Source organism: Lederbergia galactosidilytica, assembly GCF_017873565.1.
GTDB classification, from domain to species: Bacteria; Bacillota; Bacilli; order Bacillales; family Bacillaceae_C; genus Lederbergia; species Lederbergia galactosidilytica.
This window is the reverse complement of the sequence record NZ_JAGGKH010000002.1, coordinates 173015-344494: the sequence shown is the minus strand read 5'-3', so window position 1 is coordinate 344494 and position 171480 is coordinate 173015. Positions and strand designations below refer to the sequence as shown.

At 36.9% G+C, this 171480-nt stretch carries 165 protein-coding genes, 2 pseudogenes and 1 other annotated feature (1 of these 168 running past the window's edge); of the genes and pseudogenes, 153 read left to right on the top strand and 14 right to left on the bottom strand.

The annotated features are described in order from the left end of the window. Positions 1-787 precede the first annotated feature (787 nt). The 4 genes from J2Z23_RS03515 (at position 788) to J2Z23_RS03500 (ending at position 3533) form a co-directional block, all read left to right on the top strand. Complete coding sequence (locus J2Z23_RS03515) at positions 788-1654, top strand: polysaccharide deacetylase family protein (protein WP_057985743.1); 867 nt, start codon at positions 788-790, stop codon at positions 1652-1654. Between the two features lie 189 nt (positions 1655-1843). After that, positions 1844-2113: a UPF0223 family protein gene (locus J2Z23_RS03510; protein ID WP_057985745.1), complete on the top strand. Its 270-nt coding sequence runs from the start codon at positions 1844-1846 to the stop codon at positions 2111-2113. Positions 2114-2384: 271 nt separating this feature from the next. Further along, a complete protein-coding gene (locus J2Z23_RS03505) occupies positions 2385-2579 on the top strand; it encodes a hypothetical protein (protein WP_057985747.1) in 195 nt (64 codons plus the stop codon). 171 nt (positions 2580-2750) lie between these two features. Further along, a complete protein-coding gene (locus J2Z23_RS03500) occupies positions 2751-3533 on the top strand; it encodes an inositol monophosphatase family protein (RefSeq protein WP_174517082.1) in 783 nt (260 codons plus the stop codon). Between the two features lie 126 nt (positions 3534-3659). Here the strand turns inward: J2Z23_RS03500 and J2Z23_RS03495 are convergent, their stop codons facing one another. Further along, positions 3660-3845: a YlaF family protein gene (locus tag J2Z23_RS03495; RefSeq protein ID WP_057985749.1), complete on the bottom strand. Its 186-nt coding sequence runs from the start codon at positions 3843-3845 to the stop codon at positions 3660-3662. A gap of 210 nt (positions 3846-4055) precedes the next feature. Here J2Z23_RS03495 and typA point away from each other — a divergent pair, with 210 nt between their 5' ends. Further along, the gene (gene typA / locus J2Z23_RS03490; protein WP_057985751.1) at positions 4056-5891 is read left to right on the top strand and encodes a translational GTPase TypA; all 1836 of its coding nucleotides are present in this window, start codon (positions 4056-4058) and stop codon (positions 5889-5891) included. A gap of 111 nt (positions 5892-6002) precedes the next feature. Next, positions 6003-6356 carry a YlaH-like family protein gene (locus J2Z23_RS03485; RefSeq protein ID WP_082881269.1) on the top strand — a complete coding sequence of 118 codons (354 nt, stop codon included), beginning with the start codon at positions 6003-6005 and terminating at the stop codon, positions 6354-6356. 321 nt (positions 6357-6677) lie between these two features. Here J2Z23_RS03485 and J2Z23_RS03480 read toward each other — a convergent pair whose 3' ends face one another. Both J2Z23_RS03480 and J2Z23_RS03475 read right to left on the bottom strand, forming a co-directional pair. Beyond that, positions 6678-6878 carry a YlaI family protein gene (locus tag J2Z23_RS03480; protein ID WP_057985753.1) on the bottom strand — a complete coding sequence of 67 codons (201 nt, stop codon included), beginning with the start codon at positions 6876-6878 and terminating at the stop codon, positions 6678-6680. Between the two features lie 64 nt (positions 6879-6942). Beyond that, positions 6943-7530, bottom strand: a complete 588-nt coding sequence (locus J2Z23_RS03475; RefSeq protein WP_057985755.1) for a YhcN/YlaJ family sporulation lipoprotein — start codon at positions 7528-7530, stop codon at positions 6943-6945. 313 nt (positions 7531-7843) lie between these two features. On the opposite strand from J2Z23_RS03475, the gene J2Z23_RS03470 reads away from it, so the two are divergent. Further along, positions 7844-9175, top strand: a complete 1332-nt coding sequence (locus J2Z23_RS03470) for a PhoH family protein (protein WP_174517083.1) — start codon at positions 7844-7846, stop codon at positions 9173-9175. Positions 9176-9326: 151 nt separating this feature from the next. On the opposite strand, the gene J2Z23_RS03465 is transcribed toward J2Z23_RS03470, so the two are convergent. Next, entirely contained in the window at positions 9327-9815 is a 489-nt protein-coding gene (locus J2Z23_RS03465; protein WP_057985759.1) for a hypothetical protein, read from the bottom strand. A 470-nt stretch (positions 9816-10285) separates the two neighbouring features. Between J2Z23_RS03465 and J2Z23_RS03460 the strand changes: the two genes are divergently transcribed. Further along, the gene (locus tag J2Z23_RS03460) at positions 10286-10567 is read left to right on the top strand and encodes an Fpa/YlaN family protein (RefSeq protein WP_057985761.1); all 282 of its coding nucleotides are present in this window, start codon (positions 10286-10288) and stop codon (positions 10565-10567) included. Positions 10568-10686: 119 nt separating this feature from the next. Further along, a complete protein-coding gene (locus J2Z23_RS03455) occupies positions 10687-11931 on the top strand; it encodes an FtsW/RodA/SpoVE family cell cycle protein (RefSeq protein WP_057985763.1) in 1245 nt (414 codons plus the stop codon). Between the two features lie 35 nt (positions 11932-11966). Here J2Z23_RS03455 and J2Z23_RS03450 read toward each other — a convergent pair whose 3' ends face one another. Beyond that, positions 11967-12938, bottom strand: coding sequence for a COX15/CtaA family protein (locus J2Z23_RS03450; protein ID WP_209973196.1), 972 nt, complete (start codon positions 12936-12938; stop codon positions 11967-11969). Between the two features lie 438 nt (positions 12939-13376). On the opposite strand from J2Z23_RS03450, the gene cyoE reads away from it, so the two are divergent. The 8 genes and pseudogenes from cyoE to J2Z23_RS03410 all read left to right on the top strand — a co-directional run bounded on the left by cyoE (position 13377) and on the right by J2Z23_RS03410 (position 25569). Then, a complete protein-coding gene (gene cyoE / locus J2Z23_RS03445) occupies positions 13377-14291 on the top strand; it encodes a heme o synthase (protein WP_057985766.1) in 915 nt (304 codons plus the stop codon). 140 nt (positions 14292-14431) lie between these two features. Beyond that, positions 14432-15508: a cytochrome c oxidase subunit II gene (gene coxB, locus J2Z23_RS03440; protein WP_209973194.1), complete on the top strand. Its 1077-nt coding sequence runs from the start codon at positions 14432-14434 to the stop codon at positions 15506-15508. A gap of 30 nt (positions 15509-15538) precedes the next feature. Then, on the top strand, positions 15539-17407 hold the full coding sequence (gene ctaD / locus J2Z23_RS03435) for a cytochrome c oxidase subunit I (protein ID WP_064467869.1): 1869 nt from the start codon (positions 15539-15541) through the stop codon (positions 17405-17407). Beyond that, positions 17407-18033 carry a cytochrome (ubi)quinol oxidase subunit III gene (locus J2Z23_RS03430; protein ID WP_057985773.1) on the top strand — a complete coding sequence of 209 codons (627 nt, stop codon included), beginning with the start codon at positions 17407-17409 and terminating at the stop codon, positions 18031-18033. Before ctaD ends, J2Z23_RS03430 begins: the two co-directional genes overlap by 1 nt. Before the next feature lie 5 nt (positions 18034-18038). Then, positions 18039-18371, top strand: a complete 333-nt coding sequence (gene ctaF / locus J2Z23_RS03425) for a cytochrome c oxidase subunit IVB (RefSeq protein ID WP_057985775.1) — start codon at positions 18039-18041, stop codon at positions 18369-18371. Between the two features lie 137 nt (positions 18372-18508). Beyond that, positions 18509-19435, top strand: a complete 927-nt coding sequence (gene ctaG, locus J2Z23_RS03420; protein WP_338018407.1) for a cytochrome c oxidase assembly factor CtaG — start codon at positions 18509-18511, stop codon at positions 19433-19435. Between the two features lie 307 nt (positions 19436-19742). Further along, positions 19743-21002: pseudogene (locus J2Z23_RS03415) on the top strand (transposase). Between the two features lie 1060 nt (positions 21003-22062). Next, positions 22063-25569, top strand: coding sequence for a hypothetical protein (locus tag J2Z23_RS03410; protein ID WP_209973190.1), 3507 nt, complete (start codon positions 22063-22065; stop codon positions 25567-25569). A gap of 232 nt (positions 25570-25801) precedes the next feature. On the opposite strand, the gene J2Z23_RS03405 is transcribed toward J2Z23_RS03410, so the two are convergent. Beyond that, complete coding sequence (locus J2Z23_RS03405) at positions 25802-26161, bottom strand: YugN family protein (RefSeq protein ID WP_057985781.1); 360 nt, start codon at positions 26159-26161, stop codon at positions 25802-25804. Between the two features lie 293 nt (positions 26162-26454). Here J2Z23_RS03405 and J2Z23_RS03400 point away from each other — a divergent pair, with 293 nt between their 5' ends. From J2Z23_RS03400 to coaD, 9 genes are all read left to right on the top strand, one after another. Then, positions 26455-27552 (top strand): CAP domain-containing protein, encoded by a 1098-nt coding sequence (locus tag J2Z23_RS03400; protein WP_238482580.1) that lies wholly within the window; start codon positions 26455-26457, stop codon positions 27550-27552. Positions 27553-27700: 148 nt separating this feature from the next. After that, positions 27701-28111: a YlbD family protein gene (gene ylbD / locus J2Z23_RS03395; RefSeq protein WP_057985783.1), complete on the top strand. Its 411-nt coding sequence runs from the start codon at positions 27701-27703 to the stop codon at positions 28109-28111. Between the two features lie 12 nt (positions 28112-28123). Then, a complete protein-coding gene (locus J2Z23_RS03390; RefSeq protein WP_057985784.1) occupies positions 28124-28363 on the top strand; it encodes a YlbE-like family protein in 240 nt (79 codons plus the stop codon). 60 nt (positions 28364-28423) lie between these two features. Next, a complete protein-coding gene (locus J2Z23_RS03385; RefSeq protein ID WP_057985786.1) occupies positions 28424-28798 on the top strand; it encodes a hypothetical protein in 375 nt (124 codons plus the stop codon). A gap of 108 nt (positions 28799-28906) precedes the next feature. Next, positions 28907-29353: a YlbF/YmcA family competence regulator gene (locus J2Z23_RS03380; RefSeq protein WP_057985788.1), complete on the top strand. Its 447-nt coding sequence runs from the start codon at positions 28907-28909 to the stop codon at positions 29351-29353. Positions 29354-29496: 143 nt separating this feature from the next. Further along, positions 29497-29772, top strand: coding sequence for a YlbG family protein (locus J2Z23_RS03375; RefSeq protein WP_057985790.1), 276 nt, complete (start codon positions 29497-29499; stop codon positions 29770-29772). A 144-nt stretch (positions 29773-29916) separates the two neighbouring features. Further along, the gene (locus tag J2Z23_RS03370) at positions 29917-31311 is read left to right on the top strand and encodes a hypothetical protein (RefSeq protein ID WP_209973188.1); all 1395 of its coding nucleotides are present in this window, start codon (positions 29917-29919) and stop codon (positions 31309-31311) included. A gap of 438 nt (positions 31312-31749) precedes the next feature. Beyond that, positions 31750-32298, top strand: a complete 549-nt coding sequence (gene rsmD, locus J2Z23_RS03365) for a 16S rRNA (guanine(966)-N(2))-methyltransferase RsmD (protein WP_057985795.1) — start codon at positions 31750-31752, stop codon at positions 32296-32298. Positions 32299-32511: 213 nt separating this feature from the next. After that, entirely contained in the window at positions 32512-32994 is a 483-nt protein-coding gene (gene coaD / locus J2Z23_RS03360) for a pantetheine-phosphate adenylyltransferase (protein ID WP_057985797.1), read from the top strand. A 106-nt stretch (positions 32995-33100) separates the two neighbouring features. Here coaD and ylbJ read toward each other — a convergent pair whose 3' ends face one another. Further along, positions 33101-34312, bottom strand: coding sequence for a sporulation integral membrane protein YlbJ (ylbJ, locus tag J2Z23_RS03355; protein WP_238456250.1), 1212 nt, complete (start codon positions 34310-34312; stop codon positions 33101-33103). A 114-nt stretch (positions 34313-34426) separates the two neighbouring features. On the opposite strand from ylbJ, the gene J2Z23_RS03350 reads away from it, so the two are divergent. Further along, positions 34427-35194: a patatin-like phospholipase family protein gene (locus tag J2Z23_RS03350; RefSeq protein WP_209973186.1), complete on the top strand. Its 768-nt coding sequence runs from the start codon at positions 34427-34429 to the stop codon at positions 35192-35194. 347 nt (positions 35195-35541) lie between these two features. Here the strand turns inward: J2Z23_RS03350 and J2Z23_RS03345 are convergent, their stop codons facing one another. After that, positions 35542-36750 (bottom strand): nucleotidyltransferase, encoded by a 1209-nt coding sequence (locus tag J2Z23_RS03345; RefSeq protein ID WP_064468978.1) that lies wholly within the window; start codon positions 36748-36750, stop codon positions 35542-35544. A 236-nt stretch (positions 36751-36986) separates the two neighbouring features. Between J2Z23_RS03345 and J2Z23_RS03340 the strand changes: the two genes are divergently transcribed. The 3 genes from J2Z23_RS03340 to J2Z23_RS03330 all read left to right on the top strand — a co-directional run bounded on the left by J2Z23_RS03340 (position 36987) and on the right by J2Z23_RS03330 (position 38648). Then, a complete protein-coding gene (locus J2Z23_RS03340) occupies positions 36987-37526 on the top strand; it encodes a YceD family protein (RefSeq protein WP_064468977.1) in 540 nt (179 codons plus the stop codon). A gap of 88 nt (positions 37527-37614) precedes the next feature. After that, complete coding sequence (gene rpmF, locus J2Z23_RS03335; protein ID WP_057985803.1) at positions 37615-37788, top strand: 50S ribosomal protein L32; 174 nt, start codon at positions 37615-37617, stop codon at positions 37786-37788. Positions 37789-38072: 284 nt separating this feature from the next. Beyond that, positions 38073-38648: an RsfA family transcriptional regulator gene (locus J2Z23_RS03330; protein WP_057985805.1), complete on the top strand. Its 576-nt coding sequence runs from the start codon at positions 38073-38075 to the stop codon at positions 38646-38648. A 51-nt stretch (positions 38649-38699) separates the two neighbouring features. Here the strand turns inward: J2Z23_RS03330 and J2Z23_RS03325 are convergent, their stop codons facing one another. Together J2Z23_RS03325 and J2Z23_RS03320 are read right to left on the bottom strand one after the other, a co-directional pair. Next, positions 38700-39140: a DUF4064 domain-containing protein gene (locus J2Z23_RS03325; RefSeq protein ID WP_057985808.1), complete on the bottom strand. Its 441-nt coding sequence runs from the start codon at positions 39138-39140 to the stop codon at positions 38700-38702. Between the two features lie 72 nt (positions 39141-39212). Further along, entirely contained in the window at positions 39213-39659 is a 447-nt protein-coding gene (locus J2Z23_RS03320; RefSeq protein WP_318249177.1) for an N-acetyltransferase, read from the bottom strand. Positions 39660-39829: 170 nt separating this feature from the next. Here J2Z23_RS03320 and J2Z23_RS03315 point away from each other — a divergent pair, with 170 nt between their 5' ends. From J2Z23_RS03315 to sigG, 21 genes are all read left to right on the top strand, one after another. Continuing rightward, the gene (locus J2Z23_RS03315; protein WP_057985810.1) at positions 39830-40720 is read left to right on the top strand and encodes a 2-dehydropantoate 2-reductase; all 891 of its coding nucleotides are present in this window, start codon (positions 39830-39832) and stop codon (positions 40718-40720) included. A gap of 118 nt (positions 40721-40838) precedes the next feature. Beyond that, a complete protein-coding gene (gene bshC, locus J2Z23_RS03310; RefSeq protein WP_057985812.1) occupies positions 40839-42467 on the top strand; it encodes a bacillithiol biosynthesis cysteine-adding enzyme BshC in 1629 nt (542 codons plus the stop codon). A 236-nt stretch (positions 42468-42703) separates the two neighbouring features. After that, the gene (gene mraZ, locus J2Z23_RS03305; RefSeq protein WP_057985814.1) at positions 42704-43135 is read left to right on the top strand and encodes a division/cell wall cluster transcriptional repressor MraZ; all 432 of its coding nucleotides are present in this window, start codon (positions 42704-42706) and stop codon (positions 43133-43135) included. A gap of 168 nt (positions 43136-43303) precedes the next feature. Continuing rightward, positions 43304-44236: a 16S rRNA (cytosine(1402)-N(4))-methyltransferase RsmH gene (rsmH, locus tag J2Z23_RS03300; protein WP_057985816.1), complete on the top strand. Its 933-nt coding sequence runs from the start codon at positions 43304-43306 to the stop codon at positions 44234-44236. 137 nt (positions 44237-44373) lie between these two features. After that, positions 44374-44727 (top strand): cell division protein FtsL, encoded by a 354-nt coding sequence (ftsL, locus tag J2Z23_RS03295; protein WP_057985817.1) that lies wholly within the window; start codon positions 44374-44376, stop codon positions 44725-44727. Next, positions 44724-46895 carry a penicillin-binding protein gene (locus J2Z23_RS03290; RefSeq protein WP_057985820.1) on the top strand — a complete coding sequence of 724 codons (2172 nt, stop codon included), beginning with the start codon at positions 44724-44726 and terminating at the stop codon, positions 46893-46895. Before ftsL ends, J2Z23_RS03290 begins: the two co-directional genes overlap by 4 nt. 348 nt (positions 46896-47243) lie before the next feature. Further along, positions 47244-49157, top strand: a complete 1914-nt coding sequence (locus tag J2Z23_RS03285) for a stage V sporulation protein D (RefSeq protein ID WP_057985821.1) — start codon at positions 47244-47246, stop codon at positions 49155-49157. 560 nt (positions 49158-49717) lie between these two features. After that, complete coding sequence (locus J2Z23_RS03280) at positions 49718-51175, top strand: UDP-N-acetylmuramoyl-L-alanyl-D-glutamate--2,6-diaminopimelate ligase (RefSeq protein WP_057985826.1); 1458 nt, start codon at positions 49718-49720, stop codon at positions 51173-51175. A 330-nt stretch (positions 51176-51505) separates the two neighbouring features. After that, positions 51506-52480 (top strand): phospho-N-acetylmuramoyl-pentapeptide-transferase, encoded by a 975-nt coding sequence (gene mraY, locus J2Z23_RS03275; RefSeq protein WP_209973200.1) that lies wholly within the window; start codon positions 51506-51508, stop codon positions 52478-52480. Position 52481: 1 nt separating this feature from the next. Continuing rightward, a complete protein-coding gene (gene murD, locus J2Z23_RS03270) occupies positions 52482-53843 on the top strand; it encodes a UDP-N-acetylmuramoyl-L-alanine--D-glutamate ligase (protein WP_057985830.1) in 1362 nt (453 codons plus the stop codon). An 81-nt stretch (positions 53844-53924) separates the two neighbouring features. Then, positions 53925-55025, top strand: coding sequence for a stage V sporulation protein E (gene spoVE / locus J2Z23_RS03265; RefSeq protein WP_057985832.1), 1101 nt, complete (start codon positions 53925-53927; stop codon positions 55023-55025). A gap of 509 nt (positions 55026-55534) precedes the next feature. Further along, positions 55535-56626: an undecaprenyldiphospho-muramoylpentapeptide beta-N-acetylglucosaminyltransferase gene (gene murG / locus J2Z23_RS03260; protein WP_057985834.1), complete on the top strand. Its 1092-nt coding sequence runs from the start codon at positions 55535-55537 to the stop codon at positions 56624-56626. A gap of 62 nt (positions 56627-56688) precedes the next feature. Next, positions 56689-57465 (top strand): cell division protein FtsQ/DivIB, encoded by a 777-nt coding sequence (locus J2Z23_RS03255; RefSeq protein ID WP_057985837.1) that lies wholly within the window; start codon positions 56689-56691, stop codon positions 57463-57465. Continuing rightward, positions 57446-58150 (top strand): DUF881 domain-containing protein, encoded by a 705-nt coding sequence (locus tag J2Z23_RS03250; protein WP_057985839.1) that lies wholly within the window; start codon positions 57446-57448, stop codon positions 58148-58150. Before J2Z23_RS03255 ends, J2Z23_RS03250 begins: the two co-directional genes overlap by 20 nt. Continuing rightward, positions 58150-58875 carry a DUF881 domain-containing protein gene (locus J2Z23_RS03245; protein WP_209973184.1) on the top strand — a complete coding sequence of 242 codons (726 nt, stop codon included), beginning with the start codon at positions 58150-58152 and terminating at the stop codon, positions 58873-58875. Before J2Z23_RS03250 ends, J2Z23_RS03245 begins: the two co-directional genes overlap by 1 nt. Positions 58876-58877: 2 nt before the next feature. Further along, on the top strand, positions 58878-59234 hold the full coding sequence (locus tag J2Z23_RS03240) for a small basic family protein (RefSeq protein ID WP_057985843.1): 357 nt from the start codon (positions 58878-58880) through the stop codon (positions 59232-59234). Between the two features lie 129 nt (positions 59235-59363). Further along, the gene (gene ftsA, locus J2Z23_RS03235) at positions 59364-60638 is read left to right on the top strand and encodes a cell division protein FtsA (RefSeq protein WP_057985845.1); all 1275 of its coding nucleotides are present in this window, start codon (positions 59364-59366) and stop codon (positions 60636-60638) included. Positions 60639-60675: 37 nt separating this feature from the next. Next, the gene (ftsZ, locus tag J2Z23_RS03230) at positions 60676-61815 is read left to right on the top strand and encodes a cell division protein FtsZ (protein WP_057985847.1); all 1140 of its coding nucleotides are present in this window, start codon (positions 60676-60678) and stop codon (positions 61813-61815) included. 291 nt (positions 61816-62106) lie between these two features. Then, positions 62107-63129, top strand: a complete 1023-nt coding sequence (gene spoIIGA, locus J2Z23_RS03225; protein WP_082881506.1) for a sigma-E processing peptidase SpoIIGA — start codon at positions 62107-62109, stop codon at positions 63127-63129. A 20-nt stretch (positions 63130-63149) separates the two neighbouring features. Further along, the gene (sigE, locus tag J2Z23_RS03220) at positions 63150-63869 is read left to right on the top strand and encodes an RNA polymerase sporulation sigma factor SigE (RefSeq protein ID WP_057985849.1); all 720 of its coding nucleotides are present in this window, start codon (positions 63150-63152) and stop codon (positions 63867-63869) included. 135 nt (positions 63870-64004) lie between these two features. Further along, positions 64005-64823 carry an RNA polymerase sporulation sigma factor SigG gene (sigG, locus tag J2Z23_RS03215; RefSeq protein ID WP_420795734.1) on the top strand — a complete coding sequence of 273 codons (819 nt, stop codon included), beginning with the start codon at positions 64005-64007 and terminating at the stop codon, positions 64821-64823. Between the two features lie 128 nt (positions 64824-64951). Here the strand turns inward: sigG and J2Z23_RS03210 are convergent. Continuing rightward, positions 64952-65240: pseudogene (locus J2Z23_RS03210) on the bottom strand (transposase); the annotation flags it as partial. A gap of 665 nt (positions 65241-65905) precedes the next feature. Here J2Z23_RS03210 and J2Z23_RS03205 point away from each other — a divergent pair. The 18 genes from J2Z23_RS03205 to pyrE all read left to right on the top strand — a co-directional run bounded on the left by J2Z23_RS03205 (position 65906) and on the right by pyrE (position 84837). Continuing rightward, a complete protein-coding gene (locus J2Z23_RS03205) occupies positions 65906-66178 on the top strand; it encodes a YlmC/YmxH family sporulation protein (protein ID WP_057986784.1) in 273 nt (90 codons plus the stop codon). Between the two features lie 386 nt (positions 66179-66564). Then, positions 66565-67236, top strand: coding sequence for a YggS family pyridoxal phosphate-dependent enzyme (locus tag J2Z23_RS03200; protein ID WP_057986782.1), 672 nt, complete (start codon positions 66565-66567; stop codon positions 67234-67236). A 22-nt stretch (positions 67237-67258) separates the two neighbouring features. After that, the gene (locus J2Z23_RS03195; RefSeq protein ID WP_057986780.1) at positions 67259-67699 is read left to right on the top strand and encodes a cell division protein SepF; all 441 of its coding nucleotides are present in this window, start codon (positions 67259-67261) and stop codon (positions 67697-67699) included. Positions 67700-67702: 3 nt separating this feature from the next. Beyond that, complete coding sequence (locus tag J2Z23_RS03190; protein WP_057986778.1) at positions 67703-67963, top strand: YggT family protein; 261 nt, start codon at positions 67703-67705, stop codon at positions 67961-67963. A 15-nt stretch (positions 67964-67978) separates the two neighbouring features. Next, the gene (locus J2Z23_RS03185; RefSeq protein ID WP_057986776.1) at positions 67979-68755 is read left to right on the top strand and encodes a YlmH family RNA-binding protein; all 777 of its coding nucleotides are present in this window, start codon (positions 67979-67981) and stop codon (positions 68753-68755) included. A 91-nt stretch (positions 68756-68846) separates the two neighbouring features. Further along, positions 68847-69362, top strand: coding sequence for a DivIVA domain-containing protein (locus tag J2Z23_RS03180; RefSeq protein ID WP_057986774.1), 516 nt, complete (start codon positions 68847-68849; stop codon positions 69360-69362). 51 nt (positions 69363-69413) lie between these two features. After that, positions 69414-69638, top strand: a binding site (T-box leader). A 180-nt stretch (positions 69639-69818) separates the two neighbouring features. Then, a complete protein-coding gene (gene ileS, locus J2Z23_RS03175; RefSeq protein WP_057986772.1) occupies positions 69819-72581 on the top strand; it encodes an isoleucine--tRNA ligase in 2763 nt (920 codons plus the stop codon). Between the two features lie 220 nt (positions 72582-72801). Then, entirely contained in the window at positions 72802-73278 is a 477-nt protein-coding gene (gene lspA / locus J2Z23_RS03170; protein ID WP_057986770.1) for a signal peptidase II, read from the top strand. Then, the gene (locus J2Z23_RS03165; RefSeq protein WP_057986768.1) at positions 73265-74167 is read left to right on the top strand and encodes an RluA family pseudouridine synthase; all 903 of its coding nucleotides are present in this window, start codon (positions 73265-73267) and stop codon (positions 74165-74167) included. Before lspA ends, J2Z23_RS03165 begins: the two co-directional genes overlap by 14 nt. A 477-nt stretch (positions 74168-74644) precedes the next feature. Next, positions 74645-75181 (top strand): bifunctional pyr operon transcriptional regulator/uracil phosphoribosyltransferase PyrR, encoded by a 537-nt coding sequence (gene pyrR / locus J2Z23_RS03160; RefSeq protein WP_057986765.1) that lies wholly within the window; start codon positions 74645-74647, stop codon positions 75179-75181. A 146-nt stretch (positions 75182-75327) separates the two neighbouring features. Beyond that, positions 75328-76212, top strand: a complete 885-nt coding sequence (locus J2Z23_RS03155) for an aspartate carbamoyltransferase catalytic subunit (RefSeq protein WP_057986763.1) — start codon at positions 75328-75330, stop codon at positions 76210-76212. Positions 76213-76217: 5 nt separating this feature from the next. Next, entirely contained in the window at positions 76218-77498 is a 1281-nt protein-coding gene (locus J2Z23_RS03150) for a dihydroorotase (RefSeq protein ID WP_057986762.1), read from the top strand. After that, positions 77495-78595: a carbamoyl phosphate synthase small subunit gene (locus J2Z23_RS03145; protein ID WP_057986760.1), complete on the top strand. Its 1101-nt coding sequence runs from the start codon at positions 77495-77497 to the stop codon at positions 78593-78595. The genes J2Z23_RS03150 and J2Z23_RS03145 overlap by 4 nt, the downstream gene beginning before the upstream one ends. Next, positions 78588-81803: a carbamoyl-phosphate synthase large subunit gene (gene carB, locus J2Z23_RS03140; RefSeq protein WP_057986758.1), complete on the top strand. Its 3216-nt coding sequence runs from the start codon at positions 78588-78590 to the stop codon at positions 81801-81803. Before J2Z23_RS03145 ends, carB begins: the two co-directional genes overlap by 8 nt. After that, positions 81800-82582: a dihydroorotate dehydrogenase electron transfer subunit gene (locus J2Z23_RS03135; protein ID WP_057986756.1), complete on the top strand. Its 783-nt coding sequence runs from the start codon at positions 81800-81802 to the stop codon at positions 82580-82582. The genes carB and J2Z23_RS03135 overlap by 4 nt, the downstream gene beginning before the upstream one ends. After that, positions 82579-83502 carry a dihydroorotate dehydrogenase gene (locus J2Z23_RS03130; RefSeq protein WP_057986755.1) on the top strand — a complete coding sequence of 308 codons (924 nt, stop codon included), beginning with the start codon at positions 82579-82581 and terminating at the stop codon, positions 83500-83502. Before J2Z23_RS03135 ends, J2Z23_RS03130 begins: the two co-directional genes overlap by 4 nt. Next, positions 83492-84202, top strand: coding sequence for an orotidine-5'-phosphate decarboxylase (pyrF, locus tag J2Z23_RS03125; RefSeq protein ID WP_057986754.1), 711 nt, complete (start codon positions 83492-83494; stop codon positions 84200-84202). Before J2Z23_RS03130 ends, pyrF begins: the two co-directional genes overlap by 11 nt. Positions 84203-84204: 2 nt before the next feature. Next, positions 84205-84837, top strand: a complete 633-nt coding sequence (pyrE, locus tag J2Z23_RS03120) for an orotate phosphoribosyltransferase (protein ID WP_057986801.1) — start codon at positions 84205-84207, stop codon at positions 84835-84837. A gap of 128 nt (positions 84838-84965) precedes the next feature. On the opposite strand, the gene J2Z23_RS03115 is transcribed toward pyrE, so the two are convergent. After that, complete coding sequence (locus J2Z23_RS03115; RefSeq protein WP_057986753.1) at positions 84966-86669, bottom strand: Rqc2 family fibronectin-binding protein; 1704 nt, start codon at positions 86667-86669, stop codon at positions 84966-84968. A gap of 538 nt (positions 86670-87207) precedes the next feature. Here J2Z23_RS03115 and J2Z23_RS03110 point away from each other — a divergent pair. The 14 genes from J2Z23_RS03110 (at position 87208) to spoVM (ending at position 103928) form a co-directional block, all read left to right on the top strand. Beyond that, complete coding sequence (locus J2Z23_RS03110) at positions 87208-89877, top strand: cation-translocating P-type ATPase (RefSeq protein WP_209973181.1); 2670 nt, start codon at positions 87208-87210, stop codon at positions 89875-89877. Between the two features lie 376 nt (positions 89878-90253). Then, positions 90254-90514, top strand: coding sequence for an extracellular matrix/biofilm regulator RemA (remA, locus tag J2Z23_RS03105; protein ID WP_057986748.1), 261 nt, complete (start codon positions 90254-90256; stop codon positions 90512-90514). A gap of 7 nt (positions 90515-90521) precedes the next feature. Next, on the top strand, positions 90522-91139 hold the full coding sequence (gmk, locus tag J2Z23_RS03100; protein ID WP_057986746.1) for a guanylate kinase: 618 nt from the start codon (positions 90522-90524) through the stop codon (positions 91137-91139). Then, positions 91139-91336: a DNA-directed RNA polymerase subunit omega gene (gene rpoZ, locus J2Z23_RS03095; protein ID WP_057986744.1), complete on the top strand. Its 198-nt coding sequence runs from the start codon at positions 91139-91141 to the stop codon at positions 91334-91336. Before gmk ends, rpoZ begins: the two co-directional genes overlap by 1 nt. Positions 91337-91837: 501 nt before the next feature. After that, positions 91838-93043 carry a bifunctional phosphopantothenoylcysteine decarboxylase/phosphopantothenate--cysteine ligase CoaBC gene (gene coaBC, locus J2Z23_RS03090; RefSeq protein ID WP_057986741.1) on the top strand — a complete coding sequence of 402 codons (1206 nt, stop codon included), beginning with the start codon at positions 91838-91840 and terminating at the stop codon, positions 93041-93043. Next, the gene (priA, locus tag J2Z23_RS03085) at positions 93040-95442 is read left to right on the top strand and encodes a primosomal protein N' (RefSeq protein ID WP_209973180.1); all 2403 of its coding nucleotides are present in this window, start codon (positions 93040-93042) and stop codon (positions 95440-95442) included. Before coaBC ends, priA begins: the two co-directional genes overlap by 4 nt. Positions 95443-95959: 517 nt before the next feature. Next, positions 95960-96913, top strand: a complete 954-nt coding sequence (gene fmt, locus J2Z23_RS03080) for a methionyl-tRNA formyltransferase (protein ID WP_064467951.1) — start codon at positions 95960-95962, stop codon at positions 96911-96913. Further along, positions 96906-98249 (top strand): 16S rRNA (cytosine(967)-C(5))-methyltransferase RsmB, encoded by a 1344-nt coding sequence (gene rsmB / locus J2Z23_RS03075; RefSeq protein ID WP_064467950.1) that lies wholly within the window; start codon positions 96906-96908, stop codon positions 98247-98249. Before fmt ends, rsmB begins: the two co-directional genes overlap by 8 nt. A gap of 54 nt (positions 98250-98303) precedes the next feature. Then, on the top strand, positions 98304-99056 hold the full coding sequence (locus tag J2Z23_RS03070) for a Stp1/IreP family PP2C-type Ser/Thr phosphatase (RefSeq protein WP_209973179.1): 753 nt from the start codon (positions 98304-98306) through the stop codon (positions 99054-99056). Beyond that, positions 99056-101110, top strand: coding sequence for a Stk1 family PASTA domain-containing Ser/Thr kinase (gene pknB, locus J2Z23_RS03065; RefSeq protein ID WP_057986731.1), 2055 nt, complete (start codon positions 99056-99058; stop codon positions 101108-101110). Before J2Z23_RS03070 ends, pknB begins: the two co-directional genes overlap by 1 nt. 189 nt (positions 101111-101299) lie before the next feature. After that, positions 101300-102181 carry a ribosome small subunit-dependent GTPase A gene (gene rsgA / locus J2Z23_RS03060; RefSeq protein ID WP_057995768.1) on the top strand — a complete coding sequence of 294 codons (882 nt, stop codon included), beginning with the start codon at positions 101300-101302 and terminating at the stop codon, positions 102179-102181. 1 nt (position 102182) lies between these two features. Further along, complete coding sequence (rpe, locus tag J2Z23_RS03055; protein WP_057986728.1) at positions 102183-102842, top strand: ribulose-phosphate 3-epimerase; 660 nt, start codon at positions 102183-102185, stop codon at positions 102840-102842. Further along, positions 102835-103485, top strand: a complete 651-nt coding sequence (locus J2Z23_RS03050; protein WP_057986726.1) for a thiamine diphosphokinase — start codon at positions 102835-102837, stop codon at positions 103483-103485. The genes rpe and J2Z23_RS03050 overlap by 8 nt, the downstream gene beginning before the upstream one ends. Positions 103486-103847: 362 nt before the next feature. Further along, a complete protein-coding gene (spoVM, locus tag J2Z23_RS03045) occupies positions 103848-103928 on the top strand; it encodes a stage V sporulation protein SpoVM (protein ID WP_057986724.1) in 81 nt (26 codons plus the stop codon). A 185-nt stretch (positions 103929-104113) separates the two neighbouring features. Here the strand turns inward: spoVM and rpmB are convergent, their stop codons facing one another. Continuing rightward, positions 104114-104302: a 50S ribosomal protein L28 gene (rpmB, locus tag J2Z23_RS03040; protein ID WP_057986722.1), complete on the bottom strand. Its 189-nt coding sequence runs from the start codon at positions 104300-104302 to the stop codon at positions 104114-104116. Positions 104303-104589: 287 nt separating this feature from the next. Between rpmB and J2Z23_RS03035 the strand changes: the two genes are divergently transcribed. The 65 genes from J2Z23_RS03035 (at position 104590) to J2Z23_RS02715 (ending at position 166170) form a co-directional block, all read left to right on the top strand. Continuing rightward, positions 104590-104952, top strand: a complete 363-nt coding sequence (locus tag J2Z23_RS03035; protein ID WP_057986720.1) for an Asp23/Gls24 family envelope stress response protein — start codon at positions 104590-104592, stop codon at positions 104950-104952. An 18-nt stretch (positions 104953-104970) separates the two neighbouring features. Next, positions 104971-106641 carry a DAK2 domain-containing protein gene (locus J2Z23_RS03030; protein WP_064467947.1) on the top strand — a complete coding sequence of 557 codons (1671 nt, stop codon included), beginning with the start codon at positions 104971-104973 and terminating at the stop codon, positions 106639-106641. A gap of 116 nt (positions 106642-106757) precedes the next feature. After that, complete coding sequence (recG, locus tag J2Z23_RS03025; protein WP_057986716.1) at positions 106758-108806, top strand: ATP-dependent DNA helicase RecG; 2049 nt, start codon at positions 106758-106760, stop codon at positions 108804-108806. 209 nt (positions 108807-109015) lie between these two features. Continuing rightward, entirely contained in the window at positions 109016-109600 is a 585-nt protein-coding gene (gene fapR, locus J2Z23_RS03020) for a transcription factor FapR (RefSeq protein WP_057986714.1), read from the top strand. After that, complete coding sequence (gene plsX / locus J2Z23_RS03015) at positions 109597-110586, top strand: phosphate acyltransferase PlsX (RefSeq protein ID WP_057986713.1); 990 nt, start codon at positions 109597-109599, stop codon at positions 110584-110586. The genes fapR and plsX overlap by 4 nt, the downstream gene beginning before the upstream one ends. Positions 110587-110752: 166 nt before the next feature. After that, on the top strand, positions 110753-111700 hold the full coding sequence (gene fabD, locus J2Z23_RS03010; RefSeq protein WP_057986712.1) for an ACP S-malonyltransferase: 948 nt from the start codon (positions 110753-110755) through the stop codon (positions 111698-111700). After that, entirely contained in the window at positions 111697-112440 is a 744-nt protein-coding gene (gene fabG, locus J2Z23_RS03005) for a 3-oxoacyl-[acyl-carrier-protein] reductase (protein ID WP_057986710.1), read from the top strand. The genes fabD and fabG overlap by 4 nt, the downstream gene beginning before the upstream one ends. A 78-nt stretch (positions 112441-112518) precedes the next feature. After that, positions 112519-112752 (top strand): acyl carrier protein, encoded by a 234-nt coding sequence (locus J2Z23_RS03000; protein ID WP_057986708.1) that lies wholly within the window; start codon positions 112519-112521, stop codon positions 112750-112752. Between the two features lie 406 nt (positions 112753-113158). Next, entirely contained in the window at positions 113159-113896 is a 738-nt protein-coding gene (rnc, locus tag J2Z23_RS02995; protein ID WP_057986705.1) for a ribonuclease III, read from the top strand. 14 nt (positions 113897-113910) lie between these two features. Beyond that, positions 113911-117477, top strand: coding sequence for a chromosome segregation protein SMC (gene smc / locus J2Z23_RS02990; protein WP_476629903.1), 3567 nt, complete (start codon positions 113911-113913; stop codon positions 117475-117477). Between the two features lie 26 nt (positions 117478-117503). Further along, positions 117504-118508, top strand: coding sequence for a signal recognition particle-docking protein FtsY (ftsY, locus tag J2Z23_RS02985; protein WP_064467943.1), 1005 nt, complete (start codon positions 117504-117506; stop codon positions 118506-118508). A 71-nt stretch (positions 118509-118579) separates the two neighbouring features. Further along, entirely contained in the window at positions 118580-118912 is a 333-nt protein-coding gene (locus tag J2Z23_RS02980) for a putative DNA-binding protein (RefSeq protein ID WP_057986799.1), read from the top strand. A gap of 11 nt (positions 118913-118923) precedes the next feature. After that, the gene (ffh, locus tag J2Z23_RS02975; protein ID WP_057986697.1) at positions 118924-120267 is read left to right on the top strand and encodes a signal recognition particle protein; all 1344 of its coding nucleotides are present in this window, start codon (positions 118924-118926) and stop codon (positions 120265-120267) included. Positions 120268-120488: 221 nt separating this feature from the next. Continuing rightward, positions 120489-120761: a 30S ribosomal protein S16 gene (gene rpsP / locus J2Z23_RS02970; protein ID WP_057986695.1), complete on the top strand. Its 273-nt coding sequence runs from the start codon at positions 120489-120491 to the stop codon at positions 120759-120761. 11 nt (positions 120762-120772) lie between these two features. Beyond that, the gene (locus J2Z23_RS02965) at positions 120773-121003 is read left to right on the top strand and encodes a KH domain-containing protein (protein WP_057986693.1); all 231 of its coding nucleotides are present in this window, start codon (positions 120773-120775) and stop codon (positions 121001-121003) included. Positions 121004-121337: 334 nt separating this feature from the next. Then, complete coding sequence (locus J2Z23_RS02960) at positions 121338-121727, top strand: YlqD family protein (protein WP_057986691.1); 390 nt, start codon at positions 121338-121340, stop codon at positions 121725-121727. Between the two features lie 4 nt (positions 121728-121731). After that, positions 121732-122253 carry a ribosome maturation factor RimM gene (gene rimM, locus J2Z23_RS02955; protein WP_064467942.1) on the top strand — a complete coding sequence of 174 codons (522 nt, stop codon included), beginning with the start codon at positions 121732-121734 and terminating at the stop codon, positions 122251-122253. Next, positions 122250-122927: a tRNA (guanosine(37)-N1)-methyltransferase TrmD gene (trmD, locus tag J2Z23_RS02950; RefSeq protein ID WP_057986687.1), complete on the top strand. Its 678-nt coding sequence runs from the start codon at positions 122250-122252 to the stop codon at positions 122925-122927. The genes rimM and trmD overlap by 4 nt, the downstream gene beginning before the upstream one ends. 475 nt (positions 122928-123402) lie before the next feature. Then, positions 123403-123747 (top strand): 50S ribosomal protein L19, encoded by a 345-nt coding sequence (gene rplS / locus J2Z23_RS02945; protein WP_057986797.1) that lies wholly within the window; start codon positions 123403-123405, stop codon positions 123745-123747. A gap of 171 nt (positions 123748-123918) precedes the next feature. Next, entirely contained in the window at positions 123919-124461 is a 543-nt protein-coding gene (lepB, locus tag J2Z23_RS02940) for a signal peptidase I (protein ID WP_057986795.1), read from the top strand. A 17-nt stretch (positions 124462-124478) separates the two neighbouring features. Further along, positions 124479-125336, top strand: coding sequence for a ribosome biogenesis GTPase YlqF (ylqF, locus tag J2Z23_RS02935; protein WP_064467940.1), 858 nt, complete (start codon positions 124479-124481; stop codon positions 125334-125336). An 11-nt stretch (positions 125337-125347) separates the two neighbouring features. Beyond that, positions 125348-126127, top strand: a complete 780-nt coding sequence (locus J2Z23_RS02930; RefSeq protein WP_128738518.1) for a ribonuclease HII — start codon at positions 125348-125350, stop codon at positions 126125-126127. Between the two features lie 6 nt (positions 126128-126133). Beyond that, entirely contained in the window at positions 126134-127435 is a 1302-nt protein-coding gene (locus J2Z23_RS02925) for a hypothetical protein (RefSeq protein ID WP_057986681.1), read from the top strand. Continuing rightward, on the top strand, positions 127432-127719 hold the full coding sequence (locus J2Z23_RS02920; RefSeq protein WP_057986679.1) for an EscU/YscU/HrcU family type III secretion system export apparatus switch protein: 288 nt from the start codon (positions 127432-127434) through the stop codon (positions 127717-127719). Before J2Z23_RS02925 ends, J2Z23_RS02920 begins: the two co-directional genes overlap by 4 nt. 104 nt (positions 127720-127823) lie before the next feature. Next, entirely contained in the window at positions 127824-128984 is a 1161-nt protein-coding gene (gene sucC / locus J2Z23_RS02915; RefSeq protein ID WP_057986677.1) for an ADP-forming succinate--CoA ligase subunit beta, read from the top strand. 72 nt (positions 128985-129056) lie between these two features. Continuing rightward, positions 129057-129959: a succinate--CoA ligase subunit alpha gene (gene sucD, locus J2Z23_RS02910; RefSeq protein WP_057986675.1), complete on the top strand. Its 903-nt coding sequence runs from the start codon at positions 129057-129059 to the stop codon at positions 129957-129959. A 239-nt stretch (positions 129960-130198) separates the two neighbouring features. Then, positions 130199-130918 (top strand): DNA-processing protein DprA, encoded by a 720-nt coding sequence (gene dprA / locus J2Z23_RS02905; RefSeq protein ID WP_238482578.1) that lies wholly within the window; start codon positions 130199-130201, stop codon positions 130916-130918. A gap of 234 nt (positions 130919-131152) precedes the next feature. After that, a complete protein-coding gene (gene topA / locus J2Z23_RS02900) occupies positions 131153-133228 on the top strand; it encodes a type I DNA topoisomerase (RefSeq protein ID WP_057986671.1) in 2076 nt (691 codons plus the stop codon). Positions 133229-133686: 458 nt separating this feature from the next. Further along, positions 133687-134589, top strand: coding sequence for a tyrosine recombinase XerC (xerC, locus tag J2Z23_RS02895; protein ID WP_057986670.1), 903 nt, complete (start codon positions 133687-133689; stop codon positions 134587-134589). 214 nt (positions 134590-134803) lie between these two features. Beyond that, positions 134804-135346 (top strand): ATP-dependent protease subunit HslV, encoded by a 543-nt coding sequence (gene hslV, locus J2Z23_RS02890; protein ID WP_057986793.1) that lies wholly within the window; start codon positions 134804-134806, stop codon positions 135344-135346. Between the two features lie 55 nt (positions 135347-135401). Then, on the top strand, positions 135402-136790 hold the full coding sequence (gene hslU, locus J2Z23_RS02885; RefSeq protein ID WP_057986791.1) for an HslU--HslV peptidase ATPase subunit: 1389 nt from the start codon (positions 135402-135404) through the stop codon (positions 136788-136790). Positions 136791-136921: 131 nt separating this feature from the next. Next, the gene (gene codY / locus J2Z23_RS02880; RefSeq protein ID WP_057986668.1) at positions 136922-137701 is read left to right on the top strand and encodes a GTP-sensing pleiotropic transcriptional regulator CodY; all 780 of its coding nucleotides are present in this window, start codon (positions 136922-136924) and stop codon (positions 137699-137701) included. Positions 137702-138196: 495 nt separating this feature from the next. Then, complete coding sequence (flgB, locus tag J2Z23_RS02875) at positions 138197-138580, top strand: flagellar basal body rod protein FlgB (protein ID WP_064467937.1); 384 nt, start codon at positions 138197-138199, stop codon at positions 138578-138580. 1 nt (position 138581) lies between these two features. Next, positions 138582-139034: a flagellar basal body rod protein FlgC gene (gene flgC, locus J2Z23_RS02870; protein WP_057986663.1), complete on the top strand. Its 453-nt coding sequence runs from the start codon at positions 138582-138584 to the stop codon at positions 139032-139034. Positions 139035-139124: 90 nt separating this feature from the next. Then, positions 139125-139361 (top strand): flagellar hook-basal body complex protein FliE, encoded by a 237-nt coding sequence (gene fliE / locus J2Z23_RS02865; RefSeq protein WP_238456117.1) that lies wholly within the window; start codon positions 139125-139127, stop codon positions 139359-139361. 69 nt (positions 139362-139430) lie between these two features. Next, the gene (fliF, locus tag J2Z23_RS02860; RefSeq protein WP_057986661.1) at positions 139431-141029 is read left to right on the top strand and encodes a flagellar basal-body MS-ring/collar protein FliF; all 1599 of its coding nucleotides are present in this window, start codon (positions 139431-139433) and stop codon (positions 141027-141029) included. A gap of 12 nt (positions 141030-141041) precedes the next feature. Further along, complete coding sequence (fliG, locus tag J2Z23_RS02855; RefSeq protein WP_057986660.1) at positions 141042-142049, top strand: flagellar motor switch protein FliG; 1008 nt, start codon at positions 141042-141044, stop codon at positions 142047-142049. Between the two features lie 16 nt (positions 142050-142065). Further along, on the top strand, positions 142066-142812 hold the full coding sequence (fliH, locus tag J2Z23_RS02850) for a flagellar assembly protein FliH (protein ID WP_209973178.1): 747 nt from the start codon (positions 142066-142068) through the stop codon (positions 142810-142812). Beyond that, positions 142809-144134, top strand: coding sequence for a flagellar protein export ATPase FliI (gene fliI / locus J2Z23_RS02845; RefSeq protein WP_057986655.1), 1326 nt, complete (start codon positions 142809-142811; stop codon positions 144132-144134). The genes fliH and fliI overlap by 4 nt, the downstream gene beginning before the upstream one ends. Further along, the gene (fliJ, locus tag J2Z23_RS02840) at positions 144131-144577 is read left to right on the top strand and encodes a flagellar export protein FliJ (RefSeq protein ID WP_057986653.1); all 447 of its coding nucleotides are present in this window, start codon (positions 144131-144133) and stop codon (positions 144575-144577) included. Before fliI ends, fliJ begins: the two co-directional genes overlap by 4 nt. A 20-nt stretch (positions 144578-144597) precedes the next feature. Next, on the top strand, positions 144598-145182 hold the full coding sequence (locus tag J2Z23_RS02835) for a MotE family protein (protein ID WP_238456115.1): 585 nt from the start codon (positions 144598-144600) through the stop codon (positions 145180-145182). 21 nt (positions 145183-145203) lie between these two features. Continuing rightward, positions 145204-146457 (top strand): flagellar hook-length control protein FliK, encoded by a 1254-nt coding sequence (locus J2Z23_RS02830; protein WP_209973177.1) that lies wholly within the window; start codon positions 145204-145206, stop codon positions 146455-146457. 7 nt (positions 146458-146464) lie between these two features. Then, on the top strand, positions 146465-147085 hold the full coding sequence (gene flgD / locus J2Z23_RS02825; RefSeq protein ID WP_057986647.1) for a flagellar hook assembly protein FlgD: 621 nt from the start codon (positions 146465-146467) through the stop codon (positions 147083-147085). Positions 147086-147243: 158 nt separating this feature from the next. Beyond that, complete coding sequence (locus tag J2Z23_RS02820) at positions 147244-148614, top strand: flagellar hook-basal body complex protein (protein ID WP_057986645.1); 1371 nt, start codon at positions 147244-147246, stop codon at positions 148612-148614. Between the two features lie 44 nt (positions 148615-148658). Further along, entirely contained in the window at positions 148659-148877 is a 219-nt protein-coding gene (locus J2Z23_RS02815; protein ID WP_057986644.1) for a flagellar FlbD family protein, read from the top strand. Then, a complete protein-coding gene (gene fliL, locus J2Z23_RS02810; RefSeq protein ID WP_318249212.1) occupies positions 148870-149295 on the top strand; it encodes a flagellar basal body-associated protein FliL in 426 nt (141 codons plus the stop codon). The genes J2Z23_RS02815 and fliL overlap by 8 nt, the downstream gene beginning before the upstream one ends. A gap of 216 nt (positions 149296-149511) precedes the next feature. Next, the gene (fliM, locus tag J2Z23_RS02805; RefSeq protein WP_057986639.1) at positions 149512-150513 is read left to right on the top strand and encodes a flagellar motor switch protein FliM; all 1002 of its coding nucleotides are present in this window, start codon (positions 149512-149514) and stop codon (positions 150511-150513) included. Then, entirely contained in the window at positions 150503-151669 is a 1167-nt protein-coding gene (gene fliY / locus J2Z23_RS02800) for a flagellar motor switch phosphatase FliY (protein WP_057986636.1), read from the top strand. Before fliM ends, fliY begins: the two co-directional genes overlap by 11 nt. A gap of 19 nt (positions 151670-151688) precedes the next feature. Continuing rightward, entirely contained in the window at positions 151689-152051 is a 363-nt protein-coding gene (locus J2Z23_RS02795; protein ID WP_057986634.1) for a response regulator, read from the top strand. A gap of 6 nt (positions 152052-152057) precedes the next feature. After that, positions 152058-152744, top strand: a complete 687-nt coding sequence (locus J2Z23_RS02790; protein ID WP_057986632.1) for a flagellar biosynthetic protein FliO — start codon at positions 152058-152060, stop codon at positions 152742-152744. Further along, positions 152737-153405: a flagellar type III secretion system pore protein FliP gene (gene fliP, locus J2Z23_RS02785; RefSeq protein ID WP_057986630.1), complete on the top strand. Its 669-nt coding sequence runs from the start codon at positions 152737-152739 to the stop codon at positions 153403-153405. The genes J2Z23_RS02790 and fliP overlap by 8 nt, the downstream gene beginning before the upstream one ends. Before the next feature lie 46 nt (positions 153406-153451). Then, positions 153452-153721: a flagellar biosynthesis protein FliQ gene (gene fliQ, locus J2Z23_RS02780; protein ID WP_057986628.1), complete on the top strand. Its 270-nt coding sequence runs from the start codon at positions 153452-153454 to the stop codon at positions 153719-153721. A gap of 4 nt (positions 153722-153725) precedes the next feature. After that, on the top strand, positions 153726-154505 hold the full coding sequence (fliR, locus tag J2Z23_RS02775; RefSeq protein WP_209973176.1) for a flagellar biosynthetic protein FliR: 780 nt from the start codon (positions 153726-153728) through the stop codon (positions 154503-154505). After that, positions 154502-155584 carry a flagellar biosynthesis protein FlhB gene (gene flhB / locus J2Z23_RS02770; protein WP_165589631.1) on the top strand — a complete coding sequence of 361 codons (1083 nt, stop codon included), beginning with the start codon at positions 154502-154504 and terminating at the stop codon, positions 155582-155584. Before fliR ends, flhB begins: the two co-directional genes overlap by 4 nt. A 220-nt stretch (positions 155585-155804) precedes the next feature. Further along, positions 155805-157838 carry a flagellar biosynthesis protein FlhA gene (flhA, locus tag J2Z23_RS02765; RefSeq protein WP_057986621.1) on the top strand — a complete coding sequence of 678 codons (2034 nt, stop codon included), beginning with the start codon at positions 155805-155807 and terminating at the stop codon, positions 157836-157838. Then, positions 157835-158974, top strand: a complete 1140-nt coding sequence (gene flhF, locus J2Z23_RS02760; protein ID WP_057986619.1) for a flagellar biosynthesis GTPase FlhF — start codon at positions 157835-157837, stop codon at positions 158972-158974. The genes flhA and flhF overlap by 4 nt, the downstream gene beginning before the upstream one ends. Next, the gene (locus J2Z23_RS02755) at positions 158971-159840 is read left to right on the top strand and encodes a MinD/ParA family protein (RefSeq protein ID WP_057986617.1); all 870 of its coding nucleotides are present in this window, start codon (positions 158971-158973) and stop codon (positions 159838-159840) included. Before flhF ends, J2Z23_RS02755 begins: the two co-directional genes overlap by 4 nt. A 138-nt stretch (positions 159841-159978) precedes the next feature. Next, the gene (locus tag J2Z23_RS02750; RefSeq protein WP_057986615.1) at positions 159979-160569 is read left to right on the top strand and encodes a CheB methylesterase domain-containing protein; all 591 of its coding nucleotides are present in this window, start codon (positions 159979-159981) and stop codon (positions 160567-160569) included. A 12-nt stretch (positions 160570-160581) separates the two neighbouring features. Then, complete coding sequence (locus tag J2Z23_RS02745; protein WP_209973175.1) at positions 160582-162627, top strand: chemotaxis protein CheA; 2046 nt, start codon at positions 160582-160584, stop codon at positions 162625-162627. A 15-nt stretch (positions 162628-162642) separates the two neighbouring features. Beyond that, positions 162643-163113: a chemotaxis protein CheW gene (locus J2Z23_RS02740; protein ID WP_420795705.1), complete on the top strand. Its 471-nt coding sequence runs from the start codon at positions 162643-162645 to the stop codon at positions 163111-163113. Continuing rightward, the gene (locus J2Z23_RS02735; protein WP_064467933.1) at positions 163103-163747 is read left to right on the top strand and encodes a chemotaxis protein CheC; all 645 of its coding nucleotides are present in this window, start codon (positions 163103-163105) and stop codon (positions 163745-163747) included. Before J2Z23_RS02740 ends, J2Z23_RS02735 begins: the two co-directional genes overlap by 11 nt. After that, positions 163740-164234, top strand: coding sequence for a chemotaxis protein CheD (locus J2Z23_RS02730; RefSeq protein ID WP_057986607.1), 495 nt, complete (start codon positions 163740-163742; stop codon positions 164232-164234). The genes J2Z23_RS02735 and J2Z23_RS02730 overlap by 8 nt, the downstream gene beginning before the upstream one ends. Positions 164235-164512: 278 nt before the next feature. After that, positions 164513-165277: a FliA/WhiG family RNA polymerase sigma factor gene (locus J2Z23_RS02725; RefSeq protein WP_057986605.1), complete on the top strand. Its 765-nt coding sequence runs from the start codon at positions 164513-164515 to the stop codon at positions 165275-165277. Between the two features lie 12 nt (positions 165278-165289). Next, positions 165290-165610 carry a hypothetical protein gene (locus tag J2Z23_RS02720; RefSeq protein WP_209973173.1) on the top strand — a complete coding sequence of 107 codons (321 nt, stop codon included), beginning with the start codon at positions 165290-165292 and terminating at the stop codon, positions 165608-165610. Positions 165611-165618: 8 nt separating this feature from the next. Continuing rightward, positions 165619-166170 (top strand): hypothetical protein, encoded by a 552-nt coding sequence (locus J2Z23_RS02715; protein WP_209973171.1) that lies wholly within the window; start codon positions 165619-165621, stop codon positions 166168-166170. A 26-nt stretch (positions 166171-166196) separates the two neighbouring features. Here the strand turns inward: J2Z23_RS02715 and J2Z23_RS02710 are convergent, their stop codons facing one another. Beyond that, positions 166197-166352 (bottom strand): hypothetical protein, encoded by a 156-nt coding sequence (locus tag J2Z23_RS02710; RefSeq protein ID WP_209973169.1) that lies wholly within the window; start codon positions 166350-166352, stop codon positions 166197-166199. 681 nt (positions 166353-167033) lie between these two features. On the opposite strand from J2Z23_RS02710, the gene rpsB reads away from it, so the two are divergent. The 5 genes from rpsB to J2Z23_RS02685 form a co-directional block, all read left to right on the top strand. Next, the gene (rpsB, locus tag J2Z23_RS02705; protein WP_057986598.1) at positions 167034-167762 is read left to right on the top strand and encodes a 30S ribosomal protein S2; all 729 of its coding nucleotides are present in this window, start codon (positions 167034-167036) and stop codon (positions 167760-167762) included. A 358-nt stretch (positions 167763-168120) separates the two neighbouring features. Then, complete coding sequence (gene tsf, locus J2Z23_RS02700; RefSeq protein ID WP_057986597.1) at positions 168121-169002, top strand: translation elongation factor Ts; 882 nt, start codon at positions 168121-168123, stop codon at positions 169000-169002. A gap of 198 nt (positions 169003-169200) precedes the next feature. Continuing rightward, on the top strand, positions 169201-169926 hold the full coding sequence (gene pyrH, locus J2Z23_RS02695) for a UMP kinase (RefSeq protein ID WP_057986595.1): 726 nt from the start codon (positions 169201-169203) through the stop codon (positions 169924-169926). Further along, complete coding sequence (frr, locus tag J2Z23_RS02690) at positions 169926-170483, top strand: ribosome recycling factor (RefSeq protein ID WP_057986592.1); 558 nt, start codon at positions 169926-169928, stop codon at positions 170481-170483. The genes pyrH and frr overlap by 1 nt, the downstream gene beginning before the upstream one ends. Before the next feature lie 565 nt (positions 170484-171048). Next, a protein-coding gene (locus J2Z23_RS02685; RefSeq protein ID WP_057986590.1) for an isoprenyl transferase crosses the window boundary here: on the top strand, positions 171049-171480 show its 5' portion. It continues 366 nt past the right edge of the window; the window shows 432 of its 798 coding nt (coding positions 1-432); it begins with the start codon at positions 171049-171051; the stop codon falls past the right edge of the window.

The window sequence follows — 171480 nt, the reverse complement described above, 5'->3', positions numbered from 1 at the left end:
ATACTTAAGTTATTGAACCGCCGTATACGAGAACCGTATGTACGGTGGTGTGAGAGGTCGGCTAATCAATTAATGATTAGCCTCCTACTCGATTTGACCCGGGTGTTCACCATTTCATAGATAAACTGCTCCTAGGATTAATTCCAGATACAAAGAGCTTATTGCCAAGGATTTCATACGATGAAATGAATGATACGGAGAGGAAAGAGCGATGAGCACACAAAAATTATAGAGACTTCAAAGATGTATGGGAAATCTAAACAATTTACATAGATTATTCATCTACTCAAATTTAGGTTTATTTTAGATATTTAAATGCATATTATCTAATAAGTGGAGAAACAGTCTTAGAACAAGGTTTGAAATCGTAGTTGTATGTAACTACATTAATTTTTAGCTTGTTGCTCAGATACTGAAAACTTCAATGAAATGAGTGAAGAATCTATGCTACTAAAAAATTACGTTGCTGCTCTTATACAAATCATTATTTGGAGTAGCTTTCATCTTGCACAATGGCTTTCAGGAAAAGACCGATTTTTTCCAAAAGTTCTTCTATTTCTAGTTTTTTTCTATTTAGCTTATTTAGTGGCTAAAAAAATTATTGGCTCGAAGCGCTTAACGCTCCTTACTACTTTGATAAGTTTAATGACTTATGCCTCATTACAATTCATGTTCCACTTTTTATTTTACTAAATCTTTGAAAACAACAAAAACCGATCACTTGAATCCTATATGTCGACAAATTATAATGGAAGTTAATTCCATTAAGGTCAGAAAGGGGAAACTTATGAAGAAACTTTTGATCTTGCTCGCCCTTGCAGCAGTATTAACAGCATGTGGCACACAAAGTTCTCTAAATCAGTCGACAGATGAAAAGGACAAGCCTCAGGTTGAGACAAATGATAAAAGAGAGCAAGACGAACTACAACAAGAAGAGACAGAAGAAGATAATCGAACAGAAAATAGTCAAGAAAAGGGAGTAGATGAGGAAACTCAATCTGAGAAGGAAGAGGAACAAGTGCCAAAATATGAATTAAGTGAAATTTATTCACTCGTTCCAATTGATGATGCAAACCCAAAAGTAGCTTTGCTTACAATTGATGATGCCCCCGATAAATATGCTTTGGAAATGGCAAAGACTCTTAAAGAACTTAATGCTCCAGCCATATTCTTTGTTAATGGGCATTTTATGACTACACCTGAACAGGAAGCTATAGTGAAGGAAATTTACAATATGGGTTTTGAAATCGGAAATCATACCTATTCACATAGTGATTTAACGACATTAACTCCAGAGGAACAGAAGGAGGAAATTCTGTCTGTAAATGATCAGGTCGAAGAAATTACCGGAGAGAGACCGACATTTTTTCGCGCTCCTTTCGGACAAAATACAGATATCAGTAAAGAGATCGCCAAAGATGAAAAGATGGTGTTAATGAATTGGACTTATGGTTACGATTGGAATGAACAATATATGACCAAAGAGGCAATAGCCGATATTATGGTTAACGCTCCAGAATTGGGGAATGGAGCTAATTTATTAATGCATGATCGTGAATGGACGAACGCGGCTTTAGGAGATATTGTAAAGGGCTTAAGGGACAAAGGATATGAAACACTTAACCCAGATTTAATAAAAACTCCCCGCAACTAGTCAAATGAAGTGGGCGTCAGTTTTTTTACAAAACTGGCGTTTTTACTTGTGAACAATTATTTGGTACCTTTGAAGTAGAGAAAGACCTACATTGTGAAAGATATTTGCGTGCATTTGCTTATCTTTTATAAAAAAGTATAGAAGTCTGAAAGTAAAGAAATAATACACGAGACAGGGAGGAATTTAGTTTTGGAATACTCTTATCCATTTTCTATTGATTGGAGTCAGGATGAAATTGTAACCGTAATACAGTTTTTTCAAAGAATTGAACAGGCATATGAAAAAGGTGTTGATAGGGATGATTTATTAGAAGATTATCGCAAATTCAAAAAAGTTGTTCCTGCAAAATCTGAAGAAAAACAATTCGGGAAAGAATTTGAGGATTCAAGTGGCTACTCTTTGTATCAAACAATTAAGAAAGCTAAAAGCACTTCTGCTAATCAAATGATAAAAATGTAAAGCTTTGAATCGCCAGATTAAAAACTTATTATTCAGCAGGCTCAGCTTCTAATCGTAATAACAGTTAGTCTTAATTGTTTAACTAGATCTTGATCCGGGTACAAAATTAGCAATAGCAAATTACACAAAGTTAATAGCATTACGAGTTGGAATTTCTTCATCTAAGGTAAAAACACAATTTTGTTCCTCCTTTCATTCCGACGACATATATTATAATAAGTTATTCCAGAATGATAAAAATATTTTGAATAACTAAAGGGGTGTTTCTTCCATGAAACAAGTAGTGAATGCTTATCGAAGAAAAAACCTAGATAAACAGAGACTCGCGGTATTACGATTAGAGTTAAATTATGAATTAGCCGTTCTGTATGATGCTTTGCAAGAAGAGAATGAGGATAAAAAGACAAAGGCAAAGCGTAAGCTCACACGGATTAGGGAAGAACTTATTAAGTTGGAAGCTTTGTAAAATATTTGCTTATAAGAGAATCGAACTTCCTTGAGGATTAAGTAAGGAAGTTCGTTTCATGTCAATATACATTTTGATAATGTGTCGAGAGAAAACACTTTGCTTGAAAACATGCTTTGAAATCCCTATGCTATAATAAAATATGGGGGTTAGATGGAGGCTAGAAATAAGATGGCAATTTGGACTGAAGTAGATAAAACCGTAAAGCAATGGTTAAAGGAAACAAGGGTTTCGATATTAGAGGCGCTTGAGCACACATTAAATATTGATACAAAATCAAATGCAAATGATTTAGTAACAAACGTAGATAAAGAAACAGAACAATTCTTCGTAAGTCGAATTAAAGAGCATTATCCTCAACATAAGATTGTGGGTGAAGAAGGTTTTGGGGATGAAGTTCATGAATTAGAGGGGATTGTGTGGATTATTGATCCAATCGATGGAACAATGAATTTTGTCCATCAAAAACGAAACTTCTTTATCTCTATCGGTATTCTAGAAGATGGCATTGGAAAATTAGGTTATTTGTATGATGTTATATTGGATGAGCTATATTGCGCTAGTAAGGGAGAGGGCGCTTTTTTAAATGACAAAGTGCTCCCACCATTACAGCAGGGAAATATAGAAGAAGCGATCATTGGATTTAATCCAGCTTCCATCCATTCAGAAGACGCCGCAAGCACGTTTATTCCTTTGTTAAAGGATGTGCGAGGAGCTAGATCATACGGCTCAGCTGCTATGGAATTTGCCTACGTCGCAACTGGTAGGATGGATGCTTACATAAGCAAGGGACTCTCACCTTGGGATTTCGCTGGTGGGAAAATTATTGTTGAAGAACTTGGGGGAATTGTAACAGATTTACGGGGGAACCCTGTAAATCTGCTTGAACGAAGTTCCATTCTTGTAGCGCGACCTGGACTTCATAAAAAATTATGTCGGTATTTCCAATCATAGTAACAATAAAAATTTCTAAAATGAACGGTTGATTTGTTAGTGGGAAGTTCATATGCTTGCTAATTCTGTTTGTTGGTTTTACTTCATTCAGTGGAAAACTTGCAATCTCACTGAATGAAGTATTGTTTATAAATTGTCTTCTTTTTGTAGTTTTTTCTTCTGTTTAAATCCGTATATCATAGCGGTACATAGGATTAAAAAGCACAAAACAATGCCTGTCCAGCTGTTTTCCGCTAAACAAATACCCATTCCCATAATTGAAAAAGCCGCAATGGTGGATAAAATTAAAAAGTTCCACTTGATAGTCCTCATAAATAATCCTCCTCAGGTAAAAACGAATAAACACTTAACATAGCTCCAGTCCACATAAGGGAAAAAATTTTAAAGCTTACTTTTATATTGTACAAAAAACATTACAAATTCTCCAGCGTATGTGATATAATAGTCCGGTTAATGATAAAATTAAGATGTTTATCTATGACATAGATTACCCGATTTTGAATATATAGGGAGGAAATACTTTTGAACTTCAGAGAAAATATCAGAAATATTGCCATTATCGCGCACGTTGATCATGGTAAAACGACGTTAGTTGACCAATTATTAAAACAATCAGGAACTTTTCGTTCAAATGAGCATATTGAAGAAAGAGCGATGGATTCAGGTGATATTGAAAGAGAACGTGGAATTACCATTTTAGCAAAAAATACAGCGATCCAATATAAAGATACGAAAATTAACATATTAGATACTCCAGGGCATGCTGACTTTGGTGGCGAAGTGGAACGGATCTTAAAAATGGTGGATGGTGTTTTACTTGTTGTGGATGCTTATGAAGGATGTATGCCGCAAACAAGATTTGTTTTGAAAAAAGCATTAGAACAAAATCTAACCCCAGTTGTTGTGGTAAACAAGATTGATCGTGATTTTGCAAGACCCGCTGAAGTAATTGACGAAGTTCTAGAGCTTTTTATTGAACTTGATGCAAACGATGAACAACTTGAGTTTCCAGTAATTTATGCATCAGCTATTAATGGAACAGCTAGTAAGGATCCTGAACAACAAGATGAAAACATGGAAGCTTTATACGAGACGATCTTAGATTTTATTCCAGCTCCTATTGATAACAAAGAAGAGCCACTTCAATTTCAAGTTTCTTTACTTGATTACAATGACTATGTGGGAAGAATTGGGATTGGAAGAGTGTTTCGTGGAACAATGAAAGTAGGGCAACATGTTGCAGTACTGAAACAAGATGGCACTACTAAGCAATTTCGTGTAACAAAAATGTTTGGCTTCTTAGGATTGAAGAAAATTGAGATTGATGAGGCCTTTGCTGGTGATTTGATCGCTGTATCTGGTATGGAAGATATTGATGTAGGTGACACCATTTGCCCAGTAGATCATCAAGAAGCTTTACCAATACTTCATATTGATGAGCCGACACTCCAAATGACATTCCTAGTTAATAATAGTCCTTTTGCGGGAAGAGAAGGAAAATATTTAACCTCACGTAAAATTGAAGAAAGATTGATGAACCAATTAGAAACTGATGTTAGTCTAAGAGTGGAAAATACTGAATCCCCTGATGCTTGGATCGTCTCAGGACGGGGAGAATTACATTTATCTATTCTAGTGGAAAACATGCGTCGTGAAGGGTATGAATTGCAAGTATCAAAGCCTCAGGTTATTGTCAAGGAAATAGATGGTGTTAAATGTGAACCAATTGAGCGTGTGCAAATCGATACACCTGAGCAATATACGGGAAGTGTGATTGAATCTTTAGGAACCCGTAAAGGCGAAATGCTTGATATGATCAATAATGGAAATGGACAAGTACGTCTAATATTCCATGTTCCTGCGCGCGGTTTGATTGGTTATACAACAGAGTTTATGACATTAACGAGAGGTTATGGAATTTTAAATCATACCTTTGATAGTTATCGTCCAATGGAGAAAGGTAAAGTAGGAGGGCGCAGACAAGGTGTTCTTGTATCTATGGAAACAGGGAAAGCTTCTACCTATGGCATTATGCAAGTAGAAGACAGGGGAACGATTTTTGTGGAGCCAGGAACAGAAATTTATGAAGGTATGATTGTAGGCGAACATAATAGGGAAAATGATATTACAGTAAATATCACGAAGACAAAACATGCTACAAATGTCCGATCTGCAAACAAAGATCAAACATCTGTAATCAAAAAACCTAAAATTCTTTCCCTAGAAGAAACTCTCGAATATCTAGATGATGACGAATATTGTGAGGTTACTCCAGAATCCATTCGTTTACGTAAAAAAATATTAAATAAAAACGAGCGGGAAAAAGCAGCGAAAAAGAAAAAAGTAACGGAAATATAAATTTTTAGGCTTTCCCGTCTGTATATGATATGATGATTTTGAAACTCCCTTTACGGGTGTTTCACCCTAATCGGGTTAGGGAAGGGGAGAATTAGAATCAAATTTTATCTTATGTTTAGTCAACTGTATTTGTTGGGTTCTATCAATGCTGAACAAAGAGCGATTGAGCGATTTTCGCCAACATTAAGGTTCTACTATACATTGACAGATAATCCAACAGTTACGAATTGGTTACTTTGGGTTACCATTACAGCATTAGCGATTCTCGTCTATAAACTTGGATTTGCTAAGAAATTACCTTTATTAAAATCACTGATTATTTATCTTTTCTTAATCGTAGGTTGCCTATTTTTAACTTTTCTAGCGATATTCCTACCAATTACTGAAGGACTTATGGTAGCAGCAGCTATCTTAATTATTTATAAAGTTCGTTTGAGAAAAGAAAAAAAGGCAGGGACGATATAAGGAAAATGTAAGTTGGACTGTCAATTGGCGCCAGCTTAGAATGAAACGTATCCTGCAACAGTTCCAAAGGGCTTTTATACTTTCTTATCTTTCAAAAGAGGCTATGCCACTAATGTGGCATAGCCTCTTTTGGCATGGAGAATTTTAGAAATTCTCGCTGTAGAGCACTTTTAATACTTCGTAATCGTGATTGACTTTTTAAACGATCGGGCATGTCAGAAACTAGGAACTTTCCCACGAATTTAGATGTAGCTGGAAATACAGTTAATTTGGCTGCCCGGTATAATACAGGTATATGTTCCTAATTAATATAAATAAAACTTAGAAATCTACCTTTTTCTTATGGTCACGAAATAAGCGGAAATTCTCATTTTGTTTCCTTTTTTCAGTGTTTGCTCTAATACGTTCATAGCATTCGGGACACATATAGGTATGAATAGGTCGATTTCGTAGTTTTTTTGCAAGGGATGAATCATCTTCTAAGGTGCCATGCGCGTGACAGATTACACATTGTACTTTCATTTGCTCTCACCTCTGGGTGAAAAATTACTAACTTTATTCCCAGTATAACATGAAACAAATGAACTTACTGAATTTTATCATTGGATTGTTCTTTTTGTATTTCTTGAAGATCCTTATCTTGTTTCTCATCTTTATCATTTACAGCATCCTGTGGGTTTTTTTCGTTTTCCGGTAAAGGCACATCAGGTATTATACGGCCAACGATGTCAGCTAACTCATTCATAACGCCTCTAATTGGCTTACCGGCACGTGCATCGTCATTGACCTCCTTAAGACGTGCATTTAAATCGGGATCAGCTACGACGATAGCACCTGCACCTTGTGGATCATGTCTAAGGCTTTCTGTAACGGAGTATTTAATTGTTCCAACTTTTGAACGCTCTACATCTTGGTCAATATCAATCCCGACAACTGCTAAATTGCCAATGACTACAGCCGTTGCATTATGAACATCGGGAACACTTGTGGCAAGATTTGCTAAGTGTTTAGCCCTCTCATCATCTGTGTAATTTTGCCTCTGATTATTGTCGAGATGGCTATCTCGAACAGAAACTCCCTGTGGTAATATATCACTCTCTCCAAGGTTTTCTGGCTTCTGTGAACAAGCCGCAATACTAAATACTGCAATTAGTATGATTAACCATTTACGCAATTGAACCCCTCCAATAAATAATTTACCTTACTTGCTAAGGTTAATTTTTGATATATCTTCTAACTTTATGCAGAAGTTCATATATTTCTTAAAAAAGGATCTTCTCATAAACAGTTTTAATGAACCGGTGACTGTTCCAAAACATAAGATATAGAAAACATGAAGCATAACTTGATTTAATATCTAATCTCAGTAGTGGGGGGTAAGGTTTGAATAATAGGTAATGTCGCCCTTATTCCCGATAGTTCCAAAACGAAATTATAAATTTGCTAGGCATTGAAGCTAGATCGATAAAAAGGGGCAGGAGGCATCAATATTGAGCAAAATATATGTTTTAGATACAAATGTCTTGCTACAAGATCCAAATGCACTTTTCTCATTTGAAGAAAATGAAATTGTGATCCCAGCTGTTGTATTGGAAGAGGTAGATTCAAAAAAGCGTTATATGAATGAAATAGGTAGGAATGCAAGGCAAATTGCCAAGCTGATAGATGGCTTTAGAGAGCAAGGAAAACTTCATGAGAAAATCCAGCTTTCCAATGGCGGAAGTTTAAAAATCGAATTAAACCACCGTTCTTTTAAACAGTTAGAAGAAGTTTTCTTTGAAAAGACAAATGATAATCGAATTTTAGCAGTGGCTAAAAATATTGCACTTGAAGAAGAGGCAAAAGTAGATGGGAGGCCAGTTGTATTAGTTAGTAAAGATGCCCTTCTTCGAGTAAAAGCAGATGCCTTAGGATTAGCTGCTGAAGACTTTTTAAATGATCGAGTAGTTGAACTGGATCATTTATATACAGGTGTACAAGAACTGTATATTGATATACATCAGATTAGTTTATTTTATGAACATGGAAAAATATCCTTATCTAATTACAAGAATGAACGATTCTATCCAAATCAATTTATCATTATTAAAGATGAGCTAGGAAGTTCTACTTCAGGAATTGGCATGATCGATGAAACCGGCATGATTTTGCAAAAACTTTCAACACAAAATGAACTGATTTGGGGAATTAAATCAAAAAATGCCCGGCAAACCATGGCGTTAGAGTTACTATTAAGACGGGATATTCCACTAGTAACATTAATTGGAAAAGCAGGTACCGGAAAAACATTGCTTACTTTGGCTGCTGGATTGATGCAAACGGAAGATTTACGAGTTTATAAAAAAATGTTCGTTGCCAGACCAATTATTCCAGTTGGAAAGGATCTTGGTTTTCTGCCCGGAGAAAAACAAGAAAAACTTAGACCTTGGATGCAACCGATCTATGATAACCTGGAATTTTTGTTTAACACAAAAAAGCCGGGTGAGTTAGATGCAATTTTAGCGGGAATGAGTTCCATTGAGGTTGAAGCCTTAACCTATATCCGCGGACGTAGTATACCTGATCAATTTATTATTATCGATGAAGCGCAGAATTTAACAAAGCATGAAGCAAAAACGATCTTAACGAGGGTAGGGGAGGGGAGTAAAATAATTTTTATGGGAGATCCTGAACAAATTGATCACCCTTATCTTGATGAATATAATAATGGTTTAAGTTATATACTTGAAAGATTTAAAGAGGAAGATATTGCGGGACATATAAAATTAGTAAAAGGGGAACGTTCACACCTTGCTCAATTAGCCGCAGATTTATTGTAATAATTTCGCAGAAAAGCTTTTATAAAAGCGGAGTAGGCCGATAAGTGGACGGAACTAAAAAAATATTAGTTGGTGGTTTCCGAAGTTTGGGCTTACCCCCGCTCACTATTCTAAAAAAGACAGATGGAGGACCATCTGCCTTAGACAAGTGTTATTCTACGCGAAAAGCTTTAACGTTTTTAATTGGCTGATCAAGGTTAGAACCATCTGGAAAAAGAATATAGACTGGTCCATCCTCTTTTAAAGCCTTACCTTTGTTTGAGAATTGTACAAGGATGTTATACCCTTCTTCCAAAGGAATTGACACATCTTCACTATCTGTCTCAAAAACGAGAATGGAAGCATCTGGAGTAGGCTCAGCGTTTTCAAGAAAGGGTGCTAATTTAATTGCAAATGTGCTTGTTAACATTTTCGCCTTTTCGTATCTTTTTCGTGTCTTTTGAGGAGGAATAGCTCCCTCCTTAACTGTACGATCCCAATGCTTGGATACAGTCGTAGCACTCTCTGTCAGACGCTCTTGTTTCTCTTCCTCGGAGAAGTATGTATCTAAATCAACGCGGCGATCATCAAAAATCCAAGAACCAACATCTAATGTTATTGGAAATTTAACCTTTCCTTTTATAGTCATGATCATATCCATTATGCAGCCCCCTTATCATTTCAAATGTAAATTATAGCGTTAATAATTGGAAAATTAAAGTCATGAATCTAAAAAGTTGTAATTTACAAGAAATTGAAAGGGTGAATTAAGAAGTAATACTCTTTACTGTTGCAATTTACTTAGTTTAGTTGTAAAATTTAGTAATAGTGTTGTCCACATTGGGTAATGGGCGGACAGGCAAGTAAAGGATTATATTTGATTATTACAAGATAAGGAAAAGTATAAATATTGCTAGTGTCAAAATCTAGTTATGGCGCCTAGTCTCTTAAGCTTAAATAAGCTGATCTATAAAAGTCAAAATTGGACTCTTATTGGATTAGTACATTTGCTTATCGGAAGTTTACAGGATGCGGTATAGAGAATAGTGTTCCCACAGAAAGTGGTACTCTTAGCCATCCTTCCTAAATCCAAGGTGCTTGCATTTTTCTAATGAATAAGGGGGATTAAATGTGGTGTCGGATATGAAAGTTGATCATCGGGAAAAAGCCCATGCATTATTGAAGGCAGATGCCGAGAAAATTCTGCGCCTGATTCAAGTGCAAATGGACAATCTAACAATGCCGCAATGCCCTTTATATGAAGAAGTTTTAGATACGCAAATGTTTGGCTTGTCTCGCGAGATAGATTTTGCTGTTCGTCTTGGACTAGTCGATCCAAAATATGGGAAAGAATTAATGGATTCTCTGGAAAGACAATTATCTGTTCTACATGAAGCCTCTGTTAGAAAATAAAGGATCCAGTTTAGGCACAACCCTTTTTGCATAAACTCAAACAGTTCTTTGAAATTGTTTGAGTTTTTTAGGATGAGGAAAGTCTCTCTGCAAACTGACTCATAGATTGGAAGAATTTTATGTTGAAAAAAATCCTTAAATCATATGATTATTCAATTATCATTACTTACATACTTTTAACTTTATTTGGCCTTATTATGGTATATAGTGCCAGTATGGTTATTGCCATTCAAATTTACGAAGTCCCTGCTGATTTTTTTTATAATAAACAAAAGATTAATATCCTCATTGGTTTTTGCGCCTTTTTGTTTTTTGCTCTATTCCCTTATAAAGCTTTCAGAAATAAAAACTTACTTATCTTAATGACAATTCTTTCAGTAGCTGGGCTCTTAGCTGTTTCAATTATAGGCCATACTAGCAACAATGCACAAAGTTGGATAAAGCTTATAGGATCAAGGAGCATTCAGCCCTCGGAATTTGTGAAATTAAGTGTTGTTATTTATTTATCTGCAGTGTATGCCAATAAACAAAAGTATATTAACCAATTAAACGTTGGAGCTTTACCTCCCGTAATTTACTTAGTCTTTGTCTGTTTTCTAATTAAAATGGAACCGGATAATGGAACAGCGATGATCACACTTTTAATTGGAATGATCATTATTCTATGCTCGGGTATGAACTTTCGAACGATCGGAAAACTCACATTAATGGGAGGCGGTGCTGCCTTACTCTTAACACCTTTTGTCATCCTTAAATTTGATTCCTTTTTTACCGAGGGAAATATGAAAAGAATAACAGGTTATCTTGACCCATTCGGAAATTATGATGACCAAGGATTTCAACTAGTTAATTCTTATCTAGCTATTGGATCGGGTGGTTTAAAAGGGGCAGGTCTAGGGCAAGGCATTCAAAAATATGGTTATTTACCGGAGATACATACAGATTTCATTATGTCGATTATTTCGGAAGAATTAGGTATCTTTGGGGTAGGATTTGTAATTCTAGGAATTGCTTATATTGTGTTACGTGGAATTATCATTGCGACGAAATGTCGAGACCCGTTTGGAAGTATGCTTGCAATTGGGATTGCTTCAATGATTGGAATTCAGGCATTTATTAATTTAGGCGGAATGTCTGGACTAATTCCTATTACAGGAGTTACACTTCCTTTTATAAGCTACGGAGGCTCTTCCATTATTGTATTATCGATTGCGATGGGGTTACTTGTAAATATTTCGATGTTCACCCAGTATGATGAGAAATATCGCACAGACAATAAGAAAGATTATCCAAAAGAACATAAAAAGCAAACTTCTACCCAAACCAATTTTCAATCCAGAAGACCTTATCAACATACACATTAAAATTAAAAGAACCATGCACAGTGTGCATGGTTCTTTTAATGTGTAACAAGTTTATTCGGATCAACGGAATGAGTTTCTTCTGACTGTATTTGTTGCTTCGCAATATTATTCTTATTCCTTGATAAGAGAAGTAGGAAATAACATAATAAGCCGAATAATAGCGAGATAAAAATACCGTGTAATAAAGCAACGAATAAATTAGCTTTTGTAAAAATAACACTCGCTCCTGAAATAGCTTGAAGCGAAATGAGAATAAATGCAATAATCCAGCCAAAATATAATACTTTTTGGTGCTTATAATGCCGAACAGCAAGAATGGTGACATAGCCAATCCAAAGAAAAATTATTGCAGCAGCTGTTCGATGTCCCATCTGAATCCATTGATACATATTAGCTGGTAATGAAAAATCTCCATTTGTACAGAATGGAAAATCTGAACAAACTAAGCTTGATTCAGTATGACGAACAAGAGCACCCGTATACACAACAATATAACTATAAATTGTTAATCCGATAATATGGAATGTCATCCTCTTATCGACTACGAGTTTATTTGTGTCGAATTTTTTATCCACTTCAAAAATAAGCAAAGTAAGTAATAGCACTGCTGCAAAAGAAATAAGGGAAATACCGAAATGTAAGGCCATAATAAAATCAGATTGAGGCCAAAGTACTGCAGCGGCACCTAATAATGCTTGGATAATTAAAAAGGAGACCGATAAAATCGCTAGTAGTTTTGTTTCTCTAACCTCACCTATTGCCTTCCAAGCCCAAATAGATAAAATTGTAACTAAGATTGCTGCACTTCCTGAGACAAGTCTATGGGAGAATTCAATTAATAATGCTGGTGTAATATCATCTAAAGGAATTAACTTCCCGTGACATAATGGAAAGGAGCGTCCACAACCCATTCCTGAATCGGTTTTTGTTACTAAAGCTCCACCGAGTAACACTCCTAGCATTACTAGCGAAGTTAAAACAGAAAACCATTTTAATTTTCTACTCAAACCTTCACCTTCTTCAAAAGAAAATAAAATTAGTTAAATTGTAAATAGACAGTTCATAACCGATACTACCTAAAGAAGAGAGAAAAAACAACTGACAATATTGTTACAGCTTGCCGAGTAAAGCCCAAAGCTTGAAAGATTGTCCTTTATTTGGTAAAAATAAGAAGGTAGATTCATTTATTTACTATACTTGTCACATTTTCGACATAAAAACACTTTTCTATATCTCCATATTCATAGGAAATTATGCTTTAATATTCCATTGGGGGCTTTGATAACTGACATTGTGCAAAAATACAGTTAAGAATGAAAATGAGAATGCAGAATTCGTGTTAAATTAGTGAACAAAAACTGAAACTTTCATTAAAAACGAGAAATGTTAAGTAAAATGCATTATAGTAAATGATGGAATGAATTTTTGGAAAGGAGGGAATAAAAATGGAAGATAGTCGTACATTAGCAAGTGTGGAAGGAACTGTACATACAGCCAGCACAAAATGGAAAGATTTTATGGCACTCATAAAAATCGGCATTGTGAATTCCAATCTCATTACTAGTTTCACTGGATTGTGGCTAGCCTTTGTGTTTACGGATGGACATTTCCTCCAATCATTAGACATCGTTTTTTATGCTCTCGCTGGTTCATCTTTAATTATGGCAGGGTCATGTGCCTTGAATAACTACATAGATAGAGATATAGACCACATAATGGAACGAACGAAAAAAAGGCCAACCGTTACGGGGAAAATTAGTGGCGCTAGAACTTTATTATTCGGCTTTAGTTTCATTGTTGTGGGATTAATATTTCTTTTCCTGACTAATATCATAGCAGGGCTCCTTGGAGTCATTGGGGTTTTTAGTTACGTAGTGGTCTACAGCATGTGGGCGAAACGGAATTATGTTAGTAACACAGTTATCGGCAGTCTTCCGGGAGCTATTCCCCCACTAATTGGCTGGGCTGCGGTTGATCCTTCATTGCCTACAATGGCATGGATGTTATTTTTACTTATGTTTATTTGGCAGCCGCCACACTTCTATGCGCTTGCAATGAGACGAGTTGAAGAGTATAGGGCTGCTTCTATACCTATGCTTCCCGTTGTAAAGGGTTTTTCTGTAACAAAAAAACATATTATGTTTTGGGTGGCATTGCTATTACCAATTCCTTTTTTTATGATGCCATTAGGAATTCCCTTTGTTATATTTGCCACAGCATTGAATATCGGGTGGTTAATTATGGGTATGATGGGTTATAAGAAAAAGGACGATGTTAAATGGGCAAATGGAATGTTTATTTATTCATTAAACTATTTAACGATTCTATTTACAGGTATGGTAATCTTCTCAGTTATCTAGATTACTGAGAAAAGAAAAAATATACTTTATTAGAAGTTTTATTACTAGGGAATTCTTTCTTATTTCATAAGAAATCCATATAGTTTAAGGCATGTCTACAGCTGCCAAGACATTTTACGAAAGAGGGGTTTGATTACGTTATGAAAAAATGGCTGCGAAAATGGCGTCTCGCTTCAGTTCTAGCGGTGTTGGCGCTTGTCCTATCGGGATGTGGCGAGCCGTTTCTCTCTGCTTTAAAACCAGCTGGAGAAGTGGCAAAACAGCAATATGACCTAATTTTATTTAGTTTAGGTATCATGACCTTAGTCATCATTGTCGTAGTGGTGTTATTTACTATTGCAGTGGTCCGTTTTCGAAGGAAAAATGATAAAGAAATACCTAAACAAGTTGAAGGTAGTCACTTATTAGAAATCATTTGGACCGTTATTCCAATCATTATTATTTTGGTTCTTGCTGTTCCTACAGTTGCTGCTACATTTTCACAAGGTGATGTATCAGCAATGGATAAGAAGGACGAGGATGGAAATCGAGAGAATCTCGTGGTCAATGTACGGGCTCACTTATATTGGTGGGAGTTCGAATATGAAGATTTAGGCATTTTAACTAGTCAAGACTTAGTAATTCCAACAGATCAAAAAGTGTATTTTAATGTTGAATCTGCTGATATCAAGCACTCCTTCTGGATTCCACCACTAGGCGGAAAGCTAGATGCTAACCCAGAAAACGTCAATAAGTTTTTCTTAAGTGTTGACCAAGATAAAGCAGACGATGTAAACAATATTTTCTATGGAAAATGTGCGGAGCTTTGTGGTCCTTCACATGCTTACATGGACTTTAAAGTTAAAGCTATTCCACAGGATGAATTTGATCAGTGGGTTGCAGATATGCAAAATGCTGAAGAACCGGTTCCAACCTCTGAATTAGCTCAAAAAGGGGAAGAAGTTTTCAATCAGAGCTGTATTTCATGTCATGCGGTAACACCTAGCAATGACAAACCTAAAACAGCGAGAACTGCACCGAACTTAGCTGATTTCGGAAACAGAGAAACAGTTGCTGGGATTTTGGAGCATAATGAAGAAAACTTGAAAGAATGGATAAAGGATCCAGAACAATTTAAGCCAGGAAACAAAATGACTGGTGCTTATCCAGATCTGAAAGATGATGAATTAGATGCATTAGCAGCTTATTTGATGGAATTAAAGGTTAGTAATGAATAAACAGTCCCAAGTATTTAAGGAGGTTAAATTGTGAGTACAATTGCTCAAAAGCGCGGCTTCGGTGCCACTCTTTGGGACTACATGACAACGGTAGACCATAAAAAGATTGGTATTCTGTATATCGCGGGTGGAGGTTTTTTCTTCCTCTTAGGTGGTATTGAAGCTTTAATTATACGGATTCAACTTGCTTTGCCAAACAATGGTTTTGTAAGTGCTCAAGTATTTAACGAAGTTATGACAATGCATGGAACGACCATGATCTTCCTTGCGGCCATGCCGATATTGATTGGATTAATGAACTTGATTATGCCCCTCCAGATAGGGGCGCGCGACGTGGCTTTTCCCTTTCTAAATGCATTAGGTTTTTGGTTATTTTTCCTTGGGGGACTTTTGCTTAACACCTCATGGTTTTTAGGAGGAGCCCCAGATGCAGGGTGGACCTCTTATGCATCTTTAGCGATTAATTCACCTCATCATGGTGTTGATTTTTATGTAACTGGTATACAAATTTCCGGTTTTGGGACGTTGATGGGTGGAATTAACTTTCTGGTCACCATTATAAATATGCGTGCACCAGGCATGACTTATATGAGAATGCCAATGTTTACTTGGACAACATTTGTTGTGTCAGCATTGATTTTGTTTGCATTTCCCCCGTTAACAGTGGCATTATTTTTACTAACATTTGATCGCTTATTTGACGCAAAATTTTTTGAAGTGGCAATGGGTGGAAACACGATTATTTGGGAGCATTTCTTCTGGATATTTGGACACCCGGAAGTATATATCTTAATATTACCGTCATTCGGGATTTTCTCTGAAATTTTCGCGACTTTTTCGAGAAAAAGATTATTTGGATATTCTTCCATGGTTTTTGCAACAGTATTAATTGGATTTTTCGGTTTCATGGTTTGGGCTCACCATATGTTTACAGTTGGGTTAGGGAACATCGCTAACGCAATTTTTGCAGTAGCCTCCATGGCAATCGGGGTACCGACTGGTATTAAGATCTTTAACTGGATTTTTACGATGTGGGGCGGGAGTGTGAAATTCACAACGCCAATGCTATATGCGGCTGCCTTTATTCCATCATTTGTTATGGGTGGGGTAACAGGAATCATGGTTGCTGTAGCGCCAGCGGATTACCAGTTCCATGACACTTATTTTGTTGTAGCGCACTTTCACTACGTAATTGTTGGTGGAGTTGTATTAGCTATTTTAGCAGCTGTTCATTTCTATTGGCCAAAAATGTTTGGAACGATGCTTAATGAAACTTTAGGTAAGATTGAATTCGTTCTATTCGTTGTTGGTTTCCATTTAACTTTCTTTATCCAACATTTCCTTGGTTTAATGGGAATGCCAAGAAGAATCGCTACATTCTTACCTGACCAAGGTTTGGATTTGGGGAACTTGATTAGTTCGATTGGAGCAGCGTTTATGGCTGTTGCTGTCCTAATTTTGCTTTACAATATTATTTCTACACAAGTTAAAAATGTTCGTGTTGGCAATGATCCATGGGGCGATGGCCGAACTTTGGAATGGTCATTACCATCACCACCGCCATTTTACAATTTTAAACAATTGCCATTAGTACGTGGTATTGACACATTCTGGATTGAAAAGATGGAAGGAAAGAAAGAAGTGACACCGGCTGAACCTATAAATGACATTCATATGCCGAACGGCTCAATTTTTCCATTCTTTATTTCCCTAGGGTTTATGATTGCTTCTTATGGAGCTATCTTCCGCAATGACCACGGCTGGGGAGATCCTGTATTAATTATCGGTCTGATTGTAGCTTTTGGTTCTATGCTACTTAGATCCTTGAAAGATGATCATGGCTTCCATATACCAAAATCGGAGCTAGTAGATGAAAAGGATAAGGGGGTAAAGGCATAATGCATGTTGAAGAGCAATTTACACCCAAAACATGGCCTGAGTCACCCGAAAGAGCAACTCTGGAAGGGAAAAATAAGTTTTTGGGCTTCTGGTTCTTTCTTGGGGGCGAAACAGTTTTATTCGCCTCTCTCTTTGCAACATACTTGGCTTTGAAAGATAAAGTACCAAGTAAGGATAGCATTATATCTACGGATATCTTTGATTTAAAATTAGCATTTATTATGACGATGCTACTTTTAACAAGTTCGATTACAAGTGTTTATGCGATTTACCATATGAAAAATTTCCACTTTAAAAAGATGCAGGCGTGGTTATTGATAACCGTACTCTTAGGGCTTGCGTTCTTAGGTTGTGAGATTTATGAATTCTGGCATTATACCCATGAATATGGCTTCGGGTTCACAACGAGCGCATTTAGTTCAGCATTTTATACGCTTGTAGGTTTCCATGGTGGCCACGTAATATTTGGGCTTGGATGGATTATTGCACTTATGGTGAGGAATGCTAATAGAGGGTTAAGTTTGTATAATGCCCCGAAGTTTTATCTAGCAAGTTTGTATTGGCACTTTATTGACGTGGTATGGGTATTTATCTTCACTGTCGTATATCTAATGGGGATGGTGTGATATAAATGGGAAACGAACAATTAAATTCACAAGATCTTGAGACGAAATATGAGTATAGAAGAAAAAGAAATGCGGAAGAAATGCGTCATCAAGTTATTTCTTTTGCGATTTCCATCTTCTTAACACTTTGTGCGTTTGGCGCTGTTGCAGCTGGATTTGATAAATGGTTTATTATCCCATTTATCTTATTACTTGCATTAGTTCAGGTGATATTTCAACTTTATTATTTCATGCATATGAGTCAGAAAGGGCATGAGGCTCCACAGTTATTTATCTATGGTGGAGTAATCATTGGATTTGCCACGATCCTAGCATTTCTAACAATTGTGTGGTGGTAATACGAGCGGAAGCATATATAGTAAAAAGCCAGCCCAAATGGGGTGGCTTTTTACTTTGTCATCAATATGTCAATTGGATACGTTGAACTTAGCTTTTTATAAAAGTATAATAAAGGTAATATCAGTACTCTAGAGAGGTGAAGAGCGTGCCTTTAAGTATTTTTGGGTTCCGCGCATTATGGAGTCCCTATTTTATGATTTTTATTCTTTTAATTATCGCCAGTTATTTCTATATCACGATTAAACTAAGAGGCAATGCTCCTGACCGAGAAGCACTAAAGCCAAAACAAGCAATATTGTTTGTTATTGCCATGACGCTTGTATATGTGACAAAAGGTTCTCCTGTCGATTTAATGGCTCATATTATGTTTACTTTTCATATGTTTCAAATGGCATTTTTATATTTGGTTATACCACCTATCCTAATTGTCTCCGTTCCAAATTGGGTGTGGAAAGAGCTTATTCACAATAAGTGGTTCCATCCTATTTTCAAGTTTATGACAAAGCCTTTAATTGCTTTACTAGTGTTTAATGGTATATTCTCTATTTACCATATTCCAGTAGTAATGGATGCCGTTAAAATGAATGTCTTTATCCATGCTGGTTATACAATTCTACTCTTCGTTCTAGCATTGTTCTTATGGTGGCCATTAACGAATAAACTTGAAGAAAAATACCAAATCCACGGTTTGAAAAAAGTGGGGTATATTCTAGCAGATGGTATTTTACTTTTACCTGCATGTGGGATGATAATATTTGCTCCTACTGCTATGTATGCAACTTACACAGATGGAGAAATGTGGTTAAGAGCAATGGAACTATGTGTACCTAGTGCCACATTATCTGGTCTCTCAGGAAGTGGCCTTAGTCCTGAGTTGTTTACGAATGTCGCTCCGAAAATAGACCAACAACTTGGTGGTGTACTAATGAAAGTCATCCAAGAGATCGTACTTGGTTATATGCTTGTGAAAGTATTTTTTGCATGGTATGAGAAAGAGAAGTTGGAAGGCGAAAAGATTAATGAGGCTGCTCTATTACAACATCGCCCCAAACACGCCGATTAAAATACAATGGATTCTTCATATCATATCCTTCAGGCCTGTAGAGTAAAAAAAGGTTACTAAAGCCGAAAAGCCAATTTCACTGATAAAATGGGAGAATTTGTTCCACAACGATCTCCTTTTGCATGTAAAGGCCCACTCAAAGGAGTGGGCCTTTCAGACTGTAGCCAAACACCATGAATTTGGTGTTTGGCTACAGTCTTTTTTCTTTTAAAATAGAGATTAAGCTAGAAAGGTTGATTTCCGCTGCGAGCGGACGCTTTCCGCTCCAATCAACGGTGTTTCCTATTAACTGAATGAGATGATGGACATGATGACGAAGAATCAAATTAATGAACGCGAACAGCTGGAAATGCTGACAATAGAGCAGTTGGTTCCTCAAGACCATCTGGTGCGCAAACTGGATGCGGCTATTGATTTCTCCTTTATACCCATTAGTCGAAGATCTTTACTCAACCATTGGGAGACCCAGCATTTACCCTGTTGTACTGATCAAGATGACATTCATTCAGTATACCTGCGGCATCCGTTCCATGCGCCAGACAATCAAGGAAATTGAAACAAATGTGGCATATCGCTGGTTCCTTGGCTTTGGCTTTCATACAGAGGTTCCACGTTCGGAAAAAACTATGTGCGTTGATTTGCAGATACGGACCTATTCGAGCAGATCTTCTATAAAGTTCTAAACGGGGTGGCAAACCGCGGGATTCTCAGCCCCGACCATGTCTTTATTGATTCGACCCATGTGAAAGCCAGCGCGAATAAAAGGAAGTTTGAGAAGGAAGAGTACAAGGGGAGTAAGGAGTCGACAACAACCCGAAAAGTGGTTATTACGTTAAAGATTGACGAACAAAGCAGTTCGCTTATTCTTTTCACGCTGCCACGGATGAAAAGGGATTTGTACTTGCAAATATCGTCACACCAGGGAATGTCCACGACAGCAATAGGCTTGAACCATTAGTCCAGAAAATCATCGGCGAAGTAGGACGTCCAGTCGTCGTTGCCACTGATGCAGCATACAAAACGCAGCCATTGCCAACTACCTTTTAGAGAAACAGATCCTGCCTGCACTTCCGTACAAACGACCAATGACAAAGAAAGGCTTCTTCAGAAAACATGAGTATGTCTATGACGAGCATTTCGACTGCTATCTCTGTCCGGAAGGACAGGTCCTTACCTATCGAACAACCACGAAGGAAGGATACGCCAGTATGCTTCAACTCCTTCTATTTGTGCCGGGTGTCCAGTGATCAGCCAATGCACAGAAAGTAAGAATCACCAAAAGATGATTCAACGTCATATCTGGCAAGATTACTTGGATGTAACTGAAGGCTTGCGTCACAATCATGAAATCAAAGAAATATACGGGAAGCGTAAAGAGACGATTGAGTGTGTCTCTGCCGATGCAAAAGAAAGGCATGGCAGGCGATGGACAACCCTCAGGGGACTTTAAAAAATGTCCATGCTTTTTGCTGCCTTAAACCTTAAGGAGCTGACCAGCTGGACATGGGGACGCCAAACATGGCGTATTAGAAACCATAAGCAGAGCATTTATGGCTCTTTTTCATAGAATGATCCTGTATGAATAGCAAAAGGGTTGGAAATCATTTTGATTTCCAACCCTTTTGTCTACACTCTCAAAGGTCCACTTAAAGGAGTGGGCCTTTCTTTTTAATTAAGATCAATTGGCGAAACTGTACGGTCGACGATCTGAGCAAATTTAACTTTCATTGGGTATTTTTTTCCGAATCTAGGAGAAGGTCGGTCTCAATGAGCCTGCTCCTTTCTATCTTGACTTCCGCATCAATAATTCCGATTGGGTTATCAATCGATACACGAACATTTTTCCTCCCATTCATGAAAAATTCAATTCCAAAACACCTTCATGTTCTTACCTCACTTTCTAACTGAGTTGAAAGTCAACTCTTACTCCCCAATGTGTACGTATCATTCTTTCAACCTGCCAGAGGAGCTGGGTAGGTAAAGAGCCGATCGCTTTAGCCAGTTTCATAAAGCTAATCAGCAGAAGCCTGAGGCCGAATGCGATTAACTGTTTTGCTTTAAAGACAGGTTATTCTCCTCTTACAATCCATAATTAAAAACAAGCTTTAATTTCGTATTTTCACCCCCTTCATCTTCTATATAGGTAGAAAAAGAAAAGCACATTGGAATATAAATTCAGAAAAAACCCTTTGATTACCTAAAAAATTCTATACCTCGAAATTATAAGAAAGGAGCTTACCGCCAATTATTTAGGGATAAATGAAAAATCTAGCAGGGTTTATGGTAAAATGAAGGCGTTGTTATAACATAGTTAGACAATTATCAGGGGGATAATGGCAAAAATTAGCGATAACCAAAGCACTTTATAACAATTCGGAGATGAGATGATTTCGGCAATTGTCTTCATTAAGAAATATCAAATATCATAAGGTTTGCCAAGCTTAACAGCTATTTTATTTCACACATCTTAGAAGAATTTCGAATGGATGGTCTCTTCAAAGTTTGCAATGATAAGATGGATACATTTTCTAAGGTGTAGATGGTCTTTTGTTATGAGATGTACCATATATTATCAATCATGATGGCTATCGTTATATACATAGTATTAGTAAAAAGGGGGGAGAAGGATGGATGAAATTTCAAGATCAACGAGAGAGAGCATTGTGAAAGAGGAAATAAAGCAATTATACAAACAGGGATTTATCACCGAGGAAGAGTTTCACCGCTTTATGCAGACCTATCACCAGTACCGTATGCAGCGGATAAAAGAAATTGCTCAACAATTGCGGGAACAAGAGGGACCGGATGTTATCCAGGAATCACAGCCAGCTGATTCATCCAATGAATTAATCGAATCGCCTGCTATAAAAACAGAACAGGCCATTTCATTAACACAAAAATCTGTTGAAGAGACGAAAGCAAAGCAGGCAAAACCCAAGAAGTCGCCTGAACAAATTCGGGAACGAAATATCACTTGGTTATTGGTTGTTGGTGTTGTATTTTTATTAATCAGTGGTTTAGTAGTAGCAACAACTTCGTGGGATCAAATGGGAGCCCTTATGAAAGTCCTTACATTACTAGGTGTTTCTTTATTTTTCCTTGGATTAAGTATCATTTCTAGTAAATTTTTAAAGATTGATAAAACGGCTTTTGCATTCCTAGCATTAGGAAGTTTATTGCTTCCTATCGGAATATTAGCGATTGGTTATTTTGGTTTATTCGGTTCATACTTAACAATTGGTGGCGAGGGCAGGTATGTCTTAGGGATGATGTGTACATTGATTCCACTCCCGTTATATATGAGAAATGCGATGGCCGATCGATCTAGGTTGTTTGTCTGGATTTTCTTTCTATTCTTGTCCTTTTTTGTTGGCTTTATGTTTGCAGCTATTCAAGTACCAAGAGATCTTTTTTATTTACTTATTATGATTTATAATGCAGGTTTATTATATGTCTATCATCGCTATCACCGCCAACAGCAGCCCAAAATCTTGTTATTTTTAAAAGAATTACCAGCTTATGCGCAATTGAATATGATTGTTTCTACATTACTGATGCTAGTGATTTTTGAACAAGAACTATTCTATAGCTTTAATGTCTTATTGACTGCGGTTCTCTATATGGCCATGGTATTCGTCTATAATACAAAAGCCTACCAGTTTGTTTTTATAGCTTTGTTTGCATATGGTGTGTTTCAATTCACAGAATACTCTTGGCTACAGTCTATTGATGTTTTTGTATATGCCTTATTAGGTGCTGGATATTTAGCCTTTGCCTATATCATGAGGAAGGATACATTTATCGAGAAGGTATTCCACTATACTGCAGGTATTATTTCTTTTTTTGCTTTTATATATATCAGTTTTCAAGGTCTGATGATAAGAGCAGGATCAGACTCTTGGACAATGTTGCTGGCTTATTTCGTCATAGCCGGAACCTATATTTATCTTTCCAATATCACGAATAGGCAGGTATTCCGCTGGTTAGCTCCAGTATTTCTAGTTAGTATTGGCACACAGTTATGGAATGTAGCAATTGAGCCTTATTTTATTATAAGTTGGTATTTTTTTCTGTTTATCTATGCAGCGCTTCTGTTTTTTATGATTGGTTACAGGAGACTAGGAAAGTATATTCAAGCAATTGGAATAAGTACGTATTATGTCAGTGCAGGAGTTATGTTATTCTCTTTGCTTTATGGATTGCTATTAGAGGAATTTATCGAATTAGCAGTGATGTTGGTTTTATTAGGAGTCCTATGCTTGCTTGTATCGACTTCCTCAAAGGTTATCGAAAAGCAAGTGGCAGAATGGCTTCATGCGATTAGTTGGATTCTAGCTCTTTTTCTAATTTATCCTGAGTTAGTAGAGCATCTTCCAGCTTATCAAGAGCGTTTGGACATACCCTTTCATGTTGCTGTATCGTCTATTGTTTTATTAGCAGTATGCAAAATTTGGGATCGTATGAATAGACCTGGTTTAGCGCAGGCCGCCTTCTATATTGGTCAAGTCGGCTATAATATAGCTGTTTTACTAGCGGTATTTTATTACTTTAACGATGGACAGTTGATTCAATCGCTCATCTTTTTTATTGGTATCGGCTTGGCATATTGGCTAATACAACGCTCTCATTTACAGCAGCTATGGAGCCTTGTCTCTGTTCTTACACTGTTTTTCTATATGTCTTTGTATCATTTCTTTCCAATTGATTCGATGGAAGGCTATGCTTGGTATATGATATTTGCTCCTGTTCTCTTATTAGTAGTTGACTGGTATGGAGGAAAGTATATTAAGGAGTTAAAACCATATTACTTCTGGCTGGCTCATATTACGCTTATTGGGATAATGCTGTTCTTTTGTATCGATTCGATCTTTAATCATTCGATTCATCCAGTTATCCTATTTATTGCACTTGCTATTTATTTATACAGTGCGTTTGTGAAGAAAAAAGAGTGGCAGATTAAGTTGCTTTTATTTGCGGCCATGTCGATGATCCCATGGCTGATCATGATGCATATTCTTTATTATAATATCATCTCTCAGTTACCAATTGAATATGCAGCGATTATAGCCAGTATCCTATTCTTTAGTGTATGGTGGTTTGCTCCATCTGTCTGGAAGAAAAGAATGGAATGGTATATGATTCCATTCATTCATGTAAATCTGCTTATAACGGTAACGACCTTATCCATTGAAACGGTTGTTACAATTATCATCTTGATCGGTTGGATGGTATTAAGTCTTTATTTACTACATGTTCGGAAATGGTTGCTTTTCAGTCTAGTCCCTGTTACTGCTTCCATTATAATGTGGATTCGGCAAGAATGGATCACAGAAACAGATCATCTCATGGTTGTGAGTGTTCTCTTCTTCATCATATTAATAGCGGCTGGGAGATTCTTGTTTACAAGTCTTTATACGGAAGTGGAGAACAAGGTGACAAAAGTCGATTGGTATACGGTTGGAGCCCTCTTTTACGTAGCCTTTGCGTTTAGCCTTTCATTGGCAGTAGACAATGTTTGGCTACGGGTAATTCCATTTCTTATGATCGCATGTTGGTTATACTTACAAATCAATCGTCTCGAAAAAGGCATAGAGAAGAAGATTTATATTACCTTATCAGGTATTTCTTTATTACCTGCTTACTATTTAGTGTTATCAGAATATCTGGATCTTGTTACTCCGCTTTTACATGCCGAACTTCGGGCATTGCCTATTCTAATCTTGGCGATTTTATTGGCCACACGAACATGGAAAGATAAAAAGCAAGTTATGAATCACGTCCAAACCGTTATTCTTGTAATTATTACGGTTTATCTCATTCATGATGCGATTCAGAGCAATACGATTTGGGATGCACTCATTATTGGAACCCTCTCGTTAGCGGCTTTCTTATTAGGTATGAAGTTTCAAATCAAATCTTATTTCTTTGTCGGTCTGGGGACATTGCTGTTTAATGTTATGTATCAAACAAGACCTTACTGGGGGAATATGCCATGGTGGGGTTACCTATTGATTGTTGGGTTGCTACTGATTACGATTGCTAGTTATAATGAGTGGCAGAAACAGCGAAAATCAGAGGGAAAACTTGGGCGGTTCATGAAAAAAATAATTGCTCGATTGAAAGAATGGAATTAATAAGGGATTAATCCCATAGAAAGGCTATGGCTAAATGGTCATAGCCTTAGCCAACTTATAAGAGAAATATGGTTTCGGGTATCACCCCTGCCTGCAAGAGATGAAGTTAGATTATAACGTAAGGGATGTATTATCGCGCTCAGCGCTCAACTCAATTTTTCTATTTTATACAAAAAAGAACATGAAGATAGTGTAACGCATCTCCATGTTCCTTTTCTATTTTTATGCCGCATCAATCAGAAAATACGGATAGATCTTTATAAATCTTTTCCAGCATTTGTTGGCATTGGTTCACGAGGTGATCAGGAAAATATTCATCTTCTCCATATTCTACGCCATGAGGATAATAGTGTTTACCTAGAATTGGAGTCATAAGTTGAATATAAGCGTCGTGGGCGCCAACATCACCTTGGGTTGCATAGCCCTGAACCCGTAAATAGTATGTACCTTCACGAATTTGAAATTTGTGATCATAAGTAACACGTTCATAATCCCATTGTCCAGCTCTTATCATAGAGTTCGCTTCCATTACTTCATCTAATCGATTTAAGTCCATATGTAATGTTTCAATACTAGTATTTTCAAATTTCATGGTAATGGCCTCCTTTGTGATCAATAATGTATCATTCGATTTTTAACATAAAAGAATCATTTATTCCTCTTATATAATAGTCGAAAAATCTGGAACTTGCAATGTTATGGGTTTGTTGTATGAAGAGGAAAGTGAAAAGATGACAACTTTTAGGCGAATTATTAACTAGTTGTAAAGGAAATTTGATTGTAATGTAATAAACCATGAAAATCCAGCTGTTCTATGTATATTCATTTTCTTTGAGTAGAAAACAATGTTAGAATGGAATCATTATATACATAACATAATGAAAAATGAAAAGGGACAGATCGCTTTTAAAGAAAGGAGGGCCAAGGCTGCGTACTTTTGTTCGAATTTGTATTATTACGCCGATTATATTTATACTTATGATTTTTTCCCATTCTACTGATGAAAATAGTCATGAACCTTTAAAAGATCAGAATTCCGCCAAACCTCCTAAAATTGATTATTTTATAAATGGGGACAGCATGGAGGAAACGACTCGTCCTCAAGAAGGACTATCCGTTTATATCGGAAAAGACAGCCAGGCAATTATAGATGATTACGGAAAACCAGAAAGAATTGAACCATCTGCCTATGGGTATGATTGGTGGATTTATAAAGGTTTTAGTGGGACCTATATGCAGGTAGGTGTCACTAAGGAAAAAATTGTTACGATTTATGCGATCGGAAATCAATTGAATGTTGCGCCTTATACAATTGGCCAGCCTATCGAGGATGTTTTTCGGTCAACTATTTTAGAAACTGAAATTACAGTTTCTACTGATGATGGAACTTATCGGTTTGAATTATCGGAGGAGGATTTATATATTCGACCCCTTGTCCCTCTAGGAGAGATTTTTGCTCAACTAGCCATTGATAAATTTACAGGGACGCTATCTAGTATTCGCTTTTTAGATAAAAAAACGCTTATTACTCAAAAACCATATGAGTTGGTTTATAACGGAAACCTCATAAAGCCAGATGAATTAAAAAGAGATGATTGGGACGCTATCGAAGAGGGAAGTAAAAAGCAGGTATTTGATATAACAAATATTATTAGAGAACGTTTTGATTTATATCCTTTAGAATGGGATGAAACGGTGTCTACAGTAGCATACGAACATAGTAAAGATATGAAAAATCAAGAATATTTTTCCCATGATTCACCTGAATTTGGTTCACTTGCTGAAAGACTTGATGTGAACGGAATTGATTATAATGCAGCAGCAGAAAATATAGCTAAGGATTATATAGATGGTCCCGCTGTTGTTGAAGGCTGGCTTAATTCCGATGACCATAGAAAGACTCTCTTGGATGATAAATATACAAATTTAGGTGTAGGCGTTTATCAAAGATATTACACACAAAATTTCATTGAGATGGAATAAAAATATATGGTTTTGACCATAAGCTTGTGCATTCACCATGTTTCTAATCGCCCCTTATGACTTGCTCGAAGCTCTCTCTTTTACTCACTTTTTTGGGGGGCAAACATAATCTATATATAGGACGATTGTATAGGCGAGGTGAATGATAATGGATAAAGAGCTCCATCCCTCTGTAAAGGAATTTAAAAATTTTATACAACAACATCCTCATTTAATTAAGGCAGTTCGCCAAGAAGAATACACTTGGCAGGAGTTATTTGAGGATTGGTATTTACTTGGTGAAGATGATCCTAGATGGAAAAATGAAGGTACAAGTAAAACGGAAAATAATGAAAAAAAAGAGGAAGATAGTAAATTATCTATAGGTCAAATTACAAAAATCTTAAAGAATATGGATGGCAACCAATTACAGCAGCATATTCAACAACTAAGTCAGGCGATTGGTGCGGTTCAAGGGGTGTTAACTCAATTCAGTCAATCAAGTGGTCAGAATGGGGCACAATCTTCAGGTGCACAACAGGCAAAGTCCAATAATCCTTTTTCTTTTAGAAAAGATTAGGGGGTTGAAATGATGCGTCAAGAAGTCATGCAGTATATTTATACTAAGCAGGAATTAAAACAGTTTCTACGGGAACAACCACAGTGGTATCGAAAATTATCACGAGAACCTGAACTACTTGAACAATTTGAAATTGCCTCCCTACACTATTTTAAAAAGACGATCCCTCATCGTGTTGAAAGATTCTCAAATAATATGCAAATGGCCTCCATGATGATGAATATGTTTCAGGCATTAAACGCTTCAAAGTAAATAATATTTCTTGTATGAACCTCTTCCTTTTGTGAAAACTAAAAGGAAGGAGTGATTATAATGTGGAGATTAATCTTATTAGCGATGATACCAGGCTTAATTACTGGTTGTGGTCAGAAAATACCTGAGCCCGAATCTTTTACAGTAGAGGCATCAGAGCTTGAGGAGAAGTCGGCAATCCAAGTGCAACATTTTGTTGATGGCAAGCATGTTAAAGTAGAATGTTATGTTCCCGAGGTGTCATTTAACGAAGAAGATGAAAATTCTGCAAAAATCAATGTATATATTGATGGGAAATTCTATGACCATTACGATACTGCTGCATTTATTATAAAAAACTTAGAGGCTGGATCACATAAAATGAAGGTGGAAATTGTGGGATTAAATAACCAAACCCGTCACTTATCAAAAATATTTGAAGTGAAAATTATATAAAAAAAGCTTGTTGAAAAACTAATGAAAATCGCAAATCCTTACCCAAAACACGAAGAATAGTCGCACCCATATTCAAAACATGATAAAATAACAATTGGAGGTGAGCACATGCTTGCTACAATCGAAACTGTTCAATTATTAGAAAAAGCCGAAAGCATAGGCAAACAAATTATCCATTCAGAGGTCGCTGATAAATATAGATTTTATTATAATAAATTGCAAAAAGATCCAGAGACTCAAAGGAAAATTAAATCATTTCTTGAGATGAAGGATTTATATGAGGATGTCCAAAGATTTGGTCGATACCACCCGGATTATAAAGAAATTATGGTGAAAACCCGGGAACGGAAAAGAGAAATGGATTTAGATGAAAACATCGCGAATTTCCGCAGGGTAGAAAATGAGTTACAGTCATTATTAGATGAAGTTAGTGTCATGATTGCCAGATCTGTTTCAGAGCAAATTAAAGTTCCTACAGGAAATCCATTTTTCGAGACGGGATCATCTTGTGGTGGCAGCTGTGGCTCCGGTAGTGGTTGCGGTTGTTCTGCCTAAGTTAATTAAAAGGAAATGTTTAAAGAAGTAAGGGTCAAATGGATGCACATCTCTATGTTGCAAGAACAAGCGCAAAACCTTTCTGGCCTGCTTCTAGGTCCTTTTGTCCTCCTATTTGAACACGCAGTTAAAGGGGTAGGTATATGTTAAGTGAAAGACAAGGATTGATCATTTGGTTATTTAATTTAAAGAATGTTAAAAGCTTAAGAAGATACGGCAATATTCATTATGTATCCAAAAGAATGAAATATGTAGTTATGTATACTGCCCAAGCGGAGGCAGAAGAAAAAGCGGAAAAATTAGCCTCCATGCCATTTGTTAAAAAAGTTGAATTGTCTTATAAACCTTTCTTAAAAACGGTGTATGAAAACTCTAAACCAGATAAAGCCAAGGAATATGACTATCGAATTGGTTTATAAAAGTGAATAAGCTGTTACGGAAGAAATAGAAATCCTGTTTTTTATTAGGACAAGATCTCCATACTTCTGTGACAGCTTTTTATGTTGTAAAACAGAGATGGTTTAAGCCGATATCTTTAGTAGAACAACTAAGGGGAATTAACAGTGAAAAAAAATATAATTTTGATCATTATGCTGTTTCTTTTGACGGTGAGCACTTTAATATATCAATGGAAAGCTTATTCTGTAAATGATGAAAAGGCTGTGATAGTAGCTGATGAATCAGTGTATTTAAAACATGTACAAGGACAGTTTCAAATCAAACAGGTGATAGGCCCTTTGCCAAACCAAAAATATGAGTTGCAAATCCCAGACAAATTAAAAGATGTTAAATGTGAGAATAGGAGCAATGAGAGTTGTACATTAAAAAATAGTCGTATAGAAGTAAAAGAAGAGGAAATCACTCTTACTTATACTCTTCCTGCTCCAAAACAAAAACCGAAAAGTTTTTTATTAGAAGATTGGCTTATTCATTTAGAGGGTGTCGATATTCAAGCGCATAAGATTCAACTAAGCGAATTTAATTGGAAAAAGGGAAGTTGGGTTGGGAATACTAAAGAAACAACGATGAAAGAAATGGAACTCTTAGATTATTACTATTTAGAAGGGATAGAGGATGAGGTGGTTTTATACTGGCAACAGAAACCTTTGGATATCATTCATAATCATGAAGATATAGTCCTATATTCCTCTAAGGAAAATAAACCAGCGAAAAATATTAACTATATTCCTTTTAGTCAAGAACCCTTATATTTGATTCTTACTGATCAACATAAAGCAATCAAGAATGGACGATTATGGATTATGCGACCTGAAGATAATATGCAAGATCTTCAGAGGCAATTGGTGATGATGGATATACAGAATGTTTTTACATTCAAACCTGCAGAGGAATGGCTATCCGAAGTTATAGCAGCTTTGGTAATAAATGTGCCACCGAAGAGTGCTAAAGCGAAAAAGATGTATGGGGAGCTTGACCGTTCTCTTTCCGAAGAACAAATGAAAGAATGGCATCAACAGCTTCATTCTTTTGATCAAAAACAATTGGAAAGTAAAGATCTTGATTTGATGTTGAGTGATATTTTAGGAGGGAAGATTCGCTTTTTTACTGATAATAAAGTTAAAGAGAATCCCTTTTCACCTTTAATAATTTATGATTCTAGGAAGGTGTTTTTAAATGGAAAGGATATTGGAGAAATAAATGTTTTACATAAAAATGATAAATGGTTAATTGAAGCTGTACCCTTGCTTAAGGCTTTGAATTATCAAGTGGCGTTAACAGATCGCCAGAATGTTCAAGCTGATAAAGGGAAAATACATTATCGGTTTTATCCTGATAAAAGATATTTTGATTTAAATGATCAGCGTTATGGCATCGGTGAGGCACCTGTAACGTTTGCTCAAGAAACTATAATGATGGAGATGGCGATTATTCCCACATTATTTAATATCGAGATTGTTCAAGATACAACTACGATTCAAATAAAAGAAAAAAAATAACCCTGCATTTCTGCAGGGTCCTTCCATTGCCGTCTAAACGGTTTAGAAGGCAAAAGGGAGAGGAGAAACCGGAGGAAGAACTTAAGGGGAATGTAAGTCTTCTCCGCGGTTGGCAACAGCATCATTCATTTTGATGCCGTTAAGAATATTATTGCCTATAAATAAAGGAAGTATACTAATTCAAATAAGAAACTTCAGCAGATAAAAAGCTTATGGTCGAAATATATATTTTATTTGTATAGGTAATTTAGAATGTGGTAGGATAAGGTGAACTTTAATAAGAATATTTGTCGATTATTCTTTCCTTCTAGTTATAAAAAACAAGAACTATCGATGTGGGATTTTACCATTTGTAAATTAAAATGAACTATGACTCGCTATAATAGAGCGAGCGGCACTAATCTGGAATCATAACAACTTATAAAATTTGGTGACGGTATGAGAGTAATTTCTGGAAATTTAAAAGGAAGACCATTAAAAGCTGTGCCAGGAAATGGTACAAGACCAACAACAGATAAGATTAAGGAGACACTTTTTAATATAATTGGCCCTTATTTTTCAGGAGGTATAGCCCTCGATTTATTCGCTGGTAGTGGTGCATTAGGAATTGAAGGCTTAAGCCGTGGGATGGAAAAAGTTATTATGATTGATAAAGATCGACAAGCGATTCAAACAATCAAAAATAACGTTCAATCTTGCGAATTGGATAATCAAGTGGAAATCTATAGAAATGATGCTGAACGGGCTTTAAAAGCATTAATAAAGAGGGATATCCATTTCGATTATATTTTCCTTGATCCGCCTTATCATCGCCAAAAATTAGAAGTGATATTACATACGATTGAAAAAAGTAATCTTCTTAAACAGCAGGGAATGATTATAGTTGAACATGATTCTGATCTTTCACTTCCAAAAAGTATTGGAGGATTAGTGTGTGATAGAAAAGATCAGTTTGGAATTACGGCTTTATCCATTTATCGTCTATAACTGGCTATTCAATGATGGAGGATAGCTACCAAGTATGCTACAAGGTAGATGTTACTCATTCCCATCCATCAACTCGTATAACCTGTAGTTCCAAAGCTCGGTGAGGCGATAATTCTAGTATATATAACGCCGATACATATAGGAGTAAGAAACAAACCATTTTACCAGATCATTTTACACATTCTAAATTAGAAAAGTAACAAGGGGGACATCATGAAAAGTATTGCAGTTTGTCCAGGGAGCTTTGATCCTGTCACAATGGGACATGTGGATATTATCCAAAGAGGGGCAAAAGTTTTTGAGGAAGTACGAGTTGTGATTTTAAACAATTCTTCGAAAAAACCTTTATTTTCAGTAGAAGAAAGGTTGGAACTTTTAAAAGCAGTAACAAAAGATTTTGATAATGTGATTGTCGATACATATGACGGCTTGCTTATTGATTATGCAAAGAAAGTGAATGCAAAGGCTATTATTCGCGGACTAAGGGCTGTTTCAGATTTTGAGTATGAAATGCAAATTACATCTATGAATAGAGTCTTGAACGAACAAATTGAAACATTTTTTATTATGACAAACAATCAATATTCCTTTTTAAGTTCAAGTATTGTAAAAGAAGTTGCCAAATATAAAGGAAACATATCAGAACTAGTGCCTAGTGAAGTAGAAAAGGCATTGGAGCTAAAATTTAGTGAATGAATTATAGAAAAGCTGTATTTATCCATTGAAACTATTATCAGCGGATAAATACAGCTTTTTTCGCAATCAATTTAAGGAATGGTAAGAATCATCTATTGTATATTTACTAACTGACTTGGTTGTTGCTCATCTTTCTTATATAGAAGAATAGATAAAATACAAGGGAGATAATCGTTAATAATGGACCAAACTTACTGAACACGACCAAGATGGTTTCCCACCAATGATCATATTCTTGAAGGAAAACAGGAACAATGGTGTTCGTTGTTTGTATATGAAAGTAGTTGGAAAGAGGTTCCCAAAGTACAACTGTAAATATACTTGCAAGGATTCCATGCAATACACGAGCAAAGAAAAACGGCTTATAAGCAATATCTGTCGTTGCTAATATACTAGCCACTTGAGCATGTACACTAAAACCACTAAAACCGAGAATAAAACTAACGATTATCGCTTGTTGTAATAAAACTGAACTTTGGACTTCGCTAGCCATTTGACTCCCCAATGTAATTTCAAAAATTCCTGCAACTAAAGAATTGCCAAATTCTTTTGGGAGCTGCAAAATTGGCAAAATGTAGTCAAGTAAAGATGCGATCGCTGGAGTAAAATGAAGGTGAAATAATAATTTATTGATTACAGAAAAAAGAATAATAAAACCGCCAATCATAAGGAGAGTATGAATGGATGACATGACGGCATCTCCTAGCAGTTTACCAAGTGGTTTGTGATTTTGAATTCTAGTTTGATGTAAGGATGATAAAGCTTCAGAAATATTGAATAGTGCTTTCTTCTCTTTATGTTTTTTAAGCTTTTTTTCTTTTACACCATAGAATCGCATAATAAAACCAACAAAAAAATTTCCTAAATAATGTGCGGCTGCTAGCAAAAAACCTAAACGAGGATTATGGAAAAAACCTACTGAAACTGCACCAAAGATGAATAATGGGCTAGATGAATTTGTGAAGGAGACTAACCTCTGTGCTTCAATCTTAGTCAATTGATTTTCTTGCCTTAGTCTAGCAGTTAATTTAGCTCCGGCGGGAAAACCAGTGGCCATACCCATAGCCCAAGCGAATCCACCAACTCCAGGAACACGAAAAAAAGGTCTCATAAACGGCTCAAGTAGAACCCCTAAAAATTTAACCACTCCAAAACCAATTAACAGTTCAGAAATGACAAAAAAGGGGAAGAGAGATGGAAAAACAATTTCCCACCACATTTTTAATCCACGTATGGATGCTTCTAATGAGTCTTCTGGTAAAGCGATCATGGATATAGCCATTAACGTCACTAATGTTGCCAATACTAATGTTTTCATTTTTGATAAAGTAAACCTAGCCAATACTGTATACCCCCTGTCCAACATCCACATATTCAATATACTCATAAAAACCGTATTTAGACCATAAGATGTTCCAGGAGGCGATCTGGGATGCCGAAAATTGGCTTAGCACTGGGGTCTGGAGGGGCAAGAGGTTTTGCTCATTTAGGAGTATTAAAAATCTTACAGGAACATTCTATCCCGATTGATGTTATCGCTGGAAGTAGCATGGGCGCCCTAGTCGGTTGTTTTTTCGCCTTTGGACATAATCTGGAACAATTAATTAGGCTTTCCATCGCTTTTCAAAGAAATCATTATCTGGATTTTACTATTCCCAAAATGGGATTTATAGAAGGGAAGCGGATTGAAAACCTGATTAATTTATTCATGCATGGAAAAAATCTTGAGGAGTTGAAAATTCCTGTTAAAGTCATGACAACAGATTTACAAACAGGGGAAAAAGTAGAATTTAGTAAGGGAAATATCGCGCGTATTGTGCGTGCAAGTATTGCCATCCCCGGGATATTTACCCCTGTCAAAATCAACGGCAGATTGCTTGTAGATGGTGGAGTAGTGGATAAAATTCCGATTTCCACTGTGAGAAAAATGGGAGCTGATATTGTATTAGCTTCGGATGTTGCTATAGTGAACAAAAAAGCGGAAATTACAACTGTTTATGATGTGATTATGCAAAGTCTTGATATAATGCAAACCGAAATCGGAACTGTCAAAGAAAGTGAATCCGATTTAATGCTTCGTCCACATGTAGAAGAATTTAGTGCAAGATCGTTCAAAAATATTAAAGATATCATCAAAAGAGGAGAAGAAGAAACACTAAGACAATTACCAAAGATTAAACAGCTTATACAGGAACACTAAAATGCAGAAGATGTTTGTGTTTAAGCAAGATTCTCGAATTCGTCATGTCGTTTTGATTCCGCTGCAAGTCAAAAGAAATGAATATCTGACCTAGGTATTCATGGTTAAGTGCAGGATTTAATTAGGAGTCTTTCCAGCAATTACTGAACAATGGTGAAAGACACGGGTGAAGCCGAACAGATAGCAAAAGCAAACTATCCAACCGCTTCCCCCTTAAAAACGAAGGTGGCAGAAGAAATAATGCTAATAGAACTTCTTTACCTCTAGTAATGCTGATTATCGCTCTAATCCCTTGGAGCAATTTGTCTCATGGGCTAGGACATTAATTAGGGCCAATAAGAAAGTCATCACATCATAATAGGTGGTTGCCTATAATCAAGATCAAGCATTTTTGACCGGTAAGGTTCTGCTAGACCATGCGCATAAATATGTGTAGCCTTTATGTCAAGGGCAAGCATTTGATTTTGTTGGGCTGAGACTTTAGAAATTAAAGGGATTTCTAAATCTTTTTTGATTGCACTTAAATATTTTTGTCCACTTTGACTCATTCCCAGTAAGCGAACATATTGTGGCTCGTTGCCAAAAGAACGAATGGTTTCTTTATGTACATTAAGAAGAATGTGTGTTAAGGTTCGTTGCAGCCTTGTCCAAGTATATCTTTTTGTTTTAATGGTTTTCATAAAGCTTTGAAAATCTTTGGAACTTTGTGCAGCTCGGATCAGTCGATTTTCAAGCCCTTCCTCCACCTCATAAATTACTTTTAGTTCTGAACTACTTTTGGATAATAGCTGATACTGTAAATAGTCCCAATAATTTTCCCAGGAATGAAGTTGTCCAAAATTAGCAAAATAGCTTTGTAATTCAGATAGGCTAGTCTTCGGAATATATTCATGAATCACATCAGTGATGCCTGTTTGATATAATTGATTTCTAATGGAAGTGGCACTTGCTATATTCGTTTCATTAAATGAGAGATCATGATACCCAGCGTTTTTTCTTTTTACTGTAATAAATTGTAACTGAGGATTGATTTTAGCAGCTGCATCCATATAGTGAAACCCGAGAATATTATTTGGTTTTGATAAATCAATCCATTCATTATTTGGACGTAAAGTTTTATAGGCTTTTGATAAAGCAGAAGGATAACTCATTCCCGTTTTAACAAATTCTTTAATATATTTTTCGTATTGAAACTGATGTTTTTTTATAAAGCTGACTGAGTCTTGGAAATCCTTAATCTCACCTGATTCACTTCCAAAACAAATATAACGGCAATTTAATGCATTAAGTAAATGAACAGCGCCATATGCAAAAATTTCCGCTTTTTGTACTGAAAAAGCAAAGGGTAACTCAATGACAAGGTCAATACCAGCAGCTAATGCCATTTTAGTTCTAGACCACTTTGAAACAAGCGCAGGCTCTCCCCTCTGTAAGAAATTTCCACTCATAACACATATAGCGATATCCGCTCTTGCTTCTTCTTTAGCTTTTTGCAATTGATATAAATGACCATTATGGAATGGATTATATTCCACTACAATTCCTACTGTTTTCATGATTATTCCTCCTGAACGATAACTTTCTATTATGATACTAAAGGTTGGAAAAAAATAAAAATTGGCTTACTTTTTGCCGAGATCAACATAATGAAATTATTGTAAACAACTTACTTAAAAAGACTTTTTTATTAAGAAGTGGGTAAGATAATAAGAAGAATGAAAAAGTAACTACATATATTGACAAACGAGAACCTGAAAGCTATAATTACTTTTGTTGCCAAGAGGTGATAAACATGAAATGGACAGTTTCTCAGTTACAAAAACTACGAGATAGTGAAGTTGTAATTGACCGGAAAATTGATATTACAAAGGATCTTATGGCTAGAAACTCAGAAATTAGGAACGCCTCCCCGATCGAGATAAAGGGGAAGATTAAGGTAGATTCTGAAAGAGTGACTTTCCATCTTCAACTCAAAGGTACTTTAATTTTACCTTGTGCTCGTACATTAGTCGATACGGAATATCCAATTGATATTTTTTCAACAGAAGTTTATTCACTTAGTATGAATCAAATTTTAAGTGATGATGTTGATGATATTGTACATGAACCCGAAAATGGAGTAGTGGATTTGCTTCCTGTTATTGAGGAGTTAATCCTTGTAGATATTCCGATGCAGGTCTTTTCTCAAGAAGCATTAGACAAGGATGCACAATCGGGAAAAGGTTGGAACGTCATGACAGAAGATCAATTTGAAGCAGAAAAAGAGAAGGATAAAAAAGTAGATCCTCGTCTCGCTGGTCTTGCTACCTTGCTAGAAAACGAAGAGGAATGATACTTTTGATATAGTTCAAGGCGCTTGCGTTGTTTACTGTCGCCGATAGGTCGGCGCCTTGCACATTTCTTATAAGGAGGTGGGAATTATGGCTGTACCAGCTAGAAGAACGTCAAAGACTGTAAAAAGAAAACGCCGGACTCATTTTAAATTAGAAGTCCCAGGCATGGTTGATTGCCCGAACTGCGGAGAGAAGAAACTTGCTCATCGTGTTTGTAAAGAATGTGGAACTTATAAAGGTACTGAAGTTGTGAGCAAATAATAACTTTAATAAAAAGTGTGAAGAGACCATGGCTCTTCACACTTTTTTATTTAGGAAAATACAATTTTGTGCTGATTATTTTCGGAGTTATCCAATTCCAAGTGCATTCTATTCGAGACTCTAAAGTAATAAGATCGTAAAATGAAAGCTTTTCTTTTCACTCAAATTGCTGCCACAGCTTTATTTCCTTATCTTAATCTTGTTGTCTTTTCTTGCTTTTTTTAAGGGCTGATTCTATCTTTCAGTCTGAGGGCATATACTTACAAAAAAGTAGAGGTGATGAAATGACAACTTCACGTCAAGATGCTTGGTCGTCAGATGAGGATCTTCTCTTAGCTGAATTGGTGTTATCTCATATACGTGAGGCAAGTACACAATTGAAGGCTTTCGAAGAGGCTGGCAAACAATTGAAAAGAACCGCAGCTGCGTGTGGGTTTCGCTGGAATTCTAATATTAGAAAACAATATAAAGAGGAAATTAGTCAGGCGAAAAAGGCAAGAAAAAATTTAAAGTTGGTCGAGGATTCAACAAGTACTACAGATTTGCAGAAGATGGAGGAAAGCCCGTTAAAGCAACAGCCTTCTTCAATATTGGCTAATGCAACTTCTCTTCTTAATGAAATTGAAAAAGAATTAGCTGAATTAGATTACTATAAATCAGAAAATATGCGTTTAAAGAATGAAGTAAGAAATTTACAGGCCCTTCATCTAACAGCAAATGAAAAAGTAAAAGAGGCGGATGAAAAGTATCATCAATTAAAAAAAGATTATCACTCTTTAATGTATCTTTTAGATAAAGCTAGAAAAATAGCAGATGAATTCACAGAAGAAGCAACTAGTAAACAGGAAAGTTTAAAATAAGAAAAGGAGCCGAATGTATGTATCGGCTCCTTTTTTTCAGTCAATAGATTTTTATAATGTTTGCGACTGGATTGGTTCCTCAGGTGGGGCTTTACGGACAAAGCACATAATTCCAGCGATGAGTAAAAGTAATGCTGGAAGAAAAGCTACTCCGAGTGAAATAATGCCCATCAAGACAGCACCGATTATATTCATCCAGCCAGCCACTTTTGGCTTTTTATTACCAACTATATTAACGATCGCAATAATTCCAAGGATCAATCCAATAATCGTAGCGATAATAATAGCCCATCCCGCTCCAGAGAAAATACTTAATATTCCATCCATATCTTCCATTGTTAATGTTGGATCATCGGCAATAGTTGGATCATTAGCAACCTCACTTCTGACTGCATCTGACCCCATAAATAGGAAGAACATCCCAATTAAACTGGTAAATGCACTTAATACGACCCCAATAACCCCTAATGTAATTTCGCCTGTTCTTTTCAAAAGAAATACCTCCTAATAATAAATGCTTGCATGCTAATATACGATCATCATTTAAAATAGTTTCATATATTGTTAAAATGATTGGGAAGTTACTCCACTTGGATACCAAACTAATGGTTCTTCGCCCCGGTCACGTTCAATCTCATAATGGATTGGTTCAAAACCCATCCTTTCGAAGAAGGCTCGAGAATTCATTCGCGGATTTGTTTTAATCGGAATATTATAGCTTTTTGCATATTCTATAAGTGCTTTGCCATATCCATTTTTCTGATATCCAGGTAACACTTCCAGTTTCCACAATTCTAGATAGTCCTGCGGTGGATTAAAATATTGATCATATTTAGCAGAGTTTTGATATAAACTCATCCTGGCAATTAGTTTATCACCAAAATAGATCCCGTAGAATGGGGAATAAGTATTATCTTCAATCATATTAGTTTGAAGATCATCGATCATGGATAGCTCCTGTATGCCAAACTCTTTAAATTTCTTAAATTCATCAAGCGTTTTGTAATTAATTTTAAGCTATTTGACAATTTGGGGCATATGCAAACCTCCTTATCTCCATTATATATATCTGATATATGCATTTTATTTAGGAATATTATAATATAAACTTAATAAAAAATCAGTTTATTTTAATGGATTCTAACTTTAGCACTAACGAATATAAAAATGCAGGTGATCATATGAAAATAGGGATTATTGGTGGGGGCGCAGTAGGTCTTTTATTTAGTACTTACTTAAGTTTACAACATAAAGTTATTTTGCTTACTAGAACGCAAGCACAAGCGAGTGTAATTAATGAAAAAGGGATTTTGTTATCGAACTCTAACAGAAATATTAAATATGATGTAACTGCTTATTCTAAATTTGAGAAATTAGAAAAGCAGGATTTAATAATTATTGCAGTTAAACAATATGATCTCGCATCTTTAATGAAGCAGCTAATGATCTTGCCTGCTGATACTCCGCTGCTGTTTATTCAAAATGGTATCGGGCATATAAAATTTTTAGAAACATTACCGCAAGAAACAATCTATGTGGGCACCGTTGAACATGGGGTGAAAAAAACAGAGGAAAATCAGATTCACCATACCGGTTTAGGCATAACGAATATCGCGCTATTCCGTGGGGTTAGAGAAAAATTCACTTGTTTTCCAATTGGCATAGCTGATGTATTTCCATTTCGTTTTCACGAGAATTATAAGGAAATGCTTTTTGAAAAGTTAATCGCCAACAGTGTGATTAACCCTTTAACGGCTATATTTAAAGTGAAAAATGGAAAACTTATCGAGAACCTTCATTATTATAAGGTTTTGAAACAGCTGCATACTGAGGTAGCTTCAGTATTCCCTGAAATAAATCCAAAGCATTCATTAGAGAAAATGATCCAGATTTGTCAAAGTACAAAAGAAAATCATTCCTCTATGCTTAGTGATATAATGCATGGTAGAAAAACGGAAGTTGATGCGATCCTGGGAGCTGTATTGGAACATGCTAAAGAAATGGGGCAGGCATTACCTGTTACAACCATGATATTTGAAGCGATTAAAGGAATGGAGAAAGAATCCATTTGAAGATATCTAGGAAAACATGAATATTTTAAACGGATAAGAGGACAATTTAATATCAATTTATTCATCATTTTGCTATACTTTTATCTACCTTTATCAATGCAGGAAAGGAAGTCATTTAATGGAAATTGAAAGCATCGTCATTCCAGCAACGAACGACTTTGCTTCTCTTTATATGGAACAAAAAGAACCAGTAAAAGGTTTTTTTCATTATGATATAACAGAGAACGGGGTTTATGAAAAACGGTATAAAGATTTAATGAAAAGGGAGTTTAACCGAAAAGGGCTTGCTACTTGTATCAAGAACTATATGGAGCGCTTCCCTATGTCAAATGCAACTAAGAAGTCGCTTGAAAAATTACAAAACGACAATTCAACAGTTGTTATCGGTGGGCAACAAGCGGGATTATTAACAGGACCACTTTATACCATACATAAAGTTATTTCGATAATTAAGTTAGCCGAACAACAAGAAAAAAAATTAGGAACTCCTGTTATTCCCGTATTTTGGATTGCTGGGGAAGATCATGATTTTTTAGAGATAAATCATGTATATACTGAAGCTGGACATATGATGAAGAAAGTTAATTATCCGGAACAAAATGGTTTAAAGCAAATGGCTTCAGATATCGTATATAATAAAGAAGAAATGCAAAAGTGGCTGGAAACCATTTTTATGCATTTAGGAGAACGAAAATATACGAAAGAAGTATTCTCTTCCGTGCTGGAAGCAAGTAATCGCAGTGAAACGATAACAGACTTTTTTACAATGATTATCATGTCGTTATTTAAAGATTATGGATTATTGGTAATTGATGCAGCAGATTCACAATTAAGGGAATTGGAAAAACCGTTTTTTTCAAAGGTGATTGATCAAGCATCCGAAATTACAGAGAAGGTCATAGACCAGCAAGAGCTTATTCAACATTATGGATTTAATCGCATGCTCGAGATTCAGCCACAATCAGCCAATTTATTTCTCTATGAAGAAAAAGATCGATTGTTATTAGATTATGATGCGGATTTAGATCGATTTAAGGTTGAAAAAATAAATTGGCAAATGGATCGTCAAGAACTATCTGCAAAGCTTAAAGAGACTCCAGAGCTTTTTAGTAATAATGTTGTTACAAGACCATTGATGCAAGAGTCTCTATTTCCATCCCTTGCATTTATTGCTGGTCCGGGGGAAATTGCTTATTGGGGTGAATTGAAACAAGCGTTTGAATTATGGGATATGAAAATGCCCCCTCTTGTACCGAGAATAAATATTACATTTATCGAATCAAATATTGAACGAGATTTAGCTGGATTGCAATTATCAATAGAAAACGTCTTGAAAAATGGAGTAGAGAAGCACCAAATAGACTATCTTGATTCAGTAACAGATCATCATATAGAAACGGTGCTGGATGAGATAAATCAGTATCTAGAGGAACGCTACCAATCAATATTTGAAAGGCTTCATCATACAGAACGTGGACTTTTACCGATCGCAGAAAAAAACTTAGCATTTCATACAAAACAAATCGAATTTCTGAAAAAGAAAGCAGATTGGTTTGTAAAAGAAAGATATAAAAGTGAATTAGAGAAATATGAGCGGATAGAACGATGTTTGCGTCCGAATGGCAGTCCACAAGAACGGGTATGGAATATCTTTTACTATTTAAATGATAGAGGATATCAGTTTATTCACCAACTAATGTCCCTGTCCTATGAATTCGATGGAAAACATAAGATGATAAAAATATAGTTTTTCTAAAGACCTCTTAATTAGTCGATTTTTCGATCATTAGGGGTCTTTTTTTAATTGGAAAGAAATTTAGCGCTAGCTTTAATAGTAAATAGATCGCTTCTAAATTTATCAATAAAGATTAATAAAAACAGTCAATGATGTTTAAAACAAGAATTTTTAATTGTAGAGAAAAAAAGGGTGGTGAAAAGTGGTGGGTTGTGGTAAATTAGAGATAGAAAGTGGGGGCATGTCTCATGTTCATGGGAGAATACCAACATAACATTGATACGAAAGGACGCTTAATCGTTCCAGCTAAATTTAGGGATTCTCTTGGAGATTCATTTGTTATCACAAGAGGTCTTGATCAGTGTTTATTTGGATATCCTCTTGATGAATGGCGCCAATTGGAGGAAAAGTTAAAAACCTTACCAATGACAAAGAAAGATGCACGAGCATTTACTCGGTTTTTTTTCTCAGGAGCAATTGAATGTGAGATCGATAAGCAAGGTAGAATTAACCTACCCACCACACTGATTAGCTATGCAAAATTAGAGAAAGAATGTGTAGTTTTAGGAGTTTCTAATCGTATAGAGATTTGGAATAAAGGAATTTGGGAAGAATATTTTACAGAGTCAGAAGAGTCATTTGCTGAAATTGCTGAGAATATGATTGATTTTGATATTTAAATTACTAATAGTGCGTGTTCAAAAAGGAGAAAAAAGGAACAAGTCGGCTAAAGGCGCTGACACTAGTGCATTCTGGACATCGAAAGTTCGAGGCGGCGCAGCTTTGTTCCTTACTTTTTGAACATCCTATAATACAACTAGGGGTTAGGGTTAGAATAGGGGGACATCATGTTTAAACATACGACAGTGTTATTAAATGAAGCATCAGAAGGACTGAACATTCACCCTGATGGGGTATATGTTGATTGTACTTTAGGTGGTGGTGGCCATTCCCAAAAAATCCTTTCACAGTTATCGAACAAAGGACAATTAATTGCGTTTGATCAAGACGAAACAGCCATTGCGCATGTACGAGAAACACTCTCTCATGAGAAGGATAAACTCACAATGATCCAGAGTAATTTTGTTCATCTTCAAGAGCGACTTGCAGAGCTTGGAATAGAAAAGGTTGATGGGATTCTATATGATTTGGGAGTCTCCTCGCCACAGTTAGATGATCCTGAGAGAGGATTCAGTTACCATCATGATGCACCGCTTGATATGAGAATGGACCGTAGTAGTGCTGTTTCAGCTTATGAAGTTGTAAATCAATGGTCATATGGAGATATGGTACGAATTTTTTTTCAATATGGTGAGGAAAAGTTTTCTAAGCAAATTGCTAGGAAAATTGAAGCGGCAAGAGAAAAGGGGCCGATTGAAACAACAGGGCAACTGGTTGACCTAATAAAAGAGGGAATACCTGCACCTGCGCGCAGAAAAGGAGGACACCCTGCTAAGAGGATATTTCAGGCTATTCGAATTGCTGTAAATGATGAGTTACATGCATTTGAATCTTCTCTACAACAGGCTATTGAGTTACTTCGGCCAGGTGGAAGAATTAGTGTTATTACATTTCACTCATTGGAAGATAGAATTTGTAAAACGGTCTTTAAAGAAGCAAGTGAGGGGCCACCATTACCACCAGGAATGCCAGTGATACCTCAAGGTTACGAACCGATATTGAAATTGGTTAACAGAAAACCAATTATCCCAAGTGAAACAGAGTTAGAGGCTAATAATCGCGCTAGATCAGCAAAATTAAGGATAGCTGAAAAAGTATAATACATACGGGTGCGTGCATAAAAGAGTGTTTGAGATGGCGAGGCAATTAATAAAAAAATACCGAAGATCGCTTTTGCTGGAAATTTGAAGAAACTTATATAGAAAATACAGTTTTATGGAGATGGAGGGACTTTTATTTGAGTAATTTAGCGCGGAAACAATATCAATATCAACCAGCTCAACAACCTGAAAGAGAAATTAAAAAAGTTAAACGTCATGCTAAGATCACTCCAGGAGAAAAGTTTCTTGCTTTGTTATTAGTAGCTTTTTTGGCTATTATGTCGATTCAAATTATTTCAGTTAATGCTCAAGTTTATGAAGTGAATAAAGAAGTAGAAGATGTAAAAAACGCTATTCAGGAACAAAAAACGCTGAATAGTGAACTTGAAGCACAAGTCAAGGATATGAGCAGATACGAAAGAATTAAGGAAATAGCAAAGAAAAAAGGACTTGGTCTGGACGGAAATAATGTCAAGGTTGGGGAAAAATGAGTAGTCATAAAAAGAATAGGAATATAGGAGCAGCAATATTTTTTATTATATTTAGCCTGCTCTTTTTTGCATTAATTGTTAGATTTGTGACAATCCAAACGACTGGTAAAGTTGACGGAAAGGTACTAGCTGCAGAAGCAAAAGAATTATATTTACGAGAAAGTGTTTTAAAAGCAAAACGAGGGTCTATTTTTGATCATAACGGAGAAATCATTGCGGAAGACTCAGAGTCTTATACATTGGTTGCAGTTTTAGATGAATCATTAACGACAGATAAAAAGAAACCCAGACATGTCGTTGATCCGGCTGAAACAGCAAAGCAATTAGCAGAGCATATCGATATGAAAGAAGCAGATATTTACAAAGCTTTAACGAAAAATGCTAAGCAAGTAGAATTTGGAAAAGCTGGTAAAGACCTATCCCTTAGTGTGAAAAATAAGATTGAAGATCTAAAATTGCCAGGTATTGGGTTTTTAAAAGATACAAAAAGGTTCTATCCCAATGGAGTTTTCGCTTCACATCTAATTGGTTATGCGCAAAAAGATCAAGAAAAAAACGGAACATCAAACATTGTTGGGAAAATGGGGTTAGAACAAAGTTTTAATGATTTGTTAACTGGAAAAAACGGCTCTATACAGTATGAAGGGGATGTGTGGAATTATATCTTACCGAACGCTGAAAAGCATATAAAAGAGCCTGAAAATGGCCAGGACATATATTTAACTCTTGATAAAAAAATCCAAACCTTTTTAGAAGATGCGATCAGCCAAGTAGATGAAAATTATTCTCCTGAACGAATTATGGCTGTTGTGGCAGATCCAAAGACTGGAAAAATTCTAGCTATGGGCCAAACCCCCACTTTCCATCCAGATACTCGGGAAGGCATCGAACAATCTTGGCATAATGAAGTGATTGAAACTAGCTTTGAACCAGGTTCTACAATGAAAATCTTTTCATTAGCTACAGCGATTGAAGAGGGAGTGTTTAACCCTAATGATTCTTTTCCTTCTGGAAAGTATCAAGTAGATCGTCAAACAATTATTAGAGATCACAATAGCGGTACTGGGTGGGGAACTATTTCCTATTTAGAGGGAGTGCAACGGTCTTCAAATGTAGCATTTGCTTATTTACTTGAGAAAATGGGTACAAAGGCTTGGCGTGAAGCGATGGACGAATTCAAATTTGGACAAAGAACGAATATTGGATTACCAAATGAGGCTACGGGTAAAATACTCTATCGTTATCCTGTTGAAAAAGTAACAAGTGTGTATGGACAAGGGACGACTGTTACAGCGATCCAAATGGTTCAAGCGATGACGGCGATTGCCAATGAAGGCGTAATGATGAAGCCATATGTCGTTGATAAGATCGTCAATTCTACTGATGGAACAGAAAAAGTGACAAAACCTGAAGTGGCTGGGAAGCCGATTAGTAAAGAAACTGCAAAAGAAGTGCTAGATGTGTTAGAAACGGTGGTTACTGGTGAAAATGGAACAGGGAAAATTTATAATATTGAAGGCTACCAAGTAGCGGGGAAGACAGGTACAGCCCAAATTGCTGGTCCAACAGGAAAGTATTTAGAAGGAAAAAATAATTTTATATATTCCTTTCTAGGAGTGGCACCTGTTGATAATCCTCAATTAGTTATGTATGTGATGGTTGATCGCCCTCAATTAGATGATAACGAAAATGGAAGCAAACCTGTTTCAATGATTTTTAATACGGTTATGAAGAGTAGCTTACAATATTTAAATATTAAGCCAGAAGAATTTGTAAAAGCAGAAACAATTAAGCTCCCTGATTTATCTGGAAAAAGTTTGAGTGAAGCGACGAAATGGCTGAAAGATAAGGGGTTAGAGCCTATTGTAATTGGTGAAGGGAAAGAGATTGTTCAACAATCTCCAGTCCCTGAACAGACATTGATCGTTGGTGAGAAGGTCTATCTAAAAACAAATGGCTCAACAACTATTCCTGATATGAAAGGTTGGTCAAAACGAGAAGTGATTAATCTTTCGGAAATGGCAGATATAACACTAAAAATTGAAGGCGAAGGATATGTATCGAAACAAAGCTCTAAAGCAGGAACAGTAGTGAAGCCTGGGGAAACATTAGAGATTCAATTCCAGTCTCCTCTAGAGAGGCTAAATAAGAATAAAACAACTGAATAGTTTAAAGCTTGGAGAGAGCGATCCAAATGGTTAAAGCATTGACTATTTGGACCGCTCTCTTTTTCTATTTACACGGTGTGAGTTTTGAAATCTATTTTAACTTTTTACTTTACCTGCAATTATATCTTCCGTATGTGTAGACTATGCACCTCTCTATATGTCTCATAAGGGTTCTCTTTATATTGGAATTTGGAGAACTGAACTCTTCCCTGTTATCTCGTTAATAAAGAATCGGTTTTCCAATTGATTGGTTGGTAATTTTACGTAACTATTGATAATAGCCTTTGTTCTAGTTTAAGCAGGTTTCGCATATAGTGGAACGAGCCCTGGGAAGAGGAGGTCCTATTTTTGAAGCGTGTATCTGCCGTAACAGTAAGGAAAAGATTATCATTTATATTAATAGCAGGACTGTTTATATTTTTTATCATCGATGTTCGATTAGGATATGTTCAGTTCGGCATGGGAAAATCCTTGACAGATCTTGCAAGGGATTCATGGAGTAGAAATATTCCTTTTGAACCTGAACGTGGCGAAATTTTGGACAGGAATGGTGTTTCTATCGCCGAAAATAAATCTGCTCCAACCGTATATGTTATTCCAAGACAAATAGAAGATCCTGCGGGAACAGCTGAGAAGCTCGCAAAGGTATTAGACGGTTCTAAGGAGGATATTTATCAACGTGTTTCTAAAAATTCTTCCATTGAGAGATTACCTGAAGGAAGAAAAATTACCTTTGAAAAAGCAAAAGAAGTTCAAGCTTTAGATTTAAAAGGAGTTTATATAGCAGAAGACTCTAAGCGTCATTATCCCTTTGGCAAATATTTATCACATGTGTTAGGATTCACTGGTATAGATAATCAAGGACTTGCGGGGTTAGAGTTATACTACGATAAGGAACTAAAAGGTGAAAAGGGATCTGTCCAGTTTTTTTCTGATGCGAAAGGAAAAAGAATGCCGGAAATGTCAGATGAATTTGATCCCCCTGAAGATGGTTATAATTTAAAACTCACAATTGATACAAAAATTCAATCGATTATTGAACGAGAATTAGATAATGCGGAAGCACAATATAACCCAGATGGGATTATTTCCATTGCGATGGATCCGAATACTGGGGAAATCTTAGGGATGTCTAGTAGACCTTCTTTTGACCCGGCTGATTTCCAAAATGTTCCACAGGAAGTATATAATCGAAATCTTCCAATTTGGAGTACGTATGAGCCTGGATCCACATTCAAAATCATTACACTTGCCGCTGCTTTGGAAGAGGGAAAGGTGGATTTAGAAGAAGAACATTTCCATGATCATGGATCAGTTAAAGTGGGGGGAGCAAACCTACGGTGTTGGAAAAGTGGAGGACATGGGGATCAAACATTTCTAGAAGTGGTGCAAAACTCTTGTAACCCTGGCTTTGTGGAGCTAGGTCAAAGGTTAGGCAAAGAAAAATTATTTGATTATATCCGTGGTTTTGGTTTTGGAGAAAAAACGGGTATCGATTTAGCAGGAGAAGGAACAGGCATTTTGTTTAAAATGGACCAGGTTGGCCCTGTTGAATTAGCGACAACATCGTTTGGACAGGGGGTTTCCGTCACTCCGATCCAGCAGGTAGCCGCTGTAGCTGCTGCAGTCAACGGGGGAACTTTGTATCAACCTTATATTGCGAAAGAACTTGTAGATCCACGAACAGGCGAAGTTGTCATGCGCAAAACACCTGTTTCCAAGAGAAAAGTAATTTCAGAGTCCACCTCAAAAGAAGTAAGGCATGCACTTGAGAGTGTTGTAGCCCAAGGAACAGGGGGAAATGCCTTTGTAGATTTTTACCGTGTCGGGGGGAAAACAGGTACAGCACAGAAGGCAAAAGATGGCCGTTATTTAGAAAATAATTATGTTGTTTCATTTATAGGTTTTGCTCCTGCAGATGATCCGCAGATTGTTGTCTACACAGCTGTTGATAATCCAAAAGGTACAGTTCAATTTGGAGGAACAGTTGCAGCGCCGATTGTAGGAAACATATTAGAGGATGCATTACAAGCTATGGACATTAAACCTCGTGAAAATCAAATAGAAAAAGAAAAGAAATGGAATGACCCTGTCATGATCACCGTCCCAGATTTAAAGGGGATGACGATAAAAGAAATTCAACAGCAAATGTATAACTTGCAGCTTAAAACCAGTGGTGAGGGTTCTAAAGTTATTCAGCAAAGTCCTAAGCCAGGTGCAAAGGTAGAAGAAGGCTCCGCAATTAGAGTTTATCTTGAGTAACAGGAAAGATACTGTAAGTACTGGATCGAGCTTCGACGCCAAGACACTCGGGGGGCGCCTCTCTGGACCATTGAAGGGATAGTCATACGTTTAGATGCATTTTACCTGTTGCAGGGCTATGCGACAAGATGCTAGTGCAGATGAGGTAACGGGACGTCGTGCCTTTAACCGTTTTTTCTATTTCAAAGCGCTAGCGCTTTTCTTGAGTGAACAACGGAGCGGCATGATTCATTCATGGCCGCTTCTTAAATTCGTAAAAATTTATCCGGAAATTTTGCTCCAAGGATGGCTTCAAATTCAATTATTATGTAAAATAGATAGGAATGTTTTTTTCTGTATTGTTATGAAAACCTCAATATTGAATGTTCAAAAGGACCAAATGGGATAAGACATTGATAATATCTGCTCTAGCACGAGAATAGTTTTTACTTTGAAGCTTTGAGCGGTGGAGAAGCAAGTCAATCAAGAAACTCGATTTGTTATTTTGAACATCCTCACATGACATTCTAGCTTATATAATGGGATGTTTTTAATCACCATTATGAAAGGATTGAAGATTATTGGATTTGCATATGTTATTACAATCACTTCCATTTATTAAGGCACCGGAAGAGCGGTATGAAATAATTGGAATATCGAACAATCATCAAAAGGTAGAAAAAGGACATCTGTTTATTTGTATAAAGGGATATTCTTTTGATGGACATGAGTTTGCTAAGGAGGCTGTAAATAACGGAGCGGTAGCCATTGTTGCGGAACGACCTTTACAGTTAGATGTACCTGTAATTTTAGTGAAAGATTCAAAAAAAGCTATGGCGATTTTAGCGGATGCTTTTTATCAGCATCCGACACAAAAGATGCATTTGATTGGCATAACAGGAACAAATGGAAAAACCACAACAAGCCATCTCGTTGATTCTATCTTTAAAGATGCTAACTATTCAACAGGCTTAATTGGGACCATCAATATCAAAATTGGCAATAAAGTTTTAGAAACAAAGAATACAACACCAGATAGCTTAGAACTTCAAAAAGTATTTTATGAAATGTGTGCGGAAAAAATCGACACCGGCATTATGGAAGTGTCTTCTCATGCTCTTGTACAAGGGCGGGTCAATGGCTGTGATTATGATGTAGCTGTGTTTACGAACCTTACCCAAGACCATCTTGATTATCACCATACTATGGAAGAATACAAAAGAGCAAAAAGTTTGCTGTTCTCTAAGCTTGGAAATACTTATTCGACGAAACATCCTAAATTTGCTGTGCTTAATGCTGATGAAGAAGTTGCAGAATTGTTTGCTGGGGAAACGTCTGCCCATATAGTAACCTATGGAATTGAGAAAGCAGCAGACTTTCAAGCTGTTTCTATTACCTATCATAGTAATGGGGTGATATTCACTCTGCTCTCTCCTGAGGGAGAAAGGAAGGTACATTTACCATTAGCGGGAGAATTTAATGTGTATAATGCCTTGGCAGCCATTGCGACTGCTTATGTATCGAAAGTTCCTTTTCAAAGTATCATCCAATCGGTTGAACAGGCTGAAGGGGTACCGGGACGTTTTGAGTTAGTGAATGGTGGGCAAAAATTTGCTGTAATCGTGGACTATGCCCATACACCAGATGGTTTAGAAAATGTTTTACGAACCATTCAACAGTTTGCTGATAAACGTGTATTCTGTGTAGTTGGCTGTGGTGGCGATCGTGACCCATCAAAACGGCCATTAATGGCTAAAATAGCTTGTAAATGGGCGACAGATCCGATCTTTACATCAGATAATCCTCGAAGTGAGGAGCCAACTGCCATTATCGAAGATATGGAAAGAGGCGTTGAAGGCGAACAATATATTGTAGAACCTGATCGCAAAACGGCGATTGAGCGTGCCATTGATTTGGCTGAAGAAGGGGATGTTGTCCTTATTGCTGGGAAAGGGCACGAAACTTATCAAATTATTGGTGATAAAGTTCATGACTTTGATGACCGTTTAATTTCATTGCATGCTATTCAGAAGAAGTAATTTAGTAAAAGACACTGAGTGAAGATTTATTATATCAAGCATGCTAAAGAATGAAGGGGAGCTTGTGACCTAAAAAGGGGAATAGCTGATTGAAATATCTTCCACACATCCCCAAAATTAGCTATAGACAGTGAGTGTACTAAAATGCTAACGTATCATAGGGGAAGCTGGAAGTTTTTTCACTTGGCTATAAGGTACCGATGTAGCCATAAAAATAATCTGTAACTATAAATTAAAAATAAAAAGCTGATTCACATTAAATGACGACGATTTTAAGAAGAATCGTTTATTAAAGAAAAACAGCGTTTGGAATTGGAGAGCGAAGAAATTATGATGGAAAGAGTTATTTTATTTTCCTTACTTATTAGTTTTCTCATTACTGTATTGCTTTCCCCGATCTTTATTCCGTTTTTAAGAAGGCTTAAATTCGGGCAAAGTATTCGGGAAGAAGGGCCGAAATCCCATCAGAAGAAGAGTGGAACACCAACGATGGGTGGAATCTTGATAGTCATATCCATCCTTATTACAACATTAATAATGATGTGGAAATTTTCACAACCAAGCTGGGAAATCTATTTGTTGTTATTTGTTACATTAGGTTATGGATTACTCGGTTTCTTAGATGATTTTATAAAAATTGCCTTTAAGAGAAACCTAGGTTTAACGTCTAAACAAAAATTAATTGGTCAAATTGTTATAGCCATTATTTTTTATATTGTGTTAAGAACAAATGAAATTTCAACAGTTATTACCATACCAATGACTGATTTCGGTCTCGACCTTGGGTGGTTTTATGCTGTGTTCATTGTATTCTGGCTAGTAGGTTTTTCAAATGCGGTAAATTTAACAGATGGTTTAGATGGCTTACTGTCTGGAACAGCCGCTATCGCTTTTGGAGCTTTTGCTATTGTGGCATGGAGTCAATCACAATATGATATTTCTATTTTTTCTTTCGCGATTGTTGGGGCGGTTTTAGGTTTTCTAGTGTTTAATGCTCATCCTGCGAAGGTTTTTATGGGCGACACAGGTTCCTTAGCTTTAGGAGGAGCAATTGCAGCTATTTCAATCTTATTAAAGTCGGAGATTATTTTGCTTGTTATTGGAGCCGTCTTCGTAATTGAGACATTATCTGTGATTTTGCAAGTTGCATCATTTAAGACAACTGGAAAAAGAATTTTCAAGATGAGTCCTTTACATCATCATTATGAATTATCAGGATGGTCAGAATGGCGCGTTGTGGTGACCTTTTGGGCTGTTGGGCTTCTTTGTTCCATTTTAGGAATTTATATAGAGGTGTGGTTGTAAAGTGAAAAATATCAAACAATATCATTATAAAAAAGTATTAGTTTTAGGACTGGCAAAAAGTGGCGTAGTTGCTGCATCCCTATTACATCATTTAGGGGCTTTCGTCACAGTGAACGATTTTAAGCCATTTGAAGAAAACCCCGATGCCCAAGGATTACTGGAGCAGGGGATTAAAGTGATCTGTGGTAGTCACCCTGTTGAACTCTTAGACGAGGGATTTGAGTTGATTGTGAAAAATCCGGGTATCCCATATTCTAATCCGATTATACAGGGGGCAGTTGAAATGGGGCTGCCGATTATAACAGAGGTTGAGCTTGCCTATCAAATTGCGGAAGCAGATATAATTGGTATTACAGGTACGAACGGAAAGACCACAACGACAACCTTAATTTACGAGATCCTTCGAGCTGCCAATAAACAGCCACTAATTGCTGGTAATATTGGGACTGTGGCATCTGAAGTAGCGCAGATTGCAACTTCAGCGAATACAATGGTCGTAGAATTGTCTTCCTTTCAATTAATGGGAATAAACAGCTTCAGACCTCATATTGCTGTTTTGACAAATTTATATGAGGCTCATTTAGATTATCATGGTTCTTGGGATGAATATGCACAAGCAAAAATAAATATTACTAAAAACCAAACAGCAGATGATTATCTAATAGTGAATGCCGATCAAGAAGTATTATTGAATTTGGCAAAAACAAGTCAAGCGCAAATCATTCCGTTTTCTACTACAAGATATCTTGAAAATGGTGCCTCAATCAAGGATGGAAAGTTATGGTTTAGCCAAGAAGAGATAATAGATGTATCAGAGATTGCCTTACCAGGTGAACATAATTTAGAAAATATTTTAGCGGCAACAGTGGCTGCTAAATTAAAAGGCGTTGAAAATAGTGAGATTGTGTCAATTTTATCTACATTTACAGGTGTAAGGCATCGGACTCAATTTGTAGCAGAGTTCAATGATAGACGATTTTATAATGATTCAAAAGCGACCAATATCCTAGCTGCGTCAAGTGCATTGAAGGCATTTAAAGAACCTACCATTCTTCTTGCAGGTGGCTTAGATCGTGGAAACGAATTTGACGATCTTATCCCTTCTCTATCAAATGTAAAAGCACTTGTGCTATTTGGTCAAACAGCTGAAAAATTAGAAAAGATAGGAAAAAAGGCAGGAATACAAACGATTATACATGTCGATAATGTGGAAGAAGCTGTTCCTACAGCCTATGAATTATCCACTCGCGGAGATGTAATTTTACTTTCACCGGCATGTGCTAGTTGGGATCAGTATAAAACTTTTGAAGTTCGCGGTGATATTTTCATTGAGGCTGTGCATAAACTGGAAGAGAGCAAGTAATTTTAAGGGACAACACTAGGAAGAAAAGGTATGTACACCCCTTAAAAACGCTCTAAATTGCTAGTTATGAGGTGTTGTGTATTGCCATTAAAAAAAACAGCCCCTGATTTTATTTTAATTCTGTCTACCATGTTATTACTAGCAATCGGATTAATTATGGTTTATAGTGCAAGTGCTGTATGGGCTGACTATAAATTTTCCGATTCCTTCTTCTTTGCTAAGCGGCAATTTTTATTTGCTACGCTCGGAATTGTTGCTATGTTTATCATTATGCATGTAGATTATTGGGTACTAAAAAAATGGTCCAAGCCTTTGTTGATTTTATGTTTTGTATTGTTAGTTTTAGTCATTATCCCAGGTGTCGGAATGGTAAGAAATGGATCAAGAAGCTGGTTAGGTGTCGGTGCTTTTTCAATTCAGCCTTCTGAATTTATTAAATTAGCGATGATTGCATTTTTAGCCAAGTTTCTATCGGAGAGGCAGCGGTATATTACTACTTTGAAAAAAGGATTGCTTCCCTCTCTATCACTTGTTTTTCTGGGATTTGGGATTATCATGCTTCAACCAGATCTAGGGACAGGAACAGTTATGGTTGGGACGTGCATGATTATGATTTTTATTGCTGGTGCCCGAGTTTCACATTTTGCAGTATTAGGCATGATAGGGGTGGCGGGATTTATTGGTCTTGTAATTTCAGCTCCCTATCGAGTTGCGCGTATTACATCATTTCTTGACCCATGGCAAGATCCATTGAAAAGCGGTTTCCAAATAATTCAATCTTTATATGCTATTGGTCCGGGCGGATTGTTTGGACTAGGATTAGGAGAGAGTAGACAAAAGTTTTTTTATCTCCCTGAACCACAAACTGACTTTATTTTTGCTATTCTAGCAGAGGAATTAGGCTTTATCGGAGGTAGTCTTATTCTATTATTATTTGCCTTACTATTATGGCGGGGAATAAGAATCGCACTTGGGGCCCCAGATTTATTTGGGAGTTTCCTGGCTGTAGGAATTATCTCAATGATTGCCATCCAAGTAATGATTAATATTGGAGTTGTAACAGGTTTAATGCCTGTTACAGGTATTACCCTTCCATTCCTAAGCTATGGGGGATCTTCATTAACCTTAATGTTAATGGCGGTAGGAATTCTGTTAAATATTAGCAGATATTCACGGATATAACCGTAGGCAGAACCATCTGTCGAGCGGAGTACAAATTCAGGGTTTAAGAATTTGCGGTTTATACTCACTGTTCCTTACGTCATATGTAATACCCAATGCTCTTGAGTAATCCCATGCGCAAAGGCTACAATGCGATGTAGTGCAAATTGATGGCAAAGAATTGTGCTGATGCCTGTTCTATGGATAAACAAGTAAATCAGTTATATCAAAAGTCATTTTCGGTTGGATATGATGTGATCAAAAATGGAACTCTGTACAGGGTTCTTTTTTTGTTGCTAAGTTTAGAGAGAAAGTTAATTGTGTTCTGAGGCTTCTGGAAGAAAAAGGAATCAACCCTTAATTTTTTTATTGCAAGCCTTATGGAGGAAAGCTATTTTAATATTTTTTATTACATTTAAACAACATTCGATGACGAACACTTTATTATTGAGTAAAATATAGTAAGATAATGATTAAGATAAATATATTTAGCTATGTAAAAAAGAGAATGCTTGAGCAGAGGTGGGAATATGAAAATAGTAGTCACGGGTGGAGGTACGGGTGGACATATTTATCCGGCGCTAGCTTTAATTAGAACAATTAAGCAGCAATATCCAGAAACGGAATTCATATATATTGGTACAAAAAATGGCTTGGAGGCGGATATTGTTCCGCGTGAGAATATTCCTTTTGAATCGATCCATATAACTGGATTTAGAAGATCATTATCTTTTGAAAATGTCAAAACCATTTTTCGCTTTTTAAAGGGTGTCAAAGATAGTAAGAATATCTTTAAAAAAGTAAAGCCAGATATCGTAATTGGTACAGGTGGATATGTTTGTGGACCAGTTGTATATGCGGCAGCTAAGAAAAAGATTCCCACGATTATCCACGAACAAAATAGTGTACCGGGATTAACGAATAAATTTTTAAGCCGATATGTTGATAAAGTTGCTGTATGTTTTGAAGAAGTGAAAGAGTTTTTCCCAAAGAATAAAGTGATATTGACGGGAAATCCACGAGCGTCAGAAGTAATGGGAGAAAGAAAACCTGGTGTTTTAAAATCACTCGGATTGAAAGAAGGCATCCCAACGGTCTTAATTACAGGAGGAAGTAGAGGCGCAAGACCAATTAATGATGCTGTTATTAAATCATTAAGTGGCCTATCCAAAAGGTCGTATCAAGTTATCTATGTAACAGGGCAAGTGCATTATGACAATGTAATGGAGGAGGCAAAATTAGTAGGGACACTTTCGAATATTTCTATCGTCCCATTTATTCATGAAATGCAAAAGGTACTTTCTTCTGTAGATGTAGTTGTTGGGAGGGCAGGTGCAACTTCTCTTGCTGAAATTACTGCTTTAGGCATACCTTCCATTTTAATCCCTAGTCCGTATGTAACGAATAATCATCAAGAGAAAAATGCAGAAACGTTGGTTGAACATGGAGCTGCTTTGATGTTGCTAGAGAAGGAGTTATCTAGCAAACAGTTTTTAGATTGTTTAGATTCCATTATGCTAAATGATGAAAAGAGAAAAACAATGGGAGATTGTTCTAGAAAACTAGGTATGCGGGATGCCTCTAATCGTTTATCTGATTTGATGTTTCAATTAGTCAAATAACAATCTTCGAATTAAGCATATTAGGGTTTAAAGTTCTATAAAATTGCGAAGGGGGCATGCCTATGCAAAAAGGGAAGGTTTTATCATTAGAGGATAGGATACCGAAGATAAAAGAACATCGAAGAAAAAAAGCGAACAGAAGATTAATCATCTTATTATCCATATTCTTTTTATTGATTGTTATTGTTGTTTACTTCCAATCCCCTCTTAGCCATATCAAAGAAATAGATATCCGCGGTAATAAGATCGCTTCTAAAGAGGAAATTCTATCCATATCTGGTTTAGAGCCTGGTGGAAAACTATGGAATATAAATCGAAAAAATGTGAAGAATAAGATAAAGAAGTTACCAGAAGTGAAAGATCTAGAAGTGAAAATTAAATTTCCTAATACCATTGAGGTACATATTAAGGAACATTCAAGCCTTGCATTATTAATGAGTAATGATCAAGTTCAGCCAGTTTTAGAAAATGGTCAAGTTCTCAAAGAGAAAAGTAGCCTGTTGATGAATGCCCCTATTTTAATTGGTTTTAAAGAGGATAAAATTTTGAAGGAGTTAATCTCCCAATTAAAAGATATTCCAACGGAAATATATTATTCCATTTCTGAAATTCAACATGACCCTAAGAATACAGATCCTTTTCATATCTATTTATTTATGAATGATGGAAATGAAGTGAATGCTACCATTCCTACATTAGCGGAAAAAATGGCGCATTATCCCTCTGTTGTTGGGCAATTAGACCCAGATGTAAAAGGTGTAATTGATTTTGAAGTAGGGTCATTTTTTAGAGCATATGAGAAAGAGGGGGAAGATATGAGTGAGGAGGGGGAAAGGTAAATACATAATATTTTCCTTTGTATTTCTGATATTCGGGTTTATTCTAGCTTTTTCATATAGTCAGACTGAAAAAGATAAGAATTCGAGTGTGAAAATTACCGATAGGCAATATATGATGGAAAAGGATTTACGTGAGCAATTAATTTCCATTCAAGATCGGAATCAAGAATTACAAACGGAATTATATGATAAGCAAGATAATGTTAGGAAAATAGAACGAGAATTGTTTCAAGAGGAAGAAGATTATCAAACATTAGCAGCAGATGCGGAAAAATATCGCATGTACCTAGGTAAAGTAAAAGTGAAAGGTCCAGGGATCGAAATTTTACTAGAAGACGGGGATTACAAAAAAGACGAAGATGCTAATAATTACCTTGTTCACGAGCATCATGTCTTTAAGGTTGTGAATGAGCTCTTTATATCTGGTGCTTCTGCTATTGCAATAAATGGCCAACGATTAAAAGCTGATTCTTATATTGTTTGTACAGGACCGGTAATTACGATTGACGGTAATCCATACCCCGCACCATTTAAAATTTCTGCAATTGGGGATACAGATACACTTGCAGCTGCAGTCACATTAAAGGGTGGAGTGCGAGATCAATTAGTAAATGATAATATTATGTTTACAATTGAAAAGAAAAAACAAATTGTTTTAGATCCGATTTTAGGAGAGTCGTCATAATGGCGGGGAAAACAAAAATATATTTTACACTTATCACATTCATTATTGGTTTTATGGTTGCTGTTCAATTTAACACAGTGCAAAAACCAAGTAATCGCGATGCACGAGATGCTTGGGAACTGCGAGAATCAATTAATAATGAGATGGAGCTGCAAACAAAGCTTTTACATGAGATACGTCTCCAAGATAAAAAAGTCCATGATTATTCTTCTGAACTGCAAGATAATAAGGAAGATGTGTTGAAACAGACCATTTTAGAGTTAAAGAAAGAAGCGGGCTTAACAAAAATTGAAGGTCCCGGTATTATTCTCACTGTAAAGGCTATAGATGAAGGCATGTTACTTGGACAGCCTCCACCTCAAACATCTCCGATTGTATTACAAAGATTAATTAATGAATTAAATATGCACGGAGCAAAATCGATTGCTATTGATGGGGAGAGATACATAAATACAACGGTGATCCGCGACATTAATGGGGAAACAAAGGTTGGAGACCATGCTATCAACTATCTTCCGTTTCAAATCCATGTGCTAACTGAAAGTATGGAGATTGCTGAGAAGCTATATAATCATATGCAAATATCTCCCGTATTGGATGACTTCTTTATCGACAACTTGCAGATAGATGTATCTGACCCGAAGAAATCTATCGAATTGCCAGCTTATGTTTATCCAATTACGACTAGGGATATGGAACCTGTGGAAGAAAAAGGAGATGTATAATTTTGTTGCTTCCCATCATCGGACTCCTTATAGGGATATTTTTAGGTTTTTTAACGGACATTCAAATCCCAGATGAATATGCAAATTATTTATCAATTGCTGTATTAGCAGCATTGGATACCTTATTTGGTGGGATCCGTGCATATTTACAAAACTTATATGATAATCGGGTATTTGTTTCGGGTTTTTTCTTTAATATTTTACTTGCAGCAGGTTTAGCTTTTCTAGGAGTCCACCTTGGTGTAGACTTATATTTAGCTGCAGTATTTGCATTTGGAATCCGCTTGTTCCAAAATATAGCGGTTATTCGAAGAATCTTGCTTAATAAATGGGGAAATACTAGAGAAAATTCGAAATAAATAGTATGATAAACAGGAAAATTCCTTTAGGTGACGAATTAGTTAATTAAGCATATTCAAGGATTGATTACTCATGAACAGGATAGAAGAGAATAATAGAAGAAGAACGAAACAAGGGGGTGCCAGAAAATGAACAACAGCGAAATATATGTCAGTCTAGATATTGGTACATCCTCAGTCAAGGTGATTATTGGGGAAATGACCAATCATTCACTAAATATTATCGGAGTGGGCACCGCCAATTCCGAAGGGATCAGAAAAGGTTCCATCGTGGATATTGACAAGACTGTCCATTCGATTAGACGAGCCGTTGAACAAGCTGAGAGAATGATTGGGATGCAAATTAACCAAGTGATTGTCGGTATTGCTGGTAATCAGGTAGGTCTTCAGCACTGTCACGGAGTAGTAGCTGTTTCAAGCGAAAACAGAGAAATTACGGATGAAGATGTTGCTAGGGTAATTGATGCAGCAGAAGTTGTTTCCATTCCACCGGAAAGAGAAATTATTAATATTATTCCGCATCAATTTATAGTAGATGGACTTGATGAAATTACAGACCCAAGAGGAATGATCGGTGTTAGACTTGAAATGGAAGGCATCATTGTAACAGGTTCTAAAACTAATCTACATAATACTCTTCGCTGTGTTGAAAGAGCTGGTCTTGAAATTGTTGATATTGTCCTTAAGCCGCTTGCCGTGGCTTCAGCTGCATTATCCAAAGATGAACAAAATTTAGGCACAGCATTGATCGACATGGGTGGTGGATCGACAACCATTGCATTGTTTGAACATGGTTACATAAAAGGAACCACGGTTATTCCAGTTGGTGGAGATAATATTACAAAAGACCTATCAATTGGGCTAAGAACAACAACAGAGGATGCTGAGAAGATCAAGAAGAAGCATGGACATGCTTTTTATGATGATGCGTCTGAGGATGAGGTCTTTAGTGTTCCGATTATTGGAAGTGACCAACATCAGCAATTTAATCAATTAGAGTTGTCTGATATAATTGAAGCAAGGGTGCAAGAAATATTTGAACTCGTTCAAAATGAATTAGCTAGAATGGGTGCCTCAGATTTGCCCGGGGGTATTGTCTTAACAGGTGGTGCGGTAAATGTTCCTGGTATTTTGGAACTAGCACAAGGGATCTTTCAAAATCGGGTTCGAATTGCTATCCCAGATTATATCGGTGTACGTGAACCACAGTATATTACGGCAGTTGGGCTAATTAAACACGCTTATAAAACTGCTAGATTAGAAGGAAGAAATATTAGTTCTTCTTCTGAATCATATGAGCAAACAGAGCCTGTAAAAGTGACTCATACTAAAAAAACTGAGAAAAATTCGGATGAAAAAATTACCGCAAAAGTAAAGAAATTTTTTGGACACTTTTTCGAGTAGGCATCCCAGTTATTAAACAAAATAGGAGGACTTGCCAATGTTAGATTTCGATACTAATTTAGATTCATTAGCGACCATTAAAGTAGTTGGAGTTGGTGGAGGTGGTAATAATGCGGTAAATAGAATGATTGAACATGATGTTCAAGGCGTTGAATTTATCGCAGTTAACACTGATGCACAAGCTCTTAACCTATCAAAAGCTGAAACAAAAATGCAAATTGGTGCCAAGCTTACTAGAGGACTAGGAGCAGGAGCTAATCCAGAAGTTGGTAAAAAGGCTGCCGAAGAAAGTAAAGAACAAATTGAAGAAGCCCTTAAAGGAGCGGATATGGTATTCGTGACTGCCGGAATGGGAGGAGGAACCGGAACAGGAGCAGCACCAGTAATTGCACAAATTGCAAAAGATATGGGCGCATTGACTGTTGGGGTTGTTACAAGACCATTCACATTTGAAGGTAGAAAACGTTCAAACCAGGCAAGTGGCGGAATTGGTACGATGAAAGAAGCTGTTGATACTCTAATCGTAATCCCAAATGACCGTTTGTTAGAAATAGTTGATAAGAGTACACCAATGCTTGAAGCATTCCGTGAAGCCGATAATGTACTGCGTCAAGGTGTTCAGGGGATCTCTGATTTGATCGCTGTTCCTGGTTTAATTAATTTGGACTTTGCAGATGTCAAAACAATTATGACAAATAAAGGTTCAGCACTTATGGGGATCGGTGTTGCGTCTGGCGAAAATCGTGCGGCTGAGGCAGCTAAAAAAGCTATTTCTTCCCCATTGCTTGAAACATCGATTGATGGGGCACAAGGTGTTTTAATGAATATCTCAGGTGGTAGCAACTTAAGCTTATATGAGGTTCAAGAAGCAGCTGATATAGTAGCTTCAGCTTCAGACCAAGAAGTAAATATGATCTTTGGTTCTGTTATTAATGAAGATCTCAAAGATGAAATTGTTGTAACAGTTATCGCAACTGGCTTTGATGAAGCAGCAGTACAGCCTAAAAAAACAAGGCCATCTTTTGGACAAGCAAAACCAAATATAGGTCATCAAGAAAAGGCGCCTGCTCGTGAAGTTAAAAAAGAGGAGCCACGTGAACCAGTCCAATCAAGTCAATCTGTTGAGGATACGTTAGATATCCCGACATTTCTAAGAAACAGAAATAGAAGACGTTAATTATTAGAAAAAGCCAATCCTTTTTGAGGATTGGCTTTTTTAATTGTAACTTTAAACGATTTTCTCCCCAATAAAATCTGGTTAAGATAATGAAAAAAGTCCCGTGACATATAACCTTACACACTTACCAATCCTCTATTTTTTAGTAACTTATCTCATCTTTATACCTAGTTAATGGATTAAACACATCCCCAAAATATTGATAGAAACATCCAGTCAAATTTTTGAAAGGATTTGTTTGACAAACTTCGGCTAAACAAGCGAAAACTTCCGACTTTTTCATTACAGAATATGACACAATCTAGAATATTTGTGTTCTATACTCTATATATATGTAAGACAAGGTTAGATATATTAAGTGAACTATGGAAGAGGGAGGAGGTCTATCTGGTTGTTTATCTAGACATTATCTGGTTGTTAAACTTTCTCATAGACAGCTTTCTTTTATGGGCTACATCTATTTATTTAAATAGAAGAATTCACCCACTTAAAATATTGCTAGGAGGCTTAATAGGATCCATTATCATTTTAATGGCGGTCACACCAATCTCTACATGGGCCATGCATCCTTTAATAAAGTATAGTTTGTCCGTAATCATGGTTGGGATTACATTTGGCTATAAAAGGTTATCCAGTTTTTTGGCAACCTTGCTGACCTTTTATTTTGCGACCTTTCTAATGGGAGGCATTCTAATCGGTACACATTACTTTTTATCTTTTCATGTGGATTTAAGGAACTCAGTTGCTATAGAGAGTATACGAGGATACGGTGATCCGATTAGTTGGCTTTTTATAGTAGTAGCTTTTCCAATTGCTTGGTATTTCTCTAAAAACAGAATTGGTCATCTAACAAAGACAAGCATTCAATATGATATTTTATATAATGTTCATATTTTGATAAATGGAATTGAATTAGAACTTAAAGGACTTATTGACAGTGGTAACCAATTATATGATCCTATCTCAAAAAAACCGGTTATGATCGTCTCTATTGAAGCTGTTCAAGATAATTTACCACAAGAACTAAACGATGTTGCAGATAGTCAAAATGATCTTTACGTCTCTTCGGCTTCCTTGCCAACAGAGTGGACTCATATTATGAGACTTATACCTGCTAAAACCTTAGGAAAAAACAATCAACTTTTATGTGCTTTTAGACCAGAAAAGGTGGTTATTCAGGAAAAAAACGGAAGGGAGATTGAAAAGGAAGTGCTAATTGTGTTTACGACCCAACAGCTATCAGGGGATGGAATGTTTCAATGTATTCTCCACCCACAAATGGCCCCTGGCTTTGCGATGGATTCCGCATCATAATCTTAAAAGGAGGAAAAGTAATGAAACATTTGCGGTTAAAAATTCAATATTACTGGTATCGAATTTTAATGAAATTAGGAATGAAATCAGACGAGATATTTTATATTGGCGGAAGTGAAGCTTTACCTCCTCCTTTAACAAAAGATGAAGAAGAAGTTTTACTAGAGAAGCTTCCTCATGGTGATAAAACAGCAAGATCAATGTTGATTGAAAGAAATCTTCGTCTAGTTGTATATATTGCTCGGAAATTTGAAAATACAGGGATTAATATAGAGGATCTAATCAGTATAGGTACTATTGGCCTAATTAAAGCTGTAAACACATTCAATCCTGAGAAGAAAATAAAGCTGGCTACATATGCATCACGCTGTATTGAAAACGAAATTTTAATGTATTTACGAAGAAATAATAAAACAAGATCAGAAGTATCATTTGATGAACCTTTAAATATTGATTGGGATGGAAATGAACTGCTTTTGTCAGATGTATTGGGAACGGAAGAGGATATTATTACTAAAGATTTGGAAGCAAACGTGGATAAAAAGTTATTATTAACTGCTTTACAAAAACTTTCTGCTCGTGAAAAGCAAATTATGGAATTAAGATTCGGTCTAAATGGGGGAATGGAAAAAACTCAAAAAGATGTAGCTGATCAATTAGGAATATCTCAATCCTATATTTCAAGACTGGAAAAAAGAATTATTAAAAGATTACGGAGAGAATTCAATAAGATGGTTTAACAAGTAAAAAAATCGTGTGGATGAAAAAAAATAAAAAAGAAAAAAAGTGCATTAATGGTAGAGTTGATAAGAATTAAAGACATTCACAAACTTTCCAGAAGAAAATGAGGATGCATATATTTCCCGTCCGAGGAGATACTGAATTTTGTAGTCAGCTCCTGCAAGGAGGGAAAAAAGTTGAAGCGAAATAAAGTAGTAATATGCGGTGTGGATACTTCGAAGCTCCCTGTCCTAAAAAATGAAGAAATGCGGGAACTTTTAAAGCAAATGCAGCAGGGTGATAGGTCAGCTCGAGAAAAGTTAGTAAATGGGAACTTGCGTCTTGTTTTAAGTGTGATTCAACGTTTTAATAACAGGGGGGAATATGTAGATGATTTGTTTCAAGTTGGCTGTATAGGACTCATGAAGTCAATCGATAATTTTGATTTAAGCCAAAATGTCCGATTTTCTACATATGCTGTTCCAATGATTATTGGAGAAATACGGAGATATTTACGGGATAATAATCCTATAAGAGTTTCACGATCTCTCCGGGACATTGCATACAAGGCTTTACATGTACGGGAAAAATTGATGGCAAAAACATCTCGTGAACCGACAGCTGCTGAAATTGCTAAAGAATTGGACATTCCGCATGAAGAGGTAGTTTTTGCGATGGATGCCATTCAAGATCCTGTTTCCTTATTTGAACCTATTTATAATGATGGGGGCGATCCCATCTTTGTAATGGATCAATTAAGTGATGAAAAAAATAAAGACAGTACATGGATTGAAGAAATAGCGCTTCATGATGGGTTACAAAGATTGAATGATCGTGAAAAGATGATTATTCGCAAACGTTTTTTTCAAGGAAAAACGCAAATGGAAGTGGCAGAAGAAATTGGAATTTCTCAAGCCCAAGTATCACGCTTGGAAAAAGCTGCTATTAAACAAATGAATAAAAATATTTTGTGAAAAAGAAGCCTGATTCCAAAAGAATCAGGCCCAGAGTGTAGACAAAAGGGTTGGAAATCAAAATGATTTCCAACCCTTTTGCGATCATTCTATGAAAAAGACCATAAATGCTTTCCTTATGGTTTCTATTACGCCATGGTTGGCGTTTTCCATGTCCAGCTGGCCAGCTTCTTAAGATGTAAGGCAGCAAAAGTCAGCATCGCCTGCATGGACATTTTTTTAAGCCCCCTAAGGGTTGTCCATCGCATGCTTTTCTTTTGCATCGGCAAAGACACGCTCAATCGTCTCTTTACGCTACCCGTCTAATTCTTTGATTTCATGATTGTGACGCAAGTCCTCAACTACATCCAAGTAATCTTGCCAGATCTGACGTTGAATCATCTTTTGGTGATTCTTACTCTCTGTGCATTGGCTGATCACTAATGGATAGATAAAGGAGAAATCAATAGCCGCATCCAGTTTGCGCACCAGATGGTCTTAAGGAACCAACTGCTCTATTGTCAGCATTTCCAGCTGTTCGCGTCCATTATTTTGATTCTTCTCATCATATCCATCACCTCATTCAGTTAATAGAAAATACCGTTGATTGGAGCGGAGAGCGGTGACTCCAGCGGGAACAGCGCGAGCTGAAGACCCTGGACTGAGCGCAGCGAGGGAAGCGGCTGAAGCCGTGCCCGCGGAAAGCGTCCGCTCGCAGCGGAAATCAACCTTTCTAGCTTTATCTCTATTTTAAAAGAATAAAGACTGTAGACAAACACCAAAATTCATAGTGTTTGTCTACAGTCTGAGCCTGATTCCAAAAGAATTAGGCCTTTTTATTTATTTTCCAAAAAATGTGCTTGTGAAAGCCGCTTCCTGCAACCTTAGGTAACAAGTTGTGAGGTCAAATAACCTGGAAATATGGAAGAAAGCCTCCTCTCTAGATTCCAAGTTATTTTTAATCGTGTGCAGGGGACATACCACGTGATCTTCATTATTCAAGTTTGTACTGTCTTTACAGGTGGCTTAAGCTTTTCTTACAATAAATTATTTATCCAAAGCATACATATATATAAATCGATTTATTCAAGAGGGGGAGCCATATGGTAAGAATTTCGGAATTTCAAGTGAAAGATGTTGTCAATATTGCAGATGGTCGTAGGCTTGGACATGTCGGAGATATAGAAATTAATTTGGACACCGGAAGAATAGAAACGATCATTATTGGACATTCTACGCGTTTTTTGGGCTTTTTGGGAAGAGAAGAAGAAGTTATTATCCCATGGAACCAAATTGTCAAAATTGGCGAAGATGTGATTCTAGTAAGACATCAAGGACATCAATATGTTCAACAACAATTAGATAAACCGAAATAGCATTTTTTGTTTTAAGATTTTATGAAAAAATGAATTGATAAATTCTTATTAAGTCAGCTAGTCTCTTCCTTATATAGCTATAATCGGTCTTTAAAATGGCGGGTATGTCCAGAACTGTTTAATCATAGATCAGTTGCTTACGCTTTTGGTTCTCTACTGGTGGCTTTTATGGTACACTATATAAAAATATCTCTTTCGAGGGTGTTCAAGAGTCTGGCAATAAAGACAAATCCAGTTTCAATCTGGTTTTGTTTCTTTTCTATAAGCTTACGCTATTGTTTTTTGATGCAACGCTTCTAGTCAACTTGATCTTTTAAGCCTTCTTTTTGAACACAACACTTTTAATTTAACAAGGAAAACATTATTCTCAATAGGAGTTTTGATTTGTGAAAGTAAAAGATAAATTATCTATCATAGAAAAACAAATAGCTGAAGTTTGTTCAAAGGTTAAGAGAAAACCACAAGATGTAAAAATTATTGCTGTTACAAAATATGTATCAAATGAGAGGACTGCCGAAGCATTAGAAGCAGGGATACAACACTTGGGGGAAAATCGGGATGATGGCCTGGTTTCTAAATATGAGTTGTTAGGAAACAGGCCAATCTGGCATTTTATCGGGAGTTTGCAAACACGGAAAGTAAAGAATATATTAGACAAAGTTACTTATATTCATTCCTTGGACAGGCATTCTTTGGCTAAGGAAATTAATAAACGTGCTACTACACCGATAAATTGTTTTGTCCAGGTAAATATGTCTAAAGAAGAATCGAAACATGGAATTCAGCCGGAGACAGCACTTGATTTTGTTAAAGAATTAGCGGTATACCCAAATATTCGAATAATTGGCCTTATGACAATGGCGCCCCTTACACAGGATGAAATGGTTATACGCGAATGTTTTCGGAATTTGAAGGCATTACAAGAAGATATTAACAATCTTGGTCTTTCTCATGCACCATGTACAGAGTTGTCAATGGGCATGTCTAATGACTTTAAAATCGCGATTGAAGAAGGTGCCACCTATATTAGGATTGGTACGGCTCTAGTTGGTGAATAACAAGAAGGAGGGGTACTTATAAATGGGAATAAAATCGAAATTCAAAAACTTCTTTATGTTGGAAGATGAATACGAATATGTGGATGAAGAAAGCCCAAAAGACATTTCACCCGAGGAAGAGCACCATGTACCGACGAATAAAAAACCAAATGTTGTTAGCTTACAAAGTGCAAAAAAATCTTCTAAAGTTATTTTAATTGAGCCAAGAGTTTATGCGGAAGCACAAGAGGTTGCAGACCATCTAGTTAACCGGAGAGCTGTAATTGTGAATTTGCAACGTATTCACCGGGATCAGGCATTACGGATAGTAGATTTCCTGAGCGGCACTGTGTATGCTTTAGGTGGGGACATCCAAAGAATTGGACAAGACATCTTTCTTTGTACTCCGGATAATGTAGAAGTTTCCGGTAATATATCTGAATTGATTAGTGAACACGATTTTGACGACTCGAGGTGGAATTAAGGAATGAATTTTGTTTTTGGGATTTTATCACAGATTATTTTTATTTATTCATGGGCTTTAATTATATATATATTAATGAGTTGGTTTCCGAATGCCCGAGAAACTTCGATTGGACAATTTCTTGCCCGGATTTGTGAGCCATATTTAGAACCGTTTCGGCGCATTATCCCACCAATTGGGATGATTGACATTTCTCCATTGGCTGCCTTTTTTGTTTTAAATCTAGCGGCAAGAGGAGTTCAATCATTAGCTTTGTGGTTCTAAAGGAGGTGGGGAAATATGTCTGAAGTTTATCAACATTTCCGCCCTGAAGAAAAAGAATTTATCGATCAAGTCATCGCTTGGCAAGAATATGTTAATCAAACATATGCACCTAAACTAACAGATTTTTTAGATCCACGTGAGCAATATATTTTGCGATCTATGATAGGGGAGCAAAATGAAATAAAATATCAGTTTTTTGGTGGAACAGTTCAAAGTGAACGAAAAAGGGCTTTGCTTTTTCCTGAATATTATCAGCCAGAAGTAGATGATTTTCAAATCGGATTATATGAAATTAACTACCCGACGAAATTTGTTCAATTGGATCATAGGATGATTCTTGGATCGATTATGTCTTTAGGAATAAAACGTGAAAAGTTTGGCGATATTATCATTCATGAAGATCGAATTCAATTTTTAACTGAACTTACTTTAGAAGACTATATTCGTGTCCATTTGAGTCAGATTGGGAAAGCAAAAATATCTATCGTTAAACAAGACTTGGCTGCGATCTTATCTCCAAAAGAACAGTGGAAAGAAAAGGAAACATCGATTAGTTCGCTTCGGCTGGATATACTAATTGCAACTGCTTTTCAAATTTCTAGAAGCAAGGCACAACTAGTAATTCAGCAAGGTAAAACAAAGGTAAATTGGGGGATCACCGAGCAAACTTCTTTCGAATGTGCTTCAGGAGATGTCATCTCTGTTAGAGGACTAGGAAGATGCACTTTATTAGAGATTCTTCGAGTAACAAAGAAGGATAAACTGCGAGTCAAATTAGGTGTTTTAAAATAATCATAAAAAAATAAAAGGATTCTAGCTAAATTACGTCGAACTTTGTATAATATAGATAGCTATGCAGGAGATTAGTGGAGGTGGCGTCACAATGGCTTTAACGCCCGTGGATATACATAATAAAGAATTTAGTCGAAAAATACGCGGATATGATGAAGATGAAGTCAATTCATTTCTTGACCAGATAATTAAAGAATTTGAAATTATTTTGCGTGAAAAGAAAGAATTGGAAGACAAACTGGCAGGTACAAATGAACGTTTAGGACATTTTAGTACCATTGAAGATACATTGCATAAATCTATTGTTGTTGCTCAAGAGGCGGCTGAAGAAGTAAAAGGCAATGCTCAAAAAGAAGCAAAATTAATTATTCGTGAAGCGGAAAAAAATGCGGATAGAATTGTTAATGAATCTTTGACTAAAGCTCGTAAAATTGCTTTAGAGATTGAAGAATTAAAAAAGCAATCGAAAGTATTCCGCACAAGATTCAAAATGTTAATCGAAGCACAATTAGATTTAATTGACCATGATGATTGGGATAAATTAATGGAGTATGACGTAGATACAACAGAATTAAAAGGGTTAGAGGAAGTTGAGAGTGAATATTGACGAATCACAAAGATATCCTCTATAATCAATGTAAATAATATTGTAATGGATAATGAAACGATGACAGGGAAAGTACATTTCTACCTCTTTATTCAGCGATCTGGGATTGGTGCAAGCCTAGAAAAAGTAGAAATTGAAAATCACCCAAGAGTTCTTTTGTTGAAAATCTTTGATGAGTAAACAGAAGCGGTCCTCCACGATACGGAAAAGAGTGAGCAATTTATCGAAATTGCTAAAACGGGTGGTACCGCGGGAAATAGCCTTCTCGTCCCTTACAAGGGATGTGGAGGCTATTTTTGTATGAAAAAATAAAAGTTCAGCTCGTGTTATTTTTAGCAACAATCAAATTCAAACAAATTGTGCTAAATAAAATTCGGATTTTCTTGGCTTAGACATTTGCTTGTCTTGGCTAATAACAGTTCATATGCTGTATAGATGATAGGAGGATATTATAAAATGGAATATAAAGAAACACTCTTAATGCCAAAAACGGAGTTTCCCATGAGGGGGAATTTACCTAAGAAAGAGCCAGAAATGCAGGCTCGTTGGCAAGAACAGGATATTTATAAAAAGGTTCAAGAAAGAACTAAAGATCGTCCGTTATATATTTTGCATGATGGACCTCCGTACGCTAATGGAAATCTTCATATGGGGCATGCGTTAAATAAGATTCTAAAAGATTTTATTGTTCGATATAAGTCAATGAGTGGATATTGTGCTCCATATGTACCGGGATGGGATACCCATGGTTTGCCAATTGAGCAGGCCCTTACGAATAAAGGTGTTAAGCGGAAGGAAATGTCGCTTAAAGAGTTTAGGGAGCTTTGTGCCAAGTATGCATTGGAACAAATTGATAATCAAAGAACCGAATTTAAGCGTCTTGGTGTTCGGGGAGATTGGGAAAATCCATATATTACACTTAAGCCGGAATATGAGGCGCAACAAATTCTCGTATTTGGAGATATGGCTAAGAAGGGCTATATTTACAAAGGTAAAAAGCCTGTCTATTGGTCTCCATCAAGTGAATCTGCTTTAGCAGAAGCTGAGATTGAGTACCAAGACAAACGTTCACCGTCCATTTATGTTAGCTTTGAAGTGACAGATGGGAAAAATGTGATTGAAACTGGAACGAAATTTATTATTTGGACGACTACTCCTTGGACGATTCCAGCCAATTTAGCGATCGCCATTCATCCAGATTTGGATTATGCTGTTGTCAAAGTAGCAGATCAGAAATATGTTATCGCGGAAGCCTTATTAGAATCAGTGCAGACAACTTTAGGATGGGAAGATGTTGAGGTATTACACACATTTAAAGGTTCACAACTAGAAAATATTGTCACGAAACACCCTCTTTATGATCGTGAGTCTCCAATCATTTTAGGAGAACATGTAACAATTGAATCAGGAACTGGTTGTGTTCATACAGCACCTGGTCATGGGGAAGATGACTTCTATATTGGACAGAAATATGGCCTTGATGTCCTCTGTCCTGTTGATGATAGAGGTTGTATGACAGAGGAAGCACCTGGCTTTGAAGGTTTATTTTATGACAAAGCGAATATTGCTATTACAGATAAATTAAAAGAAGTCGGCGCATTATTGAATTTAAGTTTTATTACCCATTCCTATCCACATGATTGGCGGACGAAGAAACCAATTATTTTCCGTGCAACCGCCCAATGGTTTGCTTCGATTAAGGATTTCAGAGATGAATTATTAGAGGCTGTTAAAAATGTTCAGTGGGTACCAAAATGGGGTGAAACTCGGCTGTTTAATATGATTCGCGATCGTGGTGACTGGTGTATCTCTAGACAACGTGTATGGGGTGTTCCAATCCCTGTCTTCTATGCAGAGAATGGAGAATCCATTATTACAGACGAAACAATTGATCATATTGCAAAGCTATTTAGGGAGCATGGATCTAATATTTGGTTTGAAAGAGATGCAAAAGCATTGCTTCCTGAGGGTTTTGAGCATCCTGGTAGTCCCAATGGGGAATTTACAAAAGAAACGGATATTATGGATGTTTGGTTCGATTCAGGCTCATCCCATCAAGGTGTTTTAGAAGAACGGAGCGACTTACGGCGCCCAGCTGATTTATATTTGGAAGGATCTGACCAATATCGTGGATGGTTCAACTCTTCTTTAACAACAGCTGTTGCAGTTACTGGCCAAGCGCCTTATAAAGGGGTCCTAAGTCACGGCTTTGTTAATGATGGTGAGGGCCGGAAAATGAGTAAATCAATTGGAAATGTTATTGTTCCGTCTAAACTGATGAATCAATACGGCGCAGAAATTGTAAGGCTTTGGGTAGCTTCTGTTGATTATCAAGCAGATGTACGGATTTCTGATCCGATTATTAAGCAAGTAAGTGAAGTTTATCGGAAAATCAGAAATACATTCCGCTTTCTACTAGGAAACTTAGCTGATTTTAATCCAACTACAGACACCATTCCTTATGAAAAATTAAGAGAAGTAGATCAATTTTTAGTTGTCCGATTAAATAATTTGGTCAAAAAAGTTCGGGATGCCTATGATAATTTTGAATACATGAATATTTATCATGAAGTAAATAATTTCTGTACACTTGATTTAAGCTCGTTCTACTTGGATTTCGCGAAGGATATTTTATATATTGAGGCGAAAGATCATTATGAACGACGAGCAATGCAAACTGTTATGCATGAATCTCTTATTACATTGGTGAAACTTCTGTCCCCAATTTTGCCGCATACAGCTGATGAGGTTTGGTCATTCATACCAGGGGTTCATGAAGAAAGTGTACAACTGACAGATATGCCTGGGTTTAAAGAGATTGACAAGAGTAATCAAATTGAGGCTCGGTGGAGTGACTTCCTTAAATTACGAGATGATGTGCTGAAAGCTTTGGAAGAAGCACGTAATCAAAAAGTGATCGGCAAATCATTAACAGCAAAAGTTACTTTATATGTTAATGAGGATACGAAAGCTTTATTAGAAGAGTTACATGGCAATATGAAGCAGTTGTTTATTGTTTCTGATTTTGCGATTGGTGGCAGCATTGATGAAGCTCCTGATACAGCATTAAAATTAGAACATGGTGCGATTGTAGTTGAAAAAGCAGAAGGAGATACTTGTGAAAGATGTTGGATTGTAACACCAGAAGTTGGTCAAGATAGTGATCATCCAACTCTTTGTCCACGATGTGCTTCTGTTGTAAAAGAAAATTATGTATAATAATTTAGATAGTCCTCCGTGTTCAGGAGGACTATTTTTTAGGAAAGCAAATTTTGAACTCTTGCTATAGAAAAAAAGCAAATGAGTCGAAAAAAAATAGTTTTTTACCGAGAGAATACGGAAACAATCTGGCAATGGATTGTGAATAAGGTTCGTTCTAGACATGGATTTATGCTAAAATACTAAAGAATAGATTACAATTTGAAGTGGAGGTTAGCCAGTGATCTTTTATATCATTGCATTTTTTATCGTTGCTCTTGACCAGTTTACTAAATGGCTGGTGGTAAAAAATATGGAACTAGGGGAAAGTATCCCTATTATTCAAAATTTCTTTTATCTAACCTCTCACAGGAACCGTGGCGCAGCGTGGGGAATACTAGAAAATCAAATGTGGTTATTTTACATTATAACTGTTATTGTAGTGGTGGCGATTATCTATTATCTTGAAAAGCATGCAAAAGGAAAATATCTCTTCCAATTAAGTTTAAGCTTTATTTTAGGAGGAGCAATTGGTAACTTTATTGATCGTGTTTTTCGTCAAGAAGTCGTAGATTTTGTTGATACTTATATTTTCACATATGATTTTCCAATTTTTAATATTGCGGATTCAGCTCTCACAATAGGAGTAATTCTCATGTTTATCCAACTCATCATAGAAGCTCGAGAAGAGAAGGAGAAAAAGAATGAACAACATTGAACACTTTACAGTCGAAATCGGAAATGGCGAACGCATTGACAAAGTGATATCTACATTTCATACAGAATGGTCTCGGACTCAAGTACAACAATGGATTCGTGATAAAAGAGTCCAAGTAAATGGTAAAATAGAAAAAGCAAATTATAAATGCCGAATCGGTGACAAAATTGAAATTTCTATACCAGATCCGGAACCATTAGATGTTCAACCAGAACCAATGGAACTTGATATCTATTTCGAGGATGAAGATGTCATTGTCGTAAACAAGCCGAAAGGAATGGTCGTGCATCCTGCACCAGGTCATTATACAGGGACTCTTGTAAACGGACTTATGGCACATTGTCAAGATTTATCGGGGATCAATGGAGTATTGCGTCCAGGTATTGTACATCGGATTGATAAAGATACCTCGGGTTTATTAATGGTAGCAAAAAATGATTATGCCCATGAACAGCTAGTTAATCAATTAGTCGCAAAAACGGTTACTCGAAAGTATTTTGCCCTTGTACATGGTGTAATTCCTCACGACCATGGAACAATTGATGCCCCAATTGGCCGGGATAAAGAAGACAGACAAAAAATGACGGTTGTCGATGGAGGCAAACACGCAGTCACACATTTTCAAGTGATTGAACGTTTGGAACCATATACATTCTTGGAATGTGTATTAGAAACGGGAAGAACACATCAAATTCGTGTACATATGAAATATATCGGCTACCCACTTGTCGGGGATCCTAAATATGGACCAAGGAAAACGTTAGAAATGAATGGACAAGTATTACATGCTGGGATATTAGGGTTTATCCATCCGCGAAAAAAAGAATATATGGAATTTTCTAGCCCATTGCCTAAGTATTTTGAAGAATTACTTGATGAGTTAAGATAAAAAAGAATTGACAAAGATATTCGGAAAGTATATAGTAACTATAGTTACATATGAACCTTTAATGTAGTCCTGTGAGGCTATGAAGGATACAGACCGATACTTATGTGTATCATACATAAGTACTTAAATTTGGGATTCGTATACCCTCATACCTCGATATGGTATGAGGTTTTTTCATTACTTCAAAGGATAAAGAGGATAAATTTCGGTTAATGTTGGATCAAGTTTTAGGCGTTAACGGCGCGAGGCTCGCAGGAGCAGAGTCCATCGGCATTGCGACGTACAGGATGACTAGTGCCGATGAGGCGACAGGACGTCGCGGTCTGAGTCTGCTGCCAGGACGTCGCGAACTTAACCGATGTCCTTCAAATAACCTAAGCCAATATAAGGCAAAGAACGCCTTTCATTGTCTCTGAACATTTGCTTGTCGCCGGTAGGTGGGCGCCTTGCGCATTTCTTGAAAAGAGGTGAGTAAAAATGGGAAAAACAATAGTTTTGGATGAAAAATCCATTCAAAGAGCATTAACAAGGATTGCTCACGAAATTTTAGAACGAAACAAAGGGATTGAAGAATGTATTCTCGTTGGAATTAAAACGAGGGGCATTCATTTAGCGGAGCGTTTAGCAAAGCGAATTGAACAAATTGAAGGGCAAAAAATTCCTGTCGGGGAATTAGATATAACCCTTTACCGAGATGATCTGACGTATAAGACAGTTGATGCCGAACCTGAAGTGAAAGGTTCCGAACTACCAGTCGAAATTAAAAATAAGAAAGTTATCTTAGTAGATGATGTTTTATATACTGGTCGTACAGTAAGAGCAGCGATGGATGCACTTGTTGATTTTGGACGCCCCTCTTCTATTCAATTGGCCGTTTTGGTCGATCGAGGACATCGTGAATTGCCGATTCGTGCTGATTTCATCGGAAAAAACATCCCTACATCAAGCCAGGAAAAAATTGTTGTTGAACTTTTCGAGTCAGATGGAATGGATCAAGTAAATATTCATAAATAAATAGGTGTCCCTTTTAAAAGACAGTCCAGTGAGGCTGACAAAGGGAGGTTAAACAGGAAGCGATTTTAGCCTGCTTCTTTTTGTACCCTCTTTGTCTAGATATGGACAGAGGGTTTTTTTATTGGGAAAATGAGGAGGCTACTTGAATGAAGCATTTACTAACTATGAATGATTTAACAACTAACGAGATATTGGAAATTTTACATACTGCCGATTCATTTGCAAAGGGTGACAGTTGGTCTCCGGAACAAAAAGTCTATGCGACAAATTTGTTTTTTGAACCTAGTACGAGAACAAAAACGAGCTTTGAGATGGCAGAGAGAAGAATCGGCCTAGACGTTATCCCTTTTGAGACAGGATATTGTAGCACAACAAAAGGGGAAAGCTTATATGACACGGTTCGTACTTTAGAATCGATCGGGATTTCTGTTGCTGTAATTCGCCATGAACAAGAAGCATATTATAACGAATTAAAAGATAAAGTTAATCTTCATCTTGTGAATGGTGGAGATGGGTGCGGGCAACATCCTACCCAATGTTTACTTGACCTGCTAACCATTCAACAAGAATTTGGCTCTTTTGAAGGTTTAAAAGTGGCAATCATTGGTGATTTGAATCATAGTCGGGTGGCCAAATCTAATTTAAAGGCATTGAATGCACTGGGAGCAGAAGTTATTTTTTCTGGACCTGATGAATGGTTTTTAAATGAGGAAACGTACAACTATAAAATAGACGAAATTATCGAATCAGTTGATGTTATCATGCTACTCAGAATTCAATACGAACGCCACTTAAGCTTATCGGCGATCACTGCTGAACAATATCATCAACAATATGGGTTGACAATCGAACGGGAAAATAGAATGAAAAAAGGCAGTATTATTATGCACCCTGCTCCAGTGAATCGTCAGATAGAAATAGCTGATAGTTTAGTAGAGTGTGAGCGTTCGAGAATCTTTAAGCAAATGGAAAATGGGGTATATGTTCGAATGGCTGTTTTAAGAAAATTACTAGAATCTCAGGAGGTATAATCTCAATGAATTGGTTAATTAAAAATGCATATTTATCTACAAATTCCCTAGAAGAAGTTGATATAAGAGTAAAGGATGGAAGAATAGAAGAAATCGGGCAAGAGCTCTTAAGTAATGGGGAAAAGGAATGGAATGCAAGCGGCTTACTGCTTAGTCCTGGATTTGTTGACCTACATATTCATTTACGAGAACCAGGTGGTGAGCAGAAAGAGACGATTGAAACAGGGACACTTGCTGCGGCAAAGGGCGGTTTTACGACTGTTGCTGCCATGCCCAATACAAATCCAGTTCCTGATAATCCTGAACAGATGGAATGGCTAGTAAATGAATGTAAGAACCGAGGAAATGTCCATGTGTTGCCATACGCATCGATTACTATGGGGCAAAAAGGAACAAAACTTGTTGATTTTGTGGCGTTGAAGCAAGCTGGAGCATTTGCCTTTACAGATGATGGAGTCGGTATCCAAGAAGCTGGGATGATGTACGAAGCGATGAAACAAGCAGCAAAACTAGATATGGCGATCGTCGCCCATTGTGAGGATAATTCGCTTATTTATGGAGGGGCTGTGCATGATGGGGAATTTTCCTATAAATCAGGTATCCCGGGCATTCCATCAATTTGTGAGTCCGTTCAGATTGCAAGAGATGTATTGTTAGCAGAAGCAGCGAATTGCCATTACCATGTTTGTCATATCAGCACGAAAGAATCTGTTCGGGCAGTGCGAGATGCGAAACGAGCGGGTATTCATGTCACAGCAGAAGTGTCACCCCATCATCTATTGCTTTGTGATGAAGATATTCCTGGGGAAGACACGAATTTCAAAATGAATCCTCCTTTAAGAGGAAAAGAAGATCGAGAAGCACTAATCGCGGGCTTGTTGGATGGTACGATTGATTTTATTGCAACAGACCATGCCCCACATACTGCCGAAGATAAGGCAAAAGGGATGAATGATGCCCCATTTGGGATAGTTGGCCTAGAAACAGCTTTTCCCCTCCTTTATACAAAGTTTGTCAAAACAGGGGTATTTCAATTGGAGCAACTACTTGATTGGTTAACGATTAAACCTGTGCAAACTTTTAATCTTGAGACAGGAAGAATTGGTCTAGGAGTGCAAGCTGATTTTACATTAATCGACTTGAAACAAGACAAAATTATTCAATCTGCTGATTTTGTCTCCAAAGGAAAAAACACCCCATTTACGGGATGGAAGTGTCAAGGATGGCCTGTAGCTACCTTTGTCAATGGAGAATTGAAATGGTCTGAAGGAGAGAATGCTCAATGAAAAGGAAACTTGTACTAGAAGATGGCACAATATTTATTGGTGAAGCGATTGGCAGCGAGAAAGAAGTAATTGGAGAAGTTGTGTTTAATAGTAGTATGAGCGGGTATCAGGAAATCATTTCCGATCCTTCCAATTATGGGCAGATCTTGACCTTTAGCTATCCGCTTATCGGTAACTATGGGATTAACCGTGATGATTTTGAAAGCATTCATCCAATGATCAAAGCAATCATTGTGAAAGAAGCATGTGACTTCCCATCTAATTGGCGGTCTAATATGTCTATTGGAGAATTTCTAAAACTTAAAGAAATTCCTGGTATTACTGGCGTAGATACAAGAAAACTAACACGATTAATTAGAGAAAAAGGAACGATGAAAGGGATTATATGCCATATTGATGAGGAAACTGAAGATGTGCTTATTCGCTTACGTGCGACTACATATCCAACAAATGAAGTAAAGCATGTATCTAGAACAAAACCATTTCCAAGTCCAGGCAGAGGTAGGAATGTTGTTGTAGTAGATTTCGGATTAAAGCATGGCATTTTGCGAGAATTAACTGAACGTGGTTGTGATATCATGGTTGTTCCTTTTGACACACCTGCTGAAGAGATTCTTTCTTACCGACCAGATGGAATTTTACTCTCGAATGGACCAGGAAATCCTGAGAATCTTCTTCATGTATGCGAAATGATCCAGATTGTTCAAAAGCAAATTCCAGTATTTGGGATTGGTTTAGGACATCAACTATTTGCTTTAGCAAATGGTTGCCAAATTGAGAAAATGACCTTTGGACATAGAGGAACGAGTTACCCAGTAAAAGACCTTTCTAACGGAAAAGTTATCTTTACTTCCCAAAATCACGGGTACGAAGTTGTAGGGGCATCTATTGACCCAAGTGTATTAAGCGTTACTTACCAGGCTTTAAATGGTAACTCCATTGAAGGATTGAAACATATTAAACTACCTGCTATTTCAGTTCAGTTCCAGCCGGAAGCAGCGCCAGGCTCTGAAGATGGAAAAATAGTATTTGATCAATTTATGCGGTTGATGAATGGAAAGAATCTTCAAGAAGAAGGAGCGAAACAACATGCCTAAAAGAACCGATATTCAAAGTATACTTGTGATTGGATCTGGCCCAATTGTTATTGGTCAAGCAGCAGAATTTGATTATGCAGGTACCCAAGCCTGTCTCGCTTTAAAAGAAGAGGGCTATCGAGTTATTTTAATCAATTCAAATCCAGCAACTATTATGACAGATACAGAAATCGCAGATGCTGTCTATATTGAACCATTAACATTAGAATTTGTAGCAAGAATCATTCGAAAAGAAAGACCAGATGCCATTTTACCAACTTTAGGTGGCCAAACTGGACTAAATATGGCGATGCAACTTGCACAAGCTGGCATTTTAGAGGAATGTAATGTTGAAATCTTAGGAACGAAACTATCGGCTATTGAACAGGCAGAAGATCGTGATCAATTTCGCGCTTTAATGAATCAATTAAATGAGCCTGTACCAGATAGTGATATTATTCATTCAATTGATGAAGCCATTTCATTCGCCGAAAAAATTGGCTATCCAATTATCGTCAGACCTGCTTATACACTAGGGGGAACAGGAGGAGGAATCTGCGAAGACCTAGAGGAATTAAAGGAAATTGTGGCTAGTGGATTAAAACATAGTCCTGTTCACCAATGTCTTGTTGAAAAAAGTATTGCAGGTTTTAAAGAAATCGAGTTCGAAGTGATGAGGGACGCGAATGATAATGCCATTGTTATCTGTCATATGGAGAATTTTGATCCAGTCGGCATACATACAGGGGACTCAATTGTTGTGGCTCCATGTCAAACTCTTAGTGACCGTGAGCTACAAATGATGCGTAATGCTTCATTAAAATTGATCCGTGCACTTGGAATTGAAGGAGGTTGTAATGTACAGCTTGCCCTTGATCCAGAGAGTTTTCAATACTACTGCATTGAGGTTAATCCACGGGTAAGCCGCTCATCAGCACTTGCTTCAAAAGCAACTGGGTTCCCGATTGCAAAACTTGCCGCTAAGATAGCAGCAGGATATACATTGGATGAAATTATGAATCCTGTAACAGGTCAAACATATGCTTGTTTTGAACCAACTATTGATTATATTGTCACAAAAATACCAAGATGGCCTTTTGATAAATTTGAATCCGCTAATCGAAGATTGGGTACACAAATGAAAGCAACTGGTGAAGTAATGGCCATTGGTAGAACATTTGAGGAATCATTATTAAAAGCAGTACGTTCTTTGGAAAGTGGGATATTCCATCTTGAACTTCCGGGAAGTTCGCAGATTGAATATACTGTGTTGCAAAAACAAATTGAGAAAGCGACAGATGAGCGTTTGTTTTTTATCGGAGAGGCTATAAGGCAAGGGATTTCGATTGAACAGATTCATAACTGGAGTCAAATCGATCTTTATTTCTTATACAAATTAGAAAAAGTTATTAAGCTTGAACAACAATTAAAGGATGCCCCAATGGATATTGGATGGGGACAAAAGGCAAAAGAATCAGGTTTTAGCGATAAGACGATTGCAAAGCTATGGGACATTACAGAGCAGGACTTATATGAGTGGCGGCAAAAGCATGGAATCATGCCTGTTTATAAAAAAGTAGACACTTGTGCTGGTGAATTTGAAGCTGAAACACCTTATTTCTATGGAACATATGAAACAGAGAATGAATCCATTCAGAGCGGCAAAAAAAGCGTAGTTGTTCTAGGTTCTGGTCCGATCCGCATTGGCCAAGGGGTTGAATTTGATTATGCTACGGTCCATAGTGTATGGGCAATTCAAGAAGCAGGCTATGAAGCGATCATTATTAATAATAATCCGGAAACAGTATCAACGGACTTTAGTATTTCCGATAAACTTTATTTTGAACCACTGACAATTGAAGATGTAATGCATGTAATTGATCTAGAACAACCTGAGGGAGTTGTTGTCCAATTTGGTGGGCAAACGGCGATTAATTTAGCGGCGGAATTAGAAAGTCGGGGAGTTCGAATTTTGGGAACCTCTTTAGAAAGTCTAGATCGAGCAGAAAATCGCGATAAATTTGAGCAAGCATTGGAAATTTTGCGAATTCCACAACCGAAAGGAAAAACAGCCTTTTCTGTGGAAGAAGCAGTTAAAATTGCCACTGAAATTGGGTATCCAGTCCTTGTTCGACCATCCTATGTATTAGGTGGAAGAGCAATGGAAATTGTCTACGAAGAAAAAGAGTTATTACATTATATGGAAAATGCAGTTAAGATCAACCCGGAGCATCCAGTTTTAGTTGATCGCTACTTGATAGGTAAGGAAATTGAAGTGGATGCCATTTCTGACGGAGAAAATGTACTGATCCCGGGGATTATGGAGCATATAGAACGGGCAGGGGTCCATTCAGGTGATTCAATTGCCGTTTATCCACCACAAAATATTAGTTCGGAAATGAAAGAGAAAATTGTTGATTATACAAAGCGTTTGGCAAGAGGATTAGAAATCATCGGCTTGTTAAACATCCAATATGTTATATCAAAAAATGAATTGTATGTAATCGAAGTTAATCCGCGCTCAAGTCGAACTGTTCCTTTCTTAAGTAAAATCACTAGGGTGCCGATGGCTAATCTAGCAACAAGAGTGATACTAGGAAAGAGCCTACCTGAATTAGGCTATGAAACTGGTATTGTGCCCGAACAGGCGGGTGTATATGTAAAAGTACCTGTCTTCTCATTTGCAAAACTAAGAAGAGTTGATATTACTTTAGGGCCAGAGATGAAATCAACTGGAGAAGTAATGGGAAAAGATAAAACAATGGAAAAAGCATTATACAAGGGACTTGTGGCATCAGGAATGCAAATTAAAACGTATGGAACGGTCTTAATTACAGTAGCTGATAAGGATAAAGAAGAGGCTTGTCGATTGGCGCAAAGATTTTCAGCTATTGGCTATCGGATCCTTGCTACTAGTGGTACAGCAAATGTGATTGCCAATAAACGAGTCCCAGTCGAAATTGTTGGGAAAATTGGTTCTAATGGTCTTACACTGATTGATGTCATCCGCCAAGGAAAAGCACAAATTGTTATCAATACATTAACAAAAGGGAAACAACCGCAACGAGATGGTTTTAGAATTAGAAGAGAGTCTGTAGAAAATGGAATTGCATGTTTAACATCTCTTGATACAGCTGAAGCTATTTTAGGAGTATTAGAATCAATGGTTTTCTCATCCGCACCAATGGTAGGTGGAGGGGTTAAAGGAAAAGAGGCGATTAAACCTTGATCCAACAAGAAATCATGCGTGTCGTTTCACAGCGGGAGATCGCGAGGAATATTTTTGAATTAATTTTGGAAGGTGCTATGGTACAGCAAATGAAGCAGCCCGGGCAGTTTGTCCATATTCTGCCAAACCCGGGGCTGGATCCCCTTCTAAGACGACCGATCAGTGTCGCCCATATTGATAAAATGAAAAATCAATTTACAGTTATTTATCGAGCGGAAGGGAAGGGAACAAATTTGCTTTCCCAATACACAGTAAATCGTCAACTGGATGTTTTAGGACCGCTCGGAAACGGCTTCCCTATAAATGCGACCGATTCAAGTGAAACAGCCTTGCTTGTTGGGGGTGGAATTGGGGTTCCTCCATTATATGAATTAGCAAAACAACTTACAAAACAAGGGGTAGAAACGAAACATGTACTTGGGTTTCAATCTTCTGAAGTTGTTTTTTATGAAAAGGAATTTTCGCGATATGGTGAGACTTATATAGCAACTGTAGATGGTTCACTTGGAACAAAAGGATTTGTAACAAATGTGATAGCGGAAAAACAACTAGATTTTGATGTGATTTTTGCTTGTGGACCGACCCCCATGCTAAATGCTTTACAACAAGAATATAAAGACAAGAAAGGATTTTTATCGATGGAACAACGAATGGGGTGCGGAATTGGCGCTTGTTTTGCATGTGTATGTCATGTCAATGAACCTGTCAATGGAAAAGACTACGTGAAAGTTTGTAGTGATGGTCCTGTTTTTCCAATCGGAAGGGTGGTACTAACATGAATCGTTTGCATGTAGAATTACCAGGGTTGTCTTTAAAAAATCCAGTAATGCCAGCATCCGGTTGTTTTGGTTTTGGCCAAGAATTTAGCCAGTTGTATGATTTAAATACATTAGGGGCGATTATGATCAAAGCAACCACGCTTGAACCAAGATTTGGCAATCCGACTCCAAGAGTGGCAGAGACAGCTGCTGGGATGTTGAACGCGATTGGTTTGCAAAACCCAGGACTTAATGGGGTTCTAGCTAATGAATTGCCATGGTTAGAACAATTTGATGTACCTATTATTGCCAACGTAGCTGGCTCAGAGATGAATGATTATGTGGAAGTGGCAAAAGAAATTTCAAAGGCGCCAAATGTTCATGCCCTTGAACTAAATATTTCTTGTCCTAATGTAAAAAAAGGAGGAATCGCTTTTGGAACGATTCCAGAAGTTGCAGCTGAATTAACAAAAAGAGTGAAGGACGCTTCAGCTGTTCCTGTCTATGTCAAACTTTCTCCAAATGTAGCCGATATTGTTGGAATGGCCCAAGCTGTTGAAGAAGCTGGAGCAGATGGATTAACAATGATTAATACATTACTTGGTATGCGGATTGATCTTAAGACTGGAAAGCCGATTTTAGCCAATCAAAGTGGAGGTTTATCTGGTCCTGCTATTAAGCCAGTTGCGATTCGAATGATTTATGAAGTAAGTCAAAGAGTCACAATACCGATTATTGGTATGGGGGGGATTGAATCAGTCGATGATATTATCGAGTATTTGTATGCCGGCGCAAGTGCTGTCGCTGTTGGTACAATGAATTTTTCTGACCCATTTATATGCCCGCGTCTTATAGAAGAGCTATCAAATAAATTAGATGAATTAAACGTATCTCAACTATCTGAATTGGTTGGAAGGAGTTGGAAATCTTATGCGGGCTAAACCTATTGTGGCACTTGATTTTTCGTCAAAAAATGAAATGGTTCAATTTTTGCAAAGCTTTGAAGAAGAGTCATTATACGTAAAGGTAGGCATGGAATTGTTTTATAAAGAGGGTCCTAGTCTACTAAGTTACGTAAAGGATTGTGGTCATGAGATATTTCTTGATCTTAAATTGCATGATATACCGAATACTGTTTACAGTGCAATGAAGGTTCTTGCTCAGTTTGAAGTGGATATGGTTAATGTCCATGCCGCTGGAGGTTTAGAAATGATGAGGGCGGCCATAAAAGGGTTAGAAGAAGGAACGTTAGCAGGACAGAAAAGACCTAAAATAATTGCTGTTACACAGTTGACGAGTACAAGTGAAGAGCAAATGCAAGAAGAACAATTAATTGACAAACCCTTGAAAGATTCTGTTCTTCATTATGCTGCTTTAGCTCAGCAAGCCGGATTAGACGGTGTTGTTTGTTCGGCCCTAGAGGCAAGAGAAATTCGAAATAGATTAAATGAAAGCTTTTTGAGAGTGACCCCAGGAATTCGGCTTGCAGGAGATGTAGCTGATGATCAAAAAAGAATAGTTGGTCCAAGGGAAGCGAATGAACTTGGTTCGACACATATTGTTGTAGGTCGTTCCATTACAAAGGCGCAAAATCCGTATGCTGCTTACAAGCAGGTGAATTTAGAATGGGAGATGAATTAAAAATGAATTTAGCAGAAAACATTGCCAAACAATTATTAGACATTAATGCAGTATCCTTGAAACCGAAAGATCCTTTTATTTGGTCATCCGGCTTAAAATCTCCTATTTATTGTGATAATCGTTTAACTTTATCATATCCTGCTATTCGTAAAGAAATTGCGACTGGTTTGGCACAGTTAATCCAGCATCATTTTCCAGAGGTAGAAATCATAGCAGGTACAGCTACAGCAGGTATTCCACATGCTGCCTGGGTCAGTGATCAACTTGAATTACCTATGTGCTATGTTCGTTCATCTGCTAAAAGTCACGGGAAAGGAAATCAAATCGAAGGAAAATTGTTAAACGGGCAAAAAGCGGTTGTGGTAGAAGATCTAATTTCTACAGGGGGCAGTGCAATTTCTGCGGCACAAGCTCTCCAAGCCGAAGGTATCGATGTACTCGGGATCGTGTCAATCTTTACATATGAATTAGAAAATGGCCATAGAAAATTAGCAGAGGCCCAATTAAAAGCTTATTCATTAACAGGATATTCAAGCTTAATCAAGGTTGCATTTGAGCGCGGGATGATTGACGAAAGTGATCAAGAAATACTTGAAAACTGGCGGATGCATCCTGAGCAGTGGCTCGAAAAGTAGGAAAAATTAATCCGTGGGGATTCTCTATATTCCCACGGATTAATTGTGATTAAGACTTTTTATACGGCAGTAACCGTTAGACAAACCGAGAGGTAACGACAGACTTAAAAATCTATCTGTTAAGGTAGCTAATTTTGCATCTTCCTCACTTGATCTTCATCTGGCGTCACATAGACAGTTTGCTGGTTATCATAAATAACAAATCCAGGTTTAGCTCCATTTGGCTTTTTAACATGTCTAACTTTAGTAAAGTCGACAGGCACAGAGGCTGAATTTTTCGCTTTACTAAAATAGGCAGCAAGCATGGCAGCTTCTAAAATGACTGCATCATCGGGATTTTTGCTACGAATCACGACATGTGAACCAGGAATGTCTTTCGTATGTAGCCAAATATCATCTCTAGACGCCAATTTATTTGTTAAATAATCATTTTGTTTATTATTTTTTCCAACAAAAATTTCTGTTCCATCACTAGCTTGATAACGCTCAATGACAGGTTTTGCATTCGACTTCTTTTTATTTTTCTTTTGGGAGCGTAAATAACCTTCTTCCCTTAATTCTTCTCGAATTTCTTCTAGATCGCGAGGAGAGGCAGAATCTAGCTGTTGGATTAAGCCATCGAAATACTCTATTTCTCCTAGAGTCTTTTCAATTTGATCTTTTACTACATGTACCGCATTTTTCGCTTTTTGATATTTTGTAAAATACATTTGTGCATTTTCTGAAGGTGATTTTCGCGGATCTAGTAGTATTGTGACCTCTTGATAATGTTCATCATAATAATTTGGAACAGAAATATCTTTCATTCCTTTTTGAACTTGATGGAGATTGGCTGTTAATAACTCTCCAAGTAGTTGGTGCTGGTCAGCATTTTCAGCTTCCGATAAAGTTTGTTTTAATTTTCCTAATTTCCCTTCATTCTTTTCCTTTTCGTTCTTTATCAATCTTTCCAAGTCATGTGCTTGTTGCTTTACTCGATCACGATCCGCTTTCCCGAAATAGAAGCGATCCAACATTTCACTAAGAGTAACAAATTGTTTTATTTCCCCTGCCATCAAAGTGAGTGGCAATAAGTAAAATTCTTCTTTATTCTCAAAAATAGTAATACTAGGGGAATATTGATGAGCTTCAAGTTTGTTCATCATCATTAAGAAAGCATTAGGTAGTGTTTCCCTATTCGCTAATCCAGCTCGATGAACGATTTCTTTAGCGAGTAATGGAGAAATTCCAGAAAAACCACCAACAATCTGTTTATCTAATTTCCCTGCATTAAAATCAATTATCCTCAATATATCTTCCTTTGTTGCATTTAAAGGACTTATTTTATTTTGCGCAGGCGGGAGAATATATTTAGCACCAGGTAAAATAGTCCGATAACTATTTAAAGCAGTAGGGATGTGCTTCACACTATCCAAAATCATCTCTGTTTCCTCATCAACTAGTATGATATTGCTGTGTCTCCCCATAATTTCGATGATTAATTTTTTATAGCGAATATCTCCCAGTTCATCACGGCTTTTAATCTTTAATATAACGATTCGATCCATTTCAACTTGATTAATGTCCTCGATAATAGCCCCTTCTAAGTGCTTTCGCAAAATCATACAGAACATTGGTGGTTCTTGGGGGTTTTCAAATATATCATCGGTTACCTGAATCCTAGCATAGCTAGGATGAGCGGAAATAAGTAACTTATGATTTTTTCTTCCTGCTCTAACAATCATGACTATTTCATTTTTAAAAGGTTGGTGTATTTTACTAATTCTCCCACCAACAAGTAGAGATGCTAATTCCGATACAACTGCGCGAGTAAAAAAACCATCAAAAGGCATTATAACAACCTCTTCCATTTATTATTCGAAACTATTTAGCTTAATTAGGAAATTATAAATCTCATTGTGGATAGGTCCAAATAAATGATCACCAGAGTCTAGCGACTAGTAAATTTTTGGTTTCTGATTTCGTAGATCAATAATGTTTCTCCCCTCTGTCTAGCTGTAGGCGATAGGCATAAGGCTTGCTAAAGGCAAATTTATCGGTGTTACGATAAGATGGTGTACCCATTAGTCAATGTCTGCTTATACCAATTGTAATCTTCTAGGGGTAGAGCGACCTATAAGATTCTAAACACCTGCTTGGAGTCACCATCCTTCACTTCAATCCTTGCGTTCCCGTTATCGTACCAACAGGGCGTTGTTAGAATGGCACAGCTTTTTATACACTTCCATTTAGTACATCACTAAACAGATACTTTCACTTTTAATGTGCTTGGTCAAAATTATATCATGAAATCGACTTCCACTGAATAAGCATGCTATTACATGGACAACTTCTGTATGTTATGAGAAAGAGAGTGATGAGGTGAGGGGCATGCAGTTTTATGAAATGCAAGAAAAAGAAGTGGAGGCGTCATTAAACACAAGCATTGAACAAGGGCTAACGAATAAAGCTGTTGAAACAAAAAGAAATAAATTCGGATGGAATGAATTATCTGAAGGGGAAAAGCAATCAGCTATCTTATTATTCTTTAGTCAGTTCAAGGATTTTATGGTACTTGTTTTACTTGGAGCAACACTTATTTCAGGTATTCTTGGTGAGTATATCGACGCGATAACGATAATGGCGATTGTTTTTCTTAACGGAATATTAGGTTTTATCCAAGAAAGAAAGGCAGAAAAATCGCTAGAAGCATTAAAAAATCTTTCGGCTCCACAAGTTTCTGTATTGCGCGAAGGACAATGGGTAAAAATTAATTCCAGAGATGTAGTTCCTGGGGATATATTACGTTTTTCGAGCGGTGATCGAATAGGCGCTGATATGCGTTTATTACAAGCAAATAATTTACAAATTGAGGAATCAGCATTAACTGGGGAATCTATCCCATCTACTAAATATACGGGGGTTATTCAAGATACCGCACCTAATCTCGGTGATCTAAATAACATGGCCTTTAAAGGTACATTAGTGACTAGTGGTAATGGGATGGGGATTGTTACGGCAACGGGCATGAAAACAGCAATGGGTGAAATAGCTCATATGATTCAAACAGCAACTGTAATGTCAACCCCTCTACAAAGACGATTGCAGCAATTAGGAAAAATTTTAATTACTGTTGCTCTAGCATTAACATTGCTTGTCGTTGTTGTCGGTATTATTCATGGACATGATGTCTTCACAATGTTCTTAGCAGGGGTATCGTTAGCTGTAGCCGCCATACCAGAAGGTTTGCCTGCCATCGTGACAGTTGCTTTATCATTAGGTGTTCAAAGGATGATTCGCAAAAATGCGATTGTGCGTAAATTACCGGCTGTTGAAACATTAGGCTGTGCCTCCGTAATTTGTTCAGATAAAACAGGAACCATGACACAGAATAAAATGACAGTAACCCATGTTTGGAGTGGAGGGAAAACGTATCAGTTTTCCGGAGAAGATCATGATCAACTATATTATAATGAGCAAAAAGTCAACTTTGGAAATGAGAAGGCGATTAAACAATTATTAACATTTGGTGTTCTGTGTAACCATGCGGAACTTATGAGGAAAGATGGAAAAGTTATTGTGGATGGGGATCCGACTGAGGGGGCGCTACTAATGTCGGCTCTGAAAGCGGAAATCCATCGTGATTCATTATTAAAACAATTTACGATTCAAAAAGAATATCCATTTGATTCTGGCAGAAAAATGATGAGTGTCATTGTTAAGGATGAAGATGGAAAACAATTTGTAATCACAAAAGGGGCACCAGATGTTTTAGCAGAAAAATGTGAGTCGATTTTATGGGAACAAAAGAAGCGGATGCTTAATGGGGAGATAGGTGAAGAAATTCAAGCGACTGTACAGCAGCTCGCAGGGCAAGCCTTACGCACCATCGCGATTGCCTTTAAACCATTCCAAGGAGATATATATCCTCAGAATGAAAAGGAAATTGAAAAAGAATTAACTTTCATAGGTTTGCAAGGTATGATTGATCCGCCTCGACCTGAAGTAAAAGCAGCGGTTGCGGAATGTAAACAAGCTGGAATAAAGACAGTCATGATTACGGGAGATCATCAGGCAACAGCCTGTGCCATAGCGGAACAATTAGGTATTCTTGGAAAAAATGATTTAGTAATGGATGGGCAACAGCTAAATCAACTTTCTGTAGAAGAATTAGAAGAAGTGGTGGAAAATGTTGCTGTTTTTGCCCGTGTTACGCCCGAACATAAATTAAAAATTGTAAAAGCTCTACAAAGTAATGGACATATTGTAGCGATGACTGGTGATGGGATAAATGATGCTCCTGCGATCAAATCAGCAGATATTGGAATTGCGATGGGAATCACTGGAACAGACGTTGCAAAAGAAGCTTCCTCATTAATATTAATGGATGACAATTTTACAACGATAAAATCAGCTATCCATGAAGGAAGAAATATTTATGAAAATATTAGAAAGTTTATCCGTTACTTATTAGCATCCAATGTTGGTGAAATTCTCGTAATGCTTTTTGCGATGCTCATGTCTATGCCCCTCCCTCTTGTGCCGATCCAGATATTATGGGTAAATTTAGTGACAGATGGATTACCAGCTATGGCGTTAGGGTTAGACCAGTCAGAAGATAATGTGATGAAGAGGAGACCTCGTCCTGTTAATGAAGGGGTATTTGCCAGAGGGTTGGGCTGGAAAATTATTTCGCGCGGCTTCCTCATTGGAATCTCGACACTCTTGGCATTTTTGTTTATATATCAACGCGATCCTGCTAATCTCGCTTATGCACAAACGGTTGCCTTTACTACTTTAATTATGGCTCAACTCATTCATGTATTTGATTGCCGGAGTGAAGTGTCAATATTTTCAAGAAATCCGTTTGAAAATAAATATTTAGTATTATCGGTGCTTTTCTCCCTTGCTCTGACAATCTGTGTCATTTATATTCCCGCCTTGCAACCTATTTTTCATACCGTTCCGATCATAGGTGCAGACTGGTTATTAATTGCTGTAATGAGTGCTTTGCCAACTTTTTTACTGGCAGGAAGTTTTATTATAAGAAAAAAGAAATGAATTGTGTTATAATTTTAAAGGTAATAGACAAGGCTCTATTACCTTTTTTAATTCAGGACAATATCTATACATAGATGAGGCTGTTCAAAAAGCCCGTAAAAATGACACTTTAAATTGCTATGTTGGTGAAATATTTGCCCATATCCTGTGGGTAACATGAAAGTCAGCATATATTGTGCAAGTCCACTACTTATTGAGTTAAGAGTATACTCTCTACTATGCAAAGTTTCGTCGCCTCAGACTCTTGACGTATAGGACGTACTAGTGTCAAATGTTGGCGATTCATTAGCACCTTTAGCCGACTTGGTCCTTTTTGAACACATACTAGAATGTATATAAATGTACAAAAAAACCGATAGTTGACTGGAGGAGCATTATGCAAACCAAGCTTTTAAATATTGGCTTTGGAAATATTGTCTCAGCCAATCGAATTATTTCGATTGTTAGGCCTGAGTCCGCTCCCATAAAGCGTATCATTCAAGATGCACGAGATCGTGCTACATTAATTGATGCTACTTATGGAAGAAGAACAAGGGCAGTAATTATTATGGATAGTGAACATGTGATTCTTTCAGCTGTCCAGCCTGAGACCGTTGCACAGCGGTTATTTGGCAAGGACGATAATGAAGAAGGGTAGGAACATAATGAAAGAAAAGGGGTTATTGATTGTCCTTTCTGGCCCATCAGGAGTTGGAAAGGGCACAGTAAGAAAAGCAGTATTTTCGCGTCCTGATGCTCAATTCGAATATTCCATTTCAGCTACGACTCGTTCTCCTCGTGAAGGGGAAGTAGACGGTGTAGATTATTTCTTTAAGAGCAAGGAAGAGTTTAAGCAAATGATTCAAGATGGAAAACTCTTAGAATACGCTGAATATGTGGGGAATTATTATGGTACTCCATTGGATTATGTTAACGAAACTTTAAATTCTGGAAAAGATGTTTTTCTGGAAATTGAAGTTCAAGGAGCGAAACAAGTGCGCGAAAAAATTCCTGATGGTTTATTCATATTTTTAATGCCCCCGAGTTTAAATGAACTTCAAAGTAGGATTGTCGGAAGAGGCACTGAATCGGTAGAATTAATTCATAATCGCATGGAAGCAGCTCGCCGAGAAATTGAATTGATGAGTTTATATGATTATATTGTTGAAAATGATGATGTTGAAAAAGCGGTTGACCGTATTAATGCGATTGTTCAGGCCGAACATTTTCGGAGTGAGCGAATCGCAGGAAAGTATATAAAAATGTTGGAGGTTGAAAAATAATGCTATACCCATCTATTGATAAGCTATTGAATGTCATTGATTCTAAATACTCTCTTGTGACGGTTTCCGCTAGTAGAGCTCGACGTTTACAGGAAGAAGCAAATCCATTAATGGAGAAGTACGAATCACATAAGTTTGTTGGAAAAGCCTTGGAGGAAATCTACTCAGGCGCTTTAAAAGTAAAAGGCACAAATTAAGTCTGTGCAATTTGTTAAAAGAGTATAGTCTTTTTGCATTAGTATTTCTAACACTAATGTAAGTTATTATGCAATTGTTAGGGCCGAGGGCAATTTTTTTCAAGATTCATTCCAGAATAGCTTGCCTGGGGTTATTACATCTGATCAAGGTGGCGAACAGGTGGTTATGGTGGCTTAGTCGTCCTTCTTGATTTTATGATTTTACGGACGCTTTGCGCTTTTCATAGTACAGACAACCTATATGTCTATGGGTTGTCTTTTCTGTTTTTGGTCTACATAATAGAAGTAATTCGCAGTCATTAAAATTGGGCGATCGGAAAATACTGTGGAATGAGTTAGAGTTTTGGCATAATGCAAATGAAATTTTCTCCGCCTCCGGGACCTTGTCGATCTCTTATTTCTCGTAGGACTCCCGCATATTCCATATGCTAGGGTGGCGTATCGCTTCATATTTTTCACAGATAATCCGATACCCTAAAAATTTAAATGAGGATGTATGAAATGAAAAAAAATATATTATTGGGTGTGACAGGCGGCATTGCTTGTTATAAAGCGGCTGCCCTAACAAGCAAGCTTGTTCAATCAGGTTACTCCGTTAAAGTCATGATGACTAGATCAGCTACAAAATTTGTATCACCGCTAACCTTCCAAGCTTTATCTAGGAATGAAGTTTATACAGATACTTTTATTGAAAATAACCCAGAAGTGATCGCTCATATAGATTTAGCAGATTGGGCAGATTTAGCCTTAATAGCACCTGCAACAGCAAATATGATTGCAAAATTAGCCCATGGTTTAGCAGATGATATGGTTTCCACTACATTACTTGCGACAACAGCTCCTGTATGGATTGCGCCAGCTATGAATGTGCATATGTATGATCATCCAGCTGTCAAAAAAAATATTCATATTTTGAATGAATTTGGTCATCGGTTTATTGAACCAGGTGAAGGGTATCTAGCTTGTGGTTATGTAGGTAAGGGAAGATTAGAAGAACCTGAGAAGATTGTGGAGCATATCCATCGACATTTTTCTGAGCAAGCACAATCCCTCAAGGGCAAGAAAGTGCTTATTACCGCAGGACCCACTAAAGAGAGCATTGATCCTGTTCGCTATTTTACAAACCATTCTTCAGGAAAAATGGGTTATGCACTAGCAGAAGAAGCGGAAAAAATGGGAGCAGAAGTTGTATTAATTTCTGGTCCAAGTAATTTACCTGTGCCAACCGGTGTGAAATTTATTTCTATTGAAACAGCAGAGGAAATGTATGAACAAGTGTTAAAATATTTTCCTTCCGCAGATATCGTGATAAAAAGTGCAGCGGTAGCAGATTATCGCCCAAAACAAACCTTTCAACAAAAAATTAAGAAAAAAGATGGTAATTTTATTATAGAATTTGAAAGAACAAATGATATATTAATGGAATTAGGGAAGCGAAAAGAACATCAATATCTCGTTGGCTTTGCTGCCGAAACTGAAAAACTTGAAGAACATGCTTTAGGAAAACTAGAAAGAAAAAATGCGGATATGATCATCGCGAATGATATTATGACAAAAGGAGCTGGCTTCTCAGCAGATACAAATATCGTCACGATTGTTCAAGCAAATCAAAAACCTAAAAAATTACCCTTATTAAGTAAATATGAAACTGCCAAACGAATCCTTGAAGAAATCGTGCAAAATATAATAAAGGAAGATCATAAATGATTGCAGAAGTCATTGTCGATGTTCCAGCGCTTGGAACAGATAAGGTTTTTGATTATGTAATACCTGAAAAATGGCTAAACATAGTAGAACCTGGGATGAGAGTAGCTGTTCCCTTTGGCCCACGACTTATCCAAGGCTTTGTAATGGAAGTAAAGAGGGAAAGTAGCTTAAAAAAACTTAAAGAAATTAAGGAATTACTAGATTTAACACCTGTTTTAAATAAAGAGCTTCTTGGGTTAGGACAATGGATTGCAAATGAAACACTCTCTTTTAAAATATCCGCCTTTCATGCTATGCTTCCAGCGGCAATGAAAGCAAAATATGAAAAATATATTCGCCGAACGAAACTAGAGACTGATCCTGAATTAGAATCGCTTTTTTTAAGTCAAGAAAAAATAGCTTGGAAGGAAGCTGACAACAGAGAAATACTCCCAAAATTACGTGAACAAGTAAATTTGGGAAATGCCGAAGTTATTTACGATATAAAAGACCGCGCCAAAAAAAAGACGATGACCTTTTATACAACTTATTTAAGAGAGGCTGAATTGACAGCTCATAAAAACGAAATAAGAGCGAATGCGACTGCCCAAAGGAAACTTATCTTCTTTCTAATGGAGCACTCAGGAGAAAATTTTACTACACAACAATTAATAGAACTAAGTGGTACTTCTTCTACGGCGATTCAAGCTTTCGTTAAGAAAGGTATATTGCAAAAAAGTCAAGATGAAATATATCGAGATCCATTTGCACATAAAGAATTTGAACGTACTTTACCATTAACTTTAACAGAGGAACAACAAAAGGCAATCACCCCAATTTTATCCCGAATCGAAGCAGATGAATATCAAACCTTCCTATTATATGGTGTAACAGGGAGTGGAAAAACGGAAATATATTTACAATCGATCCAAAAAGTATTAGAAAAAGGCAAAGAAGCGATAGTATTGGTGCCTGAAATATCGTTAACACCACAAATGGTCGACCGCTTCAAAGGTAGATTCGGAGATGATGTAGCTGTTCTTCATAGTGGTTTGTCCCTAGGAGAAAAATATGATGAATGGCGTAAGATCCAAAGAAAGGAAGCAAAAGTAGTTGTCGGAGCTCGTTCTGCCATTTTTGCACCTTTGGAAAATATCGGGATTATGATTATTGATGAAGAACATGAAACTAGTTATAAGCAAGAGGAGCAACCTCGCTATCATGCTCGTGATGTCGCGATTAAAAGGGCGGAAAATCATCAGTGTCCAGTCATATTGGGGAGTGCAACCCCTTCGCTTGAATCTTTTGCTAGAGCGAAAAAAGGTGTATACCATTTATTAACTTTGTCAAAACGAATGAACGAAATGGCTCTACCATCTGTTTCAATTGTTGACATGCGTGAGGAAATGAGAAGTGGGAATCGCTCGATGTTCTCTGTGGAGCTATTTGAAAAATTAAAAGATCGTTTAGAAAAGCAAGAACAAACGATTTTATTTTTAAATAGAAGAGGACATTCATCCTTTTTACTTTGTCGGGATTGTGGGTATGTAATGCAGTGTCCACACTGTGACATATCATTAACTTTTCATCGGTTTTCAAATGAAATGAAATGTCATTATTGTGGGTTTACAACAGGTGTACCAGAAAAATGTCCTGAATGTACGAGCCAACATATTCGTTATTTTGGTACTGGAACCCAGAAGGTGGAAGAAGAATTAAATAAGGTGCTTCCTGAAGCTAGAATCATTCGGATGGATGTTGATACAACATCAAGAAAAGGAGCACATGAAAAGTTGCTCGATCAATTTAAATCAGGACGAGCCGATATTTTATTGGGAACGCAAATGATTGCCAAAGGTTTAGATTTCCCAAACATCACACTTGTTGGAGTTTTAAGTGCAGATACGATGCTGAATTTGCCCGACTTTAGAGCTGCGGAAAAGACCTTTCAATTATTGACACAAGTAAGTGGAAGGGCAGGTAGACATGAATTAACTGGAGAGGTTGTCATTCAAACTTATGCTCCTGAGCATTACAGTGTGCAGCTGGCAGGACAACAAAACTATGATCATTTCTATCAGCGAGAAATGATGCTACGAAAAATGGGATCCTATCCACCTTTTTATTATTTGTCTTTGGTAACTGTCAGTCATGAAGATTTAATGAAGGTTATTTCTGTTACAGAAAAGATGGCAAAATTTATTCGAGCAAATCTTTCAGAACAAGCAGTCATATTAGGACCTGCATCCTCACCGATTCCACGAATCAATGATAGATATCGTTATCAATGTTTGATAAAATACAAGCATGAACCAAAATTAACACAAACATTAAAAAGACTAGTAGAACATTATCAGCAACAATACAATAAAGAAGGTTTGACTATTTCCATTGATGTTAATCCTTATAACATGATGTGACATCGAAAAGCGTAGGGCGGTTGCTTAGGGGCGACAAGCAAATGTTCTGAATCTGTAGAAGGGTGCATTTTCCCTTCGAAAGATTCAGGTTATTAGACCTCGAGCCCCTACCGCCCAAAGCTGGACACCGAAAAGCGTAGGGCGGTTGCTTAGGGGCGACAAGCAAATGTTCTGAATCTGTAGAAGGGTCATTTTCCCTTCGAAAGATACAGGTTATTAGACCTCGAGCCCCTACCGCCCAAAGCTGGACACCGAAAAGCGTAGGGCGGTTGCTTAGGGGCGACAAGCAAATGTTCTGAATCTGTAGAAGGGTGCTTTTTCCCTTCGAAAGATTCAGGTTATTAGACCTCGAGCCCCTACCGCCCAAAGCTGGACACCGAAAAGCGGAAGCGCATGTACAGCGACGTACAAATTTTCATAATAAGGTTAAACGGTTAAGTTGGCCACATCCTGTGGTTACGCTGTTCTGACCTGCGTTTTATTGAAAAAAGATAAGTGTTAGAAAGTAGTGAGAGAGATGACCAGAGTTATTTTTATGGGAACACCTGATTTTTCGGTACCTATTCTAAAAAAGTTAATGGATGAGAAATATGATGTCATAGCAGTTGTAACGCAACCAGACCGTCCGGTTGGGCGTAAAAAAAAGCTTACGGCACCCCCAGTCAAGATAGAGGCGGAACGTTTAGGAATACCAGTATTGCAACCGGAAAAAATTCGTGATCCTCTAGAGGTACAGAAGATTGTGGATTTAAAACCTGATTTACTAGTGACAGCAGCTTATGGACAAATATTACCAGAATCTTTGTTAAAGGCCCCGAAACATGGATGTATTAATGTGCATGCTTCATTGCTTCCTGAATTAAGGGGTGGGGCTCCGATCCATTATGCATTATTGCAAGGAAAAGAAAAAACAGGTATCACAATTATGTATATGGTGAAACAATTGGATGCTGGGGATATTCTTACGCAAGTTGAGGTACCGATTGAAGAAAATGACGATGTTGGAAGTTTACATAATAAACTTAGTTTAGCTGGAGCGAAATTACTTTCCGAAACAATACCTGATTTATTAGCAGGAAAAATAAACCCAGTCCCGCAAGACCATCAACTAGCGACATTTGCCTCAAATATATCGAGAGAACAAGAAAAAATTAATTGGGATGAATCCGGTGAGACTATTTATAACCAAATTAGAGGATTAAGTCCTTGGCCAGTAGCTTATACTATTTGGTCGGGTAAAACATTAAAAATATGGCGAGCGGAAAAGGTGGAAAATTCCACACAAAAATTACCGGGAACGATAGTGAGTGTGGAAAAAAATAGTTTTACCGTTTCGACCAATAATGAAATAGGAATTAAAATATTAGAGGTACAGCCAGCAGGTAAAAAGAAAATGACGACTGAACAGTTTTTAAATGGAACAGGGTCTACAATTAAATTAGGGGACCGATTGGGGCAGGATAATGAATAAAAAGAAAAAGTCTGTTCGAGAAGCAGCTCTAGATATATTGGAGTTGATTGATAAACAACAATCTTACAGTAATTTATTATTGAACCAGGTAATCCAAAAGGAAAAAATAACAGGGCCTGATGTAGGATTGCTTACAGAGTTGGTTTATGGAACGATACAGCGTAAGTTAACCTTAGATTATTATCTTCAACCTTTTTTACGGAAGCAACCTGACCACTGGGTGTTAAATTTATTACGTTTATCTATTTACCAGATGGTTTATTTAGATAAAATTCCCGATCGAGCGATTTTATTTGAAGCTGTTGAAATTGCAAAAAAACGCGGACATAAAGGAATTTCCAGTTTTGTGAATGGAATTTTAAGACAAGTCCAGAGACAGGGAGTCCCATCCCTCAACATCATTGCTGACCCTATAGAACGTCTTTCAGTCGAGACGAGTCATCCTTTATGGTTAGTACAAAGATGGAATAAGCAGTTTGGTTGGGAAAAAACAAAATCGATGTGTGAATATAATTTACTGCCCCCTGTGCAAACGGCGAGAGTTAACATGCTAATGACTTCAATGGAAGAGGTAATAAGTTTATTAAAGGAAGAAGGCTTTGATGTTCAACCTAGTCCTATTATTCCCGAGGGTATTAGAGTTCTTAGAGGAAATATTGCCCATTCAAAAGTTTATGAATCTGGGTTGATTAGTATTCAAGATGAAAGTTCTATGGTTGTTGCATATGCATTGGAATTATCCCCAGATTTAGCAGTGCTTGATGCTTGTGCAGCGCCGGGAGGAAAAACAGGACATATTGCCGAAAAACTAAAAGGAACTGGGAAGGTTGTTGCGCTTGATCTCCATTCACATAAAGTGCGGCTCATAAATGAAAATGCGGCCCGCCTCCAACTTCAAAATATTGAAGCTAATGTGATGGATAGCAGAAATACGAGCGAATTACTAGAGCTAGAGTCTTTTGATCGTGTTTTGGTGGATGCTCCTTGTTCTGGTTTAGGAGTTTTACGACGTAAACCTGATATAAAATATTCAAAGACTATTCAAGATATTGCGGCATTGAGTCATGTTCAATTAGAAATTTTAAATGAATCTGCAAGATTGCTGAAAAAGAATGGCCTACTAATCTATAGTACCTGTACAGTTGATATGGAAGAAAATTTAGAGACTGTGAATGAATTTTTACGACAGCAAGAAAACTTTATACCACATTACATTCATTTACCCAATAGTCTAACTCATCTAGTTGATCCGAAAGAAAATAAGGTGCAAATTTTACCACAAGACTTCGGTGGTGACGGCTTTTTTATTGCTGCTTTTAAAAAGAAGGATCAGTAATAGATAATTCGAACCCTTAAAGATAAGCGAGTAGCTTAAAGAGGAGAAGAAAATATGGATGCGATATTTAAAACAGATCAGGGAAAAATACGAAAACTTAATGAGGATAGCGGAGGGATTTTTTTAAATTCCGCTAATCATTATCTTGCTATTGTGGCAGATGGAATGGGTGGGCATAATGCTGGAGAAGTTGCTAGTCAAATAGCCGTGTCAAGCTTAGGAGAACTTTGGGAAAACACGAAAAGTTTTACTTCACCTGAAATGGCTGAACAATGGATTCGTACACAAGTGGAGTATGTGAATAAGAAAATTTTTGAACATTCCCAGTTACACCCGGAATGTGAAGGAATGGGAACCACTTTAGTTGCCGCTTTATGTTTAGATGGATTTGCGACCATTGTCAATATTGGTGATAGTCGTTGCTATTTGCACAATGAAAATGGCTTTAAACAAATAACGGAAGACCATTCACTTGTAAATGAACTTGTGAAAGCAGGAGAAATTTCAGCAGAAGATGCAGAATTTCATCCTAGAAAAAATATGTTGCTAAAAGCAATGGGAACGGAATTAGAAACGGATATGGATATTTTAACAGTTACACTTGAAGAAAATGATAAACTATTACTTTGTTCGGACGGACTATCCAATAAGCTTTCAGTAGCTGAGATGCAGGAAATTATCAAGGATGAAATAGAACTTGACCAGAAGGCAAAAAAACTCATTAATTTAGCTAACCATTATGGTGGAGAAGATAATATTTCCGTTGCCATTATTGCAGCACAAGCTGAAAGCAGGTGCAAGGATTAATGTTAATAGGAAGAAGAGTCAGTGGCCGTTATAAGGTAATCCGACTAATCGGCGGAGGCGGTATGGCCAATGTTTATTTGGCTCATGATATGATTCTTGATCGTGATGTGGCAATAAAAATATTACGATTAGATTTTGCTACAGAAGATGAATTTATTCGTCGTTTTCAAAGAGAAGCACAATCAGCGACAAGTTTGACTCATGAGAATATCGTTAGCATCTATGATGTAGGAGAAGAGGATGATATCTATTACATTGTCATGGAATTTGTAGATGGCATGACATTAAAAGAATATATCCAAAGTTACCATCCACTTGAAATTGAAAAAACAATTGACATAATGAAACAATTAACTTCAGCTGTTGCTCATGCACATCAGAATCATATTATACACAGGGATATAAAGCCACAGAATATATTAATAGACCACGATGGTCATGTAATGATAACTGATTTTGGTATCGCAATGGCCTTAAGTGCTACTTCGATTACACAAACTAATGCTGTGTTAGGATCAGTTCATTATTTGTCTCCTGAGCAAGCAAGAGGGGGGATGGCTACAAAAAAATCTGATATCTATTCATTAGGTATTGTCATGTTCGAGTTACTAACGGGGCGATTGCCTTTTTTTGGAGAATCTGCCATTTCGATTGCTTTGAAACATTTACAATCTGATACCCCTTCCCCAAGACGCTGGAATCCAATGGTCCCACAAAGTCTGGAAAATATTGTTTTAAAAGCAACAACAAAAGATCCTTTCCAGCGCTATGATAGTGCGGAAGAAATGGAAAGTGATTTAGATACGGCATTAGATCCTGCTCGGAAAAATGAACCGAAATTTGCTATTCCCGAAGACCATGAAGCAACGAAAGCCATCCCGATTATCACTGAAGATGATCTTACAAATATGAACAACAAAACGATTCCACATCCCAAAAATGGACAAGCAAAAGGGGATACAAAAAACGCTACTAAGCCTAGCCCTAAAAAGAAAAAACGTAAAAAATGGCCATGGGTTGTAGGGAGTATTTCAGCTTTATTAATATTACTCCTCGTATTTTTGATGTTTATTTTACCTGCAATTCATGCAGCGCAGACGATTGAAGTCCCAGATCTGAGGGGAGAAGAATATGATGATGCCGTTGCAATGCTTGTTGATAATGGATTGGAAATAGGTGATACGATAGAGATGCCTAGTGAAGAAGTTGACGAAGGAAAAGTAATCAAAACAGATCCGAGGGCAGGTAAATCAATTAAAAAAGGGCAGATAGTTAAAATTTATTTAAGTACTGGAAAAGAAAAAGTCACTTTATCTGATTATACAGGTCAATCATTCGAAGATGTGAAAGAGTTATTGGAAAAGTTAGGTTTCAATGTTGATGATATTCAAAAAGAGGAAGTATATAACGATGCATCAGCAGGGACGATTATAGAGCAAACTCCTGATCCAGAAACAGAAGTTATTCCAGATGAAGTAACATTAAAATTTGTAGTAAGCATGGGGCAAGAATTACTGACATTGAAAGATTTAACGGGTTATAATCGGAAAGGCTTAGAAAATTATGAGGAATCAACTGGATTAGATATCGATATGTCTGCTGAGGAATATTCCGATACAGTGCCTGAAGGGATTGTTATATCCCAAGAACCTGAAAGTGGAACCGAACTTTCCAAAGGAGAGAAGGTAAAGGTTATAATTTCAAAAGGTCAGGAAGAAATTCCATTTAAAGAAGTAACGAAAGAAATCACCATTCCATACGATCCTTCAGCTAATGAAGAAGAAAACATGGATGAAGAGGAAGTAGGGGAAGAAGGACAAGAGGAAGGAGAACAGGAGCAAGAGGAGAAGAAGGAAAATCCTCCTCAAGAAATAAAAATATTAATACAGGATATGGATAACAATATGTCTGTTCCGGCTGATACCTTCACTATTACTGAAACATCTGTAAGAGAAGTGAAATTCAGAATAGAAAAAGGGAGCTCGGCAAGCTATAAGGTAATGAGAGGTAATACTGTCATTAAAGAAGAGGATGTACCTTATCCTGGGGATTAAAGATCTGTTTAAATAGCATAACATCGGCTAAAAAAGACTAGCTTTTTTAGCCGATACTATATAACGCCTCAAAGCATGAGGCGGTTTTAACATTCTGGACTTGCCTCCTTTATTCATAGGGCAGAAGGAAACACAGAAAATAAAACTTATGAAATTTTGTATATTCTCTAGTACGAAAGGAAAGGTGACATGTCGGAAGGAATTATTATTAAAGCTCTAAGTGGATTTTATTATGTAGAAGATAAGGGACAAATTATTCAATGTCGTGGCAGAGGGGTTTTTAGAAAAAATAAAATCACCCCTTTGGTGGGAGATCAGGTTGTTTATCAAGCGGAAAATGACAAAGAAGGGTATATAATGGAGATCAAACCAAGGCGGAATGAATTGATCCGACCTCCTGTTGCAAATATTGATCAAGCGATCTTGATCTTTTCTGCAAAGGAACCGAACTTTAATTCTGTTCTACTTGATCGCTTTCTTGTTTTGGTTGAATTTCATCAGATTATTCCAGTTATTTGCATAACAAAGATGGATCTTTTGTTAGAAACTGAAATAAAGATATTGAAAGAACAATTGTCTGTTTATGAACGAATTGGTTATGAAATTATTTTCTTATCCTCCCATACGACTGAAGGAATTGAACAGTTTCGTTCCATTATTGGAACTCATACGAGCGTTTTTGCAGGACAATCAGGAGTGGGGAAAACTTCATTGTTGAATGCTTTACAACCCAATTTGGCATTAAAAACAAATGAGATCTCAACCCACTTAGGCCGTGGTAAGCATACGACAAGACATGTTGAATTCATTCAAATAGATAATGGATTGATCGCAGACACACCTGGATTTAGTTCTTTGGATTTTAATGAATTAGATATTGAAGATTTACCATGGACCTTTCCGGAAATACAAGAAATAGGAAAAGACTGTAAATTTCGTGGATGCCTCCATGAAAATGAACCACATTGTGCAGTTAAAGCAGCTGTAGAAATAGGGGATATTGATGAGGATCGATATCAACATTATTTACAGTTTTTAGGAGAAATTAAAGATAGAAAGCCGAGGTATTAATATTATGAAAATTGCACCCTCCATATTATCGGCAGATTTTACGAAATTAGGAGAAGAAGTGAAAGAAGTAGAAGCCGCTGGAGCGGATTATATTCATATTGATGTAATGGATGGGCACTTTGTGCCAAATATTACGATGGGACCACTTGTTGTAAGTGCCGTAAAGAAAGTAACGAAATTACCATTAGATGTTCATTTAATGATTGAACATCCTGAACAATATATCCATGAATTTGCACAGGCAGGGGCAGATATAATTACCGTTCATGTGGAAGCAGATCGACATATCCATCGCACTCTTCAAGAAATAAAAAAATTAGGTGTTAAGTCTGGTGTCGTGCTAAATCCGGCTACACCAGCTACAATGATTGAAAATATTTTGGAAGAAATTGATATGGTCTTATTAATGACTGTTAACCCTGGTTTCGGGGGTCAGACGTTTATTAACGCCGTATTGCCAAAGATCGGAGAAGTGCAGCGTATGATACAAGCTAAAAATCTTGATGTCGATATTGAGGTGGATGGTGGAATTGATACCCAAACGGCAAAAATATGTAAGGAAGCTGGGGCGAATGTTTTTGTTGCAGGCTCTGCAATTTTTGGACGTGCGGATCGAAATTTAGCGATTCAAGAAATACGCTCTAGCATCGGATATGAATAAACGAATAAATATTGTGGCTGGTGGACCTATACAACATATACCGAATCTTAGCACCTACAACGATGAAAATACGCTTTGGGTTGGAGTAGATAGAGGTGTTTATTATTTACTCAAACATGAGATTAATCCAACCATTGCGATTGGTGATTTTGATTCTGTCTCCGAAGAAGAGTGGAAGGTTATTCAACAGACTGTAAATGAATTAGAAATTCATCAGCCGGAAAAAGATGAAACCGATATGGAATTAGCCTTAGACTGGTCAACAAGTAAGGAGCCTTCTAGTATAAAGATTTTCGGAGCTACTGGGGGAAGATTGGATCATTTCTTAGCCAATGCATTTATGTTAGTGAAATACCAAAAGCCACGGTCATATCCGATTGAAATGATAGATAAACAAAATGATATAGCCATTTTTTTTCCTGGTCAGTATCAAATCAAGCAGGATAAAGATAAAAAATACATTTCATTTATATCCTTAAGCCATGAAATTAACTGCTTATCTCTAACCGGTTTTAAATATCCACTCGTTGATCAAAATGTTGCGTTTACTTCTTCTTTATGTATAAGCAATGAACTTATACAAAAAACTGGTACTTTTTCATTTGAAAAAGGCATATTAATGATGGTAAGAAGTAATGATTAAGAAGTAGTCTTTTATTTTTAGATGTTGTTCAAAAAAGTTCGATAAAATCAATCCATTGAAATTTGAGTTGGCTTGTTTCTCTGTTGCATTTGTAATAGGAACACAGGATATTTACTAAATTGTATATCTCCTGAATGAGGTAAAAATCAACAGTTCCTATGCTAGTTCGCTATTTGAAACTCGCTATCTTGAATTTTTGGATGAACAAGGACCTTAATGGAAAACATAAATGAATTTAGCAAACTTGGTCCTTTTTATCCCTCTTTTGAACACATATTTTTTAAGGCAAGTACTTATTTATAAACATTGTATATAATGATCAGGGGTAAATGAGGGTATTTTTTAGGTTAGGAGGGAATGAAGTGAGATTTTATACGATTAAACTTCCAAAATTTTTGGGTGGGATTGTAAGGGCCATGCTAGGAGCCTTTAAAAAGGGGTAAATAGCTGACCCTTATAGATGAAATGATCCATTTTGTTCCTACAAATGGGGAAAAGCAATTAGAAATATGATTATTTTTAACAAAAAAGGCGCCTTTTAGGACGCCTTTTTTGTTTGGCCTGCTAAGAAGCAGGGCACAAAAGGCATTACAACAAGATGTCATAACGCCTATTATCCTTACATGTATTATACACGTTCAACTTTACCGGATTTAAGTGCACGCGCAGAAACCCAAACACGCTTCGGTTTTCCGTCTACAAGGATTCTCACTTTATGAAGATTTGCTTTCCAAGTACGTTTATTCGCATTCATTGCGTGTGAACGTTTATTTCCAGATCTTGTTTTACGACCTGTAACAACACATTGTTTTGCCATTCTGTATTCCCTCCTGTCACTGAAGTCAGACTATTGATTCGTTCATTCCTTCAAATTTCCTCAGACACTTAAATAATTTACCACAGATATATGCTGATTGCAATCATTCTTATCAGCCGTATGATGAGGAAATAATGTTTTTTTATTCAAATATATTATTCAAAAAGAGCAATACTTTAAAAATAGTTAACATTATAGTAAAATGTTTTTATCTATGTTGTGAGTGCGTCATAAAAAAAGTGTTATGTATGATGTGGGGGATTTCGACCAACTAAGGAGGAATTTACATGTCCATAGAATTAAAAAATAGTTACGGCCATATTGATATATCCAATGAAGTAATCGCAATAACTGCTGGCGGTGCTGCGATTGATTGTTATGGGATTGTCGGAATGGCTTCCAAGAATCAAATTAAAGATGGTCTAACAGATATTTTACGGAAGGAAAATTTCACTCGCGGAATCATTGTTCGTCAGGAAGAAGAAGCTTTACACATAGATATGTATATCATTGTGAGTTATGGAACGAAAATATCTGAAGTTGCCCATAATGTACAATCTAAGGTGAAATATACACTTGAACAAACAATAGGAGTTGCTGCTGACACTGTTAATATTTATGTTCAAGGGGTTCGAGTAGTGAACCCGTAATGGAGGAGGAAAAAATTAGTGTCTATACAAACATTGGATGGAAATCAATTTGCTGAAATGATCATAAAAGGAGCCAACCATTTGGGAGCCAATGCTCAAATGGTCGATGCATTGAATGTTTTTCCTGTACCTGATGGTGATACTGGAACAAATATGAATCTTTCCATGACTTCTGGCTCAAAAGAAGTGCAAAAAAACAAACAAGCCCATATTGGAAAGGTAGCAATGGCTTTATCAAAAGGTCTTTTAATGGGGGCACGCGGAAATTCAGGTGTTATTTTATCACAGCTTTTTCGTGGGTTCGCTAAGGATATTGAACAGAAATCAGTTTTAGATGGAAAAGATTTTGCGAATGCTTTCGAAGCTGGAGTAAAAACGGCTTATAAAGCTGTGATGAAACCAGTAGAGGGAACGATCCTGACTGTTGCGAAAGATTCAGCCCAAAAAGCAATTGAAACAGCTAAATCTGATGATGATATTATTGGCATTATGGAAGCAGTCTTAAAGGAGGCAAAAGCATCTTTGAAGCGTACTCCTGAGCTATTACCGGTTTTGAAAGAAGTCGGAGTTGTTGATAGTGGTGGGCAAGGATTAGTCTGTGTATATGAAGGCTTTTTAGCATCCTTAAAAGGAGAGGCCTTACCAGATAATCCTGTCCTTGAACCAAGTATGGATGAACTTGTGAATGCCCAACACCATCAAAGTGTACAAGGGTTTTTACATACAGATGATATTGTCTTTGGTTACTGTACTGAATTTATGGTGAAGTTTGATTCGAAGAAAAAGAAATTTTCGGAACAAACTTTTCAAGAAGATTTAAGCCGCTTTGGTGATTCTCTCCTAGTCATTTCAGATGATGATGTAGTGAAAGTTCATATACATTCAGAAGAACCAGGAGAAGTTCTCAGTTATGGCCAAAAGTATGGCAGCTTAATCAATATGAAAATTGAAAATATGCGAGAGCAACATAGCACTATTTTAGAAAATGATAAGCAACATCAAAATGCAAACCAACCAGCTAAAAAGGAAAAACAGCCATATGCGATCATTGCTGTTTCAATGGGGGAAGGAATTGCTGAATTATTTAAAAGTCTAGGGGTTGAAAAGGTCATTGAAGGCGGCCAAACAATGAATCCAAGTACGGAGGATATTGTAAAGGCAATTCAATCTACCCATGCTGAAAAAATTCTCCTCCTCCCTAATAATAAAAATATTATTATGGCGGCTGAACAAGCGGCAGAAGTAGCTGAAGAAGAGGTATTTGTTGTACCTACAAAAACTGTTCCTCAAGGTTTAGCAGCTGTATTGGCCTTTAATTCTTCCCTTTCCCTTGAACAAAATGGACAAGAGATGAGCGGAGCTGCACAAGAGGTTAAAACAGGACAAATTACTTATGCTGTTCGCGATACAGTGATTGATGGTTTATCGATTCAAAAAGATGATTATATGGGAATTCAAGACGGAGTTATCGTGGAAGCCAATCAAGAGTTAAAAAGTACAGTCCAGAATCTTCTTCAGCATATGCTTGATAGTGATTCTGAAATTCTTACGATACTTTATGGGGAAGATACGGATACGAACGCTGTAAGCCAGCTAGTAGAGGAGCTCCATGATCAATATCCAGATCTTGAAATAGAAGTTCACAATGGAAAACAACCGTTATATCCATATATTTTTTCTGTTGAATAATCACCAAAAATTATATAAATGTTATAGAATGGAAGGGGAAACCCTTCCTTTTTTATGGTTTGTTTTTTACTTATATAACGTGAATTGAAAGAAAATATATTTGGGAGTGCAATAAAGTGAATAATTTGCTCGAAGGATCAACAACTTTATTAAACGGAATCGGGGAGGAAACGGCTGAAACTCTCTCTGAAATGGGAATTGATACGATTAATGATTTATTAAATTACCTTCCTTATCGATATGAAGATGTTAGATTACGTGATTTAAATGAAGTTACTCATGGTGAAAAAATAACAATCGAAGGAAAGGTACATAGTGAACCGGCGATTGTTTATTATGGTAGGAAGAGAAATCGATTAGTAATTCATTTGCTCGTTACACAGTATTTAGTTAAGGCGGTTTTTTTTAATCGAGCGTTTTTAAAGAAAAAAATCGTTATTGGGGATACTGTTACTGTTTCTGGGAAATGGGATAAGCATCGTTTGACGATAACCGGGCAAGATATCCAGATTAATCCAAAGGACCATACTAATGAGTTCGAACCTGTCTATCCCTTAAAGGGGGCAATGACAACGAAAGCATTGCGAAGATTTATGGAACAAGCTTTTAAAGAATATGGCGATATAATTAATGAGACATTACCTGAGGACTTATTGGCGAAATACAAATTACCAAGCAGAAAACTTGCTTTAAGGAAAATTCATTTTCCACAAAGTCTTGCTGAAGTGAAGGAAGCACGTCGACGTCTCATTTATGAAGAGTTTTTCTTCTTCCAATTAAGACTACAGGCTTTCCGCAAAATGAAAAGAGAAGCATCTAAAGGTCTAACTCAACAGTATAATCTGCAGCACTTAAAAACATTTATACAGTCCCTTCCATTTGAATTAACCCATGCCCAAAAAAAAGTAGTTAATGAAATCTGCCGAGATTTAAAATCATCATATCGGATGAATCGCCTATTACAAGGGGATGTAGGTTCAGGTAAAACGGTTGTAGCAGCGATTGGACTTTATGCTAGTGTAACGGCTGGTTACCAGTGTGCAATGATGGTGCCGACCGAGATTCTAGCTGAGCAGCATTTTACCTCTTTAAAATCTTTATTTCATGAAACGGATGTTACGATCGAATTATTAACTAGCTCAGTTAAGGGGAAAAAACGCACGGGAATCCTTGAGAAATTGCTTAAAGGTGAGATCGATATTTTAATAGGGACACACGCACTTATCCAACATGATGTTGTTTTTGCGAAATTAGGCTTAGTCATAACAGATGAGCAACATCGTTTTGGTGTTGAACAACGTAAAATTTTACGCGAAAAAGGCGAGACACCAGATGTGTTATTTATGACAGCAACGCCAATCCCAAGAACTTTAGCAATCACCGTCTTTGGAGAAATGGATGTTTCGGTTATTAATGAAATGCCATCAGGGAGAAAAAAGATCGAAACATACTGGGTGAAACATAATAGTATTGATCGTGTCTTTGAATTTATAGAAAAAGAATTAATGAAAGGGAGACAAGCTTATATTATTTGTCCTCTTATTGAAGAGTCAGATAAACTTGATGTTCAAAATGCAATTGATGTTTATGAGATTTTATCACAGTATTTTCACGATAAATACAAAGTCGGTTTAATGCACGGTAAATTACCTGCAAAAGAAAAAGATGATGTGATGAGAGCATTTAGTGAAAATCATCTCCAACTCCTTGTCTCGACAACTGTGGTTGAAGTAGGAGTGAATGTTCCGAATGCTTCTCTCATGGTTATCTATGATGCGGAACGTTTTGGCTTATCCCAGCTTCATCAGCTTCGCGGAAGAGTGGGAAGAGGAAGCGAACAATCATATTGCATCTTATTAGCTGATCCTAAGTCAGATAATGGGAAAGAAAGAATGAGAATCATGACCGAAACCACAGATGGCTTCGTACTGAGCGAAAGAGATTTGGAATTACGCGGCCCAGGTGATTTTTTTGGAAAGAAACAGAGTGGTTTACCAGAGTTTAAAATTGCTGATATGGTTCATGATTATCGTGCATTAGAAGCGGCACGGAACGATACGGTTGCTTTACTAGAAGAAGCTGACTTTTGGCAAAGTCCCGAATATTTACCATTACGAAATTATTTAGCGACAACAGAAATTCTAAATGGCGAGAAATTAGATTGAAGTTATTTTAAGTGGATGGACAGATAAAATCACGATATGGAACGCAACGCTATTTGTCCGACGTCTTGTAGTTTTACCGATGGCAGTAAATAGGACTCCCGTATGATCTAACAATCTGTAAGATTTACTTAAAGGTTGCGCAATGTTTCTACTTTTTATATACTACTATTAATACCTAGTCTTAATATCTTGATTGGTGCTGATGAAATATGAGACCTCCAAAAAAAGAACGTCAAAACTTATTACAAGAGACGATTCAAGAGAATCCTTTTATTACGGATGAGGAATTGGCAGAAAAATTCTCTGTAAGTGTGCAAACTATTCGGCTTGATCGCATGGAGTTGGCTATCCCCGAATTAAGAGAGAGAATTAAAACGGTAGCGGAAAAACACGTGGAAGATGAAGTAAAAGCTCTACCGATTGAAGAGGTAATTGGAGATATTATTGATATTGAATTAGATGAATCTGCGATCTCTATCTTTGATGTCAAACAAGAGCATACGTTTAAACGAAATGCGATTGCAAGAGGCCATCATTTATTTGCACAAGCCAATTCACTGGCTGTGGCTGTCATAAATGACGCACTTGCTTTAACTGTCAAGGTGAATATCCATTTTACGCGGCCAGTTAAATCTGGAGAAAGAGTGATTGCTAAGGCGAAAGTGCGAAAGCAGCAATGGCAAGGAGATCGCACGATTGTAGATGTGAAAAGTTATGTGGACAAAGAATTAGTATTTAAGGGCGAATTTGAGATGTTTCGTTCTAGTCAAACATCAGAGGGTGAGAAAGTATGAGAATTGCGATCGATGCTATGGGGGGAGATCATGCGCCTAAAGAAATAATTTTAGGTGTAAATCGTGCTATTGAAGAGTTTACCGATATAGAATGTACGTTATTCGGGAATGAAGAAGAGATCAATAAGTACGTCGAAAAAAATGATCGGATAGCCATTGTCCATACGGATGAAAAGATTGAATCTACAGATGAACCAGTTAAAGCAGTTAGGAGAAAAAAAACGGCTTCCATGGTGATGATGGCTCAAGCTGTCAAGGATAAAACGGCTGATGCTTGTATTTCTGCAGGTAATACAGGAGCTTTGATGGCAGCAGGTTTATTTATTGTTGGTAGAATCAAAGGGATTGAGCGTCCTGCACTTGCTCCGACATTACCAACATTAGATGGAAAAGGGTTTGTTTTTTTAGATGTAGGAGCCAATGCAGATGCCAAGCCAGAACATTTATTACAATATGCTACTATGGGGAGCATATATGCACAGAATGTCAGGAAGATTGCTAATCCTAAAGTAGCTTTGTTGAATATCGGAACCGAAGAAAATAAAGGAAATGATCTTACGAAAAAGGCTTTTACTTTATTACAAGATTCAGAGCTAAACTTTATTGGTAATATTGAGTCACGTGATTTATTGACAGGCTCTGCTGATGTTATAGTGACAGATGGGTTTACTGGTAATGTAGTTCTTAAAAATATCGAAGGAACAGCAGCAAGTCTTTTTTCTATGTTGAAAGATACATTTATGAATAGTTTTAAAAATAAAATAGCAGCTGGTTTAATTAAATCGGACCTGTTGGAAATTAAAAATAAAATGGATTACACGGAATATGGTGGGGCCTGTTTGTTTGGATTAAATGCACCAGTTGTGAAAGCACATGGTTCATCCAATGCGAACGCCATTTACCACGCAATAAGGCAGACAAGAGAAATGGTGCACCATCATATCTCTGAAACAATTGCGAACTCATTAAAATTAGATAATGAATAATGTAAGGCGCAATGTCCTGTACGTTGAAAGTATGCGTCGGGCTTGTGTGTGTAGTATTGACTTTCATTATTAATACAGTCTTGTGTCGCATTTGGCGAACCTCCATCTTGAGTGTGATTTTTATAGAATTATTTGAACAACTTTGATTAAAGTGGGAGGAATGGTTATGGGGAAAATAGCCTTTGTATTTCCTGGTCAAGGTTCTCAGACAGTTGGAATGGGAGCTTCCGTAAGGGAAAAGGAACAGAGTGCGAAAGAAATATTTGATTTAGCGGATAAGAGATTAGGTCGAGACTTGACATCTATTATACTAAACGGCCCTCAAGAAGAATTAACAAAAACTGCAAATGCTCAACCAGCTCTTCTTACCACGAGTATTGCGCTTTTACAAGGGTTGAGTGAAGCGGGTATTCAACCAGATTACACAGCTGGTCATAGTCTGGGTGAATATACCGCTTTAGTAGCCAGCGGTGCCATTTCTTTTTCCGATGCTGTCTATGCTGTTGCGAAACGAGGAGAACTGATGGAAGAAGCGGTTCCAAATGGCGAGGGAACAATGGCAGCTGTTCTTGGAATGGATCGGACGCTTCTTTCCGATATTTGTCAACAGGTAGCGGATAATGGGAAACCAGTACAGTTAGCTAATATGAATTGTCCTGGTCAAATCGTGATTTCAGGTTCAGTTGCAGGAGTTACAGAGGCTGGAGAAATAGCGAAAAAGGGTGGAGCTAAGCGAGTATTGCCATTACAAGTTAGTGGCCCCTTTCATTCGGTTTTAATGAAACCTGCTGCGGAAAGTTTTACGGCTGTTTTGGACGAGATACACATTCGGGAAGCACATATTCCTTTAATTGCTAATGTAACGGCGAAGCCAATAAGCGACCGACTTGAAATTCAAAAGCTTTTGCTAGAACAGTTGTATTCTCCAGTTTTATGGGAAGACTCTGTACGACAAATGATTGAACTAGGTGTCGACACTTTTGTTGAAATTGGACCAGGCAAAGTATTAACAGGTCTTATTAGAAAAATTAATCGAGATGTTACGGCTTTATCAGTTCAAGATTCGGAAAGCTGTCAAGCAGCTGTTACGGCATTAAGGGGGAATGAAGGATGAAGCTTGAAAATAAAGTGGCCATTGTAACAGGAGCTTCCAGAGGAATTGGAAAAGAAATCGCCCTTACGCTTGCAAAAGAAGGGGCAAATGTTGTTGTGAATTACTCTGGCAACGAAGAAAGAGCAAAAGAGACAATGGACGAAATTCTTGAGTTAGGAAGAAAATCGATTATTTATCAATGTGATGTATCGGATCCTTCTTCTGTTCAATCCATGATTAAAGAAACGATTCAACAGTTTGGACAAGTAGATATTCTCGTGAATAATGCTGGCATTACTCGTGATAATCTATTAATGCGAATGAAAGAATCAGAATGGGACGATGTAGTAGATACAAATTTAAAAGGTGTTTTTAATTGCACGAAAAGTGTATCTAGACAAATGATGAAGCAGCGTTATGGGAGAATAATAAATATTTCTTCTGTTGTAGGGTCAAGTGGGAATCCGGGACAAGCTAACTATTCCGCCGCAAAAGCGGGTGTGATTGGTTTGACTAAAACATCTGCATTGGAGTTGTCGGCAAGAGGGATAACAGTTAATGTGATTGCGCCCGGCTTCATTACGACTGATATGACTGAGAAACTGCCTGATGATGCAAAGGAAGCAATGTTGAAGCAAATTCCACTTGGTTCCTTCGGTGAACCGAAGGATATTGCTACTTTAACTGTATTTCTTGCTTCTGATGAAGCAAAATATATTACAGGTCAAACCATTCACGTAAATGGTGGCATGTATATGTAAGAGAAATATGACTTTTTTGTTATGGCTTGTTTATCTTTTGAACAGATTCGACTATAATACTTGAGGGGAGGTGACGAAATGGCAAACACAGTTGAACGTGTAACGAAAATTATTGTGGATCGATTAGGCGTTGAGGAATCGAAGGTGACTCTTGAGGCTTCATTTAAAGATGATCTAGGTGCAGATTCGCTTGATGTTGTTGAACTTGTCATGGAATTAGAAGATGAGTTTGATATGGAAATTTCCGATGATGATGCTGAAAAAATTGCAACAGTAGGCGATGCTGTCAATTACATAGAAAGTAATGCCTAATCTAATGTAAGGATATGTCCCGTCGATTGCTGACGGGACTTTTCTACGTTGTATAAGAAAATTTTAAAAAGTATACACTGTGGAGAAAATGGTTTAATCTAGTATAGGCGTTAAGCAAATAAGGGCATCTTTATAGAACGGGTTTTCGAAAAAAAGTTGTGGAAGAGAAGATCGGGAATGGATGATATTTGCTATCTAAAGGCGGTTATAAAGTCTCTGGACAGGGTGAAGAACATGGGGAGGTTGCAACGAGATGTTGTGAACTTAATCTTTGATCTCAGTGAGGCCATAGCCCCTTGAGGATTTTTTGCATATTCCTTTGGTCTCTTAAAGATTATCATTCATATTTTCCACATGATATAATCTGATTACGAATACCTTAAAAAATCAACTTAGGTGAGGATCAATGCGCAAAACAAATCGAAGCAGAACAAGAAGCAATTCTGAAAATCAAAAAATAAAAGATTTTCAAGTTAATATCGGCACTCAATTCCAAAATGAAACTTTATTAAAACAGGCTCTTACCCATTCATCTTATGTGAATGAGCATCGAAAAAAGAACTATGAAGACAATGAACGCTTAGAATTTCTAGGTGATGCAGTTTTAGAACTAGCGATTTCCCAATACTTATACAAAAAGTTCCCAACTATTAGTGAAGGGGAGCTTACTAAACTTCGGGCTTCTATTGTTTGTGAACCGGCTCTTGTAGAGTTTGCAAATGAATTAGGGTTCGGGGAAGTAGTTCTTCTAGGTAAAGGGGAGGAAATGACAGGGGGACGTGCACGGCCAGCGTTGCTTGCTGATGCATTTGAAGCTGTTATTGGCGCCCTATACCTAGACCAAGGGCTAGACAAGGTAATTGCTTTACTAGAAAAAGTTGTCTACCCTAAAGTAGATGCGGGTGCTTTTTCGCATGCGATGGATTTTAAAAGCCAATTACAGGAAGTTGTGCAAAAAGATGGTACAAGTACATTAGCTTATCAAATTTTACAAGAAGAGGGACCAGCCCATAATCGCATATTTGTATCGCAAGTTTCTCTGGAAGGCAATATTCTTGGCAGAGGAAAGGGACGCTCTAAAAAAGAGGCGGAACAACATGCAGCACAAATGGCACTAGACCATTTGCGATCACATAAACAATAGGGAAAAAGAGGAGGATGAAGATGTTCCTCAAGCAACTAGATATTATCGGCTTTAAATCATTTGCGGAGAAAACAACACTTGATTTTGTGTCTGGTGTCACTGCAGTCGTTGGACCTAATGGAAGTGGGAAGAGTAATATTACCGATGCTATACGTTGGGTTCTAGGTGAACAATCAGCAAGATCATTGCGGGGAGGAAAAATGGAAGATGTAATTTTTGCGGGAAGTGATTCAAGAAAATCGCTAAATTTCGCAGAAGTTTCTCTTACTCTAAATAATGAAGATAACACATTGCCTCTTGAGTATAACGAGGTGTGTGTCACTCGCAGGGTTTTTCGGACTGGCGATAGTGAATATTTATTAAATGGCCACAGCTGTCGGCTGAAAGATATTATTGACTTATTTATGGATTCAGGTTTAGGGAAAGAAGCTTTCTCAATCATAAGTCAAGGGAAAATTGAGGAGATATTAAATAGTAAACCCGAGGAAAGAAGGACAATATTTGAAGAGGCAGCAGGAGTTCTAAAATACAAAACTCGCAAGAAAAAAGCATCCCATAAACTGCAAGAAACGACTGAGAATTTAAATCGTGTAAATGATATTTTATACGAATTAGAAGGCCAATTGGAACCCCTCGAAATGCAAGCTTCAATGGCAAAGGATTATCTACAGAAGAAACAAGACTTAGAAACACATGAAATTGCTTTAACTGTTCATGAAATTGGTGAAAAGCATACCCACTGGGAGAACTCTAAAAAAGTGTTGGAAAAATTAACAGTACAGGAAAAAGATCTCTCTGCTGATATTCAACAGGTCGAATTGTCTTTAGAGTCCGAAAGAACCCAACTAGCTGCTCTAGATGAAAAAATAGCTGAGTGGCAATCTGCCTTATTAACTTCCTCTAAAGACTTAGAAAAGCTTCAAGGTAGACTTGGAATTTTAAAAGAAAGAAAAAATAATGCAGCTTTAAACTCTGGACAGTTGCAGAAAAACATTACTGATGCGGAACAAAAAATAATTCAAATTAAGCAAAAACAAGAGGAGACGAAAGCTGAACTCCTTGAAAAAAAGAATGAAGCGCAGAAGCTTAAGAAAATATTATCAGACAAAAGGAAACAGGTTAGTACTCTTAATGGCTCAATAGAGGAGACAATCGAATCATTAAAAAGTGATTATATTGAGGTGCTGAATCAACAAGCGACAGCAAAAAACGAATTTCGTTACTTGCAACAACAATTAGAGCAGCAAATAGCTAAGAGTAATCGATTAGATCAAGAAAATAAAAAATATCTTGAACAACGAGCTCATTATCTGTCCCAATTGGATGAGAAAATGCAAGAAGTAGAAAAGATCGACAATGAGTTAACTTTTCAAATCGAGCAGTTTCGTAAAACGCAAATTTTGACTAAAGAAACCAAAGAAAAATATGAAGCTAAAAACGACTTGCTAAATAAAGCCTATCAATTTATTCAAAAAGCTCAATCTCGTAAAGACACTTTAGAAGAAATGGAAGAAGATTACACAGGATTTTATTATGGCGTCAAGGAAGTTTTAAAAGCTAAAAAGAGTGAATTAGATGGAATTGAAGGAGCAATTGCAGAATTAATACATGTCCCCCAGCAATTTGCAAAAGCAATGGAAACAGCATTAGGCGGGGCGATGCAACATATTGTTGTCAATTCTGAAGCAAATGCTCGGAATGCAATTGCTTTTTTGAAAAGAAAACAACTGGGGCGGGCTACTTTTTTACCGATGGATGTTATTAAGGGGAGAAATTTGCCTGTACATCAGCAAAGGGACTTAACCAATCATTCCTCCTTTATTGGAATTGCTGCAGATTTAGTGGACTGTGAGCATTCTTACAAACAAGTGATACAGCATTTACTCGGCAATATTGTGATTGCCGATTCTTTAGCAGGTGCGAATCAATTGGCAAAACTATTACAGTTCCGATATCGGATTGTTACTCTTGATGGTGATGTCGTAAATCCGGGTGGTTCGATGACAGGCGGAGCCTCCAAACAAAAAACGACTTCTTTATTAGGTAGAAAAACGGAGCTGGAAGAGCTTAAAACTAAATTAATAGAAATGAAAAGCAAAACTAAGGAACTTGAAGAAGAGTGGCAGCATCTGAAAGATCAGTTAACAAGTAATGAACAACAATTAGAAATGATGAAAGAGAATGGTGATAAGCTTCGGAGTCAAAAAAATGAAGCACAAGCCGAGCTTTCCCATATAGAAATGACAAAGAAAAATGTCGATGATCGTCTTGCCCTTTATGATTTAGAAACGAGCGAGTTAAAAGAAGAGAAAAACAAAATAAAGGAAAGAATGAGTGCCTTAGAAGAAATTACTTCTAATTGCAGTGAAAAAATCATTTCATTGAATACTAAAATAGACGAATTAACCAAGCAAAGAAATGATGAAAGGCATTCAAAAGAATCTCTTGAAAAAGAGATTAATGAACTCTCCTCAAGATACGCTGTCATTAATGAGCAACTTCAGTCTACCCAAAAGCAACTAGCAAATCTTGCAACTGAATTTGAGGAGATCGAGTCACATAAAAACTCACTTATGGATGAATGGGGATTTATTCAAGGGGAGATGACTGGTCATCAAACAAGTGAAGAAGACCTGGCCCAGCTCATTCAGCAGGGTACAAGTGAAAAGGATAGAATAGAAAAGCAGTTGAATAAAGAACGGGAAGATCGCTTTCAAATACAAGTAGCAATTGAACAAATGGAAGCCAATCTAAAAGAACAGAAAAGATTATACAGCGGCATCAGTAATGCTTTAAGAGATGAAGAGGTTAAGAAAAACCGCTTGGATGTTGAACTAGACAACCTCCTTCATATGTTGCGAGAGGATTATTCCTTATCATATGAGGGGGCGAAAGACCAATACCCTCTAATTCTACCTGTTGAGGAAACGAGAAAAAAAGTAAAATTAATAAAACTTGGGATTGAGGAACTTGGTTCTGTTAATCTAGGGGCAATAGAAGAATATGATCGGGTTTATGAAAGATATCATTTTCTTTTGGAACAGCAGACAGACCTAACTGAGGCAAAAACACATCTATTTCGCGTGATGGATGAGATGGATGATGAAATGAAGCGTAGATTTGGAACAACATTTCATGAAATTCAAGACCAATTTACGGGAGTATTTAGGGCTTTGTTCGGTGGCGGTCGTGCGGAATTGAAGCTAACAGATCCTACAGATTTGCTAAATACAGGGGTGGATATTGTAGCCCAACCACCTGGGAAAAAATTACAAAATCTTAGCCTGTTATCAGGGGGAGAAAGATCATTAACAGCGATTGCTTTACTTTTTTCTATTTTGAAGATTCGCCCGGTGCCTTTCTGTGTATTAGATGAGGTGGAAGCAGCTTTAGATGAAGCCAATGTACAGAGATTTAGTCACTATTTGCGAGCATTTAGTCAAGAAACACAATTTATAGTCATAACGCATCGTCAAGGGACAATGCAAGGAGCAGATGTACTTTATGGAGTTACGATGCAAGAATCAGGAGTATCTAAAATCGTATCTGTTAAGTTGGAAAATACACAAGAGATTGTGTAATAAATACTAGGATTGGGGGATTCTAAATGAGTTTTTTTAATAAATTAAAAGAAAAATTTACATCCTCAACAGATTCTGTTTCAGAGAAATTTAAAACAGGATTATCGAAAACAAGGGATCAATTTACAGGAAAAGTAAATGACCTTGTTGCTCGTTATCGAAAAGTAGATGAGGACTTTTTTGAAGAGTTAGAAGAAATTCTTATTCAAGCGGATGTTGGATTTGAAACTGTGATGGACTTAGTTGAGGAATTAAAGTTAGAAGTGAAAAAAAGAAATATTAAAGATCCTGAACAATTACAACCGGTAATCTCAGAAAAATTAATTGAGATTTATGATGGTGGTGAAAACTTATCTTCAGACTTGGCAATAAGAGAATATGAATTATCTGTTATATTATTTGTTGGGGTCAATGGTGTTGGGAAAACAACAACAATTGGTAAATTAGCTCATAAGTTTAAACAAGAAGGAAAAAAAGTTATGCTAGCGGCGGGCGATACATTTCGTGCCGGTGCAATTGAACAATTAGAAGTGTGGGGACAGCGTGTCGGCGTAGATGTAATAAAGCAGGAGGAAGGCTCAGATCCAGCAGCTGTTATGTATGATGCTTTACAGGCAGCAAAGTCAAGAAAAATAGATATCCTGCTATGTGATACGGCTGGTCGTTTACAAAATAAAGTGAATTTGATGAAGGAATTAGAAAAAGTAAAGCGTGTAATTGAAAGAGAAGTACCAGGTGCACCGGATGAAGTTTTGCTTGTTTTAGATGCTACTACTGGTCAAAATGCTTTGATTCAAGCAAAAACTTTTAAAGAGGCTGTTGATGTTAGTGGGATTGTCCTTTCAAAGCTTGATGGAACAGCTAAAGGTGGAATTGTTCTCGCTATCCGTAATGAATTGGATTTGCCTGTTAAATTTGTGGGACTCGGAGAGAATGTAGATGATCTCCAAAAATTTGACCCTGAAAAATATGTGTACGGACTTTTCTCCAACTTGATTGATGAAGTGGAGGATGAAGAAGAAGGGTCTTGACAACCTAACCTTTTCAAGGTATTATTTTGCTGTAAAGGTGTTTAACTTAACAAGGTGGGTTTTACATGACAATGCTTGAGAAAACTACGCGCATCAATTACTTATTTGACTTTTATCAAGCGTTGTTGACTCCAAAACAAAGGAATTATATGTCCCTTTATTACTTGGATGATTTTTCATTGGGTGAAATAGCCGAAGAATTCCAGGTTAGTCGCCAAGCTGTTTATGATAATATTAAAAGAACAGAAGCGATGCTGGAAGATTACGAAGAAAAGTTAAAATTATTTCATAAATACCAAAAACGAAAAAAAGTCACCAAGCAAATGAAACTTTGTCTCGATGAAGGCAAATTGGATAAAGTGATGTTGGAACATTATATAGGTTTGCTTGATGAATTGGATTAGGGGGCGGCCATATGGCGTTTGAAGGTTTAGCCGACCGATTACAGGCAACAATGCAAAAAATTCGCGGTAAAGGGAAAGTTTCTGAAGCGGATGTAAAAACAATGATGCGTGAAGTACGACTTGCTCTACTTGAAGCAGATGTCAACTTTAAAGTCGTTAAACAGTTTGTTCAAAAAGTAAGTGAAAGAGCGGTTGGGCAAGAGGTTATGAAGAGCTTAACCCCTGGTCAACAAGTTATCAAAGTGGTAAAAGAAGAACTGACAGACTTAATGGGGGGAGAGCAAAGTAAAATCGCTGTAGCACAGCGCCCCCCAACGGTTATTATGATGTCAGGTCTCCAAGGGGCTGGTAAAACGACTACAACCGGGAAATTAGCCAATTTACTACGCAAAAAACATAATCGGAAGCCATTACTGGTCGCAGCCGATATATATCGGCCAGCTGCAATTAAACAATTAGAAACTATTGGTAAACAGCTGAATTTACCCGTTTTTTCAATGGGGGATCAGGTAAGTCCAGTTGAGATTGCACAAAAAGCAATTGAAAAGGCGAAGGAAGAACATTATGATTATGTCTTAATTGATACAGCGGGCCGCTTGCATATTGATGGGGAGCTTATGCAAGAATTGCAGGATGTAAAGGAAGTTGCTCGCCCTGATGAAATTTACCTAGTAGTTGATGCGATGACTGGGCAGGATGCGGTTAATGTTGCAAAGGCCTTTAACGATCAACTCGAAATTACTGGGGTAGTCTTAACAAAGTTGGATGGAGATACAAGGGGTGGTGCAGCCCTATCTATCCGTTCAGTGACGGAGAAACCTATAAAGTTCGTTGGTATGGGTGAAAAAATGGATGCATTGGAAGCTTTTCATCCAGAACGTATGGCTTCCAGAATTCTTGGCATGGGAGACATGCTGACATTAATTGAAAAAGCACAAGTCTCTGTAGATGAAGAGAAAGCAAAAGAGTTAGAACAAAAAATTAGACATGCCTCACTTGATTTTGATGATTTCTTAGAACAATTATCACAAATGCGGAATATGGGTCCGCTTGATGAGCTACTAAAAATGATGCCTGGGGCTAATAAAATTAAAGGTATGAATAATCTACAGATTGATGAAAAACAAATTAATCGAGTAGAGGCAATTATTCGTTCAATGACAGCACAGGAAAAACAGCAACCTGATATTATCAATGCAGGGCGAAGACGAAGAATTGCTAAAGGGAGCGGTACAACCATTCAAGAGGTTAATCGTCTTTTAAAGCAATTTGAAGAGATGAAAAAGATGATGAAGCAAATGTCAGGTATGCAACAAAAAGGGAAAAAGAAAGGCTTTAAGCTTCCTTTTATGTGATGTTATTGGGTATTTAGGTGCAAGCAACAGGAGTTTCTGCTTAATAACCCGAATCCTTTAGAGGGAAATAGCACCCTTTAAGGGATATAGAACATTTGCTTGTCGCCCATAGGTTACCGCCCTGCACTTTTCTAGATTGTTAAGAAAAAATACTTTACAACCAAAACACTTATTTGATATTATAATATCTTGTGTGAAACTATTCGGAGGTGCTATATAAAATGGCAGTAAAAATTCGCTTAAAACGTATTGGAGCAAAAAAGGCTCCTTTCTATCGTATCGTAGTTGCAGATTCTCGTTCTCCACGTGATGGAAGAATTATTGAAGAGATTGGCACATATAACCCGGTTGCTCAACCGGCTCAAGTGACAATTAATGAAGAAAATGCAATTAAGTGGATGCAAAATGGTGCAAAACCATCTGATACGGTTCGTAACTTGTTCTCAAAACAAGGAATCATGGAAAAATTCCATAATGCCAAGCTTGGCAAATAATTGGAGTAAGCATGGAAAATTTAATCTTGTCGGTTGTCAAGCCAATTGTTGATTTTCCCGATAACGTTCGTGTGGAGACTAAAGAAGAAGAACGCCATGTCATTTATAAACTTATTACTCATGAAGATGATATTGGAAAAGTAATTGGTAAAAATGGTCGAGTAGCAAAATCCATTCGGGCGGTTATTTATGCAGCTGCAGGACAAAAACAACAAAAGAAGGTTTACTTGGAAATCGACTGAGTAAAGTGGAGGCGCCCATAGCGATTTAAACTTCATGTAGAATGAAGCTTAAAAGTCTGCTAAGTGCTAATGCTTATTCTAAATGAAGGGAGGCGAAGACACCTCCCTTCATTTTGGTTTTATAAACGTTTAGTGAATGATATTTGTACTAGAGACGTTTTGAGTTAGAGCAAGCACAATTTTGCATACTCGTATTAGATAGCATGTTTAAAAGAACTGCATCATCTCAACTTTAGACTATAGGGAAGCTACTAAGCATCAACTTTTTCCATTTATCCTTATAGACAGGAATATAGGGTTATACTATACATAATAATGCTCGGAGGATGATTAAATGAAGATTCTCCAGAAAGTAAATGTGAAACAAGTATTGACTGAACAAAGTAAAGATCATTTATTAAGAAAATATGAACGCAACAAACAACAATTACAGAAAGAGTGTGATCAACTCTTTTTTGAAATGAAAAAGCTTGAGCGAAATCGTAAATATCCATCAGGTGGCTTAAAAAATCAATTTGATAAGGAAATCGATCTACGTAAAGAACGGATAAAAATGATTGAGTTCCAAATTGAACAGTTAGAAATTCTTCCTCTTGGAAGTGAATTACAAGATCAAGAAATTTCAGCATTGATTGAAGTCAGTGTTGGGGATAATTGGGAAGAAAAAATTAATGGAACCATTGTCGTCCAAGATGGCATTATAATAGAAATCCGAGAGAGGTGATTAGATGGAACAGTGGTTTAATGTTGGGAAAATTGTCAATACGCATGGTATTCAAGGAGAAGTAAGGGTGATATCAAGCACTGATTTTGCTGAACAGCGCTTTGCAATTGGCCAGCATCTTCATCTTTTTTTACAAAAGAATCAATCTCCTGTGAAGCTCATAATCAAAAGTCATCGCAAACATAAAAATTTCGATTTACTATCATTTGAAGGGTATAACAATATTAATGATGTGGAACATTGGAAGAATGCCTTACTCAAAATTTCTGATGAACAACTAGAGGATTTGCCTGAAGGCGAATATTATTTTCATGAAATTATCGGTTGCACCGTGCTTGATGAAAACAGTCAACCAATTGGGGTTGTAAAGGAAATTCTCACGCCTGGAGCCAATGATGTATGGGTTGTAAAATCAGAAGAGGGAAAAGAATATTTGATTCCATATATAGATGACGTAGTAGTGGAAATTTCAATTGAAAAGAAAGAAATTTTAATTAATCCAATTGAAGGATTGTTGGACATATGAAAATTGATATTTTAACTTTATTTCCCGAAATGTTTACAGGTGTACTAGGAAGTTCCATTCTAAAAAAAGCAGAAGAAAAAGCAGCTGTTTCTTATTCGCTAGCAAATTTCCGGCAATTCTCTGACAATAAACATCATACAGTGGATGATTATCCATATGGTGGTGGAGCAGGAATGGTATTAAAGCCTCAACCTATCTTTGATGCTGTATCCCATTTAACAGAACAAACAGATACGAAACCTAGAATTATTTTATTATGTCCTCAAGGAAAACGTTTTGATCAGAGGAAAGCCGAGGAATTGGCTAAGGAACAACATTTAATTTTTATTTGTGGTCATTATGAAGGTTATGATGAACGAATAAGAGAACATCTAGTAACAGATGAAATCTCAATTGGGGATTATGTTTTAACAGGCGGCGAATTAGGGGCAATGGTTGTCATTGATTCAGTTGTTCGTTTGCTTCCAGGTGTTCTTGGAAATGAGGATTCTCCTATCCATGATTCGTTTTCAACCGGATTATTAGAACATCCTCATTATACAAGGCCAGCCGACTTTCGTGGGATGAAAGTACCTGATGTATTATTATCAGGTAATCATGCGAAAATTGCGGACTGGAGAAAAGAACAATCTCTAAAAAGAACAAGGGAACGGAGGCCGGACTTACTAGAGTAGCGTATAAAGCGTAGAGACGCTATAAGACCTCGGCACTTATTAAATATGAGCTTTTACCTCTATATTTAAATTCGTGTCTCACACCTATCTGAGCCCTACTTTTTAACACTCAATTCGACTAAGTGATTGTTTATCTTGATCTTCGTGATGACTCGGTGACATTCAGAATGCAAATATAAAGTCAGACGAGAGGCACTCAAAGTACAAGTCTATCCAAGTATACTTTTATTTTTGCTGATGTTAAGCTACAGCTTGTAAAGGAAAAAATCATATTCTACTTTTTTAGAACAATGGCTGTTTTCTCTAGACGTCGCCTTCCTTTATCTCGCCCCTTTCGTTTTTGTTGTTGCAATGAGTGAAGCCATATGGTAATATAATTTAGTGGCAATGACTGATAGAGTTATGCCAGTAACAACGATGTTCCGCTGCAAGGATGTAAATTTGCATGAGCTTCGGTTGGAAGGAGATGAATTCGATGCACAAAATAATTGAAGAAATTACAAAAGAACAACTTAAAACTGACCTACCTAAGTTTCGCGCTGGTGATACGGTTCGTGTTCATGTGAAAGTTGTTGAGGGTACTCGTGAGAGAATCCAGCTATTTGAAGGTGTTGTAATTAGACGCCGTGGTGGCGGAATTAGTGAAACATTCACTGTTCGCAAAATTTCCTATGGTGTTGGGGTTGAGCGTACTTTCCCTGTACACACTCCAAGAATTGCAAAACTTGAAGTCGTGCGTCGTGGTAAGGTTCGTCGAGCAAAACTTTACTACATGCGTAAATTACGTGGTAAAGCAGCGCGAATTAAAGAAATTCGTTAATTTCTGTACTGACCTTATATTAAACATGCAAAAGGAGGAGCTTGTGTACACAAGCTCCTTTTTATATATTTTATAAAGATAGGGAATGGAAGTTTTTTATTGGCGCGTTTTACTGTACAATAGTAAGGAAAACAGGTTGGTACTGGAGTGATTTGGATGGATGATGGAAAGATGGTAAAAGAAAAGAATGAACTTTGGGAATGGACAAAAGCCTTATTAATTGCAGTAGCATTGGCCGCTATTATTCGTTTTTTTCTCTTTACCCCTATAGTAGTAGACGGTTATTCTATGACACCTACTTTGCATGACGGAGATAAGATGATTGTTAATAAACTTGGCAAACCAGACCGCTTTGATATTATCGTCTTTCATGCACCAGAGCATAAGGACTACATAAAACGCGTCATTGGGTTACCAGGGGACACTGTAGAGTATCGAAATGATGTACTTTATATCAATGGGAAGGCTTATGATGAGCCTTATTTGGAGAAATCTAAACAGGAACTTTTTGATGGAAAGCTAACAGATGATTTTACCCTTGAAGAAACTCCTGTAGGAACAAGGACTGTACCAGAGGGAGAAGTATTTGTTATGGGGGATAATCGTCGTTCTAGTAAAGACAGTCGCCATATAGGAACTATTTCTATTAACGAGATCATCGGTGATACCAGTGTTGTATTCTGGCCGCTGCAAGATATTCGAATGGTTAAGTAATGAGTGGAGTGAGTGCTATGACAATACAATGGTTTCCAGGCCATATGGCTAAAGCAAGACGAGAAGTAACGGAAAAGTTAAAGCTAGTAGATATTATTTTTGAACTTGTTGATGCACGCATACCTATATCATCATCCAATCCAATGCTCAAAGAGATCATCCAACAAAAACCAAGATTAATTTTACTAAACAAAGCGGATATAGCAGATCGACAATTAACAGAAAAATGGATTGCTCATTATGCTAAGCAAGGTCTAACCGCGCTAGCTGTTAATTCTCAGGCCGGTAAAGGGATGAATCAAATTATCAAGGCATCGGAAGAAGTCCTAAAAGAAAAAAGATTGAGGGACAAAGCAAAAGGCCTACGTCCAAGAGCAATCAAAGCTATGATTATTGGTATACCAAATGTTGGGAAGTCAACATTGATTAATCGACTGGCAAAACGAAATATCGCAAAAACCGGAAATATGCCTGGAGTTACAAAAGCACAACAATGGATAAAGGTTGGCAAGGAACTGGAACTTTTGGATACTCCAGGGATTTTATGGCCAAAGTTTGAAGATCCTGAGACAGGTTACAAACTTGCTTTGACAGGTGCGATTAAGGACACATTATTAAATATGCAAGATATCGCAGAATTTGGTTTGGAATTCCTGTCTTCCCATTATCCGGGCAGGCTGATAGATCAATACAAAATAGCTGAATTACCAACAGATCTTTTATCCTTATTTAACGTAATTGCTGTTTCTATGGGACATCTAACCAATGAAAATGAGCCTGATTATGAAAAAACGGCCGAAAAAATCGTGAGAGACATAAGATTGCAAAAATTCGGAAATCTATCATTGGATGATCCGGAAAGTGTAGAGATATGACAGAATATAGTATAAATACATTATCAATTCACGAAATAGAGAAACTAATTTCGAAAATAAATAGTGAGAACGATCCGATCTTCTTGGAGTTAAAAGAGGATTCTCGAAAAGGGGTGCAAACTCTTTTAAATCGTTGGTATAAACAAAAAGAATTGGAAAAAAGAAGTATCAAGCAATATGAGAAAATGTCTTACCATGAAATAAAGGCTCGGCAAATGGGGTACCATTTCATTGCAGGAATAGATGAAGTGGGACGTGGTCCGCTTGCTGGGCCTGTTGTCTCAGCAGCAGTTATTTTGCCTAAAAATCATTACATACTAGGATTGAACGACTCAAAAAAATTAACAGTTAACAAACGAAATCAGCTATACAAGCAAATTATCGATGAAGCTGTAAGTGTAGGTATTGGAATTGTTACTGCTAAAGAAATTGATGAGATAAATATATTACAGGCCACAAAAAAATCTATGCTTACTGCTTTGCAAAATTTACAGGTACAGCCGGACTTTTTACTTATTGATGCTGTTCAATTAGACAGTATTTACCCTGAATCGTCGATTGTAAAGGGGGACATGAATAGCGTAAGTATCGCTGCAGCTTCGATCGTTGCTAAAGTAACAAGAGACCAGTTAATGAACGATTATGAAGTTCAATATCCGGGATACGCTTTTCAAGAACATAAAGGATACGGAACCAAAAAACATTTAGATGCAATTAGTGAATTGGGGCCTTGTCCGATTCACCGTACATCATTTGCACCGATAAAATCGCTATTCAAAGAAAGGGATTAAAGTAAAATGCAATTTGATTCTATTATTCGTTCTTTTTTGCGAAATCCTGCTACAATTGAGGGGAAAAGCGTAGATTTGAAATCAGGGCAGATTTTTCATGGGAAATTGGGTAAACTTTTTGCTGGTCAATATGCGGAAATCTGGATAGGTAGTCAAAAGCTAATGGCAAAAATAGAAGCTCCGCTCATAAGTGGAAAAGGATATTGGTTCCAGGTTTCTAATCGGACTGGGGAAATCACCTTGAAAGTCCTCGATAAAGAACATAAGCCCGTCATTAATAATACGCAAGCAAGCCCCTCCCCTCACTTGCTTGGACTCCGCGATACAAAGCTACATCGTAAATTCACAGAATTTTTAATAGATGAACAACTCAGTCTTACCAAGGATGAAATACATAAAGGTGCTCGTTTTCTCACCGCAGTAGATGATTCAGAGTTAGCTATGCAGGCCTTAAAGACTATGAGCAAAAGACAACTACCTTTCACAGAAAACATTTTTAAGTCTTTATATGCAGTATTAAAAGAATCGGTACCATTATCTACCTCAATTAGTCAGCTAAGGAATCTTTTGATCGCTGAAGGAACTATCAGTGAGACGGGTAAATCTTTATTAAGCCTCCTAAAGGAATGGGAAATGACTGCTAACCAGCTAGACCAGCTTGGTAACACTACTTCGACTCAAGAGGTATTATTAGCAAAAATCAAGCAATCTGTGGCTAAGTTAGGTTTAAACTATGAAACACAACTATTTAACAATCAAGTAGATAAGGAGACAATCAATACACTATTCAAACCTTTAGTTGTACGACTAATCCAAGAAAATTCACCATTGATGAATTCGAGTATTCAAGAGGCTGCTGAAAACTTATTATTAAGAATGAATGGCCAACAACTACTCTCGATTAGTCATAATAATATCCAAACACATCTTTACGAAATACCGATTCCATTAGGAAGTGATCTGAAAAACCTTACCATCCAATGGACGGGTAGAAAGACAGAAAACGGAAAATTTGATATGGATTATTGTCATATTATTTTTTATTTAGATTTGGAGCATTTGAAAGCAACTATTGTGGATATGCAAGTACAAAATCGAATTGTTAATCTTCTTATTATCAATGAATGGCCAGAAATAAAGGAACAGGCCGACTCAATCATTCCGATTTTACAAGCTGGTTTTGCAGAGCTTAACTATAGTCTATCAGGAGTACATTTTAAAACACCCGATGATGAAAACAGACAAGTGAGGAAGAATCCGTACTCTAATGGGTCAAGCTTTGACACTGGAGTTGATATTAGAATATGAAAGACCAGAACGAACAAAGTAGAAAAGAAGCAATTGCCCTAGGATATCAAAGTGATCAACACGAAGCACCGATTGTTTTGGCAAAAGGAAAGGGCCTAATAGCAGAAAATATATTAAAAAAGGCGCAGTCTAATCAAATTCCAATTCAGCAAGATCCCGCTTTACTCGAATTATTGGGACAATTGAATATTAATGAAACGATTCCTGAGGAATTATATCAAGCTGTTGCTGAGGTATTTGCTTTTGTCTATCAATTAGATCGGAAAAAGTCCAATGATTCTTAAAGCTTTATATATTAGCAAACATTCAAATAGTGGACATAAAGTTGTCGTTTTAATACAATAGAAACGGCAACTCAATTTTTTACTGTATGACAGGAGGATGGAAAATGAATATCCATGAGTATCAAGGTAAAGAAATCCTCAGAAAATATGGAGTGACTGTACCTAACGGAAAGGTCGCTTTTAATGTTGATGAGGCAGTAGAAGCAGCAAAAGAACTTGGATCTGCTGTGTGTGTTGTAAAAGCACAAATCCATGCTGGTGGAAGAGGAAAGGCCGGCGGGGTTAAAGTAGCAAAAGGTCTTGATGAAGTTCGTACATACGCGAATGAAATATTAGGGAAAACACTTATAACTCATCAGACAGGTCCTGAAGGTAAAGAAGTTAAGCGTCTTCTTATTGAAGAAGGCTGCGATATTAAGAAGGAATATTATGTCGGGATTGTAGTGGATCGTGCAACAGATCGAGTAGTAATGATGGCATCCGAAGAAGGCGGTACTGAAATTGAAGAGGTGGCTGCTAATTCGCCGGAGAAAATTTTCTATGAGACCATCGATCCGGTTGTTGGTTTAACAGGTTTCCAAGCACGTAGACTTGCATTTCATATTAATATACCAAAAGAATTAATTGGAAAAGCCGCAAAGTTCATGATCGGACTTTACAATGCGTTTGTTGATAACGATTGCTCTATCGCTGAAATTAACCCACTTGTTGTAACTGGTGACGGAAATGTTATGGCATTGGATGCAAAGCTTAATTTTGATGATAACGCATTATTTAAACATAAAGATATCCTAGAATACCGTGATTTGGACGAAGAAGATCCAAAAGAGATTGAAGCATCAAAATATGATCTTAGCTATGTAGCACTTGATGGCAATATTGGCTGTATGGTTAATGGAGCGGGACTAGCGATGTCTACAATGGATATTATTAAGCATTATGGCGGAGACCCAGCTAACTTCCTTGATGTTGGGGGCGGTGCAACGGCTGAAAAAGTAACAGAAGCATTTAAAATCATTCTTTCGGATGAGCATGTTAAAGGAATTTTTGTTAATATTTTCGGCGGTATTATGAAATGTGATGTAATTGCTACCGGAGTTGTCCAAGCTGCTAAGGAAGTAGGACTTAAGGTACCACTTGTTGTTCGATTAGAAGGGACAAATGTCGAACTTGGTAAGAAAATATTAAATGAATCAGGTATTGAAATTGTTGCAGCTGATTCTATGGCTGATGGAGCACAAAAAATCGTTGAACTAGTTAGATAAGTTGTGTGTTTAATATATACATCTAAGTAAACCGATTTTGCACGATTTGAATTATGAAAGGCAGGGAAAATCATGAGTGTTTTTGTTGATAAAAATACAAAAGTAATTGTGCAAGGAATTACTGGGTCCACAGCACAATTCCATACAAAACAAATGCTTGAATACGGAACCAAAATTGTTGGTGGCGTGACCCCGGGAAAAGGGGGAACTGAGGTAGAGGGAGTTCCTGTTTTTAATACGGTAGAAGATGCGGTGAATGAGACTGGTGCCAATGCATCCGTGATTTACGTTCCAGCACCATTTGCAGCAGATGCAATCTTGGAAGCGGTTGACGCTGAAATTGATCTTGTCATTTGTATTACAGAGCATATTCCAGTCTTAGACATGGTAAAGGTTGTCCGTTATATGGAAGGAAAGAAAACAAGATTAGTCGGTCCGAATTGCCCAGGAGTTATTACACCAGATGAATGTAAAATCGGTATTATGCCTGGCTATATTCATAAAAAAGGCCATGTAGGCGTTGTTTCCCGTTCTGGTACTTTAACGTATGAAGCTGTTCATCAATTATCACAAGAAGGTGTCGGCCAATCAACCGCTGTTGGAATTGGTGGCGACCCAGTGAACGGTACAAATTTCATCGATACATTAAAGGCTTTTAATGAAGATCCAGAAACAGAAGCCGTTATTATGATTGGGGAAATTGGCGGAACAGCAGAAGAAGAAGCTGCTTACTGGATTAAGGAGAATATGACGAAGCCAGTTGTTGGATTTATTGGTGGCCGCACAGCACCTCCTGGAAAAAGAATGGGGCATGCGGGAGCCATCATTTCTGGTGGAAAAGGAACAGCCGATGAGAAAATCCGTGTCATGAATGAGTGTGGGATTGAAGTAGCGGAAACGCCTTCTGTTATTGGAGAAACAATGATTAAAGAGCTTAAGAAAAAAGGTCTATATGAGAAATGTAAGACCCATTAATTTTCAATGAAATTTATCCGGATAGCCCCTTTTCGCTGAGACTAGGGGTTATCTGCTTATTACAATCAAAAGAAAGGGTGGTCAAAATATTTAGAGAAAAATTATTTCACTTAGTTCATTCTAATTACATAGGTAATCACTCCATTAGAAAACTCCTTCAAATAGACCCATCATTAACCCATCTTTATACAATGTCTCCTTCGAGACTCCAACAAATTTTCCGCTTAAAAGATAATAAGATGAAACTTTTTCTAAAAGAATTTGATGCCATCAACCCCGAAAAATTAACTCGTCTTTATCAAGCACGGAACATTAAATTTATAACGATTGAAGATCTTGAATATCCTCCTTTATTAAAAGAGATACATGATCCGCCATTAGTGTTATTTTTACAAGGAAACCTTGCTTTGATGCAAGGAAGATTATTGGCGATTGTTGGCGCCCGGGATTCAGATCATTTTGGAGAAAGCTCTCTTCGTACTGTAATGCCTGACTTAATTCGTGAGAAATTAATAATTGTTAGTGGATTGGCTAAGGGGGCAGATACAATGGCCCATAAACAAGCAATTGAATTTGGAGGGAAAACAATCGGAGTCATAGGTGGCGGTCTCTTCCACATCTACCCTCATGAAAACAGAAAGCTCGCTGAATTAATGGCAAAAGAACATTTAATTATCTCAGAATATCCGCCAATAAGAAAACCACAAAAATGGCATTTTCCAATGAGAAATCGAATTATTGCTGGTTTAACTTTCGGAACACTCGTTATTCAAGCTAAAAAACGAAGTGGGTCATTAATTACAGCTGATATGGCATTAGAGTCAGGAAGAGAGGTATATGCTTTTCCAGGACCGATTAATCATAGGCTATCTGCTGGTACAAATCACTTGATTCAACAAGGTGCCAAGCTAATTGGATCAAGTGAAGATATCTTGGAGGAATTATATTTCAAAAATTGACTTTCCTTCATAAACGCGTTATAAATAGAAAAACTTCTATTTTATCAATATCTTTTCATTCAATTTAAAAGGAAGCGCTTTTTAGATTGAAGCTTAGGTTCCGTTATTGACAAAATCTAGGGAGCCATATAGTATTTACTCTGATTTAATTTGATAATAAATTTACCGATTGTAAAAACAAAATAAAAAAGAAAATGTTTATTTGGTTATTAGAGCGTTAGGGAGGATTTTTTTATGTCTGATTATCTAGTGATTGTGGAGTCGCCAGCAAAGGCGAAAACCATTGAACGATATCTAGGAAAAAAATATAAAGTAAAAGCGTCCATGGGACATGTAATAGATTTGCCAAAGAGTCAAACCGGAATTGATGTAGAAAATCAATACCAGCCAAAATATATTACCATTAGAGGAAAAGGTCCAATCTTAAAAGAATTAAAGACAGCAGCTAAAAAGGCAAAAAAAGTCTACTTAGCAGCTGACCCGGATCGTGAAGGTGAGGCAATCGCTTGGCATTTAGCCAATAGTTTAGGTGTCGATATTCAATCAGATTGCCGTGTTGTGTTTAATGAGATTACCAAGGATGCTATTAAAGAATCCTTTAAACATCCACGTGCAATCAATATGGATCTTGTGGATTCCCAACAAGCAAGGCGAATTTTAGACAGATTGGTAGGCTATAATATTAGTCCACTTTTATGGAAAAAGGTAAAGAAGGGATTAAGTGCTGGGAGGGTTCAATCTGTAGCGGTAAGAATTATTATTGATAGGGAAAATGAAATTAAGCAGTTTACTCCGGAGGAATACTGGTCGATTAATGGAGATTTTAAAAAAGGAAAAGATTCCTTTCAGGCAGATTATTATGGAGTAGATGGTAAGAAAAAGAAATTAAGCTCTAAAGCAGACGTAGATGGCATTATGGAAATGTTAAAGGGAGATGAATTCCTAGTAGATTCTGTTGTAAAAAAGGAAAGAAAAAGACATCCGGCTTTGCCTTTTACAACTTCTTCTTTACAACAGGAAGCAGCGCGTAAATTAAACTTTAGAGCGAAAAAAACGATGATGCTTGCCCAGCAACTCTATGAAGGAATTGAAATTGGGAAAGAGGGAACGGTTGGTTTAATTACCTACATGAGAACAGATTCAACTAGAATATCGGAGGTCGCGCAGCAAGAAGCGGCTGAATATATTACAACCCAGTTTGGCAAGGAATTCAAAAAAGCGGGTCAAGCAAAAGCTAGCAAAAAAGGCAATACTCAAGATGCTCACGAAGCCGTTCGTCCGACAAGTGTTCATCGCCAGCCGAGTTCTGTTAAAGCTTATTTATCTCGGGATCAATTAAGATTATATAAATTAATTTGGGAAAGATTTATTGCAAGTCAAATGGCTTCTGCTATTATGGATACGATGACGGTCAATATGCTAAACGGTTCAGTCAATTTCCGTGCGAATGGATCGAAAGTTAAGTTTCCAGGTTTCATGAAAGTATATGTGGAAGGTACAGATGATCAGCAAGAAGAGAAAGAAAATATGCTTCCTGAACTTCAAGAAGGAGATAAAGTAAAAGCAGAAAAGCTTTTACCAAAACAACATTTTACTCAACCACCTCCCCGCTATACGGAAGCAAGACTTGTAAAAACGATGGAAGAATTAGGAATTGGTCGCCCATCAACCTATGCTCCAACTTTAGATACAATTCAAAGACGTGGCTATGTTGCGCTAGATAACAAAAGATTTGTGCCGACTGAATTAGGTGAATTGGTGCATGAATTAATCATGGAGTTTTTTCCGGAAATTGTGAATGTCGCTTTTACAGCAAAAATGGAATCAGAATTAGATGAAATCGAAGAAGGAAAAGTAAAATGGGTTGCGATTATAGATAATTTCTATAAAGGATTTGAAGAGGACTTAGCAAAAGCAGAAAAAGAAATGCGTGAAGTCGAGGTAAAAGACGAGCCGGCAGGAGAAGATTGTGAAAAATGTGGAAATCCGATGGTCATTAAAATGGGCCGATTTGGTAAATTCATGGCATGTAGCAATTTTCCTGATTGTCGGAACACTAAACCAATTGTAAAACAAATTGGAGTAAAGTGCCCTAAATGTAAAGAAGGAAATATAATTGAAAGAAAAAGTAAGAAAAAACGGATATTCTACGGTTGTGACCGATATCCACAATGTGACTTCGTTTCATGGGATAAACCGTTAGAACGGCCTTGTCCAAAATGTAATGGTGTACTTGCAGAGAAAAAAATCAAAAAAGGCATTCAAGTTCAATGTCAAGACTGTGACTACAAAGAAAAACCAGTACAATAAAGAAAAGCGGAAGGCGTTTGAACAGGGGCGACAAGCAAATGTTTCTGAACCTAGGGAGGGGGTTCTTTCCCCTTCATAGGTTCAGGGTTATTTGACCTCGAGCCCCTAACGCCTGCAGCAAGACAATAAAGAAAAGCGGAAGGCGTTTGGTCGCAAATGTTCCTGAACTTCTGTCGTTTCATCTAGATAATTGTGTGAAGACTTATTGGTTGTTCCATACGTAAGAAAGCATAAATTTAAAACGAAAACGCAAAAACTATTCTTTTTTTATTTAGAGGAATAGTTTTTTTAAGTCTTCAAATTTTTAATACGAGCGCGAATAAGGTAAAATAAATAAAGTTAAACAACAAATTTGAGTCCTTATACAACACAATTCAAAACTTTGTGAAAAATATGTAACATTTATTGCTATGGTAAATAAAATGTGATACTATTTAATAGCCTTATGAGGTGAGGGGATGAAAGAATCTTCAGACGACTTGTTTTTTTCTTTTATTGAATACTTGCAAATCGAAAAAAATTATTCTTCCTACACAATTGAATATTATAAAAAGGACTTGGAGCAATTCTTTTTGTTCATGAAATCACAAGGGATCCATTCTGTACAAAAAGTAGAATATTTGGATGCGCGTTTATATGTAACAGAACTTCATGAGAAAAAACTTGCTAGATCTTCTGCTGCTAGGAAAATTTCTTGTTTGAGAAGCTTTTACAAATTTTTGCTAAGGGAAAAACTAATAACTGAGAATCCGTTCGCTTATGTAGTTCAACCGAAAGCTAAAAAGAGAATTCCTAGTTTTTTCTATGAAGAAGAAATATCCCTACTTTTTGAAGCGTGTGACCAAACTACACTTTTGGGGAAGAGAAATATAGCGCTTCTCGAATTGTTATATGCGACAGGAATAAGGGTTAGTGAATGTACAGGTATTCGATTGAAAGACATTGATTTTGATATGGCGACAATCTTAGTGAGGGGAAAAGGAGGAAAGGAAAGATATATTCCTTTTGGCCATTTTGCCTCTGAAGCCTTACAGAACTATCTTCATAATGTAAGAAATGAATTAATGAACGGGAAAGATGAACATCAAGTTTTATTTATCAATTCCCGTGGGGGACCACTTACATCAAGAGGTGTAAGGTATATTTTATCCAACATCATTGAAACTGCGTCCTTGACTAGGAAAATCCACCCCCACATGCTTCGTCATAGTTTTGCTACACATTTACTTAATAATGGGGCTGATATGCGAACTGTTCAAGAATTACTTGGACATTCCCAATTATCTACCACCCAGGTATATACACATGTGACGAAAGATCATTTAAGAAAAACATATATGAATCATCATCCTCGAGCATAAAAGTAAAGCATAAGCGTCTAATTGTAATGGCAGTGGGACTGCCATACTGCACTGACTTCTATCTTGTGAGTCAACATACAAACCTTCGTCTAGCCTACCATGTAAGAAATAAAGGAAACTACGTAAGATTGTATCGTATATAGTGATCGCTGTTGCGAGGAAGGCATGAAGTTTGTTAGTCGCTGAAGCTGAAAAGAACAAGGAGGTCCAGGAAATGGGAGAATTTCATGCAACAACAATATTTGCTGTCCAGCATAATGGAGAATGTGCTATGGCAGGAGATGGGCAGGTTACCTTTGGTAATGCAGTTGTAATGAAGCATACAGCGAGAAAAGTACGCAAGCTTTTTAATGATCGTGTCGTAGCCGGTTTTGCCGGTTCAGTAGCAGATGCTTTTACATTGTTTGAGAAGTTCGAGAGTAAATTACAAGAATATAATGGGAATCTACAACGAGCAGCAGTTGAATTAGCAAAGGAATGGCGTAGTGATAAAGTATTAAGAAAGCTTGAAGCGATGCTTATTGTCATGGATAAAAGTAATTTATTACTTGTCTCTGGAACAGGAGAAGTAATTGAGCCTGATGATGGTATTTTAGCTATAGGTTCTGGTGGGAATTATGCTTTATCAGCAGGGCGTGCCCTTAAGAATTACGCTTCGGAAACTTTATCTGCTAAAGAAATTGCCCGAGCTGCTCTAGAGATTGCTGCAGACATTTGTGTTTACACAAATCGAAATATTATTGTCGAAGAATTATAATGATGGTAGCTATAAAGGAGGAGATTGTTTGGAAACAGAATTGAAAGGTTTAAACATGACTCCACGTCAGATTGTTGAAAAGCTCGATCAGTATATTATTGGACAAAGAGAAGCAAAAAGAGCTGTTGCTGTGGCTCTTCGCAATCGATTCCGTCGCGAAAAATTAAACAATGAGATGAAGGAAGAAATTATTCCTAAAAATATTTTGATGATTGGACCTACAGGTGTAGGAAAGACAGAGATTGCAAGAAGATTAGCTAAACTGGTTGGAGCTCCTTTCATTAAGGTTGAGGCGACAAAATTTACTGAAGTAGGTTATGTCGGTCGAGATGTTGAATCCATGGTTCGTGATTTAATGGAAACCTCAATTCGCGTTGTAAAGGAAGAAAAAATGCAAGAAGTAAAAGGGCAAGCGGAGAAATTAGCGAATCAAAGACTTGTCGAATTACTCGTTCCAAGTAAAAAGAAAACAGAGAATTTTAAAAACCCGTTTGAAATGATTTTTGGGAACCAAAATGAAGAATCAGATCAATCAACAGATGCACAAGAAGAAATGAGTACGAAAGAAAAGCGCGCTGCAATTGCTAAAAAATTAGCAATTGGTGAATTAGAAGACCATCTTGTACAAGTTGAAGTGGAAGAACAACAACCATCTATGTTTGACATGCTACAAGGTTCGGGAATGGAACAAATGGGGATGTCTATGCAAGATGCACTTGGAAGTCTGATGCCAAAGAAGAAAAAAAAGCGGAAACTCCCTGTCAGAGATGCCCGTGTTGTTTTAACGAATGATGAAGCTCAAAAGTTAATTGATATGGATGATGTTACTCAGACCGCTATTTATCGAGCTGAACAAACAGGGATTATTTTTATTGACGAAATTGATAAAATAGCTAGTAAAAATAGTGGTTCAGCATCTGCGGATGTGTCTAGAGAAGGTGTGCAAAGGGATATCCTCCCAATAGTGGAAGGCTCAACAGTGGTTACGAAATATGGACCTATTAAAACAAATCATATCCTTTTTATTGGGGCTGGTGCATTTCATATTTCAAAACCATCAGATCTTATTCCGGAATTGCAAGGTAGATTTCCAATCAGAGTGGAGCTAGAAAAATTGTCTGTGGATGATTTTGTTAGCATACTTACAGAGCCGGATAATGCGATTGTAAAACAATATATTGCATTATTGGAAACAGAAGGTATACAAATTGAATTTACAGACGATGCTGTATACAGACTTGCTGAAATAGCTTTTAACGTTAATCAGGAAACAGATAATATAGGTGCTAGGAGATTACACACGATTTTAGAAAAGCTTTTGGAAGATCTTTCCTTTGAAGCCCCTGAAGTAACACTAGATAAAATTAAAATTACGAAAAATTATGTTGATGAAAAACTGGCTGCTATTTCACAAAACAAGGATTTAAGTCAATTTATACTTTAAGTACTAACTTCAAAGTAGCATCCCTTTATTTTTTGAAAATAGCATAGAATTTCTATAAGACAAAATACACAACAAAGAAAAATTTACAAAACAATTCATTCAATATGGATGGTATTTAGGAGGAACAAATAATGGATTTATTATCAAAGACAAGAACAATTAATGCAATGCTTCAGAAAGCTGCAGGAAAACCCGTAAACTTTAAGGAGATGGCTGAAACTTTAAGTGAAGTTATTCAGGCAAATATTTATGTGCTAAGCCGTAGAGGAAAATTACTAGGCTATGCCATTAATGTGCAAATTGAAAATGACAGAATGAAGAAGATGCTTGAGGATCGTCAATTCCCTGAAGAATATACCAATAGTTTGCTGCGTATTTCAGAAACTTCATCCAATCTTGGGGTGAATAGTGACTACACTGCATTTCCTGTAGAAAACAAAGATTTATTTGCTGAAGGGCTTACTACGGTAGTTCCAATTATTGGAGGGGGAGAGCGTCTAGGCACATTAATTCTTGCTCGTTTAGAAACTGAATTTAATGATGATGATCTCTTATTGGCTGAATACGGTGCAACAGTTGTAGGTATGGAGATCCTTCGCGAAAAAGCTGAAGAAATTGAAGAAGAAGCAAGAAGTAAAGCCGTTGTTCAGATGGCAATTGGTTCATTATCTTACAGTGAATTAGAAGCGATTGAACATATCTTTGAAGAACTTAATGGTACTGAAGGGCTGTTGGTGGCTTCTAAGATTGCGGATCGTGTTGGGATTACCCGCTCGGTTATCGTAAATGCTCTAAGAAAACTTGAAAGTGCAGGAGTTATAGAATCAAGATCCCTAGGTATGAAGGGAACATACATTAAAGTATTGAATTCAAAATTCTTGAAAGAACTTGAACAACTAAAATCAAATTAATGAATCGATATATGGTAAGGTAAGACGTTAGGTTCAAAGACATATTAGCTTACAGAAGTGGAAAGCGAAATATGTCTATCACTAGCCGTTAAAGTTATGTTGGTTCATTGTTATTTTATAATAAGCAAAGTTTTGACAGGAAGCTGCCATTTTTGGAAATGGCAGCTTCTTTCTTTTGTCTGTAATATTTCGTTATCATTTGAAATATTAACATTAAATTAAAGAGGAAGCGGGAAATATTTAATCCGAAACTCATGTATACTTTGTTATTTTCTTAGGCCTTTTTTAATATATATAAATTGTTGAATAATCGGTAAATTCTGCTTATCGACAAAAGAAGAGTTTTTACATAAGTCGTAAGTACTATTTTGTAATATAATTTTAAAAAAAGACATATATTTATCTAAACAGATATGGACGTAATATGACAATAGTAATACAATAAGAAATAGAAATGTGTCGAAATATAGATTAATTTAGAAAGTGGTGACAGTAATGGAATTATTTTCCAGCACTATTACCTCGTTAGAGAGAGGTTTAGGTAATTCGGCTCTTAAGCAAAAAGTAATAGCTAATAACATCGCGAACGCAGATGTTCCTAATTATAAGTCGAAAAATGTAAGTTTTGGAAATGTATTAGAAGACACACAGTTGGAATTAAAACGTACAGACTCTCGCCATCTACCACTTGAACAGGCAGGACAGAGTCCAACTGTCTACACAAAACGGAATTTTCAATATCATAGTAATGGAAACAATGTTGACCTCGACCAAGAAATGGCCGATATGGCAAAAAATCAATTATACTACCAAACTCTTATTGAAAGATTAAATGGGAATTTTTCCATGCTAACTAATGTACTAAGGGGAGGTAAGTAATATGTCTGTGTTTCAAAATATGGGAATAACATCCTCAGCTCTCACTACGCAACGTTTAAGGATGGATACAATTGCTTCTAATATGGCCAATATTGATACGACACGCGGCCAATACATAAATGGTGAGTGGCAACCCTATACGAGAAAAATGGTCGTGATGCAACCTCAAGCTTCGTCATTTAGTTCTCAATTGAATTTAGCAGTAGGACGTCAGGCCCAACAATTGAATGGTGTGAAAGCAACTAAAATCGTTGAAGATGATTCTCCTTATCGACTTGAATATAATCCTGATCATCCTGATGCTAATGAAGATGGTTATGTGGAACTTCCGAATGTCGATCCATTAAAGGAAATGGTTGATTTAATTAGTGCTACACGCTCTTATGAAGCGAATGTAACTGTGTTTGATGCTAGTAAATCTATGTATCTAAAAGCTCTACAAATAGGAAAGTAACTCATAAGGAGGAGTCTGACAGTGTTGATTAATAATAATGTAGTAAATGGCTTAACGCTTTCGGAACGTGGGCAAGGATATAATCAATCATTGTCTCAGGTGAAAGAAAATAAATTTGGAACCTATCTTAAAAATGCTATAGATGAGGTAAATAGTGCTCAAGTCCAATCCACAGAAGCGACTCAAAAATTGCTGAATGGCCAGGAAATAGAATTGCACGATGTGATGATCACGGCTCAAAAAGCATCTATTACTATGCAAGCAGCTCTAGAAATTAGAAATAAAGCTGTGGAGGCATATCAAGAAGTTATGAGAATGCAAGTCTGATTTTATGCACTTTTAAATTTTTGTTTTAATAAGATAATCATTTTGCAGGATTTAGTAAGGGGCTTATAAATGAAAGAGACAATAAACAAGCAATTTGATCGTTTAAAAGAATACTGGATTAATAGAACCAAAACACAACGATTTATGATCGGTGGATCTCTTCTTGCTTTTATTATTATCATATTTACCATATTTTATTTTTCAACAAAAACTTCGTTTGTTCCATTGTATACAAACTTAACTCCAAGCGAAACTGGATCCATCAAAGAGAGTCTTGATGAAAAAGGGATTAAGTCAGAAATTGCTAATGGTGGCTCAACGATTAAAGTACCAGAAGAGCAGGTTGAATCGTTAATGGTGGAGTTAGCTTCAGAGGGAATACCTAAATCTGGACAAATAGATTATTCTTTCTTTGGTGAAAATGCCGGTTTTGGTATGACAGATAACGAGTTTAATGTTTTAAAACTTAGTGCAATGCAAACCGAATTAGCAGAACTTATGAAAACGATAGATGGAATTGATCAAGCAAAGGTCATGATCAATTTACCGAATAAAGGAGTCTTTTTGAACGAAGATACTGAAGAAGCTTCTGCATCGATTGTTTTACAAACTCAACCGGGTTATGAATTTAATGAAAAGCAGATTAAATCACTTTATTATTTAGTTTCCAAAACTGTTCCTAATCTACCTGTCGATAACATTGTCATTCGCAATCAGTTTCTTGAATATTTTGACTTAAACCAAGAACAATATGCTGAAAATGGCATTACTCAACAAATGCAAATAAAGAAACAAGTTGAACGGGATATTCAAAGACAAGTGCAAAACATGTTGGGAACTCTAATGGGCTTTGATAAGGTCGTTACTTCTGTTACAGCCGATATTGATTTCACACAGGAAAACCGTGAAGAAAACTTAGTGGCGCCAGTGGATGAAGAAGAGATGGAAGGATTGGCCATTAGCGCACACAAAATTACAGAAACTTATACCGGAAATGGCGATCAAGCCGGAGGAATAGCACCTACTGGAGATGCAGAAGACGCGGGCGGAACTGAATATTTAGAGGGTGCAGGCGGCAATGGTGACTATGAAAAAACAGAAGAAACCATTAATAACGAGATTAATCGAATTCGTAAGGAAATCGTAGAAAGCCCCTATAAAATTCGTGATCTTGGGATTCAAGTGATGGTTGAACCCCCGGATCCTCAAGATGTCAACACATTTCCGGAAGAGCGTAGAGAAGATATAGAAGATTTACTGGCAACCATTGTGAGAACTTCAATTGATAAGAATGCCGGAACAGATCTATCAGATGATGAAATTGCAAATAAAGTCAATATATCCGTACAACCATTTAATGGGAAAGTGGAAATGGAAGAGAATAGTGGAAGTAAGATTCCATGGTGGGTTTATGTTGTTGGTGGCATATTATTAGTTGTAATTGCAGTCTTACTTGTATTTCTATTACGAAGACGTAAGAAAGATGAAGAAGTATATGAAGACGATGAGTTGTTAGAGGATTCGACAGTAGAACAAGTTGAGATACCAGATATTCAGGAGGAATCATTATCTGAAGTCTCGATGAGAAGAAAACAATTAGAAAAATTAGCTAAAGAAAAACCTGATGAATTTGCAAAGCTTTTGCGAACATGGTTGGCTGAGGATTAGGAGGGTTATAGATTGTCTAAAAAAGGTTTGTCAGGCAAACAGAAAGCAGCAATACTCTTAATTTCTTTAGGACCTGATGTAGCTTCATCAGTATACAAACATTTAACTGAAGAAGAGATCGAGAAACTTACTTTGGAAATTTCAAATGTACGGAAGGTTGAAACAGAGGCTAAAGAGGGAGTTCTAGATGAATTCCATCAAATCGCTATGGCACAGGATTATATTTCTCAAGGTGGGATAGGCTACGCTAAAACAGTATTAGAGAAAGCCTTAGGGGAGGAACAAGCTCTTGCTATTATCAACCGCTTGACTTCTTCATTACAAGTACGGCCATTTGATTTTGCTCGCAAAGCAGATGCTGCTCAGATTTTAAATTTTATCCAGAATGAGCATCCACAAACAATCGCTTTAATTTTGTCTTATTTAGATCCAGAAAAAGCGGGCCAAATTCTTTCTGAACTTCCACAAAATGTGCAGATGGATATTGCGAAGCGTATTGCTGTGATGGATAGAACCTCCCCTGAGGTGATAAGTGAGGTTGAGGCAATACTAGAAAGGAAATTGTCAACGACTGTCACGCAAGATTACACAGAAACTGGTGGGATTGAGGCCGTTGTGGATGTATTAAATGGTGTGGATCGATCAACTGAGAAAACAATTTTAGATGCATTATCTATTGAAGATCCAAATTTAGCTGAAGAAATTAAAAAACGGATGTTTGTTTTTGAAGATATCGTCACACTTGATAATCGCTCTATCCAACGGGTTATACGTGAGTGTGAAAATGAAGATTTATTATTGGCATTAAAGATTTCAAGTGAAGAAGTTAAAGAAATCATTTATCGCAATATGTCCACTAGAATGGTTGAAACAATCAAGGAAGAAATGGAGTTTATGGGACCAGTAAGATTACGCGATGTAGAAGAGGCGCAATCTAAAATTGTTGGGATTATTCGTAGATTAGAAGATGCTGGTGAAATAATCGTCGCTCGTGGTGGAGGAGATGATATTATTGTCTAGGCTTTTTAAAAGTCAAATGAATAAAGGCCACGCTGAAAACCCGCGAATGATTCAAATTAGACAAGTTCAGCTAGAGAAAAATGACCAAGCTCTCTCAGCGGAAAGGCAATATTTAGTTAAAGAAGAACAACGCATCATTACTGAAGCTAGAAATGAAGCCGAAAAACTAATTCAACAGGCTGAAGAACAAGCAAATATAGTAATAGATAATATAAAACAGCAACAAGAACAATGGGATTTCGAGAAAAAAGAATTAACCAAGAGTGCTTATGAAGAAGGTTTCCAAATTGGTGTAAATGAAGGAAGGCAACAAGGGTTTGATCAATACAAATTAAAAATTGAACAGGCAAAGCAAGTTACGGATCAGTCAAAAATAGAGTATGAGCAATACATTCGTAATTCTGAAATAGTCATTTTAGAATTGGCCATTGCATCTGCCGAAAAGATTATTCAGACTACATTTGCCGAGGAACCTGAACGTTTCCTACCACTTGTTAAATCAGCTCTGAAAGAAGTCCGAAATAGCAAAGAAATCCAAATACATGTCAATCCGGCACAATACGAATTACTTTTGGCTGAAAAGGCAGAACTTGAAACGATTTTTCCGCAAGATGTGGAGTGTTTTATTTATCCAGATGTTGACCTTAAAGAATACGGTTGTCAAATCGAATCTGAACATGGAAGAATTGATGCAAACATTTCGGATCAGCTAGTTGAATTGAAAGAAAAATTATTAGAAATTTTGATGGGTGAGCAATCATGAAGGCTAAAGATTTAGTACCGATAGTCCAAACGATCAATACTTATAAACGGTATGGAAAAGTTAGCAAAGTTGTTGGGCTAATGATTGAATCTCAAGGCCCAGAAAGTTCAATTGGGGATGTTTGTTATATCCATGTAGGATCAGGTACAACGAAACGGAAAATTATGGCTGAGGTAGTTGGTTTTAAAGAACAACAGATTATTTTAATGCCTTATACAGATATTCGAGAAATTGCACCAGGCAGTTTAGTAGAAGCCTCTTCCAAACCATTACAAATAAAAGTTGGAGCCGAATTAATTGGTAGAGTGGTAGATTCGTTAGGGAGGCCAATGGACGGATTTGATATTCCTAAGGGAATGACAACAACAAATACAGACAATGCACCGCCGAATCCATTAAGTAGACCACCTATTTCTGAACAGTTAGAAGTAGGTGTGCGCTCAATTGATAGCTTATTAACAGTAGGTAAAGGCCAAAGGCTTGGCATTTTTGCCGGTAGTGGTGTTGGTAAAAGTACTTTGCTTGGCATGATTGCAAGAAATACAAAGGCAGATATTAATGTTATTGCACTAATTGGGGAGCGGGGAAGAGAAGTTAGGGAATTCATTGAAAGGGATTTGGGACCAGAAGGTTTAAGTAGATCGATCATCGTGGCCGCTACGTCTGATATGCCTGCATTAATGAGAATAAAAGGGGCCTTTACAGCTACCGCGATTGCGGAATATTTTCGTGATAAAGGCTTAAATGTTATGTTCATGATGGATTCTGTCACCCGGGTAGCGATGGGCCAACGGGAAGTTGGACTGGCAGTCGGCGAGCCTCCAGCAACGAAAGGATATACACCATCTGTGTTTTCAATTCTTCCGCAATTACTCGAACGGACTGGTACGAATGAATTTGGCTCAATCACTGCTTTTTATACTGTGTTAGTTGATGGCGATGATATGAATGAACCGATAGCTGATGCAGTAAGGGGAATTTTAGACGGACATATTGTTCTTGATCGAGCTCTTGCTAATAAAGGACAATTTCCAGCTATAAATATTTTGAGAAGTGTAAGTAGGCTCATGAATGAACTTGTTACTAAAGAACATCAAAATAGCGCAGAAAAATTACGTGAAATGCTCAGCACCTATTTAGATTCTGAAGATCTCATTAATATAGGTGCCTATAAACGAGGTTCATCGAAAGAAATTGATCAGGCCATTGACTTTTATCCGCATATTTTGTCTTTTTTAAAGCAGAGGACAGATGAGAAAATTTCAATGGAACAAAGTATTGATGAGCTGATCCAATTAGTAGGAGCAGGTGATAAAAATTGAGCTTTCAGTATAAATTCCAAAAAATCTTAACCTTAAAAGAAAGAGAAAAAGATGAATCTTTACATATTTATCAAGAATCTGTAAAGAAATTCACTGCAGCAGCAGAACATCTTTATGATTTACTTAAGAAAAAAGAGGATCTTGAACAATTTCAATCAGAGGAATTAGCCAATGGTCTTTCTGTTGACAAAATCAGACATTATCAATATTTTATCTCCAATTTGGAAAAATCGATTGAGCATGCCCAAGGTCTAGTTATACATGCGCGAAATACAATGAATTGGCATGAAGAAAAATTGAAGGAAAGTAATATTGAAGTGAAAAAGTATGAAAAATTAAAAGAAAACAGTTATCAAGCCTATATGGAAGTACTTAATAGAACGGAAAATTTAAACCTCGATGAATTTTCCCAAAGGCAATATTTTTTTCGAGGAGGAAGTTAGGTGAGAAAGTGGAAAAGGCCTTGAAAAAACAAAAAGATGAAAAAGAAACAACTTTTTTTCAACGCTTTATTTATTGGGTTTTGATTCCGCTTTTGTTTGCACTATTTCTGGGACTCCTAATCGCTTCTATTGCAGGTGTGAATGTTTTTCAACAGGCAAAAGAACTTGGAGGAAAAATCCCTTTTATTTCCAATATGGCTGTTCACGAAAATACGGAAGATATCAGTGAATATAAGGAAAAAATAATCGAGTTGGATGCTGAAATTCAAAATAAAAATGCGGAAATCGAGCAACTAAAGAAAAAAATAGAGAATAAAGATGCTGAGAAAGAACGTTATATAGTGGAGCAAAAAAGATTAGAGGAAACGATAGATGAACTAAAGAAACAACAAGAGGAAAACAAACGAGCGTTCAAGGATATTGTTTCAACCTATGCTTCAATGTCACCAAAGAGAGCCGCTCCCATTGTGTTAGAAATGAGCGATGATGAGGCGGTGAAAATCCTAACCAATCTACCAACTGAATCCTTAGCAAAGATTTTAGAAAATATGCCGGCTGAACAGGCTGCTAAATATACTGAAAAATTATCTATAAATGCTAATTAAGTGGAAGGGTAGGTGAGAAACTTGAAGATAAATACGGTTGAAATTAGTCCCGGAATGCTAGGGATTTCCATGTTGGAAACTACAGCTACCTCTGATTTTACTATGGTTCTAGGCAGTTTTATGAATGAAAATCAAGCAGCTACCGAAGACATTTCTCTTGTGCAAACGGAAGAAATAAATTCACCGCTTGAAAAACTATTAGTATTGATGAATGAAGAAGAGACTGACTTGAAACTTCCAAGTGATGACCAAAGAAGCGATGACTTTGACATCAACATTATGTTGATGGAGCAATTTCCTGAATTAGAAATGACTTTTTCACAAATCGTTAGTTGGTTAGAACAGAAAATAGATTTTCAGCTTTCCGAAGATCAGCAAAATAATGTATTGATTATGAGCAAAAACATTTTTCAAGCTTTAAATGAACTTGAACCGGCAGATTGGCTAGTAATACCTCAGGAACCAATCTTTACTATGATCAAATTGGAAAAAAGTTTGCAATCATTATCAAAACAACTTCCTCTTTCGCCAAAAGACATGGGGCAGCTAATCGAGTTGGAAACTTTAGTGCAGTCATTAAAAGAAAAAGTCCAACAACTATCAAACACGGAATTATTTAAAGAGGCGATCCCTAAAGCTTTTAATAAGGTTAATGAGCAAATTATACAACAACCGATGCTTTTAAAAGGGCAAAGTTATAATTCAACAAGAAATCATATCGATCTTTCGCAACCTGTCCAACTCAATTTAAACAATGAGGTACCTCAAGAATTAGTCCGGAGTCACGATAGTATGAGAAACGTTGGGAAAGATCAATTAGATTTACAAAAGCCGCTTGAGCAACAACCAGCTTTCCGAGGCTTTGTGAGAGAATTATCAAATATAATGGGACGTGCAAACTTTAACCAGATAGCACATACAGCCAAGCTAACGATCAGGCTTTATCCAGAAGAGTTGGGCTCATTAAGAGTGGAATTGCTTCAAAAAGATGGGATGATGACAGCAAAATTTTTAGCATCATCTTCAACCGCAAAGGAAATGTTAGAGGTACAAATGCATAGTTTAAGGCAGGCATTTTCACAACAGAATATTCAAGTTGATCGTATAGAAGTTACTTATGGCGATTCTAGTCAATTGAAATATACGAATCAAAATGGACAGCATGAACAAGGGCGAGAAAATCGTCAGGAGTTTCAAGAGCAAGATAAACAACCAGACAGTGAGTCGAGTTTTCAGGAGACAATGAATCAATTTATATTTGAAAAGGAGGTATAGAGAGAAATTGTCAACCTCAATAGATCCTACTTTATTTTATTCATCCGTACAGAAAAATGAAGCGAGAACAACAAATGATAACTTAGGAAAAGACGATTTTTTAAAGCTGTTAATGGCTCAGTTACAAAACCAAGATCCAATGAATCCAATGGAAGATAGTGAGTTTATCTCACAGATGGCAACATTTTCTTCGCTAGAACAGATGACAAATATGAATAATTCGATTGAAAAGCTAGTGCAATTAGAAATTCAATCAAGCCTTATAGATTATAGTCATTTTGTTGGGAAAGAGGTAACTTGGCACAATGTAAAAGAAGATGATGAAACAATCGTAACAGAAGGAAAAGGGGTCGTCGCATCTGTTCAATTTATTGAGGATAGTGTGAAATTTATTCTAGATGATGGGACAGAGCTATTTCCGGCGAATATTTCTCAAGTAAATCAGCGATCCATAGAGTCACCACTTGTGCAAGCAAGTAATCTAATCGGCAAGACGATTACTTGGGAAGAAGATGATATTGAGTTTGAAGATATTGTCCAATCTATCACACAAAAAAATGGCCAGCTTTTACTTCAAATGGAAGACGGTCAGCAAGTTAAAATGGATCAATTAACTAAAATTCAATAAATCTAGAATGCTTATTTGGATCAATGAGTGTAAAACCACTTAGTTGCCATTCTATCGAAATATTTTTTAGAATAAGCAAAGCCTAGCTAAACTAATAAGGAAGCTATCGTGCCGCCGACTGATTTGAAGTGGCATTATACGAAAGGGGTAAATAAATTATGATACGTTCAATGTATTCAGGTATCAGTGGGATGAAGAATTTTCAAACGAAATTGGATGTCATTGGAAATAATATTGCAAATGTGAATACATATGGGTTTAAAAAAGGCCGTGTGACATTTAAAGATATGGTAAGTCAAACCGTATCAGGCGCTAGTGGACCAGCACAAGATAAAGGTGGAATAAACCCTGTTCAAGTTGGCTTAGGATCCCAGCTTGCTGCAATTGACACAATTGATACGCAGGGTTCCATGCAATCGACTGGGCGGGTACTTGACCTTGGTATTCAAGGAGATGGATATTTTGTCGTAGCCGAGGGAACACCTGCAGGTGATACCTTCTTCCCAACATCTACTTACTATACTAGAGCTGGAAATTTATACTTAAATACGGATGGTTATTTAGTTACAGGTGCAGGACATTACGTGATGGCATTAAATTCAACCAACGGTAGCTTAGAACCTGTGCATATGAACGGTGGAAACGTGGACGAGGTCCAAAGTCTTAGTATCTCCGAAGATGGGAAGATCAGTTTTATTAAGAAAACTGGGATGACAACTGCTGAAAAGGCACAAGAGATTGCTGGAAAAGTAGCAGCTGCAGCCAAAAACCTAGTAGAAAATCCTACATCACAAAAATATGTAGACTTATTAGATAAGCTAACAAATGAATTAGACGAGTTAACGATCCAAGCTGAAAAGGAAGCTAGTCTTTTGCAAATTGAGGCTTCATCATTACAAACTGATGCAAATGGATCAGGAGATGCTAAAGCCATTGCAGCAGCTAATGACGCTGTTCAAAAAGCTGAAGCAGCAGTGGAGAGTGCTCAAAATGCAATCGATAGTTTTGCGAATTTAAGTCAAGCTGTTGAGGAAATATATACTGCTTATCAAACGTATAAAGGTGCTCCTACTCAGGCTAATGAAGATGCGATTGTCAATGCAGCTAAAACAGCATTAACAAATGGTAACGATATGTCAGCCCTTACTGGCATTACTGCTGATGATGTTACTGCGACAATGGATGCAATTGAATATATTCAAGCAGACAAATTAGGACTAGAAAAAGAGGGGGAATTATACACTACTCATGCCTCTATCGCTCTTGCTCGTTTTGCAAATCCAGGAGGACTTGAAAAAGTAGGAGAAAATCTATATGTAAGCTCAGCTAATACAGGAGAGGCCACATATTTGTCTCCCGCTGATGTTGGGGCCGGAAAACTAGTATCTGGATCATTAGAAATGTCAAATGTAGATCTTTCAGAAGAATTTACAGAGATGATTGTAGCGCAACGTGGCTTTCAAGCTAATACGAGAATTATCACAACATCTGATGAGATTTTACAGGAACTTGTCAATCTAAAACGTTAATATAAGGAGGATAGAGGGTCTTAACTTTATGACCCAGGTAAAAAGTGATTGAGATCACCAAGTTAAATGGAAAGAAGTTTCATTTAAATGCCCTTTATATTGAGAAGGTTGAGGCATTTCCAGATACAACGATTACTTTAACAAATGGAAAAAAGTATATTGTTGCTGAATCGGAGGACCGGGTAAAAGAAAAAATAATAAATTTTTACCAATCTATCCATTTAATGGGCCAACCAGGATGGAAGGATGAAAGAAATGAATAAAAAATTAGTGTCAACCATGATTGTGCTATTAACGGCCATTTTATTGATTGCAGCTTTAGCTCTCATCATCATACTCAAAATGGAACACAAAGATACGGATAAAGAGCCAACCATTGATGAGGTTTTAAAGGTTTCTGTTGATGTACCAGAAATAACGACAAATCTAGCTAATGGAAAATATATTAAATTATCATTAAAAGTTCAAACAGATAGTCAGAAGGCTAAAGATGAATTAGTCAAAAGAGACTTTCAAATTCAAAGTCTATTAATTGACGAACTTTCTGAAATGGAAGACACCGACTTAGAGGGTAAAGAAGAAAAGCAAGAATTCAGTGAAGCACTTAAAAAGCAAATGAATGATTTAATGCAGAAAGGGAAAGTAGAAAAAGTGTACATCACCTCCTATATCATTTCTTAATATGCAATGCGAGAGCGCCTTGGTCAAAAGATGAACGAGAAAGATTAGCTTCTTTGTAGTTGCACGGTTCCGACTGACTGTTGCCCCGTATAAAATTGTTGGAATTAAAGGAAAGGGCATGGATAACATATACACAGTCAAAACGAATTTGCAGTCGATGGGTGCTAAGCTACACGTGATATTAGCTAATTTTTATATTGAAACGGAGGTGTTGTTATGTCTGATGAAATATTATCCCAAGGTGAAATAGATGCTCTATTATCTGCCATTTCCACTGGCGAAATGACGGCAGATGATTTTAAAAAAGAAGAAGAAAAGCAGCGGGTAAAGAACTATGATTTTAAACGGGCATTGCGATTCTCAAAAGACCAAGTAAGAAGTGTGACAAGAATCTATGAGAATTTTGCTCGTTTACTCACAACCTATTTCTCAGCCCAACTCCGAACATATGTTGATATTTCAGTTGCATCAGCAGACCAAATCCCTTATGAAGAGTATATTCGATCAGTTCCAAATATGACTGTGATGAATGTTATTGAGATTCCCCCTTTAGATGGTCGAATGATCATGGAAATTCATCCTGTGATTGCATATTCCATGATTGATCGTGTGTTGGGCGGAAAAGGGAATGGCTTTAATAAAATTGATAATCTTACTGAGATTGAAATGAAACTGATGACTAATTTATTTGAACGTTCATTAGATCAACTACAAGAAGCTTGGTCAGGTATGGTGGAGATAGAACCTGTATTATCAGATGTGGAGGTCAACCCACAATTTTTGCAAGTAGTCTCACCGAATGAAACTGTTGTCGTAATTTCTATGAATGCGAATGTTGGGGAAACAAGTGGAATGATCAATATTTGTATTCCACATGTCATGCTTGAACCAATCATTCCAAAACTCTCTGCTCATTATTGGATGGCGAGTGAAAAGAAAGTAACGAAACCAGAAGAGGCATTATTACTTGAGCAAAAGGTAAAAGATTCTATTATATCTGTTTCCGCAGAGCTTGGAACAGCAACCATTACGATTGAAGAATTTCTTTCATTAGATCGTTCTGATGTCATTGAGTTAAATAATAGAATTGATGCCCCCCTTTTAATAAAAACGGGGGGGAAACCGAAATTTATCGGTCAACCTGGAAAGAAAAACAAAAAAATTGCCATCCAAATCTTAGATACAATGAAGGAGGGAGACCAAGAATATGACTGGTGATATGCTTTCTCAGGAAGAGATTGATGCCCTATTACGTGGTGAATCAACCCCTGAAGATACAACAAAAACAGAAGATGTCGTACATTCCGTTGAAGATTATCTAGATGAAATACAAAGGGATGCGATTGGTGAATTAGGAAATATTTCTTTTGGAAGTTCAGCTACAGCATTATCTACATTACTCAATCAAAAGGTAGAAATTACAACTCCATCCGTTTCAATCATTGATAATGCTAGATTAGAAGAGGAATTTCCTCATCCATATGCTGCTATTCGTGTTAAATATACAGAAGGATTTTCCGGTGTCAATATTTTGGTTATTAAGCAAAGCGATGCAACAATTATTGCTGATTTAATGCTTGGAGGAGATGGAACAAATCCAGCTGAAGAAATGGATGAAATCCATTTGAGTGCGATTCAAGAAGCGATGAATCAAATGATGGGTTCGGCAGCTACTTCTATGTCATCGATTTTTAATAAGCGTGTAGATATTTCTCCTCCGAGCGTAGATTTAATGAATATCTCTGAAGGAGAAGGAACGACTAATATTCCACAACATAATCTACTAGTTAAAGTAGCTTTCCAATTGAAAATTGGTACATTAATTGATTCGGAAATTATGCAAGTTTTACCTATAGAATTTGCTCGTAATCTTGTTAGGGATCTCTTAGTAGAAGGTGAATCTGATCAGGAGAAGACAAATTCTGAGCCGCCATTAGTTGAAAATAAACCAGAGGTTAGTACAAATAATTCAAGAAATGTTGATTCTAGCTATGATAAAAAAGAAGTCGTGGAGTCAAATGATTCCTTGCATGTAAATAACCCGCGTCCACAACCTAATGTGCAACCAGCTACATTTGCGGATTTTGATGAAGTGGAAACACCTAGTTATGGAACAAAAAATTTAGATATGCTTTTAGATATCCCACTTCAAGTTACAGTAGAGCTCGGAAGAACGAATCGCTCAGTGAAGGATATTCTAGAATTAGGAGCCGGCTCAGTTATTGAATTGGATAAGCTTGCCGGTGAACCTGTTGATATTTTAGTGAATAGTCGCTTGATAGCCAAAGGAGAAGTAGTTGTAATTGATGAAAACTTTGGTGTGCGAGTAACAGATATTGTCAGTAAATCTGATCGATTAAAGAAATTGAATTAATCATTTGGAGGTTAAAAAGATGGGAAAAAGAATTCTAATTGTAGATGATGCAGCTTTTATGCGAATGATGATTAAAGATATTTTAGTGAAAAACGGATTTGAAGTGGTTGGAGAAGCTTCGGATGGACAACAAGCAATTGAAAAGTATCATGAGTTAAAACCTGATCTAGTAACTATGGATATTACGATGCCAGAAGTAGATGGGGTAACTGCACTAAAACAAATTAAAGCAGAGGATCCTGCGGCGAAAATTATTATGTGTTCAGCAATGGGGCAACAAGCAATGGTAATTGATGCGATTCAAGCAGGCGCAAAAGATTTTATCGTTAAACCGTTCCAGGCTGATCGTGTGATTGAAGCCATTCAAAAAACGCTAGGATAAGTGAAAATGAAAAGAAGCAAAAAATGGCTATTGATCTTTTTGGGGATTTTTTTTGTAGGGAATATATATGTCAATAGTCAAGCACACGCTGCATCATTTGATGGAAGTGTGGCTGATTGTTTTGGCGAAAATAAGGATGAGTGCCAACAACAAGAAGATATATCCAATCAATCAGATACTAAAATTGATGAAAATCAATCTCCAGGAAAAGTAGGGATAGATTTTTGGGATGTATTTAAAATGCTGGCATCACTTGTTTTCGTCTTGGCAATCCTGTATTTCCTCTTGAAATTTATTCAAAAGAAAAGCCAATCTTACCAACAAAATAAAATTATCCAAAATATTGGGGGAACCGCATTAGGTGGAAATCGCTCAGTTCAGCTTGTGAAAGTGGGCAAACGAATCTTAATTTTGGGTGTGGGAGAAGACATTCAATTATTGCAAGAAATCACTGATGAGAAGGAAATGAATGAGTTTCTCCATCAGCATAATGAGCAGCTTGAACAAAAATTAGAGCCTGTTGACCTAATCTCAAAGTTATTTGTTAAAAAAACACTTAAAGAGAAGTCTGAGCGAGATTCGAGACCTCAGTTTTCTTTTCACCAACAATTAAAAAATGAACTGAATTTGGTAAGGGAACAACGCCAAAAGGTATTGGAACGGATTGAAAGGAAGGATTCTCAAGATGAATGAATTTATGGAGTTTTTTAATAATAGTTCATCTGAGGCCGTCTCGACTTCCGTTAAGTTATTTCTTTTACTTACTGTTTTATCGATTGCCCCAGCGATCCTTATCTTAATGACATCTTTTACACGAATCATTATCGTTTTATCTTTTGTAAGGACATCTTTGGCAACACAGCAAATGCCGCCTAACCAAGTTTTAGTAGGACTGGCCTTATTCTTAACATTTTTTGTAATGGCTCCTACTTTACATGAAGTAAATGAGCAGGCTTTAACACCTTTATTTAATGATGAAATAAATTTAGAAGAAGCTTATGAACGAGCGGCCGTACCGTTTAAGGAGTTTATGAGTAAGCACACTAGACAGAAAGATCTGGAATTATTTTTAAATTACTCTCAAGCTGAGCGACCTGAAACAATTGAAGATATTCCTTTAACCGCCATGGTACCAGCATTTGCACTAAGCGAAATGAAAACCGCTTTTCAAATTGGATTTATGATTTTTATTCCATTTTTGGTTATTGACATGGTTGTGGCGAGTGTTCTAATGTCTATGGGTATGATGATGCTTCCACCTGTCATGATTTCACTACCTTTTAAAATATTATTGTTTGTGTTAGTGGATGGTTGGTATTTAGTCGTTCAGTCCTTATTACAAAGTTTTGGCTAAACCATTTATAACCGAATAGCAAATTTATCTACTTGGAGTGATCAGATTGAGCGCAGAAGCGGTCATTGCCTTAGCAAAAAATGGAGTATATACAGTTTTGATTGTTGCAGGCCCATTATTATTGATTGCACTAGCTGTAGGACTAGCTGTCAGTATATTTCAAGCAACCACTCAAATTCAAGAGCAAACCCTAGCTTTTATTCCTAAAATTATAGCCGTTTTAGTGGGAGTGGTTGTATTGGGCCCTTGGATGATAAGTAAGTTATTATCTTACACAGCAGATATATTTCAGAATTTAACTAGATTTATAGGATGATACAATGGATACACTAATCCCACAATTTTCAATACTATTACTTGTTTTTATGAGAATATCTGCTTTTTTTGTATCAGTTCCGCTGTTTTCATATAGAACAATTCCGACAATCTTTAAAATAGGGTTTTCCTTTATTTTGGCTGTATTGGTTTACTATACCTTAGATGTTACATCGATACCGATAGATGGTACGTACTTATTATTAATTTTAAAAGAAGCCATTATTGGTCTATTATTAGGCTTTATCGCTTATATGATGCTATCCGCTATTCAAATAGCTGGGGGCTTTATTGATTTCCAGATGGGCTTTGCGATTGCCAATGTGATAGATCCGCAAACAGGAGCACAAAGTCCGCTAATGGGGCAATATTTATATATGTTCTCACTGCTTTTTCTATTAGCGGTAAATGGGCATCATTTAATTATAGATGGTATTTTTAATAGTTATCACTTTATTTCGATTGATCAATTTGTGATGGCTTTTGGAGAAGAAGGTTTTATTTTATATGTAGTTAAATCTTTTGGTCTTATGTTTATGATCGCTTTTCAAATGGCAATGCCCATTGTTGCTTCATTATTTTTAGTAGATGTGGCATTAGGAATTGTGGCAAGAACGGTACCACAATTAAATATATTTGTTGTGGGCTTCCCGATTAAGATAGCGGTAAGTTTTATAGTAATCTTTATTGTTATGGCGGTATTATTTGGTGCCGTCCAAAATCTTTTTGAGGAAATGCTTGTTGTATTAAGAGATGTGATGAGCTATATGGGGGGCACTGGTTGATGCAGCTTAAATTGGATCTTCAGTTCTTTGCCGGTGAAAAAACGGAGAAAGCAACACCGAAAAAACGGCTTGATACGAGAAAAAAAGGCCAAGCAGCCAAAAGCCAGGATGTCAATACCGCGATTGGTTTGTTAGCTGTATTTATGTTTTTGCAATTCTATTCAACGAACATGGGGGAAATTGCACTCAAGACCTTCCGCCACTCCTTTAACGAATTCATGTTAATGGATTTAACGGAAGAAAATATCCAACCTATAATATTGACTGTATTAAAAGAAGTTGCCCTTTTACTAGGTCCTGTTTTTCTTATTGCTTTAGTTGCGGGAGTGGCTTCAAACTTATTACAAGTAGGTTTTATGTTTTCGACTGAATCAATCCAGCCAAAACTAGAGAAATTAGATCCTATTAAGGGGTTTAAACGAATTTTTTCCATCAGGGCGATCGTTGAGCTATTAAAATCTGTTTTAAAAATCTGCTTTGTTGGCGGGGTCACTTTTTTTGTATTATATCTTCATATTGAAGATGTTTTACAACTATCTCAACAGTCAGTTGGAGCTGCTTTAAAAATAGTTGGAAAGTTAACGATTCAAATGGGGATTGCAGCTTCACTCTCTCTGTTGGCTCTTTCCATGCTTGATTGGCTTTATCAAAAATATGACTTTGAGAAAAATATTAGGATGTCGAAGCAGGACATTAAAGATGAATTCAAAAATTCCGAAGGTGACCCACTAATTAAATCAAAAATAAAGCAAAAACAACGAGAGATGGCAATGTCACGCATGATGCAAGAAGTACCGAAGGCAGATGTAATTATTACAAATCCAACCCATTATGCCATAGCATTAAAGTATGATGAAAAGGAAGCAGATGCTCCAGTAGTCCTTGCAAAAGGCGTTGACTTTTTGGCGCAAAAAATTAAGCTAATTGCAAAAGAAAATAACATAGTCATGGTGGAAAACCGGCCGTTAGCTCGTTCATTATATGATCAACTTGATATTGGAGATAAAATACCTGATGAATTTTTTAAAGCAGTTGCGGAAGTTCTAGCTTATGTATATAGAATTCAGAACAAAATTTAATTTAGAAAGAGAATGAATGCAGGACTATGTTCCATCGCCTAGCCCCGAGAAGATCACAGCTTGTGATTTCATCGGCGTTATGCCAGAACGGCGTGCCCTAAGTCGATGTTCTGCTTATAATCTGAGTCAGTTAAAGTAAAGCCAGGCTTTTATGACTCAAAACATTTGCATATTGGGGCTGATCAAGGCGTTTGCGCTTTTTTATAGGGAGAGAAATGTTATGAAGTTTAAAGATTTAGCTGTATTATCTGCTGTGATTTTAATTGTTGCCATGTTGATTATTCCTTTTCCGCCATGGTTATTAAGTTTACTAATTATCATAAATATTTCTCTTGCGCTCCTAGTATTACTTACTTCAATGAATATGAATGAAGCTTTGCAATTTTCTATATTCCCATCACTGCTATTGTTACTTACTTTGTTTCGCTTAGGTCTCAATGTTTCGACAACAAGGTCGATTTTATCAAAAGGAGATGCTGGTGGGGTCGTTGAAACATTTGGAACATTTGTAACTGGGGGCAATATTCTTGTTGGTCTAGTAGTATTCTCGATTTTAATTGTCATTCAATTTATTGTCATTACAAAAGGCGCAGAGCGAGTTTCAGAAGTTGCCGCGAGATTTACCCTAGATGCAATGCCAGGAAAACAAATGAGTATTGATGCTGATCTCAATGCTGGGGTGATCTCAGAACATGAGGCGCGTGATCGCAGGGATAAAGTTTCAAGAGAATCTGATTTTTATGGTGCAATGGATGGGGCGAGTAAATTCGTCAAAGGGGATGCCATTGCCGGTATTATCATTGTTCTTATTAACCTATTGTTTGGGATTATCATCGGGATGGTTCAGCAAGGTTTACCGATTGGAGAAGCAGCTGTCAAGTATTCGATGCTTACGGTAGGGGATGGAATTGTAAGCCAAATCCCTGCGCTCCTTATTTCCACTGCAACAGGAATTGTTGTGACAAGAGCAGCATCTGAAGGGAATTTGGGGAATGATATTATTAAGCAACTTTTCTCTGATTCCAAGATGTTGTATGTAGCGGCAGCAACAATTTTCTTATTAGGATTGTTTACAACCATTAATAATATATTAACGATCCCGATTGCAGCAGCTTTAGCCATCGGCGGTTTAATGATTTCACGCTCATCTACTATTTCTGAAGCAGATTTAATCGATCAGGCTGAAGAGACTGAAGCGGAGGATCTGAAAAGTCCGGAAAGTGTGGTTAACTTGCTTCATGTCGACGCTATTGAGTTTGAATTTGGTTATGGCCTAATCCCTTTGGCTGATGTCAATCAAGGGGGAGACTTGCTTGATCGGGTAGTGATGATTCGAAGGCAGCTTGCTTTAGAGTTGGGAATCGTTATCCCAGTTGTACGGATTCGAGATAATATTCAATTGGAACCAAATGCCTACAGAATTAAGATAAAAGGGAATGAAATGGCAAAAGGAGAATTATTGTTAGACCATTATTTAGCTATGAGTCCAGGTGGTGAAGATACACTTGAAGGAATTGATACAATTGAACCTTCTTTCGGATTGCCAGCTAAATGGATAACAGAGGATGTAAAAGAACAAGCTGAAATATTGGGCTATACTGTCGTTGATCCGCCATCAGTTGTGTCTACACATATCACTGAAGTATTAAAAGCAAATGCTTATGATTTATTAGGAAGACAAGAAACAAAGCAATTAATCGATCATTTACAAGAATCATATCCAATTCTTGTTGAAGAAGTAACACCTAATCCATTAACAATTGGAGAGGTCCAAAAAGTTTTGGCTAAACTTTTAAAAGAAAATGTTTCGATTCGCAATATGACGATTATCTTTGAGGCTTTAGCTGACTACGCTAAAATGACGTCTGATCCGGACGTATTAGCAGAGTATGTCCGACAGGCATTAGCTAGACAGATTACGAAGCAGTATGTTAATGAAAATGAAACATTAAATGTGATAACCGTTTCGGCTAAGATTGAAAAGTTAATTGCGGATAGTGTCCAACAAACAGAACATGGCAATTATTTGTCAATGGATCCAAACGATTCCCAAGTTATTCTTGAATCAACAGCGAATCAAATTGAACAACAGTCATTAAGGCAACAAACACCAATTCTGCTCTGTTCACCAGCTGTTAGAATGTATTTTCGTCAATTAACAGAAAGGTACTTCCCTAATGTACCTGTCTTATCGTATAACGAATTAGAAGCAAATGTGGAAGTTCAAAGTAGTGGGGTGGTGAATATCGAATGAATATGAAAAAAATAACTGCTACGACGATGCCAGAAGCTATGAAAAAGGTAAAGCTCGAATTAGGGGATAATGCAGTAATCCTTAATTCAAAAATTGTGTATAAAGGTGGCTTTATGGGGCTTTTCCGCAAGAAAATGATCGAGGTTGTGGCAGCTATTGATGAAAAGCCTATTCCGGTAGCCTCTACGAGAAAAAATAAAGAAAGAAGAACAATAGAGTCTTTTCCGTCTGCTGTTCAACTTGAGAAACATGTTGAGCAGCAAGATGTAAGGAAGGAACTGACTGATTTAAAAAAAGAACTCTCATATATAAAACAGACAAGTTCTATGTCGATGAATCATTATCCAGATGAAATACAGTTCTGTTTATCGAAGTTACAAGCGATTGAGTTAGAAAATACACATATTAAAAAACTAGGTGATCAGTTATTAGAAAGATGGAGAATCAATCGGGAGAAACCAACTGAATCAGATATTGAGGACTGGTGCACTCATGAAATTCTAAATGAACTGAAAAATATTTCATTTGAAGGTATTCCTGATCACGCGAAAATTGTTAATTTTGTTGGTCCGACGGGAGTAGGAAAAACGACTACAATTGCGAAACTGGCAGCAAATGCGGTTTTACAAGAGAAAAAAAAGGTAGCCTTTATTACAACTGATACTTATAGAATTGCGGCAATTGAGCAATTAAAGACATATGCAGAACTTCTACAAATTCCATTAGAAGTGGTTTATGAGGAAGAGAATTTTAAAAATGCAATTGCGAATTTTTCCGATTATGATCTCATATTTATCGATACAGCTGGGAGAAATTATCGTGAAAAACGGTATATCGAGGAGTTAAAGAATATGTTTGGAAATGCAAAAGGTATCTTCACATATCTTGTTTTATCCATATCAATGAAAGAGCAAGATATGAAAATAATTGCTAATAATTTCCTAAACATGGATTTCGACCAATTTATTTTTACGAAAGCTGATGAAACAAACGCTTATGGGGTTATTTACAATATGATATGTCATTATCAGATTGGGGTTTCTTACATTACGACTGGACAAGATGTCCCTGATGACATCATAAAAGCAACGCCGGAAAACATTGCTAATTACTTGGTTGGGAATGAAAAACAATGAATGATCAAGCTCAGGCTTTGAGAAGGATGATTGAAAATAATACTGAAGACCAAGCAAAGACACTAGCGGTGGTAAGTGGAAAAGGTGGTGTTGGTAAATCAAATATCTCGATTAATATAGCGGCACAATTAAATGAGCGCGGCTATAAAGTTCTTTTATTTGATCTAGATCTTGGAATGGGAAATGTCAATATAATACTTGGGCATTCTTCTGCACATACTTTATCAGATTTTTTAAATAAGGGTTTGCCTATAGAAAGCATTATTTATCGTACTCCAGCAGGAATTTCTTATATTTCGGCCGGAAATGGATTGAATGAAGCGATTGAATTAAATGCATCTATGTTAAGTAGGCTTTTGACAGCTTTAAAGGATATTCAACGACAGTATGACTATATTATTTTTGATATGGCAGCAGGGGCAAATTCAGCCACCATGAAAATTCTTTTAGCTGCCGACGATATCTTAGTTATTTCTACCCCTGAACCGACCGCTATGACAGATGCATATTCCATGATGAAATTTATTTGTATGGAAGAAACGGAAAGTGAATTTTTTCTTATTTGTAATAGGGCGGATAATGAGAGACAGGGAAGAGAGACATTGGAAAGATTGCAAAAAACAGTCCTAAAGTTTCTTCATAAAAATGTCAATCTACTAGGGGTATTACCAGAAGATCCGCATGTACGGAAAGCGGTAATTAATCAAGATGTCTTTTCTACTAAGTTTCCAAGAGCATCGATATCCATTAAATTGGAGCTCATCCTTGATCGTTACTTGAATTACCAAAAAACTCCGATGACCAAACAGCAAGCACCAAGTTCCTTTGTTGGTAAATTACGCAAATTATTTTATCGAAAAGATTAAAAGAGGATGTTAAAAAAATCTGGTAAAAAAGACACTTTGGTGATTGATGTCAATACTTAGCCGAGTTGGTCCTTTTTATCTCCTTTTCGAACATTTATTAGAAGTTATGTTGAGTAAATACATTGAGGAGAATAGGAAATGCATTCAGAAGACCAATATCATACGATCGTCTGTATCGGGACATCCACTGGAGGACCAAGGGCACTACAAACTGTTTTATCGGAATTGCCACGGCATTTGCCAGCTCCTATTGTGATTGTTCAGCATATGCCACCTAAATTTACAAAGTCTTTAGCAAATCGATTGAATACGCTTTGTGAAATTCAAGTTAAGGAAGCTGAAGATGGGGAGATTTTGCAAAAGGGAACGGCGTATATTGCACCAGGTGGGAAACAGATGTCACTTATATCTCATGGAAAAGAAGTGAAAATAAGGATTCTAGAGACAGAACCTGTTAATGGTCATCGCCCATCTGTTGATGTCTTATTTCAATCAGTAAGTCGATTAAAGAAACATAAAAAGCTCGCCATTATTATGACAGGTATGGGTTCCGATGGAAAGAAAGGGATCATCGACTTAAAAGAGGATCGCGAGACCATCGTGATGGCCGAATCGAAGGATAGTTGTATTGTATATGGAATGCCAAGAGCTGCAATTGAAACAGGGTTAGTTGATTCTGTTACCAAATTGGATGATATTGCAAACAATATTATGAAACTATTAGGATAAGGATGTGGGCGTATGGATGTGAATCATTATTTAGAGGTATTTATAGATGAAAGTAAAGAGCATTTGCAGTCGTTAAACCAAAATCTTTTAATATTAGAGAAAAACCCAAAAGATTTAGAGGTTGTGAATAAGATATTCCGAGCTGCTCATACATTAAAAGGGATGTCAGCTACAATGGGCTATAGTGATTTAGCCAACCTTACTCATATTATGGAAAATGTGCTTGATGGTATTCGTAATAAGCAAATTGTTGTCACTACCGTTTTATTAGATGTTGTTTTTCTTGCGGTTGATGATCTAGAAACCATGGTTGATTCAATTGAGTCTGGGGGCGATGGGAAGAAAGATGTCGCTGATGTCATTGCCAAATTGCAATTATTAGAAAAAGGCTTAGACCCAGAGAAGGATCAGGCTTTTCAAGAGGTTGCTGCTACGGTTACGAATGAAAAAAACAACCTTGCCGATCAGCTTCAATATGATCAATATGAAAAGACGGTGATTGAGCAATCACGTGAACAAGGACATGAATGTTATGAAATCCAAGTAAGTTTAATGCCAGACTGCTTATTAAAAACGGCTCGCGTTTTTATGGTCTTTGAAGTATTGGAAAAATCTGGGGATGTCATTAAATCTTTACCAACTGTTGAACAATTAGAGGAAGAACAATTTGAGTCTCAATTTATCGCAACTTTAATTACGAAAGAGTCAGAAGCTGATCTCGTAAAGAAGATTATGAAAATATCTGAGATCGAGTCTGTAAACATTCAGGCCGTTGACTTAACCCAGTCGAAACGAGTAGAAGATTCGCCGACAAAAGAAGAACAACCAACTTTGGAATCAGGTAAGAAGAACAAGCTAGAAGCAAAGAATAATAAAGAAACAGCAGACAAGAAACAAACTAAAACAGTTAGTAAAACAATTAGGGTGAATATTGATCGACTTGACATTTTGATGAATCTCTTCGAAGAACTAGTAATTGATAAGGGTAGATTGGAACAAATCTCTCAGGATATTAACCATGCAGATCTTCATGAGACAGTCGAAAGAATGTCTAGGATTTCTAGTGACTTACAAAATATTATTTTAAATATGCGTATGGTGCCTGTTGAGACAGTCTTTAATCGTTTCCCTAGAATGGTTAGACAACTGGCAAAAGATTTAAATAAACAGTTAGAATTACATATTATTGGTGCCGAAACGGAATTGGACCGTACTGTGATTGATGAAATTGGCGATCCAATTGTCCACTTGTTAAGAAATGCGATTGATCATGGAATTGAAAGCCCAGAAGCCAGAAGGGCAAATGGAAAATCAGAAACAGGAACCATTCATCTAAAAGCTTACCATAGTGGGAATCATGTTTTCATTGAGATTGATGATGATGGCGCAGGCATCAATAGACATAAGGTGATTGACAAAGCGATATCAAAAGGGATTATTTCCCAAAGTGAAGCAGAGCTAATGACAGATGAAGAAGCTTTTGAATTAATTATGGCCCCTGGCTTCTCTACTGCAGATACGATATCAGATGTATCTGGTCGAGGAGTAGGTTTAGATGTTGTTAAATCAACTATACAATCACTGGGTGGCACTATCTCAATTCAGTCTACTGAAGGTAAGGGCTCGAAGTTTTCTATCCAGTTACCATTAACATTATCAATTATTTCAGCTTTACTCGTAGAAGTAGGAGCAGAGAAATATGCAATTCCACTTTCTTCGATTATTGAAACGGCTATTATTAAAACGTCTGATATTATGACTGCTCATAATCAACCTGTTATTGATTTTAGAGGAAGTGTTGTTCCACTCGTTTCTCTACAAGAGGTTTTCCATATTGAGGATGGAATTGATAATGAATCCGAATTTGTTTCAATTGTCATTGTTCGTAAAGCCGAAAAAATGGCAGCTTTAGCTGTTGAATCTTTCATCGGCCAGCAAGAAATTGTTCTAAAATCTTTAGGAAATTATTTGGCAGAAGTTTTTGCAATTTCGGGTGCAACGATTTTAGGTGATGGACAGGTAGCTTTAATCGTCGATTGTAATGCATTGATAAAGTAAAAGGAGTGAAAGATTGTGAATGAAGCAGTGATTGAATCTGAGAAAAAAGTGATCGTCTTCAACCTTAATCAAAAAGAGTATTGTATTTCAGCAGAATATGTAACAGCTATTGAAAAAATGCTCCATATAACTAGAGTCCCCAATATGCCTTCTTTTATAAAGGGGGTTATTAATTTACGAGGAATCATCATTCCAATTATTGATTTAAAACAACGATTTGAGATTGGAGATCACGATCATTCAGATAATACGCGAATTATTATTGTAACCTGGGATGATATTACGGTTGGCATGATCGTAGATGAAGCAAATGATGTCTTAGATATACCTGTAAAAGCGATCGAACCTTGTCCCAATGTGGCGGGTTCTATTGCTGAAGAATATATTTCGGGAGTAGCCAATATAGATCATAGGTTATTAATTCTACTCGATTTAGAATTAACGATAAAACCGCCTGAATTAAGGAAAATGAACAATGGAGTTTGAGACAGAAATTACTCCATTTCACCTTGATATCTTGAAAGAAATCGGTAATATTGGTGCCGGGAATGCTGCCACAGCGCTATCTGTTTTAACAGGGAAAAATATTGAAATGAAAGTACCGACTGCACGTATCATTACATTTGATCAGATGCTAGAATTAGCCGGCGGTCATGATAAAATTGTTACGGCGATCTTTTTACGGGTTGAGGGAGATGCTTCAGGTAGTATGTTCTTTATTTTGCCGCTTGAACAAGCAACAAAGCTGGTGCAAAAGCTAACAAAGGACGATACTTTTTCCTTTTCACAACCACCTTATTCGGAAATGGCGTTGTCGGCGATGCAGGAGTTAGGGAATATCCTAACAGGCTCCTATTTAACATCTCTATCTGATTTTACGGGTTTACGATTACACGCTTCTGTTCCTTCTATTAGTATCGATATGGCTGGTGCCATTATTAGTTATGGATTAATTGAACTTTCTCAATCACAGGATTACGCAATTGTTATTGATACAGCATTAAATGATGAAGAAACAGTTGATGATTCCGAAAGTGTAAAAGGACATTTTTTCCTACTGCCGGACCCAAGCTCTTTTGCTACGATCTTCCAAAAGCTTGGAGTCAAAATCGATGATTGAGACAGTAGTGCGTGTAGGGATAGCAGATATGGATGTAGTAAAAGCTCCAAATTCGATTAGAACCGCTGGTCTTGGTTCTTGTGTAGGTGTCGTGATTTATGATCAACATTCGCAAATAGCAGGACTTGCACATATTATGTTGCCAGATTCTTCGCTTGCCAAAGGAAGACAACAATTAAATGTTGCTAAGTTTGCTGATACCGCAATTAAGAAACTTGTCACGGATTTGCTGACAAGAGGCGCTATTCGTAACCAATTAAAAGCTAAAATTGCTGGAGGCGCTCAAATGTTTCAGTTTGCTAAACAAACGGAACAGATGAGAATTGGACCGAGGAATGTGGAAGCAGTGAAACGAGAACTAAAAAATCTAAGTATCCCTCTCATCGGAGAAGATACAGGGGGAAATAGTGGGAGAACCATTGAATTTGTTCCAGACTCTTCTATTTTATATATTAGAAAGGCTTATCATGAAGCCCTTGAAATATAGACTAGTGAGGAACGCTTATAGAGGGATGTTCAAAAAGCCACCAAATGTTGGGGGGAGAAACGCTTTATTAGCTTTGTATTAAGCTGCTCTTGGATCAGAGGAAGGCAAGTAAAATCGCCAACAGGGAAGTCATCAGTACACATACGCAAGTCCGCCACTCGAATTTTTTTCCATAGTGCGATGCGGCTTCAGAGAAGTTTTTCTGTGTTTGAGACTTCGCGATTTAATTATCTTGGTAACTTTTTGAACTGTATTTATTCATGTGAGGAGGAGATAGGATGTCGAACTCACCACCGCTTGAAGAGCAAAAATGTTGGGATTTATGGATTCATTCTCGGGATGCTGATGCAGGTAATATGTTGATTGAGAAATATATGCCCTTAGTTTCATATCATGTTCAGCGTATTTCTGTAGGACTTCCCAAAAATGTGAGTAGAGAAGAATTGAAAAGTTTAGGAATGACTGGATTATTAGATGCCCTGCATAAGTTTGATATATCACGTGACTTAAAATTCGATACATATGCATCCTTTAGAATTAGAGGAGCTGTTATTGATGGATTAAGAAAAGAGGACTGGCTACCAAGAAGTACAAGGGAAAAAGTAAAAAAAATAGAGGCCGCTACAAATGAATTAGAACAGCATTTGATGCGAAAACCATCTATTACTGAGATTGCAAAAAATTGTGGGTATACGGAAGATGAGGTATGCCGCGTTTTGAATGAGCATGTGTTTTCCAGTGTGCTTTCCATCGACGAAAAAATAGCTATGAATGAAGAAGGAGATCATTCAGTTCATTCAATTAAAGATCAAGAGTCACTAGGACCTGAAGATCAACTTGTGAAAAAAGAGTGGCTTAGTGAACTGACAGAGGCAATTAAGGATTTAACTGAAAAAGAACAATTAGTATTGAGTTTATTTTATAAGGAAGAGCTCACATTTACAGAGATTGGTGAAGTGATGCAGCTTTCAACTTCTAGAATTTCGCAAATCCATTCAAAAACATTGTCAAAGTTAAAGGTAATTCTTTTAAAAAAACGATAATGGGGGCAGTCCATGAGTTTAAAATTAATTGAATTGCAGGTAGCACTCCCTAGAACAATGGAAGCAGGGAAGATAACAGAACAGTTACAGCAAAGAGGACAGATTATGTCCGAACAAGCTAAGGAAGAATCAAAGGATAAAACGGAAATAGAGCGAAAAAGAGTAAATAGTTTGGATGAGAATGATGAGGTTCGATTAAGAAACGAAGATGGTGCTCCTAAGGATCAAAAAAATCATCATTCCAATTTAAATAAAAGGGAGCAAATATCTGAAAAAAAATCGGCTAATGAAAAACATCCTTATAAAGGAAAAAGAATAGATTATAGTGGGTAGGGATACAATTGACAAGTGCATTAATCTTCCTTTTATTTGTTTTAAACGCAATTTTAATTTTTACTGTTGTATTATTATATATGCGACAAAATCGGCTAATGGAGATGGAAAAAGCCCAGCAAAAAGTGCAAGCAGAGACAGAAGAATTAATGACAAGCTTTTTATTAGAAATTAAGGAAGAGAACCAATTTTTTATGTCTAAGTTGGATGACCTACGTAAAACACAACAGGCTAAGGATATGGGTGACGATAAAAGCGAAGAAACCGTTGAGAGAGAAAACCAACAAGAGGATTATCAACCAGGAGTCGAAATGAAAAACTTTACGAGAATGCAAGCGGAAAAAGCCTATCTTGTAAATTATGCTGAGCAGTTGGAAATGAAAGAGAATGAAGGGGATATTGAGGGGGGTATAGAAACTTTGTCCGATGAAAATTTATTTACGGATCAAGTTCACTCCCTTCATGCTAAGGGCTTGTCTATCGAGGAAATTGCTCAGCGATTAAACAAAGGAAAAACGGAAGTAACACTCGCTTTAAAATTTAAAAACATGCATTCTTAATTTTTGTTTTAAAACAATCAAATGTTTTAATTAGGATCAGGCATTCGAAATTTTGAGTGATAAATCAGCTCTTCGAATGCTTTTTTTTGTTTTTTACAAATAAAAGGGGCAAACTCATAAATCGTTGTGATCCTAGCAACAGTTTTGGTAGACATATCATAATGAAGGATTGATTCATTCATTCCCATACAGGACATTGGCCCCCTAAGAAGGATTCATTAAAAAGAATGACCAATAAAGTTTAGCAGAACTAATCGTTAAAATTATCTACCATCATATTAAAATTTAGGTTATGTAACTTTACTCGTTTATTTTTAGGCTTGATTATAGTGAAAGATAGACTACTTTTTACTTGAAAGGACATAACTAAAATGCTAAGCCTGAGGAGGCTTGACACTAGGGAAAGCAAGCTAAGTTCGCGCCGTCCTGGCGGCAGGCTCAAAGCGCAACTTCCTGTTGCTTCACCTACACTAGTACTTCCTGGTACGTCGCAACGCCTGCATGCCCCCATCCTGTAGGCCTTCGGAAGCGAAGTATATTTCCGGAGTGGGTTATTTTCACGCTAATAGTTCGGACTTTACTCAAGCGAAGACACTTTTGTCCCAGCCTCATGAAAAAATAGATGAACTTATAATTCTTAATACTTGATATGCTGTTTAGTTTATGCTATATTCATTGATGGTGTTAATACACACGTTCTGCGATTTTGTTGCAAGGTGCTGTTCTAAGGCAGAAGGATGCTTGCTCTTTTGATCTAGCTCCAAAGCCTAGCCCCTCGGGATCAAATAACCTGAGTCAAATTCTGAACAGTTTGCGCAAAAAATGACCAGAGCGGAGGATCAAAAACCAAGGAGGAAATAGGAATGTCAGTCATTTCAATGAAACAATTATTAGAAGCAGGTGTACATTTCGGACACCAAACACGCCGTTGGAATCCTAAAATGAAAAAATACATTTTCACGGAGCGTAACGGTATTTATATTATTGACCTTCAAAAGACAGTTAAGAAGGTTGAGGAAGCTTATAACTTTATGAGAGAGCTTGCTGAGAATAATGGAAAAGTTCTTTTCGTAGGAACTAAAAAACAAGCTCAAGAATCTGTCAAAGAAGAAGCTGAACGTGCAGGGCATTATTATGTAAACCATCGCTGGCTTGGTGGAACTCTTACTAACTTTGAAACCATCCAATCTAGAATTGAGCGTTTGAAAGCAATTGAAAAAATGGAAGAAGATGGTACGTTTGAAGTACTACCTAAAAAAGAAGTTGTTATGTTGAAGAAAGAATATGATCGACTTGTACGCTTCTTGGGTGGAATTAAAGACATGAAAGATCTTCCAGATGCTATTTTTATTATTGACCCACGTAAGGAAAGAATTGCTGTTGCAGAAGCACGCAAACTAAATATTCCAATCGTAGGTATTGTTGATACAAACTGTGATCCAGATGAAATTGACTATGTAATCCCAGCAAATGACGATGCGATTCGTGCGGTTAAATTATTAACTTCAAAAATGGCTGATGCTTTGCTTGAAGCTCAAAAAGAAGTTGAAGTTGAAGAAGCTGAGGAAGCATCTGATACTGCTAACGTTTAATAGATGATGTTCAGAAAATATTGGTGAAAATGGGGCTAAGGTATGGAGATCTTCAATTGAAGGCGACTCATCCTGTGTCGAATGTAGAAGTCACCATACACTAGAGCAAGTTTGTTGGCTAGTTTCTCTGTTGCTCATGTATCTAACTAAATACATTGGACTGCTTGAAACCGTGCCACCTTGAACACCCGGTCGCTTTCACCTTATTTTTGAACACATATTAATAGTGTTGCGAGACAGACCAATTCATAATCGTGACGAACAAAGGTGATGGAGTGGTAAACACTTATCACCTTTTTTAAAAGATAAGATTCCTTTAATACTTAAAAATTGACAGCAGAATAGGGAGGACTATAATATGGCAATTACTGCACAAATGGTAAAAGAACTGCGTGAAAAAACTGGCGCAGGAATGCTTGATTGTAAAAAGGCTTTAACTGAAACAAATGGTAATATGGAAGAAGCAATTGATTTTCTTCGCGAAAAAGGGATTGCTTCAGCAGCTAAAAAAGCGGATCGAATTGCGGCAGAAGGAACTACCTTCATTTTAAGTGAAGGAAACAAAGCTGTTATTCTTGAAGTGAATGCTGAAACTGACTTTGTTGCTAAAAACGAAACTTTCCAAGAACTTGTAAAAGAACTAGCTGAACATTTACTTAATAATGAGCCGGCATCTGTTGAAGCAGCTCTAGAACAAAAAATGGCTAATGGTCAAGTCGTTAGTGAGTATATTAACAGTGCAATTGCAAAAATCGGTGAAAAGATTACTCTACGCCGTTTTGCAGTGAAAACGAAATCTGATCAAGGTGCATTCGGTGAATATTTGCATATGGGTGGAAGAATCGGTGTGCTAACTGTACTTGAAGGAACAACTGATCAGAATGTGGCAAAAGATGTTGCTATGCATATTGCCGCAATTAATCCTAAATATATCTCTCGTGACCAAGTTTCAGCAGAAGAAGTTGATCGTGAGCGTCAAGTATTAACTCAACAAGCTCTTAATGAAGGAAAACCTGAAAAAATCGTTGAAAAAATGGTTGAAGGACGTTTAGGAAAATTCTTCGAACAAATCTGCCTACTTGACCAATCTTTTGTAAAAGATCCTGATCAAAAAGTTCGCAAATTCGTTGAGTCAAAAGGAGCAACTGTCCAAGACTTTGTACGTTATGAAGTCGGTGAAGGCCTTGAAAAACGCCAAGAAAACTTCGCAGAAGAAGTTATGAGCCAAATTAAAAAATAATTTTACTAAAAGTCTAAAAACAGCGACTAGCACTCTGCGATAGTAAGCTTTTTAGAAGGTGGTCACCTACCCATCATATTAGAATTTCTATAAGTTTGTATATCGCTAAATGAGTGTTTACGCTTTTTAAAATAGGGAGCACAGCTGTGTTCCCTATTTTAAAAAAGATACATAAGAGATTACAATATGGAGGTTCATATGGACAAGCCAAAATACAAGAGAGTGGTTCTTAAACTCAGTGGCGAGGCTTTGGCGGGAGCGGAAGGATTTGGAATAAATCCCTCTGTTATTAAGTCGATTGCTAGTCAAATAAAAGAAGTTGCAGAATTAGGTGTTGAGATAGCTGTTGTTGTCGGTGGAGGAAATATTTGGCGTGGAAAAATTGGTAGTGAAATGGGTATGGACCGCGCTAATGCCGATTATATGGGAATGCTGGCAACAGTAATGAATTCATTGGCCTTGCAAGATAGCCTCGAACAACTTGGAATTGAAACGCGTGTTCAAACATCAATTGATATGCGTCAAGTAGCTGAACCTTATATTAGAAGAAGAGCAATTCGTCATTTAGAGAAACAGCGGGTTGTTATTTTTGCGGCTGGAACCGGAAATCCTTACTTCTCCACAGATACAACTGCTGCCTTAAGAGCTGCTGAAATTGAAGCTGAGGTAATTCTAATGGCGAAAAACAATGTCGATGGTGTTTATAACGCTGATCCTAAGCTTGATAAAGATGCTAAGAAATATGAACAGCTTTCTTATTTAGACGTCTTAAAAGAAGGTTTGGGAGTTATGGATTCTACTGCTTCATCTTTATGTATGGATAATGATATCCCACTTATCGTTTTCTCGTTTACAGAAAGTGGAAACGTGAAGAGAGCTGTTATGGGTGAACAAATTGGAACTTTAGTTAGGGGGAAGGAATAATGACAAATCAAGTTATTTCTAGTACTAAAGACAAAATGGAAAAATCGATTCAATCATATAAAAGAGATCTTTCAAGTATCCGGGCTGGACGTGCCAATGCATCTCTATTAGATAAAATTTCGGTAGACTATTATGGCGCACCAACGCCAATTAATCAAATGGCGTCCATTTCTGTTCCAGAAGCAAGAATGTTGGTTATACAACCATATGATAAGACCATTATTGGCGATATAGAAAAAGCTATTTTAAAATCAGATCTTGGTTTGAATCCAGCTAATGACGGTTCATTAATTAGACTGACGATCCCGCAACTTACTGAGGAACGCAGGAAAGAGCTAGTCAAGCTTGTGAAAAAGGAATCTGAAAATGCTAAAATAGTGATACGAAATATCAGACGTGATGGAAATGAGGACCTTAAGAAGCTTGAAAAATCAGGTGATATTACGGAAGATGAGCTTCGTGGTTACACAAATGATATTCAAAAAATAACAGATGAGCATATTAACCAAATTGATGCGATTACAAAGGAAAAAGAACAAGAAGTACTTGAGGTATGATCCCTTAAATAACCAGCTCCCAATTTATATATATTGGGAGCTTTTTATTCTTTAATCCCATTTTCTGACCAAAGTTTTATATTTCAGCTTTCGGATTCAAGTAACTTGATGACCGAAACTGGATAGAAATCATAGGTTTGGTACCTAAGTGAAAAGGAATGCTTTAACACTAGTATCTGGCAATTAGCAAGTTTTCGTTTCCTACCGATTCATTCTCTTTTTGTTTAACCAGCTTTTGGTGTTCAAAACAAGTGGCTTTCAAGCGGTAATTCCATCGGTATTGCAGCACCGATACATAATAAATTGATTTTTGAAGGATCTTCTGCTTCTAGAATATCTGCTACCTTTAATCGGTTTTGTCAGTGCTAAAATTGTGTACGTTGTTAAACAATTTCTTGAGCTTTTATACTTCTTGGATGAGTTACTATCCAAAAAGTAATTTTTTCTTTATAATAGTATCCATGGTTATTGCATAAATAATAGAAAGTGTATGATACGCCTTCCATCCTATGGTAAGATATGGATTAAGGCCAAATAGGATGAAGCGCTGATGGAGGACCCTTTCATGTTTAAAAAAATAAAATTATGGAATACCCCCGAAAAACAAACCACGATTAACGAGAGGGTAACAAAAATATTAGCACACCCCATTCCAGAACATGTGGCGATAATTATGGACGGTAATGGAAGATGGGCGAAAAAACGAGCTTTACCTCGTGTTGCTGGTCATCACGAGGGAATGAGGACTGTTAGAAAGATTACGATGCTGGCTAATCAACTAAATATCAAAACATTAACCTTATATGCATTTTCAACCGAAAATTGGAAACGACCAAAATTCGAGGTCGATTATTTAATGGGACTGCCAGAGGAATTTTTAGGCAGTTTTTTACCGGAATTAATCGAAGAAAATGTGCGAGTTACGATGATTGGAGATAGAAGTCGGCTTCCTGCAAAGACAAAGAGAGTGGTGGATGATGCAATAGAGAAAACAAAA

Coding starts and splice junctions, on each gene's coding strand:
- hslU (WP_057986791.1), top strand. CDS start 135,402: ATGACTCCACGTCAGATTGTTGAAAAGCTCGATCAGTATATTATTGGA.
- rimM (WP_064467942.1), top strand. CDS start 121,732: ATGGAACAGTGGTTTAATGTTGGGAAAATTGTCAATACGCATGGTATT.
- fliI (WP_057986655.1), top strand. CDS start 142,809: ATGAAGGCTAAAGATTTAGTACCGATAGTCCAAACGATCAATACTTAT.
- rpmF (WP_057985803.1), top strand. CDS start 37,615: ATGGCTGTACCAGCTAGAAGAACGTCAAAGACTGTAAAAAGAAAACGC.
- plsX (WP_057986713.1), top strand. CDS start 109,597: ATGAGAATTGCGATCGATGCTATGGGGGGAGATCATGCGCCTAAAGAA.
- murG (WP_057985834.1), top strand. CDS start 55,535: ATGAAAATAGTAGTCACGGGTGGAGGTACGGGTGGACATATTTATCCG.
- J2Z23_RS03350 (WP_209973186.1), top strand. CDS start 34,427: ATGCCGAAAATTGGCTTAGCACTGGGGTCTGGAGGGGCAAGAGGTTTT.
- J2Z23_RS03205 (WP_057986784.1), top strand. CDS start 65,906: ATGGTAAGAATTTCGGAATTTCAAGTGAAAGATGTTGTCAATATTGCA.
- J2Z23_RS03000 (WP_057986708.1), top strand. CDS start 112,519: ATGGCAAACACAGTTGAACGTGTAACGAAAATTATTGTGGATCGATTA.
- ftsA (WP_057985845.1), top strand. CDS start 59,364: ATGAACAACAGCGAAATATATGTCAGTCTAGATATTGGTACATCCTCA.
- hslV (WP_057986793.1), top strand. CDS start 134,804: ATGGGAGAATTTCATGCAACAACAATATTTGCTGTCCAGCATAATGGA.
- tsf (WP_057986597.1), top strand. CDS start 168,121: ATGGCAATTACTGCACAAATGGTAAAAGAACTGCGTGAAAAAACTGGC.
- J2Z23_RS03515 (WP_057985743.1), top strand. CDS start 788: ATGAAGAAACTTTTGATCTTGCTCGCCCTTGCAGCAGTATTAACAGCA.
- J2Z23_RS03290 (WP_057985820.1), top strand. CDS start 44,724: ATGAGTAGTCATAAAAAGAATAGGAATATAGGAGCAGCAATATTTTTT.
- J2Z23_RS02820 (WP_057986645.1), top strand. CDS start 147,244: ATGATACGTTCAATGTATTCAGGTATCAGTGGGATGAAGAATTTTCAA.
- J2Z23_RS03070 (WP_209973179.1), top strand. CDS start 98,304: ATGGATGCGATATTTAAAACAGATCAGGGAAAAATACGAAAACTTAAT.
- fliR (WP_209973176.1), top strand. CDS start 153,726: ATGGATACACTAATCCCACAATTTTCAATACTATTACTTGTTTTTATG.
- J2Z23_RS03495 (WP_057985749.1), bottom strand. CDS start 3,845: ATGAGGACTATCAAGTGGAACTTTTTAATTTTATCCACCATTGCGGCT.
- J2Z23_RS02735 (WP_064467933.1), top strand. CDS start 163,103: ATGGAGTTTGAGACAGAAATTACTCCATTTCACCTTGATATCTTGAAA.
- flgC (WP_057986663.1), top strand. CDS start 138,582: ATGTCTGTGTTTCAAAATATGGGAATAACATCCTCAGCTCTCACTACG.
- J2Z23_RS02920 (WP_057986679.1), top strand. CDS start 127,432: ATGAAAGACCAGAACGAACAAAGTAGAAAAGAAGCAATTGCCCTAGGA.
- J2Z23_RS03410 (WP_209973190.1), top strand. CDS start 22,063: ATGGATGAAATTTCAAGATCAACGAGAGAGAGCATTGTGAAAGAGGAA.
- bshC (WP_057985812.1), top strand. CDS start 40,839: ATGGAAATTGAAAGCATCGTCATTCCAGCAACGAACGACTTTGCTTCT.
- J2Z23_RS03315 (WP_057985810.1), top strand. CDS start 39,830: ATGAAAATAGGGATTATTGGTGGGGGCGCAGTAGGTCTTTTATTTAGT.
- priA (WP_209973180.1), top strand. CDS start 93,040: ATGATTGCAGAAGTCATTGTCGATGTTCCAGCGCTTGGAACAGATAAG.
- fliF (WP_057986661.1), top strand. CDS start 139,431: ATGAAAGAGACAATAAACAAGCAATTTGATCGTTTAAAAGAATACTGG.
- J2Z23_RS03165 (WP_057986768.1), top strand. CDS start 73,265: ATGAACAACATTGAACACTTTACAGTCGAAATCGGAAATGGCGAACGC.
- J2Z23_RS02980 (WP_057986799.1), top strand. CDS start 118,580: ATGCTTGAGAAAACTACGCGCATCAATTACTTATTTGACTTTTATCAA.
- J2Z23_RS03485 (WP_082881269.1), top strand. CDS start 6,003: ATGTTTAGTCAACTGTATTTGTTGGGTTCTATCAATGCTGAACAAAGA.
- codY (WP_057986668.1), top strand. CDS start 136,922: ATGGATTTATTATCAAAGACAAGAACAATTAATGCAATGCTTCAGAAA.
- J2Z23_RS03150 (WP_057986762.1), top strand. CDS start 76,218: ATGAATTGGTTAATTAAAAATGCATATTTATCTACAAATTCCCTAGAA.
- spoIIGA (WP_082881506.1), top strand. CDS start 62,107: ATGACACAATCTAGAATATTTGTGTTCTATACTCTATATATATGTAAG.
- J2Z23_RS03330 (WP_057985805.1), top strand. CDS start 38,073: ATGACAACTTCACGTCAAGATGCTTGGTCGTCAGATGAGGATCTTCTC.
- remA (WP_057986748.1), top strand. CDS start 90,254: ATGCAAACCAAGCTTTTAAATATTGGCTTTGGAAATATTGTCTCAGCC.
- ylbD (WP_057985783.1), top strand. CDS start 27,701: ATGGATAAAGAGCTCCATCCCTCTGTAAAGGAATTTAAAAATTTTATA.
- J2Z23_RS02790 (WP_057986632.1), top strand. CDS start 152,058: ATGAAAAGAAGCAAAAAATGGCTATTGATCTTTTTGGGGATTTTTTTT.
- fliP (WP_057986630.1), top strand. CDS start 152,737: ATGAATGAATTTATGGAGTTTTTTAATAATAGTTCATCTGAGGCCGTC.
- J2Z23_RS02750 (WP_057986615.1), top strand. CDS start 159,979: ATGCATTCAGAAGACCAATATCATACGATCGTCTGTATCGGGACATCC.
- J2Z23_RS02725 (WP_057986605.1), top strand. CDS start 164,513: ATGTCGAACTCACCACCGCTTGAAGAGCAAAAATGTTGGGATTTATGG.
- ylqF (WP_064467940.1), top strand. CDS start 124,479: ATGACAATACAATGGTTTCCAGGCCATATGGCTAAAGCAAGACGAGAA.
- pyrR (WP_057986765.1), top strand. CDS start 74,645: ATGGGAAAAACAATAGTTTTGGATGAAAAATCCATTCAAAGAGCATTA.
- J2Z23_RS03255 (WP_057985837.1), top strand. CDS start 56,689: ATGCAAAAAGGGAAGGTTTTATCATTAGAGGATAGGATACCGAAGATA.
- ftsY (WP_064467943.1), top strand. CDS start 117,504: ATGAGTTTTTTTAATAAATTAAAAGAAAAATTTACATCCTCAACAGAT.
- mraY (WP_209973200.1), top strand. CDS start 51,506: ATGATGGAAAGAGTTATTTTATTTTCCTTACTTATTAGTTTTCTCATT.
- fliL (WP_318249212.1), top strand. CDS start 148,870: ATGAATAAAAAATTAGTGTCAACCATGATTGTGCTATTAACGGCCATT.
- J2Z23_RS03480 (WP_057985753.1), bottom strand. CDS start 6,878: ATGAAAGTACAATGTGTAATCTGTCACGCGCATGGCACCTTAGAAGAT.
- ffh (WP_057986697.1), top strand. CDS start 118,924: ATGGCGTTTGAAGGTTTAGCCGACCGATTACAGGCAACAATGCAAAAA.
- J2Z23_RS02960 (WP_057986691.1), top strand. CDS start 121,338: ATGAAGATTCTCCAGAAAGTAAATGTGAAACAAGTATTGACTGAACAA.
- rsgA (WP_057995768.1), top strand. CDS start 101,300: ATGTCGGAAGGAATTATTATTAAAGCTCTAAGTGGATTTTATTATGTA.
- J2Z23_RS03455 (WP_057985763.1), top strand. CDS start 10,687: ATGTTGAAAAAAATCCTTAAATCATATGATTATTCAATTATCATTACT.
- flhA (WP_057986621.1), top strand. CDS start 155,805: ATGAAGTTTAAAGATTTAGCTGTATTATCTGCTGTGATTTTAATTGTT.
- J2Z23_RS02795 (WP_057986634.1), top strand. CDS start 151,689: ATGGGAAAAAGAATTCTAATTGTAGATGATGCAGCTTTTATGCGAATG.
- coaD (WP_057985797.1), top strand. CDS start 32,512: ATGAAAAGTATTGCAGTTTGTCCAGGGAGCTTTGATCCTGTCACAATG.
- J2Z23_RS03345 (WP_064468978.1), bottom strand. CDS start 36,750: ATGAAAACAGTAGGAATTGTAGTGGAATATAATCCATTCCATAATGGT.
- fliM (WP_057986639.1), top strand. CDS start 149,512: ATGTCTGATGAAATATTATCCCAAGGTGAAATAGATGCTCTATTATCT.
- topA (WP_057986671.1), top strand. CDS start 131,153: ATGTCTGATTATCTAGTGATTGTGGAGTCGCCAGCAAAGGCGAAAACC.
- fabG (WP_057986710.1), top strand. CDS start 111,697: ATGAAGCTTGAAAATAAAGTGGCCATTGTAACAGGAGCTTCCAGAGGA.
- J2Z23_RS03185 (WP_057986776.1), top strand. CDS start 67,979: ATGTCTGAAGTTTATCAACATTTCCGCCCTGAAGAAAAAGAATTTATC.
- cyoE (WP_057985766.1), top strand. CDS start 13,377: ATGGAAGATAGTCGTACATTAGCAAGTGTGGAAGGAACTGTACATACA.
- pknB (WP_057986731.1), top strand. CDS start 99,056: ATGTTAATAGGAAGAAGAGTCAGTGGCCGTTATAAGGTAATCCGACTA.
- J2Z23_RS03375 (WP_057985790.1), top strand. CDS start 29,497: ATGTTAAGTGAAAGACAAGGATTGATCATTTGGTTATTTAATTTAAAG.
- J2Z23_RS03400 (WP_238482580.1), top strand. CDS start 26,455: ATGAAAAGGGACAGATCGCTTTTAAAGAAAGGAGGGCCAAGGCTGCGT.
- rnc (WP_057986705.1), top strand. CDS start 113,159: ATGCGCAAAACAAATCGAAGCAGAACAAGAAGCAATTCTGAAAATCAA.
- J2Z23_RS03405 (WP_057985781.1), bottom strand. CDS start 26,161: ATGAAATTTGAAAATACTAGTATTGAAACATTACATATGGACTTAAAT.
- pyrE (WP_057986801.1), top strand. CDS start 84,205: ATGAATTTAGCAGAAAACATTGCCAAACAATTATTAGACATTAATGCA.
- ftsZ (WP_057985847.1), top strand. CDS start 60,676: ATGTTAGATTTCGATACTAATTTAGATTCATTAGCGACCATTAAAGTA.
- ileS (WP_057986772.1), top strand. CDS start 69,819: ATGGAATATAAAGAAACACTCTTAATGCCAAAAACGGAGTTTCCCATG.
- J2Z23_RS03130 (WP_057986755.1), top strand. CDS start 82,579: ATGAATCGTTTGCATGTAGAATTACCAGGGTTGTCTTTAAAAAATCCA.
- ylbJ (WP_238456250.1), bottom strand. CDS start 34,312: ATGAAAACATTAGTATTGGCAACATTAGTGACGTTAATGGCTATATCC.
- J2Z23_RS02925 (WP_057986681.1), top strand. CDS start 126,134: ATGCAATTTGATTCTATTATTCGTTCTTTTTTGCGAAATCCTGCTACA.
- J2Z23_RS03340 (WP_064468977.1), top strand. CDS start 36,987: ATGAAATGGACAGTTTCTCAGTTACAAAAACTACGAGATAGTGAAGTT.
- mraZ (WP_057985814.1), top strand. CDS start 42,704: ATGTTCATGGGAGAATACCAACATAACATTGATACGAAAGGACGCTTA.
- J2Z23_RS03385 (WP_057985786.1), top strand. CDS start 28,424: ATGTGGAGATTAATCTTATTAGCGATGATACCAGGCTTAATTACTGGT.
- pyrH (WP_057986595.1), top strand. CDS start 169,201: ATGGACAAGCCAAAATACAAGAGAGTGGTTCTTAAACTCAGTGGCGAG.
- rpsB (WP_057986598.1), top strand. CDS start 167,034: ATGTCAGTCATTTCAATGAAACAATTATTAGAAGCAGGTGTACATTTC.
- xerC (WP_057986670.1), top strand. CDS start 133,687: ATGAAAGAATCTTCAGACGACTTGTTTTTTTCTTTTATTGAATACTTG.
- sucC (WP_057986677.1), top strand. CDS start 127,824: ATGAATATCCATGAGTATCAAGGTAAAGAAATCCTCAGAAAATATGGA.
- trmD (WP_057986687.1), top strand. CDS start 122,250: ATGAAAATTGATATTTTAACTTTATTTCCCGAAATGTTTACAGGTGTA.
- J2Z23_RS02745 (WP_209973175.1), top strand. CDS start 160,582: ATGGATGTGAATCATTATTTAGAGGTATTTATAGATGAAAGTAAAGAG.
- J2Z23_RS03500 (WP_174517082.1), top strand. CDS start 2,751: ATGGCAATTTGGACTGAAGTAGATAAAACCGTAAAGCAATGGTTAAAG.
- rpsP (WP_057986695.1), top strand. CDS start 120,489: ATGGCAGTAAAAATTCGCTTAAAACGTATTGGAGCAAAAAAGGCTCCT.
- J2Z23_RS03380 (WP_057985788.1), top strand. CDS start 28,907: ATGCTTGCTACAATCGAAACTGTTCAATTATTAGAAAAAGCCGAAAGC.
- J2Z23_RS03180 (WP_057986774.1), top strand. CDS start 68,847: ATGGCTTTAACGCCCGTGGATATACATAATAAAGAATTTAGTCGAAAA.
- coaBC (WP_057986741.1), top strand. CDS start 91,838: ATGAAAAAAAATATATTATTGGGTGTGACAGGCGGCATTGCTTGTTAT.
- J2Z23_RS03465 (WP_057985759.1), bottom strand. CDS start 9,815: ATGGATATGATCATGACTATAAAAGGAAAGGTTAAATTTCCAATAACA.
- rsmD (WP_057985795.1), top strand. CDS start 31,750: ATGAGAGTAATTTCTGGAAATTTAAAAGGAAGACCATTAAAAGCTGTG.
- smc (WP_476629903.1), top strand. CDS start 113,911: ATGAAGATGTTCCTCAAGCAACTAGATATTATCGGCTTTAAATCATTT.
- J2Z23_RS02755 (WP_057986617.1), top strand. CDS start 158,971: ATGAATGATCAAGCTCAGGCTTTGAGAAGGATGATTGAAAATAATACT.
- fapR (WP_057986714.1), top strand. CDS start 109,016: ATGAGACCTCCAAAAAAAGAACGTCAAAACTTATTACAAGAGACGATT.
- sigE (WP_057985849.1), top strand. CDS start 63,150: ATGAAACATTTGCGGTTAAAAATTCAATATTACTGGTATCGAATTTTA.
- J2Z23_RS03245 (WP_209973184.1), top strand. CDS start 58,150: ATGGCGGGGAAAACAAAAATATATTTTACACTTATCACATTCATTATT.
- ctaF (WP_057985775.1), top strand. CDS start 18,039: ATGGGAAACGAACAATTAAATTCACAAGATCTTGAGACGAAATATGAG.
- fabD (WP_057986712.1), top strand. CDS start 110,753: ATGGGGAAAATAGCCTTTGTATTTCCTGGTCAAGGTTCTCAGACAGTT.
- J2Z23_RS02720 (WP_209973173.1), top strand. CDS start 165,290: ATGAGTTTAAAATTAATTGAATTGCAGGTAGCACTCCCTAGAACAATG.
- flgB (WP_064467937.1), top strand. CDS start 138,197: ATGGAATTATTTTCCAGCACTATTACCTCGTTAGAGAGAGGTTTAGGT.
- rsmB (WP_064467950.1), top strand. CDS start 96,906: ATGAATAAAAAGAAAAAGTCTGTTCGAGAAGCAGCTCTAGATATATTG.
- J2Z23_RS03035 (WP_057986720.1), top strand. CDS start 104,590: ATGTCCATAGAATTAAAAAATAGTTACGGCCATATTGATATATCCAAT.
- J2Z23_RS03110 (WP_209973181.1), top strand. CDS start 87,208: ATGCAGTTTTATGAAATGCAAGAAAAAGAAGTGGAGGCGTCATTAAAC.
- fmt (WP_064467951.1), top strand. CDS start 95,960: ATGACCAGAGTTATTTTTATGGGAACACCTGATTTTTCGGTACCTATT.
- J2Z23_RS03050 (WP_057986726.1), top strand. CDS start 102,835: ATGAATAAACGAATAAATATTGTGGCTGGTGGACCTATACAACATATA.
- rplS (WP_057986797.1), top strand. CDS start 123,403: ATGCACAAAATAATTGAAGAAATTACAAAAGAACAACTTAAAACTGAC.
- J2Z23_RS03115 (WP_057986753.1), bottom strand. CDS start 86,669: ATGCCTTTTGATGGTTTTTTTACTCGCGCAGTTGTATCGGAATTAGCA.
- J2Z23_RS03430 (WP_057985773.1), top strand. CDS start 17,407: ATGCATGTTGAAGAGCAATTTACACCCAAAACATGGCCTGAGTCACCC.
- J2Z23_RS03505 (WP_057985747.1), top strand. CDS start 2,385: ATGAAACAAGTAGTGAATGCTTATCGAAGAAAAAACCTAGATAAACAG.
- gmk (WP_057986746.1), top strand. CDS start 90,522: ATGAAAGAAAAGGGGTTATTGATTGTCCTTTCTGGCCCATCAGGAGTT.
- J2Z23_RS03195 (WP_057986780.1), top strand. CDS start 67,259: ATGGGAATAAAATCGAAATTCAAAAACTTCTTTATGTTGGAAGATGAA.
- rpmB (WP_057986722.1), bottom strand. CDS start 104,302: ATGGCAAAACAATGTGTTGTTACAGGTCGTAAAACAAGATCTGGAAAT.
- pyrF (WP_057986754.1), top strand. CDS start 83,492: ATGCGGGCTAAACCTATTGTGGCACTTGATTTTTCGTCAAAAAATGAA.
- dprA (WP_238482578.1), top strand. CDS start 130,199: ATGAAACTTTTTCTAAAAGAATTTGATGCCATCAACCCCGAAAAATTA.
- flhF (WP_057986619.1), top strand. CDS start 157,835: ATGAATATGAAAAAAATAACTGCTACGACGATGCCAGAAGCTATGAAA.
- fliH (WP_209973178.1), top strand. CDS start 142,066: ATGAATAAAGGCCACGCTGAAAACCCGCGAATGATTCAAATTAGACAA.
- fliY (WP_057986636.1), top strand. CDS start 150,503: ATGACTGGTGATATGCTTTCTCAGGAAGAGATTGATGCCCTATTACGT.
- J2Z23_RS02730 (WP_057986607.1), top strand. CDS start 163,740: ATGATTGAGACAGTAGTGCGTGTAGGGATAGCAGATATGGATGTAGTA.
- rpoZ (WP_057986744.1), top strand. CDS start 91,139: ATGCTATACCCATCTATTGATAAGCTATTGAATGTCATTGATTCTAAA.
- J2Z23_RS02710 (WP_209973169.1), bottom strand. CDS start 166,352: ATGAATGAATCAATCCTTCATTATGATATGTCTACCAAAACTGTTGCT.
- J2Z23_RS03155 (WP_057986763.1), top strand. CDS start 75,328: ATGAAGCATTTACTAACTATGAATGATTTAACAACTAACGAGATATTG.
- coxB (WP_209973194.1), top strand. CDS start 14,432: ATGAAAAAATGGCTGCGAAAATGGCGTCTCGCTTCAGTTCTAGCGGTG.
- J2Z23_RS03145 (WP_057986760.1), top strand. CDS start 77,495: ATGAAAAGGAAACTTGTACTAGAAGATGGCACAATATTTATTGGTGAA.
- J2Z23_RS03190 (WP_057986778.1), top strand. CDS start 67,703: ATGAATTTTGTTTTTGGGATTTTATCACAGATTATTTTTATTTATTCA.
- frr (WP_057986592.1), top strand. CDS start 169,926: ATGACAAATCAAGTTATTTCTAGTACTAAAGACAAAATGGAAAAATCG.
- sucD (WP_057986675.1), top strand. CDS start 129,057: ATGAGTGTTTTTGTTGATAAAAATACAAAAGTAATTGTGCAAGGAATT.
- J2Z23_RS03390 (WP_057985784.1), top strand. CDS start 28,124: ATGCGTCAAGAAGTCATGCAGTATATTTATACTAAGCAGGAATTAAAA.
- lepB (WP_057986795.1), top strand. CDS start 123,919: ATGGTAAAAGAAAAGAATGAACTTTGGGAATGGACAAAAGCCTTATTA.
- rsmH (WP_057985816.1), top strand. CDS start 43,304: ATGTTTAAACATACGACAGTGTTATTAAATGAAGCATCAGAAGGACTG.
- J2Z23_RS02965 (WP_057986693.1), top strand. CDS start 120,773: ATGGAAAATTTAATCTTGTCGGTTGTCAAGCCAATTGTTGATTTTCCC.
- carB (WP_057986758.1), top strand. CDS start 78,588: ATGCCTAAAAGAACCGATATTCAAAGTATACTTGTGATTGGATCTGGC.